This is a genomic window from Desulfurobacterium crinifex (assembly GCF_054656775.1).
In genome coordinates this window covers 328,188-558,244 of record NZ_BAAHXO010000004.1, presented here as the reverse complement: position 1 = coordinate 558,244, position 230,057 = coordinate 328,188, and the positions used below count along the sequence as shown (strand labels likewise).

Below are 230,057 nucleotides of genomic sequence, written 5' to 3'. Positions count from 1 at the left end.
GAGCAAACATCTTTGACGTTGATAAAATCCTCAGCGAAAAAGGCTTCTGCAGAAAAGGAGAAGTACTGAAACTTTCAAAAGATAAAGAGTTTTTGAACTCCCTAAACTTAAAGTTCCTTGAAGGTTATATTTTTCCGGATACATACTACCATAGGGAAAATGCACGCTGTAAAGAAATCATAGAAGAAACTGTAAAGAACTTTAACAAGAAAACACAATCTCTCTTCAAAGACTATAATCCTCCAGAAATTGTAAAAAGAGGACTAAAGGAAGTCACAAAAGACAAAATTCTGATAGTCGCATCAATAGTGGAGAAGGAAACCCCTCTTCCAGAAGAAAAACCGATAATTGCTGGCATTATCTACAACAGACTCGCAAAAGGTATGAAACTTCAGTGCGATCCAACCGTTTTCTATGCCTACAAAGTAGCAGGAATAGAGAAAGAGAAACTTCATAGAGGCGACACCTCTTTTCCCTCCCCATACAACACTTACTACATAAGAGGACTGCCTCCAACTCCCATCTGCAATCCGGGACTTGATTCGATAAAGGCAGCAATGTATCCAGAAAAGACCCAATACCTCTACTTTGTTGCAGAAAACAAGGGGCACATTTTCTCAAAGAGCTATAATCAACATTTAAAAATAATCAGGAAAATCTACAGGAATGGAAAAAAAGAGAAAGAGGAAAAGATACGTAATAGATAACTCTGGAGAAAAGTACCCGTTTTCAAGGGGTGTTCTTGTCAGATCTCTGACAAAAACCGGTCTTTCAATAGATGAAGCCTACCACGTCGCAGATGAGGTTGCATCAAAGTTCAAAGGGACAATCACTTCTGAAGAGTTAACAAATCTCGTGTTTAAGGTTTTGAAGTCTACATACGGGAAAAAGGTTGCAGAAAAGTACAGACAGTTAGTAGGTGAAAAAGATATTCTCGTTGCTGAATCGGATGGAAAAACTTTTGTTCCTTTCTCAAGGGGAATTCTTGCTGGATCCATCAGATCTGCTGGAGTTGACGTTCAAGAAGCCTTTGAAATCGCAAAGGAAATTGCAGATTATCTGAGACAGAAAGGAAAGTTCAGAATAAAGAGGTCTGAGCTCCGTGACATCACAAGCAGATTCCTCAAGAAAAAACTCGGAAAAGAGTATGCCCAGAGGTATCTCCTCTGGCGCCAAATGAAAAGACTGGACAAGCCAATAATCATCCTTATAGGCGGAGCAACGGGAGTTGGAAAATCAAAACTTGCAGCAGAGCTCGCAGGAATTCTTGAAATCAACCGAATGGCTTCAACCGACTCAATTAGAGAAGTTATGAGAAAGATGATTTCAAAAGAACTCGTCCCATCAATCCACGTCTCAAGCTACGAAGCGGGAGATGTTATCTACAAGTTTGGAGAGATGGAAAAGGAGCAAAAAATCCTTTACGGCTTCCTCGATCAGACAGAGAAAGTCCTTACCGGCATTGAAGCAGTAATAAACAGGGCTATCAAAGAGAACGTCAGCCTCATCGTTGAAGGAATTCACCTCATCCCGGGAATTTTCGATAAATTGAAAGATAGAGCTCACGTAATCCACCTCATACTTACAACCCTTGATGAAGAGATACACAAAAGCCGCTTCAAATCACGGGAAAGGATATCTCAGAGAACCAGCAAGAGATACTTGAGAAACTTTAAAGCGATACGACTCATTCAGGATTACCTCTATAAAACAGCAACAGAAAAAGCCATTCCAGTAGTTGAAAACATCGATTTTGACCAGACAAGAGAAAAGGCAATTGAGATAATTACAGATAAACTGATAGAAGAGGTAGGAGTTAGAGTATGACCATCCTCTATGTAGGTATCGGCGGTTTCGTTGGAGCCATTTCAAGATTTCTCATCGCAGGATTTGTTCAAAAAATCGCTGGTATTTCATTTCCAGCTGGAACCCTTGCTGTAAACATCCTTGGAAGTTTACTTATAGGCTTTTTAGTTATGATTTTTGAAAACATAATAGCTCCCGAATGGAAAGCATTTTTCATTACAGGATTCTTAGGTGCTTTGACCACCTTCTCCACTTTCAGTTATGAAACTGTTATTCTGATTCAGGAAAGTCTCTACTACAAGGCACTTTTAAACGTTTTTCTAAACATTACTCTATGCTTAACAGCCACCATTTTCGGAATGGCTTTATTTAAACTAATTTTTAAAGTATAAACCTCAGAGAGAGGAAGTTATGAAACTTTTAACTCTTGAAGAAGGGAAATTCTTAGTTAAACTTGCAAGAAAGGCTATTGAACAGTATTTAAACTTTGGCGTAAAAATTAAACCTCCTGAAAACACGTCTCCAAAACTCTTTGAAGAAAGAGGGGTTTTTGTTACCCTGAAAAAATACCCATCAATGGAACTTAGAGGTTGTATAGGATACCCTGAACCAATAATACCATTAGTTCTTGCAACAATTAATGCAGCAATTTCAGCAGCTACCAGAGACCCAAGATTTTATCCAGTAAGACCTGAAGAGCTAAAAAATATTGTAGTTGAAGTAACAGTTTTAACTCCGCCTGAGCCTTTAAACGTTCCTCCCGAAAGACTTCCAGAAGAAATAAAAGTTGGAAGAGATGGTCTTATTGTCAGATGTGGTTGTGCCTGCGGTCTCCTGCTTCCTCAGGTACCCGTTGAGTGGGGATGGGACGAAAGAGAATTCCTGTCACAGACCTGTATAAAAGCTGGATTACCACCAAACTGCTGGCTTGACCCAAAGTGTCAGATCTATAGATTTCAGGGACAGATATTTACAGAAGTTGAACCTTTTGGTGAAGTAGTGGAAGAAAAAATAAATAGCTGAATTTATCGCAAAAACTACAATTTGCAGATAAACTCAAACCAATTTTAATTATGAAGGAGGTTTTAGTTGTACGAGTGGCTTATGAATTTCATAATTGCCCTGCCGGCAATCCTCTGGGCTATAACTATTCACGAATTCGCCCACGGATACGTGGCTTATAAGCTTGGTGATCCCACCCCAAAGATAACAGGACGATTAACTTTAAATCCTTTTGCTCACCTTGATATTATCGGTTTTCTGGCACTGCTCCTTGTCCACTTTGGATGGGCAAAGCCTGTAATGATAAATCCACGAAATTTCAGGAAAATGGATCCCCGTAAAGGTGAAATTCTTGTGGCATTTGCAGGACCTTTTGCAAACTTTGTAAGCGCCTTTATAAGTGTTCTCCTCTTGAAGTACTTCCCATTTAGCGCTTTTCCAGCAAATATCTCTGAACCACTATTTCTCATCTTCAAGTACAGTATCTTTATAAACGTTGCCTTTGGAATCTTTAACCTTTTACCCATCCCACCACTTGATGGCTCGAAGATACTGGAAGCACTTTTACCACCGAAACTTTACTACTCTTATAAGAAAATTGAGCCCTATGGTCCAATAATCCTCATCATTCTCGTCATAAGCCCTCTGCTCAACTGGATACTTGTTCCCCTTGTAAATGCTATGATTCATATAATGTTGATCATAACCTGATTCCGGGAAGAGCATGATATTCAAAGAGTTAATCAAACAGAAGAGAGACGGGAAAAAGCTCTCAAAAGAGGAAATTGCGTTCATCGTCAACTCATACACTTCTGGAGAAATTCCCGATTATCAGATGGCTGCCCTTCTGATGGCTATCTACTTTCAAGGACTCGATTATGAAGAGACTTTAGCTCTTACAGATTCAATGCTAAAAAGTGGAGAAACAGTTAAGGTAGAAGTTGATGGAAGAATTGTTGACAAACACAGCACAGGCGGAATTGGTGATAAGGTATCTCTCATTATAGCTCCCGTCCTTGCCGAAATGGGATTTAAAGCACCTTTACTTTCTGGAAGATCCTTAGGATTCACAGGAGGAACAGCAGATAAACTTGAAAGTACTGGAATGAAAGTGGAGTTATCAGACGAGGAAATAACCGAAGTTGTTAAAAGGTTTGGTTTCTCAATATCTGCTCAAACAGAAAAAATAGCTCCAGCAGACAGAAAGATATACGCTCTACGGGACGCCACCTTAACAGTTGAGAGCATTCCTCTCATCGTTTCAAGCATTCTCAGTAAAAAACTTGCAGTTAACACAGAAGCAATAGTTTTTGATGTAAAGGTGGGAAGCGGTGCATTTATGAAAACGATGGACAAAGCCACAGAATTAGCTGAAGGACTTGTGAATGTCTCTAAGCTCTATGGGAAAAAAGCTGGAGCTCTGATAACTGAAATGAACCAACCTCTTGGAAGATATGCTGGAAATGCTCTTGAAGTAAAGGAATCAATTGATGCCCTTTCCGGAGATATTTCCGAAGATTTGTTAGAAGTTACTTCCTCTTTAGTCGGAGTCCTCTTTGAGCTTACAGGTTATGGAAGTTTTGAAGACGGAAAAAAGAGAGCAGCGGAAGTAATTCTTTCTGGAAGTGCAGTAGAGCAATTTATCCGATGGATTGAGTACCTTGGTGGAGCTCCTGATGTAAAAGTTGCAGAGAAAAAAATTGAAGTGAAAGCTCCAATCTCTGGTTACATAACCCATATAGATGGCGAACAACTCGGTTATCTTGTTATAGAGCTCGGCGGTGGAAGAAGGAAAGCTGAAGATAGAATTGACTATTCTGTTGGATTAAGGTTTTTCAAGAAGATTGGAGACTATGTAGAAGAAGGAGAACCTATAGGGGAACTTTACTACAACAGAGGAGAGCCTGAAAAGTTTGTGGAAAAGTTCCTATCAGCTTACACTATTTCTGAAAAAGAGAAAATAGACACACCTATTATTGTGAAAAAGAAAGTAAAATTGTGAAAAAATTAGGGATCGTTATGGCAAATTTAAAGCCTATAGAAAAGAAGTTTTTCGAAGATATCTTCGGCATGGGAACAGGATACGTTCTTGATTTTTCGGATCAAACTTTTGATGAGTTTTTTAGAAGCGTTGTTGGTATTAATATTCGCGATGACAAATATGCCTTTAACGGAAACTCAAAAGCAAAAAGGTTGCGGGCATTTTGGGAAATAGAATCAAATGAGGTTGTAGGAAAGGTTTTAAAGGAATTAGTAGAAATATGGAGATACAGTCAGGAAAGGATGGGTGAAGATATAGATGATGACTACAAAAGGGCTTTAAGAATTATCTATAGACTTCTTGGAAAAGAATATGATGATGCCGCAAAAGAAGAAGACTTCTTAAAAAGAGATTTTGAAATCAAACTATCGCAATTGAACTTAAGTGCCGAGCTTTCGGATGTCATTAGACAAAGAATTAATGAGATCCAAATTTGCTTAAATAATAAGGCACCACTGGCAGTTATTTTTCTATGTGGAAGTGTACTTGAAGGATTGTTGCTTGATTTAGCTACCAAGCATCCTCAAAAATTTAACACTTCAAAATCTGCTCCCAAGAACAAAGAAGGAAAGACAAAACCATTTCGCGAATGGACATTAAGCAATCTCATTGATGTTGCATATGAAATTGGTTTCTTAGGTTTGGATGTGAAAAAATTTAGCCATTCTCTACGAGATTTCAGGAATTATATTCATCCCTATCAACAAGTAAGTTCAAAGTTTAAACCGGATATGCACACAGCACAGATCAGCTGGAAAGTTCTACAAGCAGCAATTGAAGACTTAAGTAAAAAAATAACATTATGTATCGCAATCTCAACAATATTGACTTTATGCTCATAACCCCATAACATAATAAAAGAATTAGGTATAAGGAGAACCTTATGGCAATAGAGAGAATAACTGTTAGTATTGATAAGGAGTTTGCAGAAGAACTGAGAAGAATAGCAAAGAACAAAGGTAAGAGCCTCAGTAAGCTTATCAGAGATTCCCTCCAGGAATGGCTTATAGACAGGGAAAGAAAAGAAGCAGGAATGGCTGTCTTAAAATTGATTGAAGAAAAAGGAAAACTTGTTTCCGATGAGGCACTAAAAGAAATTGAGGCAGAAAGGAGAGCTTCTGATCGTGACCGGGCTTGATACTGGTTTTTTTATAAAGTTGCTGGCAGGTAATGAAACTGCAAAAAACTATTGGATAGATATTGTGAATGGTCAGAGAAAGGCAGTTGTTTCGACCTTAACACTATTCGAGCTTAAAAGGTTAACATTAAAAGAAATGATTGATAAAGAAGCCTTTGAAGGAATTCGTTTCTTTAGATACTAAAATATAGACTATGGAAAAGAAGAGAGGAAGACCGAGAAAATACAGGCACGACATAAGATGTCCCGATTGCGATTCTAACTGGTGCAAAAAGAACGAGCACCAGAAAGGAAAACAAAGATATAGATGCAACGGTATTTACTCCAGAAGCCAGCAGGAAGGAACATCCAGAAGAGAAAAAATCTTGCATTGTTTGTTTGGACAGCAGTGATAGAAGATAGAGGTAGGAAAACAGTTACTTTTGAAGTAGGTAACCGAGATGAAGAAACTTTTTTAAAAGATATGGGAGAAAATTCCGATAACAAAGAAATATTACTCTGACGGATATGAAGTATATGCTAATACCAATACCGATTTATAAATCATCCTAAGACAGCCTCCTTAATGTAAGGATAAAAAGTAAGTTTCTTTAACCTTTGAGGTGTAAACGACGGGAGTGTCCATAGAACTGTGTAAATTCTATCATGCCTCTAACCTCTCCTCGAAAATTATTGACAGCTGCCCGTAAATAATACCCCAATCCTTGATAACACTTCTGTTCCATTTTTTCGCAAGTTCCAAAGCAGCTAAATAGAGGTTCTTAAGAACTGACATATCACTCGGAAATACCCTCTTTCCATCTGTTACCTTCCTGAACTTACTATTAATACTCTCTATGATGTTCGTCGTGTACATAAGTTTCCTGAGTTCAAGCGGATACTTAAAGTAAGCCATAAGCTCTTCCCAATTAGCTCTCCAACTCCTTACTACGTGTGGGTATTTACTTCCCCATTTCTCTTCAAACTCGTTCATCCTAAGTTCTGCTTCCTCAAGTGTAGCTGCTCCATAAACCCTCTTGAGATCCGATGATAATTCTTTTTTGTCTTTCCACGATACATATCTTAATGAGTTCCTTATCTGGTGAACTACACATTTTTGTATTTCTGCTTGAGGATATACTCCTTTTATGGCTTTCCCTATTCCTGACAGATTATCCACGCTAAATATCAGAACGTCTTTGACTCCTCTACTTTTTAGGTCATTTAGTACCTTGAACCAGAAGCTGGCACTTTCGCTCTCATTTATCCAAAAACCAAGGAGTTCCTTTCGTCCCTCTTTATTTACCCCTATGACCACGTAAACTGCTTTATCTACTACCTTGCCATCTTGTCGTACTTTGTAAAAGATGCAGTCTATATAAAGGATAACGTAAATTCTTTCAAGTGGTCTTGACTGCCATTCTTCTATTCTCGGAGTTAGTCTGTCGGTAATCTTTGAAATCAAAGAAGGACTTATGTCCATTCCATACATGTCGGAGAGTAATTCCTGAATGTCTCTTACTGTCATTCCCTTTGAATATAGGGCTATTATCTTGTTCTCCAGGTCTTCAAGGACTGTCTGGCGTTTTTTGACTATTTTGGGTTCAAAATCTCCCTTTCTATCTCTTGGAGTTTCAATCTCTACTTCTCCAGCTGCGGTTTTAACAGTCTTGGAGATATAGCCGTTTCTGGAGTTGTTAGAATTAGTACGCTCATACTTTGAATAGCCAAGGAACTCTTCAAGCTCTGCTTCTAATGCTTCTTTTAATGTTTGTTGGATGAGCTTCCTAAGATCATCCTTAATGAGTTCTGGATCATATTTCTTTTTCATGTGTCCACCCTCCTTTAGGTTTAATTTTTACACACTTGGGTGGACACTCCCTAAACGACTTCACTATTCCACATACAGTATCTTCCAATTCTTCTATTACATTAAAAACTTTGTTCTTCAAGTGCTTCTTTATATCCTGAAACACCCTCTCTACTGGATTAAGTTCCGGTGAATATGGTGGCAAATACACTATCTGTATGTTTGTAGGTACTTCCAACTTTTTATCCTATGAGAAGATGCATTGTCCATAACTACTATCGCTTCCCTTTTTCCTAAGTATTTACTGAATTCCTTTAAAAACAGATTCAAGCTTTCTGTTGTCATATCGGGCATTACAAATGAAAAGCTGTCTCCTGTTATAGGAGATACGGCTTTATATAAATACCTGTACTCAAATTTCATTATTGTCGGAATTATCGGTTTTATCCCTCTTCCTCTCCATTCTCTGCCTACTTGGGACATCAATCCAAATCTGGATTCGTCATAAAAAAAAATTCCTTTATCTGGATTTTCTCTCGCTATTCCTTTAAATATCTTTTCTTTGAATTCTTTCTCTTGATTCTCGTCCTTTCTAATGTTTACCGGTCTTCCTACTTTCTTCCTTGCTCCTATCCTCTTTAGCAAATCCGATATCCCTTGTTGGAAATATCTGATTCCAAATTTCTGATATATCCACTCTATCATCTCTCTCTGGTTGCTAAAGCCTTTTTCGTTAAGCTCATTTACAAATTCTTGAAGTTGCTCTTCAGTCATCTTTCCCCGATATCCAGTTACTTTCCAATCAAGTAATTCTTTTAAACCTCCTTTCTCGTATTTTTTCCACCATCCTTTTAAAGTTGGATAACTAAAATGCAATAGGTTTGTCATTTCTTTTAATGTCATTTTTGGATTTTCCTTTAAAAGGATGAGCATTTGGATACGGGGGATAAATCTTCGGTGAGATAACCGCTTCAGCAACCTTTTTAGATCTTCTGAATCCTCTTTTATCTTCGTCCCATCTATCGTCCTCATAAATCTAATTCTACACCAGTTTTGGTATTACAGTAAAAGTGTGAAAGAGCCCCTACTTATGGAGAAAGTACACGTGTTTGTTATAGCATCTTTTGAACAGAATCCCAACATTTAGGTTGTTCTCGTTGGAGTGTGGTAGAATTGTTGCAAATAAAAACTAAGTTTTTTTGGTGGAAGGGGAACAATGAAGAGAGTTGTAGTTTTAGCAGTGGGAGTAATGCTGCTTCTTATAGGCTTTGTACTGGTTGGTAAATTTGGGGAAGAAAAAAGAAAGAGTTCAGCTCAAGTTCAGAAAACAGTAAAACACCATAAACCTTCAGTTTTCCGGTCTGAAAAGCAGGGAAATGAGTCGATTTCTAAGTCAACTGTGGAAGTTCGTTCTGGAGATGTGAGACTATCAAGGGAGAAGGAGAAAAAAGGGAAACAGTTCATTCAGTTACGCATAAATAATTTGCAGGGTCAACTGGAAAAGGTAGCTTTTTCTTCTGTTGAAAATTTAGACACCGAGAAAATCTTTAGATTGGTAAGAAACCTCAGTGGGAAAATAGTCTTTAAGGATGGGAAATTAACAGTTTATCTTTTCGCTCCTCCTGATACGAAAATTTCGGAGGATAAGCTTAAGAAGATAGTTTTTAATATTAAAAGAAAAACGAAAAGTGGCAATATTATAGTTCTTGCCGATAATGGTTCATTAAGGGTTATTACGGTTTATAGCTCCAATCTTTCTAAATCCCTTACACCTGATCAAATTGCCCAACTGCTTCCTTCTGGAAATCTACTGACCTTTTCTTCTTCGAGAAAGATAAGATTTTGTTTTGATAAGACAGAAGTTATTGCAGAAGATAAGCCTAACATTGACAAAGTACTTTCAGATTTGGAATTTGCAATTAAGAAAAGTGGTGCTAAGGTAAGTAAAATCATAATTGAGGGACATACGGACAGTATAGGTTCGGAGGAATATAATTTAGCTTTATCTTTGAGAAGAGCACAAATTTTGAATGATAAGTTAAGAAAGAGCTTCAAAAATGTTTTTATAGTGAACATAGGAAAGGGAGAAAAGTTCCCAATAGATACCAATGATACTCCGGAAGGAAGAAAGAATAACCGGAGGATTGGTGTCTCTCTTGAGTTTTCTTTATAGGTGGTTCTTTGTTGTATGTCTTACTTTTTCGTTTTGTTTGAAACCGACAAGTCTTTATTCTCAGGAATTAACGGATTTAAGCTTAGTTAAAGTTCTTAATAATGATGTTTTTGTTTTTCTTCCACAAGACATTTCGCAAAGTTTTGATGTTGAATGGTATGGTAAATTTATAACAATAGATGGTAGGAATTTTGCTCACGGTAAAGGTAAGCTTGTTTTTATAAGAAAAAGCGACGGATATAGAAGCATTCCTTACAGTGTAAATGCAGAAGAAGGTTACATCACTAGCAATCTAGTACTGAAATCAGATCAATTTTATAAATGCTTAGATGAAAACTGCGAATTAAAGAGTTTGAAGTTAGTTCTCCGTTACATTCAAGGAGAGAAAATTACCGAAGAAGTTGTTACTTTTGAAGGCGAACTAAGTATAAATGGAGATGTTTTAGTTCCTAAATTAGGAAAACTTGAATCAAAGAACTTTATTTATGAAGGAGAATTTGATAAAGGGGAGATCACTGGTTTTGGCAAGTTCTGTTTTAAAAGTGAAAGAGTAACCAGTTGTGATAAAGCTCTAATCATCCAAGAAGGTTTTTGGGAAAGGGGTAGATTTTTAGAAGGCTATTTGAAGACTGCTTACTCTGATGGTGCTGTGTACGAAGGATGGAGCGTAAATGGAATTCCAGATGGTTGGGGAAAGGTTTTATGGAGTGATGGAAGTAGATATGTTGGAGAATTCTTGGAAGGAAAAAAACACGGAAAAGGTTTTTATCTCTTTCCTGATGGTAGCTGGTATAGAGGAGAATATAAAAATGACTTAAAAGATGGAGAAGGGGAACTTTATATCAAGCCTTTAGATGTTTATTACATAGGACAATTTAAAGCCGGAAAAATTCAAGGATGGGGAGAGTTATACATCGGTAATGAATTTGTTTATATAGGTTCTTTTGAAAACAACTTACCTAATGGTAGCGGCTATTTGATTGACAAATCGGGTAACACTTATGAGGTCATCGTTAATAATGGAAATATCTTATTTGTTAACTCTACCTCTCAAAAACTTTCGCTTTATCAGCTTTTTTCTTCTGAAGCGTATGCTTTTAGTATTCCTTCTTTATCAGATGTTGTTAACCTCTTTTCAAAAAAAGTCCAAGAAGTTGCTGATTGGGTAGAGAAGAATAAAACCCATCTAATTAATGCCGTTAAAGGATGTATTGCTGGAGGATTTGGAGGAGCTATTTCCGGAGCTGCCGCTGGAGCTGTTGTTGGGGCTGTAACAGGGGGAAATGTTGTTGCAGGAGCGGTTGTAGGAGGTGGTATTGGATTTGTAAACGGGTGTTTTAATCAAGCTGAAAAAGCTTTTGAAAAGGATGGAAATTACACACTTCGCGATGCCTTTCAGTCATTCAAAGAGGAACTTTTCAGTGTGGAAAATTTTGCTTTTGGAGCGCTAGGAGAGGTGGGTGCAATTGGAGTAGGGGCAAAAGCAGCCGAGAAGGTTGCTGAATTACCACCTGTAAGACGAGCTTTTTCTCAGTTGGAAAGATTCTTTTCTAAGAATGTTAGAAAAGCCTTCAGATATTTATGTAAGAAGAAGATTGTAAAGAGATTTTTAAAGAGATTTTGCGAGGAAGGGAGACCTTCCTATCCGGACTTAACTTTAACTTTACTGAGTTGGAACTTGAATAATTTTAGTCCGGAGGGGAAAAAAGAGAAGGATAGAGAATTGATTTATGATTTTCTGGAGAGTAGAGATGAGGACATTATCCTACTTCAGGAAGTTTTAAAAGCTAATGATGAACGTTGGAATGGTTTTTGGAAAAACCTTGAGAAGGAAACAAAAAGAGAGTTGATAGTGTCTGAGCCAAAAAATACTAAAACGGATAAAAGAAATGAAACTTTTGTTTTTTTAGTGAAGAAAAACAAGTTTTCTTCTGTACGTTTGGTTGATAAAGAAGTCTTATCTAATTTGTCATTGTTAGGTCTTAAGAGGAAACCCTCTATTGTGTGTTTGCAAATGAAGTCTTCACGGGTAGGAAGAAGAAAGAAGGGACTCAGAAGAAGAAATAGCTATCAAGAATACTGTGATATAGCAGTTGTTAACGTTCATGTGGATCTTAAAATGAGAGTGTTCGGAATAGAGATTAAAAAGAAAAGGACAAAAAATACGTTGAGGATGACTAGAACAATTTTTTCCTTAGCATCGGTTGTTCAGAAATTGAAGAGGAAGTTTTCTCCTAAAATTATAATTATTGGAGGCGACTTTAACATGGAACCCGACATTTTAGAGAAAATAGGAAAGAAAATAGGATTATATCGGCCAGTAATCTATGATATTACTATGATTGGTAAGGATCGGAACCGGTATGATAACTTCCTTATTCCTTTTTGGATTAGGGGAGCATCAGGAGAGGTTATATACAGTTTAATTTGTCAATGTTCCTCAGCTAAAACTTCCAAAAGGGTTTGTAAGGAAATAAGCTCATACCAAGAGGTAGAACAAATGGAAACATTTAGGGAGTGTTATAAGGAATATGTTAGTGATCATTTTCCTATAACTGCTAAATTACAGTGGATCTTTTGACAGCGGTTTTTATGAGTGTGGGTTCTCTTCTTAGTTCTCTGGATTTTCCAAGCAGCCTTTCTTTGAAAACTTGGTATCCCAAAACGAAACTGCTATAATCGTTAAGTGCAGTTCTACGATAATTGTTCTTCCATTTGCCAGAGTCCTTTTTTTGAAATGTTTAGGGAGGTGGTAGTGGAGGTATGGATATGTATTTAGATAGTTGGATTTGTAGCGCCTTTAGTAGCATTCCTTCTTCTTTCAAAGAAGTCTTAGATTGGGTAGCCAAAGTAAACAAATACAAACTTCATGAACGTCCAAATTTTAAGAAAAATGACTTTGGTTTTGAGCAGATTATCGTTGTCTATTTAACCCGGTACTTTATCAATAAAATCAGGGAAAATGGTCTTGATCTTCAACTCGGTGTATCGGAAAAGCTAAGGGAAGTTGGTGTTAAATACGATTTTTCTTTGTTTGCAGGACAGAACAACTCGATACAAATTAAAGAGGTTGTTGAAGTTAAAACTATAACAAATAATAATTTTAGCTGGCTTAAAGGAGATGTTGAGAAGTTACGGCAATCTTCAGTAGAAAATAAGTACCTATTGGCGGTAAGTTTATACGTTCCAAAATTGTCTTTGGAATCTGTTTTGAACCGTAAAGATGAAAAGATAGATAGCTTTACCTCTTCACTAGGTGTTAATCATCTACAATCTGGCGAATTTCACACCAGTGGTTCTTATGCGTTTTGGTACTTTCTGTTCAAAGTTGACTGAAACGAAGCCAACGGTGAGAGATGGTTATCATTGGCGTTGATACAGGTGGAACTTTCACAGATTTTATCTATAAAGACGGCGATAAGTGGGGAGTTTTCAAAACCCTTTCAACTCCTGAAAATCCAGCAAAGGCTGTCCTCTATGGAATTGAGAAGATTGCAAAAGATAAACCTAAAAACATTACTCATGGTTCAACTGTTGCAACAAATGCGGTCCTTGAAAGAAAGGGTGCAAAAACGGCCTTCATAACTAATAAAGGATTTGAGGATATCCTCTTCATAGGAAGGCAAAATAGAGAAAAGCTTTATGACCTTCACTACAGAAAAAATCCTCCTCTTGTTCCAGAGGAGCTCTCTTTCGGCGTTAAAGGAAGAATCATTTACACAGGCGAAGAAATTGAAAAACTGAATGAAGCAGAAATAGAAGAAGTTGCAAAAATTTTAAAGGAGAAAGGTGTTGAGTCTGTAGCTGTTTCATTCCTCTTTTCTTTTCTTAACCCAGAGCATGAAGAGATAGTTGAGAAGGTTTTGAAGAAATATGGATTTGAGGTTTCTATTTCCAGCAAAATTGTTCCTGAGTTCAGAGAGTATGAGAGGAGCTCCACCAGTGTAATAAACGCCTACGTTATGCCGAAAATGAAAGGTTACATCTCTTTCCTTGAGAACCATTTAAGTAAGGAAGACAGGCTCCGAATTATGCAGTCAAACGGTGGGGTTATCTCCTCCGAAACCGTAAAAGAACAGCCTGTTAGGACAATCCTTTCAGGACCTGCTGGTGGTGTTGTCGGAGCGTGGAAAATAGGGAAACTGGCAGGATACGAAAAACTCATAACCTTTGACATGGGTGGGACATCAACGGATGTGTCTCTGATAGATGGAAAACCTATCATAACAACAGAATCAAAAATAGAAGGATACCCCGTAAAGGTTCCGGTAATTGACATTCACACTGTTGGTGCTGGCGGAGGTTCTATTGCAAGAATTGATTCTGGAGGAGCTCTGACCGTAGGTCCTGAGAGTGCCGGTGCAGACCCGGGTCCCATCTGCTACGGTAAAGGAGAGGAGATAACGATAACAGATGCAAACCTTTTTCTTGGAAGGCTTGTTCCTGACTATTTCCTCGGTGGGAATATGAAGTTGAACTATGAAAGGATTGTTCCATACTTTGAGGAGATGGCAAAGAAAGTAGGAATTACTCCCTTGGAGCTCGCAGAAGGAATTTTAACCATTGCAAATACAAAAATGGAAAAAGCTATTAGAGTAATTTCTGTGGAAAGGGGGTATGATCCCCAGGAGTTTTCCCTTTTCTCTTTTGGAGGTGCTGGCGGATTGCATGCTGCTTTCCTTGCAAAGATGCTCAACATTCCAAGAGTTATCGTTCCTCAGAATCCGGGAATCCTCTCTGCAATGGGAATGGTTCTTTCAGATATTGTTAAGGACTACTCCCTAACAGTCATGCTTACAGGCAAAAGTGTAAACAGAAAAAACATTGAAAGGTTCTTTAAAGTTCTTGAAGAAAGGGCTGTCGAAGACTTAAAGAGGGAGGGGATTTCAGAAAATAAAATAAAAGTAGAGAAATATCTTGATATGAGGTACAAAGGACAATCTTTTGAGCTAATTGTCCCGTTTGTAGATGACTTTATTAAAGCCTTTCACAACGAGCATGAGAGGGTTTATGGATACTCCAATCGGAATAGGGAAGCTGAAGTTGTAAATGTGAGAATAAGAGCAATTGGAGAAACAGAAAAGCCGGAATTGAAGAAATTCAATTTTGTTTCAGAAAAAGTTCCAGAGGGAGCTCTCTTAGAAAAGAGAAAAGTTTACTTTGATGGAAAGTGGACAGAAACTTCTGTTTACGATAGAGAAAAGCTCCTTCCCGGAAACAGGATAGAGGGTGCTGCAATCGTTGTTGAGTACAGCTCAACGACCGTGATTCCACCTTTTGCAAAGGCTTTTGTTGACGAATACAAAAACCTTGTCATTGAGGTGTGAATGAGCGTAAATCCAATTCTTCTTGAGATATTCAAGAACAGGTTTTCCTCTATTGCCGAAGAGATGGGTGTTGTCCTCCAGAGGACTTCGTTTTCCCCCAACATAAAGGAGAGAAAAGACTTTTCCTGTGCCATTTTTGATGAAGATGGAGAAATGGTAGCCCAAGCTGCACATATCCCTGTCCATCTTGGCTCAATGCCCCTGTCGGTCAAGTCAGTTATCGAGAGTTTAGAACTAAAAGAAGGGGACATGGCAATCCTCAATGACCCTTTCAGGGGAGGAACACATCTGCCCGATATTACAATTGTTGCTCCTGTCTATGCTGGTGGAGATAAACCAGCCTTTTACGTTGCAAACAGAGCTCATCATGCAGACATTGGAGGAATTTCTCCCGGTTCAATGCCCCTTTCAAACTCCATTTTTCAAGAAGGATTAATAATTCCGCCGGTAAAAATTGTTGAGAATGGAAAAATCGATGAAAAATTCCTTGATTTCATAAAGGCTAACGTTAGAACTCCAGAAGAAAGGGAAGGAGACTTTGCCGCCCAGATTATGGCAAATAGGGTTGGAATAAAGAGGTTAGAGGAGCTTATAGAAAAATACTCCTTAGAAACTGTCAAAGGTTACAGCAGAGCTCTGATTGACTACTCCGAAAGAATTATGAGAGAGACCATAAAATCAATTCCGGATGGTGTTTATGAATTTGAGGACTTTATGGAGGACGACGGTTCAGGAAACAGGGATATAAAAATAAAAGTAAAGCTAACCATAGATGGAAACAGAGCTGTCGTTGACTTTTCCGATTCTGACTTTCAGGTTGAAGGAAGTATTAACAGCGTAAAAGCAATAACCCTTTCAGCAGTTCTCTACGTTTTCAGGTGTCTTGTTAAGGAGAATATCCCAACGAATGCTGGCTGTTTAGCTCCCATTGATGTAATTACAAAAGAAGGAACAGTTGTTGATGCTAAATTCCCTGCCGCTGTTTCTGCAGGAAACGTTGAAACCTCACAGAGGATCGTTGATGTTCTGCTTGGAGCTCTCTCTGAAGCTCTTCCAGACTTTATTCCCGCTGCGAGCCAGGGAACAATGAACAATGTAACGATTGGAGGAATTAATCCAGATACAGGAAAACCTTTTACCTACTATGAAACAATCGGCGGTGGAATGGGAGCTTCTGCTAAAGGCGATGGAGAAAGTGCAGTTCACTCCCACATGACAAATACGCTGAACACCCCTGTTGAGGCTCTTGAGTTTGCATATCCATTCCTGATCACTGAATACTCTGTAAGAAAGAATTCCGGAGGAGACGGACTTTTCAAAGGAGGAGATGGAATCGTAAGGGAATTCAAATTCCTGACAGATGTTGAAGTAACGGTCATCTCTGAAAGAAGAAGAGTTCCACCTTATGGGCTCTTTGGCGGTGAACCGGGGAAGACCGGGGAGAACTGGATTGTTAGAAATGGAGAGAAAATTAGAAAAGATGGAAAGTTTACGGAGAGACTTTCAAAAGGAGATGTTTTACGAATAGAAACTCCTGGCGGAGGAGGTTTCGGTAGAAAAGCTTAGCTTAAAAGAAGTTTCTTAGTCTCTTCCCAGGTGGTCTGAGGCTGGGGAAACCTCTCCTTGAAGAAGTGTTCGTAACGTCTTATAACTTTTTCCCAGGTTGGAAGGCTTGTTTGAGCTCCTTCAGCCTCAATAGTGAAGGAAGCTACAGTTGAAGCTATTCTTCCGGCAGTAAGAAAATCATAACCTTTCAAAAGGGCTACAAGAAAACCAGCCCTGTGAGAGTCTCCAGCCCCAGTCGGATCAACGAGCCTTGAAGGTTTAACAGCAGAAATACGATAGGTCTGACCATTGTAAATGATTATTGACCCTTGAGCTCCAAGGGAAACACATATCAGCTTTGGACCTTTGACCTCTCTCATACTCTTCAGCCTTAATATCTCTTTTATCCTTTTAGCTTCATGATTATTCATAAAAAGAAGATTGGTATGTTTAAGAAGTCTGGTAACCCTATGGGGATAGGTAAAAGTTTCCTGTCCTGGATCAAAACTTATTACGTTTTTCAGTCTGTTACGTTTCAAAAAGCGGTAGTAAAACTCAAAATGACCTGTTGAGAAGTGGAGTATTTCGTATTCTTTGGCAAGTTTTGAAGCAAGAAACTTGTGTTCAAAGAGCAGTTTCGATACTCCTTTTTTATTTTCATAGTAATAAAGCCTCTGATCATCGCTATCTTCTTTGCTAATAATAAAGCTCCTTGGCATTGGAAACTCTTTTGCCTCGATTACACCCCTTATGTCAACTCCCTGCTCTTTTAAACACTTTTTATAGTTTATCTTTTCAAAATCGTAACCTGAAACTGCAAAGATACCACTCTTAGCACCAAGCCTTGCAGCCGCAACAGCTACATTTGCTCCGGCACCACCGTAAGTATATCTGTACTTCTTTGCCTGAACTGTTTCATTAACAGCAGCAAACTTACTAACAACAAGGACATTATCAATAACAACACTTCCAAAAGCAAGGATATCTCTCATTTCACTTTCTCGAATTAACAAGCCTTACAATTTTTTTTCCTACTTTCATCAGTTTTCTTCCTATACCGGCATTCTCAACAAAAACTGCTCCTGCCACTCTCTCTTTCCTCAATGCATTTCCTATCTCTTCAGAAGTAAAGAGATTATCCACAACAAGATAGGAAGACTTTATCAATCTCTTTTTCGTTTTTTCACTTAAATCTGAAGCCAAAATAAGTGCTCCCTCCCTATCTCCAAGAGGTCTAATGTTATCCTGACCGACAACAGTAACTCCTGTTTTGTGGGAAAGAGAAAGAAGATGGAGGAAGTAATTTTTCAGTGCTTCTAATGTATACCCGTAAACATCTTCTGGAGAAACTTTCCCCTTAAAGTGCCTCTTTACAAAGGTTTTTATACACCTAAAATCAGGACAAACATTAAAGCCCCTACCCGGCAGCTTTCTCGCCACATCAGGCAGGGGCTTTCCTTCGAACTCAACGTATCTTATGAAATCCTCGTTTTCTTCCTTCACTCTACATCCTGCACAGGTTCTCATTCTTCTTCTTCCATTGCTTCCAACTCTTCAAGCTTCCTGTAGTCACTCTCCTTGATTATATCTATTCCGACAATCTGTCCAACGAGCTTTGAGGCAAGCCTTGCATTTACCCCGTGTTTTCCAATGGCAAGGGAAAGCTGGTCGTCAGGAACAACAACCTCTACCCTCAATTCTCCATTTTCATCCTCGTAAGCTTCTGACTGAAGAACCTTGGCTGGAGAAAGGGCTCTTGCAACCAACTCTGCAACGTCATCTGTCCATCTAATTATCTCTATCTTCTCTCCAGAAAGCTCCCTTGAAATTGGAAGAATTCTACTTCCCTTAACACCTATGCAGGCTCCAACGGGATCGACGAAATCTTCCTTGGCATCCACTGCAACTTTCGCCCTTACTCCTGGCTCCCTTGCCACTGCTTTTATTTCAACAAGTCCATCTGCAACTTCTGGAATTTCAATCTCCATAAGCCTTTTTAAAAACTTTGGATGAGTTCTTGAGAGGATAATGTAAGGGGGTGGATAGTCATCTATTCTGGATGGCTTTCTCCTGTTGTAACGCTTGTAATCAAAAACAACATCGTAGATATAGGCTCTTACCCTGTCTCCTATTCTATATCTCTCCTTTGATATCTGTTCTTCTTTCGGAAGAATCCCAACAACCCTTCCAAGATCTAAAACAATGTCTCCGCTTCTCTTAATCTCCTTAACAGTTCCTGAAATTACGTCCCCTATTTTCTCTTTAAAGTAGTCGAAAAGGGCTCTTCTTTCTGCGCTGGAGATCTTCTCATGAATCACCTGGGCAGCAGCTTTTGCTGCAATACGACCAAGCTCCTCAGTCTTTATTTCAACGAGAACTTTATCTCCAACTTTTATATCTTCTCCAAAGAGCTGCTTCGCTTCTTCAAGAGAGATCTCGTAATCAGGATCTTTAACCTGCTCTACCACCGTTTTTTCCTGAAATATGCCAAAATCCCTACCGTCTTCATCTATCTTAACTACAAGATGACCTTTATATCCAGCCTTTCTCGCAGCATTGATAATTCCTATCTTTACAGCTTCAATAACATCTTCTTTGGAGATGCCTTTCTCTCTACAGAGCATTTCTATAGTTTTACCAAGACTTTCCATTAGTTATCCTCCTTATTTACTTGTCGAAAAGAGAGTCCACATCCACTCTCGCACTTTTAATGTTTTCATAGGGTATCTCTACGTTCGCATTTCTTGAAACATCATGAATAGTTACACCCTTTTCCGAAGTAGAAACAACCTCTCCCTTGAAGTTTCTCTGGTTATCCATAGGCTCGTGAGTCTTTATCTTTACCACAATTCCAACGTGTCTCTCAAAATCCCTCTGTGTCCTAAGAGGTCTATCAAGCCCTGGAGAAGAAACCTCAAGGTTGTAGGCATGAGGAATTAGATCTTCAACATCCAGGAGCGTTCCTATCCTTTCACTAATCCACTGACAATCTGAAATAGTAATACCACCCTCAGGTCTGTCTGCATATATCCTCAAAACCCATCCAACAGGCTCTCTAACAAATTCCACATCAACAAGTTCAAAGCCACCTTCTTCTAAAATTGGCAAAAGAAGTTCTTTTACTCTATCCACAATTTCTTTAATTCTTTCTTCCATGGTAAACCTCGAATCGGATTAAATAAAAAGGAGCGGTTCCGAAGAACCGCTCGTAAAAAGAAGTATGAGTGCGATGAACACAGACAGCTTCTAACCGCCTGTGATAAATTTAGTGCGAAGGCGTGAAATTAGCAAACCAGAACTTATCCGTAGTATTTCATTGCCTTTCGAGCTTCTCTTTCAAGCTCTCTTCTTTTTATTGTTTCTCTCTTATCGTACTTCTTCTTACCTCTAACAAGAGCTATTTCAACCTTCACCTTTCCTCTTTTGTTAAAGTACATTCTTAAAGGAACTATTGTTAGACCCTTTTCCTGTGTTTTTCCAAAAAGTCTTTTAATTTCAGATTTGTGAAGAAGAAGTTTTCTCTTTCTCGTTGGCTCATGATTAAAGAGATTTCCATGGGTATAAGGAGCAATGTAGGCATTGAAGAGAAAAGCCTCTCCGTTCTCTATTCTCACAAAAGAATCTCTCAGGTTTGCCTTTCCTTCTCTTAAAGACTTGACCTCTGTTCCTTTGAGCTCTATTCCCGCTTCGTACTTCTCCAGTATTTCGTAATCGTAATAAGCTTTCTTGTTCTTTATTTCCGGCGTTCTTCCTGCCATTTCAGAATCACTCTCCTTCTCTCTTCATCTATAGTATCAACCACAAATTTGTACTTGTGGTGATACTTTAATTTAATACCTTTTGGCAATATGTTGGCAGGAACATAACCTACAACATCATCAGGAAGCTCAACCCAGTAACCAGATTTATCTTCTCTTACAACGACTCCTTCGATAGATTTTCCCGGTTTATACTTTTCTTTGATATTTTTCCACGGATCTTCCGTAATATCTTTAATGCTCAAAACCAGTCTTTCTTTGTCTCTCTCTATTTTTTTAATTTTCACTTTTATCTTGTCCCCTATCTTTGCCACGTCAAAGGGCGTTTTTAGACCTGACCAGGAAATATCACTCTTATGTACAAGACCATCTACCCCCTGAACATCAACAAATATTCCAAAGTCAACGATATTTTTGACTATACCTTCTACAACATCCCCTTCTTTAAGTTTTTTGAGGGTCTCCTTTCTCATTTGAGCCCTTTTCTCTTCAAGAAGCTTACGTCTTGAGATTACAATGCTTCTTCTCTTCCTATCTATTGAAAGAACCTTTGCCTCAATCTCTCTATCAAGCCAGTCATCAGGTTTTGTAACAGGCATGATGTCCACCTGAGACATTGGAAGGAAGACAGTTATCCCCTCTTCAAGAGCTACTTTGTAGCCTCCCCTTACTCTCTGTCTTATTCTTCCCCTTACAATACCTTTTTTCTCTATCTCATCTGCAATTCTTTCCCACTCTTTAATAGAACGGGCACAGTTTACAGATAAAAGGGCATATCCCTCCTCCGTTTCCGGTTCTATGATGCAGACATCTATTTTTTCTCCAACTTTCGGTTTATACCCAAGTTCTTTAAGAGGAATTACCCCTTCTGATTTCCAGCCAAAATCGACAAAAACTTCTCTACCAGTGACTTTAACGACAGTACCTGTAATTACTTCATTGTTTAGACGTTTGAAGCTTTCTTCCAGTAGTCTGGCAAACTCCCCTTCCACTTATCTCTCCCCCTTTATCAAGAAGTCTAATATAATTTACGACCTCCTCTATAACCCATTGTGGTGTTGATGCTCCAGCTGTAATTCCTACACTCTTTGCTCCTTCAAACCAACTATGGTCTATCTCCTCTTTGGATTCAATATGATAGCTCCTCTCATTTACGCTCTTTGAAATCTGGTAAAGCTTTGTTGTATTGGAACTGTTTTTCCCCCCAACAATGAGCATTACATCAACCTGAGAAGCAAGCTTTTTCGCTTCATTCTGCCTGATAGAAGTAGCATTACAGATAGTATTGTAGACTTTTAGCTCCTTGACCTTTAATGATAGCAGAGAGATGGCTTTCCTAAGGAAATCTACATTTAAAGTCGTTTGACAGACAACGCCGAGCTTTGGCATTCTTGGAAGTCTCTCTATCTCTTCAATCGTGTCTATTATCATTGGAGAGTTAATAACATGGCCGGCTATACCTATAACTTCCGGATGTTTTGGGTTACCCAGTATGAGAACAGGATACCCCTCTTTTTCAAGTTTTATTGCCTTTTCATGAACGTCCTTAACAAAGGGACACGTGGCATCAACTATCTGAAGACCTTTATTTTTAAGGAAATTGATAACTTGAGGAGCTACACCGTGGGAGCGGATGATAACGGTATTACCTGATTCTAAAGCCTCCATATCCTCAATGAATTCCATCCCTAACTTCTTTAATCTCTCTATTTCCCGTCTATTGTGAATTAACTCACCAAGACAATAAGTTTTTTTCGTTTTTCCTATAGCATCAACAGCAATGTTCACAGCCCTCTTAACACCCCAGCAAAAACCTGCACTTTTAGCTACTTTTATTTCCAACCTTTAGCTCCTTTATCTTCTCCATAAGTATATCAGCCGCTTTCTGATAGTTTTCCTTACTATCTTCTAAATCTATGTAAAAAGGTTCTCCAAATCTAATAGTTACCTTAGGCCATCCAGAAATTATTTTCTCTTTACCTATAACTTTTTCACTCCCCTCTATTAAACATGGAACTATTGGAGCCTTTGCTTTGAGAGCAACCATACCTGCTCCCCATTTTGCTCTGATGAACTTCTCAGCGGGAGCTCTTTGACCTTCCGGGAAAATACAGACAAGCTCACCGTTATCCAAAATCTCTAAGGCTGTCTTCAGAGCTTTTAGATCCAGTTTTCCCCTTTTCACAGGAAAAGCATTTCCCCAGTGTTTTATTAAAGATGAAAGAACTGGCATTTCAAAAAGCTCCGATTTAGCCATAAAGAAAACTGGCCTCTTCTTGACAGCGTATGCAACTAAAGGGGGATCTAAGTAGCTTCGGTGGTTTGCTACTAAGAGAACTTTTCCTTCATCAGGAATGTTTTCCCTTCCGTAAATCTTTAAACGACAAAATGTAGCTATAAACCTGGCTACAGTATTTATCCAGACCCAGTAAGCTTTCTTTCTCTTTACCCAGGGATAATTTCTTGTTAGAGATTCCATGAAGCTATTTTATCAAATAGAAAAAAAGCCCCAACGGGGCTTTAAACAGGGAGGTACCCGAAGAAAAAGAGCAACTAAAATATATGTGCAAGCTGAATAGACGCTATACCTTTGTGGTCTGAACCGTTAAATGCCTCGTCGTCGCTTTTAACGAAGGAATACTCAGCTCTAACTACTGTGTGGTCTGATAGTTTGCAGGTTGGAGTCACGGTAACAGAATAAGTTGATTTACCGTCAAAACCATAAATTCCAGAATTGTCCTTATCTTTTACATATTCAACTCTTATAGGAAGAGAAAACCTATCAAACTCAGGAATTACATAAAAAGCAATTCCATAACCTTTTTTGCTACTATCCTCATCAAGCCACTGGTAATCACCATCAACTGCAAACTGAACGTTTCTGTACTTGTAACCTAAGGTAAAGTCAACAAGGTTTTTATAATTTCTGTAGTCAAAGTAAGTAAAAGTATAGTTAACATCTCCGATACTTCCTATGCTCCCAACTGCAAAAGCATGGTCTTTGCTGTATCCATTTAGTTTATTACCTCTATTATACTCTCCGTAAATTTGCATGTTATCCATAACGCTATAAATAACTCTAACGCCCTTATAGATAAAGGGTTGTGAACTCCAGACAAGACCGTAAGTTATGTTGGGATTTAGATAAGCAGCGGCAAGCTCATAACCTACGTTTGTAGGGAGAACTCCCACATCAATTTCAAGACCCTTTACTAGAGTAGCAAAGATGTATCCCCAGAGAATACCGTATTTGTCTCCAACAGTTGCCGTGTTGTCATTATTCACACTTCCAATTACAGTTGGATCAATAGTTGAACCGACAGCAATATCAAACCCACCGAAATCATCTCCACCTGACAGTTCAATTACAGCATCTGTAAGCTTTATGTCGTTAATAGAATTACCCTCAGCCTCAGCCTTTGATTCATTAAACACAGTGGCAGAAATACCTACAGAAAGTTTGATGTCTGGAATATCAACCTTTACTTCTGCCGCACCTGCTTCAGCAACAGCTATTAGTAGAGTAGTTGTTAAAATAGTTAGTGCGCGTCTAATCATGTTTCACCTCATTGTTCTTTTTTGTTTTCGGGGAGGGAGCTCCCTCCCCCCTTTTTTATTTTGTTGTTTTAAAGGTTAAAGCCTTTCTCTCCATGAATTGCAGAATCAAGACCTTCAATTTCATATTCTTCTGGAACTCTTGCTCCACCAGTAAAGATTGAAGAAACAAAGTAAACGATAGCCGTCATAATTCCAGAGTAAACAATTGTTACTATTACAGCTTTAAGCTGAATCCAGAGCAGGGGTAAGTTTCCTTCAAGGACACCGGGAGTTCCTCCTATTGCTTTAACTGCGAAAATACCTGTAGCTATAGCTCCCCAGATACCGCAGAGTCCGTGAACGCCAAAAGCATCAAGGGAATCATCGTATCCAAGTTTCTTCTTAAGGACAAAGACCCCAAACCACCCTAAGATTCCCGCAACAAGACCGATAACAATTGCTCCCGTTACATCAACAAACCCTGCAGCAGGAGTAATAGCAACAAGTCCTGCAACAGCACCAGAAGCAGCGCCAAGAAGTGTAGGTTTCCTTAACATTATCCACTCTGTAACTATCCACGAAATTGCAGCCATTGATGCAGCTACGTTCGTAACTAAGAATGCAGATGCAGCAACTCCATCTGCAGCAAGTTCAGAACCTGCGTTAAATCCAAACCATCCGAACCAGAGCAGTGCTGCACCAAGAACTGTCAGGACAACAGAAGAAGGGAAAAAAGCTGTCTTTCCGTAACCTTTTCTTTTTCCGAGTAGCAGTGCCATTACAAGGCCTGCTATACCTGCGTTAATGTGGACAACCGTTCCACCAGCAAAGTCGAGAGCTCCATCATTTCCAAGGAATCCTCCTCCCCAAACCCAGTGAGCAACAGGTGCATAGACAACTGTTACCCAGAGAATTGTGAAAATGAACCAGGTTGAGAACTTTAATCTCTCAATGACAGCACCACTTGCAAGGGCGACAGTAATTCCTGCAAATGTTCCCTGAAATGCTGCAAAGAGAAACTCAGGAATGGTTCCGCTTAAAGTTTCAACACCAATTCCTTTCATAAAGATCTTTTCAAGATCACCAATAAAACCACCGATATCTGATCCAAAGGCAAGTGTATATCCCCACATAACCCACACAACAGATGCTACACAGTAGGCAAGAAAGCTCATTCCTATGGTATTCAAAATGTTCTTACTTCTTGTCATCCCACCGTAAAAGAGTGCAAGACCAGCAGGAGTCATAAGCACAACAAGGGCTGTTGCAATAAGCATCCAAGCTGTATCACCACTATTTAAAGTTGGTGTTTCTTCTGCCATTGCTGCTAAGGGTGTTAAAGCCATCAGCAGAGCTCCAAGTATTTTCTTCATTGCTTAAACCTCCTTGATTATTTTTAAAGTGCTTCCTGTCCTCTCTCTCCCGTTCTAATCCTCACAGCATCCTCAACTGGAAGGATGAAGATTTTTCCATCACCAATTCTTCCTGTTTTTGCTGAATTCACTATTACCTCCACTACCTTCTCAACAGATTTATCGGGAACAATCACTTCCAGCTTTATCTTTGGTATGAAATCGATTGTGTACTCAGCTCCTCTGTAGAGCTCTGTATGTCCTTTCTGTCTTCCAAAACCTTTGACCTCTGAAATGGTCATTCCTGTAATTCCGATTTCCGTTAACGCATCTTTCACTTCATCCAGCTTAAATGGCTTGATGACAGCTTCAACCTTCTTCATCTTCAACCTCCACTAAGGTTTTGTTATTAGGATTAGCAACACTCGTGCCAAAATCGGAAACAAGAGCAGGAAGGAACTTTTTGTTTTATCTGCCCAAAACCTGTAAAATTGTTCTTTAGATTGCACTTTTTTTGTGCAACTTCAAAAGGAGAAGAGATGGAAAAGGAGATCTACCACCCACCAGTTTTGCTAAAGGAATCACTGGAATATCTAAAAGCCAAGGAAGGAGGAATCTTCGTTGATGCAACTTTAGGAGGAGGAGGCCATACAGAAGCAATCCTTGAAGCAAATCCCGAAAATAGAGTTATTGCAATAGACAGAGACGAAGAAGCAATAGAAAGAGCAATGAAAAGACTTGAAAGGTTTGGAGACAGGGTTTCAATCTATCACGCAAACTTCTCTCAGATTGGGGAAGTCCTCGAAGCTGAAGGAATAGAGGAAGTAAATGGAGTTCTCTTTGACCTTGGAGTTTCCCACTTTCACCTGAGAGGGAACAGAGGTTTTACAGTCTGGGAGGAGCAGCCTCTTGATATGAGAATGGACAGAAGACAGAAGTTAACTGCAAGGGATGTAGTTAACGAGCTTTCAGAAAAGGAGCTTGCCGACATAATATTCAAGTACGGAGAAGAAAAGTTTGCCAGAAAAATCGCCCGTGAAATTGTTAGAAGGAGAAAAATCAAACCGATTGAGACAACCTTAGAACTTGCAAAAATCGTTGAAGAGGTAATTCCAAAAAAACTTTGGGCAGGCAGGAAAAAACATCCAGCAATCAAGACATTCCAAGCCATAAGGATCTACGTAAACAGAGAGTTTCAGGAGATTGAAGAAGGAATCCCAGAAGCTGCAAACCATGTCGCCTGTAGCGGTAGGATAGTCGTTATAACATTCCATTCCTTAGAGGATAGACTTGTAAAGAACATTTTCAGAAACCTTGAAGGATTTAAAGTGATCACAAAGAAACCTGTTGAGCCGACAGAAGAAGAGATTACAGAAAATCCTGCCTCAAGGAGTGCAAAACTAAGGGCAGTTGAGAGAATCTGTGAATAGGAAGTACGCTCAGGAACAACGTCCTGAGCAGATTAAACAGTAATTCATCATTAAGATATTATTTGTAGTCATTCTGAGGACGAAGTCCGAAGAATCTTTGATTGAAATTCTTAGAGATTCTTCACCTGCTAAAGCAGGTTCAGAATGACAACTAAAACATCTTTATAACAGAATACCGGTTAAACTGCTATTCTCTTTAAAGCTTCCCTTAAAGAAACTTTTCCCTCGTAGAGAGCTTTACCTACTATTGCTCCAGCAACGTTCTCAATTTCTGAGAGTTTGAGGATATCCTCTACCTTAGAAACCCCACCAGAGGCTATTACAGGCTTTCTAACGTTCTTTGCAAACTTCTCTACCTCTTCAAAGTTTGGACTTGTTAAAGTTCCATCTCTTGAAATGTCTGTATAAACAAAGCCCCATATATCCATTTCGTCGTATTTTCTGGCAAGCTCAACGGCAGATATCTCAGTTACCTCAACCCACCCTCTCGTTGTGACCATTCCACCTTTTGCATCTATTCCAAGAATGATCTTTCCTAGATACTTTTTAACCATCTCCTCAAAAAGAAGAGGCTCCTCCACTGCAACCGTTCCAACTATTACTCTATCAACTCCAACCTCAAATAGTTTATCAACTGCTTCAATAGTCCTGACACCACCACCAAACTGAACTGGAACAGAAACACTTTTCACAATCTCTTCAACTATGGCAATGTTCTTTGGAATTCCCTCAAAAGCTCCATCAAGGTCAACAACATGAATTCTTTTTGCCCCTTCCTCTTCCCATCTCTTTGCGACTTCAACAGGATTTTCAAAATAGACCTTCTCCTGATCAGCCCTTCCCTGATAGAGCCTTACACACTTTCCACCTTTTATATCAACTGCTGGAATGACTTCAAACATATGTTCCTCCTAAATCCCCAAAACATCAAACATCGTATAGAGCCCTGCTTCTCTTCCTGCTACCCACTTTGCAGCAACTACTGCACCTCTTGCAAACGTCTCACGACTTGTTGCTCTGTGGGTGAGCTCCAATCTCTCTCCAAGTGTTGCAAAGAACACTGTGTGGTCCCCGACAACATCTCCCATTCTTGCAGCTAAGACCCCAAGCTCATCCGGCTTTCTCTCTCCAACAATTCCCCTTCTGTCGTAAACCGCTATCTCATCTAAATCCTTCCCAAGGTTCTCAGCAATTATCTCAGCAAGCCTCATTGCAGTTCCAGAAGGAGCATCTTTTTTAAACCTGTGGTGAATTTCGAATATCTCTATATCGTAACCTTTATCCTTTAAGGCTTTTGTTACTTCAGCAACCAATTTAAAAAGAAGGTTTACACCAAGACTCATGTTAGGAGAAAAAACAATAGGCACAGATTTTGCAGTTTCTTCTATTTTCTTTTTCTCTTCGTCCGTAAAACCTGTAGTTCCTATAACAAGAGCAGTTCCAATTTCTCTTGCTTCATTTAAGAGTCCTAAAGTGGCCTCTGGAACCGTAAAATCAATTACAACATCAGGCTTCTCTGGAATATCCCTTAGCGAAGCATAGAAATTAACACCCTCAGAAAACTCTCCACCAATAATATCTGAATCTGGTCTTTCTGTAACTCCTACAAGCTTTAGATCTCTATCCTGAAGAACCAAGTTTGCTATCAATTTTCCCATTCTTCCTTTAGCACCAGCTACAGCTACTTTTACCATCTCTTAACCTCTTCTTTTCTGTTTCTTCAGCTCAAACCACTTAACGATTCCAAAAACAATACCAAGAATAAGAATTAAAGCTCCTATTCCCAGCTTAAACTCTATCGGTTTATCGTGCTCAAGTGAAACAACCAGGGCTTCCCTGATGGTTGCCGCAAGTGCAACACTAACAAACGCACTAACTGCGAGCTCCCCACCAAGCATGAACTTAATTTCACTATTGAGGAGCTCGAGAACTGTCCAGAGTATAAGTAAGTCACCAAGCGCAGCAATGAGACCGTGTGCAAGATCTCCATGGAATATGTGGGATATATCAATGCCGAATAGACCAATAACAAAAATGGCAAGAAACATAAGACCCACAAGGATTGCAATATCCATAAATATTGCGAACTTTTTACTGAAAGAAATGATAAATCTCTCGATTCCGCTTGCGTTTATAAAAGTTCTCAGCTCAGAATCCACATAGTAGGAAACAAGAATGTCCTCGTTAAGTGCCAGAAATTTCCTTAGAGATCTGTTGAGATCCTCCATTCTTTCAAATACTTCATCCAGAATGAAATCCTCTATGATTTCCCTTTGTGAAGAATCACAAATCTCATTTTTCCCATCTTCATACTTCTTATTAAAGAACTGATGTGCCCTTTCTGAAAAATATTTTGCAACTCTCCTTGTACAAAATCTACCAACGAAATTCATTGCTACAATGATATAGTGGGGAGGAATTCCTTCATCGACATGAGCTTTTGCAATTCTAAGAAGATAAAGGAGATATTCAGAATCGTATTTTCCAGAAAAAAGTTTTCTGTACCAAATTCTTATAGTCTTTTTAAGCCTCTCCAGTTTGCTTTCCGGAAGGTATTCTTTTATATCCTCAAATTTCATCAGGTTGTTGTAGAAAGCCTCTGCAAACTCCTCTTCGTAAGGTAGAAGAATCTTCCCAAGGAACTGCATATTCTTCGCATCTTTTTCCCTTATCTCAAAGTAATGAAAGAGCTTCTCAAGATCCCTGTAGTTTACGGTAAATGCCATTATAGAACTCCCAATTTGGTTAATACCTCTTTAATTTTCTCTTCCTTCTCAGGGGTTGTCGGACACAATGGAAGCCTGAACTCCTTCTCCATCTTGCCCATAAAGCTGAGAGCTGTCTTTACAGGTATTGGATTCGTGTCAATGAAGAGAACCTTTGAAAGTGGATAGAGCCAGTGATGGAGCTTCATCGCTCCTTTTACATCTCCTTCAACAAACTTCCTGTACATCTCAACCATCTTATCTGGAACAACGTTTGCAGTAACAGAAATAACCCCTTTTGCCCCAACTGAAAGAAGAGGGAAAAATGTCAGGTCGTCTCCAGATAAAACTGTTATCTTGTCATCACAGAGATTAACAATTTCTGTTGTAACGTTTGTGTTGCCCGTTGCCTCTTTAATGGCAACTATGTTTTCAATTTCAGAAAGCCTTGCAACTGTCTCAGGAAGCATGTTAACACCGGTTCTTCCTGGAACATTGTAAAGAACAATTGGAATACTCACAGCTTCAGCAACAGCTTTGAAGTGGAGGTAAAGTCCCTCCTGATTTGGTTTGTTGTAGTAAGGAGTTATAAGGAGAGCTCCATCTGCCTTCACTTCTTCTGCGAACCTTGTAAGCCTTATAGCTTCTTCAGTTGAGTTTGAACCAGTTCCTGCAATTACCTTTACTCTACCCTTACACTGGTCAATCGTTATTGCTATTACCTCTTCGTGCTCTTCGTAAGAAAGGGTTGCACTTTCACCAGTAGTTCCGCAGGGAACAATCCCATCAACGCCGTTTTCTATTAGAAACTCGATATGACACCTAAGGGCTTTCTCATCAACTTTTCCATTTTTAAACGGCGTCGGAATGGCAACATAAATGCCTTCAAACATAACACCTCCACCCTATTTGGTCAAACAAGTTCAAAAGAAATATAATTCTTTTTGTTATTTTATCTTATTCCGCAAGATTTTTTCGGAGGTTTTAATGGAAAACTGGAAAGGAGTAATAGAAGAGTTCAGAGACTTTCTGCCGGTTACAGATAAAACGCCAGTAATCACTCTTTTAGAGGGAAACACCCCTCTGATTGAGGCCAACAATCTTGCAAATGAAATAAAGCCAGGGATAAAGCTCTTCCTCAAGTTTGAAGGTCTCAACCCTACAGGCTCCTTCAAGGATAGAGGAATGACAATGGCCGTCTCAAAGGCTGTTGAAGAAGGAGCAAAGGCTGTCATATGTGCCTCTACCGGGAACACTTCAGCATCTGCTGCAGCCTATGCTGCAAAAGCTGGACTCAAAGCAGTTGTTCTCATTCCTGAAGGGAAAATTGCACTTGGGAAACTTTCTCAGGCTGTAATGTATGGTGCTGAGGTTGTTCAAATAAAAGGAAATTTTGACGAGGCCCTTGAAATAGTCAGGGAGATTGGAGCTGAATACCCAATTACAATTGTTAACTCTATAAATCCATACAGACTTCAGGGCCAGAAAACGGCTGCATTTGAAATCTGCGAACAGCTTGGAAGAGCTCCCGACTATCACTTCATCCCCGTCGGAAACGCTGGAAACATTACAGCCTACTGGATGGGGTACAAGGAGTACTTTGAAGCTGGAAAAGTTGATTCAAAGCCAAAGATGTGTGGCTGGCAAGCAGCCGGCGCTGCACCAATTGTTCTTGGACATCCAGTTAAAAACCCTGAAACGATTGCGACTGCAATCAGAATCGGAAATCCTGCAAGCTGGGAAGGAGCAGTAAATGCTGCCAAAGAATCTGACGGATTTATAGACATGGTAACAGACGAAGAGATCCTTGAAGCCTACAGGCTTGTTGCAAGGACTGAAGGTATCTTTTGCGAACCGGCATCTGCTGCTTCAATTGCCGGAGTTATAAAGTCTGTAAGAGAAAAGGATATGTTTGAAAAGGGAGACGTAATTGTCTGCACTCTTACAGGACATGGTCTCAAAGACCCTGATACTGCAATATCAATGGGCGTTAAACCAGTTACTCTTCCGGCAGACAAAAAAGAAATAGTAAAGCAACTGGGACTTTAAAATGGGACTGACAGAGATTCCAAAAGGTTTCAAAACTCTTCTTCCAGAAGAAGCAGAAAAGAGAGAATTTATACTCAAATCCATAGAGGAAGTCCTTTCACTATGGGGTTATAGACCTATCTCTCCACCGACAATTGAATACCTTTCAACTTTTAAGGCTGTTGATGATAGCCTTGAGGAAATCTCATTCAAACTAGTTGATAGATTCACAGGAAAGTTAATGGCTGTAAGGCCTGATTTTACACCACAGATCGCAAGGATTGTTGCTTCCTCTTTTAAAGACGATGAGCCCCCTTTCCGTTTTTTCTATAAAGGAAAAATATTTAGAGACGTTGAAAATGAAAGGGAAATCTTCCAGTTTGGATTTGAGTTAATAGGCGTCTCAGAAGTTGAAGCTGACGCTGAAATAGTTGCGGTTGTCGTCAATATACTTGAGAAGTTAGGACTTGAATCGTTTCAAATAGATATAGGAAGTTCAGAGTTTGTTGAAGGTGCACTTGAAGAGCTTGGAATTCCTGATAAGGAAAAGTTCCTGCAACTCCTAAGTCATAAAGATCTTTCAGGTATTGAGCTCTTTCTTGAAGAAAGGAACATTCCTGACAGCAAAAGGGAAAAAATAGAAGCTCTCTTAGAACTTTATGGGAAAGAAGATGTTCTGGACAGGGGTTGTGAGCTTTTCAAGAACGAAAAATCCCGAAATGCCGTCAAAAAGCTTAAAGAGATGTTTTCCATTCTAAAGAGCTACGGCTTTGAGAAGAAGGTGATTTTTGATCTGTCTGAGAAGAGAGGAATGGAATACCACACAGGTGTTACATTTGAAGTTTTTCACCCTCTTTCTGGATTCTCACTTGGAACCGGTGGCAGATACAACGAGCTCCTATCTAAATTTGGAAGAAATCTTCCAGCAACTGGAATTGCCCTGAACATAGACACTCTACAATCTCTACTTGAGAAAAAAGGTTTGTTGAAAAACCTTGAAAAACAGGATTTCTACATAATAGATTTGAAGAGGGAGCTCCATAAAGCCTATGAAGTTTCCAAACTACTAAGAGAAAAAGGTTACAGTGTTGCACGGGATATAGTGAAGAGGGATATGAAATCTTCAATCGAAATTGCATTCAAGAAAGGCTTTGAAAAGGTTATTGTCCTAAATGCAGAAGGTTTAGCAGAAGACGAATGTTTATTATTTATTAAAGAAAATAGTGAACCTGCTAAAAAAAAGATAAAAGAACTTTTTGAATAAAGTTAGGTTATTATTACCTTCGCAACTTTAAAAGGAGGATTTTAATGTCCACACTTGCGATCGTTGGGACCCAGTGGGGTGACGAAGGAAAGGGAAAGATTGTTGATATCCTCTCTGAAAAGGCTGACTACATTGTCAGATTTCAGGGAGGGAACAACGCTGGGCACACTGTAGTAATCGACGGAACCAAGTACATACTCCACCTTCTTCCTTCCGGAATACTCCATAATGACAAGAAGTGTGTACTTGGAAATGGGATGGTTATAGACCTTGAAGGTCTTCTCAACGAAATAGAGTTCATCAAAAGAGTTGGAATATCTGTTGAAGGTAGAATCTTTGTAAGCGAAAGAGCCCATCTTATCCTTCCATACCACAAGGAGCTGGATGCAGCTTCTGAAAAATTAAAAGGAAACGGCTCCATTGGAACAACACTTAAAGGTATTGGCCCCGCCTACAGGGATAAAGCTGGTAGGGTTGGAATAAGAATTGCTGACTTGAGAGATGAAGAAACATTTAAAGAAAAGTTGAAGTGGAACATAAGGGAAAAAGAGCTAACTCTCAAGTACGTCTATAACTATGACGTAAACTTCAACTTTGATGAAATCTATTCCCACATTATGAGAATCTACGAAAAGATAAGCCACTTTGTCTCTGATACCGTTTCCCTTCTCAACAAAGCAATAGACTCTGGAGAAAAGATTCTATTTGAAGGAGCTCAAGCAACACTTCTTGATATAGATATTGGAACCTACCCTTACGTTACTTCTTCCAACTCATCAGCCCTTGGTATTTCAGCAGGAACAGGCGTTAGTCCTAAAAAGGTCGAAAAAATCTACGGTATTGCAAAAGCTTACACAACAAGAGTAGGTGGAGGACCATTCCCTACAGAGCTCAAATGTAACATGGGAGAACTTCTGAGAGCCAGGGGACATGAGTACGGTTCTACAACAGGAAGACCAAGAAGGTGCGGTTGGCTTGACCTTTTCGCTTTGAGATTTTCAAAAATGGTAAACGACCTCAATGGTCTGATAATCACAAAGCTTGACGTTCTTGACGCCTTCGATGAAATAAAGGTATGTGTTGGATACGAATTAAACGGCGAAATGATTGATTACTTCCCATCAACAGCAAAAGAGCTATCAGCAGTCAAACCAATATACGAAACACTTCCTGGATGGAAAAAGGAAACAACCCACATAAAAAGATTTGAAGATTTACCAAAAGAAGCTCAGAATTTCCTGAGATTCATTGAGGACTACCTTGAAACACCAATCCCAATGGTTTCTACAGGCCCTCAAAGAGACGAAATTATAACCTGTTGCGAAATCTGGTAATTCCCACCTACCCCTCCCCCATTAATGGGGGAGGGAACAAAAGAAGATTTTAAAAATTTACAATTACTTTACAGCAATGGATGTTATACCAACTCCAGCGTTGTTCTGTTTATCTGTAGCAACAATTGTAATTCTGTAACCGCCTTTATCCTCTGGAGTAAACTCCCCTTCAAAAACACTTGTCTTTCCAGTAAAGTGAAGAGGAACTTCTTTGTAGAACTTTCCATTTCTTTCAATTATTGCTCTTACAGTAAAGTCATCAGCATTCCAGAGACCGTTTTTCTTTATTGGACAACCACACATCATGTCAACACGGGCTGCAATTTTGACTTTTTTTCCAGGTTTAAAGAACTGGTGGGGAGCCGGAAGTATTGGATGGACAATAAGACCGTAAAACTCAAAGATAATTCCGTCACCCGTAATGTTGTAACCTGGAATAACCCAAACCTCTTTTGAAAGTTTAACAGTATTAGCTCCACCTGTAAGAGGTCCTATCAACTCTATCTCAACCTTTGTTGGTTTATCAATATCCAATTTTGCAACGTACTTTGCAGTCTTATCATCAGAAATTCTTTGTCCTCTCTTCCACGGTTCTTTCATTATTACTTTTGTGTTTCCTGTTCCCCCTTCAATGTATCCTTCATCAAGAACTTTTCCTGAATAAGCATCTTTTACAATTACTTTTACTCCACCAATGGAGCTTCCCAAAAACTTTGCATCATGGGCCTTTGCTCTAATGGTTATTTCCGTCTCCACACCATAAGCCGAAGAACCCATAACCCCTATTGCAAGAAGAGAAAGGAGTAGTTTCTTCATAGTTTACTCCCCACTAATTGAAAATTCTTTGCAATAGAAGTATATCATGATTTGGATTATAAATACAACAAACATTACATATCTATAGGCTAAAATACAAGAATTAAAATCATGCTAAGGAGAAAAAACACGAAGAACTCTACTCATTCTAACGGCTGTTTTATTTCCTAATCAAAGCTGAGCACAAGAAATAACAAACGAGGAAATCCTCCAGAAACTCCAAAACTGGAGCAAAAAGTCAGCCAGCTTGAGGAAGAAAACAAAAAAAATAAAAAGTCTTCTCAAGAAATCTGGTTGTGTCAATAATTTTGTGTAAGCTATTAGGAGTACCTCCTGGAAAACATCTCCTTAAGTGGGAGTGTCCACCCAAGTGTGTAAAAATTAAACCTAAAGGAGGGTGGACACATGAAAAGGAAATATGATCCAGAACTCATTAAGGATGATCTTAAAAAGCTCATCCAACAAACATTAAAAGAAGCCTTAGAAGCAGAGCTTGAAGAGTTCCTTGGCTATTCAAAGTATGAGCGTACTAATTCTAACAACTCCAGAAACGGCTATATCTCCAAGACTGTTAAAACCGCAGCTGGAGAAGTAGAGATTGAAACTCCAAGAGATAGAAAGGGAGATTTTGAACCCAAAATAGTCAAAAAACGCCAGACAGTCCTTGAAGACCTGGAGAACAAGATAATAGCCCTATATTCAAAGGGAATGACAGTAAGAGACGTTCAGGAATTACTCTCTGACATGTATGGAATGGACATAAGCCCTTCTTTGATTTCAAAGATTACCGACAGACTAACTCCGAGAATAGAAGAATGGCAGTCAAGACCACTTGAAAGAATTTACGTTATCCTCTACATAGATTGCATCTTTTGCAAAGTACGACAAGATGGCAAGGTAGTAGATAAAGCAGTTTACGTAGTTATAGGCGTAAATAAAGAAGGACGAAAGGAACTCCTTGGTTTCTGGATAAATGAGAGCGAAAGTGCCAGTTTCTGGTTCAAGGTACTAAATGACCTAAAAAGTAGAGGAGTCAAAGACGTTCTGATATTTAGCGTGGATAATCTGTCAGGTATAGAAAAAGCCATAAAAGGAGTATATCCTCAAGCAGAGATACAAAAATGTGTAGTTCACCAGATAAGGAACTCATTAAGATATGTATCGTGGAAAGACAAAAAAGGATTATCATCAGATCTCAAGAAAGTTTATGGAGCAGCTACACTTGAGGAAGCAGAACTTAGGATGGACGAGTTTGAGGAGAAATGGGGAAACAAGTATCCTCACGTAATAAAAAGCTGGAGGACCAACTGGGAAGAGCTTATGGCTTACTTCAAGTATCCGCTTGAACTCAGGAAACTTATGTACACGACGAACATCATAGAGAGTATTAATAGTAAGTTCAGGAAGGTAACAGATGGAAAGAGGGTATTTCCGAGTGATATGTCAGTTCTTAAGAACCTCTATTTAGCTGCTTTGGAACTTGCGAAAAAATGGAACAGAAGTGTTATCAAGGATTGGGGTATTATTTACGGGCAGCTGTCAATAATTTTCGAGGAGAGGTTAGAGGCATGATAGAATTTACACAGTTCTATGGACACTCCCAATTTACACAGTTCTATGGACACTCCCTCCTTAAGTTCCTCCCTGGCTTCTAAAAAGCCATTAATTACCCTGTCAGACCATCTATCATTAAGCACTGCTACCCTGAGATAAACGAACTTCTCAACAGCACTAACCGACGGTAAAGCTCCTATTACCTTAACCCTCTTCCTTATCTCCTTTATCGTCCTTTCTATCAGATTTGTCGTGTATATCACTCTCTGAATGGACTCAGGATACTTGAGGAACGTAAGGAACTTATAAAGCTCCTGTTCCCAGGACTTTACAACCTTAGGATACTTTGATCCCCACTTCTCTTTGAACTTCTCAAAACCCCTCAGAGCCTCTTCTTCCGTAGAGGCTTGATATATCCTCTTTAAGTCCTTCGCTATCTTCTTCCTGTCTTTAGCTCTTACCTTGTTCAGAGTATTTCTCACTTTGTGAACCACACAGGATTGAAAGTCTGCTTTTGGAAAGTACTCCTTTATCCTTTCCTCAAGTCCAGTAACTCCATCTGCTACGAAAAGGAAAACTTCTCTCACACCACGGTCATAAAGCCTCTTTATCATTTCCAGCCAGCTCTCAGCTCCTTCCGAAGGATTAACTTCAAAATCAAGTATTTCTCTGTATCCTTCCTCATCTATACCAAGAGCAAAAAGAACAACTTCTTTCTCAACAGTATCTCTCCTGACAGATAGCCACATTCCGTCAAGCATTATGACTGAGTATCTCCTCTTGAGCTTTCTTTGTTTCCACTTGCTTATTTCCTCTAAGGTCACCTGCGATATCTTACTTATAGTTGAAGGCAAGTATTTAAGCTCAAACACGCTCTCAAGAGCTTGGGCTATTGTTCTTGCACTCATGCCAGAGGCAAACATTCCAAGGATTAAGTCCTCAAGGTTGATGTCTCTCCTTTTGTAAGGTTCTATCAGCTTAGTTCTAAATCTTCCTTCCCTGTCCCTTGGGATTTTCAGGTTTTTTAGTTTTCCTACAACAGTATCAAGGTTTCTGACGTAAAAACCGTTCTTTGTTCCTCCATGTTCTTTAAGAAACACTTCTCTTTCAGCTGTCATGATTGACTCTAAGGTTTGTTTTACCACTTCTTTAACGAGGTCTGGTAAAATCTTCTGTAGTTCCATTTTTGCCTCCTGGGGTTGGTATTTGTGGGGTGTTCCCCAGGAGGTTATCCCATTTCTCAAGCTTACACAAAATATCGTACACTACCAGAAATCTGGCTACACAGTGACACCCCGTAAGAGGACAGAAAAACTTCAGGTTGATGGAATAACCTTTTTCAGGTTCTCTCAAATCGAGGATCTAGATGAAGGTGAAAAAACTATATACGGTGACCCAGGAAACGGATTCATCATTTGAAAGTAAGAGTCAAGTTCCATGAAAAACTAAACGATAACACCGGTTATATAATTCATATCAGAAGTGACAGGGGAAGTAATGTAAAACTCTGGGACGCTCACATTGACTACAAGTCTGACTTAACTTTCTCTATTCTTTATAAATTAGGGGGAGGAAGCTCCCCCTTGCAGGTTTACTTCTTCTTTTTACCCTTTACAACCTTTTCTGTAGCGTCTTTAAGATCCTTACCAGGCTTGAAGGCAGGTGAGAGCTTGGCAGGAACTTCTACTTTCTCTCCTGTCCTTGGGTTTCTTGCAACCCTTGGAGCTCTCTCCTTCATCAGGAATGTACCGAAGCCTCTGATCTCTACTTTTTCTTCTTTTGCGAGAGCTTCTGTAACAACGTCGATAAATGCGTTAAGAGCTGCTTCGGCATCTTTCTTCCTGATGCCTGCCTTCTCAGCAATTGCCGCTACGAGATCACTCTTTGTCATGCCGCTCCCTCCTAATGGGTTTTAAGATAAAGTGTAGCAACGCTTAACAAGAAAATACTATTTTAGCCATTAGTTGTCAAGGGACTTCCGCAACTTCTACTCTTAATTTTTCTTGCAAAGTCGCCAAACTTGTCCCTTCAATTCTTACAAGTTTTATACGAGAAGTTTCTCCTCTTACAATTTCTATATTGCTTTTGGGAACTTTCAAAGCTTTAGAAAGTAACTCTACTACTTTCTGGTTTGCTTTCCCCCCTTCAGGTGGTACTGTCACCTTTATCTTCAGTCTCCCCTCTTCCACCTTCTCTATCTGGTTGCGAGAAGCCCTGGGTTGCACCTTCACTTCCAGTTCCAGTGCTTTTCCCTTTTTCTTTACCTGAAGCATTTGGCTTGATCTCCTCAATTATTCTTGTCATATCAAAAATTGCCAATTTAAGTCTATCAAACATCTTTTTCTGAGCCAGTTTAAGCTTTTCTATCTCTATCTCTATTTCTTTCTTCTGTTTTTCAAGCTCCTCTTTTTCCTCCATTTTCTTTTGAAGAATTTCTTCTATTCTTTTACGGGCTTTTTCCACCAGTTCTTCTGTTTTATATTCTGGAGTTTCTCTTCTGAGATCCTCAACTTCTTTCAAAAGATCCTGATATGCATTGGCAACTTCTATTAAAAAAGCTTCAACTTCATCTGGATCGTATCCAAACAGTTTTTTACTAAACTCTTTTGACCTTATCTCCTGTGGTTTTAATCTTTTTTCTTTTTTCATTTTTACAGTCCTCTGACGATACTATCTATTATCTGCAAAATGATTATAGCAACAATCGGACTTATATCTATCCCTCCAATCGGAGGAATCAATGCCCTTATTGGTTTCAGAATTTTGTCCGTCAGATTTATTACTTTCCAGATGAGCCTGTTTCTGCTGTGAGGGGGAACCCAGGTAAGAAGAGATCCAATTATGATAAACCACGTAAGAAACCCAATTAAAGTGTGAATCACCTCTTTCACCACTTCTTAATCTCCTCTATCAGCTTAACCAGTTTATCGATTGCTTTTCCTCTGTGACTAATTTTATTCTTTTCTTCAATAGGTATCTCTGCCATCGTCAGAGTATATCCTTCTGGAATAAAAAGTGGATCGTAGCCAAAACCACCATCACCCCGTGGTTCAACTATAACCTTTCCTCTTACCTCTCCTTCACTCCAGAGACCCTTTTTTTCAGGAAAAGCAAGAACTATAAATGAAACGTATCGTGCAGGAGATTCTGAAAGCCCTCTTTTCTTTAACTCCTCAATGAGCTTCCTGTTATTCATTTCATCTGTAGCATTCTCTCCAGCAAATCGAGAAGACCTAACTCCAGGAAGTCCTTGTAGAGCTTCAACTTCAAGTCCTGAATCCTCAGAAATTACAGGTTCACCGAGAGCTCTCGCATAATAAACAGCCTTCTGATACGCATTCTCTAAAAAAGTATCTCCCGTTTCCGACGGCTCCTCAATTTTTTTCACTTCATCTATGGGAATGACCTCTATTCCAGATTTTGAAAGTTTCTCCTGAAATTCCCTTAACTTACCTCTGTTCTTCGATGCAAAGATAATCCTCATCACTTTACTCCCAGAACTTCTTTCTGTTTAGAAATAAGCTCCATTATCCCTTTCTCTCCAACGGTAAGAAGTCTATCAAGATCATTCCTTGAAAACGGCTTGCCTTCAGCGGTTCCCTGGAGCTCTACAAACTCCTTAGCATCGTTCATCACAATATTCATATCAACTTCAGCCATAGAATCCTCTTCGTAGTTAAGGTCGAGGAAAAACTCTCCATCAACAATTCCTACACTCACAGCAGCAACAAAATTTTTGATAGCCTCAAGCTTCCCAACCTTCTCAAGAGCTCTGTAGAGAGCAACAAAAGCACCGGTTATTGAAGCAGTTCTTGTTCCACCATCTGCCTGGATAACATCACAATCTATCCAAACAGTTATCTCACCAAGAGCTCTTAGATCAACAGCACTTCTTACAGAACGACCTATGAGCCTTTGAATCTCCTGGGTTCTTCCCGTCAATCTCCCCTTTGCAGACTCCCTTACAGTTCTTGTAGCTGTAGCCCTTGGAAGCATTGAGTACTCAGCAGTTACCCATCCTTGTCCCGTTCCCTTCAAAAATGGAGGAATCTTTTCTTCAACAGATGCAGTACAGATAACTTTTGTATCACCGAACTCTATGAGACAGGAACCTTCCGCATGTTTTATGTAATCAAGGGTAATTTTCACCGGTCTCAGTTCATCCGGTTTCCTTCCATCACTCCTTATCAATTGAAACCTCCTCAATACTAATTCCACTTCCCATGATCATCTTCGCTATTCTCTCAAACCTTTCAGTTTTATCGCTGACAAAGATTCTTACCTCTCCTCTGCCACTTTTTCTTCTTGAAGGTAAAATCCTTGCCACTTCGTTTGCAACTGCCTCAGCCGAGTCTATCAGAGCAACATCTCCACACACTTTTGCCAGAACCTTCTTTATAAGAGGATAGTGTGTACAACCAAGAACAAGTGTATCTATTCCCTTCTCAAGAAGAGGTAATAGATAGCGTCTTGCGACTTCCAACGTAACAGGATCCTCAAGCCATCCCTCCTCAATAAGTGGAACAAATAGAGGACAGGCCTTTTCAAAAACATCTGAGAAGGGATTAATTGAAACGATCGCCTTTCTGTAAGCACCACTTCTTACTGTAGCTTCGGTTCCAATCACCCCTATCTTTCCAGATTTTGTTGATGAAACAGCAAGTTTCGCTCCAGGATTGACCACCCCGATAATCGGCACGTTGGAAAATTCACTCTTCAGAATTTCCAGAGCGTAAGAGGAAGATGTATTACATGCAACGACAACCATTTTAACATCAAAACTTCTCAAAAGTTTTGTATTCTCAATGCTATACCTAATTATCGTCTTTGGAGATTTTGTTCCGTAAGGAACTCTTGCTGTATCCCCAAAATAGATAAGATTTTCTGAAGGAAGTTTTTCTCTGAGGGCTTTTAGGACGGTAAGTCCTCCAACTCCTGAATCAAAGACGCCAATAGGTCTATCCGGCATTGCATCTCCTAAAGCTTTCGCTTTAATTTTAAATGGTTGTCTTTAAAATTTTTGAACGGGAAGATATAAATGAGAAGCTGTAAGGAAATTATAGAAAAAGTAAAGGAATACAGAGACTCTTTTGAAGAAGAACAAATCTGTAAAGCTTACGAATTTGCAAAGAAAAAACATGAAGGACAGTTCAGAAAATCTGGAGAACCTTACTTTACCCATCCAGCAGAGGTTGCCTACATATTGGCTGAACTCAGAATGGACGTTCCCACAATAATTGCTGGACTCCTTCATGATGTGGTTGAGGATACAGATACCACTGTTGAAGAAATTGAAAAGGAATTTGGAAAAGAGGTTGCTTTTATCGTTAAAGGAGTCACAAAGCTTGAAGGTTACCACTTTTCCAGTAAGGAAGAAAGGGATGCAGAAAGTTTTAGAAACCTTCTCATTTCCCTTGCAGAAGATATCAGAGTCCTGATAGTTAAACTCGCAGACAGACTCCACAACATGAGGACTATGGACAGCATGAAACCTGAAAGTCAGAAGAGAAACGCCAAGGAAACCCTTACCATTTACGCACCCTTAGCAAACAGACTTGGTATGTACAGGCTTAAAAATGAACTGGAAGACCTTTCACTCAAATACCTTGACCCAGAAACTTACAGGGAATTAGAGAGAAAAGTAAGAGAGAAGAAGAGGAAAATCCTTCCATACCTTGAGGAGATAATTGAAACAGTCAGAGAAAAATTGAAAGAGAACGGGCTAAAAGGCGATATTCAGTGGAGGCTTAAACATATATACGGCATTTACAGAAAAATGGTAACAAAGGGAATTCCCTTTGAAGAGGTCTATGACGTTGCTGGAATCAGGGTCATAACAGAAACAGTCGGTGACTGCTACCAGATACTTGGAATCATCCACAGTCTCTGGATTCCCGTTCCAGGAAGAATAAAGGACTACATAGCAACCCCAAAACCAAACATGTACCAGTCCCTCCACACAACTGTTGTAGGACCAAAAGGACAGTTTATTGAGTTTCAGATAAGAACCCACGAGATGCATCAGGTTGCCGAAATGGGAATCGCCGCCCACTGGAAGTATAAAGAGGGCGGTGGAGTTCTTACAGAGGCTGAGAAGGAAAGGTTCATCTGGCTGAGGAATCTACTTGAGTGGGTAAAAGAGGAGAAAAACTATCAAGAGTTTATTGAAACGGTAAGAAACGACCTCTACGGAGAAGACATCTATATTTTTACCCCAAAAGGCGATTTAAAGACTCTTCCTGTAGGTTCCACACCTGTGGATTTTGCCTATGCAATCCACACCTCAATAGGACACAGATGTAAGGCTGCAAAGGTAAACGGCAAGCTGGTTCCCCTTAACTACACCCTTCAAAGTGGAGATAAAGTAGAAATCATTACAGGCAACGAAGAGAGACCAAGTAGAGACTGGTTGACTTTTGTAAAAACTTCAAAGGCAAGGAATTCCATCAAAAACTTTCTGAGAAAAGAAGAAAACGAAAGGGCAAAGAAGTTAGGAGAAAGCCTTGTAGATAAAGTGATCAGAAAGTTATCAGACAAAAGTCTTAATTCAATCAGAGAAGAAGAGGATATTGAAAGCATCCTTAAATCTCTCGGATACTCCAACCTCGACTCAGCTTTAGCAGACGTTGGTTATGGAAAACTTGACGCTGAAAAGCTCGCAAGGAAACTTTTGAAACTTCCAGTTGAAACTGAGAAGAAAAAGAGAAAGAGGAAAAGAGCTGGCGACGTCAGCGGCATAAAGGTAGATGGAATAGACAACATCATGGTGTCCCTTGGAACCTGCTGTCATCCCCTACCAGGAGATAAAGTAATTGGGATAGTCAACTCAGGTAAAGGAATAGTAATTCACACTGCAAACTGTATAGTTGCAAAGCAGATAGCAGATAGTGCTCCAGGAAAAGTTGTAAAGGTTGACTTTCTTCCTTCAAATAATGTTTATAACGCAAAGATTAGAGTTTCTGTTGAGGACAAACCGGGAATGCTGGCAAACATCTCTTCAGCAATTGCCAAACTGAAAATTAACATTGCATCCGTTCAGGCAAGAAGCATCTCTGGAAGGGCAATATTAGATTTTATTGTTCAAGTCAAAAGCAGAGACGAGCTCCAGAAAGTCATCTACACGATAAAAAACGTCAAAGGAGTACTAACAGTAAAGAGAATTCATAGGGAAAAAGTTCAAAAAGTTACATAGATTGAAAATAAAATTACCAATAACTATCTTTAAAGTCCAGAAAAGCCTGGAGGAAAAATTATGGAAGAGATTCTCAACCAGTTCGTTCCTATAGTAATAGAGCAAACAGGAAGAGGCGAAAGAGCTTATGACATCTACTCAAGGCTCCTAAAAGACAGGATTATCATGCTGGGAACACCCATTGATGACCACGTAGCAAACCTCATAGTTGCCCAGCTACTTTTCCTTGAAGCAGAAGACCCTGAAAAAGACATATACCTGTACATAAACAGCCCTGGTGGCGTCGTAACCGCAGGACTTGCCATCTATGACACAATGCAGTACATAAAACCTGACGTTGTAACCATCTGTATGGGACAAGCAGCAAGTATGGGAGCGGTCCTCCTTGCAGCCGGTGCGAAAGGAAAGAGATTTGCACTTCCCCACTCAAGGATAATGATCCACCAGCCTCTTGGAGGATTTCAGGGACAGGCAACAGATATCGAAATACACGCAAAAGAGATTCTGAGACTCAAGAAAATGCTAAACGAAATCCTTTCAAAGCACACGGGACAATCCCTCAGGAAAATTGAAAAAGACACAGAAAGGGATTACTTCATGAGTGCTGAAGAAGCAATGAAATATGGACTAATTGACAAAGTCCTTACTAGAAGAGGAGAGTAAGTTGGTAAAGGGAAGATTCCCCTTAGATAGAGTAGAAGAAGCGATAGAGGATATCAGACAGGGAAAAATGGTGGTCGTTGTTGACGACCCCAACAGGGAAAACGAAGGCGATTTAGTTATTGCCGCGGAAAAGGTAACGCCAGAAGCGATAAACTTCATGGCAAAGTATGGAAGAGGCTTGATATGCCTCGCCCTGACAGAAGAAAGATTCGATGAACTGGAAATAGAGCCAATGACTCCCCGTCCATCTGACCCAAAGGAAACAGCTTTTGGGGTCTCAATAGATGCCCATCCAAAGTTTGGAACAACAACAGGAATTTCAGCCTATGACAGAGCCATTACGATAAAGAGAGCTATAGATCCTGAGGCAAAACCGGAAGACTTTGTCAAACCCGGTCATGTTTTCCCTCTAAGAGCAAGGAAGGGTGGCGTATTAAAAAGATCTGGACATACTGAAGCTGCTGTCGACCTTGCAAGGCTTGCGGGACTCTATCCAGCAGGAGTCATCTGCGAGATAATGGACGAAGACGGCACAATGATGCGCCTTCCCAAACTTATAGACTATGCAAGAAAGCATGGATTAAAAATAATAAGCATCGCAGATCTCATCGAGTACAGGATGAAGAGCGAAAGCCTCATAAGGCGTGAGGCTGAGGCAAACTTACCTACCCCTTACGGCATGTGGAAGATTTATGCCTATACATCCCTTGTTGACAATAAAGAACACGTTGCCCTTGTGATGGGAGAAATAAAGGAAAACGAACCTGTTCTTGTAAGGGTTCACTCTGAATGCTTAACTGGAGACGTTTTTGGCTCTCTCAAGTGTGACTGCCGCTCTCAGCTCCACAAGGCGATGGAGATGATCTCAAAAGAAGGAAAAGGTATTATCGTTTACCTGAGACAGGAAGGAAGAGGTATAGGGCTTGTCAACAAAATAAAGGCTTATCACCTTCAGGATCACGGATTTGACACAGTTGAGGCAAATAAAAAACTTGGATTTCCGCCAGATATGAGAAACTTTGGAATTGGAGCTCAAATTCTGAGAGACATAGGCGTTAAAAAAATGAGATTGATAACAAACAACCCTAAGAAGCTGGTAGGACTTGAAGGTTATGGACTTGAAATCGTTGAGAGAGTCCCAATAGAGGTCGGCATTTGCAAATACAATATTAACTATCTCAAAACAAAAAAGGAAAAACTGGGACATTTGCTAAACTTAGTAGAAAAAGGAGGAAAAAATGGAGGAGATGAATCCCAAAATCAATGAAGACATAAAAAAAGAAGTTGAGAACATTACATCTGCAATTTCAAATCTTGTTAATAATCTTGTAAAAAATTACGAGGAGAAAATCTCTGAGCTTGAAGCAAGATGTGAGGAGCTGGAACAGGAGAATATTGAACTCAAGTACAAACTGAGACAGCTCAGCAACGACCTTAAGAACCTCAGTGAAAAGATTGCTTCTGAATTTTTAAAAAGAGCTGAATCTGCTCTCCAGGAGGTTGAAAAATACAACCAGCAATCGGAATAACCATTGGAGATCCTGCTGGCGTAGGGAGCGAAATCCTCCTAAAATCCCTTTCTTTCCTTCGCTCCCTCAATATCCCGTTTTTCATCTATGGTTCTAAAAGTATCCTAAACTTTTATTCAAATTTACTGGAAATTCCTGCTGATATTGAAGAAATAAACTCTCCCGATAGATCAAAAACTGGTGTATACCTGATAAATGTCTTAAATCAAGTTTCATTTGAAGTCGGCGAAGTTTCTAAGGAAGCTGGAAGGGCTCAAATTGCCTTTTTAGAAAGAGCCGTAGAAGATGCAAAAAAAGGTTTAATAGATGCCATAGTAACCCTTCCAATAAATAAAGAATCTGCAAGGCTTGGAGGGTTTACCTTCCCAGGACATACAGAGTATCTGGCTCATGCTTTCAAAGTTCCCGAATTTGCAATGATGCTGGCAAACGAAAAGTTAAAAGTGGTTCTCCTCACAACCCATGTAGCTTTAAAAGATGTACCCAAGCTCATCTCAAAAGAAAAAATCCTCTCAAAACTAAGGCTAATCCATAAATCCCTACGCTCACCCAAAATAGCCGTTGCAGCACTAAACCCTCACGCTGGAGAGAATGGACTGTTCGGAGATGAAGAGATAAAAATAATCAATCCGGCAGTTGAAGAGGCAAAAAAAGAAGGGATAAACGTAGCGGGAGCAATCTCTTCAGATACTGTCTTTGTGAGAGCTGTGAAGGGAGAGTTTGACGTTGTCCTCTGTATGTACCACGACCAAGGACTAATTCCAATTAAACTCTTAGGATTTGGAAACTCTGTAAACGTAACACTTGGGCTTCCAGTAGTAAGAACTTCTGTTGACCACGGAACAGCTTACGACATAGCCGGAAAGGGTTTGGCAAATCCCGAAAGCTTTAAAACAGCCGTTAAAGTGGCACTGGAGCTTTTATAAAATACTTAACTACTAGCAATTTTTTTCTTAGTTCTTTTTAATCACCTTTCTATAATATTCACTGCAAAGATTCCTAAGTTCTTCTTCTGCAAGTTTTGAAAGTTCCTCTCTCAATTTTTCTAAAGCATATTTGGAAAATTTATGTATTCTACTATATTTTCCAGCTTGAATTTCTATATGATAACGTTTATTTCCCTTCAAATTTAACTTCCAAACTAAAGCCCTAACATCTAACTGTTTTACATTCAATTCCTCAGCCAGCTGCTTTTGTAAATAAGGATAATCCTTATTAGGATCTAAATCCGGAACAACAACACCATTCATATACTTAATTTCACCCACTAATTTTAGAGTAGGTTCTCCTTCCGTTTCAGAAAATCTTCCTTCTTCAATAAACTTTACATTTTCCCTAAGCTCATCGAGTAAAGCTTTATCAATTATAATCTGTTTATCTGCTAACCTTACTGTGTTTATACTTCCGCTCAGCAAATCTATTAAGGCAACGTTTTGAGGACCAATTTTAGCAATACGTTCTATATGCTTCATCCAATATTGACGTTCTTTTTCTCTATACTCTTCTATAATTTTCTTAAGTTCTGGATATTCTATTTTCCTTGTTTGCCCTCTATAACGATGGTAAATTTCTCCTGACTTTAAACCTTTATCATTACTTTTTCTACATACAACAGGTTTTTCACTGGATTCTTCAACATAAATATACCCAAAAGATTTCCCCTGAACATCGATAATCCCCATCTTCCATTTAATCTCTGGAGAAAAATATTCAATTAGAAAATCCGTTATTCTCTCCTGCTTGATTTCATTAAACTTTTCTCTATTTATTCCAATCGGTATTCTCGGACCATCCTTTATCCCAAAAACGATATATCCTCCCTTATTATTAGCAAATGCCACCATTGTTTTTGCATACTTAACCAAATTAGAAAAACTAAAATTTTCCTTAAATTCAATTACTGAACTTTCTCTGTGTTTCAAATATCCTTTGCTATCAAGATCATTCAAAATTTCATAAAGACTTAACATTTCCCTCCCCAAACGTCTCCTCCAGAATACTTATTTTTATCTCTTTAAGGTAATTTCTTTGATGATATATCTTTCCTTTTATATTACCAAGATTTTGCTACAAAATGTAATCAGGTCTTAAAGCTTTTTTCCTGTTTCCAAACCTATTTGTTATCTTTTTTCGGCTATCCTTAATTCCAATTGTATTAAATCTTCCGACAAACCTACATCATGTAGCTTAAGATCTATTAGCTTTGATCTCTTTTTTTCTCTCCTCTCATCCACTTAACCCAATCTTCTAATTGTTTTTCAAAACCTATGCCTTCGCTTTCGTAGTACTTTCTTTTTTCAGAAAGGTATTCCTGTTTAACCCAATGGCGAGGATAGTCGTGAGGATACTTGTAACCAACTCCCCGGCCTGTCTCCTTAGCTCCTTTATAGTGGCTATCTCTTAGATGCATTGGAACAGGAAGATCAACTCCCAATTCAACATCACTCATTGCTTTTTTTATTGCCCTGTAAACAGCATTAGATTTGGGACTCATGGAGAGGTAAATTGTCGCCTGGGCAAGGGTTAAAGCTGCTTCTGGCATACCAATTTTCTGAACTACATCCATTGTAGCATGAGTTATAAGAAGTGCCTCTGGATTGGCATTTCCTATATCTTCCGAAGCAAGAATTACAAGCCTTCTGGCGATAAAGGCTGGATCCTCACCGCCAACGAGCATCTTTGCAAGGTAGTAAAGAGCTGCATCCGGATCACTCCCACGAATTGATTTTATGAACGCAGAAATAACATCGTAATGATCATCACCTTTTCCGTAGTGGATGGCTGCCTTCCCTGTTACCTCCTCCGCAAGCTGAATATCAGGCTCTTTGCCTCCAGAAAGGGTGTGGAGCTCCTCAATGTAAGTCAAAAACTTCCTTCCATCCCCAGCTGAAACTCTGATGAGATGGTTCAAAACATCCTCAGGTAACTTAAATCCTGGAAGCCCCCTCCGGTCAGTTGTTGCCATTTCATAGAGTTTCCTTAAGTCATTATCAGAAAGAGGCTTAAACTCATAAAGCTTTACCCTTGAACGGAGAGCAGGAACAATGGAAAAAAAGGGATTTTCAGTAGAAGCACCTATCAAAACAACATTTCCCGCCTCAAGGTCTGGAAGAAGAGCATCCTGCTGAACTTTGTTAAACCTATGTATTTCATCGATAAAAAGGATTGTCCTTTTACCAAGGTTGAAGTTTTTTCTCCCTATCTCAAGAGCCTTTCTGATATCCTGAATGGTGGAAGTAACAGCGTTCAGTTCTACAAACTCAGACTTTGTTAACTTAGATATCAACCTTGCAAGCGTTGTTTTCCCTGTTCCCGGAGGACCCCAGAAAATGGAAGAGAATAGCTTATCCCTCTCTATTAGCTTTCTTAAAGGTTTCCCTTTCCCTGTTATATGTTCCTGACCAATAAACTGGTCGAGGGTCTCCGGAATAAGCCTGTATGGTAAAGGTCTCTTCTTGCTCGAAAAGAGAGTCTCCATGGTTCACACTTTAACCTAACTTCCCTTAGAAAAGGAAAAACTGTGGGAGGTTTTAAATAATTTAATCACCGTCTCCTTTATACCTTCCGAGTCTATCCCAACGATATGTCTCAACAGATTCTGGTCTCCATGCTCTACAAACTGGTCTGGAAGACCAAGGTTAACGACTCTACCCTGATACCAAGGAGAGAGAAACTCATCAACAGCAGAACCAAAGCCACCCTTTATAGCGTTCTCCTCAACTGTCAGAATCAAATCGTGTTCCTTAGCCAACTTAGTAAGGAGCTCCTCATCAAGAGGTTTTATAAACCTTGCATTAACAACAGTTACTGAAATCCCCTCCCTTTCCAGCTCTTCTGCTGCTTTAATAGCCTGATAAACAGTCCAGCCCGTTGCAAGAATGGCCAGATTCTTCCCTCTCTTTAAAATTTCCCAAGTACCAATTGGAATTTCACGGAGAGGTTCTCTTACTGGAACTCCGTAGCCTCTACCTCTCGGATAACGAACAGCAAAGGGTTTATCAGATTTAATTGCCGTGTAGAGTAAATGCCTAAGTTCCTCTTCATCCTTTGGAGCTGCAACAACCATGTTTGGAACAGTCCTCAAATAAGAAAGATCAAAAGCCCCGTGGTGAGTTGCTCCATCCTCTCCGACAAGCCCTGCTCTATCTATTGCAAAAACTACTGGGAGCTCTTGAAGAGCTACATCATGAACTATCTGATCAAAAGCTCTCTGTAAGAATGTCGAGTATATTGCAACTACAGGCTTTAATCCTTTCTTTGCCATGCCCGCTGCAAATGTAACAGCATGTTGCTCTGCTATCCCAACGTCAAAATACCTCTCTGGAAACTCATCCCTAAACCTATCAAGTCCTGTCCCTGATGGCATTGCAGCAGTAATAGCAACAACATCTTTATTCTCTTTTGCAATTTCCACCAGTGTTTTTGAGAAAACCTCTGTATAGGTTGGTGGTTGATTTTCCAATTTCGGCTTTTTAGGAGAAACACCGTGAAATTTTTCCGGTTTCTCCTCAGCCGGCTCGTATCCCTTTCCCTTTTTTGTTATAACGTGAACCAGAGTAGGACCTTTCATCTTTGAAACGTTGCTCAGAGTAACAACCAATGTATCAATGTCATGACCATCTATTGGCCCAACATATCTAAATCCCAACTCCTCAAATAGCATTCCTGGTGGAAATAGTCCTTTAACTATTAAATCTTCAACTCTCTTGAGACCTTTATAAACTCTCTCCCCAAATACTTTTTTTGTTACTTCTTCAAGACGATGTTTTGCTTTTCTTAAACTTTCGCCTGTTGTTACTTTTGTCAGATAATTTGAAATTGCTCCGATATTCTTTGAAATAGACATCTCATTATCGTTGAGGATAACAATAAGATCCTCTCCAAGCTGACCAGCATTATTCAAGCCCTCATAAGCTTCACCGGCAGTTAAAGCTCCATCTCCAATAACAGCTATAACGTGCCCCTCTTCACCTTTTAGTTTCTTGCCAATTCTTATACCAAGAGCAGCAGAAATAGATGTACTGCTGTGACCCGTTCCAAAAGCATCGTATGAACTTTCTTTAATCGATGGGAAACCAGCAATGCCGCCGTACTGTCTTAGAGTGTGAAACTTTTCTCTTCTTTCGGTCAGTATTTTGTAAGGATAGGATTGATGTCCAACGTCCCAGACAATTTCATCTTTTGGCGGTGAAAAGACTTTCAGAAGAGCAATTGTAAGTTCAACAACTCCAAGGGAAGAAGCAAGGTGTCCGCCTGTTTTTGTCACAACATCTACTATGAATTTTCTTATTTCTTCAGCTAACTGTTTGAGTTCCTCCGTAGAGAGTTTCTTGATATCCTCTGGCGAACCTACCTTCTCTAAGAGCAATTTACCTCCTTAAAAGAGAAAAGTCTCCATTTTTGTGAATTTTAGTATAAGTCAATCATAATTCAATAATGAAAACTCTACTTGCCAAAAGATACCAAAATATTGTAGTATTTAGCATGTTATGAAAAACAGGATAAAAAAAGCTTTATCCATCCGTTTTTACATAAAGAAACTTATGGAATTAAAGGACAGACCTGACGAGACAGCCAAAGGTCTTGCTCTTGGTGTTTTTATTGGTTTTCTACCCGTTAATGGATTTCAGGTTCTCATAGCTGTTACAATAGCAACTCTTACACGGGTAAGCAAAGTTGCTGCTGCAATAGGAACTCACGTCACAAATCCCTGGACTACAATTCCTATTCTCATAATAGACTATTACGTTGGATGTTTTCTCATCGGAAAGAAACCGTGCTTTCCTCACGTTGATCTCAGCTCACTTCAGAGCATCATTTCCTGCGGAAAAGAGATTATCGTTCCCATGTTTGTAGGTGGAGCATTTTTAGGAGCAATTTTCTCTGTTCTTTCCTACTTTGGAATTAAGAAACTTCTGAAAAAAGAAGTAAATACAATCAAAAATTACGTCAAAAAGGTAGCTAAATAGATTAATAGCTTGCCATTTTGCATATATGCCTGAAATCGCACCAGCGACAGTTGGTTTCGCAAGGAGAGGGAACAAGATCTTCAAAACTTTTCCCTACAAACTCCTCTTCGAGGGTCTCAATTACAGGTAAAAGTTTAATTCTAAAAGCTTTTAAGTCATTCTCAGTAAAAATGAGACGACTAACCGTCCCATACCTTACATTGTGAATTTCAAGGGCAAATCTTCTAAACTCTGGGAATCTTACACTGGCCAGAAGGGCATACCATCTAAGCTGAGTTTTGATCTTGTTGTTGAATTCTCTGCTTCTGTTGGTTTTATGGTCAACTATGTAGAGAGTGTCTCCCTTTGAAAAGACAAAGTCAAGCTTCCCTCTAAGAAAAGCTTTTTCTGAGCTGAAATCTGAAAGAACGTTAAAGTCTCTATCAACAGCAAGTTCCATCTCTGAAGCAATAATCTTGCTCTCAGAAACCCTCTTTAGCTGTCCATTTACATATCTCAAAATGTTTGGAAAAAACTCAACAATCTTTTCGAGCTTAGCCAGAGGCTCCTCTTTCTTGAAATTCTCCGCAAAGTAGAACAACAAGTCTTTATTGAGAGGTCTTTCCCTCTTAAAAGCTACTTTTAATGCATTTTCAAGAACAAAGTGAACTCCACTTCCAAGAATAAGGAAATCAGCCTTTTCAATGGGCTTTCTCTTCTCAACGTAGTTCCAGTAAAACTCGTACTGGCACCTTTTTGCTTTTTGAACCTTTGAAAACGACCAGGGTCTAAGGTGTTTTAGCTCAACCATAGGTTTAATATCAGTATTAAACGTTTCTTTTGAAAAAATAAAATTACCCATCTATATCCAACTCCTCAAAAACCTCTTCTGCTTTATAAACCTCAATATAGATTTAAAATCTCATAAAAGGGGGAATAGATCAGTTCCCCCTTGGTAAAGAGAGCATTGGAAACTTAAAAAAGCAATTTCTGGATACACCACCCTTTAACCCTCTATTAATTCCTTTACCTTATTAACCACTTTCTCTACCGGGACCTCAAACCTTTCTCCGCTCTTCCTAACTTTTATCTCAACAATTCCCTCTTTAGCTTTCTTTCCTACCACTACCTGGTAAGGAATACCTATCAGATCTGCATCCTTAAACTTGAATCCAGGACGGGCGTTCCTATCATCAATGATAACGTCAAAACCAGCCATCAAAAACTCGTCGTAAATCTTCTCTGCAGTTTCAACTATCTCCTCTTTTTTAACATTAACAGGAATGACTATTACTTCAAAAGGTGCAATCTCAACAGGCCAGATGATACCGTTCTCATCGTAGTTCTGCTCCACTGCCGCAGCCATTACTCTTGTTACACCAATTCCGTAGCATCCCATAACCATCGGTTTTTCTTTTCCATCCTCATCAACAAATGTGGCATTCATAGCTTCACTGTACTTGGTGCCCAGCTTGAAGATATGGCCAACCTCTATTCCTCTCTTTTCAGTCAGTGGAGCTCCACATTTAGGACAGGGATCTCCCCCTTTAACCTCTGCAATGTCCACAAATTCTTTAACCTCAAAATCTCTGCCCCAGTTTACGTTTTTGATGTGGTAATCTTCCTCTCCAGCACCAGCAACGAAGTTAACCATTGGAATAACCGAATAATCTGCATAAACAGGAATCCTTAAACCTATCGGGGAAAGGAATCCCTTTGGTTGACCGGTAAACTTCTCTATCTCTTCATCGGTCGCAAGTTTTACATCTTTCCCTCTGAATACCTGTTTCAGCTTTGTCTCCTCAACTTCCTTGTCACCCCTTATTGCAATAGCAACAGGCTCACCATCAACTACATAAACAAGAAGCTTTAAGATCTTCTCAGGCGGAAATTCATCTCTACTTAAGAACTCTGACACCTCCTCAATCCTTTTAACACCCGGAGTGTGAACTTTTTCTATCTCCTTAAATTTTCCTTCTCTATTCTCAGGAATTTCTGGTTTTCTCTGCTCAGCCTTTTCAGTACTCGCTGCATAACCACATTTTTCACAATAAACAAGTTTTCCTTCCCCTGTATCGGCTATAACCATGAACTCGTGGGAGAATTTTCCGCCAATCTCCCCGGTATCTGCTTCAACCGCCTTAAATACAAGTCCCATCCTCTCAAAAATCCTTGAGTAAGTCTCGTACATGTTCCAGTACTCTCTTTCTGCATCCTCATCAGAAGCGTGGAAAGAGTAAGCATCCTTCATTATGAATTCTCTTGCTCTCATAAGACCAAAACGGGGACGAATCTCGTCTCTGAACTTCCTTCCAATCTGATAAAGGTTGAGAGGAAGATCCTTGTAGGATTTAACCTCCTTTCTAACAAGATCTGTAATCATCTCCTCAGCTGTGGGACCAAGGGCGTAATCCCTCTCATGCCTGTCCTTAAACTTGATCATCTCCTTTCCATATACGTCCCATCTGCCGCTCTCAACCCAGAGTTCCGCTGGATGCATAATCGGCAAGATAACTTCCTGCGCTCCAGCTCTGTTCATCTCCTCTCTAATAATCTTCTCTATCTTCAAAAGAACTCTAACTCCAAGAGGTAGAATATCGTAAAGTCCTGAAGCTTTTTTTCTTATAAAACCAGCACGAACCAACAACTTATGACTCGGAATTTCTGCATCAGCCGGAGATTCTTTCATTGTAGGTATAAATGCCCTTGAAAATCTCATGACTCCTCCGTAATTTTTGGCTTGCTCTAAATTTAGGTCACAGGAAAACAGCTATGAGAATTCTACACGTTGACACAGAGAAAGGTTGGAGAGGCGGAGAACAGCAACTTTTCTATCTCGTCAAAGGCTTACTGGAAAAAGGAATAGAATCGGTTGTTGCATGCAGAAAAGGAGATGAGCTTGAAAAACGTTGCCAGGAAGCAGGAATAGAAACTATTCCTCTCTCGGGAAACCAGACAGCAGATATTTTTAGACTGGGAGCGATAGGCAAAAAGTTTGACATAATCCACGCTCACGCAGCAAAAGCCCATACAATTTCTGCTTTTTCAAAGAAGTTTCATAAAAAACCCGTTATCTACACAAGAAGGGTCGATTACTCACCTAAAAAGAATAGGCTAACGATCCTAAAGTATAGACTAACTGATAAAATCGTTGCAGTCTCAAACCGCGTCTCTGAAATACTCCAGGAGTCTCTCAATTTGCCTTCAGACAGAATAAAAGTCATCCACTCTGTTGCGGACATTGAAATTGAAAAAAAAGTGGACTTCAAAAAGGTAAAAAAGATAAGAGAAGAAATTGGTGGCAACCCTCTAATTGGAACAGCAGCTGCCCTAACAGAACAGAAAAATATTCCAAACTTCATAGAAGCAGCCAAAATTCTGATCAAAAAATATCCTGAAGCAAAGTTTGTAGTTGCCGGTGAAGGTGAACTCAGAGAGGAACTCCAGTCACTTATAAACAGACTCAATCTCCAGGAGAAGTTCAAACTCATAGGATTTAAAAGAGATATCTACAACTACATAAAAGCCTTTGATTTGTTTGTACTACCCTCGGATAATGAAGGATTCAGTGGCTCTCTCTTAAATGCGATGCTGCTGAAGGTACCGGTAGTATCTACAGATGCAGGAGGAGCAAGAGAAGTAATAGTTAACGGGGAAACAGGCATCCTTGTTCCACGAAGAAATCCTCAGGCTCTTGCAGCCGGAGTTTCAAGGCTTTTAGAGGATGAAGAGCTCAAAAGTGCAGTTGTTCTAAATGCTTACAGAAAGGTTGTGGATAACTTCTCAGTTGCTAAAATGGTAAGTGCATATATAGACACTTACGGGGAGGTAGTTTAAAGTGGATGCTTTGTGGGATAAGTGTCTCAACGAAATAAAAAAAGAGATAAAGCCACAGCTCTTTAAAACAATGTTCAAAGACTTAAAGCTTGTATCCGTTGATTCAAAAACCCTGAAAATAAAAGCCAAGGATAGAATCGTAAAAGAGTACTTAGAAAAGAACTACCTCCCCCTCATTAAAGAAATTGCTTCAAAGGAGTTTGGAAAATATCTTGAGGTTAAGATTCTACTACCGGAGGAAGTTCACAAACCCCTTCAGCTAGAGCTCAACCTCTTCAAAGGTCAGGAAAAGAAAGAGAAAATCGAATCAAACCTAAATCCAAAGTATACTTTTGAAAACTTTGTTGTCGGTGCAAGCAACCAGTTTGCCCACGCCGCTGCAATAGCCGTAGCGGAAAATCCCGGAAGGGCGTATAACCCACTCTTCATTTATGGAGGTGTGGGGCTTGGGAAAACCCACCTGATGCAGGCAATTGGAAATTTCATAAAAAACACAACCCCATCAAAAACAGTTGTTTATGTAACAACAGAAAGCTTTATGAACGACCTCATCGACGCCCTGAGAAATGACAGAATGGCCCAATTCAGGGAAAAGTACAGAACTGTTGACGTTCTCCTCATAGACGACATCCAGTTCATCAGCGGCAAAGATAGAACCCAGATAGAGTTCTTCCACACGTTTAATGCCCTTTACGATGCCGGTAAACAGGTTGTTCTGACAAGCGATAGACCTCCAAAGGATATTCCCATGCTCACCGAAAGGCTCAGAAGCCGCTTTGAGTGGGGATTGATTGCAGATATACAGCCTCCAGATTTTGAAACAAGAATTGCAATACTGAGAAGAAAAGCAGAGGCAGAAGGAATAGACATAGACGACAACGTTTTAAAGCTGATAGCAACAATTATAAAATCAAACATCAGACAGCTTGAAGGAACTCTCATAAAGCTGAAGGCAAAGGCAAACCTTGAAGGAAGACCGATTGATGAAGACCTTGTAAGAGCTATGTTCAGTATAGATAGTTCCGTAAAGGTCGAAAGTCCTTCCAGATCAGACGTTCCAATAGACGAGATAAAGAGACTCGTCTGTGAAAAATTCGGAGTCGAGATCGAACAGATAGAGGGCTCTTCAAGAAAGAAACAAATAGCCCTCGCAAGACAGGTAGCGATGTATCTGGCAAGGAAATTTGGAAACTTCTCATTCCCGAAGATAGCTTCAGCCTTCAACAGGGATGACCACACAACAGTGATGCACGCAGTTAACAAGATTGAAAATCTCAGGAAGGAAAACCACGAGATTAATCAGATCCTTCTGGAGTTGGAATCACAGATGAACACACTCCTGAGTAGCCCAAGATAAGTTATCCACATATACTGTGGATAACTTATGTGGACAACTTTGTGGACAACCTCCTCACATGTGGATAAACAACAAAAATCTGTACTTATCCACAAAAATAATCACAGACTGTGGATAAGTGCAGACTTATCCACAGGTTTATCCACAATCTTACCCACACCTTTTGGAGAGAATATTATAGAATAAAAGTGTCTGGAATACCTCTGAACTTTTTTTGTGCACTTTACTATTACTATGAATAGTAAAAGAAGGGAGGAGTAAAATGAAAATTAGAATTAGTAAGGATAAAATCAGAGAGGCTGTGAAAAAAGTTGTTTCTGCTGCAGATAAGAGAGGAAACATTCCTATACTCTCGAATATCCTTCTGGAAGCTGATGACAACATTTTGAGGCTTACTGCGACAAACCTTGAAATTGGAGTTTCTACACTTATCGATTGTGAGGTAGTTGAGTCTGGCAGGACCACGATAAATGCCCAAAAGGCAGCAAAGTTATTTTCCAGCCTTACTGGAGAAGAATTTGAAGTTGAAACAGACGACAACAGATTAATAGTTAAATCAGCCAACTCCCGCTTCTCTCTTGCAACCCTTTCTCCGGACGAATTTCCAGAAGTTGAGTTTCCAGAAAGCTTTGGAGTGAAATTGCTTTCCTCAGACGTCGATAGGGCAATAAAGAAGGTTTCTTATGCTGTCAGCAAGGATGAAGCCCGTTACATTCTTACCGGTGTTTATTTTTGTTCCTTAGGGGACAGAATACATGCTGTTGCTACAGATGGTCACAGGTTAGCTCTCTACGAAATGAAAGCTGAAGCTGAAGAGTTTTCAGCAATTATTCCGAGGAGATCTCTTGCGGAGCTCAGAAAACTTCTCAGAGAAAGCGATGAAGTTGAATTCCTTGGAAAAGAGAACAAAATCTTCTTCCGTGTTGGAGATACGCTCCTCTGGAGCTCTGTAATAGAGGGAGAGTATCCAGACTATATGGCCGTTATTCCGGAAGATAATCCCCTTAAGTGTGTGTCAGGTAGGGATGAGCTTGTAAATGCTCTCAAAGAGGTTTCTGTTATCTACGATAAAGAAGAGGTTAGAGCTGTCATTATTAACATAACGCCGGGAAATATGAAGTTGACTGCAAAGAAGATGGATATTGATTCTGCTTCTGAAGAAGCAGAGGTGAACATTCCGGTTGAGTACAACGGAGAAGAGTTTGAGATAGGCTTCAACATTAACCATCTTCTTGAATCTATTTCTTCTTTTGATGGTGATACCATTAAAATACTGATGGACCAGCCCATATCTCCGGTTTTAATTGTTTCCGACGAGGAACCTGAGCTGAAGAACGTAATAATGCCCATGAAGGTGTGATTGATGGGAAGGGTTAAAACTGTTCCCAATATATTGACACTGATCAGAATACTGTTTCTGCCTTTCATAGTTGTCTTAATCGTTAAGGGAAAATTTTCCTTTGCTCTTTTTCTCTTTGTTATAAGTGCCATTACCGACTTTTTGGACGGTTATATTGCAAGGAAGTCTAAGAGTATTACTAGCCTTGGAATGCTTCTTGATCCCGTTGCAGATAAGCTTTTGACCTCTTCAACTCTTATTTCCCTTGCCTATGTTAAGCTATGTGATCCCTATTCTGTCATTGCAATCGTTGGAAGGGAGGAAGCTGTAACTGGAATGAGAGCGATAGCTGCCTCAAGAGGTTTGGTCATTCCTGCATCTAAGGGAGGAAAAATAAAGACAACTCTAATAATGGTTTCAATTGTTTTGCTTCTTTCAGGGTTGAGAGATGCAGGAGAGATTCTCCTTATTCTTTCTGCTCTTGTTGCCCTTTATACTGGAATAGTCTATTTTGTGAGATTCTTCAAAGTTCTTGGAGAGGGAAATGGTTGATTTTGTAGTTATTGTTTCATGTGTTCTGGCATTCATCTTCGGTTCGATTCCTTTTGGTTACGTTATTGGAAAGTTGAAAGGTGTTGACGTTAGACAGCACGGAAGCGGAAATATTGGTGCCACAAACGTTTCAAGAGTTCTTGGAAAGAAATATGGAGCTTTAGTTCTTTTCCTTGATGCTTTAAAGGGATCTCTGCCTGTTTTAATCTTGAAAATTTTAAATTATCCTCTTGAGTATCAGGTTCTTGCAGGATTTTTTGCGATTCTGGGACACTGTTTCTCTCCTTTCCTCAAGTTCAAAGGTGGAAAAGGAGTTGCTACTGGACTTGGTGTTTTCCTTGTTGTCTCTCCAAAAATCACTCTCATCACTTTCTTTATTTTTCTTCTTGTTTTCTTCCTTACCCGTTATGTATCTTTAAGTTCTATTACTGCTGCTCTTTCCTATCCTGTAATATTCAAGTTATTTGGAAAACCGTCTGATTTTACCTCTCTTTTGATCTTTCTGACTGCGTTTGTTGTTGTTGGAAAACACTACCAGAACATCATAAGGCTTTTGAAAGGAGAAGAAAAGAGGTTTATATGATGGATCTTAAAAAGTACTTGAAGGAAAGGAAAGCCATTATAGACAGAGAAATTCTCAAATATCTGCCTTCAGATCCTCCTTTTGGAAAGAGACTCTATGAAGCTGCTATGTACTCTCTGACAGTTGGTGGGAAGAGGTTAAGGCCAATTCTCTGTATGGCAGGTTGTGAAGCAGTTGGAGGAAATTACGAGGATGCTTTAACTCCGGCCTGTGCGATAGAGATGATTCATACCTACTCTCTGGTCCACGATGATCTGCCGGCTATGGATAATGACACTTTGAGGAGAGGGCATCCGACGACCTGGTATAAGTTTAATGAAGCTACAGCTATCCTTGCAGGTGATGCTCTTCTTAATAGGGCTTTTGAGGTTCTTTCAGAGTGGGAATTTGACTGTGAGAGAAAAGTTAAAGTGATTCAGGAGATTTCGAAAGCTTCTGGAATGCTTGGAATGGTTTTAGGACAGCAGTGCGATATGGATGCAGAAGGTAGGAAAGATGTAACCCTTGAAGAGCTCCTCTTTATCCACAGACATAAGACTGGAAGACTTATAACTGCTTCTGTTGTTTCAGGTGGAATTACCGGTAAAGGAAGTGAAGAGGAAATTGAAGCTTTAAGACGATATGGAGATGGAATTGGTCTTGCATTTCAGATAATAGACGATGTTCTTGATGTTGTTGGGGATCAGGAGAAGCTCGGAAAGAACGTGGGCTCAGACTTGGAAAAGGGAAAGGTTACTTTTGTTACTTTTTTTGGCGTTGATGGTGCAAGGAAAAAAGCAAGAGAGGAAATTGAGAAAGCAATTTCTGCTCTGGAAATTTTTCCACTGGAAAGAGTAGAGCCTCTTGTAAAGTTAGCTCGCTTCATAGTTGAAAGAGAATATTGATTTATGTGAACTAAATGTAATAGGTTGACATCTTCCCTGAAGTTTCCTATATTTCCTATCGTCAACTGGGCGGATAGCTCAGCTGGGAGAGCGCCAGCCTTACAAGCTGGAGGTCACAGGTTCGATCCCTGTTCCGCCCACCATTCGGGGACGTAGTTCAGCTCGGTTAGAACGCCGGCCTGTCACGCCGGAGGTCGCGGGTTCGAGTCCCGTCGTCCCCGCCACTTAATTCAATCTGAACTTTTAAAATTCCCCTTCAATTCTCCTCACAGGAAGTATCATTAATTCCTTCATAAATCCTTACTTTAAATTTTTGATCTCAATTTTTCTTTTTGTTTCCTAAAAAAAATTCCTGCCTTAGGGATTTATTACAATTTCCATTAGCTAAAGATTAAAGCTAAGGAGCAAATATGAAACTGACAGGGAAAACTGCTGTTTATGGAATTATTGGCCATCCAGTAAAGCATTCTTTGTCTCCTCTCATGCAAACGGCGGCTTTTAAGGCTCTTGGGATTGATGCGGTTTATGTTCCTTTTGACGTTGATCCAGAAAATTTAGGAGAGGCCGTAAATGGTCTAAGAGCTCTTAACGTTAAAGGTTTTAATGTTACTGTTCCTCATAAAGAGGGTGTTATTGAATACCTTGATTTTGTGGATGAAGATGCTGAGTTCCTTGGAGCTGTCAATACTGTGAAGAATGAAGATGGACAGCTTACTGGTTATAACACAGATGCTGATGGATTTCTCCAGTCTCTGATAGAAGAGGGGATTGAGCTTGAGGGCAAAAGGATAACGATGTTTGGTGCAGGAGGGGCTGCAAGGGCTGTCGGCTATGCAGTCCTAAAGGGTGGAGCTAAGTTCCTCAACGTAGTTAATAGAAACTTTTCAAAAGGAAAAGTAGTAGGAGAGCTCCTCGGAAAACGGGGAAACGTTTTAGTCTTTCCTCTACGTGAAAGTACAGTTGCAACTCTTTTAAAGGACACAGACATAGTTATCAATACCACTTCAGTAGGAATGAAGCCAGATGATCCACCGCTCTTTGATTACTCGCTAATTCCAGAAGGACTAACTGTTGTTGATATCATCTATAATCCAGCTGAAACGCCTCTTTTGAAAGCAGCAAAGGAAAAAGGTTGTAAGATTGTTAACGGACTTGGGATGCTCATTCATCAGGGAGCAATAGCTTTTAAGATATGGACTGGGAAGGAAGCTCCAGTAGAAGTTATGAAAAAGATTCTAAAAGAGGAACTTTATGGTTGAATTTCTAAAGGAATTTATCGACTCTGAAGCTTGGAAGCTCTATCAACCCTACTTTGTTTCCATAATCTTAGGGGGACTTGTAGGAATAGAGAGAGAATATAAGAAACAAAGAGAAGGTGCTCCTGTCTTTGGAGGGGTAAGGACTTTTATTTTAATTTCCCTTTTAGGAACTCTATCAGCTCACATTTCTTCTTCTTTTGGTGATCCTTTCATCTACATTATTCTTATTTCTTTTTCTGCTCTTCTCGTCATTGCTCAGCTCTTTGAAAAGTTACCAGGACTCACATCGGAAGTTTCTGCCATTTTAACCTTTCTCATAGGCATCCTCTGTTATAAAGAGGAATTTCAGTTGGCTGCTGCTATTGGTATAACTGTTCTCTTCATTCTTAGCTTTAAAGAGCAGATGCACAAGTTTGTTAAGCACCTTACTCTTGAAGACCTATTTGCCTTCTTAAAGTTTGCAGCCGTCACTGTTATCCTTTATCCCCTTCTTCCAGACAAAAGTTTCTACGGTGTTAATCCTCGTGAAGTCTGGACAATGGTTGTAATAATTTCAACCCTTGACTTTTTAGGGTACTTTCTAACGAAAATTGCCGGAGAAAGGGGAATTCTGTTTACCGGTCTAATTGGGGGACTTGTATCAAGTACCGCTGTTGCTGCAACGTTTTCGTCCCTTTCTAAAACGAATAGAAGTTTGATACCCGAATACGCTGCTGGCATTGTTGGAGCTTCTGCGATAATGTTTCCAAGAATAACTTTTCTTGCGGGGATTGTTAATTTACAGTTCACTAAGTATTTGATAGTGCCGTTTTTAACAGCTTTTCTTATAGGAATTTTCTTTGCATACAGAATATCCAATCTTGAAAAAGAGGAAAATGCAAAGGTTGAAGTAAAAAATCCCTATGAGCTTTCAAATGCTATAAAGTTTAGTGTGTTTTATGCGTTTATACTCTTTATCTCAAGAAATACTCTTAAGTATCTTGGAGATTACGGTCTTTATATAGTTGCTGCAGTTTCTGGACTTTCTGATGTTGATGCTATAACCCTTTCGGTTTCTAAGCTTTTTACTGCAAGTGAGATTTCACTTTTAACGGGTATTGTTACTGTTATTATTGCAGCAACTGTTAATACTTTTCTTAAGTGGTTTTTGACAATTTCGATGGGGAGTAGGGAACTTTTTAAGCTGGTAACACCAGGATTTATTGCTTTGATCGGTGGAGAAGTATTAGGAGTCAGCATCTTGATTGCAATTCTACACTAAGGGAAAAATATAACTCCCCGCTAAAGTAGCGGGGAAAGATATTTCTAAGATTACTGAACAGGATATACGCTTACAAACTTCTTGTTTCTTCTTTTTTCAAACTTAACAATTCCATCCTTGAGAGCAAAGAGTGTGTAGTCCTTTCCAACTCCAACATTGAGTCCTGGATGGATGGAAGTTCCTCTCTGTCTTACGAGGATGTGTCCAGCTTTTACAATCTGACCGTCGTGTCTTTTAACACCTAACCTCTTACCAATTGAGTCCCTTCCGTTTTTGGTAGAACCCATACCTTTTTTATGTGCCATGACAAACCTCCAATTAGCTTACGATTTCATTGATCTGGAGCTCTGTAAAGTGCTGGCGATGGCCATACTTTCTCTGGTAGTGTTTCTTAGCCTTGTACTTGAATACAATTATCTTCTTACCTTTACCGTGTCTTACAACTGTAGCCTTAACTTTGATACCTTTAGCCTCTTCACCAACTTTTACGCCATTGTCATCCCTTACCATGAGCGCTTCGAACTCAACATTAGAGCCCTCAGGTAGGTTGAGCTTTTCAACCTTTAAAACCTGACCAGGCTCAACAACGTACTGCTTTCCGCCTGTCTTTATAACAGCATACATCCCGCTACCTCCGCACTTGATTAAAGAGTGAGTGGTAAATTTATATCAGTAGCAGGTATTAGGTCAAGTTTTTATACTTCCTCTATCCTTGCTCCCTCTTTATCAACGTCTAAAATAAGATATTTTGATTCTATTCCCAGTGCATCAAAGACGTTGCACATAGCTTTTCCGATTTCGTCAAAGTTCTTATCAGCTAAAGCCCCTATGCAGCTTCCAGCTCCAGAAAGGTAAACTGCATAAGCTCCGGCTTTATAGCCCTCTGATAGTATTTCCCAGAAAGAGGGTATCAGGTCACAACGGTAGGGTTGATGGACTCTATCTTTTACTGCTTCTTTAAGAAGTCCAAAGTCTTTTTTCTGAAGAGCTCCGAGAAGTAGCGCGACTCTTTGAATGTTGAAAATCACGTCTTTCCTGTTGTAATTCTCAGGAAGGACAGATCTTGACTCTTCAGTTGATAGGAAAAGCTCAGGGACAACAATAATGACCTTTAACTCTTTAGGAAAATCGAGTCTTACATAGGATAGATCTCCGTTTGTCGCTGCTACGACAAACCCTCCAGTGTAAGCGGGTAGAACGTTATCTGGATGGGGTTCAAACTTAAAGGCAACGTCTATAACTTCGGAGAGTGAAAGCTTCTTTCCAGAGATTTTTTCTGCTGCAAGGATTCCGCCAACTATTGCAGTTGCAGAACTTCCAAGACCCCTTCCTAAGGGAATCCTGTTTATAAGCTTTACTTTTATCGGCTGATTTAATCCGAGATATTCCATTGTACTTCTGTAAGCTCTAAGAAAGAGGTTCTTCTCATCCTTCGGGAGCTCTTCAGCACCTTCTCCCTCTATTTCCACAGAGTAGAAGTCTGAAGGTTCAACGATAAAGTCGTTGTAAAGTGTTAATGCCAATCCCAGTGCATCAAATCCAGGTCCTAAATTGCTGGTAGATGCAGGAACGGAAACTTTAAACTTCATAATTTACTCCTTCCTTTCGTTGTACTCAATCTTAACATCCGGTTCTGGAGCCGGAAGTGTTTCAGCAGGTTTGGATATCTCAAACTCTCCGTTCTTTATCCACTCCTTTAGTATATTTGCTATCTCTCTTGCTTTGTAGTAGGAGGAGAGGGGCGAGGTTAGGACTTTCTTGCCGTCTATTTCGATGAAGCCTTTACGAAGTTCGCCGTAACTTACATACTTGATTGGCTTTACATTTCCTGATGGGTAATCAACGGAGTAATCTACAACAGGGGCAAATATTTCATCATCCTTAACAGAGGTATAGTAAGCAATTCTCTCGTTGAGTATTGGAATAGGAATACCTATCCCGACAAACAGTGAGACACCGTACCCTAAGAGTGAAGCAGCCTTTACAAAATCGGTTGACATTTGCTTCATATCTCCGATTACCATGAGAGTTCCTGAGCCGCCAGTGGGTTGTCCTTTTTTGCTTCGCTTTATTCCGAATGGAGCGTGCTGAGTTCCGTGAAATGCAACATATCCTATACCGCCACCAAGGAATATTCTTGTTCCAATTCCTATTGTTTCAAAGAATGGGTCGTTCAAAAGAGGACTTAACTGGCCTGCACTTGAATAGGTAGCGTTTCCTAAGTTAGGTTTGAGGGTTCCCATGTAAGTGTAGATTGTTCGTGATGACCTGTTTACTGCAACGTTATAGTTCTGATAGGCATTTCTGGGATTACAGAGGATTGCTTCATTTATCGTCTTTATGTTGATAAGTTTCTTTATCTCTCTTCTTGGATAGCAATCCGTTCCGTAAGCGTAAGCTTCGAGTTCAATATCTTCTCCGGCGATAAGCTCTTCAATTACGTGAGCTCCACCATACTCAAATCTTCCTGGATAGACCTCATTTCTCGGGTCGTTTTCAGGCAGTGCAGTTGCTCCAATGTAGAGGTCAACAGCAGCTAATCCTCCGTAGGCTGGAACCCCATTGAGATAGATTTCTTCCATTTTCATACGTGGTTTTGTGTGGCCGACGTTTAAGAACGCTCCTGAGGAGCACATTGCACCAAACGTGCCAGTTGTAACAACGTCAACCTCCTCTGCAGCCTTTACTACTCCTAATTCCTCAACTATCTCAATCATCTCTTCGGCAGTAACGACTACTGCCTCACCCTTTCTAATTTTTTCGTTTATCTCTTCATAGGTCTTGTTTACCTTAAACTGCTGTTTCATTAACCTTCCTCTCCAATGAAATTTTCGAGTTCCTTTTTAAGTGAAAGTATAAGATTTTCAAAAGCATTGTGTTCACTTTTTATCATCTTGTATACTTCAAAAGCAAATTCCTGATCGTAGGTGTGAGAAGTAAGATTTCTGGCTTCAAGTAGAGAAAGCCATTTTTCCTCATCTTCTACCCAGCCGAGCTTATAGGCTAACTTTATGCAACTTCTACCGGAGTTACATTCTCCAGCTCTTAGAGTTTCTGCAAATTTTTCGATTGTTTTCCATGCCAATTCAAAAGTAAACTCAAATCGTTGGATAGTAGCATCGATAACTATGTCGGTTTCTTCAGGATCTAAGGTTAAAACCTCTTTCAAACGTTTGTAAGCTTTTTGTAGGGTTTCAAGTCTCCTCTTTAAATTTTCTACCGTCATATAGGATTACTCCTGTTTTCCTTACAGTTTCAATAAAATTACCGGAAACTCTCTTTAAATCTATTAAATCAAAGCTTTTAAGTGTTGGAAGTTTGTCAAGTTCTTCTCGTATCTTTGCCATAGTAGAGAGATGTATTTTTTCTTTCCACTCTATGGCTATGTCGAAATCCGAGTATGGCTTAGCAGTTCCTCTTGCCCTTGAACCAAAAAGAAAAACCTTGGCATCAGGCAGATACTTAATAATTATCTCAGCAGCTTTCTGAGGAATTTCTTTTTCCGTTAAGGGTTTAACCTTTATCACCAATCGGCTCCGCAATTAGGTCAACATTACTTGCTAAACCAGTAATTTCTGCTTTGACAATCTCTCCAGGATTGAAATTACCTTTTAAATAAACTATTCCATCTATTTCGTAAGCATTTCTGTAACTTCTTGCTTCAACGAATCCAGGCATTTCCTCGCTCTTGGTGTCAACGATTAAAGCAAACTCCTTTCCTATTAACTGTAAGTGTTTCTTTTCGTAGATTGAATACTGGGTTTCCTCAATCAGGTTGAGTCGTGATTCTTTCACCTCTTCTGGTAAATCTCCGAGTTTGTATGCTGCTGTTCCTTCTTCTCTTGAGTACTTGAAAAAGCCTGCCCATTCGAACTCAACCTCTTTGATGAAGGAGTGAAGTTCTTCAAACTCCTTTTCTCCTTCAGCAGGAAATCCAATAATAAAAGTCGTTCTTAGTGTTATGCCCGGGATTCTCTTTCTCAGTTTATCGATAAGCTCTTCCGCATACTTCCTCGTATATTTCCTTCCCATAGAAGCTAAAACTTTGTTGTTAATGTGCTGAAGTGGAACGTCAAAATATTTCAGGACTTTCTCTGAATTTGCAACAAAGTCAATGAGGGAATCGGAAATGTGAGATGGATAGGTGTACATTAATCTTATCCACTCTATTCCCTCAATTTTTTCAAGCTCTTCAAGTAATTTAATAAGTCCTTCTCTTTCTCCCTTATCGTATAGGTAAGCAGTTGTATCCTGAGCTATGACGTAGAGTTCCTTTACTCCCTTATCTGCAAGCTTTTTAGCCTCTTCGACAGCTTCTTTTATCGGTCTGCTTTTAAGTTTTCCTCTAATGAGTGGAATTGCACAGTAGGTGCAAGCATTGGAGCAACCTTCTGAAATCTTCAGATAAGCAATGTGAGGAGGAGTGAGGATTTCCCTTAATAGGTAAGGTTTTTGGACTGCAATCTTCTGGTTTAGAATCTTTTCAACGCTTTTCTCTATTTCGTCGACTCCGATGAAGACATCAACTTCAGGAAGCTCCTTTCTTAACTCTTCCTTATATCTCTGATATAAACAACCTGCAACTACAACCTTCTTTTCAGGATTTTCTTTCTTTTCTTCTATGGCATTAAGAATTTCGTCTATTGATTCCTCCTTAGCTGGCTGAATAAACCCACAGGTGTTTACAATTATCACGTCAGCATCTTTCAGATTATCAACAAAAATAACGTCTCCCGTTGCCTTTAGAAGTCCAATCATCTTTTCCGTATCAACTAAGTTCTTTGGGCATCCAAGACTTATCACTGCAACTTTTTTCATACAGAACCTCTTAGAAAACTTTTATTCCTCTCTCTTTAACAATCTTACCAGCTTTTTGAATCCACTTAACTCCTTTTTCTATCAGTTTAGCTATAAGCTCATCTGCCTTTTCTTCTGGAACAGCTATCAGAAGACCTCCTGAAGTTTGAGGGTCGTAGAGGAGTATCCTTGTATCTTCGTCAACAGATTCTGAAAATTCGGCAAAATCACCTACGTAGTCAACGTTTTCGTAGGTTGCTGCTGGAAGGAGTCCCATTGAGGCGTATTCTCTTGCACCTTTTACAAAGAGCAAGTTTTCCGTATAAATTTCAGCACCAACTTCACTAAACTTTACCATTTCATAAAGGTGTCCAAGGAATCCAAAACCTGTTATATCTGTGCATGCATTTACTCCAACTTCAACCATTGCCTCAGAGGCAGCCTTGTTTAAGGTTGTCATAACCTCTGATACTTCTTTTATCTCTTCAGGCTTTGCCATATCTGCCTTTATTGCAGTTGTGAGAACACCAATTCCAAGAGGTTTCGTGTAGATAAGGATATCTCCAGGCTTTGCTGTTGAGTTTCTAACTACTTTCTTCGGATGGACAATTCCCGTAACCGAAAGCCCATATTTGGTTTCAAGGTCATCAACCGTATGTCCACCAATTAGAGAAACTCCAGCTTCCACGAGTTTGCATGCTCCACCTTCAAGAATTTTCGGCAGGTATCCCATAGGCACCTTACAGCTTGCAAACATGACAAGGTTTATTGCAGTTACGGGTTTTCCTCCCATTGCGTAAACGTCTGAAAGGGCATTGGCAACGGCAATCTGACCGTAAACAAAGGGATCATCAACCACCGGCGTAATGAAGTCTGCCGTCTGGACAAGAGCAATATCATCCGTCAGCTTATAAACGCCGGCATCTTCTGCCGTTTCTATTCCAATTAAAACGTTTTTATCCCTTGGTATATCAAGACTGCCAAGTATCTTTTCAAGCCCGACCGGGCTTAGCTTTGCTCCTCAGCCGGAAGCTCTGACAGTCGTTGTTAGCTTAAATTTTTTCAATTTAGTCCTCCACAAAATTTAAAACATCTGGAATTTAAAAGGATTTACCTATATTTTAATCCTCAAACATTTAAAGGAGTAGAATTTGGAAAGAACCAGGTTTCAAAAAGCTCTTGAGATAGCAGCATCTGTAACAGGTATCGTTGCACTTTTGATTACTGCAATAGGGTTTCCGGGTATAGATTTTTCAATAGCTCTTGTTGCCTCATTTATGTATGCCACTTACGGATATCTAACAAAGCAGTATGGAATTATGATCAGTTCTTTGATTTATGGTGTAGTTGAGGTTGTAGGTATAATCAGATGGGTCTTTATGGGGGAAACTGGATAATGGAAAAAAAATTGAAAATACTGCTTTCAAACGATGATGGAATAAGATCAGAAGGGTTAAAAGTTTTATATGAAGAGCTTTCAGAGTTTGCAGACGTTATCGTTGTAGCTCCAGACAGGGAAAGGAGTGCTGTTGGAAGGGCTTTGACTCTCCACAGACCTTTAAGATGTGAGCAAGTGGATGAAAACTGGTACGCCGTTGACGGAACTCCGACAAGCTGTGTTTATATAGGTGTTCATGCAATAATGAATGGTCAAAAACCTGACATGATAATCGGCGGAATAAACAGAGGTCCAAATCTTGGAGAAGATATTACTTATTCAGGGACAGTTTCAGTAGCAATGGAAGGAGCATTGCTTGGAATTCCATCTATAGCATTTTCACTTGCTACCTTTAAAAACTTTCAGTGGGATTCTGCAGCTCGTTGGGCAAAGAGGATTGTTTTAAAAGCTTATGAGCAAGGAATTCCTGAAAAATGTTGTCTTAACGTTAACATTCCAAATCTTCCGTATAAAGAAATAAAGGGAATCAAGATTACAAAACAGGGGAAGAAGGCTTACACTGAGAAAGTTGAGGAAAGAAGAGACCCTTGGGGAAGGATTTACTATTGGATAGGGGGAGAGGAGCCAAACTGGAAGGCTGAGCCTGGAACAGACTACTGGGCTATAAAGAATGGCTATATTTCGATAACTCCAGTTCACCTTGACCTTACAGATTATAGAGCTCTTGAAGTCCTCAAAAACTACAGTTGGTAGGCGAAAATGGAATTTTTAAGTCTTCACTACTGGCAGGAATTTGCTCTACGGTATGGAATTTATGGCCTTGCCTTTAATGCCTTTATTGAAGCTATATTTTTTCCTATTCCACCCGATGTTCTTCTGATTACACTCTGCATGGCAGATCCTCAGAACGCTTTTCTCTATGCTCTTGTTGCCACTCTGTTATCTTCACTTGGTGGTGTTGCTGGATATTACCTCGGATATTTTGGTGGAAAGCCTTTAGCCTTTAAGTTTTTTGGGGAAGAGAAGGTTAAAAAAGTTCACAGGCTCTATGGGTCTTATGAGAGCTTAATCATTCTCCTTGCAGGGTTTACGCCGATTCCGTATAAGGTCTTTACTGTAACTTCTGGAGTTCTCTTTGCAAGCTTAAAAAAGCTAATAGTTTTTTCTCTAATAGGAAGAGGACTCAGGTTCTTTTCTGAAGCGGCTCTTTTCTACTTCTACGGTCCACAGATACAAAAGTTTGTTCTTCACAATTTGAACATTATCTTTACGGTAGTTGGGGTAGTTTTGATTTTGGGATTTCTTATTTATAGAAGATACAAGAAGGGTAGATTACCATGAGCAGAAGAAGGTTCTTTAAACTGCTTGCTGATTCTGTTGCAAAGGCTGCTGCTGAGTTTACATACGAAGTAGCAAAGCCCAATAAGGTATTCGTAAGACCTCCTGGAAGTGGTGATGAGGATACCTTCCTTGCCCTATGCACAAAGTGTGGAAGGTGTATAGAGGCGTGTCAGACGGGAGTTCTTGATAGAGTAAAGGAGATGAATCCGATAGTTCTCGATACGCCTTTTATGAACTTTGAAAGTAACTTCTGTGAAAGGTGCTATGCTTGTATTGAAGCCTGTCCATCGGGAGCTCTGAGTGAAGAAAACCTTAAGAAGTTCAAATACGTTGCAAAGCTTGATAGAAATAGGTGTGTTGCCTATCAGGATATCTTCTGTCAGACCTGTTACTGGTCATGTCCTAAGATGGATAAAGCCATAACTCTGGTGGATTTTGCTTATCCTGAGTTTCACGAAGAGAGTTGTCTTGGCTGTGGTAGATGCATTCATGCATGTCCAACGAATCCCAAATCTATTAACTTGATAAAAGTAGAACAAGAGTTGTAATGAAAACAGTTAAGGTACAGGAAGCTCTAAAGCAGCTTAAGTCCGGAAGGCTGCTGTTTAAAAAGGTCTTGGTACATGGAGAGGAGTCATACCTTACTGAGCAGTTCTTAAAGAGAATTTCAGAGCTCAAGAGTATTGAGAAATTTTACGCCGATGAAAACTTTGATGAAGTCTTTAATTTCACAGGGACTTCACTCTTTGGCAGTTCGCCCATTCTTGCAGTTTTAAACGTTGAAAAACTAAATGAAGTTTTGAGGAAGAAGGCAGATAAGAAGAAATTTTTAAGACTTCTTTCAAGTCTCGATGAGTTTATCCTCGTTTCTATGGAAGAGCTGGATTATAGAAAACTCAAAAGCGAGCTCTTTTCTGAGATTCAGAAGTTGGTAGATACTGTTGTTGTTTCTGAAAAGTACAGTGAAAAGGCGATTTACTCCCTGATTAAGAAGAAGTTTGACTCTGCCGGGAAAAAGATAACGCCTGAAATTCTAAAGCTCATAGTTGAGACTGTCGGAACAGATTTGAGGGAGCTCCGAAATGAGACGGATAAGCTGATTCTCTATCCCGGAGAGCTTACTCCGGAGACTGTGAAGCTATTGCTCTTTTCAAGCGGTAAAGTAAATATCTTTGAGCTGATTTTTCCCTTATTAGATGGAGATAAAAGAAAGTTTATAGGACAACTGGAAACTCTTCTGAGCTCCGGCGGTGAACCACTATCAATCATTGGGCTTCTTCAGACTCAACTGAGGCAGATTGTTAGTTTGGCTGGTGGAAATCAAGTGAAACTTCCAAAAGATGTTTTACAGAAGTATAGAGTTATCTTGCAGAAGAGGAGTCTTCAGGGGCTCCTTCTCCTTTTAAAAACACTCCACGAAAAAGAGTTTGCCGTAAAGAGGGGTGAGGTTTCTGGGGAAGATGCACTCAGGTCAATTGTATTTTTCAACTAAACGAGTAAATTAATCACAAAACACCTTCTGGAGGCTATATGCAGACACTTCTTTACTTTGTTATAGTCCTTGGAATTCTTATCTTTGTCCACGAGCTTGGACACTTCCTTGCTGCAAGGTTTTTTAGAGTAAAAGTAGAAACCTTTTCTATTGGTTTTGGCCCGAAACTATTCAAGTTTAACTGCTGCGGTACAGAGTTTACAGTTAGCCTTATTCCCCTTGGTGGATATGTCAAAATGTCTGGAGAAAATCCCGATGAACCGGCAAAGAACCCTTACGATTTCTACGCGAAGCCTCCATGGCAGAGGATAGTTATTGCACTTGCTGGTCCTCTTATGAACCTTATTCTGGCAATTGTCCTCTTTGCAGCCACCTACTCAATTGGTCGCTATGTCCCCACCTATCAGTTTGAGATGGCAAAGGTTGGAACTGTTCTTTCGGAAAAAATTCCTTTGAAGTCCGGAGACGTAATTATCTCTGTCAATGGTGAACCAGTCAAAAACTGGAAGGACTTTTCACAGATTGTAGCACTCAATCCAGACAAAGAATTAACTCTCAAAATTAAGAGAGATGGTGAAACCTTAGATGTAAAGGTTCATACAGGAGTAGAAGAGGAAAATGGAATAGGAACCCTTGACATTGTTCCTGCGATTAAGCCAATAGTTGGAAAGGTTGTTCCCGGTTCACCTGCGGAAAAGTCTGGATTGAAACCTGGAGACATAATTCTTGCAATTAATGGAAAAGACATAACAAGTTGGGAGCAGGTAGTTAAGACAATTTCAGGAAGCAATGGAAAACCGATAAAGATTTTGATTCTTAGAAATAGTAAAAAGCTGGAAATTACAGTTACTCCTAACTTTAATGAAGAGTTCAAACGCTATACAATTGGAATAATCCCAAAGATGGATATGACGTTCGTTAAGTATTCCCTGCCGGAAGCAATTGAGAAGGGAGTTGAAGAGTTTAAATCCCAGTCTGCTCTATTTTTTAAGTTTCTCCATAAGCTAATTACGGGAGAAGCTTCAGTGAAGAGCCTTGGCGGTCCGATAATGATCGCAGAAGTTGCAGGGAAAGCAGCAGAGGCTGGAACATCAAGCTTCCTCTACTTCATGGGATTCATAAGCCTTCAGCTTGGTTATTTCAACCTCCTTCCTCTTCCAGTCCTTGACGGTGGACTGATACTGATGTTCCTGATTGAGATAGTAAGAAGAAGGCCACTCTCTCCCGAATTCAGGGAGAAGTTTCAGCAAGTTGGATTTGCAATTCTTGCTTTTCTAATGATTATTGTTTTCTACAACGACATAATGAGGCTTATTAACTGATGGCAAAGAAAGAAAGGTTAGATAAACTCCTTGTTGAAAGGGGACTTGTTAAGAGTAGAGAAAGGGCAAAAGCCCTCATTATGGCTGGAAAGGTTACTGTAAACGGTCAGGTTGTCGATAAGGCTGGTGCTTCTGTGCCAGCCGATTCTGTTATAGAAGTTAAAGGAGAGGATATCCCTTATGTCTCAAGGGGTGGTTTAAAATTAGAGACTGCTATAAATGAGTTTGGACTTGATGTAAAGGATTTCACCTGTCTTGACATTGGAGCATCCACCGGAGGATTTACTGACTGTCTTCTCCAGCATGGAGCTAAAAAAGTATATGCTGTGGATGTTGGAAAGGGTCAGCTTGACTGGAAACTGAGAAATGATCCAAGAGTAATCTCGATTGAACAGTTCAACGCCCGCTATTTGACTGACAAGGAAATACCAGAAAAGGTTGATTTGATAGTGATTGACGTTTCTTTCATTTCACTTACAAAGATTTTGCCTGTAGTGAAGCAGTTCTTAAAGCCAGAAGGAAAAATCGTTGCTCTCATAAAACCACAGTTTGAGTTAACTAAGAAAGAAGTTGATAAAGGAAAAGGAGTGATAAAAGATCCAGAGCTTCATAAAAAAGCAATAGAGAAGATTTTGAGCTTTGCACGGGAAATTGGACTTTATCCTGAGAATCTGACTCTCTCAAAACCAAGAGGTCCAAAAGGTAATAAGGAGTTTTTGGTTCTGCTTTCACAGAGTGTGGAGGATGATAAAGTGAAGGAAGAGGACATTCTTGGTGTTGTAAGAAAGGAAGACTAATAAACAACTTTTGTAGGTTGTTTTTCTAAGAGAGCTCTGAATCTCCTGTAGAACCGTAGAGTGTTGTGAAAACCTCTTCTTTTATTCCTGTTGCTTCCCCTGAAGATGACAACGTCTATACCCAAACTCCTGCATATTTCACAGTTGCATTCCTTCCAGATTTTACTTTCAAGGAGCTCCCTGTAAAGTTTTGAATATTTTTCCTCCTTAAAGTCGTCTCTGAAGAAAAGTTTGTCGTAGTTCATGATTTCCTCTAAGAGGCTATCAACTTCTTTAAGTTTTCCTCTGTCATAATCTCTCAAACCTTTAAGAATTCTCTGTTCCATCTTTTCGAAACTCTCAAATTTCAGTCCAGAACTTAGTATTTTTTTCCTGAGTCTAAGATTGTGGCAATCTGGAACTCTTATGGAAGCGTACCACTTGCCATCTACTCCTAAGTAATTTTGGTCAGCCCTTAACCATGCCTTCCTGAAGTATGAGGCACTGTCAAAGCTGTAAATTCCATAGCTAACAATTTTAGAAAGGAGTTCTTCCCTGAGAATGCCAAGAAGGTGCAACCTGATGCCTGAAAGGTCAATTTTTTCGTGAATAGCATCAAGGAGAGCCGAGATAAAAGAAGTCTTTCTCGGAACAAGCCCTCCAACAGCAATATACCTGTAGCCGTAGTTTATGAGCTTTTTGATACTGTCTATGTAGGTTTCTACAGAATACCCTTGAGCTGCTCCAACAGGAGTAAAGTTACAGTTTTTTGAAAACTCTATAAACTTCTTTGCGTTTTTAAGGCTCAACTGCCGCCTGAACTCAAGCTCTTCTTGAGAGAGAAAGAGTTTTAAATTTCCTCCACGAACCTCCTTCGCATCAATGAATGAAAACTTTTTCTCTTCACCAGACTTTACGACGATAATGTCTGAACAGATGTGATCTACAGATACACCGTAGTCAAATCCGAGATAATTGTAGTGTTCAGCAGCTTTTTCTAAGGACATTAGAGGGTACTTTTCATTTACGTAAGTGAAAGCTCCACAGTCTCCAAAAACGGGGAAGTTCTGAGGAATTCTTAAATACTCCTTTATGTTGTAGAAATTGCGTATTTTGGGGCTTCCATTTTCTCTGATGAGTTTAAGCTTTAACTCAAACATACCAAGGCTGATGAGAATTCCATCGTAGGGCGGAGAAGGAAGGATTTCATGGGCAAAGACTGAGTTGCTATAGCCACCTTTTCCGTAGGTATCACTTATCGGATCAAAATCGGCGTGAACCCAATCTTCCCAGTATGGTAAAAAGTATTTCATTTGGTCGTTATTCCCGTTTTCAAGAAGCTTAGAGTTTTTGGGGATAATGTGGACAGTCCCATCTGAAATCGCACTGTTTACAGGTGTTTTTATCTATGTTTTCTGGAAGTCTCCAGTTATTTGTTTTCTGGGATTCTTCTATCTCTTCCACTATTCTTTTAAACTCTTCAATAAAGTTTTTAACCTCATTCTGAATTTCCTCTTCCCGGAAGTCAATGATGAACTGGGTTTTCTCTAAATTTTCCTTAAGGAGCTCGTTCATAAAATAGAGGACTGCTTTATCTGGAAATGTTCCGGTTCTTTCCTTAAAAAGAAAACCATAGACGTACATCTGTTTTTTGTACCTATTTAGTTTTTCTCTTCCGTAAAGGTTTGTTTCATCGGGTCTTTCCATTCCTTTGTAGTCCCATGTCTCTACTTTTTCTCCTTCTGTTCTGAGGACGTCAATTATTCCGTAAAGAATAAAGTTGTCGAGTTCTTTTATAAGGCGTAGCTCCGCTTCAATAACAGATTTAAAGAACGATTCCCCTTCAATGAGGCAAAACTTTTTAAGAACTTCTAAGGCACTTCTTTTGACCTTTTCGTTCGTTGCTTTTACTCCTTCAGCTTCCATGGATTTTTCTATCAGGTAGAAAATCCTCTCTATCTCTTCATCGTTTACGACTTTTCCTGTTTTTAGAAAGAACATGTGAGCTCTCTTTAAAAATCTGTGGATAATACTTCCGTACCACTCCTGTGTGGGATTTGAGGGAGCATAGCCGAGAAATTTGTAAAAGCCATACTGCCTTGGACAGATGGAGTAGGAAATAATATCTCCAGTAATGGTATATCTGTTCTTTATTCTTTTTTCCTTCTGGGTAAGGAGAATTCTTTTCTCTTTCACAAACCTGGAAAATCCATTAAGAAGTTTCTCTATCCTTAGATCTTCCATCATTCTCAACCTTCCTTTGAAACTTTTCTGTAAATTTTTTATGCCACCTTAGATCAAATCCGGGAAAGGCTGCTGTTTTCCAGGGTCTGTTTTTATCGTAGGGTAACAATTCTTTCTTTTTGAGAATTACGAGGCAGTATTGAGCTCTTGAATAGGCTACATAAAACTTTCTTACAGCGTCAATGATACTTCTTTCCCATCTGAAATCTCTTGAGTGGTTTTTTAGAAACTTTTCAAAGAGCTCTTCCGTTTTTCCAAGTCTCCAGTTTCCAGAAATGTTGTCGAGATCTCCAACGATAACGATTGGGAACTCCAGTCCCTTTGACTGGTGAATTGTCATTAGGGGAAACATATCCTGAGGAACCTCTTTAGCTTCCTGAAGGTCTGCATTTTTGGTTGACAGAATAAAGAGGAAAGTTCTGAAGAACTCTGAAATTAAAGAGTTTCTATCTTCTACCATCTGTGAAAATGATGAAATGAGCTGACTCAACCTTGCAAGATTTACAGAAGTTAAGAAGTTCTCTTTAAAACTTTTGAGGGGTTCATAGGATAGAAGCTGGTAGAAGAGTTCCAGAATATTAAGGTTCTCCGGGTTGATGGTGGAGGAGAGCTCTTTTACTTTCTTCTTTAACTCTTCTGAGCTTTCTCTTTCAAATGTTTCTTTCCAAATAGCTACGGTCTCTTTCAAACTGCCCGGAATATTGGCTTCTTCTGGAAGGATGTTGAGAAGAGCTCCAAGCATTACGCCAATCTCTTTCTGGTAAATAAGGGATTTTGCTCTTGGATTGTAGACGGGAATTCCTCTTCTCTCAAAGATTTTTCTGACCTTTCCGGCAAATTTATCCTCTCGTGTGCTCGGAAGTAAAAGGACGACGTCAGAATACTTAGAGATAATTCCTCTGCTTTTAAGTTCCTTTACGAGATAGTAGCACTTTTCTGCCAGTTCTTCTTCATTTCCCTCAATTTCTATTACGGAGTTTTCCGTTGTTTTATAGACCTCAACTCCGGATGAGAAGAGGATTTTTTTCTCAATAGAGAGTTTCTTCCATGCAGATTTATAATCGCTGTAGTCTTTATGTTTCCTCAGGAAATAGTTGATAAAGGCTACTATCTGCTTGTCCGATCTGTAGTTCTGAAGGAGCTCCACTTTAACTGCTTTCTCACCTAAATATTTTTTACATGACTCTTCAAAGTTTATAAAGCAGTCAACAACAGCTCCCCTGAAGCGGTAGAGAGATTGATTGTCGTCTCCAACAACCGTAAGTTTTTTGCTTTCCCTGACTAAGGTAAAGTAGATTTTCTCATCTAAGGGATTTGTGTCCTGGTATTCGTCAACTAAGACATATCTAATTCCTGGAAAGTAATCTGTTCCATCACCTTCAATGAAAATTTTACTTTCTTCTGAGCTTAAGAACTGGAGAAAGAGCTTTTCTATGTGGGTATGATCTATATAGTGGTTTTCTTTGAGGAGATTGAAATATTTCCTGTAAAGATTTCCAGCAATTGAGAGGGGGGGATATTCTTCTTTTATTAGTTTACTTGAGGGAATGTTATTTTGAGGAATGAATTCAAAGAGAAGGGAGAGAAGAGAAAGCCGTCTCAGGTAGAGCTCTTCTCCAATCTCTTCGTCTCCTTCTTTTTCAAAGAGTTTATATAAAGGCAGGAACTCTTCCTTTTTTGTTTCTTCGTAGAAGTTCTTAAAGATGAAAATCTCTCTTTCAAAATCTCCAAGGAGCCTGTACTTTTCAAATTTACTGTACTGAAACTCTTCCATTACCCTTATTGCTAAGGAATGGGGAGTTCCAGAGTAGATATCGTATGCTTCAAAGGAGAGATCCGGGTGTTTCGCCTTTAGAGCTCCGGCATAAGTTACCAGTCTTAAAAGGAACTCCTCGGAGGCTTTCCTTGTAAAAGTAACTAAAAATATGGATTTTGGATTTACTCCTTTTACAGTTATCAGATACAGGGCTTTAAGGACTAAGACCTCCGTTTTACCGGAACCTGGACCGGCAATAATTTTGAGAGGACCTTTTGTGTAAACGATTGCTTCCTTCTGTCTTTCGTTTAATTTCTTCCCTGAAAATTCTTCAATAGCCTTAAAAAAGGTGTTTTCGTTTAACAAAGACTCTCCACAATACTTTTTAGTTTTCCTATGTCTCCCATATTTCCGAAACCAAAAACTATTAGCTCCTTTCCGAGCTCTTTTACAACTTTAGAGATGCAGTCTAAGTAGGTTTTCCGAGCTCCGCCCCTATAGTATATGATGACGTCAAAGTCTTTTAGTTTAGACAGTATCTTTTCTTTTAGCTTTTTGCACTTCTCATCTGTCATAACTGCGTTGTAGGGTTCTATAATCTCATCGGCGCTTACAAGACCGTACTTTGCACTGATGATAAAAAGTGGAAGGTTTAATTCTTTTGAACGTCTGTAGAGGTGTCTTACCCTTGCAGACTTGTACAGTTTCCCCGCTTCTTGTGGAGTCTTTTCTTTTTTATTTCCGCAAGCTGTCACGAGAGCTATTCTTTTCCCTGACAAGCTCTATAATCCTCCCAACTTTCAATTTAAGTTCCTCTGGGAGTTCTTTCAAGGAGCTTTTTTCCATCCCCGTTGGTATCCACAAGACAGCATCAAGTCTTATTTGAGGTATTCCAGATCTTTTGGAAAGTTCTTTCCAGAAGTTTTTGTCAGAGCTTATCTTTGAAAGTCTTGAATCTATTGGAATTGCTATTTCTTCAAGCTTTTTAGGATTTTCACCGAAAGCTATACGGTAGCCGTACATAAACATCTTTGCAGCAAAGACAACTGTTTTGCTGTCTGTTTTCTGATTGAGACACTCTGAAAGTTCTTTCACAAGAATAGTTAAATCTTTACCCAGATCCATTAAAGAGTAGTTTAAAAAGAGTTTTTCGACACATTTTATGACCTTATCCAGTCTTTTAAGTTTTGCATTCAAGAACCGCTTGTTGTAAGTCTTAATAAACTCTTCAAATCTTTCGATTTCAGGGTTTTTGGAGAAGAACTCTGAGAAAGTCTCCCAGTACTTTTCTCCCTTCATCTGAAGTTGGTAGGACATAAGCGCGTTGATTACGATAAGTTTAAGGAAAATCTCTGGATTCTTTATTTCTTTGTGAAATTTCTCAAGCGCTCTGTATTGTCTATCAAATGATTCAAGCCTTTCTATATCTTCTTTTGAGAACTCTTTTAGGACTTTCAGCAGGTTTTCCATAATTGCTCCTTTTGAAATTCTGGAATATATAATAGTTTAACCTTCAGGAGATCTGGAAATGAAACTACATCCCGTTTTGGTTCTTGACAGAACCTATGCTCCTGTTTCCATTTTTTCCCACAAGAAAGCCTTTATTCTTGATCTTCTCAACAAATGTGAAGTTCTCCAGTACTATGAAAGTGTGAAGCTCTCTTCCCCTACCATGGATTATCCCGCACCCCTTGTTATCAGAATTCCCGTTCTGATGAGACACTGGCAATCATCGGCTCCAACCAGAAGGGCTGTCTTTATAAGGGACAATTTCACCTGTGCTTACTGTGGAAAAATAGTAAAGGACAGTGAAGTCACCATTGACCATATTATTTCAAAAAGTCGTGGTGGAACGTGGAGCTGGACAAATCTTGTGACCTGTTGCACTGAATGTAACCAGAAAAAAGGAAACATGACTCCAGAAGAAGCTGGAATGCCACTGCTTTACAAACCTAAGAAGCCTTCAGGTTTTCAGATTGCTTTAAACAGGTGGAGAAACAAGCTGAACAGGGAGTTTTTAGATGCACTCTCTTTTTATGGAATAATCGTTGGTAAGGAAGCTATATAAAAAGCTCCCCGAAGGGAGCCGGTAATTATCTCTCTACCCAGTAGTTTGGAGCTTCCTTTGTGATGATAACGTCGTGAACGTGGGATTCTTTGAGACCTGCTGAGGTAATCTTTACAAACCTTGCTTTCTTTCTCATTTCCTCAATGTTAGCTGCTCCGCAGTAACCCATTCCAGCTCTAAGTCCACCTACAAGCTGGTGGATAGTATCGGCAAGAGGACCTCTGTATGGAACCATTCCTTCGATTCCTTCTGGAACTAACTTTTTCTCCTCAACTTCTGCCTGGAAGTATCTGTCCTTGCTTCCCCTCTTCATTGCTCCAAGGGAACCCATACCTCTGTAAGCTTTGTAACTCCTTCCCTGATAGAGAACGAGTTCTCCTGGGCTTTCTTTTGTTCCTGCAAAGAGGCTACCGATCATTACAACCCTTGCGCCAGCACCGATTGCCTTGGCAATGTCACCTGAGAACTTGATTCCACCGTCTGCAATGATTGAGATGTCATACTTATCTGCAACTTCTGCACACTGGGCAATTGCTGTGAGCTGTGGAACTCCCACACCTGCAACGATTCTCGTTGTACAGATAGAACCTGGTCCGATTCCTACCTTTACTGCATCTGCTCCAGCTTTTATGAGTGCTTCTGTTCCTTCAGGAGTTGCAACGTTTCCAGCGATTACATCAATATCAGGGAAGAGCCCCTTTATTTTTTCTACCATTTCTATAACGCCTTTTGAATGTCCGTGTGCAGTGTCAATAACAATAACGTCAACACCTGCTTCAATAAGAGCTTCTGCCCTTCTGAGACCCTCAGGACCAACGCCAATTGCAGCACCTACCATGAGGCGGCCGAGATCATCTTTGCAGGCGTTAGGGTACTTTTCCTTTTTCTCTATGTCTTTTATTGTTATAAGTCCTTTGAGGTAGCCTTTTTCGTCAACAACAGGAAGTTTTTCAATCTTGTATTTGTGGAGTATTTCCTTAGCTTCCTCAAGGGTAGTTCCTACAGGAGCCGTTTTAAGGTTTTCTTTTGTCATTACCTCTTTGATTTTCTTACTGTAGTCCTTTACAAACCTTATATCTCTGTTTGTAATGATTCCAAGGAGTTTTCCATTTTCGTCTGTTACAGGAAGACCTGAGATTTTGTACTTTCTCATTAGAGCTTCTGCTTCAGCTATCGTCTGGTCGGGAGAAACGGTAACAGGCTTGACGATCATTCCACTTTCTGACCTTTTAACCCTGTCAACCTCTTCGGCCTGTTCTTCAATAGAGAGGTTCTTGTGGATTATTCCAATTCCTCCTTCTCTGGCGATAGCGATAGCAAGTTCTGATTCGGTGACGGTGTCCATTGCGGCGCTCATTATTGGTATGTTGAGAGTGATTCTCTTGGTGAGTTTTGTTCTTACGTCAACCTGAGTTGGAAGAACTTCAGAGTAGTTAGGAAGTAAGAGGACATCATCAAATGTGAGGGCTTCCTTTATACCTTTTTCGAGCATATTTTCCTCCGTGAAAGCTTTTAGAAATTATAGGTTTCTGATAAACCAAAGGCAACTTGTTTGATAGAATTGAGCAAACCAGAGGAGGTAATTGTGGCAGAAGAGAAAAAGCTCTGGGGCGGAAGGTTTAAAGAGTCTACTGATGAGTTGGTTGAGAAATTCACAGAATCTGTTTCTTACGATAAAAGACTTGCTCCGTTTGACATAGCAGGAAGTATTGCCCATGTGAAAATGCTTGAAAAGCAGGGAATTCTGCAGAAGGAAGAAGCAGAGAAAATTATTGAAGGTTTAAACAAGATTCTTGATGAGATTGAGAGTGGCAGTTTTGAGTGGAAGACGGAACTCGAAGATGTCCATATGAACATAGAAAAAAGGTTGACAGAGAGAATAGGTCCTGTCGGCGGGAAACTTCACACAGGAAGGTCAAGAAACGACCAGGTAGCCACAGATGTTAGGCTTTACGTAAGACATGAAATAGAGGAGATTTTGGAGCTCCTTAAAGAGTTAAGGAAAGCCTTTGTAAAACAGGCTGAAGAGAACTTAGATGTTGTGATGCCTGGATACACCCATCTTCAGATTGCTCAACCAGTTCTCTACTCCCACCACATGCTTGCCTACTACCAGATGTTTAAAAGGGATGCAGAGAGATTTCAGGATACACTGAAAAGAGTCAATATCTCTCCTTTAGGTTCTGCCGCACTTGCAGGAACGAGTTATCCACTTGATAGGGAATTCACAGCAAAGCTCCTTGGATTTTCAGATGTAACCAGAAACAGCATGGATGCAGTCAGTGACAGAGATTTTATTGCTGAGACAATCTTCAACTGTGCAATGGTTATGATGCACCTTTCAAGGCTTTCTGAGGAGCTCGTCCTCTGGTCAACTGAGGAGTTTGGATTTATTGACCTTCCAGATGCTTTCTGTACAGGTAGTTCAATTATGCCCCAGAAGAAAAACCCTGACGTTTCGGAGCTCACCAGAGGTAAGACTGGAAGGGTTTATGGAGATTTAATGGCAATCCTGACTATTCTTAAAGGACTTCCACTTACCTATAATAGAGACCTTCAGGAAGACAAAGAGCCACTCTTTGATGCAATAGATACGGTTAAGCTTGCTCTTAAAGTTAATGCAAAGATTGTTTCCGGGATGAAGCCGAGAAGAGAGAGAATGAGAGAACAGGCTAAGAAAGGTTTTTCCCTTGCAACGGATGTTGCAGACTACCTTGCCAAAAAGGGAGTGCCATTCAGAGAGGCTCACAGAATAGTTGGAGAACTGGTGGCATATTGTCTTGATAGAGGTAATGGTCTTGAAGACCTAACGCTTGAAGAATTTAAGCAGTTTTCAGATAAGTTTGAGGAAGATGTTCTCTCACTTATGAGCGTAGAAGGTTCTATCAACAGCAGGAATATAATTGGCGGAACAGCAAGAGAGCAAGTTGAAAGAGAGATTTTAAAGATTAAGGAAGAGGAAGGATTTCAGGAGGTTTAAATGATAAGGTTTGAACCGTCATTCTTTATGGAGAGAAATAGGGATATAGACGAAGCTACCCTTAGTGTAATTGCCAGAGAAGTCAGAAAGGACATTCTCAAAATGACGTCTGCCGTCAACTCAGGTCACCCTGGCGGTGCAATGTCTGCAACGGACATTATTGTTACCCTCTACTACTACAAAATGAGACATAATCCAGAAGATCCAAAATGGGAAAAGAGAGATAGGTTTGTTCTTTCTAAGGGACACGTCTGTCCGGCACTCTACTCTGTTCTTGCAAGGACAGGCTATTTTCCACTTGAGAAGTTAAATGAGTTTAGAAGGATAGATGGAGACCTTCAGGGACACCCAGACATGAGGAAAACTCTTGGAATTGAGATAAGCACAGGGTCTCTTGGACATGGAATTGGAGCTGCCGTTGGAATAGCTCTTGCTCTTAAACTTGATAAGAGTGATAGCAGGGTTTACTGCATGATTGGAGATGGTGAAGCACAGGAAGGTAGTGTCTGGGAAGCAACGATGGCAGCGTCTCACTACAACCTTGACAACCTCTGCGTAATTCTTGATAACAACAACCTCCAGATTGATGGTCCTGTTGACGAGGTTATGTCGATCTATCCAACGATGGAGAAGTGGAGAGCTTTTGGCTGGCACGTTATAGAGATAAACGGACACGACTTCAGAGAGATAAAAGCTGCCCTTGATGAAGCAGATACAGTAAAGTACAAACCGACAATGATTGTTGCAAAAACTGTCAAAGGGAAAGGGGTCTCCTTCATGGAAAACAGAGCTGAGTGGCACGGAAAGGCGCTGCCACCAGACTTGCTCAAAGAAGCACTTAAAGAACTGGGAGAGATTGTTTAGGAGGAAACAATGGAGAAGGTCAGTCTTAGAGATAAATACGGTGAGGTTCTGGTAGAGCTCGGGAAAGAAGATGAGAGGATAGTTGTTTTTGATGCCGACCTTTCTGGTTCTACTAAAACTTCCAAGTTTGCGAAGGCTTTTCCTGATAGATTCTTTAACATGGGAATTGCCGAAACCAATATGATGAACGTTGCTGCTGGAATGGCCGCAACCGGTAAGATTCCATTTGTCAGTACCTTCGCAATCTTTGGAACTGGAAGGGCATGGGAAGCTGTAAGGCAGACTATCTGTTATCCGAACTTGAGCGTAAAAATTGTTTGTACCCACGGTGGAATTACGGTTGGTGAAGATGGAGCAAGCCACCAGGCTCTCGAAGATGTTGCCAATATGAGAAATATTCCAAACATGAGGGTTATTGTTCCAGCAGACGATATAGAAACTGAGCAAGTGATAAGAATGATAGCTTACACAGATGGTCCTTTCTATGTTAGACTTAGTAGAGAAAACTTTCCGAGGATTTTTGATAAGAGCTATAAATTCAAACTGGGAAAGGGGATTGTTCTGAGAGAAGGGGAGGATGTAACTGTTGTGGCAAACGGTGTAATGACCTCTTTTGCTTTACTTGCTGCGGATATTCTGGAAAGAGAAGGTATTTCAATTGAAGTTATTCATATGCCAACGGTTAAACCAATTGATGTTGAGCTTCTTGTTGAGTCTGCATCAAAAACGGGAGCAGTTGTTACTGCTGAAGAGCACTCAATAGTTGGAGGACTTGGCTCTGCCGTTGCTGAAGCTCTTGTGGAGAACTATCCAGTTCCAATGGAAAGACTTGGGATTCCTGACGTCTTTGGAAGATCCGGAAAAGGTTGGGAGCTTTTACACTACTTCAAGCTTGACGAGAAGGGCATAATAGAGAAAGTTAAAAAGGTCCTTGAGAGGAAAAGATGAGGAAACTTTTTAAATCAGTATTTTTCTTTTCGCTTATGATCGTTTTTGTTTTTTCCTTAGGAAAGATTTCTCTTTCTGCGGTTGAGAAAGGAACAGCCACAGGGAAGGAAGAAATTAACTACATTCGGCTTTTTACCGAAGCCTATCAGCTTGTTAAAGAGAGATACGTTGAACCTGTAACTCCAAAGAAGCTCTTTGAAGGTGCTATTCAGGGAATGTTCAACAAGCTTGATCCCCACTGTACACTCTTTACTCCTGATAAGCTCAAAGAGTTTCAAGTGGAAACTCAAGGAGAATTTGGAGGGCTTGGTATTCAGATAACAAAAACAAAAGATGGAAAATTAATGATAATAGCTCCTATTGAGGATACACCGGCTTTCAGGGCGGGAGTTAAACCGGGAGATATCATTGTAAAGATAGAGGATAAAGAAGTTACTTCTGATATGACCCTTATGGAAGCTGTAAAGCTTATGAGAGGGAAACCGGGAACGAAGATAACCATCTGGATCTGGAGAAAGGGCTGGTCTGAACCCAAGCGGTTCACGATAACGAGAGCAATCATAAAAATCCGGAGTGTTAAGTACAGAGTACTCAAGGGAGATATCGGATACATCAGGTTTACGATGTTCCAGAGGAACTCAGTTGAGGAGTTTAAGAAAGCTCTTCAGGAACTCAACAAGGACAAAAAGCTTCAGGGAATTATCGTTGATGTCAGAAACAACCCAGGTGGTCTTTTAGATTCTGCTGTTGCAATAAGTGATTACTTCCTTCCAAAGGGAGCTCTTATCGTCTATACGAAGGGAAGGATTCCTGAAAGTATTAAGAAGTTCCGTTCCACACATGATCCTGTGGTTCCACTTGATATTCCTGTTGTAATGCTTGTAAACGGTGGTACTGCGAGTGCGGCTGAAATTCTGACGGGAGCTCTCAGGTACAATGATAGGGCGATTGTTGTAGGTGAGAAGACATTTGGAAAGGGTTCTGTTCAAACCCTCTACCCACTTGAAATGGGTTATGCTGTTAAGATTACGACTGCCAAATACTACATGCCAAACAATGAGTGCATTGATGGAAAAGGGATAGAGCCTGATATTGAGGTGGAACTGTCTAAGGAAGATATAGAACAGCTTAAGAAGGAGTTTAAAGAGATAGAGGAACATCCAGAGAAAACAGAAGAGATAAGGAAAGAAAGGGAGAAGAGAATAGATAGCCAGTTAAGAAGGGCAATTGACGTAATTAAGGAATTCCATTTGATTCAGAAGCTAATGAAGAAGGATAAAGTGGCTCAAAGAAAAGCAGCATGAAAAAAGTTTTCACTCTTCACGGATGGAGCTTTGATGGCTCCATCTGGTCAATTTCTCCTTTTAGAGATGCTGTTCACTTAACCCTTCCTGGTCATGGAGATTCTCCGTTTGAATCTACGGATATCTTTTGTCTTTCAAGGGAGATAGGAGAGTTTATTCCTGAAGGCTCTACTCTTGTTGGTTGGTCACTCGGTGCATCTGTTGCCGTTCTGACGGCTGTTTCTTATCCTGAAAAGGTTGAAAAACTGGTACTGTATGCTCCCACTTCCGCTTTTTCTGGGGTTTCCCAGCCAGAGGTAGTTGTAAAAAGGTTTTTGAGAAAGTTAAAAAGAAATTTTATGGAAACTGTTTACTATTTTCGGGGGCTCTGTTCTTCCAGAGATTGGCTTATTCCAACCTTGTGTGAAGAAAAAGCGATAAAACTTCTTGAATCTTTTGCCTGGTTTAATCTTGTTCCACACTTGCGAAAAATAACAGTTCCAGTAGTTGTTCTTGCAGGAGAGGAAGATTCGGTTACTGGATTAGAAGGTGCCTTCTCTCTATGGAATGAGCTTAAAAGCTGTACTTTGAATGTTGTTCCGGGGAGAGATCATTTAACAATTCTGGAAGTTGTTGATTAGCAGGAATATTTGAAATGCTATTTTGTTGTCAGGGTATTCAAAAGATGTCTTTTCTTTAACTTTACTGCGGCTAAATGTAGAAGGAAATAATTGAGACTTTCTTTTTATAAGCTTTTTATAAGAGGTGCTTTATTTTAACATATCATATTGTGGGAACTTTACTTTAATTATTATTTTGGTATATTAATTGTAATCTTTGCTGATCTAAGGGGGAATAGAAATGGGTATAGCAGAAAGAGCAAAAGAGGAAATTCCCTTTATAGTTGGTTATGCTGCTGTAAAGTTTTCGGGGGACGTAATAGACTCTTTTGGCGATGAAATAGAAATGGATGGAATTGTAGAAAGGGTAAAAAACATTGTGAAAGAGTACCTCCAGATATACAAAATCCTTGGGGAGTACACTGTAGGGATGCCCAAGGAAATTCTTATGAGTACGAGTGAGATTTTTATTCTTGTAAGAATCTTTTACAACGATGAGTTATTCCAGGTTGCCGTTCTCAAAAGTGATGCGAACCTGGGTTATACCCGTTATATGCTTCACCAGTTCAGTCTTGAACTATCAAAAGTTTAATGGGGATAAATATGGGACTGAGGATAGAAGAACTTAAAAAGGGTAATTACGACTTAAATGAACCTGTTATCCTATACGAGTCGGGAGGACATAGAGTAGCTTGGGTTGGTAGTTCTGAAGAGTTTATTTTCAGGTGTAATGCTTACCTTATCTCCGCAGGAAATAAGAATGTTCTTCTGGATCCAGGAGGAATTCAACACTTTTCTCAGGTCAAGGAGAGAGTTTCTCAGCTTATAGATCCTAAGGACGTTACTCATATAGTTTCTCACCATCAGGATCCTGATGTTGCCGGTTCTATACCGGAATGGTTGAAAATAAATCCCAATATAACGATTGTAACTACTCCAAGAACAAAGGTTCTTCTTCCTTACTATGGGTTTGATAGAAATAGTGTGCATTGGCTGGATGTAAGTGTTCTTGATGATACAATGTTAGAACTTGGAGATGGTTCAATCCTCCTCTTTCTCAGTTCTCCATTTCTCCACTTCCCCGATGCTTTTGTTACGTATGATAGTAAGGCTAAGTTGCTCTTTTCAGGTGATATCTTTGCGGCAATTCAGCAGAAGTGGGAACTGATTGTTTCAGATTTTGAAAGACACAAGAAAGAAATGATGTATTTTCACGTCTATTACATGGCGTCAAGTAAAGCTCTCAAGTACTTTGTTGATAAGATAAAACCCTTTGAGATTGACGCTATTGTTCCTCAGCATGGTTCAATAATTCCTAAGGAGTATGTAAAGGATGCTATAGCTTTTCTTGAAGATCTTAAATGTGGAACAGATCTCCTTTATGAGGAGTCTCCTATAAAATCGATAATGGATGAGCTTCTTAGTGATCTATAGTTAGGAGGAAAAGATGGCGAGTAAAAAGGAGCGCCTTGAACAGGTATTGTCCGATCTTTCTGATTCCCTTGGGAGTGATTTGTTAGGGACTCTTATTGCTACGCCTGATGGACAAGTGGTGGTTTCCATTATGCTTAAAGGAAGCCTGAATGCTCAGAAGCTTGCAGCAATGGCAGCAGCTGTAGTTGGTACTTCAGATAAACTTTCAAAGCTTGTTGAGGCAGGAGAATTTCAGGATGTTCTTGTAAGGTGTGAGAATGAAAATATTCTTGCAAGAAAAACTGGAAAAAGAGCTATTTTGGTTTGTGTTGTTAAAAAAGATGCGAATATAGGACTTCTTAACATAGAGATTGAGGATGCTTCAGAAAGAGTTATATCCATCCTTGGAAGTTAATATCAGATGAGGGAGAGTTCTCTTGCCTCAAGAGTTTTCCTAAGTTGCTCACAATTTCTGGTTCATCAAGTTCGAAATTTGAAAGTTCTTCTTTGTCTAACAGTATGAAGAGAAATTTTTCCTCTTCCGTGAGGAATATTCCAAACAGTTTTTGAAAATGAAAAACGACACTTTTAGAAGAAGACCAACTTTTGAATACTTCGTAGTAGGATAGTATCTCTTTCTCCAGTTCAGAGGTTTCTTCTATTTCGAGATTCAGATATTCAAAACCGTGATGGGTATAAATAAGTTTGATGTTTTGGGGATTAAAGTAGTTTTTACAGAGTTTAAGAAAAGCTGAAACTTCCTCTTCTTTTTTTGTTTCTTCAACTTCTGTATTTTCAATGTCGTTGGAGAAGAAAGAAAGGACGTCCATCTGGTTGAGATTTATTTCTTTTTCTACTGGATTTTTCAAAGGTAAAAGTTCTACACTTTTTATTTCTTTTTCATGAGAAGTAATAAATTTTAGAGCTTCTTTTCCAGAAAAACTTTCCTTTCCTGTTACTTCTGCTTTCACAATTTTTCCTGATTGGACGTAAATAATACCTGTCCAATCATCAACCTCTAAATTTATCGACCATTTCCCATGTGTTCCAAGGAGATTAATGAGGAGCTCTTGAAAGGTCATTTCTCCTTCCTCGAATCTAAGAAGTTGTCTATAGCTTTGCTTACTTCAAACAACCAGTGTTGCAGTTTTTTTACTGTTCTATCGGTCGAGAAGAATACGGAAAGCTCTGGATCAGCAATGTAAATCAGGAAAATATCAAGCTTTTGAGAATATCCTCTCATAATGAAAACAATTTCTCTTGTATTCATCTGGTAAATCAAAGTTCTTGGAGGTTCAAATCCTCCCACCTTTAAACCCGGGTTGGCCTTTTCGTGGAATTTAAATGCTGTTTGAAAGAGTTTTATTGCGTAAGGGTATATTCGTTCTACGCTGTAGTTTTCATTTTTCTGTTTTGAAAAAACTTTTAACCCATCAGAAGTAAAAAGGGCTGTTGCTATCCATCCTCCTGCTTCAATTTCCTTACTCTTTTTTCCCATATACTCACGTATATTTTTAGCTTCCAATTTACTTCCATTGCCTTTCTTAAGGATTCCTAACATGGATTTCTCCTTTTAAAGCATTTACTACAAAACTAACAACTTCTAATACCTGATCTTTTTTTCTGGGATCTATAAATTCTACAGGGAAACCAAATTGTTCTGCTTTCTGTAGAAGAATATTTTCTACTTTTTCACATTTTTCACAGTGGGTAATGAGAATCATCTTCAAAGCTGTTGAAAAAGAATCCATTTTTGAGAAGAAATCAATATAGAATTTTAATCTTTCAATGCTTTCATGAGCAGGATGCAGGAAGAGTATTCCATCAAAGTGCTGTCCTACTATTTCCCAGATGAAGTCAAACTTTTCTTGACCTGGAACGCCCATGAAGAGTAACTCTTCACCTTCATTCTTGTAAAAGTTTACCTCTACTCCGATGGTTGTTGTTGTTTCCTTTTCTGTGAAAGTTTCCAGATCGATTTCTTTCTCTTCTGTACCTAAGAATTCGTTGCTGTTTACATTTCTAACGAAAGTAGTTTTGCCGGCGTTGTAAGGACCACATACGATAATTTTCTTCATTGAACTTTCCTTCTAACGTTTTGTTCTCTGTGTTCAACGTATGTTTCGTAATCTGAGAAGCGTTTACTGATTCTGGAGGCAAGAATCTCCGCAATTGCTACAGAGCGATGCTGCCCACCTGTACAGCCGATGGCAAAAGTAATGTAGGATTTCCCTTCCCTTTCATACATTGGGATAGAGAACTCTATAAGGTCTGAAATTAAATTTAGTGTTTCTCTCGTCTCTTTGAACTGCATTATGTAATCAACAACTTCTTTATCCATTCCTGTTTTTGGTCTTAAGTCTGGAACGAAGTGTGGATTAGGCAGAAACCTGACATCAAAAACGTTATCTGCAGAAGGGGGAATTCCATATTTAAATCCAAAGGAGAGAAAAGTGATTTTGAGTCGAGGTTTTTCTCCTGACAACAGCTCTCTGATAAACCTTTTAAGGTCGTGGGTAGTCATAAAAGATGTATCTATGATTATGTCCGCAAACTGCTTTACAGAACTCAACATTTCTTTTTCTTCATCTATAAGACTTTCAAGGCTTTTTTCCGGTTCATATCTCTCAAAAGGGTGAGGCCTTCTGGTTTCACTGAAGCGTTTAATTAAGACATCTCTTTCTGCTGTAAAGTACCAGATTTGAATGGAAGAAAATTGTTCTTTCAGCTTCTTCAGTATTATTGGTGATGTGTCCCTGAATCCGGGGTTTCTTATGTCTATAACAAGGGCAGCTTTTTTAATCTCTGGGTTGTTTTCAACAAGGTGTATCAAACTGGGGATGAGATCGGGAGGTATGTTGTCTATACAGTAGAAACCTAAATCCTCAAGATGCTTCATTGCGCTGGATTTGCCAGCTCCAGATTCACCGGTAATTATGACGATTTCTTTTCCTTTCATCTTTCCAATTTGAACACTTTAACATCGTTAAGCAAAAATTCTGGAATAAATAGTTTACCATTACAGTGGCCAATATCTGCTGGAGATGTTAGAACTAAACCTGAAGAGAATTCTTCAAGCTTGCCATTTCTCAGTTTGTATATTTTCCCAGCAGAAAAGTCAGAAAATACTATAGAACCATCATCAAGGATAACAACACCGTCGAGACTATCAAAACCAGAGGCTATGGTTTTTAATTTACTGTTTTCCACTTTCATTACCTTTCCACCACCCCAGCTTACTACTATCATTTCTCCAGTTTTGGTAAACGCAATTCCGTTAGGCCCTTGGAGTTCCGGGTTCTTTATAAACTGGGAAACACCGTAGTTTTTAATGTCTATTCTGTATATCGTGTTTGTCTGTGTGTCGCTAACGTAGACATAACCTTTTCCGTCATAAGCCGTATCATTGAGGAATCGAGCTTGAGGAATTCTAATTTTTTTTAAAATCTTACCAGTTTGTGGGTCAGCTACTACTACAGTATCAATATCTGCTACAAAGAGCCTTCCATCTGCAAATGTAATTCCCTTCGGAGCGTTTAATCCAGAGATAAATTTCCTTTTTATGATATTTCCTTCAAGGTCTGCTAATGCGATGTAGCCATCTCTATCTTTTTTATCTGGTGGAGTGTTACCTATGTTTGAGATATAAAGTTTTCCATCGTAGCACTGACTACTTTCGGGAGTCTTTAATCCCTGATTGATGTTGAAGAGAAAAGCAAGTGTAATTACAGCGATAACTCCCGTAACTATCCCCATTTCAGTTTCTCCCTTAAGGTTTGATAGTAAGATTTCCTGGGATCTCTCAGTATCAGAAGGTCGTAAGGAGACCGGGTTATCTCTATGACATCACCCTTGCGAAGTTCAATTCCTTCCTGTCCGTCGAAGATCACCATTACTGTTTCACTTTCTGTTTTAAGCTTTGCAGATAAACAGACTTTTCCTTCAAGGACGAGAGGCCTTAGAGTTAGTGTGTGGGGACAGATGGGAGTTAAAAGCATAGCACTTAAGGTTGGCATCAAGATTGGGCCACCGGCGGATAGAGAATAGGCAGTTGAACCTGTAGGAGTTGCTACTATGACCCCGTCTCCTCTGAAGGTTGTGACGTACTCTCCGTTAGCTTCAACTTCAATCTCTATAATTCTTGCAAGGGTATCCCTCTTTATTGCAACTTCGTTGACACACCTGTAGATTGATATATGTCCATTTTTGCGAAGGACTTTCACTCTGATAACTGGTCTATTTTCCAGAACAAAATCACCATTTAAAAGTCTTTCTAAGCTTTCTTCAATTTCATCGATTGATATCTCTGTGAGAAACCCTAAAGTTCCAAAGTTTATCCCGAGGAGAGGAACTGGCTTTTTATCAACAAGCTTTGCAACGGTGAGAAATGTTCCATCTCCTCCAAGAACTAAGATTACATCCACCTTATCGGGCAAAACCAATCTATCAACAACTTTTACATGGGATTTGCAGCTGTTCCCTGTGAGTTTGCATGTTTCTTCATCCGTGAAAAGCTTTACGGGGTAGTTTTTGAGCTTATCTACAATTCTCTTTACCCCTTTGCCGCTTTCAGGTTTTATGGGATTTGCAATCAATCCAATGTTTTTATAGGCGATTCTCTTTCCTTCTGTCATGGCCATCCACCTTTAAGATTTTGCACATTTCGTAGATTCTGGATTCTGTTCTTTCATCGAACTTTGCAGCAAAGCTTTCATCTGTGGATAGGTCAAATCGGAGGTTGGTTGTTATTATCGTTGGTAAACTGTTAACATACCTGTAGTTTATGATTGTTGAAAGGATATCCTTTGCCCAGTCTGTATTTCTCTCTGCTCCAACGTCGTCAAGAATGAGAAGGGGGGCTTTCAGTACAGTTTCTAAAATTTCAGTGCTTGATTCACTGGTTTCGAAGGTGCTTTTAATGTCTATCAGTAGATTTCTAAAGTCGTAGAAAAGACCTTTCATTCCTTTATGGGCTATAACGTTACGTAGAGTTGCTGCTGCCAGATGAGTTTTTCCTGTACCGGGTGGTCCATACAAAAGGAGACCTTTTTCTACGAAAGGAAAAGAGTAGAAAAACTCCTCACACTCCTTCAGTGCCCTTAGCTGAGTTGCTGTTTCAGGCTGGAAGTTTGAAAATTTGCAGTTTTTGTATCTAACCGGGATTCCGGATGATTTCAGGTAGGTTGATTTGAAATTTTCAAACTGGCATCTGCACCTTAAAGCTTTACGTTTACCGTTATTATTTCCTATGATCCAGCCACTGCCTCCGCAGATTGGACAGCTCAAGATATACCTCTATAATTTAAATCTGTTCTGACTTAATTATAGTCCCTGGAGAAAACCATGAACATTGTGGAAAGAGTTATTTCAGGAAAAAGGATTTCTGAAGAGGATGCTCTAAGATTACTTGAGAGTTGTGATCTCATTACCCTTGGACAGCTTGCAAATTTTATTAGAAACAAAAAACATCCAGAAAGGGAAGTTACGTTCGTGATTGATAGAAATATTAATTACACAAATGTTTGTATTTGCAAGTGCCGATTCTGTGCTTTTTACAGGAATAAGGAAGCTCCCGATGCTTATGTTATAGATAGAGAAACTTTGAAGCAGAAGATTCAGGAGACCATTGATCTTGGTGGAACTGCAATTCTCATTCAGGGAGGACTCCATCCAGATCTCGGAATAGAGTTTTATGAGGATCTGTTAAGGTTTATAAAGTCGAAATTTCCTCAGATTCACATTCATGGGTTTTCAGCTCCTGAGATTGTTCATATATCGAGAGTTTCAAATCTTTCAATTGAAGAGGTAATAAGAAAGTTGAAAGAGGCAGGTCTTGGTTCTATCCCTGGTGGTGGAGCAGAAATATTGACAGACAGGGTGAGAGAAAGGATAGCTCCAAATAAAGCAAAGACAAGAGAGTGGCTTGAAGTCCACAGAACTGCTCACAGGCTTGGTCTCAGGACAACAGCAACCATGATGTTTGGTAGTGTGGATACAGATGAGGATATTATTGAACATCTGAGAGTTTTGAGAGAACTTCAGGATGAGACTGGAGGTTTTTCAGCTTTCATTCCGTGGAGCTATCAACCTGATAATACAGAATTGGGGAAGGAGGTAAAAGAGAAAGCAAGTGGAGAAAGGTACTTAAGGGTTCTTGCGGTTTCTCGAATATACCTTGACAATTTTGATAACGTTCAAGCTTCATGGGTAACTCAGGGTGGGAAAATGGCTCAAGTTGCGCTGAAGTTCGGGGCAAACGACTTTGGTTCTTTGATGATCGAGGAAAACGTTGTTGCAGCTGCTGGAGTTAAGTTCAGACTTCCTCTATCGGAGATTATCAGGCTGATAAAAGATGCTGGGTATAAACCTGTACAGAGGGATACTCTCTACAGAAAAGTTAAGCATTTTTAAAAAGAATTCTGTTCAAAAACTGCTAAAACGTTTTTCCCTTTTTAAAGGGGGGTCAGGGGGATTTTTGTAGCAGTAAGTTTTGAACCTCTATATTCCCCTTGCAAAGGGGGAGTTTAACAGCTTTTGAATTGAATGTTTTAAAAAAAAGTGAGTGGTGAGCAGAGAATTGCGAATAGTTACAGTTTTTCATTCCTTACTGCTCACTGTTTACCGTTCACTGCTACTTTAAAATCTGAAATCTAAGAGACCGTAGAAGGTCTTTATGTTAAAATCTGTCTTGATTGGCTGTGTAGCCCATGTTGGTATTCCCATCAGATAGTCATAATCAAGATAGATAAATCCCAATCTTGACATTATTCTGTCGGTAAATCTATGAATAAAGTAGGTTTCATAGACGTTGCCGTTAACAGAAAGTTTTCCAACTAAGTCTTCCGGCGCTTGAGAGAAAGTTAACCAATACTTTGAGCCGTGGTTAAATTCAAATCCTACTTTGTTCATTCTATTAAAGTTGTATCTGAATCCTGTATAGACCGCCCATCCAGTTTTCTCGTCAGTACTTCCAAGGATAGAGACAACGTCGTCCTCGTCGTATTTGGGAGCGGGTTTTGTTCTTGTAAAGCCGAGGGAGAGGAAGGTGTCAAAGTTGGAATAAAGGAACTTTTTAGCCTGAATATGAATTCCTATTGCTTCTAAATCTCCAACACTGTATCTTGTTTCATTCAGCGGGATTACTTCGCCGGTTTTCGGATCATAAGTGTAAACATTGTTTACATCTAGAGCATTTGGAATATCCCATAAGTAGGAAAAACCTCCAACAAAAAGGGTATCATCTCCTACCCATTCTGGAAGTGGAGATTCGAACATTAGAAAGAGTGCACGGATATCTTTTACTTCCCCTCTCTGGAAGTAAAAGACCGGTTCAACATCGCTCTGATAAGGTTTTCCATATCCCAGTCTAAATCCTGAGTGCTTTATTCCCGTAATTTTTTCTAAGGGGACTGAAAGGATTATTCCGTCCATTGCGCTGTCGAAAAAGATTGCGGGATATACCGATTTTCTTACAGAATCCTCTTTAAAGTCGCAAGGAGGTCCTCCCCCTACAGGAAGTCTTCCTACAGATAAAACTGCTGAAGAAGATGGCAATTTCCAGTCAACGTATGCTCTTTCAAGGAAAAGTTCGGTTCCACCATGGGGTATCCTTCCAGTAGTTAAGTAGGGAAAGTAGTCCATTCTGTCTCTATCACCCCACAGGTAATAGGTGGATATTCTCATATGGAATGTAAAATCATTGAACCTAGCAATACCGTTGAGTCTAAAACGGGTTAACCACCTTTCGGTTTTCTCTTTGACTTCCAGATTTTGGGTGTGTGGGAAGGATTGAAGGAAGGAGTTTGTTCCATCTGTGTCAAAGAAAGAACCAATCGTTCTCAGGTTACCATACCAACGTATCTTGGAGCTCTTTACTGCCGTTTCTATCTTTTGAAGTCTTCTCCTGTTCTTAATTCTTTCTTTTGCCAGTTGTGCCTTTAACTCTGCCAGTTCTTTTTCAAGTTTTTCAATCCTCTGAAGGAGCTCAGCCTCAGATGCAAATGAGACGTTAAAATTAAAAAGTAGCACCTTCAGGCTGATCAGAATCGGCAGCATACGTTTCCACATATTCCTCAATCCTCCTTAAGGTTGCAGGCGGAATTATAACTTTCTCTTTTTTATGAATTTTGTGATATTCCTTTTGAAAAAATTCTTTCCACTGCTCTTTCAGTTTGTCAGCGGGATAGATAGGAGGAACTCTTTCTCCATGACATTCCATACAATACCTTTCAAAATCCTCTCTTCCTCCCCCTTGAGCGGCTACAGGAATCAGAATAGCAAGGAATAGAATAATGAAGAGTTTCGAGGACTTCATTTATTGCCTCTTTTAGCAGAGCTCCAATTTATGATATTATATATTAGGTTGATTTTCAATCAAAGTAATAGTATAGGTAAAGTCAGTGGAATTTAGAAGGGAGAGGATACCTGTTTATCTTATTCAAGTTTTCATGGTTTTAATACCTATATTTTCTACTTTTATTGCCGGTTTATTTTTTTACATTTTTTATACTGGGTTTCTTACAAATACAAAAAAAATTCTGGATAAAACAAGTGAAGAATTCTTAAAGAAAGAAATTGAGTTCAGAAAAGAGTATATAAGAAACTTTCTTCTATCGTTCTATGAAGAAGAGAAGAGGAGATTTGAGGATTATAAATGGTCTCTCTTAGAAAAGAATATTTTGCAGGCAAGAGAATTTTTGAAGAACCATTCGGCCGAAGAACTTTTAAATCAGAGGTTTCTCTATGGTGATGGAATAGTCTATTACATAAAAGATGGTTATATCTATCATCCCCACAGTAGAGGTGTTCTGATAACCACAGCTAAAGATGATAGGGGAAACTCTTATCTAAAGGATGGAGTTAGTAGAGCTATCAAATTCGGAAGAACTTTTATTGAATACTGGAAAGAAGGAAAGAGAAGGTTGACTTATGTTGAGTATTTTCCGGAGGAAAAGATTTTCCTTGTAACATCTGGGGATGAAGAGAGGTTGAAGAGAAATTACAGATATAAGATAAAAACGGATGTAATAAACATTGTGAAGACAGTCTCTCAATTTATGCCTCTCATTATGGAAGAGGTAGGATTGGATTTTCGAAGACTTCTCATAGATACAACCACTTATGAAGATAGAAAATTTCCTTCTTTCTCTGTGGATTTTCCAGATATTGGACTTGCTCTCACCATATATGTTAAGACTCTTGGTTTAGCCCAACTGATTGACGATATAAAGATGGAAAATGATCTCTTTTTGGAAAAGGGTCTTAAATCTTTTTTTGCTTACTATCTTGTTCCGTTTTTATCTTTTGTTGTTGCTGTAGCGATTCTGTTGGGATGGTGGATTAATAAGGAGATAGATACTCTTTCGGTAAGACTTTTTCGTGCAACAATAAAGGATCCAAGGACAGGAGGATACAACCACACCGGTCTAAGAACTTCTGTTGAGAGACTCAAGGTCATGGGTTTTGAGAACGCGGTGGTTATTCTGTGTGATGTGGAGAATTTTAGAGCTGTTAATTCCCAGAGCAGAGAAAAGGGAGATGAGTTTTTAAATGAAATTTATAACCATTTAGTAAAAGTCTTCCCTTCGGAAAAGTTTAGAGGAGTTGTTGTCGGACGTCAGGAGGCTGACCGTTTTGTGATCGTGGTTCCGGTAAATGAAGACATAGAGAAAGAGGTTATAAACATCGCTCAAGAAAGCATTTCCTCCATAACTTTTAATGGACTAAGCTTCAAGTTTTACGTAGTTGTTGACAGTATAAAGTTAAAAGAGGTCGATTTTGACAGAGTCATCGATGAGCTTTTTGAGGCTTTGAAGAGAGCGAAAGGTGAGAAGCGTTATTTTGTAATTGTTGATGACGAACTGAGAAAGAGGATGGAAATAGATAACAGGCTATATCTACAACTAAAGATTGCCTTAAATGAGGAAAAGATAACTTTTGCCATTCAACCGATTGTAGAAGCCGATTCCCTTTCCCCGATCGGTTATGAGGTTCTTGGAAGGATCTTTGCGGATGGAGAGATAAAATCCATCTACTCCTACATATCCTCTGTCAATGTGAGAAACACTGACCTTCAGATGAGAATAACCAAGAAGGTGATAGAAAAAGCTCTCAGGTTCAAAATGGTTAATTACCAGAGGTTTGCAGGTAAATACTTCAGTGTTAACGTTTCAAAGATGCTTCTTGTAAATGATTTTTATCCTTTTATTCTTTCTCTTCTTGAGAAAACAGGGTATCCACCAGAAGAACTTGTGGTAGAGGTTCTCGAAAGGGATAGTTACGATGAGAAAACTGCCGAAATCTTTCGCAAACTTAGAAAAGAAGGGATAAGAATAGCTATTGATGACTTCGGAGTGGAAAAAGCAAACATTATGACTATGGTGGAACTTCCCGTTGACATTGTTAAATTTGATGGCAGTTTTCTAAGAAAGGCAGAAAGAGATGAAAATGTCAGGAAGCTTCTTAAAGGACTTAATGAAATAATAAAAGATATTGGAAAAAGGACTATTATTGAAATGGTAGAAACGGAGAAAATGATTGAGCTGTCGAAAGAGCTCGGCTTTTCTCTCCTTCAAGGTTATGCTGTAGGTAAACTGGAAGTGCCTGAAAAGAATTATTGATTCTTGTATTTTTCCTGTAATCTAACTTGTTAAAATTCATTCCTGAACTTTCAACCGTAGGAGGATATTTTTGAAACAAAACGATAAAGTTTTTAAGCTGAGGATAGAAAAGCTGGTTTATGGTGGTAAAGGTCTTGGCAGATATAACGGCAGGGCAATTTTCGTTCCGCAGGTTTCTCCCGGAGATGTTGTCATTGTTGAGGAAGTTTTAAGGAAAAGTGGATACAGTGAGGCGGTAGTTAAGAAAATTCTTGAGTCTGGAGAGTCGAGAATAAAGCCACGGTGTCCTTACTTTGGAAAATGTGGAGGGTGTGATTGGCAGCATATAAGGTACGAAGACCAGGTTAAGTTTAAGAGAGATATTTTGGAGGAGAATCTCCAGAAGATAGGGAAGATAAAAAAGCCCAACATTGATGAAGTCATTCCTTCCGCATCTTGCTGGAATTACAGAAACAGAGCACAACTGAAAGTGAAAAATGGAAAAATTGGTTTCTTTGCGAAGGGAAGCCACAACGTTGTTGATATAGATAGGTGCTTACTCCTTAAGGAAGATATTCAGGATGTAATGCCAAAGTTGAAAAGGTTACTCCTGGAGCTTCCAACAGAGCCAGCAGAGTTTCACATTTACTCATCTTCTAAAAGTGAAGTTCTACTAAAAATTGTCTATTCAGGAAAGTTTAAGAAAATCAATCTAACTCTTGAAAGAATCAGAGAAATTCTCGAATTAAACATTGTTGGATTTGGTATCTACAAGGTTGGATTGGAAGGATATCCGGAAAGGATTAAGTTTTTCGGTAGGGATTTTACTTATGAGAGCATTGATAAATTTAAGTTCAGAGTTAGTGCAGATTCTTTCTTTCAGGTAAACATATTTCAGGTTGGAAATCTGATAGATAGGGTTTCAAGAGCTGCAATGGAGTACCAATACATGCTTGCTGGAGATCTCTACTGTGGCGTTGGAACGCTGACAATTCCGGTGGGAAGGTATGTTCACAGGGCATTTGGAGTTGAATCAAACTTTTCTGCAATCAGCGATGCTCTTTACAACAAGGATATAAACGGCTTGAGAAACATAAACTTTTACTGTAGAGAAACAGAAGAGGGACTGGATATTATTAAAAGCTACAATCCCGATTTCATTGTGGTTGATCCTCCAAGGAGTGGATTGAGCCAGAGGGTGGTTAGAGAGCTGGCAAACCTTCCAAGATTGAAGAAGATAGTCTATGTTTCCTGCAATCCTTCAACCCTCGCAAGGGATATTGCTCTATTTCATCAGTACGGAATCAACATGGAAAAGGCAAAATTGATAGATATGTTTCCACAAACTTACCACGTTGAAACAATAGCTTTCTTGAGGAAGGTAAGGTGATGTTAAAAGTGGAGCTATTTGGAATTGAGTTTGAGAATCCTGTCTGGACAGCATCTGGAACGTTTGGTTTTGGGCTTGAGTATGCTCCTTATATTGACCTGAATAAAGTTGGGGCTGTTTGTGTTAAGGGACTATCCATAAACCCAAGGGAAGGAAACGAGCCTCCGAGGATCTGGGAAACTCCCTGTGGAATGCTCAACGCAATAGGTCTTCAGAATCCAGGAGTTAAGTACTTCATTGAAAAGATCGTTCCAGAGCTCCAAAAGTACAGAACGAGAGTGATTGCAAACATTTACGGTTCAACAATTGAAGAGTATATCGCTGTTGCAAAGGAGCTAAGAGGCGTTGAAGGGGTTGATGCTGTAGAGCTAAATATTTCATGTCCAAACGTTAAAAAAGGTGGACTTGCCTTTGGTGTTGACCCTTTTGAAGCTGCAAAGCTTACAGAAGCAGTAAAGAAGAACACAGACAAGCCTGTAATAGTGAAACTTTCACCGAACGTTACAGATATAGTAGAAATTGCAAAATCTGTAGAGAGTGCTGGAGCTGATGCCCTTTCAGCTATCAATACACTTCTTGGAATGGCGATAGATATTTATAAAAGAAAGCCAAGGATAAAGAATAAGTTTGGAGGTCTTTCAGGTCCTGCAATCAAGCCTGTAGCAGTCAGAATGGTCTATCAGGTATCAAAAGCTGTAAAGATTCCCGTTATTGGAATAGGAGGAATTTCTACCTGGGAAGATGCCGTTGAGTTTTTCCTTGCTGGAGCTTCTGCTATTCAGGTGGGAACTGCTAATTTCTTTAATCCAAAAGCAGTTGAGGAGATAGTTAATGGACTTGAAAAATACCTAAGAGAGATGGGATACGGTAGTATTAAAGAACTTGTTGGAGATTTAAGGATTTAAAGCTATGTAGAGCCTGGAACGACTTTCTTTTGGTTCTAAAGATTTGGAATCTGTTGAAAAGGGATAGGTTGTCTAAATGAGTTAAAACGCTATTCCAAAGTGGACTGAAATGCAGCCGTTCTTAAAGGAAGTGTTTCCTACTTTTTTGTGCCATGGGAACCTGTTTCCCCCATAGTTGCTGTATTCAATGGAGATGTGAAATGGTCTCCAATCAAACCATCCAAATGAATACGTAAAATCGGGATCCCACATCTTTTGTTTTTCTGGCTGAAGGTAAATGTAGGCAGTAATTTGAGCATACAGAAACTTGTATATGCTCCACCTTGTGTTAAAAGTTAGAAATGTTTTATCTTCGGATGGCTTATAGTTAAGATTAATAGCATGAGCTAATTCACTTAGAGAGTTAAATTTGTAGCCTCCACTGATAACCCCTTCACTGAGATTTGTCAATTTACCTCGGCAAATTCTATTTCCACTGTAATTACTGTACATTAAGTTAAACGTGTTTGGATGCCAGTCGTCATATCCGAAGGCATAACTGAACTCAGGCTCCCAGGGATTCAGTTTTGACTGAGTCAGATACCTGTAGAAGGTGAGAGAAAAGAACCAATAAGAGGCTGGATTTAAGTGGATATTAAGAAACAGGTAATCCTTTCCAACTGTTCCAAAGTTTGTTTCCTTAGCAGCTTTCTTTTTCTCTAAACACTTTGTATAGCCTATTCTAAATGAAAGTGAATCTTTAAGGAAAGTTATAAACTTATTCTTGTTCTTCGGTAATTTTCTATCCGATTTTTCTTGTGATATTTTTTCTCGTCTTTCTTTTGGTAAAACTGTGGTAAATGGGGTAATTACTCCTAAGCTTACTTTTTTTTTACCGAGGATTTTTCCGGAACGATCTTTCTTTTATGAATTTGCTTTATGGATTTTTTTTTAAAGAAGTGAACACCGAACCTTGAAAAGTTCCCCAGTTTCTTGTAGAGGATGGCTTCAAGAATTAAACCATTAGTTTTTAGATTTAGAGAGTTGTTCACCTTATTTTCTCTGGTATATTTCCCAGCAAGAAATCCTGAAGCTGTCTTTAAGTTTTCAATTTCCTTTACCAGCATTTCTGTGTATTCTGTTTTAAACAGAGAATTCCATAGGATAGCCAGTGCAGATGGAATTACTTCTAACTCGGGATAAGCTTTTCCTGAAGGATCAACAGAAGTGAAAATTTGTCCTCCTTTTCTGTAAATCGTTTCATAGAGAAACCAAGGAGATCTATCAAGTTTTACTTCTCCCATGCAGGTTGGAATTTTAGATTCTTTATATCTTTGTTCTTGGACAAAAAGAATATTTCGTGCGTAATGCTCAAACTGGTAGTTGTAGGGTTGTTCTAGGAGTGTAAGAACGAATGGGTCACTTGTAACCATTGGATTACTTGATGAATGGGGGATTTCATAGTTGAATATTGCGTCATACACCACTTTTTCTTTTTCAAACTTGTCTTTAAAGTTAATGTCATAATCCCTTAGAGAAAGGGAAATATAGTGTTGATAGCCCACTGCATCTATCCTCTTTAAGTATTCCTTCTTACCATCAAAGAACAGATCGTAAACGTTATCGTTCCTTACAGCTTTCCAAAGGTTGAACCTGCTAACAATAGTGTTGATTTTATCTCTGTACTCTGGATAGAGATTCCCCAGGACGTAAAGAGCTTTTAATAACCTTGCAATGTGGTAAATGTTCCATCCTATTCCTTTTTCAGAATATCTATTTGCAAAATCAACCATATTACCGTTTTGAGTGTTATACACAATGTTTGGTAGTTCGTTGTTGTAAAGCTTTATTCTTAAAAGAGTTGACAGAAGGCTATTTATCCTCTTTTTAAAAGTTGGCTTCTCTATTAAGCCAAGTTTATCGGCAGAAATTGTTGCAAAAATGGTAAGAGCAATGTCCTCAACTGTTGCTTGAGGGTAATGGTTCCCTCCGTTCACCATACCTGTTTCTGGATTATAGTTTTTTTCAAAATATCTCCATGCAGTATGAGCAATTTCTATGTCTTTCTTCGTAATTTCCTGCTTACCAAGTGGACGTAATACAATATCGTGAACGTCGGACAGAATTACCCTTTCATCCTCGTAGGGCACGTGGACTATTTTAAATTTTTCCTTAAAACTCTTGAGCTCTTTTAGCAGATCCTTTTTCCTGACGTAAAGTCCACACAAAACCTGATAGTCGTTGACATACCTTTCAACTCTGCAGTTTTTGAGCACTTTTTTGTACTTGTTAAAGACTTTGAATGCTTCTCTTTTCTTTTGTGTGTTAAAGAGAAAAACGGAATAGTAGCGTTTTCTTTTTTTTGGTAGACACTTAAAAGAATCTACCGATGAAATGTATTTATCCCAGTAAGTTTCTCTTGAAGTTATTCTCCTGACAAGAGGTCCCATACTTTTGTAAAGGATTGATTCAAGGATGATTCCGTTGGTATTCATTGTTATCGCTGTGTTATATCCCGGTTTCTTTTCATATTTACCGGAAAACCAACCTCTATTAGGGTCGTAAGCATCTTTAACTATGCTATAGAGTAATTTTGAATAGCCATCGTTCATAACTGATAACCAACCAATAACAGCTTTTGTGCTGATTGATTTCAAGCTATCTTCGTCCTCTCCCGTTTCAGCGATACACTTCCACTTTTCACCATTTACATAAACAGTGTTGTAAACAAACCATGGTGGTTGATCAACGTTGTCTTCAGAAACAGCAGTGGGAATACCGGTTATGAGGTATCTCTTTTTTTGGGCATTGTACACGGCTTTTCCATACTTTTCCGTTAAAGGATCCCAACCTAACTCCAACGCTTGAAGGATATAGGATTCACTAACAACGTAGGTATTTGCTCCTTTCCGCGTATCAACAGGTATTTTTTCTCCGTAAACATCAATTAACTTTATATGGTTATACTTTTTTGCCTCTGCTGCGTTGAAACCCCAGAGTTCAAATCCTTTTGCTGCATATTCTTCATATCCTGTTCTTCCTTCTTGAAGGTAAAGAGTTTTCCCGTCTTTGTTAATTGCACCGTACATGTTACCTTCTCTGTCTAAAACATTACAGAAGTTCCACCTTAGGACGGTTCTGTCTATGTCATAGCTGTAAATAGGTAAACATGTTTTTATAATCTTAAAGGCAGTCAATAGTCTTCCTATATCAAGAGCTGACCATCCAATACCTGTATCGGTCGGATTGTTGGTATAGTCTGTCATGTGGCCGTTTAAAGCGCTGTATGCTTTGTTTGGCATCTGATCGTTGTAGAGCTTAATTTTCTGGAAAGTTGTAAGAAATTTTGAAAATTTTCTGTCAAATTCTTCCCAGCTTATAATCCCAAGCTTATAAGCGGAGAATAACCCAAGTATGTAACTTGAGAGATCCCACGCAGTTGAAGCCGGATATCTGTCTACTGCGTTTGCCCAACCCGTATTCGGGTTATAGTTGTTCTCGATGTATTTCCATGCAATCTTGGCAATTTTCAACTCTTCTTTTGAAGGCTTACATATTAATGGACAATAATCAATAGGTTTTGCAATAAAAGGACGACATCTACTTTTACAAGTCTTGCACGAGCTTTTTTTATCGCAGTATGTCTTGACCACAACAGCACAGTAACGGTATTTGTTGCATAACTTTTCTCGAAATTCTTCAGCTTCCTTTTTTGAGCGAAATTTTTCTGTCCTTACTGTCCACCATCCCTTTTGAGTTTTAACAATGGAGAATTTGTATCCTGTTTCCTTTTTAGCTTTTTTTAGAAGTTTGACAGCTTGATCCTTAGTGAAAAAAGAGCCTATTTGAACAGAATAACAGGTTGAAGCAAAAGTACTGATAGAAGAAAGGATGACGAAAAGCAAAACTAAAAAAAATTTATACATTAAAACTCCATTCATTCCTTCCTTGTAGCCCATATTACTAAAGGACCAACCTTTTTAAAGAAAATGGACTCCAAAATAATGGCATTTGTGTTAATGTTAATTGACTTATTTACTCTGCCTGACTTCTCATAGATGCCAGCATACCAACCCTTTTCGGGATTGTAGTTATCTTTTATTTTTTCGTAAAGAAACCTTGTATAGTCGTTAGGATAGAGGACGTACCATGCAAAAACAGCTTTTGTACTAAGGGTTCTAAGATCGTTGTGTACTTCTCCTTTGTCTGTTATAGCTTGCCACGGTTTTCCATTGACAAATATACAATTGTATATGAACCAGGGTGGTTGATCTATGTGATCTTCTGTTACTGCAGTAGGTATTCCTGTTTCTTTAAACCTCTTCTCCTGAACCTTGTAAATCCGATATGCAAATTCGGAAGAGTAGAAATCCCAACCGAATTCAAGACCATCAAGCATATAGGGTTCGCTTAAAACATAGTTGTTGGCACCAGAATTTTTCAAATCCCTTACATCATAGGGAATATCTATTCCAAAAATTTTAGTAAAGGATAGATGTTCACGGTAATCAAGCGATTTTATAACGTCAAGAGAAAGCATAAAGAGCATTTTTGCAGCAAACTGTTCGTAGCCTAACCTTCCTTCCTGAAGTATCTGAAGTTTGCCATTTTTTGGCTTTCCTGAAACTAAAACACCGTTCTTTGCCAGTGCATCTAAATCCCAGCGCTGAAGAATTTTGTGTATTTTTTCAGTAAACTCCGGGTATTTGTTGAGCAAGATAAATAGAGGAATAGAAATTCTTCCAATATCAATTGCTGACCATCCTATTCCTTTTTCGCTGAGATGTCCCTCATAGTCTGTCATTTTACCAGTGAGAGTGTCGTAAGATTTGTTGGGAAGCTTACCTTCAAAAAGAGGCATTGTGTAAAAAGTTGTAAGGAGTTTATCTATTCTTTTCCTAAATTCTTCGTCACTGACTATTCCGATCTCATGAGCTGATATCAGGGCAAGGAGATAGTTCCCAGTATCCCAAAGTGTTGTGGAGTGAAAACCATCAACAGAATTTACCAGTCCAGTAGAAGGCTGATAGTTGTTTTCGAAGTACTTCCATGCGATCTTAGCAATTTTTAAATCTTCGGAGGTTAAATTTCCTGTTGAGAACTTTACAGGAGGATGAGTTATCTTAACGTGAATACGTTCCATTTTTAACCTTTCATCAAGCTTGGTCAGGTGGTATATAAGGGAGAAGGCTAATATCAGTCCAACTATGAAAGCTATGTGATTACGAGCGTATACAACATTTTCGCGAAATACCCGCCATTTACTCTTCATTTTCCATCTCCTCTGAAGGACTTATAAGGGCTGCTCTGATTATTACAAGGAGGGCAGATATGTTGTAGTAAGACCAGAATAAGTTTGTTAAGTAACCAACAAGGTTGTGTCTTTCACCTAAGAGTATAAGAATACCGTTGAATGCTGCACCCAAAATAGTAAGTAAAACAATTGCTAATTGTGGTCTAACGAGAGCTAAGAAATTACCGTGCTGTCTTATTTTTGGTGTGACTGTGAAGCGAATAGTTTCTCCTTTTAGAACTTTCCACATTGCTTTCAGAACGAGAGGAAACTTAGCAATGTAGTATTGACTTCCTCTTTGCGTATTAATTCCCCACGTTGCAATCATAAATGCAAGTTCGTTTGCAATTAAGAAAGGTAAAATATGAAGAAAAAAGCTTGAAGAGTAAGCAGTTACAGGAGGGATACCTGTAAAGAAATACACAATGGGAGCAAGGAGAAAGATGAAAACGGCAATTGAGGTTATGTATGACCAGATGGTAGACCAGTACATGAGTTTTTGTCCAAGGGACATATTTTTTCCCACTAAGAACTTCTCTTTCTTTGCTATGTCAAGGGTACCACCAGCATACTTAAACTGTTGAACCGACCAGGAGAGTAAATCTTGTGGAGACAACATTTTTGATTCAACTTTTGGATAGAGGATGGTTTTCCACTCACATACACTGGAAGAATGTTCAAAGATGGTTGTATAGATGTCCTCTGAAACGTGAAAGACAAAATACTCAAGATCAAGTTCTTTAATGGCTTTTTCTTTGTCCTTTGCTTTTGTTACTCTATCAACAAACCTTTCAATTGCGGTAAGTTCAAGAGCTGTTCTTCTGTGTATTGAAGCTGCACCACAGCAAAATGGTGCATTGTAAGCATTTCTTCTTCTCTGGATGACATCGTAAAACATTCTTGGATCAACGCCGAAGGGGTCATAACCAATTCTTACTTCTCCGAAAAGCTTTTCTATTCCTATGCCTACGAGTTCTCCAAATTTTCCAAATTTTTCCCTTAAATAACTATGTAGCCTTTTACCTTCAGGAAGGTCGTAGAACCATTGAGGAGTTTGAACAAATGCAACCTTGGGATCTCTGAAGAAACCCATAGTATCAATCAGAATGGAAGGAAAAAGTCTTGTATCTGCATCGCATATAACAATGAAATGTCCTTCTGTTTTCGTCATAGCATCAGTAATTGCTCCTGCCTTGTATCCTTTCCTATTATCGCGAGTGATTTGAATGACGCCTTCTTCTTCTATCATTTTCTTCATAGCTGGATTTTTACTATCGTCCAGAACATATATGTTAACCTTCCAATTCGGTAATTTTTTTACTTTCTTTGCATCCTGGATACTAAGTCTTACAAGTTCAGGATCCTCGTTGTAAACAGCTATGTAAATGTCTATAGAGATTGGTTGTCCTTTATAAAACTTTTTTAACTTTTCTGGGACCACTTCATCCATAAATTCCGGGGGTACTTTTTCTTCATAGTCCCGTATCATCCAGTAATTTAAAAAACTGAGTATTGACCCGATGTACATCATTGTTTCTGCTATTACAAGAGGTATAGCAAACCAGAGGGCATCTAAGTTCAGTGAGGATGTCCATCTCCAGTATATGTACCAACCACCAAGAACGATAGTTATAACAGCAATAATCTGGTACAACACTTCTTGGACTACGCTATAAGGTGTAGGAGGCGGAGGAGTTCTGTGTTCGTACTTCTTGAAGTAGAAGTCCATTTTCTAATCCCTAAAGGTCATCTTTTTCGTAAATATTATAGGAAATAAGTTTGTTTCCCTGCTTTAGATTAATTATTACTCTGCGTCCTTCTGGATTTATCTTTATTGAAGTTCTAAGTAGACTGTCCTCTTTCACTTCCGGAATCTTGTATGTGTGAACTTTATCACCAATGCGTACTGTTAGTGAAAGGTTTTTAAAATTTCTGTGAGAGTCGTTAATAATGACAAGCTCTCCTTTATCAATGACAACAAGTAGGGGTTGATAAGCCATCTTTACCGCATAATAGCCCAATTTTGGTAACTGCTGAAAGTCAACGATGCCCCAGTTTATTGAAGGCCAACACTCTCTAAAAACAAACTGGAATATGGCAGAAACAGGATTGTATCTCTGAAGTCGGAGATGTTCTATGGCGTATTTTAGAAGCTTATACTGATACTTTTGGGAATTTTCTATGAATTCTTTTATGTCTTTGCCTTGAGAGATATGAGCCAAGTTAAAGGTTTCATATCTTTGGAAGTTATGGTATTCCCAGACTTCCCAGTCTTTGTCGTTTTTTGGAAATATATTCTCTGCTGGAATTATTTTAAGTAGGGAATAAATATTCGGTAGGGACTGAGCTCCAAACTCTGAAATCAAAGGGCTTTCCATCTTTTTCTGGAACTCATTTTTATAGTCGCCAAAGTACCATCCAGCCCAGAAGTGTTCTTTATCTAAGGAAGCTTTTTTTACGTATCTTGTTTTGTCAAGAGAACGCACTTCCTGAAATAGCTGGTTATCAAGATGTATGTTTTGCTTTGGGTTATAGTCTCTGTATTTGTATTTCATCCACCATGCATCCCATGGTGGCTCGTTATGAAGCTGCCATACTACAATTGATGGATGATTGTAAAACTGAAATACCATGTCCTTAGCTTGCTTAATGGCTTCCTTTTCAAACTCAAGTGAATCAATGTATCCCCACTGAAGAGGAAAATCCTGAACTATTAGCATTCCATATTCATCTGCTAATTTGTAAAACCTCTGAGGTTCTATGTGGGCATGAACCCTTATAGCGTTGATATTAGCTTTTTTCATGAGTTCCAAATCAAATATGTATTTGTTATCTGTCATTTCACTCATCCACTGCGAGGAAATGTAGTTTGTCCCTCGCACGAAGATTCTCTTGCCGTTTAGATACCACTGTCCTTTATCGTCAACAAAGAAACTTCTGATGCCAAACGTTTCTTCTTTCCTGTAGGACAAGTTATCCTTTTCGTTTAAGGTAAGGATTAGCTTGTATAGATAAGGGAAGCCATAATCCCATGTACTCCACAGTTTTGGATTCTTTATTCTTATGCTAAAACTTACATGGTTACGGCCGGGCTTCAGGGTAACTTTTTTCTTTCCTTCAAGGATAAAATCTGAAGTAAAGTTGTGAGGAACGATTCTGTAGTTTAAAGTTTTTTCAGAGAATTCTGAATAGGAAATTATGTCAAGGGAAACGTTTATAACGGCTTCTTTACCAACCTTTACAGGGCTAATAAGAAGGTTATCAACGTAATAGTTCCCTATTTCTTCAATATAAACATCGTTCCATATACCCCCTGTATTGTAATCCTGCCCCCTTGGAGACCACGCTCCTCCCGGTCTCATATCATGGTGATTAAGGATTCCTTTTATAAGGGTTTTTCTTAGACTCCAATTTTCCCCTAAGGGTTCAAAGGGGCTATCTACTTTTACTCCTAAGGTGTTTTTCCCTGTAGAAAGGTAGTTTGTTACGTTGAAACAGAACTTTTGAAAATACCCTGTGTGTTTTCCAACGTACTTATTGTTTAGGAAAACCTCTGTCTTGTAGTCCACACCTTTAAAACAAAGAAGGTAATGGGATTTAGAGGAGGGGGTGAAATCGAAGTTCTTTTCGAACCATGCTACACCTGAATGATTGAGATTTCCATAAAAGAACCAGTTAGAAGGTACTTTTACTTCCTTTTCTTCATTTGATAGAATTTCTTCAAGTCCTCTGTAAACTACTTTAAAGTGCCAGACTCCATTTAGAGAGTAAACACGGGGATAGTAAGAACTGTCTGCCTTTGCACTATAAAATGAAAGAGTTAACGCTACACACAGGAAAACAAAAAAATTTTTTATATTCATACTTTGCTCCTGCTATTTTCTTCTAAGTTTCTTTACCATAACAAATACATTTTCTCCATTTTGTGAGTAGTAATTAACCTCGTCCATGAAATTTTTTATGATTAAAAGCCCCCTTCCTCCTTCGGAAAGGCTTGGTAGTTCAGGTTCAGGTGAGTGTAAAAACTTTGAATCCATAGGTATTCCCCGGTCGTAAAACATAAAGAGCAATTTTTTTCTTCCTTTAGCATCCTCCTCCACTTTTATTACCAACTTTACCTTATGTCCTGGTTCTCCCCTATAGGCGTGTTCAATAACATTTGCGCAAGCTTCTACTACGCAGAGCTCAATCCTGTAAGCCTGCAGCTTGTTTAAACCCAGGTTAGAGCAGAAATTGTTAACTATTGCCCCAACACGTGGTACGTTCTCGGTGGAACTTTCAAATTCCAGCGAGATTTCTTCGTTCATCTTATTCTCCAGTCCATTTGAATCCCATGATAGATATGTCATCAGGGAAGTTTCCATGGTTACAGTACCTCCTTACATCTTCAATAAGTAGTTCAAACCTTTCAGAAAGAGGTAAAGATCTGTTTTCCTGAAGAATCCGTTTTATTCTTTCCCTTCCATAAAGGTTACCGTCTGGGGAGAAAACCTCAGCTATACCGTCGGTAAATACCACAATTTCATCTCCTGGAGAGAGCTCTATTGTAATTTCTTCATAGCTTTGCGGCAATCCCATTCCTACGGGAGGTCCTCCTCCTTCCTCAATATAAGTCGTCCTATCTTTTGATAGGAGCAGAGGAGGATTGTGTCCTGCCCGGCAGAATGTAAATTTACCAGTTTTAATGTTTAGAATACCATACATGATTGTGAAAAATTGTTCATGAACAGCCAAAATATTGTTAAACTCGTTATCCAAGAACTCTATCACCTTCTTAGGAGGGGTAATCTGGTAGTACGGAGGATAGCGAGAAGGGAATTTTAAAATGGGATATGGCTTAGAATGGAGGTCTGGAGTAAGGCGGTGATATAGAACTAAGGAGTAGAATCCACTTGATACTCCGTGCCCGGAAATATCTATCTGGTACATGCCAATGTGGCTTTCATCAAGTCTAAATACGTTGTAAACGTCACCAGATATAAAATCGCTTGGAATAAAATGGGTTGCGAACTCTACATTCTTTAGATTGAGTTCACCTATGTTTTCAATATCTTCCTTTATCTTCTCATAGACAGTACGAATTTTTTCCCTTTCTTCTCTTAACTGTGTGTCAAACTCAACGAGTTTTTTGCCGAGCAGCAGTTTAACTTTCAGTTCTATGGGTTTAACAGGTTTGAGAATGTAATCGCTGGCTCCGGTGTTAAGGGCTTCAATGATCTTTTCTTCCTGTTCCTTTGAGCCTAAAAGAATAATGTGAGTGTATTTCGTTCCTCCTAAATGCCTTAATTTCTGGCAGAGTTCTATATCATGATGTTCTACATCTATAATGACTATTCCAACTTCCAAGAAATTTTCCTGAAACGCTTTTATAAGCTCATCTTCCTTGGAGAAGGTAATGACTTTAAATCCTAAATTTCCAACTTGCTTCTGAAGAGAGGCTTCGAGACCAGGATTGGTGATAAATACTATCATCTGCTACCCTCAGTTGCTAAGTCTTAATCATTTAGACCCATGATTGCTTCAATGATAGCTCTTTCTTCCTCTGAAAGTTTCCTTTCTTCTTTTCTTGCATCATCAACTATCCAACCAAAGTCGGCTTCTTCAATGTCGATAGAAACTCCTAATGGATTTATACAGTACTTTCCGGCTACTATCTTTTCCTTTAAATTTGCAATTCCGCTAACCTTGGTATACTCCATGATTATGCTTCGTTCTATGTATGCTCCACTCTCAATGACGCATCCTGAACCAATAACTGTCGGACCAACAATTTTCACTCCTGGCTCTATCTTAACGCTTCCTCCTATGTAGACGGGAGGTACAATCTCAATGGACGAAAAGTCAACGCTGAGATTAATCCCAGCCCACACGCCGGGCATTACTTCTCTACCGTGAGGTTTCACTCCGTTTACTTCACCTTTAAGAACCTTCATGATTGTCTGAAAATAATCGCGGGTTGTTCCTATGTCAAACCATTGAAAGGGAACACTAAATCCATAAAATTCTTCTCCTGCTTCAACTAACTTTGGTAAAAGATCCTTTCCTATGTCGTATTCAACGTTTGAAGGGATATAATCAAAAACCTTGGGGTTAAAGACGTAAATTCCGGTATTAATCTTGTTACTGAGAGCTTCTTCTACCTTTGGTTTTTCCTGAAAAGCTGTAACTCTATCGTTGTCATCGGTGACAACAACACCATACCTATAAACTTCTTCTTTTGGTACTTCTTTAAGCACTACTGTCGCAATTGCATTACGGGATTTGTGGTATTCCATGAGCTTTGTCAAGTCAAGGTCTATAATGGCATCTCCACACAAGACGAGAAAGTCATCATCAAAGAAACCTGAAAAATCCTGAACTTTCTTCAATCCTCCAGCAGAACCAAGTCCCATAGGAATGATTTCGCCTTCCTTAACTTTTCCTTCAAGAGAGTAAGCAATGTTTACGCCGTAATCAGCACCGTTTCTGTAGTATTCTTCTATCTTTCCTGCTAAGTATCCAACCGTGACTATAATGTCATTGAATCCATGCTTCTTTAGCAACTCAATGAGGATACTCATCAGTGGTCTGTCAATTACTGGAACCATTGGTTTTGGAACAATGTAAGTTAAAGGTCTTACTCTGGTACCTTTACCACCTGCTAAAATTACTGCTTTCATCACTACTTTCTCCCAATTTTAATGTTTTTTTAATGGTTTAGAGCTTCTTCCTTTGAGTTGTAAATCTTGATAATTGTATTTAACCGTGTAATATCGAAGAGTTCATTGACTAAGGGAGATAGATTACATAGTTCAAGCTCACCGTTAACCTCTTTTAACTTCTTAAAAAGGGACACAATTACTCCAAGAGCGGTGCTGTCCATAAATTCCACATTAGAGAGGTCCAAAACAAGGTTTTTCTCTCCCTCTTCAATAATGGGAGTTATGAGGTTTTTGAATTCTTTAGCATTGGATATGTCCAGCCGGTTAATTTCTGGGGTTATTACTAACTTGTTGTTATGTTTTTGAGTCTGAGCATTCATGCTTTTACCTCCTCTTTTTTTATAACTTCTCAATCTTATTCTACAACAAAACTTGCGAAATCTTATAGCAATGTGAATGGTGATTAGTGAACGATGAATGGTGGATAGTAAATGGATTTTTTTACTTTTCATATCTTACTTCTCACCATTCACTCCTTTGTTATTACGTGTTTCGAGCTCCAATTTCCGTCGCCTGTTACCTGTTACTTGCTACCGGTTGCTCATTTTGAAAAGGGGAAAACCGAAAATTAATCCTGTACAATTTATCTAACACTAACCACAATACTAAAGCTTACTACAAGGAGGAGGCTATGATTCTTTCTTTTGGTGAAATCCCACAGGAGCATGATATTGTGAACATCGCTTATGCTTTTGCTCAGCAGAAGCAGAAAACCTGGTTCAACGGAGAACTCCCAATTGATCCTGTTATGAGAGTTGTTTCAATGCTTGAACAGCAGGCTGAGCAGCTAAAGGCTGATGGAGTTAAGAATATAACAATCAGAATCTTGGAAGGGACTGACGCAGACGGAGACAAGGTAATCAACGTCTGGGGAATGGGAACAATTGTAAAGCTTAAGTAAGGGAGGAATAAATGAAAATCGGAATCATTGGTGGAAGTGGTCTTTACGACATTGAAGGACTTACAGATGTTGAAGAGATTTCCCTTGAAACACCTTTTGGAAAGCCTTCTGACAGCTATATCCACGGAAAACTTGCAGGGAAGGATGTTTACTTCCTTCCAAGGCACGGAAGAGGACATATTTACCTTCCATCTGAGGTTCCTTATAGGGCAAACATCTACGGTTTCAAGATGCTTGGTGTTGACTGCATAATTTCCGTTAGTGCCGTTGGTTCTATGAAAGAGGAAATAAGACCTGGAGACTTTGTAATTGTTACTCAATACTTTGACAGAACAAAGAACAGACCTTCAACCTTTTTTGGAGATGGAATTGTTGCCCATGTTGCATTTGATAAGCCTACCTGCGAGCTTTTAAACGAAATCATTTACAATGCCTGTATAGAAGAGGGAATTCCTGTTCACAGAGAAGGAACTTACATCTGTATAGAGGGACCTCAGTTTTCAACGAAAGCAGAGTCCAAGATTTACAGAAGCTGGGGAGTTGATGTAATTGGAATGACAAACATTCCAGAGGCTAAACTTGCAAGAGAAGCTGATATTCCATACTCAGCAGTAGCCCTCGCAACAGATTATGACGTCTGGAAAGAAGGAGAAGAGGTTAGCGTTGAAAAGGTCCTTGCAACAATGGCTAAAAATATAGAAAACGCCAAGAAGATGCTGAAAAGAGTTATAGAAGCTCTTAAACCTGAAGACCTTGAAAACTCTCCGGCAAGAACAGCCCTCGTTGGTGCTATCCAGACGAAGCCTGAGTACATAACAGAGGAAGTTAAGAAGAGACTGGAACTATTGCTTAAGGATAGAATTTAATTTGGGGGCTCCGAGCGGAGCCCTTTAAACAACTATTTTTTCTTTTAAATCTTCAGGAATCAGACTTAAAGCTTCACTTTCCCGTATTTTCTCGGCATCAGTTTCACCATTGATGTTTATGATCACAATTCTTCCGTAGCCCTTTCCGTAGGTGTTTGCAAAGTCATAAACAGCACCAACTACAACCAGCCTGCCATCTTCTACATATTCTCTATAGCGGTCAATGGCTATTTGGACCTGCCAGTTGACGTTAATCTCAACTCCATTAAGCCATGCCTTTTCAAAAGTTTCTGATTTGTTTACTTTTGACAGGGGTATGTAGAGGTGATCAAGTTCATTTCTTATACTTTCAGCTTCTTTTTCGTAGCCTTTCAAAAATGTTCCAATAGCTCCACAATGGACGTGACCAAGGATGAAAAGAACAGGCGTTTTCAGGTGGAAAATGCCGTAATCAACAGAGCCCTTAGTGTTTTCAATCTGGTTTCCGATATTTCTGATAACAAAGACCTTATTAATCATATCCTGAAAGAAAATCTGTGGTTGAACCCTTGCATCTGAACAGGTGACAAGAGTAACAACAGGATTCTGGGATTCAATGTGTTCTTTGAAGAAATCCTCGCCCTTACAGTTTACAAAGTTATCATTACCCAAAAAGATTTCTCTGATAACTTTCGCAGGAGATGAATTTTCCAACGGTGTCCTCCTTGGAGAGCTGAATGCTTAAGGTCTTGTAAGAGCTGCAATGTCATCAATTGTTGCAGCTAAAACTTTAACATTGTCAAATCCTTTCATTTTCAGGAAAACGTAGGCTATTCCAGCTCTGATTTTTCCAGGACAGAAAATAGCAACAAGCTTGTCTTTTGGAAGTTCTTGATATCGATCTGGAAGCTCGTTAAGAGGAATGTTTACTCCACAGTTAATTGATACGAGGTCTGTCTCTTCTTTTGACCTTACGTCAAGTAGTATGGCTTCTCCACTTTTCCACTTTTCATAAAAGCCTGAACCGTTAATTTTGAGCTGGTTTGCAAGGAACTCCCTCGTTTTTTCCCGGAGGATGTCTTCTATCTTCTTTTCCATTAGTACCTCCTAATTTTTTGAGGATAAAATTATTCTGATTTTAGCTCCTTGCAAACATTTTCCAAATGCACTTTTTTGAGTTTTTTCCTGTCCCTTTTTACAATTTCCCACTCTTCTCCAACACCTTTCAAGAACTGAACAAAGGTATTTATCTCAGGATCTTCAGGTTCTATAAGAAAATATTTAATCTTAACGCCTTCTCTTTTGTCTTTTACAATTCCAAAGTGTTTGAGTCGCGAAAGATGAGAAGAGACTGTAGCCATGGAGAGATCAAGAATTGATGCAATTTCGCAGACGTAGGCAGGTCTCTCCTGAAGGAGTTTTAGAATTCGCAGTCTGTTGATTTCTCCTAAGGTCTTTAGAGCTTCTACAAACTTTTTCATTCTGGATATTCCTTTAAACAAATTTTGTCAAAAACTTAATTCCGAGCAGGAAGAAAATTATTCCAAGGATCTTCTTAATATGTTGAGGTTTCAGGTATTTGTGACTAATGTATGCTGCTAAATATCCAGCAAATGCGGCAGGAACTGCGGAAGAAAGAGTAATCGTCCAGTTGACACTTCCCATTTTCCAGTAGGTGAAAAATCCTGTTATTGAAGAAAAGGGAACGGTAAAGGCTGTAACTGCTGCAACCTTTTTGGGATTAAATCCAGCAACTATCAGAATTGGAGAAATCAATCCTCCGCCTCCAACTCCTAAGAATCCTGAAACAAAACCAGCTAAACCACCGGTGAACAGAGGTAGAGCAATTGAGGAATTTTCTCTGAAAATTCCTTTCTTCGGGATGTAAACCATAAGTCCGGCAAAGAAAAGGAAGGCTGTAAACGCTATACCGACAACTTTTTCGGGAACAAGGTGAGAGCAGTAACCACCAACCGGAGCTGTTAGAATGGAAGTAATAACGATTGGGAACGTAAGCTTAAAGTCTATTAAATTTTTCTTCAGGTTGTGAGCTGTTGCAGAGAATGTTGAAACAAAGTTTGTGAAAAGACCTGCAGGTCTTGCCAGAGAAAACGGAACTCCAAGGAATACTAAAATCGGTATGAGGGCAACGGCTGAACCGAGTCCTCCAAGACCGAAAATGAAAGAGGTTAGGAAGGAAAGAGTAGCTATTTCAAATGTGTTTACCATTCCTGTTCCTCATAAATCGTTTTGGTAATTGACAAAATATTAAATATCAGATAGCTTTTCAATGGAGGTCAAAGGAATGAGAGGACTTCTTTTAGTATTAACTCTTTTCCTATTTTCGTCTACCAACGCCCTGACTTTGAAAGAGGCCGAGGAGTTAGCTGTAAAAAACTATCCGGAACTTAAAACCTTAGAGCTCCAGTCTGAAAGTAGCAGAATAAAGGCAAAATCTATAAAACTCACTAGGTTCGGCGAGATTAATTTAAACGCTAAACTTACAGACTTTAACAGAAACTACATGTTGGTTCCCATGTCTAACCTACCAAGTCCTCAAAACTCTCCTCCTTTTGACAGTAAGACTTTTTCCTACGGTATCTCCTATTCAATGCCTCTTTACCTTGGAGGAAACATTTCGAGGCGGGTGAAAATTGCGGAGCTCCAGGCAGAGATACTCAAAAATCTTAAAATGGCGACAGAGTGGCAAGTAAAGTATAACGTTGATGCACTTTACTTAAACTACCTTTCTCTTTCCGAGACAGAAAGAGCTCTAAAATCTTACAGAGAGAGCCTTCTTAAACTTCAGGAAGATGTTAAAGCCGGAATAAAGGCTGGAAAGTTTGCAAAGGTTGACCTTCTAAAGGTTGAGTATTCAGTTGAAGATGTCCAGTCAAAGATAGATGAGATTAAAGCTAAAAAGAGTGCAATTATTACAGCCCTTGAAACTCTGGTTGGGAAGAAAATAGATAAACTTGAACCTGTAGAAGTTAACTATCAGGAGAAGAACTATTCACTTGAAAAACTTTACAGCGAGCTCCTTCGAAGGAATCATTTTCTCAGAGTAAAGGAAAAAGAAGTCAAAGTTTCTTTGAAAGAGATTAAAACAGAAAAGGGAAAGTATGGCCCGAAAATAAAACTTGATGCTCTCTACGCAAGAAACTACGGATTTGACTCTAAGGAAAACGAGGGATACGGGACAGTAACGTTGAATTTTCAGCTTCCAGTTTTTGAGTTTGGAAGAAAAAAATACGATATCTTAAGTGCAAACTTGAGGAAACTTTCAAAGGAAAAAGAGTTTGATAAAGTAAAAAGAGAGCTGAAGAGAGAACTGGCAGAGACAATTGCCGATTTAAATTCCATCCAGTATAACATAAAAGCTCTCGAAAAAAAGCTTGAACTTGCAAAAGAGGTTGAAAGAATAGAAAAACTCAAGTACGAAAGCGGTAAGGGGGATATGGATCACCTTCTCCTTGCAAAAGCAAAAAGGTTTCTCACAGAAGCAGAACTGAGTGCTTCTTACTATAGGTGGGAAAGCACTTTAAGGAGAATCAATGCACTTCTGGAGGTTGAAAGATGAAATCACGAATAGCCTTTATTTTAATTGTTGCAATTATTCTTGGTGCCGTTGCTATAAAGAAAAGAAGAGCTGAGATAGCAAAAGTTCCTCCTCCAAAGGTCTATCCTATCCACGTCGAGTGGACAACTGTTAAGAGTGGGGAGTTGCGAGATGAGTTTGGTTACGTTGGAACAGTTAAGCCTTATAGTTATGCAACAATCTCTACAAAGGTTTCTGGAACGATTTTAAAAGTTTATAAAAGAGAGGGGGATCATTTCCAAAAAGGTGAGCTCCTTGTGAAAATAGACAGCTCTGAGATTACAAACAACATACTTGCCTTAGAAGATGAAAAAAGAGCAAAAGAGAGTATTCTTCCAGGACTGAAGGCAGAGCTTAGAGCAGCAGAAATTACGCTAAGAAATGCTAAGGAAGATTTTAACAGGGAGAGATTCCTCTACGAGCGAGGAGCTGTTCCAGAGACGGATGTTGAAAGAGCAGAAAATCAACTTGCAGCCGCTGAGTCGAAGGTAGAGACCCTTAAAGCAAAGATTGAGGAGCTCAAATCAACCATTTTTTCAATAGAAAAGAAGATAAAAGTTCTTAAATCTCAACTGAAATACACGGAAATCAGAGCTGTTGACGATGGGGTTGTTTCAGAAGTCCTTGCCTACGAAGGAGATATGGCACTTCCGGGAAAACCGATAATGAAGGTTTACTATCCGAAGTATGGCTTTAGGGTTTTAATTAACGTTCCTCCAGAAGATGCTAAGGAAATTCCGATTGGAAGTTCTGTTTTCAGTGGTGGAAAAGAAATCGGAAAGCTGGTTAAATACTATCCTTCTGCAAACTTTAAAAACTCGCTCTACGTGGCTGAAGTAAAGATTAACAGAACTTCCGGTTTAAAACCCGAAGAGAATCTATCTCTTCAGCTCTATGGAAAGGCTTACAAAGGACAGATTGTTTCCATCTACGCCATTCTTCACATGAAAGATGGAGACTATGTTCTGGTAATAGAACAGAACGGGAAAGTAAAACCTATCAAAGTTAAAGTTCTGAAAACAGTGAAGGATAAAGCACTTATCTCCTCTAATCTTCCAGAGGGAACAAAGTTAGTAGTCGGCAGAGAGAGTAAACTCCTTGAGGTTATGAGAAGGGGAGAAGCCGCTCTAAGTGAGAGGGAATACTCTTCCTAAGGAAGATAGCTTGGAGGCTTTTGATGGATAAGATAATTGAATGGTACGTAAGAAAACCTCATACGATATTGGCGATACTTCTTTTCTTCTGCGTCATTGGACTAATTGGTTTTAAAGAAATTCCAAGGAAGTTCTTTCCAGATGCAAATAGACCTCAGGTTGCAATAGTTACAGTTGAGCCGGGAGCTTCAGCGGAAGATGTTGCCTCTCATATAACAAGACCAATTGAACAGAGAATGAAAACCCTTGATCTCGTCCGTACGGTTAGGTCTATTTCAAAGGATGAGGTTTCTGTAGTTACTGTTGAGTTTGAATACGAAAAAGGGATAGATGCAGCAGCAACTGACGTTTCAAACGAACTCTCAAAAGTTTTACCCTTCCTTCCAAACGATATTCTTCCTCCACAGGTATACAAAGTAACCGATGCAACGAATCCTGTAATGGTCATTGCAGTATCTCCTAAATCTGGTAGTGGTCTTTCACTTGCTCAGGTTAGAGAAATTGCAGAAAACGAAATAAAGGACAGACTTTTAAACCTTCCCAACGTCTCAGATGTGGAAATCTTTGGCGGATACAAACGTGAGATAAGGATTTATCCAGACTATTTAAAACTTGCAAAGTACAACATTTCTCTTTACCAGCTTGCTAAAGCCATAAGAGAGAACAACAGAAATGTTCCGGTTGGATTGACGATAAATAGAGAAGGTCTTGTAGTTCTAAAGCTTGAAGATGAAGTAGACAAGATAGAGAAATTGAAAAATATCTACGTTGCTCCAAATGTTCAGCTTAAAGACGTTGCAAAGGTAGAGTGGGGCTATAAGGAGAGGCTCTCTGCCTACCACGGGAACGGAAAACCAGCGATCGGAATAAGCATTTTACGTTCTCCAAAAGGTTACGAGCTTCCAGCCATTGAATCTGTCATGAACTTTTTGCCAGAGCTCAAAAAACTCTATCCGCAGCTGAACTTTGAGATTGCCGATACACAAGAGTGGATGATTAAACTTTCCAACAAAAACATGTTTGAAGCCCTTAGAGATGCAGTTTTAATGACTCTCTTTGTAATATTTCTCTTCCTTGCAAACATTAGGATGCTCATAGTCTCTTTCTTCTCTATTCCAGTAACTTACCTCATAACAATTGGCCTTATGTGGCTCTTTGGATTCAACTTCAACATAGTTACCCTGACCGCCATTATTCTTGCTCTTGGCATGCTGACAGATGATGCGGTTGTAATCGTCGAGAGTATTGAGAGACACTACTTTGAACTGAGAAAGGATATCTGGAAGGCAACCATTGATGGAACAAGAGAAGTAATGTTGGCTGACTTCAGTGGTACCTTTACAACGATAGTTATGCTCCTTCCGATAGTTTTTATTGGTGGATACGTTCAAAAGATACTTCAACCATTATCTCTCGTTCTCATTATCTCCCTCGTCGTTTCTTACATTGTCTCAATAACTCTGCTTCCAATGATAACTCCCTACATTCTCAAAAAGACGCCGGATAAGAACTTCCTTGAAAGAAAGGTTTACAGCTTCTTTGTTAAGGGTTTGGTCTTCAGGACTGGCAACTTTTACGCTTCTGTTGTTAGCTCAGTTCTAAGCAGTCCTCTAAGGAAGGTAGCTTTCCTCCTTTTAGCCGTTGTCCTTTTTGGATTAACTATGAAAAATGTAATGCCTCTCCTAGGCAGGGATTTAATGCCTCCTATGGATACAGGGCTTGTAATCGTCAGGGCGGAGGCAGACCCAAACTCTTCACTTGAGAAAACTGAAGAGATACTCTCAAAGATGGAGAAAGCCATTTACTCAATGCCGCAAGTTTTAAGAGTTTCCTCAACTATTGGTTCAGAGCCGGGAGTTCTTTCCTTTGGAAGTGGAAAGCTTCCTCAGCAGATTGAGATGAAGATTCAGTTCATCGACAGGTTCCACAGGAAAGAGACAATATGGCAGATAGAGGAGAAACTGAGAGAGAAGTTAAGCCAGATTCCCGGCCTCAAGTATGTCAACGTTATGGACTTTGGAGCAACGCCCCTTTCTTCAATTAAAGCAACCATAGATGAAATGGTTTACGGGAAAGATCCTGAGATTCTTAACAAAATTGGAGACAAACTTCTTTCTCTCATGTACAAGGTAAAAGGTTTAACCTCTGTCTCAAGAAGTTGGTACATGGATAAAAAAGAGTACATTCTTCAGATAGACGCAAATAGATCTGCCCTTTACGGCTTAACACCTCTTGAGATAGCAAACTACGTTGGTGGGTACGTTAAAGGTATTCCAGCTTCTTCCTTTGTCATCCCAATGGAAAATGGAATGGTAATAAGAGTAATTCTTCCAAAGGAGGAGAGAAGTTTTATAGACCAGCTGAAATCAATCCCGATACCAACAAAGAAAGGTTTCATTCCCCTCTCCTACTTTGCAACCTTTAAATCGCAAAACGTTCAAAACGTTATTACCCACCAAGATTTGTTAAATGTCTTAGACATCGAAGGCTATAGGGCTACAGCACCAACAACTTTCCTCCAGATGCAGATAAATTCCTTAGAGAAATCTTTAAAACTTCCACAAGGATACGGTGTATCTCACGAAGGAGAAATGAAACAGATGCAAGAAAGTTTTTCACGACTGTTTAAATCCCTTGCAATAGGAATCGTTATTCTCTACTTCTCCCTCGTTATGGTCTTTGGCTCTTTCTCTTATCCAATCTCTATCATAGCGGCTATTCCCCTTTCAATCATAGGAGCTGCTATAGCTCTCCTAATTACAGGCAAGCCCCAGTGTATGCCTTCCTTCATGGGAATGATTCTTCTTGCTGGAGTTATCGTGAACAACTCGATTCTTCTCATTGACTTTATCCAAAAGGCCAAAAGTGAGGGAAAACCATTAAAAGATGCCATCTTAGACAGTATCAGAATAAGAACACGTCCAGTTCTCATGACCGCTTTTGGAACATCCGTTGGTATGATTCCTATAGCCCTTGGCTGGGCTCTGGGACTTGAGAGGCTTGCTCCACTGGCAGTCGTTGCAATTGGAGGGCTTATAATTGGAACTTTTATGACTCTTGTTTTTGTTCCTGTTTTGGTTTCGTTTATTGAAGACATAAAAGGTTGGGTAAGGAGTGGCTAAGGAAATGACTATCAAAATTGGCTTTATCTGTACAGGTAACTCATCAAGGAGTCAGATGGCGGAAGGATTTGGAAAGTTTTTTGCAGGAGAGTGCGGTAAAAAGATTGAGGTTTACTCAGCAGGTGCAGAACCGACAGGTTACATTCATCCGTTCGCTATAAAGGTTATGGAAGAAGAAGGGATAGATATTTCAAATCAGAGATCCAAATCCCTTGATGAGATCCCTCTGATGGAGCTTGATTGCGTTATAACTCTTTGTGGTGACGCTGCAGAAAAGTGTCCTTTTGTTCTTGGAGCAAACATTATTCATTGGGGGCTTCCAGACCCAGCGAGGGTGGAGGGAACAGAGGAAGAAAAGTTGATGGCTTTCAGAGAGATAAGAGATGAAATAAAAAAGAGAGTCAAAGATCTGATTGAACGGTTGTAGCTATCTATTTCACATTTTCGCAATTTTCTATAGATTTGGGTACTCAGTTTCTTCAGATAAACGTGATGCTTGGAAAAGATATTCAGATTTCATTCTTTTGAATGTTTTAATTGAAAGCTAAAGAGAATTCCTAAGACTCTAAAGTCATTGTATTCCTGTTACATGCCAAAGCTAAAGAGTTGTAGCCGTAAATACACCAATAGGAAAAGTGAATTCCCACCATCCCCTATTGAAAAGCCAACCCTCTTTAAGGAATTTGATTTTAATAAGCCTATTCATAACGTACCACCGTGAACCATATTCCCATAGCAACAATCCAGTAATGAAACAAATGAAGATAAAAAGTTGCAACGTGAACAAGATCTGTTCCTGCAAATGCTATTTTTGAAGCGTTACCTAAAGTTCCTGTCCCAAAGATTTTAAGTTGACATGTAACAGCTTAGGTGTTTAATTAACTACTAAGGGGTGGTTAGGGGGCATAAACAGGAGAGATTTTACATAAAGCTCGCTCCAAAGGAAAAAAACTAACAGTTGGTTTGTTTTTTAAAAAAAGGAGGTCCAATTGGCAGTCATTAAAGAAAATAGAACACACACTCTGAATGGAATTTTATTCGTGGCTCTCTTCGCCATTGCGGCAACATATATATCTCAATGGCCCATTGTAAGGCATCTGGGAATTAGTCCTTTAATAGTAGGAATCATATTGGGAATTTTCTATGCAAACACTTTAAGGAATAAACTTCCTGAATCCTGGACTCCTGGAATCGTTTTTTCAACCAAAACACTCCTGAGGTTAGCCATTATCCTTTATGGATTCAGAATTACGTTTCAGGCTATAGAAGCCGTTGGAGTATCAGGCATAATTGCCAGTACAATAATTGTATTTTCTACGTCTCTTATAGGATATCTGATTGGTACAAAATTACTCAAACTGGACAGAGATACTTCTATTCTCACAAGTGCGGGAAGTTCCATCTGTGGCGCGGCAGCTGTTCTTGCTACTGAACCAGTAGTTAAAGCAGAAGCTCACAAGAGTGCTATTGCTGTTTCAACAGTAGTCCTGTTCGGAACAATAGCAATGTTCCTTTATCCTATTCTGTACAAGTCTGGAGTTTTGGGATTTGACCCGAAAACAATGGGCATATACACAGGTTCCACTGTTCACGAAGTTGCCCATGTTGTAGCTGCAGGAAATGCTGTAGGAACTGAAGTAGCCGAAGATGCCATTATTGTAAAAATGATTAGAGTGATGTTAATAGCTCCATTTTTGATAATCCTAAGTCTACTACTTTTAAAGACAGGAAGAATTACGGAGAATGGAAAAAGAAAAATAACAATTCCGTGGTTTGCTGTAGGTTTCATTGCAGTTGCTATTTTTAACTCTTTCAATCTTCTTCCGGTAGGAGTTGTTAACGCTATTAACAGTTTAGATACTTTCCTGCTTACAATGGCAATGACTGCATTGGGAATGGAGACAAACTTACAGAAATTCAAAGGGGTAGGACTAAAACCTATCTATCTAGCATCTGTCTTGTTTGTGTGGTTAATTGTAGGTGGTTATTTTGTAACGCTTTTCTCAGTAAAAGTAGAAGCATTGTTCCGGTAAAGAAATTTTAAAAACTTATTAGTTTGGTAAGTAATTTTATGTAAGAGGTGCTGCTCAGTGGGTAAGCGAAAGTGTCCACGGTAAGAAACAAACTTTACTCCTACCGGTAGTGTACGATATTTTGTGTAAGCTTGAGAAATGGGATAACCTCCTGGGGAACACCCCACAAATACCAACCCCAGGAGGCAAAAATGGAACTACAGAAGATTTTACCAGACCTCGTTAAAGAAGTGGTAAAACAAACCTTAGAGTCAATCATGACAGCTGAAAGAGAAGTGTTTCTTAAAGAACATGGAGGAACAAAGAACGGTTTTTACGTCAGAAACCTTGATACTGTTGTAGGAAAACTAAAAAACCTGAAAATCCCAAGGGACAGGGAAGGAAGATTTAGAACTAAGCTGATAGAACCTTACAAAAGGAGAGACATCAACCTTGAGGACTTAATCCTTGGAATGTTTGCCTCTGGCATGAGTGCAAGAACAATAGCCCAAGCTCTTGAGAGCGTGTTTGAGCTTAAATACTTGCCTTCAACTATAAGTAAGATATCGCAGGTGACCTTAGAGGAAATAAGCAAGTGGAAACAAAGAAAGCTCAAGAGGAGATACTCAGTCATAATGCTTGACGGAATGTGGCTATCTGTCAGGAGAGATACTGTTGAGAAAGAAGTTGTTCTTTTTGCTCTTGGTATAGATGAGGAAGGATACAGAGAAATACTTGATTTTGAAGTTAATCCTTCGGAAGGAGCTGAGAGCTGGCTGGAAATGATAAAGAGGCTTTATGACCGTGGTGTGAGAGAAGTTCTCCTTTTCGTAGCTGATGGAGTTACTGGACTTGAGGAAAGGATAAAGGAGTACTTTCCAAAAGCAGACTTTCAATCCTGTGTGGTTCACAAAGTGAGAAATACTCTGAACAAGGTAAGAGCTAAAGACAGGAAGAAGATAGCGAAGGACTTAAAGAGGATATATCAAGCCTCTACGGAAGAAGAGGCTCTGAGGGGTTTTGAGAAGTTCAAAGAGAAGTGGGGATCAAAGTATCCTAAGGTTGTAAAGTCCTGGGAACAGGAGCTTTATAAGTTCCTTACGTTCCTCAAGTATCCTGAGTCCATTCAGAGAGTGATATACACGACAAATCTGATAGAAAGGACGATAAAGGAGATAAGGAAGAGGGTTAAGGTAATAGGAGCTTTACCGTCGGTTAGTGCTGTTGAGAAGTTCGTTTATCTCAGGGTAGCAGTGCTTAATGATAGATGGTCTGACAGGGTAATTAATGGCTTTTTAGAAGCCAGGGAGGAACTTAAGGAGATGTTTTTCAGGAGGTACTCCTAATAGCTTACACAAAATTATTGACACAACCTAGAGAAATGAAAGATATTTATGAAGCTAAAAGCTCCTAAGAAAGTTTTTTGAAGAAGAACCGCCTATGCCTATTGTGACTCACGAATAGCATTGATTAAAGTCTCTCTATGATGGCTTGCCTTTTAAATGCACAGCAAGATATAAAAGTCTATATGGAGAAGGTGTTAAAGCTCTGTGAAAAGTCTATGAGGTAAACTTAATATGTTCTTTCAACAATAAAGTCTGCAATTTCGAATAGAGCTTTTCTTAAAGGTGATTCTGGAAAGACGTTGAGGACTTCTTTCGCTCTTTCTACGTAGTCTTTTGCAAGTTTGATTGTTTCTTCAACTCCGCCTTTTTCAAATGCAAATTGTCTTACAGATTCGATTTGTTCCGTAGTTGGTTCAACAGTTGATAGAACTTGGGAAATTCTTTCTTTTTCAGATTCTGTTGCTTTTTTCAGTGCTGAAAGGAGAGGGTAGGTTACCTTCCCTTCTCTAATGTCATTTCCAGCAGGTTTCCCGATTGTTTTCTCATCAGATATGTAGTCAAAGGCATCATCGACAAGCTGAAATGCGTAACCGATGAATTTACCGTAGTCTTTAAGAGCTTTCCTCTCTTCCTCCCTTGCTCCGCCAAGGATTCCACCGACTTCACAGCAGGTTGAGAGGAGTGAAGCAGTTTTTCGGTAAATTATGTCAAAGTACTCTTCCTCTGTGAGGTTAATATCTCCAATCTTTTCAAGTTGGAGGAGTTCTCCCTCTGCCATATCCTGAACGGTTTGGGCTGCAACCTTTAAAACCTCATTTCCACCGTAAACTGCAAGAATGTAAATGGCTTTTGCAAACATGTAGTCACCAACTAAGACTGCAACGTCGTTTCCAAAGACCTCATTTGCTGATAACCTTCCTCTCCTCAGCTTTGCACCGTCAACGATATCATCGTGAAGGAGAGTTGCTGTGTGCATATACTCCATAACCGTTGCAACGGGGATAAGCCTCTCAAGGGGAGCTTCAACAAGTTTTCCAGAAATGATTGTGAGTCCTGGTCTTACTCTCTTTCCACCACTATCAAGAATATAACCACCGGCTGTGAGGACGAGCCTAACGTTAGAATTGAGGAGCTCCCTTGAATAATCCTCAGCTTTTTCTAACTCTTCCCTTATGACTTCAAAAGGCTTAAAGATTTTCATGCAAAAACACCTATTTCAGTGGAATATTTCTACTTCCAGGTTTTATAAGGGGTATTTTACCTTCTTTACACAAAGGACAGGAATCTGGTTCATAGACCGGGACTTCAAGTCTCCAGAGTGTTGCAAATGGAACACCAAAATCCACTTTGCCGCCGCTTCTATCAACGAGACTTCCAACGGCAACAACTTCGCCGCCGTGTTGATTGACAACTTCTATTGTTTCTTTTGTTGACTTTCCGGTTGTTACGACGTCTTCAACGACAACTACTCTTTCGCCAGGTTCTATCTTGAAACCTCTCCTCAGAGTTAGCTTTCCATCAACCCTTTCTGAAAAAATTCCCCTCGTTTTAAGATGTCTTGCAGTCTCGTAGGAGACAATAATTCCGCCAATTGCTGGAGCTATTACAAGATCGTATTCAACTTCGAGGTTTTCTATTCTTCTTGCGAGTTCTTTACAGAGGATTTCTGAGTATTCAGGATACTGAAGAACCTTCGCACACTGGAGGTAGTATGGACTGTGGAGACCGCTTGAAAGGAGAAAGTGTCCTTCAAGGAAAGCATCAGCTTTCAGAAAAATCTCTTTAATTTGGTCCTCTGTAAGCATCTGTTTGCCTCCGATGAAAGTTATGTGTAATTTTAGGTTGCCCTTCAGCTTCTTTCAAGTTCGGGAATGGAGTGGCTGAAAAGTTTATCTGACGCTGAAGTGGCTTGAAGAGTCTGGTTAGACTCTTACCCAGACGCCTTTCTCTTTTAGGTATGTCTTTAGTTCTGGAATTGAAATTTCTTTGAAGTGGAAAACTGAAGCAGCAAGGACTGCATCTGCTTTTCCTTCAACGAGTCCCTCGTAAAAATGTTCTTTTGTTCCTGCTCCGCCAGATGCTATGACAGGTACAGAGACTGCCTCAGATATCGCCCTTGTCAATTCAATATCGTATCCAGCTTTTGTTCCGTCTCGATCCATTGAAGTTAAGAGAATTTCTCCAGCTCCCAAATCCACAACCCTTTTAGCCCACTCAATTGCATCTATTCCCGTTGGAGTTCTTCCTCCGTGGATGTAGACTTCCCAGGAATTCCCCTTTCTCTTTGCATCTATTGCAACAACGATGCACTGGGAACCAAACAGTTTTGCACCTTCATAGATTAACTGAGGTTTTTTTACAGCTGCCGTGTTTATTGAAACCTTATCAGCCCCAGCGTTTAAAAGATTTCTTATATCCTGAACAGTCTTGACACCACCGCCAACGGTCAGTGGCATGAAGACTTCTTCAGCAGTCCTCTTCACAACATCTATCATTATATTTCTCTTTTCGTAACTCGCGGTTATGTCAAGGAAAACAAGCTCATCTGCCCCCTGTTCATCGTAAACTTTTGCGTTCTCAACAGGATCTCCAGCATCTATCAGGTTTACAAAGTTAACACCCTTAACGACCCTTCCTTCCTTTACATCAAGGCAGGGAATAATCCTCTTTGCAAGCATATTCTCCTCTCACACTAAAATTTTTGGTTCCTCAAAATAGTAACCTTGAGCGTAATCTACTCCAAGTTTTTCAAGTTTCTCTACTATTTTTTCATTCTCAACAAATTCTGCAACTGTATTGATGTTTAAAGAGTGAGCCATACTATTTACAGTTTTTACTATTTTCTCAGCCTTTTCAGATTCGGGGATTTTCCTTACGTAACTACCATCTATCTTTAAAAGTTTAACAGGAACTCTTTCTATGATTTCTACAAAGTGTGAAAAAGAAGAGTAGCCAGTTCCGAAATCATCTATGGATATAGGAACTCGCATTTTATTAAAGAAATCAACGATTATGTCAAAGTCTTCTATTGTTGCCTGTTCAGTTATTTCAAATCCAAACTTTAGTCCTATTTTCTTCATCTGCTCGGAAAGTTTTTTTACTTCTTCAAATGATGGACTAATCTTAAATGTCCTTGGACTGATGTTTACAAATATGAATTTATCTTTAAAGAGTTTTGCATTCTCGACAATTTTCTTTAAAACCATAACATCCAGAAGATCAATTAACCTATACTCGTATACTAAGTCTATAAACTCATAGGCAGGAACAATTTCTCCTTTATTGTTTCTGAGTCTCACAGGAATTTCATAATGGCTTATAGTTTTTGTTTTAAGGTTATAAATTCCTTGAATAGCTAATCCCAGCTTACCGTAAGAAAGTTTTTCTACTAAATCTTCATAAAGACTTTTAAAAATTGCTATTTTTCGATAACTATCAAGCCTTTTTAGATCCAATACAAACAAATCTGTTGGACTCTTCTTACTTTCTCTAAGGGCAAACCTAATAGTATTTAGAAGTCCTTTCTTGCTTATATTTGTATCTGCAGGAATTTTTAATAGAAAACCAGAAATATCCACCTTTATAGGTAAACTTTTGAATTCTTCTCTAATTAATTTTTTGAGCTTTAAGAAAATTTTCTCATAATCTATTTGCATACTATCAGAAACCACGCAAACTGCACCGTAAGAACACTTGATAACTGCTTGCCTTCTATCGTTTGGGACTAAGCTTACTAACTTTTTGATTAGTGAATAGAAGATATTGTCTCCTACTGTATATCCAAAAACTTTGTTTAGAAAAGATATTTCCCTTGGATCAACAACAAAAAGAATGGTTTCTTTCTTCTCATCTAAGATGAAAGAAACTATCTCTTCAAGAGATATATTTTTTTTAGCACTTTCAATGTTATTAAATATCTCTCCTAACTTTTCAAATAGGAAGTAAAGTGTTATTAAAATGAGATATGCTGGTAGATATTTTTCTTCATTAAAGTAGGTTCTAAAAAGCTTAAGGTAAGTATGAATTAAGGAGTGAATTCTATTTGTTTCTTTACAAATGTCTAACTTGTGACACGCTATTCTAAACTCCAAACTCTGCATATAATGAGTTATCGGACAATCTGAAATCTTTTCAATCTGGTAATCTTCATTTTCTAATACACTTTTTAAGCGTGAGAAGTGGGTGAGTAAGCTTTTAGCAACGTTAGAAGAGAGTTTCGCTTCTAACTTCCTTTCTTTTTCTGGTAAAGATTCCAATATAAAGCCTAAGGCAACAAAATTTGTGAATTTCTGCATGAATTGGTTAGCATGCTCTATAAGATGATTTGGGAGGTGTTCTGTATTTATGTAATTGATAACTTTAAAAAGAATTGTATTAATTACATCAATTATAAATGCAATACTTAAATCATTTCTGTAAAGCTTTCTCCCCAGATTTATTACTAATCTTTCAAAATTTTCCTTATCGTTTAAGAAGTAGGTTATTAACTCTTTAAACTGGGGTTTTATTTCCTTGCAGAAGGCATTTACATCTGTAATTCCTTGTTTTTTCCTTATATTATTTGGTAGCTCTTTTAAGTAATCAGTACAGAAGATATCGAATAATTTAAGATATTCTTCCAAGAGGCACCTCATCCCTATCCCCTAAGTTCCTCCTCTTTAAAAAGTTAATTCTATTTCTTTAGATATTCATGAACTCTCTTTATCGAACAGAGTTTTCCGCACATTGTACAGGTTTCTTCATCCTTCCGAGGTTTCCTTTCTTCTCTGTACTTCCTCGCAGTTTCAGGGTCTATAGCAAGCTCAAACTGTTTCTCCCAATCAAGATTTTCCCTTGCCTTTGCCATTTCAAGGTCCCACTCTATAGCACCGGGAACTCCTTTAACAATGTCAGCTGCGTGACCTGCTATCCTTGCAGCAATTACTCCCTGCTTGACGTCCTCAACATCCGGAAGTGCAAGGTGTTCAGCGGGAGTGAGATAACAAAGGAAGTCTGCACCAGCCCTTGCAGCTATTGCTCCACCAATTGCTCCTGAAATGTGGTCGTATCCAGGGGCTATGTCTGTAACAATTGGTCCAAGAACGTAGAAAGGTGCATTATGGCAGAGTCTTTTTTGAAGGAGGATGTTGGCTTCTACTTGGTCAAGAGGGACATGTCCAGGTCCTTCAACCATTGCCTGAACATCAGCTTCCCTTGCTCTGTCGACAAGTTCTCCAAGTGTAATGAGCTCTTCTATTTGACACCTATCTGTTGCATCAACAATACAGCCAGGTCTCATTCCATCACCAAGGGAAAGTGTAACATCGTACTTTTTAGCTATTTCAAGAAGTCTATCATAGTACTCATAAAGTGGATTCTCTCTTTCATTATAAACCATCCACTCTGCCATTAAGGCACCACCACGGGAAACGATATTCATTATTCTTCCTTCGTTCTTGAGCCTTTCAAGGGAGCTTAAAGTTACACCGCAGTGGACTGTTATGAAGTCAACACCATCCTGACAATGCTTCTCAATAGCGTTAAAGATGTCATCAACAGTCATTTTTCCGATGAAACCATACTTATCAACAGCCTCTTTTGCGGCTTGGTAGATTGGAACAGTTCCGACCATTACTGGGGAATTCTGAATGATTCTCTTCCTTGTTTCATCAATGTATTCACCTGTTGAGAGATCCATTATGGCGTCTGCACCGTATTTAACGGCAACTCTCAGTTTTTCAAGTTCGAGTTCAATACTTTCAATATCCCCAGAAGTTCCGATGTTTGCGTTTACCTTTGTGATGAGTCCCTTTCCAATTCCCCTTGGTTGGAAATCTTCTCTTTCTCTGTGGAAGATGTTTGCAGGAATGACAATTGTTCCTTCAATAAGCCCCTGAACTATGTAATCAATGTCTCTTTTTTCGTATTTTGCTACGAATTCAATTTCTTTTGTAATTATGCCCTTCTTGGCAAGTTCGACTAAGGTAGCCATAATTCCTCCAGATTAGCTTTTTAATCCTACAATCTACTCTTTATTCTTCTCTTAGCCTCTATTACCCTAATTCTAAACCTCCCCCCGTCAAGGGGGAGGGAATTTAAGTAACAAGCTATGTCAAGTTAGCTCTTTAACTTTTCAGAAATTTCTTCAGCAACTTTCTTACCAGACATAAGCATTCCGCCGAAGACAGGTCCCATCCTGTGGCTTCCGCAGGTTGCGTTTGCAGCCATTCCACTGACGTAGATTCCTGGGAAGACTTCTCTACTGTTCTTAACTGTATCCTCCTCTCCGACAGAAGCCCATAGCGGTTTTTCTCCAACAACACAACCTGTTTCAGTTGCAAGCTTGATTCCGGCCTTTTTTTGAAGTGTTGAAACAACAGTAGCATCGTGACCAGTTGCATCTATTACAAACTTTGAGGTAATAACTAATGGATCAACTATTAAACGGTTCATTTCTACTATGCTCCAGTTAATAACAAGTCCACAGACTCTATACTCGTCATTAACTTTCTTTAAGACAACATCTTCAGCTGCAACTCCGTTAAAGACGACAGCTCCTGCCTTTACAGCTTTTGAAGCTATTGTTGTTACTGCTTCAACAGCATCGGCTAAGTAATAGCCAGGCTTAAATTCTTTATATCTAACTCCAAATTCATCAAGGATTTCCTTACCCATTTCCTGAACAACAATTTCGTTGAAGAACATGGCACCAGCCCACATTCCACCGCCGATGGAAATTCTTCTTTCGTAGATGGAGACTTTAAAACCATTTTTTGCAAGGTAGTATCCAGCGACAAGCCCTGAAGGACCTCCCCCTACAATTGCTACGTCTACCTCTAAGTGATCTTTGAGCTTTTCCATGTAGGATTCGATGATGGCCTGTGAGATAACAACTTCGTTGAGATTTTGCATGGCTTCCTCCTGGTTTGTGTTTTTAGCCTGAGGGGGGGAGTTGAAGGGGACGAGAAAGGTTCTCGCCGCTCCCTACGCCGGTATTACCCGGATCAGGTTCAAAGGGTTGCTCCCGTAAGGGAGCTCTCAGGAGCCAAGCTCCACCCCTGCGGCTTGTTTTAAATTATGATTATTAAGAGCAGATTTCAATAAACCATTTTCTTTTAATCTTCAAAATTTTTTCTAAATTCACTAAATGCTTCTTCAAGTCGGGTTAGATTCTGAACCCCACCTTGAGCCATATCAGGTCTTCCGCCACCTCTTCCTTCAAGGATTGGAGCTATTCTTTTGATTATCTCTCCTGCTTTGAATCTATCAGTTAAGTCTTTTGTTAGAGCTATTAGTAGGCTAGCTTTACCATCTTTGATTCCAACAAGCATAACGGCAGCAGTTCCTGCCTTGTTTCTTATAACGTCCGCAACTTCTGCAAGTTCCTTTCCACCAAAGCCATCAAGTTTTGCTGTTACCACCTTTATGCCGTTAATAACCGGAGCATTTTCAACTATCTGGTTGACTTCAGCAGTTGCAAGTTTTCTCTTGACTTTTTCGAGCTCTCTCTCTTTCTCCTTGAGCTCCTCTTTCAGTTTCTGGAGCTTCTGTAGTAGTTGTTCCTCAGGAGATTGAAGAAGCTTCCGTAGGTTTTTGATGAGGTTTTCCTTCTCTTCCACATAATTAAAAGCTTCTTTCCCAACTACAGCTTCAACCCTTCTTGTTCCGGATGAAATTGAGGATTCAGAGATTAGCTTGAAAAATCCAATATCTCCACTCCTTTCTACGTGTGTTCCTCCACAGAGTTCAACACTTACTCCTCCAACGTCAACAACCCTTACAACGTCTCCATACTTCTCTCCAAAGAGGGCAATTGCTCCCCTCTCAAGGGCTTCATCGTAAGACATCTCCTCGACTTTAACAGGATAGTTTTCCAGAATCCAGTTGTAAACTGTTTCTTCAACTGCTCTGAGCTCTTCCTCTGTTGGTGCTTCAAAGTGTGTGAAATCAAACCTCAACCTATCAGGAAGAACTAAAGAGCCAGCCTGCTTAACGTGATTTCCAAGAACTTCTCTTAATGCTTTGTGGAGAAGGTGGGTTGCTGTATGGGCTCTCATTATTGCTTTTCTTCTCTTTTCGTCAACGATGGCGTTTACTACATCACCGACTTTGATTGTTCCTCTCTTTACTACAAGCTTATGTCCAATCAGGTTTTCGGTTATATTCTGGGTATCTAAAACTTCACAGTAACAGTTACTTCCTTCAATTATTCCAGTATCTCCTACCTGACCACCCTTTTCAGGGTAAAAAGGCGTTTTGTCAAGGATGATGATCGCTTCTTCTCCCTCTTTTGCCTCTTCTACGAGATTCTCGCCTTTGAGAATTCCTGTAACTTTTCCAATTCCCTTTAAGTGGTCATAACCGATGAAAATAGATGGAGACTCTTCAGAGAGTTTCTGGAGTTCCGGAGAGATAACTTTCTGGACACCACTTTTCCAGGCCTTTCTGGCTCTTTCTTTCTGCTCTTCAAGGAGCTTTTCAAATCCAGCAACGTCAACTTTTAAGTTTTCGTCATTTGCAACCTCAAGAATAAGGTCAAGCGGAAATCCAAATGTATCGTAGAGCTTGAATACCTCTTCTCCAGGAATGGTATCTTTTCCATCACTTTTCAGTTTTTCTATTAGTTCCTGGAGAATGTAAAGTCCTCTTTCAAGGGTTCTTGAGAATCTCTCCTCTTCCTTGAGCGTTACTTTCTTTATGAAGTCTCTGTTTTCAACGATTTCTGGATAAACATCTCCCATTATTTCTATAACTCTGTCAATTCCCTCGTAGAGGAACGGCTTTTCTATTCCAAGAAGTCTTCCATGTCTTGAAGCTCTTCTGATTATCCTTCGGAGGACGTATCCTCTTCCTTCGTTTGATGGGAGAACTCCATCTGCGATGAGAAAGACAAGAGCTCTCAGGTGGTCTGCAATAACTCTCATTGAGGTGTCGCTCTTTTCATCTTTACCGTATGGAATGCCGCTCAAATCCGAAGCCCATTTGACAAGTGGAAAGATCAAATCTGTTTCGTAGTTGCTTGGAACGTTTTGGAGGACAGATGCTATCCTCTCAAGTCCCATTCCTGTGTCAATCGATGGGTGAGCTAAAGGAGTTAACTTCCCACTTTCATCTCTTTCATACTGCATGAAGACAAGATTCCAGATTTCTAAGTACCTGTCACAATCGCAGGTTCCTATTCCACAGTTTTCACCGCAGGCGAATTCTTCACCCCTGTCGTAGTAGATTTCGCTACAGGGGCCACAGGGACCAGTATCTCCCATTGCCCAGAAGTTGTCCTTTTCGCCAAGCCTGTAGATTTTGCTTTCCGGAAGCCCAATTATCTTATTCCATATTTCAAAAGCTTCATCATCCTTTTCGTAGACTGAAACGTAAAGCCTTTCTTCTGGAAGTTTGAAAACTTTTGTGACCAACTCCCATGCAAACTCAATTGCCTCTTTTTTGAAGTAGTCTCCAAAGGAAAAGTTTCCAAGCATTTCAAAGAATGTGTGGTGTCTTCCAGTTTTTCCGACGTTCTCAAGGTCGTTGTGTTTACCACCTGCTCTCATACACTTCTGGCAGGAAGTGGCTCTCTTAAATGGTGGTTTCTCTTTTCCAAGGAAGTAGTCCTTAAACTGAACCATTCCGGCGTTTGTAAATAGAAGTGTCGGGTCGTTCTTTGGAATGAGTGGAGAGCTTTTTACTCTATGGTGTCCTTTATCTTCAAAGAATTTCAAAAAAGCTTCTCTTATCTCTTTGCCAGTCCATTTACTCATACGCAACTCCATACTTAAAGGTTGGCTAAATTTTATCAGAGAATGTTTTCAACCTCGCAGTAAGAGAATCCTCTCTGGAAGAGAAATCTTTTTGCTTTTTCTTTCAGTTTTCTATCTTTTATCTCCTGGCCAAAACGGTTTTCAACTTCTTTTCTGATAAAAGAGTAGTCAAACTCAATAGACATTTCAAGTTCATCAATAATTTCTTTTGAAAACCCCTTCTGTCTAAGATGATGTCTTATTTTCCTTTTTCCCCATCCCTTTTCCATCTTTGAGATGAAGTAGTTATAGGCTGTTCTGAATTCATCTAAGAATTTTTCTCTTTTTAGACTATCTATTGCGCTATCGATAATCTGACTTTCGATTTCAGGAAACTTTTCGGAAATTTTTCTTCTCAGAGATTCAGGTGAGTAATCTCTTCTGGAAAGCAAAAGAATTGAATAGGCATAGACCTTTTTAAATTTCGAATCCACTTGAAAAGATTCCCTCCATTTTAAGTTTTAGATCATCCGGTTTGGTAGCGTACTTGAGGGCATCCTCTTTTGTTATGAGACCTCTTTTCCAGAGATCGTAGAGGGATTGGTCAAAGGTTTGGGAACCGTAAACTTCTTTACCTTTTTCGATAAATTCAGGAATTTCCTCTGTGAGCTCAGGATTCATAATTCGCTCTCTAATAGCCTCAGTTACTATCATAATCTCAACGGCTGGAACCCTTCCTTTACCGTCTGCTCTTGGAAGTAGTCTTTGAGAAATTGTGGCCTTCAGAACAGACGCGAGCTGAAATCTTATTGCCTGCTGGTGGTATGGCGGAAAGAAAGAGATTATCCTGTTAATAGTTTCCTTAGCATCGAGTGTGTGTAAGGTGGAAAAAACCATGTGTCCTGTTTCAGCAGCATCGAGGGCTGTCCTAACAGTTTCTGGATCCCTCATTTCTCCAACGAGAATGACGTCGGGGTCTTCACGGAGGGCAGCTTTTAATGCTGTAAAGAAGTCGTCAGCGTCGTCACCGATTTCTCTCTGGTAGAAGATGCATTTCTTGTCCCTGTGAAGGTATTCTATAGGGTCTTCGATTGTAACAATTACTCTGGAATCCTTGTTGTTAAGTTCGTTAAGCATGGCTGCAAGAGTAGTAGATTTTCCAGAACCTGTTGTTCCAGTTACAAGGACAAGTCCTCTTGAATAAAGTGCTATCTCTTTTATGACTGTTGGGAGATTAAGTTCTTCTATATTAGGAATTTTAGCCGGTATGGTTCTCATAACAATGGCGAAAGTACCCCGCTGTTTGAAAATGTTGACCCTGAACCTACAAACACCAAGAATACTGTAAGCGAGGTCAATATTCTTCATATAGGGTAATTCTTTCATTCTATCTACCGGGACGATTTTCTTAACAAATGAGTTAATATCATTTGCTGTAAGTTCGGGAAGCTCGGTTTTAACGAGCTTCCCATTTATTCTGAAAACCGGCGGTAATTTGACCCTTAGATGGATGTCAGAAGCACCAAGCCGGAAAGCCTTCGTGAGAAGTGTATCAAGATCCAGAGCCACCAAGAGCCTCCATTATCTTTGCTTCCAGTTCGGTAGCAATCTCAGGATTTTCTTTGAGGAAAATTCTGGCGTTTTCTTTACCCTGTCCTAACCTTATATCACCGTAAGAGTACCATGAGCCACTTTTCTTAACAAGTCCCAATTCTTCTCCGAGGTTCAAAAGGTCTGCTTCCCTTGAGATTCCCTCTCCGTAGTAGATCTCAACGATGGCTTCTCTAAACGGAGGTGCCAGTTTGTTCTTAACAATCTTAACCTTTGCCTTGTGACCTATTCTCTCATCTCCTTTTCCTTTAATCTGACCAATGTTTCTTATGTCTATCCTCATTGAGGCATAGAATTTCAATGCTCTACCACCGGTAGTTGTCTCTTGGGGACCACCGTAGCCCATCATTCCAATCTTTTCTCTAACCTGATTAATGAAAATGAGGGCACAGTTACTTCTGCTGGTTGCAGCCGTTAGTTTCCTCAGGGCCTGGGACATGAGTCTTGCCTGAAGTCCTACGTGAGAATCTCCCATGTCTCCTTTGATTTCGGCTTCTGGAACAAGGGCAGCTACTGAATCAACGACGATTACGTCAACAGCTCCACTTCTGACAAGGGTTTCTGCGATTTCAAGTGCCTGTTCACCGCTGTCTGGCTGGGATACGAGAAGTTCCTCAAGGTTGATTCCAAGCTTTTTCGCGTATGCCGGATCCAGTGCATGTTCAGCATCGATGAATGCAGCAATGCCTCCTTCTTTCTGAACGTTTGCTATGACGTGAAGGGCAAGGGTTGTTTTACCGGAGGATTCTGGTCCATAGATCTCGGTGATTCTACCTCTTGGTATTCCACCAACTCCTGTGGCTCTGTCTATCAAGATTGAACCGGTGCTTATTGTTGGAATTTCTTCAGCCGGCTTTTCACCGAGGAACATTACAGAGCCTTCACCAAACTCTTTCTTAATTCTTTTTAGAGCATCTTCAAGGACTTTTCTTCTTTCTTCCTGCATAGACACTCCTTAATAAGGGTTTTGATTTTTAAAATGGCGGAGAGGGCGGGATTTGAACCCGCGGACCCCGATTAAGGGGTCACCCGATTTCGAGTCGGGCCCGTTAAGCCAGGCTCCGGCACCTCTCCCTCAATAGCTTGAAGAACTTCTTCAGAAGTTCCTCAGCCTCTTTTATGTAAATTCTATTCACCTCAGGTCTGTGATTCACTCTTTTGTCTTCAAGTATTTTGTAGAGACTCTCCACACCGCCAAACTTTGGATCTGGTATGGAGTAAACAACTCTGTCAATCCTTGATTGGATTATAGCACCGCAGCACATTATGCAGGGTTCAACTGTGGAATAGAGGGTGCAACCATTGAGTCTCCAGGAGTTGAGTTTCCTTGACGCTTTTCTTATTGCAAGAATTTCGGCGTGAGCTGTGGGATCCTGAAGGAACTCCTTTCGATTGAAAGCACGGGAGATGATTTTTCCATCTTTTACTACAACTGCACCTATAGGAACTTCACCATATTTGAATGCTTTCTTTGCTTCTTTTAAAGCTTCAAGAAGAAACTGGTAGTCGAACTCCATAGAAAAACCTTGAAAGTGGCGCGCCCGGCAGGAGTCGAACCTGCAACCTTGGGATCCGTAGTCCCACGCTCTATCCAGTTGAGCTACGGGCGCGAAGTTCAATCCTAAATTTATCCCTTTGAGCTTACTTTTCAATTACCAGTGGTTTAAAATTTAGCATTAACCAACTACTCAGGTTCCTGGAGGAGAAAAATGGAGTCAAATACCTACAATCCGGCCCTTTTTGAGGATAAATGGTACAACTTCTGGCTTGAAAAGAAATACTTCCATGCAGATGAGAAAAAAGTTTTAAAGGGAGAAAAACCAAAGTTCAGTGTTGTTCTTCCACCGCCAAATGTTACAGGAGTTCTTCACGTTGGACATGCCCTCAACTCAACCCTTCAGGATATCATCTGCCGCTGGAAGAGAATGAAAGGCTTTGAAGTTTGCTGGATTCCAGGAACAGACCACGCCGGAATTGCAACTCAGTGGGTTGTTGAGAGGGAACTGGCAAAGGAAGGATTGACCCGTCACGACGTTGGAAGAGAGAAGTTCCTTGAGAGAGTTTGGAAGTGGAAGGAGCAGTACGGAAACAGAATTATCAACCAGCTTAAAAAGCTTGGAACTTCCTGTGACTGGGATAGAGAAAGATTCACAATGGATGAGGGTTTCTCAAAAGCTGTTAGGAGAGCCTTTGTTACCCTTTATAAAGAGGGACTTATCTACAGAGGAAAGAGGCTCATAAACTGGTGTCCAAGGTGCCATACAGCTCTCTCTGACCTTGAGGTGGAACACGAAGAAGAGCAGGGTAATCTCTGGTACATCAGATATCCTGTTGTTGGTGAGGATGATTACATAGTTGTTGCGACCACAAGACCTGAGACAATGCTGGGTGATGTCGCGGTTGCTGTAAATCCAAACGATGAGAGATACAAACATCTTGTTGGTAAGAAGGTTCTGCTGCCGATTGTAAACAGGGAGATTCCAATAATTGCAGATGAGTATGTCGATCCTGAATTCGGTACCGGTGCAGTTAAGATTACTCCAGCCCACGATTTTAACGACTTTGAAGTAGCCCAGAGGCACAACCTTCCTGCAATTCAGATAATGGACGACTGGGGGAAAATTACAGCTGAACCTTTTAAAGGAATGGATAGGTTTGAGGCAAGGGAAGCTATAGTTGCAATGCTTAAAGAAGAAGAGCTTCTTGAAAAGGTAGAACCCCACGTTCATGCCGTTGGTCACTGTTACAGGTGTAAAACCGTTGTTGAACCTTACCTTTCAGATCAGTGGTTTGTAAAGACGAAACCTCTGGCAGAAAAGGCAATAGAAGCTGTCGAAACGGAAGAGATCCGCTTTATTCCAAAACAGTGGGAAAACACATTTTTCGACTGGATGTACAACATAAAAGACTGGTGCATCTCCAGGCAGATCTGGTGGGGACACAGGATTCCAGCATGGTACTGTAAAGAATGTGGCCACATAAATGTCTCAGAAGAAGCTCCAGAAAAGTGCGAAAACTGTGGAAGCACAAGCCTCTATCAGGATGAGGATGTTCTTGATACGTGGTTTAGTTCTGCAATGTGGCCTTTCGGAACTCTTGGTTGGCCAGAAGAGACAGATGATCTGAAAGCTTTTTATCCTACTGATCTCCTTGTTACCGGTTTTGACATTATCTTTTTCTGGGTCTCCCGTATGATGATGATGGGTTACTACTTCATGGGCGAAAAGCCTTTTAGTGATGTTTATGTTCATGCCCTTGTCAGAGATGAAAAAGGACAGAAGATGAGCAAAACCAAGGGGAACGTTATTGATCCCCTCGAGATGGTCGAAAAGTATGGGGCAGATACTTTGAGGTTTACCCTTGCAGCCCTTGCTGCTCAGGGAAGGGATATAAGACTTTCAGAGAAGATAATTGAAGGCTATAGACACTTTGCCAACAAGATCTGGAACATAGCGAGGTTTATCTTCTCAGCCCTTGAAAATGTTGAAATGAAGGGATCGGTTGCCTATGCCCCTGAGGATAGATGGATACTTTCAAAGCTTTCTGACACAATAGAGACGGTTGATAGAGAATTCGAAAACTACAGGTTCAACGATGCTGCAAAAGCTATTTACCAGTTCTTGTGGAGCGAATTTGCCGACTGGTACATTGAGTTCTCAAAACAGAGGATCTATAAGGGTAATGAAGAGGAGAAAAGAACGGCAGCTCACGTTCTGGTAACCGTTCTTAGAGATGCCATGAAGCTCCTCCATCCGATAATGCCATTTCTTACTGAGGAGATCTATCAGAAGCTTCCAAACAGAGATGCTGAGTCAATCGTTATAGCTCCCTGGCCATCCATAGAGTACAGGTTCAAGAAGGATGAAGAGAGAGTAGAGATAGTCAAGGAGATAATCAGAGGAATAAGGAACGTTAAGGCTGAGCTCAACATATCACCATCGACACCTGTGGAGGTCTTTGTCAGGAGTGACGACGATGAGTTGATGGAAACCATAGGGAAAATGGCTGCTTCTATAAGGCAGCTTGCGAAGGTTTCTGAAATTCACTCTACCAATGAGGCTCCTTCTGGATGTGTCTCCTTCTTCCTGCCGGGTATTGAGGTTTACGTGAAGGTAGGGGAACTCATCGACGTTGAGAGTGAGATTTCCAGAATAATGAAGAAGCTAAAGAGTATTGAAAAAGACATTCAAAAACTTGAGAAAAAACTCGCGAATGAGAATTTCTTGAAGAAAGCTCCTAAGGAGGTTGTTGAAAAGAACAAAGCAGAACTGGAAGAGTTAAAAGAGGTTTTTGAGAAGCTATCAGGAACTCTCCAGCAGCTGAAAAATATGGAATAGGTTGAAACTTGAATCCTGTAGTGATAAATTTGCCACTGCACTTTTGTGCTTTATTATTTATCTTCATCTCCCCCTCTTGGGGGAAGTTATAGAAAGTATATATCTATTAGGAGGTAGAAAAAAATGGCAAAGTGTGCAATTTGTGGAAAGAGTACAATCTTCATAAACAAGGTGAGCCACTCCCACAGGGTTACAAGCAAGAAGCAAAGACCAAACCTTCAGAAAATCAAGGCTATCGTAAACGGAGAGAAGAAGAGAATCTGGGTCTGCACCAAGTGCCTCAAAGCTGGGAAAGTAATAAAGGCAACTTAAGTTCAAGCTTTTAAAAGCTAAGGTTGAGGTTTAGAGTTATTTTTTTGATAGAATCAAAATGGTCTTTGGACAGGTGAATAGCTCGGGTTCACAGCACCAGTAGGTGAGCTACCTACTACCAAGATTAGTAGGTAGTAGGTGAGGGTGGGGACTGGTGCAGGGACTGGAAAAAGAAGATATTTTCTGGAAAAATGGAAGATTTTGATCCAGGTAAAGAGTTAGAGGTAATTTGTTTCTTTCAAGAGGTTCCTGTAAGGGGGAAAATTTTTCTTTTATGTAAAGAAGAAGAGCTTTCTGTGTGGAAAACTTCTTTTAAATTTTTGGCGATTATTGCTTATAGTGGGGAATTTTTTGCTAAAGTTGGAAATAAGTTATTTCAATTTGAAGTCCTATCTATAGATGATAAAGAAGTTACTCTTACTACTCAGCAACCGAGATTGATAAACGAAGAAATACTCAATAGACAAACATTAAGAGTTACAATTTCAGAGGGGCGTCCTGTTAAGCTTTTAATAGGGGAAGGAAAAAACATATATGAACATCAAAACAAAAGAAAATATCTATCTTACTTTTCTCGAGAAGAAAATACTTCTTATTCGCTGGTTCTAAATGTTCATGACATATCAGTGGGAGGAATAGGATTACTTTTCAAAGGAGATGTAAAAGCTTTTAAACCGGGAAAGAAAATAAGGATGAGGCTTCTTTTTTTTAGAAAAATAGGTGGAGGAGCTGAAATAAAGGAGAAGGAAATTCCTATTTTAGGAGAAATAGTAAGAAAAGAAAAAATTGTAGAAGACATTATCAAAGTTGGAATTAGATTTCTTGATTTGGAAAGCAATCCTGAACATTATAGATTTGTCTTTGATTACGTTATCCGTAGGCAAAGAGAAATAAGGAGGCAGATGGAATATTTAATGAGTGAAATTTAATCCCACCCACTTCCTTAAAACTTTCTCTGGCTCCTTACTTTTCATTAGAGTTTCTCCAATCAGAAAAGCATCAACACCTGCCTTTCTCAGTTTAATAATGTCTTCTTTTTCCTTTATTCCACTCTCGGAAACAAGGATTTTTCCTTCTTCTTTTACCAGTGGTAGAATTCGTAACGTTGTTTCAAGGGAAACCTTAAAGGTTTTCAAGTCTCTGTTGTTCACTCCAACGATTTCTGCTCCCGCTTTCAGTGCTCTTTCCACTTCCGCTTCTTCATGAGTTTCAACAAGGGGTTCCATCCCCAGTTCTCTACCTAAGGCAATGAAATCTTTGAGCTGTTCATCTGAAAGTATTGAAACAATGAGAAGAAACGAGGATGCTCCAAGAGCTTTTGCTCCGTAAATCTGGAACTCATCGATTATGAAATCCTTCCTGAGAACAGGCAGTTTAACCGTTTCTGCGACTTGTCTTAAGAAATAGGGAGAACCCTGAAAAAACTCCTTATCTGTCAGAACAGAAATTGCTCTGGCTCCTCCTCTCTCGTAAGCCTTCGCAATTTCAACAGGATCAAAGTCTTCTCTTATAACTCCTTTGGAGGGAGAAGCTTTCTTAACTTCAGCAATGATGTTTATTCCTTTTCCAGAGAGAGCTTCTTTGAAGTTGTAAGGGACTTCCATCTTTTCAGCTTCTTCTCTCAAAACGGAGAGGTTGAACTTTTTCTTCTGCTCTTCAACCTCTACCTTTTTATGTTCAACTATCTTCTGGAGAATGTTCATTTCTTTTTTCTCCTTGCCTTTTCTCTAATTCTTTCTGCTTTTCCTTCGTAGTTTAACTGTTTTGCCCTTGCAACGGTTAAGGTGTTTTCTGGAACATCTGAGGTTATAACAGATCCGGCAGCAGTGATGGAGTTATCACCAACTTTGACAGGGGCTATGAAAAGTGTATTGCTTCCGACAAAGACGTTTTTTCCAATCTCCGTCCTCCACTTGTTGAATCCGTCATAGTTGCAGGTGATTGTACCTGCTCCGATGTTTGTGTTTTCTCCAATTTTGCAATCACCAAGATAGGTCAGGTGGTTTGCCTTGGCCCCTCTTTCAAGGTAGGCATTCTTCGTTTCAACAAAGGTTCCAACTCTTGCACCACTTTCAAGGTAAGTTCCAGGTCTCAGTTTTGCAAAAGGTCCCACAGAAGTTTCAGGTTCAAGTACTGCTCCTTTTATCCAGCAGTGGCTTTCAACTTTCGTTTCATCACCAATTGTGGAATCCACTATCTCAGAAAAAGCTCCAAGGTAGCAGCCTTTCCCAATCTTTGTTTTTCCTTTAATGTAGATAGGGGCGAAGATTTCTGTATCCGCTCCAATTTCAACCTCTGGCTCTATGTAAGCAGATTCCGGGTTGTGGATTGTAACGCCAGAAAGCTGGAGACCTTTTACAATTCTTTCCTGAAGGACTTTTTCAGCTTTTGAGAGTTCATATCTGTTGTTGACTCCCATAACGGTTGAAAAGTCCTTAACGACTACGGGGACAACTTTCCAGCCTTTATTTCTAAAAACCTTTAAAACGTCTGGAAGGTAATATTCGCCTTGAGCGTTATTGTTGTCTATCTCTTTCAGAGCTCCAAACAGTTTTTTAGAATCAAAGGCGTAGATGCCTGTGTTGACTTCTTTTATCTTTTTCTCCTCTTCGGTTGCGTCTTTCTCTTCCACTATTTTTAAAATCTCTCGACCGTCTCTTATCACTCTTCCATAGCCTGTGGGATCGTCAATCTCTCCAGTTAAGACAACCATATCTCCATCTACTTCAGCAAGTTTTTTTATCTCTTCCGGTTCTACAAGAGGAGTGTCTCCGTTTAAAACGACGACTTTTCTGTTGTAGTCTTTCAGGAGTTCCTCAGCACACATTACAGCGTGGCCAGTGCCAAGCTGTTCTTCTTGATGAACGGTTCTTACTTCAGGAAACTCTGACCTCAGGAATTCTTCAACCAACTCTTTTTTATGTCCAACAACAACGATTATTTCTTCAGCTCCGGCTTCTTTTGCAGCCTTTATAACGTACCAGAGCATTGGCTTTCCGAGTATTTTGTGGAGAACCTTTGGCAGGTCTGATTTGAATCGAGTCCCTTTGCCTGCTGCGAGGATAACTGCTTTAAAGATCAATTCAATCCTCCAGAAACTGTCCTTTTATTCAGAGTAAATTTACTATGTTTTCTTGTTCTACTTCAAGGAATTGTTAAAGGCAGGTCTATGGCTGTATTCTCAAGTTGTTCTTTCAGAAAGCGTAGAAGAATAGAGAATTTTATTTCTTATATCTACTGTATATTCAGAATCAAATTAGGTTGTTTAATTGCAAAAATCGGATTAATAATTATATTTTAGTATATCCTAACTTAGGAGGAGAAAAATGGAACGAAGTCTGAAATATTTCCCTGTTCAGATGTTTGCTATTGTGATGGGGCTCTCAGGACTCACTATTGCTTTTGCAAAGGCATGGCACTTCTTTGATGTTCCGAAGATTTTTTATGAATCACTTCTCCTCATCGATACTTTCATCTTCTTGATTATCTTTACGACTTACATGTTGAAACTTTTGAAGTATCCAGAGGCTGTTCTTGAAGAGTTTCAGCACCCTGTTAAGAGTTCCTTTATTGCCACAATTTCAATCTCTTTTCTACTTCTCTCCATTGCTTACTATGACTTTGCACCACCGGTTTCAATTGCCTTTTGGTTTATAGGAGCTCCTCTCCACATTTTCTTCACGTTTTCTGTAATTTCCTTCTGGATTCAGGGAAAGTTCCACATCAACCACATTAACCCTGCATGGTTTATCCCGATAGTTGGTAACGTTATCGTTCCTATTGTCGGTGTTGACTGTATGCCTGAATATGTCTCGATCTTCTACTTTACAGTTGGAATGTTTTTCTGGATTGTCCTCTTCACAATAATCACCTACAGGATGGTCTTTCACGATCCAATGCCACAGAGGTTGATACCAACTTTCTTTATCCTGATTGCTCCTCCTGCTGTAGGTTTTATCAGTTACCTAAGAATTACCGCTGGAAGCGACGATCTCGTTTCTCAGTTTCTCTACTTCATTGCCCTCTTTTTCTTCTTCCAGCTGGCTTTCATGGTTAAGATGTTCACAAGACTGAAATTCTACATATCATGGTGGGCATACACCTTTCCCCTTGATGCTTTAACCATCGCGACAACGCTCCAATACATGATCTTTAGAAACGACCTGACGAAGTATGCTGCTCTTTCACTTCTTGTTCTTACAACTGCTGTTATTGCCTTTGTTTCTTACAGGACTTTAAAGGCTGTTAGAAACGTTGAAATATGCGTCTTGGAGGTGGAAAAATGAAAAAGCTTACGTTGATCGTGGGACTTGCTATTGGTTTTGTTTTTGGAGCTCTATTTGGTGGAATGGCAATCAAAATTGCAACTCCTAACATGCTCTTTAAAGAGATAAGAAGTCCCTACAGTGTTGATGAGACTGTAAAGATAATTGTTGACAGGATTAACAAACTGCCTGGCTGGCACGTTGTAACTGTCATCGATCAGAGGGAAGAAATTCTAAAGTATGGTGGTCCAGATGTTGGGCCTGTGAAAATTATAAAGTTCTGCAGTGGACCTCTTGCAGGTAAAATGCTTTCCAGTGACGACAGGAAGTTCTTTGCGGTTAAGATGCCTGCAAGCATTGCAGTTTACCAGAAGAGCGATGGTAGAACTTATGTCAGCGTTATGAACTCAATGCTTATGGCAAGACTCTTTAGCGGAGAAACTGGAGATATTATCGAGCAGGTAGTTAGAGCAGGAGAACAGATATTGGGATTTGTTCACTTTAGATACACTCTCTGGTAGAAATTGCTGCCCTTTTTGGGCAGCTTAAACCTTTTTGAAGATAGAATCTTTATCTGTCAGGTAGTCTTTAAGAATCTGGCTGTGATCGAAAACCAGCTCCTCAAAGGGAATCTCATCGTAAGAATAAACTCTTGCAACCTTTGCATCGTCCGAACCCTTGGGTTTTCCTCTTGCAACACACTCAAAAACCACAGAGACAACGTGTCTTCTTGGGTCTCTCTCTGGATCTGAATAGACATGGAATTGCCTCAGGGTTATAACGTCAAGACCTGTTTCTTCTTTCATTTCTCTGATAACTGCTCTTTCTACGGTTTCTCCAACTTCTACGAAACCCCCAGGCAGAGCAAGCCCGATAGGTGGGTACTTTCTCTCTATTAGAACTATTCCAATAAACTTTCCATCCTCGTCCTGAACATTTATTATTCCATCAACTGCAAGGAGTGGTGTTTCTACTTTGAACATCAGTCACCTCCGAGCTCTCCACTCATCACTTTCTCTAAGAGACTCTTTTTCCTTTGTTTTTCGTATTCTTTCTTTAGATCGAAATTTCTCCCTTTTGCAGAAACTAAAACGGCACTGACGCTACCTATTTTTACTTCTGCAATAACTTTTACAGGAATGTGCCTTTTATCGGCTGTAAACCAGAAGATTACTTTTCCTTTCCTTTCGAATGCTCCTTCAGGAGAGAGATTGTTTGACGGAATGACTTTGAAGGTTTCTATTTCTCCAAAAGGTGTTGATAATTTCTCTTTGCCGACAACTTTGAAGCTGACGTTTTGAAATTTTCCTCCTGCAAAGATTGGGAAGACCGTTTCTTTCCCGACTTCAAAGATTCCGTATTTTCGAAAGTAGAAAGTGGCTGTAACAATGTCCTGAAAGGGAATAGCTGGAATTTTTATGAACTTTATCTTGACTTTATCTGTCCCTGGCTTTCTTTTTATGTATTTGACCTTTCTACTTTTCAGATCGTAGATGTAGGTCTTTTCTCTGACGTAGTTTCCTTCCTTTTGAGAAAGAAAGGTCTTTTCTGGAGTCTTTGTTTCCTCGTTCCAGATAGAGTATCCTTTGTCCTCGATGGATTTAAACCATGCACCAATCCCAGCGGTGGAAGCCCTTCCGAAGAACTTATAACGGTGTTTGTCTATTCGTTTCACTTCCGATTTTGAGTTGGCGACGTAGAAGATTGTCCAGTAAAGCCTGTATTTTAAGACTTCTCCGTCAAAATCGTAATCAGATGGTTTGTCGGAGATTACCAGCTTTGGCTCAAAAGAAAGACTGTTAGAGAATAAACATAGCGTCGCCGTAACTGTAAAAGCGATAACCTTTTTCAACAGCTTCCCTGTAAGCATTCAGTATCCTCTCTCTTCCCGCAAAGGCACTTACAAGCATTAAAAGAGTTGAACGGGGAAGGTGGAAGTTTGTAATAAGCGCATCGATAACCTTGAACCTGTATCCCGGATATATGAAAAGGTTTGTTGAACCTTCTCCGGGCTTAACCTTCCCATCTTTCTCTGCTGCACTTTCCAGTGTCCTTGTGACAGTTGTTCCTACTGCTATGACTCGTCTTCCCTCTTCCTTAGCTCTGTTTATCTCAGCAGCTGTATCCTCTGGAACGTGGTAAGTTTCGTAGTCCATCTGGTGTTCTTCCACGTTCTCCACTTTCACAGGTTTGAACGTTCCAGGACCCACGTGGAGGGTGATGTTCTTAATTATAATTCCTTTGTCTTTCAGTTTCTGGAGAAGTTCTTCTGTAAAGTGCAATCCTGCAGTCGGAGCTGCGACCGCTCCCTCTTTTCTTGCGAAAACTGTCTGGTATTTCTCCCTGTCTTCAGGCTTTTCTTCTCTCTCTATATAAGGGGGTAGAGGTATGTGACCAATCTCCTCTAACTTCTCCATGAAATCCTTGTTTGATTTCAAAATAAATTCAACGATTCTCCTGCCTTCTCCGCTGTATCCTTTGACAACTGCTTCCAGTTCCTCGTCAAAGTAGATTCTTTTTCCCTCTTTCAATTTTCTTGCAGGTTTTGCCATTACTTCCCAGGTGTCAAGTCCAGGTTGTCTGACAAGGAGGAGTTCAACTTTTCCGCCTGTCTCAAGTTTCCCGAAGAGCCTTGCAGGTATAACCTTTGTGTCATTTATGACGAGAACGTCCCCTGGCTTCAGGTATGCAACTATATCTCTGAATATTCTGTGTTCTATCCCTCCTGTGTTCCTGTGGAGAACCATGAGTCTTGAAGAATCCCTCGGTTCAACCGGAAACTTTGCTATCAATTCCTTGGGGAGCTCGTAATCAAAATCGCTTACTTTCATCTTCACTACCCGACCAAATTTTTGGCTTAAATTTATAGTTTTAGTTAAAAAAAAGGAGGGGATAGGTGTTTGGAGTTGATGAACCGAAATGGCACTTGGTCTACATTAAGCCTCGAAAGGAAGAAGTTGTGAGAGTTCAGCTTCAGAGAATAGGAATAGAAACATTCTATCCGAAGGTGAGAATTTTTAAAAAAGGTGTTGAAAAAATTGAGCCCTTATTCCCACTCTACATGTTTGCCAGATTTTCTGTGGTTAAGGATTTTCTAAATGTCAACTATGCTCGTGGTGTCAGGTGGGTGGTAAAATTCGGAAATCGAGTTCCGTCTTTGAGTGAGGATTTTATTGAGTCGTTGAAAGCTATTAATTTGGCTTTAATAGAGGAGAAACCGAAGATCCAGGAAAACGACCTTATAAGAATAGTTGATGGTCCTTTCAGAAACTTTATCGGTAGAGTTCTAAAGGTAAAGCGTGGAGAAGAGAGGGTTGTTATACTTTTGAAGGCCGTAAACTCTCCTACTGTTGAAATTCCGGTAGAATATGTAGAAGTACTGTCGGAGAGAAAAAATGCTTGAGATCGAAAAGGTTAGAGAACTTTCCAGGGAAGGCTACAATCTGATCCCTGTTTTTAAAGAGATCCTTGCTGATCTTGAAACTCCTCTTTCAGCGTTTCTAAAGCTCAAACCTTTGGGAGCTAATATGCTCCTTGAGAGTGTTGAAGGGGGAGAGAAGTGGGGAAGGTTTTCAATCATCGGGATTGGAAGACTCATCTCGGTAAAGAGCAAAGAGAAGTTTGTGGAGATAAACAACCTTGGTAGAGTGGATGTCAAAACTTTTGAGAACGATCCTCTTGAAGTTTTAAAAGAGGTTTATTCTTCTATCAAGCCTTACAGAGAAGAGAGTTTGCCAAAGATTTGGGGAGGTTTCTTCGGCTATCTTGCTTACGATGTTGTTAAGTTTTTTGAACCAAGGGTTAACGTGAATCCGAACAAAGAGGATTCCTATCTATACGACATGATCTTCTCCCTTCCAGAGGCTCTTCTGGTCTTTGACAATGTTACAAATACAATAAAGATCATATCCTACGTTTTGACTGAGAAAGGGGAACTGGAAAACGAGTACAGAAGAGCGGTAGAAACACTTGAGAACATAGAAAAGGCTCTTAGAGAGTCTGTTCCTCAGGTAGAGGTAAGACTGCCTGCGTCTTCTTCAGAGTGGCAGGTTAATTTCAGCAATGAAGAGTTTATGAGTGCTGTTGAACGGGCAAAGGAATACATAAAAGCTGGAGATATCATCCAGGTTGTTCTTTCAAGGCGTTTTGAGAAGTTTTTCTATGGAGATCCGTTAACTCTCTATAGAGCTCTGAGACATGTAAATCCATCTCCCTACATGTACTACCTTGATTATGGAGATTTCCAGATAGTTGGTGCCTCTCCTGAAGTTCTTGTCAGGGTGGAAAATGGAATTATTGAGACCCGTCCAATTGCGGGAACCAGAAGGAGAGGAAGGACGGAAGAAGAAGATCTTCAAATGGAAAGGGAGCTCCTCTCTGATGAAAAAGAGAGAGCTGAGCACATAATGCTTGTTGACCTTGCAAGAAACGACGTTGGTAGAGTTGCCGAGATAGGAAGCGTGAAAGTAACCGATTTGATGATCATAGAGAGGTATTCCCACGTTATGCACATTGTTTCTAATGTTGTTGGTAAGCTCAGAGAAGAGAAGGATATATTTGACGTTCTGAGAGCCTGCTTCCCAGCAGGAACAGTGTCTGGAGCTCCAAAAGTGAGGGCTATGGAGATAATTGATGAGATGGAGCCTTCAGAAAGGGGTGTTTATGCTGGAGCGGTTGGCTATTTTTCTTTTGATGGAAACCTTGATACAGCGATAGCCATCAGGACGGCAATTGTCAGGAGGAACAAGGTCTACGTTCAGGCAGGTGCAGGGATTGTTGCAGATTCGGTACCAGAACTTGAGGCAAAGGAGACAACAAACAAAGCCAGAGCTCTCTTTAAAGCTGTTGAACTTGCTGAAAAGGGACTTGAAAGATGAAGCTTTTTGATCTTGAAGCGGAATATTCTGTTCTTGGTTCGATGATAGTTCAGCCTTCTTTTATCTTCAGAGGGGTTGAACTGCTTCAGCCTGATGACTTCTTCAGGGATCAGCACAAAATCCTATTCAGGTTCATCAGAGATCTTGTGGCAGAAGGGTACACAGAAGCTCAGCTCAACGAGATTTCGTTTAGAGATGAACTTATAAAGAGAAATCTTCTTGAAAAGATTGGAGGAGAGGAGCATTTAAGCTACGTTGTAGAGTTTGCTCTTGATAGCTATGAGAAATTCGAGTCTGCATGTAAGGTTATAAAGGACAAAGCTCTTTTGAGGAAGATACTTGACGTCGCAAAGCATATAAATGAAAAAGTAGAGGAAACGCCTGATCCAGACATTCTCATAGATGATATAGAAAAGAGAGTTTTTTCCCTATCGGAAGAAAGAATTACCAACACTTTGATTCCAATAGGAGAGGTTATTCCAGATATAGTAAAACGGATAGAGGAATTGGCTTCCAGGAGGGAGATGGTAACCGGTCTCCCTTCTGGCTATGTTGAGCTGGACAGGATGACTTCTGGTTTTCACGATTCAGACCTTGTGATCTTAGCAGCTCGTCCTTCTATGGGTAAAACTGCTTTTTCCCTCTCTATTGCATACAACGTTGCGGTAAGGGAAGGGAAAACAGTTGCCTTTTTCAGCCTTGAGATGTCAAGGGAACAGATAGTAACAAGGTTGATCTCACAGGATTCTGGTGTTCCTCTCCACAAAATCCGTTCCGGTTTCCTATTCCCTCAGGAGATTGAGAAGATACTTGAGTCTTCCGATAGGATAAGAGAAGCGCCAATCTATATTGATGATACACCAGGAATCTCAATCCTTGAGATGAGAGCAAAGGCGAGAAGGCTTCAAAGCGAAAGAGGACTTGACCTGATAATTGTTGACTACCTCCAGCTCATGAGAGGAATCAAGAGAACGGAGAGCAGGCAACAGGAAGTTTCTGAAATATCTCGTTCTCTGAAAGCCCTTGCAAAGGAGTTAAACGTTCCGGTAATTGCCCTTTCACAGCTTTCCCGTCAGGTTGAGCACAGATCGGATAAGAGACCTCAGCTTTCTGATTTACGCGAAAGCGGTAGTATTGAGCAAGATGCCGACGTTGTGATGTTTATCCATAGACCGGAGGTCTATAAAAAGAATCCTGATCCCGAGGAGCAAGGAATAGCAGAGATAATTATTGCAAAGCAGAGAAATGGTCCTACAGGGACAGTGAGGCTTGCATTTATCAAAGAGTTTACACGGTTTGAAAACTTAGAAGAGGCACCGGTTCAGCACATTACAGAGGAGAAAGAAGAAGTTAAGACTCCAGCTCCAGAGGAAGAACCATTTATAATGGAAGAAAATCAATTTAACTTTGATGATTCAGAAGATTACGATTTTGACTTTTGAGAATTGCTGTAAATTTCTTCTTTGTAACGCATGTTTACTTTACAGATTCACCCAGAATTCAAGAATAATGCAAAAATTTTTTGCAAGTTTTCAAATACAGATTGACTAATTCCTATAGGTTTGGAAAACTTTTTTCTTAATCGTAGTATTTATTCCATTTTGAATTGAAATATGTAGTACCCCTACAAGACGATTTGGTCATGATAAGAAGGTTGGAAGGTTAAATGGTTGGATAGGCATAGAAAGACAAAGCCCACCCTCCAATCTTCTAATAAGTTGTGGGGATTACTATATAAAGTCTTTCAGTTTTTCATCCTTAACGTTGATTATCATCGGTTTGCTATTGTCTCTTAAGGTAAAACTATATCCTTCAACCAATCTCTGTTTTCAACATGCCATTCAACAGCTCTTTTTAATCCTTCCTCAAGTGGTATTTGAGGTTCCCAATTTAGAATTTCCTTAGCCTTTTCTATATCTGCCCACGTAGCTTTAAGGTCTGCTTTATGGAAGGGTTTGTAAATCCTTTCAGCCTTTTTACCAAGATACTTTTCTATTAGACTGATAACGTAGTTGAGTTCATGTGGTCTGTTCCCGCCAAGGTTGATTATTTCATAGCCTGTTTCTGTTTCGTAAGCCTTAATTGTTCCCCTTGCTATGTCATCAACGTAAGTGAAGTCTCTGCTTTGTGTTCCATCTCCATAGATCACTATCGGTTTCCCTTCATCTATCCACTTTATGAATCTGAAAATGCTCATGTCGGGTCTTCCAGCTGGTCCATAAACTGTGAAGTATCTAACTATGGTTACGTCAATGCCGTAGAGGTAGTGGTAGGTATAAGCCATTACTTCTGCCCCTTTCTTGCTTGCAGCGTAAGGGGAAATGGGGGTGTTAACTGGCAGAGTTTCTTTAAAAGGCATTGGTTGGCCGGCATAGAGGGAAGAGGTGGAGGCGAGGACGAACTTTTTAATTCCTTTGTCTTTCATTATCTCAAGCAGATTCAGAGTTCCTGTTACATTTGTTCTCACATATACAAAGGGATCTATCAGGCTGTACCGTACTCCAGCCCTCGCTGCAAGGTTTATGACGCCATCTATCTGGTTATCCTCAAAAATGACTTTTAACGCTTCAAGGTTTTCTATATCAACGTGATAGAACTTAAAGTTTTTGTATTTTTTCAGTCTTTCCAGTCTGTAAGTCTTGAGTCTAACATCGTAGTAGTCATTCAGGTTATCGACACCAATGACGTTATAGCCTTTTTCGATCAGGAATTCAGCAGTTTTGTAACCTATGAATCCTGCAGCTCCAGTAAGAAGAACCGTTTGCATACCTTTCTCCTTTTTTTGTCCAATTATACAAAGAATAAAGTATAATTTTTCTTTGATCGGGAGGTAGGTTTCATGCTTATAAAATCCTTGAAACTTAAGGGTTTTAAGTCTTTCGCAGACGAGACTGAAATCAGGTTCTCAAGGGGAATTAACTGTATTGTTGGTCCCAACGGTTGTGGTAAGAGCAACATTGTTGATGCTCTCAAGTGGATAGTGGGAGATACGTCGGTAAAGGGAATGAGAGCATCAAACATAAAGGATGTGATCTTTAAAGGTTCAGAAGGAAGAAGAGCTGCAAGAAGTGCTGAGGTTTCTATAACACTCATTAAGGATGATCTGTTTACTTTTTCGGAGTCTGAGGTTGAGCTCAAGAGGAGGATTAAATCTACAGGGGATAGTGAGTTCCTGATCAACAATAGAAAGGTCAGATTGAAGGATATTCAGGAGTTTTTTGCATCTATTGGGCTTGGGAATAAGGATTATGCTTTCTTTGAGCAGGGGCAGATAGATAGAGTTTTGAAGATGAAGCCCTACGAGAGGAGACTTCTCATTGATGAAGCTGCCGGGATTACCTCGTTTAAGGAAAAGAAAGAGGAAACTCTAAAAAAGCTTGCAGAGGCTGAGCAGAACCTTGAAAACGTTAGAGGTGTGATTGATGAGGTTGGAAAGAATCTGAGAACTTTGAAAAGTCAGGCTGAAAAAGCGAAGAAATTTCAAGAGCTCCGAAATCGCGAAAAAGAACTGGAGCTTAAACTTTTAGGGTTGCAGTTGAAAAACCTGAGATTGACAAAGGAATTCTCGGAAGGTTCGCTAAGGCTTCTTCAGGAGGATAGGATATCTCTTGAAAAGGAAATTTCAACACTTCAGGTTGAACTGGAGGAGCTGAGGAAAGAGCTCGAAACTGTTACAAAGGAGATTGAAGAGACATCTCAGGAGCTCTATGAGGTTGAAAAGAGTAAAAAGGAAGCTTCTGTCAGAAGAGAATTTCTCCTGAAAGAGATTAAGAGATTGGAAGAAGAGATAGAAGAAAAAGCTTTTGAAAAAGAGCAGAAGCTCAGGAAAATAGAGAGTGTAAAGAGGGAACTTGAGACGATTTTACTTGAGGAAACGGAACTCCAGGAAAAAATAAAAGAGTTAGAGGTCAGAGAAAAAGAAAAAAGAGAAGCAGTCAAGACTTTCCAGCAGGAGAAAGAGGTTCTTGAAAAGAGACTGAAGGAGCTCCGCTCTTCTCTCTCTTCAGTAACAACACAGATTTCAAAACTTCAGCTTGACATTGCAAGGGAAGAGGAGCGCTTCAAATCTCATAAAAACACAAAAGAGAGACTTCCAGGAGAGATTGAACAGGTCAGGAAAGAGAAAGGATACTATGCTTCTCAGATAGAAAAGCTTCTTGAAAAAGAGAAAGCTCTTGAAGAGGAAATAGAAAAACTATCAGAGGAAATTGAGGAACTGAAGAAAGAGAAAAGGAATCTGACAGAAAGTCTTGAAGTTGCAAATGCAGAAGTCTCTCAGAAAAGAGAGGAGATAATCTCGTTAAGATCCAGGATTGAAAGCACTGAGAAGCTTTTAAATTCTATCAATCTTGGAAAGCTTGAGGAAAAGATAGTAGAGAGCGGTAAGCAGGGAAAGGTAAAGGGCTACATTGGACTTCTTATAAACCTTATAGACGTTGATAGCGGCTGGGAAAAGATTGTTGAGAGTTACCTTTCTCGTTTTGGAGCTGGCATAGTCCTCAAAACTTTTGAAGACGTACTCTGGGTTAAAGAAAGGATAAAGGGAAACGGAAGAGTTCTTCTTCTTTCGGCAGACGTTGATGATGTCAAAGGTGTTTACATATCTGAAGCTACGCCTCTTACCTCTCATGTTAGAGCAAGGGACTCAAGGGTTTCAAACCTTGTAAATGCACTTTTCTCAAACGTTTTCTTTGTTTCCTCCGGTGCAGAAAAGCTTGCCAAGAAGTATCCTCACTGTGTTTTTATAGATAAAGATCTCAATATTTTTTCTGGAATGGGTTCTGTTGTAGGGAAGTTCAAGAAGAGTTCTCTTCTTGAGATGGAAAAAGAATTGGAGAAACTGAAAGAAGAACTTTCCCATGAAGAAGAGCTCCTAACGGAGCTCCAAACAAAAATTTCACCTATAAGGGAAGAGCTGTCTGAGAAAGAAGAGGAAATAGAACCTCTGAAAGAGACCATCCAGAAAAAGAAGATGGAGCTTTTTGAGATTGGATCAAAAATCAAAGAATCGAAGAAAAAGCTTTCGGATTTCGAAAAAAAAGAAAAAGACCTAACAGAAAAGCTTCACCGTGCTGAAGAGGTTCTGAGCTCTTACAACTCTAAGATGGAGCTCTTCTACCAGAAGATAGACTCTCTCCATATCAAAAAGGAGGAAATTCTAAAAGAGCTTGAAACCGTTGAAAGCAAAATTAAGGTTGCTCTTGAGAAAGTGGAAAAAGAAAGGGAAAAACTTTCGAAAATTGCTTCAGATAAAGTACTTCTTCTTGAAAAGCTCAGAAACCTGAAAGAGAAAAGAGAAGGTAAAGAGCGTTTTGTAAGGACTCTCCAGCGTGAAATTGAGGAAATTGAAAGGAGAATTGGAAGAGACAGAGAAGATCTGAAGAAAGCAGAAACTGGAATAAAGAAGGCTGAGGAACTACTCTCAGGGGTTGATGAGTCTATAGAGGAAATCCGGAAAGAGCTCCAGTTGCTTGAGGAACGAAGAGGCGAAATAACATCCATAGTAAAAACAAAAGAGGAAGCACTAAAATCGAAAAGCAGAGACCTTTCAGAAGTCCAGAAGAAACTGAAAGAGACAGAAATTACAGTTGCAAAACTCAATGTAAAAGAAGAAGAGATAATTGCAAGAATACTTGAGCTTGAAAAGAGTGTTTCTGAAGCTCTTGAAGTTGCAGCAGATGTGGTTGATGAAGAGGAAGTAAAAAGAGAACTCATAAACCTCAAAGAGAAAATTTCACGAATTGGAACTGTGAACTTCCTTGCTATTGAAGAGTATGAAAAAGTGAAAGAGCGTTATGGATTTATCTTAGAACAGGAGAGGGATCTGGTAGAGTCAATTAAAAATCTTAAAGAGGCAGTAAAGAAGCTCGATGAGGAGATAGAAAAGAAATTTACTGAAACTTTCAACTCTGTAAATAGAAATTTCAAAAGAACTTTTAGACAGATTTTTGGTGGTGGAACAGCAAAATTAATCCTTAACGGTGAGAAGATATCAGAAGCAGGAGTGGAGATTGAAGCGAAACCACCTGGAAAAAAGCACAGCAGTATAAATCTCCTCTCTGGTGGAGAAAGAACCCTCGTTGCTCTTGCCTTTCTCTATGCTCTATACTCAGTTCGTCCTGCACCCTTTGTTGTCCTTGACGAAGTTGATGCAGCGTTGGATGATGCAAACACGCTAAGATTTGTGGAACTTCTCAAACAGATGGCTCTTGAAACTCAGGTTATAGTGGTTACCCATAACAAGTTAACAATGGAAGCTGCCGATGTCCTCTATGGAGTGACCATGGAAATACCTGGAGTTTCCAAAATAATAGGGGTCTCTTTTGAATCTCTCTTGTCGGTATAGCAAATGGCTAAATATAAAGTTACCTTCCTAAATCCGGATGGAAGTGTTGTTGAAGAAACTATTGAAGCAAAGGATGAAAGTGAGCTCCTTTCTCTGTTTTCTGGAAGGGATGTAACACTTCTTGAATACAAAAAGGATTGGCTCTCGGTTTTTAGAGAATTCTCTTTCTTAGATCTTTTCCGCAGGAAAAAAATATCTAAACAAGAGCTTGCTGACTTCTGTTTTTACTTTGGTCGAACCCTTGATATGGGAATCTCAATACTTGAAATTTTAGAAGATATTGAAAAGAGCTCGACGAACAAATATTTCCAAAAAGTCGTAAGAACTTTAAGAGAAAGGATAACAGCCGGAAGTTCCCTCTCTGAGGCTATGGAATTTACAGGAGCATTTCCACCTGAACTAATAGGTCTTGTTAAGGTAGGAGAAAAAACAGATGATTTACCAACGGTTTTCTTAAACTATGCAGAGTATCTTGACTGGGTTGTTTCTATAGAAAAGGAAGTTAAACAGGCACTTTCTTACCCTATTTTCGTTTCTTTTGTCGTGGTGCTTACAATTGCAATCATGTTTGGTTACGTTATTCCACAGATAATTCCGGCTATCACTGCTATGGGATTAAAAGAATATCCTTTACCGACTAAAATTCTTCTTTGGACAGGAAAGTATGTTCGTCTATTCTGGAAAGAAATTGTAATAACGCCGATTCTTCTTATTATTGCCTTCAAGTTGATAACGAAACGTTTTATTAAGACAAGATATCTCTGGGATAAAGTAAAACTTAAACTTCCACTAATTGGGGGTATTCTCCTAAGAGCCAGTCTTTCTCGGAATATGAGGGTTCTTGCTGAAGTTTACAGAAGTGGTGGAACTATTTTAGATGCTCTCGATATAATTGTTGACCATGTTGAACAAAATCTGTATATAAAAAGTATTTTCCAGAAAGTGAAGGAAAACCTCATAGTCGGTGATATGCTTTCCATTGCAATGGAAAAATTGGGCTTCTTTCAAAGTCCTATTATTAGAATGGTAAAACTGGGGGAGAATACGGGTGCTCTGGATAAATCTCTCCTGAGGTTAGCAGAGATTTACGAAGATGACATGAAAAGAAAGATACAAGCAATGACAGTAGTTATAGAACCCATACTTCAGTTAGTTCTTGGGGGAATTCTTGGTATAGTTGCCTTAGGTATACTTTTGCCGGTATATAATGTAATTTCGGGGTTAAGGTGAAAACTGCGTATGCAGAAGTTGATGCTTCAGGTAATCTTCGTGTTTTAGAAAAGGGAGGGATATTTAAGAGAGCACCTAAATGTCTAAATACTACATTATCTGATTACAAAAATACCAAGAATTTGGTAGCTTCTTTTACTGATAGTTCAGTAATGGATAAAGTATATTCCTTTCCTAAGATAGAAGAGAAGCATTTAGAGTTAGCAATTAAACAAAAAATTTCAAGAGATCTTGAGTTCATTGCCAATATAGAGGAAATGGACTGGATATACTCCAAGTTCCCTGTTAATTCTGGTTATAAGGTGTTGGTTTCTATTGTGAAAAAAGAAATTTTGCAACAGTTTAATTACCTTAGAGCTTTAACAACAACAGCCCAGGTTATAAGCAACTTTTTAACTGGTAAAACAGAAGGAAATTTTATTGTCGTTCATTCGTTTAAAGATGACTATATTGTTATTGCCTTTCACAATGGTTCAGTTGACTATGTAAGAACTTTCAAGATGGAAAGTTCTCTTGATGATGCTATTGAATTAACCTTGGAGTACTACGAGAAGCAAAGAAAAACGGAAATATCCAGGATATATACTTCTGGAGATTTGAAGTTTTTTCAGACTTCCAAATTCGAAATGAAGCCTGTAACAGAACTGATAAAGCTACCGTTAAGTGAAGAAGAACTTGAATTTTTTGTTCCTTTTGCTCTCAGCAAATCAAAAGTGCCTTATTTTTACAGAGTTTCTCCTTTGGCTTTTAAACATTACGCTGTTGCGGCATCTGCTTTCCTGTTTTTTGCTTCAGGAATGGCTTTTGTAGAAGTTAATCAACAGAAAGAACAGCTAACTCGTCTTCAACAAGAAAAAAACTTTCTTTCTCAGAAGATTAGTAAGTTCCAAGCAGAACTTTCAAAACTTGAAAAAAAAATTCAAGCTGAAAAGACTTTCCAGTTAAAGCCGGAAGTTCAGTACTTTCTTTCTTTAAAGAGGGATCAAGTTCCAGAATTTTTATATAGCTTCCATAGGATAAGTAAAAAGGCACATACCTTTATACTGTCTCTTTCCGTCTCAAAAAATTCTGATTTTGAGTTATCTACAATCACCTTCTGCAAAGATCTATCTTCACCTGTGGAGTTTTATGAACTCATAGACTTAATCAAGAAGAATCCGTTTATTAATGACGTAAAGATTATTGATCTAAAACAAATGCCAGAAAAAAGTGCCCTTATAACTAACTTTAGTATAAATTTTAAGAAGGTTCCCTATGAAAAGAATTAAAGCTTTTTTAAGAAAGAACTTGTTTTGGTTGTTAATAGTTCTCATACCAGGTTGTATTCTTTCTTATGAGGTATACAAGTGGATTGATTTGTCAGGAAAAATAGATCAAGAAAAAAGAGAAATAGAGTCTTTGAAAAGAAGAGAGGTTTCCTTAGATAGAGAAGTGAAGGATAAAGAATCGCAACTACAAAAAATATCCTCGCAAAACGAAAAATTTTTCAAAGAACTTGAAGATTTAGTAAAGTATAAGAGTACTACATCAGTTAATGCAATAATTACAGGTCTTTTTATAAAGCATAGAGTAAAACTTTTGTCTCTTAAAACCTCAAAAGAAAAAGGGAAAGGGCCGGTTAGTTTTATTTCAGTAGAACTATCAAGTGAAGGTAATGAAGATAATGTTATTAAGCTACTAAGTAGCTTGAATAACAACATACCAATGGAACTTCAATCATTAGAGCTACTATTACATACCCAAAATTTATTAATGAACCTAACTTTCAAAGTACCAGTGGTAGAGCTCAGGAGACAGCAATGAGGCTTTTATTTACCGTTTTTATTGTATTTTTCTTATTTAAAAATGTGTATGCAGGAATCTTTTATCCTCTTAACCAGCTGGGTCCCCCCAAGAAAGAAATAGAACGAAAGATACCGTTACAGAAGTTACCAGAACTTCATTTAGAGGGAGTTATAAAGGGGAAATTTCCCATAGCGATAATAAATGGAAAGTATCTAAAACCGGGTGATAAAATTGAAGGATGCACTGTAAATAAGATTGATGCAGTAAACTCTCTTGTAATTCTAAAATGTGAAAGTCTCAGTTTAAAATTATCAATAGATCTTCTTAAAAGTGAAGAGGGGGTGGAGGACAAAATAAATGATTGATTACAGGAAATTTCTACCTATAATGTTGTTGCTGATGGGAGGATGTTCTGTTAAGCAAAACCAGGAAGTTAAAGTTTCTCCCTCTATTTCAACTGTTCCAGAGAAGGAAAAAAGTTCCATTATTTTCAATCTAAAGCCTTTGCCTGTACAACCACCAACTCTCGAAGAGATGAAGAGTTCTCAAGATAGAGAAAGTAATGTTTTGGTAAATCTTTCGTTTGATAATATGGACTTAAAAAAAGCTCTTCTTGCTCTCGGGAAAGCAACAGGATACAACGTAATAGTTCCTCCTGATGTTGGAGGGAAAGTCTCTATTGAATTAAAAGAAGAAACTCTTGAAAGTAGCTTGAATTCTCTCTTAAAACCTTTTGGTTATTCCTACAGAATTGATGGCAAAAACATATACGTTGTATCTAAGGAAACAAAAGTCTTTCATGTAAACTTACTACAAACCAAAAGAAGTTATTCTTCATCAATAGAGGCTTCCGTGGGTGGAAGTTCAGGAGGAGGAGAATCTACCACTACAAGTACAACAACAATGTCAATAGATAACTCATATGATCTGAATATATGGGATAACATTAAGAAGGCCATGGATGTAATTGCTAAAGATGATAAAGTAGCTTCCTATTCAATAGAACCCATCAGTGGAACAATAATTGTTACAGCAAAGCCGGAAACTTTGAGAAAGGTGGAAGAACTTGTAAATACTATTAATAGAATTTCTGACCGTCAGGTTCTTATTGAAGCAAAAATAGTAGAAGTTAAACTTGATAAAAAAAATGAATTTGGTATTAACTGGAAATACCTTACGTTTAGTAATTTCTTTGGTTCAGGAGGGGAGTACAGCACTATTTCTTTTAATTCTGGTTCTCCCGAAGGAAAACCTTTTCAACTCAGTATCGTTAAAGTAAATAACACATTTTCTGGACTTATAGGTATCCTTTCCCAATTTGGTAAGGTAAATGTACTTTCATCTCCAAGGATTCTTGCAATGAACGGTCAGCCAGCAATGATAAAAGTCGGTAGGGATTATCTTGCAATCTATAGGACACAAACAACTTCCACTACTTCTACAGGTTCTCAAACGGCTACAACATTGACCACTGAAGAAGTGGAAACAAATACTATTTTGACAGAAGGTGTTGTACTTACTATCGTTCCAAAGATTGACGATAAAGGAAACATTATTCTCAACATAAGCCCTGCAATAAGCTCCCTTGATTCTCCTCTAATAATTGGTACAACAGGGACAACTGGTGAGTTTATAGATAAAGTTTATTCTGTGAATATTCGACAGCTTAATACTGTTGTAAAGGTAAAAAGTGGACAGACTGTAATTCTTGGAGGTCTTATAGCTGAAAGTAAATCAAAGGAAAAAGAAGGGGTTCCGGTACTTCAGGATATTCCGCTATTGGGAAATGCTTTTAGGTCTACATCTGAGGTTTCTTCGAAAACAGAGCTGGTCATTATGCTGACACCTTATGTGGAGTCATCTCAATGAGGAGATTACTGTTAGTCTTGGTGATAATCTTGATATTTACTGTTCAAGCCTTCTCTAAGGATAAGTTTTGTTTTGTGCAGCTTGCTTCTTTTAAAAGCTTAAAAAATGCTGAAAGGCTTTTTGAAGATGTAAAGTCAGATAAGCCTGTCTACATATTAAAGTTTAAAGAGATTTATGGTGTAAGAGTAGGGGCTTTTGAAAGTTTTGAAGTATGTAAGTTACAGAAAGAAAAGCTCAGAGAAGAGCTTAGAAAGTATAGGATAAAACCTATTATTATCTTATCTAATTATTCTGTTCCCTCTGATACTCATATTGTTAAAGAGAAGAATTCAAATAGAAATCATAAAGAAGAAAAAAGAAGAACGATGGAACGTAAGGAAATAAATAAAATTTCTAAAGAAAAAGAAAAGAAAGGTACTTCCTCACTTGTATCTCTTTATATAGAAAAGGCTAAAGTATGTATGGGAAAAAAGGACTGTACAAATGCAGTCAGGTATTTAAAACTTGCAATAGAAAGAGATGGTAAAAATCCAAAACTGTACACTTATCTCGGTTATGCTTATACCCATTTAGGGAAATATACAGATGCCTTAAATGCGTTTAAGAAAGCGTTAGAAGTAAATCCTAAATATGCTGAAGCTTATGCTGGTATAGGTTTCCTCTATTTAAGGTTAAACTCGCCTAAGGCAGCAGTTATAGCCTTTAAAAAGGCATATGAACTTAACCCTCGAGAAATCAGTTATGGGGTGAATCTGGCAATATCTCAGTTAGAAAGTGGGAATGTTAATGGAGCTCTTACTACATTTCAAATCTTAAAAAAAGAATATCCTTTTGTACCGGAAATCTACTACAATGAAGCAATTGGTTACTTGAAAGAAAAGAATTACAAAAAAGCCGTTGAGGATTTCGAAATTTTCTTAGATTTAACTAAAGCAAACAAGTTTTATGAAGGTTACAGGAGAGAAGTTTCTAAGATTTTGAGTCAGATTAAACTTATTTTGAAATCGAAAGATGAACATTAAATCAAAAGGAAAATTGAGGGGGGATAAGGAAGATTTCAGAAAAGGGTTTAGTTTAATTGAAATTGCTATAGTCCTTATTATAGTAGGTCTTCTCTTAGGATTAGGAATTAGAAGTTGCATGTCAGGAATTGAAACTGCAAAAATAGATAACACTCGAGATAAACTTTTAACGTTTAAGACTTTCATTTTAAGTAAGTTCTGCAAGACAGGAAATCTGCCGGATAAAAGGGAGATTGATTCTTATTATCTTAAGGATGCTTGGAATAGAGATATTGAGCTAATCTATGCTTCCGATGTTGAGAGTAACAATCCTTGTTTACTAAAAAACACAAACCTTTCACTGATCTTACCTGAAGGGAATAAAGTAGAAAACGTTGTTGCCGTTATTATTTCATCGGCTATGAACAAAGTTTTAGATTCAAACGTTTCTTCAAATCAGGTAGAACTTAGAGAAAATGATCTCTGGGAATACATAACTCTTTACGAGTTAAAAACTAAATGTTGTAAAGGCGAGGAAATTAAAATATTAACTGGTTCTTTGCCTCCTATAGTTCAGGGGGAGAACTATGAAGTTGTGGTTACAGTAAAAGGAGGGAAATTCCCTTATGAATGTAGTATATCGATTGAGAACGGCACGGTAGAAGGTGGAGATAGTTATTGTAAGATTACCCTCTCTGAAGACTATACAAAAGAACTGTCTTCGAATGAAATTTTAATAACTTTAACAGTTAAGGATAGTTCTACTCCTACACTTTCAACTTCAAAAGACTACTTGGTAACCGTTATAAGGAGAAAGTTGTGAAACGCCGTGGATTTACTCTCATTGAAATGGCAATAATCCTTGTTATTTTAGGACTTATACTTGGTATTGGAACGGGCTTTATGGTTCAGTTTATTAAATGGAACAAGAGAAAAGAGACAGGGGAGAAGCTTTCTACGGCAGTTGAATCGGTTATCGGTTTTGTTAAGGTTAATGGTTATTTACCTGATGCTTCTGAGTTTAAATCGGTTTTTGGAGGAAGGGATGGATTTGGTCAAAATTTTATTTATGTCTATCCTTACAAATTGATAAAATCGTTTTTTGAACAATATGAATCTAAAGGATATGATGTGTCCATTTGTGATGTTAAAAGCGTTTCCCTGAGAATAATCGATAACGGTACAAATTCAACCCTTTCTAACGTTGCCTTTTTTGTTTTTTCAAAGGGTGAGGATTACAAGTCAAATACGTATTGTGACGGTAGTTTAATCACAGATTCAGATGAGTGTAACGGAACGGTTGAAGCAGATACAGCGGAAGACTATTTGAAAGCTGTAACACTTTATGAATTAAAGCAATACCTTGGTTGTGTTGGTGTTCCTCTGAAGATACTAAATAACTCTCTTCCTGATGGTGTAGTTGGTGAAAGTTATAATGCTTCTGTATTTGCAAGTGGAGGACTTCCCTTTCTTTCAGGAGGAAAGTATGAATGGTGCTACGATGCTCCTGATGGATGGGGAGGTTTAACCGTTTCTCCTGACAAGGTCTGTTCTTCGGATCAGTGGGGGCAGGCTGATGTGTTTGAGATTTCTGGGATACCTGCATCTTCAGGAACTTATCAGGTGAAGGTGTGTGTAAGAGATAATAATGGTTCGGAAGATGGAGATAAGTATATGACCTGCAAGTGGTTTGTTATATCGATAAGTGATTTTTCAGGTTCCAGTGATAATGGTAGTGTGGTAAGTTCCTGCGACAGCTATACTTTTACAGTTTCAGTAACCTCTAACCCTCGATGGGCACATCCGATAAGTACTTCAATTTTGGGAAGATGTGTTGATTGGGGAAGAACGGGAGGTACGTATCCTTATCCTGAATCTTTAAATTCGGATGCAACAATAACAGTAATGGAAGCCTGGTGGTGTTCTGGTTCGAATGTTCGTCTTTCAGGAGCTGCTCAGACACTTGATACAAATGGAGATTGTCAAATAGAAGTTTCTTGTGTTAACGGAGAATGTCTTTCTCAATAGGAGTATGAAATGGTGGAACGAAAGGAAGAGAAACTTGGGGATAAGTTAGTAAGACTTGGGCTGATAACTCCAGATCAGTTGGAGATTGCCTTAAAAGAGCAAAAAAGGACGGGAGAACTTCTTGGGGAAGTCCTTTTAAGACTTGGATTCATAACAGAAGAGCAGCTTATGAATGTTCTTTCTGAGCGAAAAGGAATTGAGAGGGTAGAACTCTCTTCTTACTTGATTGAGCCGGAAGTAGTTAAGCTAATTCCTAAAAAGTTGGCGGAAAAGTACAAAATTATTCCTATTGCAAAGGAAGATGGAGCTCTTGTCATTGGTATGGTAAATCCTTTTGACTTTGAAGCTATAGATGTCGTATCGAGGTTTACAGGAACCAGAGTAAAACCTGTTGCTATTAAGGAAAAGGAGTTTGAAGAAACATTTTCTAAATACTACGGAGAAGCAAAAAGTATTGAGGAGCTCATAGAAGAGATTCTTGAGGAGAAAGTTCCTCCAGGGGAAGTAGATACAAGAATTATTCAAATTGTAGATTACATTATTTTAAAAGGGGTCAAAGACAAAGCTTCTGACATTCACATTGAACCTGCAGAAGCTGTGGTAAGGGTTAGATACAGAATAGATGGAGTAATGACTCTTGGTTTTATTCTTCCAAAGCAAATTCATTCATCGATTGTTACGAGAATTAAACTTATTTCTCATCTCAACATATCGGAAACAAGACTTCCTCAAGATGGTAGGACAACTTTCAAGGTGGGAGATAAAGAGATAGACCTGAGGGTTTCAACTTTACCCTCCATATACGGTGAAGCTGTTGTAATGAGGCTTCTCGGTCTCAACGAGGCTCTTCCGAAACTTGAAGAGCTTGGTTTTACCCCTCACAACTACGACTTACTGCAGAAAACTATACAAAAACCTTACGGTATAATCCTTGTCACAGGTCCTACCGGTTCTGGTAAGACAACTACTCTTTATGCTTTACTGAATAAGACCTTTTCTGTTCGGAGAACAATAATAACCGTTGAAGATCCGGTAGAATACAAATGGGAACTGATAAGACAGGTTCAGGTTAATCCAAGAACTGGTTTAACCTTTGCGAAAGCCCTTAGGAGTATTTTAAGACAAGATCCAGATGTAATTCTGGTTGGAGAAATTAGAGATGAAGAAACTGCAAAAATTGCAATCCAGGCTGCCCAAACAGGACACTTAGTTTTAACAACACTCCACACAAACGATGCGGTATCCTCTATAACAAGATTGGCAGAATTGGGAATTAAACCGTTTTTGATAGGAAGTTCTTTAATAGCAGTTTCTGCTCAAAGACTCGTTCGTAGAATATGTCCTTATTGTAAAGATTCATACAAGGCCTCTGAAGAGGAGAAAGAATACTTAAAAGTTCCTAAGGACGAGGAAATAATCCTTTACAAAGGAAGAGGGTGTAAGGAATGTAAGTTTCGAGGCTATTTTGGAAGAACTGTAATAGCAGAGATACTTCTGATTGATAAAGAGTTAGAAGATTTAATAATGAAACAGGCTTCTCTCATTGAAATTATGGATGTTGCTTTAAGAAAGGGATTTAAAACTATGTTTGAAGATGGAAAATTGAAAGTGTTGAATGGGGAAACAACAGTTGAAGAACTAAAGAGGGTGTTAGGATAAATAAAAATAAGATAGAGGGGAAACTTCCCCTCTATAGATTTTGTTAAATTCTATAGTATACGTCTCTGTAACCTGTAGTATAGTCACCACTGGCTTGAATAGAACCTGTGTTATATACACCATCGTCAAGTTCTTCGTCAAGTCTCTTAGCTACTTCGGCAGGCAGGTTGTCAATAAAGAGGTAGTTGTATGTAGCGGTTCCAAAACTTCTGTTAGAGAATCCATATCTACCGCCATAAGGGTTGGAAGGTCTTGTTACTGTGGTTTCATTAGGGTTTCCAGTAATTATACCGGCAGCTCTTAAATGTCTCCATATTTGGACAGATTCGTATGCATTGTTTGTAGATGTTGCACTTCCCTCTATCAAACCATCGCCGTCTCCATTTTGTATATTCGAATAAGTACTACCCCATCTATCTACTGCCTTAGGGTCATCTCCTGGTAGTGCCTTATACTTGTCATAATAGGTATAAACTGCAGCTACAAATCCGTTGATATCATTTACAAGTCTTTTGTACTTTGCATTTTGAATAAGCCGCTGACCTGTCATAACAGCACCAAGAATCAACCCTATAACTACCAGGACTATTGCTAACTCTACCAACGTAAAACCTTTACGTTTTTTCATGATTCCCCTCCTTAATATTTAGGTTATACTACAAGTTTTAATCTAATATATTTTTGATGATTGGCAAGCTTTAGAAATACCTGGAATATCAAAAGTCATAAGAGTTTCTTTTTTAACGTTTTTAGAAGAAAAAAATAGAAGGGTCAAGAGACCCTTCTTCTTGAGTACTGCTTAGAATGTATTACCGTGTGTATGACACTCTACGCACCTACCAGCATAGTGTCCATCAATGTTAATAGGTAAACCTAATCCGTTGACTGAACTGTAAGATGTTGAACCATCGTGACATGCAGCACATAGAGAGCTTGTATATTTTCTATTTGTTTCTTCATCTACACCATCAAGGTTTTTAACAGGAAGGTTTACATAATCCTGCAGATCAGAGTTGTTTGCCAGATCGTATGTTCTATTTTCTGCTGTTACATTTCCAGTGAACTCAAGGTTATCAAAGTATAAGGTCGTCTGAGGGTCAACGACTGCATATTTAACTTCCTTTGTATTATCAGATTGAATAATAGCTTTCTCTACAATTAGAGTCTCTCCAACCTTTTCGATTATCAAGTTGTCGTTGTTAGAGGCGTGGGGATTGTGGCATTGGCTACAGGCAAGGGATTCATGGGCTGTATAGAAGAGTTTTTCTCCTTCAAGTTCTACATCTTTAAACATTTTTTCTGTTGACCAAGAACTTCCTCCGTGCCAGTCATTATCAAAATCCACAGGGGTGGGAGCTATGGATACTACTAACTTATCTTCAGGAACTCCATCTCCATTAATGTCGGCTACAGCCGTATTATTGACATCGTTCCATCTATTAGAATGGCAGGATAGACATAGGTCGTTTACTCTATAGTTGGTCAAACCGTTTATCTTTCCAAAGTCGGTGTCTGGTTCTACAATGCCATCCATATCCGGTTGCCAGTGACAGACAACACAGTCAAAATCGTCTATTCTGGTATTGTTGTTGAAATCGTGGAAATGACTTCTGTTACTTGTTCCTTTATAGAAATGAATCCTTTCAAAATTATCGTGACAAACGAGACACTGTCTTTGAGCTCCTGTTTCTGTAGAAACTCCGTTAAGTCCGTGGCAGGCAGAACATACGTTGATAGCCTTTGAAGCACCAACAGAATCAATTGCTGTTTCTATCATATCCTGGTACTGGTCAACTGTAAGGTCTGCAGTTGCCATTGTGTGCTTGAAGTTTTGATGACACCCAAGACAATCAGCTTTTCCCCAGCCATCGGGATGGTTTTCTTCTGTTAAATAGGGAGCGCTTCTTACAGCTACATTGACTCCGAAATCTCTATAGTTAACATCTGCATCTCCAAGACCACCGCCACCACAACTGTATGTTAATGCAATTCCTGTTAAAATAAGAATCAGCCTTCTCACCCCATGCCTCCTGCCAATACTTTCATCTAATTGTAATACACTTATTTGCGGATTGCAAAAGATAAATAAAACTTAATCTTATTAATTTTGCATTTATCCTTTTAATTCGTATATGGTAGCCATTCCAAAGAGAAGAGGTCTGAAAGTTCCACTTGTAAATCCTCTTTCCTTCGCAAACTCGATGAATTTCTCGTAATGAGGAAAGTTCATGATTGTTCCAAACAGATGATGAGATACATCTTCTTTTGATCGTAGTTTTCCTAAGGGCAGAATAACGTATTTCAGGAAGCCTGTAAATAGGTTTCTGAGTAGGGGATTCCTTGGAATGGAGACCTCAAGTATTCTAACAGTTCCCCCGGGTTTTAGTATTCTTTTTATTTCTCTTAAAGCTCTGTCGTTGTTGTCAAAATGTCTCAATCCAAGTGACACTAGGACTGTGTCGAAAGAGTTCTCTTTAAAGGGCAAATTTAGAGCGTCCCCTCGTATGAAAGGAATCTCAGGAAGTTTCTTTTTTGCGACTTTTAGCATTGGAAGAGAATAATCCAATCCTGTAACAAAATCTGCTCTGTCACTTATAAGAGCTGCGATTTCTCCTGTTCCACAAGCGAGATCAAGAACCACTCCAGGTTTCTCAAGATCTTTAACCAGTTCTCTCTGCCACCAGGAGATAATGCCAAAAGAGAGATTTTTAGAAATCCGATCGTACTTATCAGCTATTTTGTCAAATATTTCAACGCCAATGGGTTGCTTTTTCAACTTTTTTCTCCAGATAAATGGAAAACAGGGATTATAAGGAGGATTTTACACAAAAATTTCGAAGGATGTTGAAGTTAATGATTTTTGAGTGAAGAGGGGGATTTGTTGGAGGCGGCGGGCGGATTCGAACCGCCGAATAAGGGATTTGCAGTCCCCTGCCTTAGCCACTTGGCTACGCCGCCATTTATGGAGCGGGCGACGGGACTTGAACCCGCGACCTAAACCTTGGCAAGGTTTCGCTCTACCAACTGAGCTACGCCCGCTTCTTTTGTGGTGCGGGAGGAGGGAGTCGAACCCTCACGCCACGAGGGCACTGGATCCTAAGTCCAGCGCGTCTGCCAGTTCCGCCACTCCCGCGGCGGTTTATGGGGTGGGAGACGGGACTTGAACCCGCGACCGCCGGGGCCACAACCCGGCGCTCCACCAACTGAGCTACTCCCACCATAAATAATAAATGGCTGGGGCGGCAGGATTCGAACCTGCGAATGGCGGATCCAAAGTCCGCTGCCTTACCGCTTGGCTACGCCCCAGCTATATTGCTGAGAGAAATTTAAGCCACCATCCAGTTTTTTTCAAGAGGGTAGAGTCAAATTTTTCATCTTTAATGAACGAAAAGATGGAAGAACCGCTACCGCTCATTATAGGTTTAAGTCCTAATTCTCTAAGTCTTTCTTTGATTTTAATGACTCTCTTTACACAAGGAGACTCGGAAAGTTCGAGGTCATTTTCCATGTTGTTTTCTACTTCTTCTAAGTTATCACTTATAAGAGGTGAAACTATTAAACGTTCTGCGGTTTCCACAGTAATATCTCTCTTTATTGGAGGTAAGGATTCATATACATCTTTTGTTAGGCAGGAGAATCCGGGATATACGAGAAGAATCCTGAAATGACCTCTGTTGTAATGCTTGAGCTTTTCTCCTCTTCCGTAAGCTATAGCAAGTCCACCTTTTAGGAAAAACGGAACATCGCTGCCCAGTTCTGAAGCTATCTCATAAAGTTCCTCATCACTTAAAGGTTTTCCATAGATGAGGTTCAATCCTTTCAACGTTGTTGCTGCGTTGGAGCTGCCTCCACCAAGCCCTGCTCCTACAGGAATTTTCTTTTCGAGTTTAATCTTTACTTTTGGCTTTATCCCTGTTTTTTCCTGAAAAAGTTTGCAGGCTTTGATTATTAGGTTGCTCTTATCCAGTGGCAGGGTTTCGTTTCCTTTGATTGAGAGCTCCAGCCTATTTGATGGAAGAAAAGAAATAATGTCCATCAGGTTAATTGTGTGCATGACGGTTACAATTTCGTGGTAACCGTCGGGTCTTTTCCCTTTTATCCAGAGTGATAAATTAACCTTTGCAGGTGAAGGTAGTATCAGTTTCATAGTTCTGAAATTATATCAGGAGCTTTTGAATGAAAAATGTTGTTTTTTTCCTTCACAGGGTCTATCCTGACGGTATAGGGAAAAGAGACGATATAAACGTTTCAAACTTTGAAAGAGCATTGAGACTTATCAAGAACCGATTTAAGATTGTTCCCCTTGGAGCTCTCTTTGAAGAGAAGAGCCGTAAGCCCCGGGCGGCGATAACTTTTGACGACGGTTACGTAGACAACTTTGTATACGCTTATCCGATTTTAAAGAGAATGGGAATTCCAGCTCACCTTTTCATAACGGCAAACAGGATTCTGGAGTCTGGAACCAGAAAAAATCTGTTTGACTACTGGGATGGAAAGGTATCTGAGAAAGAACTCTATAAACCAGTCTCTATGTATTACGGACATGAAGAATTTATAAGAAAGGAATATTCGGAAGAGTTTTTGTCCTGGGAAGAACTTGATCAAATGAAAGATGTTTTCACTTTTGGAGCTCACGGCGGAAACCATTTTGCCTTTCCTTGCAAAGAAGAAATTGTTGATTTCTTTGATGGCTCAAACTTTCACTGGACTATGCTTTTATATAGTGATGAGCCTTTTGTTGGTCTCCCAAGGTTTCCAACGAGAAGTGAGTTGGACATAAGGAGGTTCTATCCATCAAAAGAGCTCTTAGAGTTCTGTTCCGAGTTTCCAAAAAAGGATAACTGGAAAGAGAAGTTGAAACAAGAAATCGATCGGTGTTTCAAAACCCTTGGGAGATTTGAAACAGAAGAAGAGGCAAGAAAAAGGATTGAGGAGGAATTGAGGGAGTCTAAAAGGAAAATAGAAGAGAATCTTGGTATAGCAGTTGATAACTTTTCCTGGCCTTTCGGTCACTATTCTGATTTCAGCAAAAAGATAGCTTCAAACTTTTACAGATACATCTTTACAATTAAAAAAGGATTCATCGGAAAAGAATCTGACTATGCCGAACTTCCGAGGGTTTCTCTCGGGAAAGATCTGTTTACCGTTCTGGGTAGGATTTTAACCTTCTCCACGAGGTTAGGGTTTACGATTTACAGAAAATTTAAGAAGGGGAAGATGCTTTGAGCTTGTCTGTAGCAATTTTGACTTTTAACTCGGAAAGGTGCATAGAGCAGGTTCTTGAAAGTGTAAGAGATGTAGCAGATGAGATTGTTGTTCTTGATTCTGGTTCTACGGATAGGACACTAAATATAGTTAAGTCCTTTGGAGCAAAGGTCTATTTCAGAGAATTTGATAACTTTGTTAACCAGAAAAACTATCTCCTTTCTCTTTGTAGAGAAAAGTGGGTGTTGTTCATTGACGATGATGAGGTTTTAAGCGATGAGCTAAAAGCAGAAATTAAGAAGGTAAAAAAAGAGGAAAAATTTGACGGTTACTACGTTAACGTTCTGACAAACTACCTTGGAAGATGGATAAAACACGCATGGTATCCAGACTGGCATTTGAGACTCGCAAGAAGAGAGAAGTGCAGGTGGGTTGGAGATTCTGTTCATGAAGCTCTAAAGGTTGAAGGAGAGGTTGGGTACTTGAAAGGAGACCTGCTTCATTACTCCTATCCTTCAGTTTCTTATCATTTGAAAAAGATCGATCTCTATACAACACTGTATGCTGAAGGAGCTTATAAGAGAGGAAAGAGGTTTTCCTATAAAAAGCTTTTTCTTTCTCCTCTGGGAGCTTTTATTAGGCGCTACATATTGAAAAAAGGTTTTTTGGACGGATTTGAAGGATTTGTTCTCAGTGTTATGGCTTCTTACTACACCTTTCTAAAGTATTTGAAACTCTGGGAAAAGGAGAAGAATGAGAAAGCTCTTCGTTCTTGATGAAAGGTGGGATAGTGCCCTTACAGATCTTGGAATTAAAATGGCAACTGTTTCAGAAGGAGAGGTTGCCTGTGCAGTTCTGAAAGGAGCTCCTGCCGAAAAAAAGGTGAAAAAGGCAGGATTGAAGTGCTTTTATATAGAGGATCCCAGAAAAGGATTGCCGTTTAAACCGTTTCTTTCTCTGAAGGGAGTAATAGAAGAGTTCAGACCGGATATTGTTGTTACTATAAGAGGAGATGAGCTTTTCTTTTCTTCTCTTCTCAAAAAGAAGTTTGGTTTTAAGCTCTACAGGATTCATGGTGAAGCCAAGGGGATCAGAAATACGATTTTAAATAGGTACATACATAAAAGTTATGTCGATGGAGTTGTTCTCTCTTCAAGATGGCTTGTAAACGACGTTATTTTGGAACTCCCAAAGGTTTTTGTACGAGGAGCTGTTGATACAGAGAAATTCAAATTTTCTGACGAAGGAAGGAGAAGAGTTAGAGAAGAGCTTGGCATAGGTGACTCTATTCTCCTTGGTATTGTTGGAAGGCTTGATCCTGTGAAAGGACACGATCTTTTCATCAGGGTGCTTTCTATTCTTGTCAAGAAAGGTTTGAATATAAAAGGGTTAATAGTTGGTGAAGAGAAAAACGTTAAGCTTTCTGATTTAAGAGCACTTGCCAGAAATCTTGGCGTTGACAGGAATATAATTTTTATCACCGAAAGGAGAGAAGATATCGTTGATTTGATGTCTGCTGTTGATGTGGGTATTGTTCCGTCAAAAGGTTCTGAAATGATTGCAAGGACTCTCCTTGAATTCATGGCGTGTGGCAGACCTGTTGTTACCACAGGGGTTGGAGTTCTTCCCGAAATAGTGAAGGAGAACTTCGGAAGAGTTGTTAAAGTCGAAGAAGGGGCTCTATGTAGAGGCATAGAAGCTATTTTGAATCGAAATTTAAGGGAGCTCGGGAAAGCTGCCCGGGAGGAAGCAGTTGAGAACTACTCTCTTTTTAGGCTTGCTGATGTTGTTAACTCTTTTCTCACTTAGTGGTTGCAAAATTGCCCGTAGGGATTACACGATTCAGTATCCTGCTGCTCTTCTTGCAGAACACCCGAAAGAGTACTGGGGTAGTTACGTTAAAGTTGTTGGTGTTTTAAAGCGTTATCGTCCACAGGATCAGTTCCCGCCTTACTCTGCAGAGGATCCGGTTGTATGTGACAGCTCGGGCTGTATCTATGTTCACGATGATACAGAGGATCTGTCAAAATACATAGGCAAGAAGGTCAAAATAATCGGTTATGTGGAAGTTACGGAGTTTAACTTTCCTTATATAGATGTTCTCAAGATTGAGGAGATAGAGGAATGATTCTGAAAATTGTTGTTATTGTTCTTGCAATTGTAGCAGGGCTGCTGCTTCTTCTTATGGCGATTGGTTCAACCATCAAGGCGGGGAAGAAGTAATTGTTTGTAGAAGTAGTTCTTGATCTTCCACTTGACAGGACTTTTTACTACAGAGTTCCTGAGGTGCTTTCAAACCCTCCAGAGGTAGGAAAAAGGGTTATTGTTCCCTTTGGAAACAACGATTTTCTAAGGACAGGGATTATTCTATCCATCAGGGACTCTGTTGATTTCTCTCCCGATAGAGTGAAGGAAATCTTTGATGTTCCTGATGAGTTCCCTCTTTTTACAGAAGAGACCCTTAAACTTGCTAAGTGGATTTCTGAATACTACTGTTCTTTTCTGGGGGAGACGCTTTTTTCTTTTTTGCCTTCTGGGTTTGTAGTATCGGAATCTTTTTTGGTGAAGCTTACAAATAATGAACTCTCTGTAAAACTTTCAGACTCTGAGAAAAAACTGGTTGAAGCTCTTAAGGTATCAACTGGTCGCCTCAAGGTTTCATCTCTAAGAAGGAAAGTAAAACTTTCCAATTTCTATCAGGTTTTGAGAAGTCTTATCTCAAAGGGTGTGGTTCGGAGAGAGGAGTTTATTAAAAGGGACACCATTCCCAGAGAGGAGTTCGTTGTTCTAAGACAAGTCGAAGAAGTAAGAGGGAAAAAGAGCAAAGAACTGATTGAATATCTGAAGTTGTGCAAAAGGGCGAGTTTAAATGAGCTCCGGAAACTTGGTTTTACAAGGCAGATCGTAAAAAGGCTTGTTGAAAAGGGGATTCTGGAAATCTTTGAGGAAAAGGTCACCATTGAGAACAGGCCACAGGAACTTGTGGAAGAAAAGGAGATTCAACTGACTCCTTCTCAACAGAGGGCTTTTAGCAGGATCGTTGGAGCTGAATCTGGAAAGTTCCTTCTTTACGGTGTGACCGGTTCTGGAAAGATGGAGATTTACCTTAAAACAGCTTATGAAATTGTGAAGAGGGGGAAGTCTGTCCTGATTCTGGTTCCGGAGCTTCTTCTGACTCCAGAGCTCCGTGCAAGAGTAGAAAGCTACTTCGGTTCAAACATAGGTATCTACCATGGGAAGTTGACGCCAAAGGAAAGAGTTTCAACGTGGTTGAAGGCTATTAGAGGTGAGACGAAGGTTTTCATAGGAACAAGGGGAGCAGTAATGCTTCCCATAAAAGCTCTCGGTTTAGTAGTTGTGGACGAGGAACAAGATGCTTCCTACAAAGAGCAACAAAAACCTTATTATCATGCCAGGGAAGTTGCCATAAAAAGAGCGGAAATTGGAGGCTTTCCTGTTGTTCTTGTTTCTGCCACTCCATCCATAGAGACCTACTACAGGGCTGAGAAAGGCGAGATAGAGAAGTTAGAGCTCAAAGAGAGGGTCTCTACAGTTCCTCTGCCTTACATAAAAGTGGTTGACCTTCAGAAAACCAAACGGGTTTCAATCTTCACAGAGGAACTCCTGAAAGCGCTGGAAAACACAGTTAGGAAGGGTGAACAGGTGCTCCTCTTTATAAATCGGAGGGGCTTTTTTGCCACCTCTTTTTGTCCAAACTGCGGCTTTATAGCAGAGTGTGAAGATTGTGCAGTTCCGCTTGTCTACCATAAGCAGGAGAGGAAACTCATCTGTCACATCTGTGGAAAGAGATACAGACCCATTTACAGATGTCCAAAGTGTAGAACGAGATTGGAGTTCAAAGGCTATGGAACAGAGAGAGTAGAGGAAGAGCTTCGAATTCTCTATCCCGATTTCAGAATAGTGAGACTTGATCAGGATACCATAAAGGATCCCACTACTGGAGCCAGAATCATAAAGGAGATAAAAGAGGGGAAGTACGACGTAATAGTTGGAACTCAAATTGCCAGCAAGAGCCACAATTTCCCGAAACTCACTCTTGTTGGAGTCTTAATGGCAGATCTTTTAGGAGGAGCTCCCGATTACATGACTTCCGAAAGGGTATTTCAAACGATTGTTCACACCACAGGGAGAGCGGGAAGGTTCAAGCCAGGAGCTGCCATTGTTCAGGCATTCAATCCAGAACTTCCTGCCATAAAGTGGGCTGTTGAATACAGGTTTGATGAATTTTACAGAGAAGAGTTAACGACGAGGGAGCTTCTGAACTATCCACCTTTCACAAAGGGAGTTCTTGTAGAATTTCAGATAGAGAAGATGACAGGTTTTAAAAAAGTGGAAGAGCACTTTAATAAACTCAAAGAAGTCCTTATACCTTACTTCTCGGTGCCGGATCTCACTCCTGCACCTGTTCCAAAGATTTCTGGAAGGTACAGGTTTATATCTTTTCTTCGAGCTCCTGACCAGAAAAAACTTATTTCAGGACTTGAGGTCATAAAGAAAGAGTTTCCCCGTCGGTTTAAAGGAATCAGGTATAAAATAGACGTAGAACCAATTAGAATTATCTAATGAGGAGGAGGCAGTTATGAAAAAGTACTTTGTTTTTCCCTTTGTCTTTCTCTTAATGGCAGGATGTGCGGTGAATTCAGCTTCTCAAGAAGGATCTGTTACAACTGAAGTTCAACAGATAAAAACGAAAATGTTCGACGATATACCTGTCTATCCAGGGTTTAAGCTAATTCCTGAGAAGAGTTTTGTGTATGAATCCGGAAATGTAAAAGTGGGAAGGCTTATTTTCAGAGGAAAATCATCTATAAATGATTTGGTAAATTACTACAAAAACACCCTGCCGGAACAGGGATGGGAGCCCATTTCAATAAGCATTTATGGAAAGGATGCTAACTTAACCTATGTAACTTCAGATAGAGTTCTTCAGGTTCGGATGACACAGGGCTTTTCCGAAACTACTCTAATTATCCAGATTGGACCAAGAGGAGAGTTGACATCTGAACTTAAATAGCTATATTAAGTCACCGCATTGACAGAAGAATAAGGGTGCGGGCGTAGCTCAGTTGGTAGAGCACAACCTTGCCAAGGTTGGGGTCGCGGGTTCAAGTCCCGTCGCCCGCTCCACTTGACATTATCCTGAAGATGTCTATATTACAGCATCCCAAAGTTGAATAAGGCTCTCGGCCAACCCTGAAAGGGGTTGACAGGGGCTTCTAAAGTCCTAAATTTAAGCGATGCGCTTTAAAAAAGCTGAATAGGGTCGCCCGAAAAGGGTTGACAGATAGAAGATGAGTTCCTAAATTACTGCTTCGCACTTTGAGGGTTGTTTGAAACTCTGAGCCCCTCAAGGGCGGAAGATCCCCGGTGAGGGGTTGACAGCTCGAGGGAGCGAGCATAAATTTAAATCTTGCGCCTCGAAAGAAGGTGGTCTTTGACAGGAGAATAAGGGGCGTGCACCTGCGGGAAGCGAGACAAGCCCTTAGGGGCTTTTGATTGAGGTGTTCCGCAGGTTTTTGATGAGCCTTGCGAACTGAGTCAGAGATAGCTTTTCGGATATTTTTGCTGGAGAGTTTGATCCTGGCTCAGCGCGAACGCTGTCGGCGTGCCTAACACATGCAAGTCGTGGGGCAGCAGGCGGGTTCCTTTTGGAACCCGTGCTGGCGACCGGCGAACGGGTGAGTAACGCGTGAGCAACCTACCCCGAGGAGGGGGATAACCCGGGGAAACTCGGGCTAATACCCCATAAGCGCACGGCCCGCATGGGTTGTGTGAAAAGGGTGGCCTCTGCATTGCAAGCTGCCGCCTCGGGATGGGCTCGCGTCCCATCAGGTAGTTGGTGAGGTAACGGCTCACCAAGCCTACGACGGGTAGCCGGCCTGAGAGGGTGGTCGGCCACACCGGGACTGAGACACGGCCCGGACTCCTACGGGAGGCAGCAGTGGGGAATCTTGGGCAATGGGCGCAAGCCTGACCCAGCGACGCCGAGTGGAGGAAGAAGCCCTTCGGGGTGTAAACTCCTGTCGCCGGGGACGATGCGGGTGTGGGTTAATAGCCTACACTCGTGACGGTACCCGGAGAGGAAGGGACGGCTAACTACGTGCCAGCAGCCGCGGTAATACGTAGGTCCCGAGCGTTGCGCGAAATTACTGGGCGTAAAGAGCGCGTAGGCGGGCCAGTAAGTCAGAGGTGAAAGCCCCCGGCTCAACCGGGGAATTGCCTCTGATACTGCTGGTCTAGGGTCCGGAAGAGGCTGGCGGAATTCCCGGTGTAGCGGTGAAATGCGTAGATATCGGGAGGAACACCGGTGGCGAAGGCGGCCAGCCAGGACGGTACCGACGCTGAGGCGCGAAAGCGTGGGGAGCGAACCGGATTAGATACCCGGGTAGTCCACGCTGTAAACGATGGGTGCTGGGCGTTGTGCCCGAATGGGTGCAGTGCCGAAGCTAACGCGTTAAGCACCCCGCCTGGGGAGTACGGCCGCAAGGCTGAAACTCAAAGGAATAGACGGGGGCCCGCACAAGCGGTGGAGCATGTGGTTTAATTCAATGCTACGCGAAGAACCTTACCAGGGCTTGACATGCAGGGAAAAGCGGCCGAAAGGTCGTGTGGGTACCCTTCGGGGTACCCGCCCTGCACAGGTGGTACATGGCCGTCGTCAGCTCGTGCCGTGAGGTGTTGGGTTAAGTCCCGCAACGAGCGCAACCCCTGTCCCTAGTTGCCAGCGGGTAAAGCCGGGCACACTAGGGAGACTGCCGGCGATAAGCCGGAGGAAGGAGGGGATGACGTCAGGTCAGTATGCCCCTTACGCCCTGGGCTACACACGTGCTACAATGGCCGGGACAGAGGGAAGCGAAGCCGCGAGGTGGAGCAAAACCCAGAAACCCGGTCTCAGTTCGGATTGCAGGCTGCAACTCGCCTGCATGAAGCTGGAATCGCTAGTAACGGCCGGTCAGCTACACGGCCGTGAATACGTTCCCGGGCCTTGTACTCACCGCCCGTCACACCCCGAAAGCTGGCTCTACCAGAAGTCCCCGGGCTAACCCCCGGAAGGGGGAGGCAGGGGCCGAAGGTAGGGTTGGTGATTGGGGTGAAGTCGTAACAAGGTAGCCGTAGGAGAACCTGCGGCTGGATCACCTCCTTTTATGGAGAGGGGTGGGCAGGTTCCTGCCCCTGAGGAAGAATACGCAGGTGCACGTCCCTTATCCTCTTGTCAAGGACAGGGACGGTCTTTGACAGCAGAATAGGGGAACCAGTACTGAGGTAGATAGATAGGCCGAGGTGCTAAGGGCACACGGTGGATGCCTTGGCGCCAGCAGGCGAAGAAGGGCGTGGTAAGCTGCGAAAAGCCCCGGCGAGGCGCAAACAGCTGAAGACCCGGGGATGCCCGAATGGGGAAACCCGGCAGGCAGAAAGCCTGTCATCCCGCGTTTTGCGGGAGGCGAGACCCCCCGAACTGAAACATCTCAGTAGGGGGAGGAAAGGAAATCAACCGAGACTCCCTGAGTAGCGGCGAGCGAAAGGGGACCAGCCCAAACCGGATGGGTGTTAAAGCCCGCAGGCGTTGCCCATCCGGGGTAGCGGGACGTACCTGGAGGAGGCTGCGGACTCCTCGGGGAGTTACAAAAGGCTTGGGTAGCCGAATGGTCCTGGAAAGGCCAGCCATAGAGGGTGAAAGCCCCGTAGGCGAAACTCAAGCCTCTCCCTGGGGTACGATCCCAAGTACCGCGGGACACGAGGAATCCTGCGGGAATCAGGGGGGACCACCCTCCAAGGCTAAGTACTCGCTGGCGACCGATAGCGCATAGTACCGTGAGGGAAAGGTGAAAAGAACCCCGGGTAGGGGAGTGAAATAGAACCTGAAACCGTGTGCCTACAAGCGGTCGGAGGGGATCTTTGATCCCTGACGGCGTACCTTTTGCGTAATGGGCCAGGGAGTTACTCTCAGCGGCGAGGCTAAGCCGAGAGGCGGAGCCGTAGGGAAACCGAGTCCGAATAGGGCGCATAGTCGCTGGGAGTAGACCCGAAACCGTACGATCTACCCATGGCCAGGGTGAAGTCCGGGTAACACCGGATGGAGGCCCGAACCCACCAGTGCTGAAAAACTGGGGGATGAGCTGTGGATAGGAGTGAAAAGCTAATCGAGTACGGAGATAGCTGGTTCTCCCCGAAATAGCTTTAAGGCTAGCCTCACGGAAGAGTCTGCTGGAGGTAGAGCTACTGGTGGGGCTAGGGCCCCGAAAGGGGTACCGACCCCCGCCAAACTCCGAATGCCGGCAGATGCTCCGTGGGAGTCAGACCGTGGGGGATAAGCTCCATGGTCGAGAGGGAAAGAGCCCAGACCGCCAGCTAAGGTCCCCAAGTGGTGGCTAAGTGGTAAAGGAAGTGTGCCCGCTAAGACAGCCAGGAGGTTGGCTTAGAGGCAGCCATCCTTTAAAGAGTGCGTAACAGCTCACTGGTCGAGCGGGCATGCGCCGAAAATGTAGCGGGGCTCAAGCCACCCACCGAAGCTGCGGGTTCACCACGATAGTGGTGAGCGGTAGGGGAGCGTTCCCTGTGGGCTGAAGGTAAGCCGTAAGGCTTGCTGGACTGCAGGGAAGTGAAAATCCTGGCATGAGTAGGCGATAAGGAAGGTGAGAAGCCTTCCCGCCGAAAGCCCAAGGTTTCCAGGGGAAGGCAAGTCCGCCCTGGGTTAGCCGGCCCCTAAGGCGAGGCCGAAAGGCGTAGCCGATGGGAAGCGGGTTAATATTCCCGCGCCACTCCGGTGGAGCGATGGGGGTGACGCAGGAGGATAGCCCGACCCGGGCGATGGTTGTCCCGGGCCAAGGTAGTAGGGGGAGGGTCTAGGCAAATCCGGACCCTCGCTAACCCCGAGAACTGATGGGGAGCCCTTTATAGGGCGAAGCGGGTGAATCCACACTGCCGAGAAAGAACCCCTAAGCTGTGAAGCCGGAGTGACCGTACCGCAAACCGACACAGGTGGGCGGGTGTAAAAGCACCAAGGCGTTCGGGGGAACCCTCCGTAAGGAACTCGGCAAAATGACCCCGTAACTGCGGGAGAAGGGGTGCCCTGGAAGGTGTAGGGTCTTGCACCCGAAGCTTTCTGGGGCCGCAGAGAATAGGCGGTGGCGACTGTTTACCAAAAACACAGGTCTCCGCAAACTCGTAAGAGGATGTATGGGGACTGCAACCTGCCCAGTGCCGGAAGGTTAAGGGGAGGGGTGCAAGCCCCGAACCGAAGCCCCGGTAAACGGCGGCCGTAACTATAACGATCCTAAGGTAGCGAAATTCCTTGTCGGGTAAGTTCCGACCTGCATGAATGGTCCAACGACTGCCGCACTGTCTCGCGGAGGGTCCCGGCGAAATTGTAGTCTGGGTGAAGATGCCCAGTACCCGTGGCAGGACGGAAAGACCCCGTGAAGCTTTACTGCAGCCTGGCATTGTGTCTTGGCGGTGGCTGCGCAGGATAGGTGGGAGCCTGGGAAGTCCCCGCTCCGGCGGGGATGGAGGCGCCGGTGAGATACCACCCTGTCACCGCTGAGGCACTAACCTAGGGCACTGGATCGTGCTCGGGGACAGTGTCAGGTGGGCAGTTTGACTGGGGCGGTCGCCTCCTAAAAGGTAACGGAGGCGCCCAAAGGTCCCCTCAGCGCGGTCGGCAATCGCGCGTAGAGTGCAAGGGCATAAGGGGGCTTGACTGCGAGACCGACAGGTCGAGCAGGTGCGAAAGCAGGGCCTAGTGACCCGGCGGTTCTGAGTGGAAGGGCCGTCGATCAACGGATAAAAGCTACTCCGGGGATAACAGGCTGATCGGTCCCGAGAGCTCACATCGACGGACCGGTTTGGCACCTCGATGTCGGCTCGTCGCATCCTGGGGCTGAAGCAGGTCCCAAGGGTTGGGCTGTTCGCCCATTAAAGCGGCACGCGAGCTGGGTTCAGAACGTCGTGAGACAGTTCGGTCCCTATCCGCCACGGGCGCAGGAGGCTTGAGGGGAGCTGCTCCTAGTACGAGAGGACCGGAGTGGGGACACCTCTGGTGTACCAGCTGTTCCGCCAGGAGCATCGCTGGGTAGCCATGTGTCCACGGGATAACCGCTGAAGGCATCTAAGCGGGAAGCCCACCCCAAGATTAGGCCTCCCTTCCCCTCGTGGGAGTAAGGCCCCTGGGAGACTACCAGGTAGATAGGCCGCAGGTGGAAGCCCGGTAACGGGTGGAGCTGAGCGGTACTAATCGGCCGAGAGCCTCGGCCTTCCATCTACTTCAGATACTGGTTCCCCTATCCTGCTGTTAAAGAGTTCGTTCCTGCTTAAAAGCGGGGAAATTAAGAATAAGGAATTTGTAAACAGAAAGCCTGGTGCCCATAGCGGCGGGGAAACACCCGATCCCATTCCGAACTCGGAAGTTAAGCCCGCCAGCGCCGATGATACTGCCCTGGAGACGGGGTGGGAAAGTAGGGCGGTGCCAGGCTTTTTTTATTTTATAATCAATTTACTTATTGGGTTTGCTATCATTAAGATATGAAAATTAGAGTTTTAAGTCCCTTTATTCTTTTTCTATTTATTCTGTCCTTTTATAAACCTACCATAGCCAGTAATATAAAGCTTTATCTACCAACGACTTATCCTGGTTCTATTGGCTACTTCCTTCTTCCAAATTACTCAAAAAATATAAAAATTATTGTAGGGGTGAATGGGAAAAAGTATGAATTTCCTGTTGTCTTTAAAAAAGCATACTTTGCAATTCCTTATGGTGCAAAGGGGACTGTAGCTGTTTCTCTTAAAGAAGGAGAGAAAAACTTATTTTTAAAGCTTATTCCTGTTAAAGAAAAAAAATACAGGATATCTCGAATATGGGTCAAGGAAAGAAAATTGACGAAGAAGCTGATAGATAGGATAAAAAAAGAAAGTAGTCTTTTAAGAGAGACCCTGAGGACAGTAACTTCTAAAAAGTTTAGGGAAAATAGATTTTATTCACCTCTTAAAAAACTAACCATTACAACACCTTTTGGAGCAAAGAGAATTATTAACGGAAAAAAACGTTCAATTCATTGGGGAATTGATTTAAAAGCGCCATTAGGAACACCTGTTTTTGCAAGTCTTTCTGGAAGAGTTGTTCTTGCTCGGAATTTCTACTATACAGGGAATACCATAGTTATAGACCATGGACTTGGTATCTATACCCTTTATGCTCACCTGTCTAAGGTTCTTGTTAAAGAAGGTCAGATTGTGAAAGCAGGACAGAGAATAGGCAAGGTCGGTTCTTCAGGTAGATCAACGGGGCCTCACCTTCATTTTGGAATCTATGTTAATGGAATTAAGGTTGATCCGATTTTGGCCTTCAACTTACGTTCGTTATAAAACAGTATTTTGAGCATTTTAAATCTATAAGTCTATGGATGAAATTTCTCCATTATTTCTATGACTTCTTCATCTGTTGTCTGTGGGAAACTCTGGTAGAATTGTCCAACTGCGTTGAAAAATTCAGGTGCGTAGAGAACGATCAAATCATCAACTAACTGTTGAAACTCCGATACTTTATCTGCTGGCATAACTGGTACTGCAAGAATAATTCTTCCAGGATTTTCTTTCCTCAGAGACATTATTGCAGCTTTTACAGTGAGCCCTGTTGCTATACCATCATCAACCAGAATAACATCTTTTCCTTCGAGATTTATCCTTGACTTTCCTCCGAGATATTTTTCTTTCCTTCTTTTAATTTCTTCAATTTCCTCCAGAGCTTTTCTTTCAATATAGTCTTTTGAAATTCCCATTCTGTAGGCAACGTCATCTGTGATTGATGGGTTCATCAGAATGTAACCGTCTTCTATTACTGCAGCTATGGCAAACTCTTCGTTGAAAGGTGCTCCAATCTTCCTTGGAATAACAAGCTCTATTGGTGCATTTAAGGTCTCGGCTATAGGTTCAGCGATTGCCACACCACCCCTTGGAATTGCAACTACAACAGGTTCTTTTAGAGTATCGTTGTACTTTCTCAGGATTGCCTGAGCCAGCAGTTCGCCAGCTTCTCTTCTGTCTCTGAATACCATAGTTTCCTCTCAAATCAATTTAAAATTCAATTTAATCTTCAATCAGTGAATAGAGTAGTTTTATCTCTTCAGCCCATATTGAGGGGTCTATAGTTTCAAGGATTAAAGGGATGTTGTTTAGTCTTTTGTCGTTCATGATAAATCTGAATGCATCAAGTCCAATGTTTCCTTTTCCAATAGAGTGGTGCCTATCAACTCTGCTTCCGAGCTGTGACTTTGCATCGTTCAGGTGCATCCCTTTTAGATACTTGAATCCTACGACTTCATCAAACTCTTTCATTGTCTTTTCATAGGATTTTTCGGTTCTTATGTCATATCCTGCAGCGAACATGTGACAGGTATCGAGACAGACTCCTATTCTCGATTTGTCTTTTACCATGTCAATTATCTCTGCAAGATGTTCAAATCTGTAGCCGACATTGGATCCCTGACCAGCGGTGTTTTCAAGAACGAGAATTACATCTTTTGTCCTTTCTAAAATTTCGTTTATAGAATCGGCAATTATCTTCAAGCATTCCTTTTCGGAGACCTTTCTGAGATGGCTTCCTGGGTGGAAATTGAGGTATTTCAATCCCAGTTGGTAGCATCTATTTACTTCATCAACGAAGGCTTCTATTGATTTTCTTCTCTTTTCTTCTTCTGGATTACCCAGATTGATCAGATAACTGTCATGGGGAAGAATATGTTCTGGAGAGATTCCTACTTTTTTCAGATTTTCCTTGAATTTAGTTATTGCCTCTTCAGTAAGAGGTTTGGCACTCCACTGTCTCTGGTTCTTTGTAAAGAGTGCAAAAGCTTTAGCTCCTATTTCTTCTGCATTGAGTGGTGCGTTAAACACTCCACCTGAAATGCTGACATGAGCTCCGATAAACTTCATCGCCTCTCCTTTGCCATTTTAAACTTTATGTTTAGTTTTTATCATTACAAGAAATTTAGTTCCTGCATGGAGGAAAGATGGAGTCCGAATTCATCCAAGTTTTTACCACAACCGACAAAAAAGAAGAAGCCGAAAAGATTACAAAAGTTTTGATTGAAAAGAGGCTTGCTGTGTGTGTTCAGATTGTAGGACCTATTGAGAGCACTTATTGGTGGAATGGAAATATTGAAACTGCAAAGGAATGGTTGATTTTAATTAAGAGTGAAAAGCGGCTGTATAAGGAAATTGAAAGGGTAATAAAGGAGAATCATTCCTATCAGGTTCCAGAAATATTAGCAGTTCCGGTTACAGCTGGAAATCCAGACTATTTAAGGTGGCTGAAAAACGAACTAAGATAATTTTTAAACTTGCGTTATAAGCGGAGATCTCTTTGAACTTTGAATTACTGTTTCTTTTGTTTGTTTCTGGGCTCTTTTCAGGTTTTCTTGCAGGGCTTTTGGGTATTGGTGGTGGAATAATCCTTGTTCCTATGTTTTGGTTTCTGTTTTCTTATTTAAAAGTTCCAGGAGAGCTTACGTTAAAGCTTTCAATTGGTACGAGTCTTGCGGTAATTACAGTAATAACACTTTTCACTTCAGGATTTCATATTTTCAAGGGAAAGCTGAAAAAGGAAGAGTTGTTAAAAATAATAATCTGGATTGTTCCAGGGATAGCTCTGGGGGTTTTTTCTTCCCATTTGCTTCCAGCACACATTTTAAAAAAGTTATTTGGGGTTGTTCTTCTTGCGGTAGGAATTAGAACTCTAAAAGGAGTAGGAAGTGTAAGAGTAAAGTTTAGCGAAAAAGTCTTGACTCCGGTGGCTGTTACTCTCTCAGCTTTTTTGAGTTCTCTTTTAGGAATTGGTGGGGGAATTATTATTAACTCGCTTCTCTTCTCTCTTTCGAAAATCAAAGCAGACAAAGTAGTGGCACTGGCATCTGTTGTTTCTTTTTTCAATGCCACGTTGGGTTCTTTAATGTATATGGTATTTCCTTCGGTGGAAGTTCTTCACTGGCAGGTAGGGTATGTTTATTTTCCTGCGGTGATTCTTGTTTCCCTTGGATCTATACCTGGAAGTAGAATTGGGTTGTCACTGCTTCACAAAATAAGTCATCAACTTTTAAAGAAGCTCTTTGCTATTTTGCTCATAGTTGTTGCCATCAAGATTCTTTTTATTTGAGAAGCCTTTTATTTTTCTGAAACTTTTACTATATTTCCCCACTGAAAACTCACCGGGTCAGACTCCAGAGGGGGTGCCTTTTGTAGGTTCCTCTGGAGGAGGAAGATCCGGGAGGCAAAACCAATTTATAAGGAGGAGCTATGTCTGAGGAAATCAGAGAGACTCAGGAACAGCAGGTAGAAGAAACTCAGGTACAGGAGGCTCAGCAGGAAACGTTTAAACCAAGGCCTCCAGGACAAAGAGTTACAATGAAAGAGCTTCTTGAAGCTGGGGTTCACTTCGGTCATCAGAAGGAAAGATGGAACCCCAAAATGAAGAAATTCATCTTTACTGAGCGTAACGGCATTCACATCATCGACCTTCAGCAGACTCTTAAGTACTTTGAGCAGGCTTACGACTATGTTGCAGACCTTGTTGCAAACGGTGGAACAATTCTCTTTGTCTGTACAAAGAAGCAGGGACAGGACATTGTTAAAGAAGAAGCGCAAAAGTGTGGAATGTACTATGTTAACAAGAGATGGCTTGGTGGAACTCTTACAAACTTCCAGACAATCAGAAAGAGTATCTTTAAGCTGAAGATGCTCAAGAAAATGGAGGAAGAGGGCGTATTTGACAGACTTCCAAAGAAAGAAGCTATGAAGCTTAGAAGGAAGAAGGAAAAGCTTGAAACGTATATTGGTGGAATTGAAAACATGAACAGACTTCCAGATGCTCTCTTCATCGTTGATATCGTTAGAGAGGAGAATGCTGTAAGAGAAGCAAGGAAGGCAGGTGTTCCAATAGTTGCTCTTGTTGATACAAACGCTGATCCAGATCTTGTAGATATTCCAATTCCTGCAAACGATGACGCTATCAGGGCTATCAGGCTTCTTACTTCCAGAATTGCTGATGCTGTGCTCGAAGGAAAAATGAGAAGGGATGCGATAAAGCTTGCCGAAGGTGAGGAAGTTGAAGAAGTAGATTTTGTTCCTGAGGAAGAGTAATTTTTTTGCGGGCTTTTGCCCGCCAATTAAACTTTGAGGAGGTAAAAAATGGCTGAGATTACAACACAGATGATAAAAGAGCTCAGGGAAAAAACAGGAGCTGGAATAGTTGACTGTAAGAAAGCTTTACAAGAAGCTGAAGGTAATATGGAAAAAGCTATAGAGATCCTCAGAAAGAAAGGGGCTGCCAAGGCTGCCAAGAAGGCTGAAAGGGCAACAGCAGAAGGAATTGTCGTTTCTTATATTCATGCTGGTGGTAAGGTTGGAGCTCTTGTTGAGATTGATTGTGAGACAGACTTTGTTGCAAGAACTGAAGATTTTAAGACTCTTGGCCATGAGATTGCAATGCAGGTAGCTGCAATGGCTCCTGAGTACGTAAGCAGAGAAGAAGTTCCTGCTGAAGTTATTGAGAAGGAAAAGGAAATCCTCAAGCAGCAAGCTCTTTCTGAAGGAAAGCCTGAGCACATCGTTGAGAAGATTGTTGAAGGAAGACTCAACAAATTTTACTCTGAGAAATGTCTTCTTGACCAGCCATGGATTAAAGATGACAGCAAGACAATCGGTGATCTTGTAAGAGAGTACATTACAAAGCTTGGTGAGAACATTAAGGTTAGAAGGTTCTGCAGGTTTGAGGTTGGAAAGTAAATAAAGGGGAGCCTTGAGCTCCCTTTTTTTATGTATAATAGCTGAATCAAAATTGTAAAGGCTGGGAAATGGGGTTAAAGTACAAAAGAATTCTCTTAAAACTCAGTGGAGAGGCGCTCCAAGGTTCAAAATCCTACGGAATTGATCCTGAGTTCTTGCGGAGACTTGCTCAGGAAATTAAAAAAGTTGCCGATCTTGGCGTGGAAGTGGCCATCGTCATTGGTGGTGGAAATATCTTCAGGGGAGTCTCTGGAGCAACTCAGGGAATGGATAGAGCAACTGCCGATTACATGGGAATGCTTGCAACTGTTATGAATGCCCTTGCTCTACAGGATGCCCTTGAAAAAGAGGGACTTCAGACAAGAGTTCTTACAGCTATTGAAATGAGAGAAATTGCTGAACCCTACATAAGAAGAAGAGCTATCAGACATCTTGAAAAAGGAAGGGTTGTAATCTTTGGAGCGGGGACTGGAAACCCGTTTTTCACCACTGACACAGCAGCAGCACTGAGGGCTGCTGAGATAAACGCGGACGTTCTTTTGAAAGCCACAAAAGTTGATGGTATATATACTGCTGATCCTGAAAAGGATAAAAACGCTAAAAAGCTTGACAAACTTTCCTATAAAGAAGTAATTACAAATGGTATAAAGGTTATGGATTCTGCGGCTGTTAGCTTATGTATGGAGAATCGCATACCCATTGTTGTTTTTGATGTAAGAAAACCTGGAAATCTTGAGAGAGTTGTAAAAGGGGAAGCTATAGGATCTCTTGTTGAGGGAGAGCAGCTATGATACAGGAGCTACTGAAAGATGCAGATAAGAGAATGCAGAAGGCTGTAGAGGTTCTCAAAGGGGAATTTGCTGGACTTAGAACCGGTAGGGCTTCTACAGTTCTTGTAGAGGATATCAAGGTTGATTACTACGGAAGCATAATGACAATTAAGCAGATTGCTCAGATAGCAGTTCCTGAGCCGACGCAGATTACAATTCAACCGTGGGATGTTTCCGTAATTCCAAACGTAGAGAAGGCTATAAGAGAATCAGATCTTGGGGTTCAACCTCAGAGAGATGGAAACATCATCAGAATCAATCTTCCGCCTCTGACAGAAGAGAGGAGAAAAGAGCTTGTTAAAAAGGCTGGTAAAATGGCTGAACAGGCAAAGATTGCGGTGAGGAACATTCGTCATGAAATAATGAAAGAGTTGGATAAGCTGAAGAAAGAAGGTGGATACTCAGAGGACGACATTAAGAGGGCTAAGGACGAGCTCCAGAAAATCACAGATAAGCATACAAAGAAGATAGATGAACTCCTCCAGAAGAAGGAGGAGGAAATTCTCACAGTCTAAGGAGGTGAAAAATGGCTCACAAAATTGATCCAGAACTCTGCATCGGATGTGGAGCATGCGCTTCTGTATGTCCAACAAACGCAATCCATCCAACAGACGATGGAAAGTACGTAATTACTCCTGAAGATTGCATCGACTGTGGTGCATGTGTAGAAGTTTGCCCAACAGACGCTATTTCAGCAGAGTAACATCCGGGGGCTCCTGCCCCCTTTCTGGTTTTGTCCTCATTTTTTCTTTTTTTCTCCTCCCTTTCCAAAAAATGGTTGCAATATCAGAAATTTCTTAAAAAAAAGATAAAAACCTTGTAATCTTTCCAGAATCTCAATAAATTAATCTTTCAAAGATTAACTTGTTTGGAGGAAGTATGTCAGCAGAAGTAATCAAAAAGGCATCAGAGCTTGCACAGGCTATAGCGAGTTCTGAGGAACTTGCAAACCTTAGAGCAGCAGAGGCAAAGCTCCAGATGGATCCACAAGCTATGGAGTTGTTGCAGGAAGTTCAGAGACTCCAGCAGATGGCTCAAATGTCTGGAAGCCCTGAGGCTATGCAGCAGCTTGAAGAAGCCTTTAACAAGTTTGCAGAGAATGAAGTGGCAAAAGAGTATTTAGAGGCAAACCAGAGATTCAGTCAAATGCTTGAAACTGTTAACGCTCTCCTTCAGGAAGCCATCGAAGGACCAAAACAACACGGTCACGGTTGTGCTGGTTGTTCAGGTTGTGGAATGTAAACCAAGTGATTGGTGAACGGTGAGAGGTGAACAGCTTCACCTCTGGGAGTGTCCATAGAACTGTGTAAATTCTATCATGCCTCTAATCTCTCCTCGAAAATTATTGACAGCTGCCCGTAAATAATACCCCAATCCTTGATAACACTTCTGTTCCATTTTTTCTCAAGCTCCAGAGCAGCTAAATAAAGGCTCTTAAGAACAGACATATCACTCGGAAATACCCTCTTTCCATCTGTTACCTTCCTGAACTTACTATTAACACTTTCTATGATGTTCGTCGTGTACATAAGTTTCCTGAGTTCAAGCGGATACTTAAAGTAAGCCATAAGCTCTTCCCAGTTGGTTCTCCAGCTTTTTATTACGTGAGGATACTTGTTCCCCCATTTCTCTTCAAACTCGTCCATCCTAAGTTCCGCTTCCTCAAGTGTAGCTGCTCCATAAACTTTCTTGAGATCTGATGACAATTCTTTTTTGTCTTTCCACGATACATATCTTAATGAATTCCTTATCTGGTGAACTACACATTTTTGTATTTCTGCTTGAGGATATACTCCTTTTATGGCTTTCCCTATTCCTGACAGATTATCCACGCTAAATATCAAAACGTCTTTGACTCCTCTACTCTTTAGGTCATTTAGTACCTTGAACCAGAAGCTGGCACTTTCGCTCTCATTTATCCAAAAACCAAGGAGTTCTTTTCGTCCTTCTTTATTTACCCCTATGACCACGTAAACTGCTTTATCTATTACCTTGCCATCTTGTCGTACTTTGTAAAAGATGCAGTCTATGTAGAGGACAACGTAAATTCTTTCAAGTGGTCTTGACTGCCACTCTTCTATTCTCGGAGTTAGTCTGTCGGTAATCTTTGAAATCAAAGAAGGACTTATGTCCATTCCATACATGTCGGAGAGTAATTCCTGAATGTCTCTTACTGTCATTCCCTTTGAATATAGGGCTATTATCTTGTTCTCCAGGTCTTCAAGGACTGTCTGGCGTTTTTTGACTATTTTGGGTTCAAAATCTCCCTTTCTATCTCTTGGAGTTTCAATCTCTACTTCTCCAGCTGCGGTTTTAACAGTCTTGGAGATATAGCCGTTTCTGGAGTTGTTAGAATTAGTACGCTCATACTTTGAATAGCCAAGGAACTCTTCAAGCTCTGCTTCTAATGCTTCTTTTAATGTTTGTTGGATGAGCTTCCTAAGATCATCCTTAATGAGTTCTGGATCATATTTCTGTTTCATGTGTCCACCCTCCTTTAGGTTTAATTTTTACACACTTGGGTGGACACTCCCTCACCTCTCATTTTTGTTATAGATAAACCTACCACAGTAAGGACACTTTGACTGTCCAGCTTTTAGTTTTGAAAGGAGCTCCCTAAATTCAGCACTTGAATATGTGATTCCACATCCTTCACAGGCGCTAGTGCTGATATCCGAAAACACCAAACCGCTGAACTTCTCTTTTAACTGCTCAAACTTGTTTAGTTCTTCTTCTGGAACAGAGGATTTGATTTCTTCTATTTCCCTTAGAGTGTTCTCTATTTTCTTCTCATAGATGCTGGCTTCCTTTTCCAGTTCTTTTATTATCTCTTGAATTCTGTTTAAATCGGGTTCAAACTGGTTCTTAACCTTTGAATAGGCATTTTCTAAGGCTTCTATTTCCGTTTCCACTCCTGTTATCTGCTGTCTGGTCTTTATTATGTCATCCTCGTTCTTTGCTATAGCTCTGAGGATTTTTTTGAACTCTTCTCTGCTTCTTGCGCTCTCTTTCTGTTTCTTAAGCTCTTCAATTCTTTCTTGCTTATACTTAACGAAGTCCTTGAGCTCCTGAAACTCATTCTTCTTTTCTTCCAACTTGTTCTTTGCACATTCTATCTTTCTCTCTATTTTAGAGGCTTCCCTTTCAAGTTTCTCTTTTTCTGCTTCCAGCTCTTTCTTTTTTGTTTTAAGCCTTAAGAGCTCTATTTCTTTCTGTTGAAGTTTTAAAAGTTCTTCTCTCAGCATGTTTCCATTACCTCATAGGGGGATTTCTCTTTCAATATAGTTGACTTCAGTTTTTTAAACTCTTCTGTCAGGAGATGCTGTAGTTTCTCAAAGAAAAGTCTTTCAGTTCCAAAGTGTCCCATGTCAAAGACCGTAAGTCCAAGGTCAACAACTTTTATGGCGTCGTGGTATTTGACATCCCCAGTAATGTAGACGTCAACCTTACCAGCAACAAGGTCAATAAACGAGGCGCCACTACCCGAGCAAATTGCTACTCTGTTTACCAGGTTGTCGGGTTTGAAATTGATTCCTCTGTAAACATCTTCTGGAAGAAACGATTTGAGTTTTCTGAATAGCTCTTCTTGAGTAATAGGGGAATTTAACGTTCCGATAATCCCATAAGCTGGTTTTTCACTTATTGTTGATATACTTTCCACTCCAAGCTTTTCAGCTATTATGGCAGTAGGTCCAAGTGGAGATACATCAAGGTTTGTATGAAGAGCATAGACTGCTATACCACTTCTTGCCAGTTCCAAAAGGAGACTGGAAGGGTAAGAGAAATTAACCAGAGATTTAATTCCAGAAATCGTCAGGGGGTGGTGTGTAAGAATAAGATCAACTTTTAGTTCCTTTGCCTGAGCTATTACATCTTTTGAGACAGAAAGGGCAAAACCTACATGATTTATCTCCTGATCTTCCCATCCAATCTGAAGTCCGGAGTTATCCCAGCTATCCTGAAGTTCAGGTTGAATCAAATTTTCGAGGAAAGCGAGTATATCTCTTAGCTTAACCATTCTTGCCTCCAGAGAAGTGGTAGAATTCTACAAAATTTCGCCGGGAGAAAGTATGGCTTACAGAGATTTGAGAGAGTTCATTGAAAGGTTGAAGAAAGAGGGAGAGCTCAAAGAGATAGACTATCCCGTTAGTTCTTACTTAGAAATAACTGAGATTGCAGATAGAGTTGTAAAAGCTGGAGGTCCTGCTCTTCTATTTAAAAATGTTGATGGTGGAGATATTCCAGTCGCGATAAATCTCTTTGCCAGCTACAAAAGGATGGCAATGGCTTTAGAGGATGACCCTGACAGGATTGGAGAAAGGGCTGCAAAGCTTTTAAAACCTGAAAAACCTACAGGATTCATAGATAAACTGAAAAAACTTGTAGAGTTAAAGAAGATTGCAGATATCTTTCCAAAAGAGGTTGATAGAAGGAAGGCTCCTTGCAAAGAAGTGATAATGAAGGAGCCAGACCTATCTAAGTTTCCAATCCTTTTTTGTTGGCCTAAGGATGGTGGAAGGTTTATAACGCTCCCACTGGTATTTACAAAAGACCCCGAAACCGGTGAAAGAAACTGTGGAATGTATCGCCTTCACGTTTATGATAGAAAGACCACGGGAATGCACTGGCATTGGCATAAGGTTGGAGCGAAGCATTTCTGGAAGGCTAAAAAGATGGGAATAAAGAGGTTCCCTGTTGCTGTCGCGATTGGCTCGGATCCTGCAGTTATCTATTCTGCCACAGCTCCCCTTCCTGAAGATGTTGATGAGATGGTTTTTGCAGGTTTCTTAAGAGGAAAGCCGGTCGAGATGGTGAAGTGCGAAACTGTTGATCTGGAAGTTCCAGCAAACGCTGAAATAGTTCTTGAAGGCTATGTTGACACAGAGGAATTTAGATTTGAAGGACCCTTTGGAGATCATACAGGATACTATTCACTTCCAGACTTTTATCCCGTTTTCCACATAACCTGTATTACCCACAGAAGAAATCCCATCTACCCGGCAACAATTGTTGGAAAGCCTCCGATGGAGGACTGCTATATTGGTAAAGCTACTGAACGAATTTTCCTGCCGCTTTTGAAGACTCAACTTCCCGAAATAGTAGATATGTCTTTGCCTATAGAGGGAGTTTTCCATAACTTTGCTTTCATTTCCATAGACAAGCGTTATCCAGGGCATGCAAGAAAGGTTATCTCTGCTCTCTGGGGTATGGGACAGATGAGCTTTACAAAGAACATCATAATCTTTGATAAGGATACAAATGTTCACGATATTGGAGAGGTAATCTGGAGGTGGGGAAACAACGTTGATCCAAAGAGGGATATAATTTTTACAGAGGGTCCTGTCGATGCTCTTGACCACACTTCTCCTCTTCCGTTCTACGGGAGCAAGATGGGAGTTGACGCAACGAGAAAGTGGCCATCTGAAGGGTTTGAAAGGGACTGGCCACCAGATATAGAAATGGATGCGGCAGTTGTAAAGAAAGTCGATGAAATATGGGATAAGCTGGGACTGCCTCAGAAAGAAGGGAAGAAGAATCCCTGGAGCTGGGGAGTGTAAAACTTGCTTTTAGGGTTTTCTTGCTATAAACTTTCACACCGCAAAACAAATATGGTGGAGGAAACAGAATGCCAAATACAAAATCTGCTAAAAAGAGGCTTCGTCAGAATATTAAGAGAAGAGAGAGAAATAGATACTACGTAAGAAGAATGAAGACTGAGGCTAAGAAGGTTCTTGAAGCTGTTGCTGAGAAGAATCTTGAAGCTGCAAAAGAGCAGCTCAAAGTTGCAATGAAGTGGATTCAGAGGGCTGCTGCAAGGGGTGCTATCCACAAGAATGAGGCTGCAAGGAGAATGTCAAGGATAGCAACTGCTGTAGCTCAACTTGAAAAAGAACTTGCTGCACAGGGTTAATGCCCTGTGCTTTAGCTTATTTCAATTCCAAACAACAGATTTGCAATTCTTCCGACTATGTAAGAAAAGCCTGCTGCTGCGAATCCGGCAGTAACCATTTCAAAAACTTTCTTCTTTATGCTTATTCCAGAGAGAAACGCAACAAAACTACCTGCTATTAACAGAACAGTTCCTGCGGAGATTACCGAAAGTATAAGAGCTGTGTAGGAGTTGTCTGACAGGAAGAAAGGAAATACGGGGAAAAAGACTCCTAATAGATATGCCAGTCCTGTAACGATTCCGGATTTCAGCTCTTCTCTGTTTTCTTCTTCAACAGCAAGTTTCAGAAGAATTTCAGGCGGAAGTTTTTTAAGCTCCTCTTTTTCGATGTTAAGCTCCTGTGAAATTCTTTCAACTAAGCTTTCTGGTGAAACTTCTTTTAGGATTTCCAGTTCTTTCCGTTTCCTCCATGAGACCTCTCTCTGGGATTTGCTGGAGATAAAAGCCCCTATACCCATTGAGGCTGCTCCTGCAAATCCTACGATGAGACCGCTTAAACCGACAATTTCAGGGTTTTTAGGGTAGAGTGCTGAAAGACCAGAAACAGCCCCAAGAATTTCGACAAGTCCGTCGTTCATTCCCAGAATGACGTCTCTTATGCTTGAGGGATCGAACTCTCTTAGAGCATTGTGGAAGAAGCTTTCATGCTCCATTTCGTCAATAATTATTTCCTTTAACTGTTCTTTTTCTTCGTTGGAAAGCTCAGAGGATTTGAAGAGTTTGTAGTACTCCTTTGCAGTTGAGGACTCGTAGAATTCAAGAAAGGAAACGAGAAAGGCAGGAGGGATGAGGGAGGAGAGTTTTAGTAGCAGTTGAACTTTTAAGTCAGGTTTAAATTCGGGAGGTGCTATTCCTCTCTTTTCGAGAACAGTTTTCCAGAATTTAGCGTGAACTTTCTCTACACGGGAAATCCTTAGTAACTGTTCTTGTCTTTCCGGATTCTTCTCCCTCTCTGCCAGTTTTTCATATAAGTAGCTATCGGAAAGTTCACCTAAGTAAAACTTTTTTAAACCTTTAACTTCCAACCTTTCCCTCTTTTGCTTTCTGTTTGAGATAACCCTCTATGAATTGATCAATCTCTCCATCCATCACAGCGCTAACGTTGGAAGTTTCTATACCCGTTCTATGATCCTTCACCATCTGGTAAGGATGGAAGACGTAAGACCTAATCTGATTGCCCCATGCAATGTTCTTATGCTCTCCACGTGCTTCAGCAATCTTCTCTTCTCTCTTCTGTCTTTCAAGTTCGTAAAGTCTTGCCTTCAAAATCTTCATCGCCCTCTGTCTGTTCTGGATCTGTGAACGTTCGCTCTGGCAGGTTACAACGATTCCTGTTGGGATGTGGGTAATTCGCACAGCTGAATCAGTCTTGTTTACGTGCTGTCCTCCAGCTCCGGAAGCCCTATAGGTGTCAATCCTTATATCTTCATCCCTTATCTCTATATCTATATCTTCGTCTATTTCTGGAACAACAATAACTCCACAGAAAGAGGTGTGTCTCCTTGCGTTTGCATCAAATGGAGAGATCCTTACCAGCCTATGGGTTCCGTGTTCAGCCCTCAAGAGACCATAGGCGTAAGCTCCTTTGATTAGAATTGTTGCACTTTTGATTCCAGCTTCCTCGTTTTCCTGAAGGTCGAGGATTTCTGTCTCAAATCCCTTCTTCTCAGCCCACCTTAAATACATTCTCATGAGCATTTCGGCCCAGTCGCAGGATTCAGTTCCTCCAGCACCTGCGTGGATGGTTACAATTGCGTTGTTTTTGTCAAACTCACCAGAGAGAACTGTTTTGACCTCAAGAGAGTCGAGCTCTTCTTCTATGCTCTTGAGGGAACTTTCAGTCTCATCCAGAAGACTCTCCTCATTCTCCTCTTCAGCCATCTCAAGGAGAGTTTCAATGTCTTCAAGCTGCTGCTCTATGGATGAGAAGGTGTTGAGCTCCGATTCAATCCTGTTCCTTTCCATGGAGATGCTTTGAGCTCTTTTCTGATCATTCCAGAAGTCAGGAGAGGACATTTCCTCTTCAATTTCAGAGAGTCTCTTCTGCATTCCATCTATGTCAAAAATACCCCCTGATTTCTAAGTATTTGTCTCTTACCTTCTCAAGTTTGTCCTTAAGCTCTTGAAGTCTTTCAATCATTACCGTCCTCCTAATTTGATTCAAAGTTAAATGTAGCAATCGTTTTTATTTTGTCAAAACCGTTTGTTTAGGAGCTTTATGTAGATTGAAGGGGAATTTGTTAACGTTCAGCCCTGTAGAGGCCAACTGTTATGCCACCGTTTGAGAAGAAAGTAATTAATTCGGGGTTTAGTCTTGTAAGTTCTGCAAGTTTCCTGTTTGGAGAGAGAAAGAGAACCCTGTGATTTTTGAAGTGTCTTTCAATCCAGTCTCCAAACCGCCTGTAGATTTCTCTGACGTTCTTTATTGGAAGTCTTACACCGTAAGGAGGATTTGTAACGATTGTAACTGCATCGAATGAAACTTCTGGAAAGGAAAGGTTTTCAAACCGGACAAATTCTGAAACTCCAGCAGCTTCTGAGTTTTTTCTTGCAGCTTCTATGGCGTCAGGCTCTATATCGTAGCCTATTATTGGAACTTTAACCTCTTTTATCTTTGAAACAGCTTCTTTTTTTATTCTCTTCCAGAGTTCTTCGTCAAAATTCTTCCACTTCATAAAGGCAAAGTCTCTATTAATTCCCGGTGGAATGTTTGCAGCAATCATTGCAGCCTCTATCGGGACTGTTCCAGAACCGCAGAAAGGATCGATGAATGGAGTTTCGCCCCTACAACCAGAAATTAAAACCATCGATGCTGCGAGTGTCTCTCTCAACGGGGCTTCTGTCTCTTTTACTCTATACCCCCTTTTGTGGAGCATTGCACCAGAACTGTTTATACTGATCGTGCAGATATCGTTCTCAAAGCGGACGATAACGCTCGTTCCCTCGTCCTCCAATCTCGCCTTTTGAGGTTCGAAACCTACAGCTTCAGTAATTGCTTTCCAGACTCTCTCTTCAATTGCTTTAGAGTGGTAAAGCTTTGACTTCTTTGAGGTTGCTCTGATTTTTAAAGGTAAATCGGGTGTAATAAAATCATTCCATGGACACTTTTGAGCCTTCCTGACGAGCTCTGCGAAGTGTTTTGCTCTAAATGTGCAGAGCCTTACCAGAATTCTGCTTGCAGTCCTTAGCCAGAGATTGGTTTTGTAGAGAACTTCTAAGTCTCCTTCAAATTCAACTCCTCCAGGAACAACTTTTCCTTCAATTCTTAATTCTTTTAGCTCTTCTGCTGTTATTTCTTCTATTCCCGGTTGGGAAACTGCGAAAAGTTTCATACTTCTCTCAGAACTTCCTGACATAGCTTCTCTATTGCTCCTCCTGTGAGTTTTGAGTTGACCTTTTCTTCGAGGAGTTTTCTCATAAACTTCCTGTTTTTATAGACATCAAGCAGTGTTGTGGCTATCTCCTCAGGGTTGGCTCTTTCCTGAAGGAGCTCCGGAACAACTTCTTCTCCAGCAATTATATTTGGAAGAGAAACATTGGGTATCTTTACAACTCTCCTGGCAATAGCAAACGTCAGAGGATTAAGCTTATAGACGACAACGTGTGGAAGCCCTGCAATTGCTGCCTCAAGGCTTGCAGTCCCTGAAGTTATAACGCCAGCATCTGCTGAGAATAGAAGATCGTACCTTTTACTCTCTGGAATCAGGACAACATCTGGATTTATTCTCTTTACAGTTGACTCAACATAACTTCTGTTAACGGACGATGCAACGGGAAGAACGAAACTTCCTTCAATTCTCTTTGAAACTTCAAGCATCGGTTCAAGGAGATACTTAATCTCTGAAGGTCTACTTCCAGGCATAAGGGCAAAGACAGGTTCTTTCAGATTGTATTTCGCTTTAAACTCTTCACGGGAAATTGCCGGTCTTACTATACTTTTTAGGGGATTGCCAACGTAGGTAACGTTGACTCCATATTTTTTGTAGAGTTCTACTTCGAAAGGGAAGATTACAAACATTCTGTCAACGACTTTTTTTATCCTTTCTATTCTCTTCTCACCCCACGCCCAGAACTTTGGAGAGATAAAGTAGAGAACTTTTATTCCCTTTTTCTTTGCAATTTCTGCAATTTTCAGATTAAATCCCGGAAAATCGACAAGGAGGACTGCATCAGGTTTCTCTTCTTCTAAAAACTTTTCAATGATTTTCTTTCCTCTCCATATTGAAGGAAGCTTTGAGAGAGATTCAAAAAGCCCGAAGGCTATAAGCTCCTTTGAATCTAAAATTCTTTCAGTTCCAGGGACTTCATCAAGAAGAACGCCGTAAACCTTTAAATGCTCTGAAAGACAAGGAATGAGTTCCTTGGCGTAGTTGAATCCCGATAGTTCTCCTGTAACTATGAGAATCCTTTTCAATTTTTACCTAAACCAAGTTTAAGAAGTTTTCAATTATTTTTATTCCATCCTCAGTCAAAATCGACTCAGGATGAAACTGAACACCGTAAATGGGCATCGTTTTATGCTTAATTCCCATTATCTCCCTGTCATCTTCACTTTCAGCCGTGACTTCAAGGACATCTGGAAGGGTTTCTCTGTCTATAACAAGAGAATGGTATCTGATTGCTGAAAATGGATTCTTCATTCCTTTGAAAAGACCCTCTTCGTTGTGAATTATGTTTGATGCCTTTCCGTGCATAAGCTTCTTGGCTCTAACAATCTTTCCACCGAAAGCAAAGCCTATCGACTGGTGACCTAAGCAGATACCGAGAATTGGAATCTTTCCTGCGAAGTGTTTTATTGCCTCAACAGAGACTCCAGCTTCTTTCGGTGTGCATGGTCCCGGTGATATGACGAGAGCTTCAGGCTTCATCTCTTCAATTTGCTGAATAGTTATTTTGTCGTTTCTGAAAACCCTTATATCTGCTCCGAGTCTTCCGAAGTACTGAACAACGTTGTAGGTAAATGAGTCGTAGTTGTCTATCATCAAAATCATCTTATTACTCCTTTAAAGCACTACAGATTTTTTCTCCCCACTCAGAGAGGGTTATGACGTAATCTTTATCAGGTATTGGATTGAGAATTAATACTTTTCCACTTATGGCTTCTGCTACAGTCTGAGGAACTTTTCTTGACGCAAAAATCTCTCCTATAACAACTTTTGCATTTTCTTTTTTGGCTTCTTCTATAACTTGCCTTAGCCTTTCAGGAGTTACCTGTTCTTCGGGAGTTTGTGCGATCTCTATTACCTTTATTCCAAAGGTTTCAAGTAAAGGCTTCCAGACAGGATGATAAATAACAACCACTTTACTTTTAGCCTCTTTTAGACAGTTGTCAATTCTTCCAAGAAGCTGGTCTATCATAGCTGTATAGTCTTCAGCTCTCTTTGTGTAATAGGTTTCTCTCTTGGGATAGAACTCTATAAGCCTCTTTGCAACCTCGAAATAGACATCTTCCATCAGAACTGGATTTGCCCAGACATGGTATCCAGGCTGTTTAACTTGAGGATACTTGTTGGAAAATAATTCTCCGATGTTTAGAACGTTCTTTTCATCGACATTCCTTACAGCCCAGTCGTCAAGACCAAGTCCATGAACTATTACGAGGTTTGCTTCTTTAGTTTTTTGAACGTCTGAAGGTTTGGGTTCGTATCCATGAGGAGATTCTCCCCCTTTTAGAATTGAGTAGTATCTGAAGTCCCTACCTCCTATGTACTCTGCTACATTTTTCCAGATGGGAATTGATGAAACGATGAGAGGTTTATTATTATTCTCTGATAAACAACCGACAAAGGTAATGGTAAACAGAAATAAGCCCAAAAAAGAGAAAAGCTTCTTCATCAAATAGAACCTCCACTCGTGGTAAAATTAGACGATTGATATAAAATCATTGCATATAATATAACACAGAGGTAGAGCTCATGCTTAACAGAAAACCTGCAATCCTTGCCCTTGAAGATGGAACATACTACGAAGGTTACAGTTTTGGAGCAGAAGGAGAGACTTACGGAGAAGTTGTCTTCACAACTTCAATGACAGGTTATCAAGAGGTAATCACTGATCCTTCATTTAAAGGGCAGATAGTTACAATGACCTGTCCTCTCATCGGTAACGTTGGAGCGAATAGGGAAGATGTTGAATCAGATGGTCCTAAAGCTGAGGGTTTTATCGTTAAAGAGATCTCTGAAATCTATTCCAACTGGAGAGCAGAGAAGTCTTTTGAAGACTATCTCAAAGAGTATGGAGTGGTAGGGATTTGTGAAATCGACACGAGGGAGCTCACGAAGAGGCTGAGATCTGTTGGAACAATGAGGGGAGTAATTTCAACAGTTGACCTCGACCCTGACAGCCTCATTTCAAAAGCTCGTTCTATTCCGAAGATGGAAGGTCTTAACTTAGTTGACGAGGTGACCTGTAAGGAACCTTACGAGTGGGAGCTTGGAACGTGGCAATTAAAAGAAGGATATCCGACGAAGAAAAACTTTAAGTATTCAGTTGTAGTTCTTGATTTTGGAATAAGGTACAACATACTGAGGAATCTGGTTGACGTTGGAATAAAGCCGGTTGTTGTCCCTGCCCATACTCCACCAGAAGAGATTCTGAAACTCAACCCTGATGGAATTTTCCTCTCCTGCGGCCCAGGAGATCCAGCAGCAGTTACATACGCCATAGAGACCATTCGCTACCTTATAGCAACTTACAGAAAACCGATCTTTGGTATATGTCTTGGGCATCAGTTAACAGCTCTTGCAATGGGTGCGAGCACCTACAAGCTAAAGTTTGGGCATAGAGGAGCTAACCAGCCTGTTAAGAATAAGAAAACTGGAAGGGTGGAAATAACAGCTCAGAACCACGGATTTGCCGTTGATGAGTCAACGATTCCCGATGATCTGGAAGTTACCCATTACTCTCTTAATGATGGAACGGTAGAAGGTTTAAGACACAAGACAAAACCACTCTTTACAGTTCAGTATCATCCAGAAAGCTCTCCTGGACCTCACGACTCAAGATATCTTTTCAGGGAGTTTGAGAAGTTAATATCAGATTACAGAGGTAAATAGGGATAAATGGTCTATGATATTGCGATTTCTGGGCTTGGCCCCGCTGGGGCATCCTTCTTGCGTAAGATTTCTGGAAAAGGTTTTAAAATTATCGGATTTGATAGGGAAAGCTTTCCCAGAAAGAAACTCTGTGCTGGTGGTTTAACCCCTAAGGCTTATGATCTCCTGAAAAAACTCTTTCCAGAGTTGGACAAGGTAGTAAGGGTTCAGTCAAAGAGATTTATCCTCATCAACGATTCAAGCAGAGTGGAGGTAAGTGCAGATAACCCCTTGACTTATCTAACGGATAGAGAGGAGCTGGATAACTTCCTCTTTGATTCAATTTCAAATCGGGACTTTGAAATTCACACGGGAGAGGCTGTTCTTTCACTGGAGAAAGAAGATGGTTTCTGGAAAGTCAGAACAGATAAAGAAACCTACAGGGCGAGAATAGTTATAGCTGCTGATGGTGTGAATAGCAGGATAGCAAGGCAATTTAACATAAAGAGAAATATTGGCTTTACTTATGAAGTGGATGTTGACTTTAAGTGGAATGATTCAATACTGATAGACTTTTCTGATTTTTCCTGGGGTTACTATTGGATTTTTCCAAAAGGAAACTTTGTAACGACAGGTTTGGGCGAGTTTAAGAGTAAAGTGAAAAGTCTGAAAGGAAAGCTGTTTCAATTCAACAAGAAGCACGGAATAGAAGGGAAATTACGGTTTCAGAAAGGTTTTCCCATACCTGCAGGGAAAAGGAAAAATGATGTTTACAGGGAATGTCTCCTCTTCCTTGGGGATGCTGGAGGGCTGGTGGATCCTCTCACAGGAGAGGGAATTTACTATGCTGTTAAAAGCGGAATAATTGCTGCTGACGTTGTGGCAAAATCGTTTGAGGAAGGAAATCTGGAGATTTTGAAACTTTACAGAGAATCAGTTGATAGAGTTATGGGAAGTGAGTTTTTCTGGGCAAAAGTTGTGGGGAACCTCTTTTTTAATTTTAAAAGGTTAAATTTTTACGTTATAAAAAGAAAACCGGAGGTCGGAAGTCTAACTTCAGCTCTTTTGACAGGAGAGGTTTCTTATAGAGATGGGATCAGGGACTATTTCAAACTTTTACCAAAGTCGATAGTGAGGTTTTAAATGCTTCAGGTTTCTATAAAGAGAGGAAGAGAGAGGAGGATAAGAGGTTTTCATCCCTGGGTTTACAAAAACGACATTCTTTCTTTTTCGAGAAAGCCCAAACCTGGAGAACTATGTGTTGTAAGGGATTATAAGGGGGCTTTTCTTGCAAAAGGTTATATAAACCCAGAGAGTTATATTGCTATCAGGATTTTGACTTTCAAAAAGGATGAAGAGATAGATTTAGAGTTTTTCAAGAAGAGGATTTCAGAAGCACTTGCTTACAGGAAAGGAGTTGTTCCGTTAGATTCCACAGCTTTTAGGCTTATTCACTCTGAAGCTGACTATCTGCCAGGGCTTATTGTTGACTATTACAATGGTTATCTGGTAGTTCAGATAACAACCCTTGGAATGGAAGTTTTAAAGGAAAAGATTGTCAGGGCACTTGTTGAGGTTGTAAAGCCGAAAGGAATTTACGAAAAGTCAACAGTTCAGGTCAGGGAACTGGAAGGTTTGCCTCTTGTTGAGCAACCTCTCTATGGGGATATTCCTGAGAAGGTTGTAATTACAGAGAACGGAATAAGGTTTAACGTTCAGATAATTGGTGGGCAGAAAACGGGATACTTCCTTGACCAGAGGGAGAACAAGCTTCTCTTTGCTACGGAATTTGTAAAAGAAGGGGATAGAGTCCTCGATGCTTTCTGTCATCTTGGAGGATTTGGAATTCATGCAGCTGTAATCGGTAAAGCAAGAGAAGTGGTAGCTGTTGATAGCTCTCAACTTGCCCTTGACCTTGCAAAAGAGAATGCCGAGCTCAACGGTGTTGCAGATAGATTTCAGTTTGTAAAGGGTGATGCTTTTAAAGTTTTAAAGAGGATGCAACAGGAAGGGGAGAAGTTTGATTCAATAGTCATCGACCCGCCAGCCTTTGCAAAGAGCAAAACGGTTGTTGAGCAGGCAAAGAAGGGGTACAAGGAGCTTTTCTTGCGAGGACTGAAAATGTTAAAGCCTGGCGGAAGCATTGTTGTCTGCTCCTGTTCCCACCACATCACTCCGCCAATCCTGGAAGAGATACTTCTTTCGGCTGCTTACGATACAAGAACTCCATTGAAGGTTCTCTACACAACCTATCAGGCTAAGGATCATCCCTTCGTTCTTCAGATTCCTGAATCAAGGTACTTAAAGTGCATATTTGCCAGATCGTTCCCCTGGGAGGTTTGAGTGATAAAGAAGGCGGTTATACCTGTAGCAGGGCTTGGAACCAGATTCTTGCCGGCGACGAAGGCGCAACCGAAAGAGATGCTTCCAATTGTGGATAAACCGGTGATTCAGTATATAGTTGAGGAAGCTGTAAGAGCTGGTATTAAACAGATCGTTTTTGTGACAGGTAAGCATAAGAGGGCGATTGAAGATCACTTTGATACAAACTTTGAGCTTGAATATGTACTGGAAAAGAAAGGAAAAGAGGAACTCCTCAAGCTTGTGAGAGGGGTTACAAACCTTGCAGAGATCATCTACATCAGACAAAAAGAACCTTTGGGATTGGGACATGCAATTCTTACAGCAGAGCCGGTTATTGGAAATGAACCATTTGCAGTTCTACTTGGTGATGACATAATGGTTTCAGAGCCTCCGGCCATAAAGCAGTTAATGGATGTTTTCTGCAAGTACAGATGTACGGTTTTAGGGGTTCAGAGAGTTCCAGAAGAGGATGTCAGCAAATACGGCATTGTTGGAGGAAAAGAGATAGAACCTGGCGTTTTCAAAGTTGACACCTTGATGGAAAAACCTTCTACCGAAGAAGCGCCTTCAGATCTTGCCATTACTGGTAGGTACATTCTCACCCCTGGGATTTTTGAAGCGCTAAAGAAAACTCCACTAGGGAAAGGTGGAGAGATCCAGCTAACGGACGGCATTGAACGGCTTGGAATGAAAGAAGCTCTTTATGCTAAGATAATGGAAGGGGAAAGGTACGACACAGGAGATAAGCTCGGTTTTCTCATAGCTACGGTAGATTTTGCCCTTAAAAGGAAAGATTTAAAGGAACCTCTCCTGAAGTTCTTGAGTGAAAAACTTAAAGAGGAGAAAAGTAATGGGTGAAATAATACAGCCTCATGATCAGAATGAAGCAAAGTTTCCAGAAGAGCTTCCGGTTCTTCCATTAAGAGATGTTGTCGTTTTTCCCATGATGATAGCTCCTCTTTTTGTTGGAAGACCATTTTCACTTAACGCCATAGAGGAATCTCTTAGGGAACATAAACTTATTTTTCTCTTAACTCAGAAAGATAAAGACGTAGAAGAACCAAAACCTGAAGATCTTTACGAATACGGAACCGTTGCTGTCATCCTCAAGGCAATGAAGATGGGGGATGGCAGAGTGAAGATCCTGGTTCAGGGGCTTGGAAGAGCAAAAGTTAAGGAGATTAAAATAGAAGATGATTACTACAGCGCTGAGATAGAGCACATTTCGGAACCCGAGTACGCTCCTCAATCCTTAGAAGAAGAAGCTTTAGTCAAACTTGTAAAGGATCAAATAGAGAGGATTGTTGCCCTTGGAAAGCAGATTCCGCCCGATATGGTTGCAATCTTGAGGTCAATTGAAGATCCCGGCAGGCTTGCAGACCTTGTTGCCGGTCAGATAGACCTCTCAACTGAAGAGGCGATAGACCTTCTTTCCACAGTTGATCCAGTAGAAAGGCTCAAGAAAATAAGTGAGAAATTAGAACACGAGATAAAGGTTCTTGAGATCCAGGAGCTGATAAGGACAAAAGCCCGTGAGTCTATGGAGAAGGAGCAGAAGGAGTACTTCCTGAGACAACAGCTCCGGGCAATCAGAAAAGAGCTGGGTGAAGAAGAGGAAAGAACAAAGGAGATTGAGGAGTACAAAGGAAAAATAAAGAAGGCAAAAATGCCTCCAGATGTGGAGGAATCGGTTTTAAAGGAACTTGCTCGCCTTGAAAAGATGCATCCTGAGTCTGCTGAAGCAGCCGTTCTCAGAACTTATATAGAGTGGATGATAGAGCTTCCATGGTCTAAGAGAACAAGGGATAAGTTGGATATAGAGAGGGCAAGACAGATTCTTGATGAAGATCACTACGACCTTGAGAAAGTTAAGAATAGGATCCTTGAATATCTGGCAGTAAAGGCTCTCATAAAGAAAAGGAAGAAGAAAATAAAAGAGATAAAACAGCCAACGATTTGCTTTGTTGGTCCCCCTGGCGTTGGTAAAACCTCCTTAGCCCGTTCCATTGCAAAGGCCCTTGGAAGAAAGTTTGTAAGGATTTCCCTTGGTGGTGTGAGAGACGAAGCAGAGATAAGGGGACACAGGAGAACCTACGTTGGTGCGATGCCTGGAAAAATAATCCAGGCACTTAAAAAAGCTGGAACCAAGAACCCTGTAATCCTTCTTGATGAAATAGACAAGATGGCTTCGGACTTCAGGGGTGATCCGGCAGCTGCTCTTCTTGAAGTTCTTGATCCTGAACAGAACAGAGAGTTTGTCGACAGCTACATAAATCACCCCTTTGACCTGTCTGAGGTTCTTTTCATAGCAACAGCAAATACTCCCCATACGATCCCTGAACCCCTCTATGACAGGCTTGAAGTTCTCAACATTCCTGGATACACAGAGTACGAAAAGCTTCAGATTGCAAAGAGGTACATAGTTCCAAAGCAGATGAAGAATCATGCCCTTACAGAAAATGACATTGAATTTACAGATTCTGCACTTCTCTACATTATCAGACACTATACGAGGGAAGCTGGGGTCAGGAATCTTGACAGGAGAATAGCGGCAGTTTGCAGGAAAATAGCTCTCTGGATCAGCGAAGGGAAGGAAAAGAAGTACAGAGTCACAAAGAAGCTGGTTGAGAAGATCCTTGGAGCTCCAAAGTTCATTCCAGAATTAGAACTCGGAGAGGATGAAGTCGGTGTAGCTACAGGTCTTGCCTGGACTCCAGTTGGAGGTGATGTCCTTTTTATAGAGGTCATTGTAACCAAAGGAAGTGGAAGGCTCATCCTCACTGGAAGGCTTGGTGATGTGATGAAAGAGTCTGCTCAGGCAGCTCTTGGATTCATAAAGGCCAACGCAGATAAGTACAATATCAAGCACGACTTTTCAAAAATAGATATTCACGTTCACGTTCCGGCAGGAGCAATTCCTAAGGATGGTCCCTCAGCTGGAATAACAATTGCAACGGCGATGCTTTCTGCTCTAACAGGAAGAAAAGTTAGAAAGGATGTTGCAATGACGGGAGAGATAACCTTAGGTGGAAAAGTTCTTCCTGTTGGTGGTCTGAAAGAGAAGATTCTGGCAGCTCTCAGGTACGGTGCAAAGACTGTGATACTTCCAGAGAAAAACAGAGCAGAAGTTATGGAAGAACTCCCTGAAGAAGCAAAGAAAAAAGTAAAGCTTGTATTTGTTGACAGAGTGGAAAAAGTATTTGACTTAGCTCTTTACCCAGAGGAGAAGAAGTCCAGATCTAAGAAGAAATCAGTTTCTAAATAAATTCCGCCCCTCTTGGGGCTTTTTTTCACTTCGGGAGTAAACCTTGAAAATTGTCAGAACCGAAGATGGTTCTCTTACCCTCTTTTCAGAGAAATTTAACGAACCCTACCACTCCCTTACAGCAGGTGCCTTCAAAGAAGCAGTAGAGAAGTTCTGCAAGCCCTGCAAGATAGAAGAGAAAGCGAAAAAGGGTGAGTTAAATCTGTTTGATGTCTGTTTTGGGCTTGGCTACAACACGGTTGCATTTCTTGAGACAGCCTTTTCTTCCAACCCCAACGTAAAGGTTTCCATAGTCGGATTTGAGTTCGACCTCGGTGTAATAGAGAAATCCTTAGAGCTCTCCTGGGGAAATTACGAAAAGTGGAAAAAGATCATTAGGGTAGCTCTAAGGAATAAAAGGTGTGAGGATACTTTTCTCACAATAAATTACTTTTCTCCACAAGTAAAGTTTAAAATCTACATAGGTGAAGGAAGGGAAGTAATAAAAAGAGTTCATAGAAAGTATGAACAATTTGCAGATGCTATCTTTCACGATCCATTTTCTCCAAGAGTAAATCCGGAGCTCTGGACATTTGAGTTTTTCCAGAAGCTGAGAAGCATCATAAAAGAAGATGGGATACTTGCTACATACTCTGCTGCATCTCCTGTCAGGAAAGCCCTCTGGATGGCAGGCTTTGGTGTGAAGGAGGGAGTGGCTGTCGGAAGAAAATCCAGATCAACGGTAGCTTCGCCTCTTTTCAAAACAGAAGAAAAGCTTCTGGAGAAATTTTTAACATCAACAAAGTCTACTCCTTACAGAGATCCCAATTTACAGGATTTACCAGAGCTAATAATGTCAAGAAGAAAGGGGTGTGTCTGGCTACGGGAAAAAGCACTTCCGATAGCCCCGATCTATTAAAGAACCTAAATTAAGAAATAGAAACCACTAAAAGGAGGAAAAGATGGGAGGGAGAGAAAGCTATGAGAACTACGTCCCTGCAGGCAGAAAAGAGTATACTTGGGAAAGTGACAATCCATACTATGAGAAGAGAAAGTATCCAGAACCAACCAAATGTCCTGAGTGTGGAGTTGTTTTTAAGGATGGAAGATGGCAATGGCCTGAACAAATTACAGAAAAATTACCGAATGAGATCAATGAAATTCTTTGTCCAGCCTGCAGGAGAAAGAGAGACAGATATCCAGGGGGATTCTTCTACCTTAGCGGAAAGTTCCTTGAGAACCACAAGGAAGAGATTTTAAACACAATCAAGAATGTTATAGATGAGGTTATAGCACGAAGGCCTCTTCAAAGAATTCTCTGGATGAAAGAAAAGGAAGACGGAATTATTGAAATAGCAACGACAAGTGAACACTTAGCACGACACCTTGGGGAAGCTGTGAATAATGCTTTCAGGGGGGATTTTGAAGTTAATTATAGCGAAGGACAGAAATTAGTAAGAGTTTATTGGCACAGAGATTAAGCAAAGGGGGCAATTGCCCCCTACAGATTAACCAACAAGTGGGTTGGCGTAGAGAAGAATAAGAGCAATAACGAGACCGTAGATAGCAAGAGCTTCGATAATAGCAAGACCGATAAACATTGTTGTAGTAAGTTTACCGGCCATCTGAGGGTTTCTTGCCATACCTTCACAGGCACCTCTTACTGCCTGACCCTGTCCAGCACCAGCACCACCGGCAGCAGGACCAATAGCAAGTCCGGCACCAATTGCTGAAAGACCAAGAATGAGAGCTTTTCCAGATTCTCCACCTTCACCTGCGAGTGCTGGAAGAGCTCCAACAACTAGCAGGAACAGTGTGAAGAGTACACTTTTGAGTGAAGTTTTCTTCATCAGCATACCTCCTGTCAAAATATATTTAACTTGCGTGCTCTTCTTCGTGCTCTTCAATGGCAGTTGCAATGTAAACAACAGTTAAGATGCAGAAGATAAACGTTTGCAGGAAGCTGTTTGCAAATACGATAAACTCACCTGCAACTGGAACAAGGAATGGAACCAGCATCAGTGCAACTAAAACGACCATCTCATCACCAAACATGTTTCCGAACAGACGGAAGGAGAGAGAAAGGATTCTTGAGAGATGAGAAACTATTTCAATAGGAAACATAATTGGTGCCATCCATGGAACAGGGCCGGCAAAATGCTTAATGTAGTTAATAAAACCGTGTTTTTTAACACCTTCGTAGTTGTAAACGAGGAAAGAAATTATTGCCAGTGCAAGGGTTGTATTTAAGTTTGCAGTTGGCTGTGTAAGTCCAGGTATAAGTCCCATAAGGTTTCCAAAGAGAATAAATACTGCAAGTCCGGCAATTAGAGGAAAGAATTTTCTACCATAGCTTCCCATTGCATCTTCAAGTGTATAGACGATGAAAGAAGTCAGAGATTCAAAGACGTATTGAACTCTGTCTGGAAACTTTTTGAGGTTTTTACCCAGGATATAAGCAAAAACGAGAACAACTGCCATCATGAGCCATGTCATTGTAACGTGATCAGGAATTCCAACAATCTTTATGATTGCTCCGTGCTCCATCTTCTCCACTCCTTGTAGTGTTTTGCTACAGACAAAATTAGCCCTACGTTGGTAACAGCAACGGCGAGAATTATAGCAAAGAAGTTAAGAGGAGTAAACACAGAAATACCTATTAGAAGAGAAGCTATGAGTATGTATCGCCAGAAGAATCCGGATTTAGGAAAGTAGTTAACTGCTACCTGTTCAGGAAGTCTTCGGGAAAATCTGATGAGAAGTATGTAGTCAAAAACCATTAGAGTATAACCGAGAGTGAAAGAGAAGAGAAACAGGAAATTCCAGTCTGTTAGAAATCCAGAGATAAAGAAACTGATGGCAAATAAGATAGAGAGAATCGAGAGCAGACTCCTAACAAACGAATCAAACTCTTTCATTTTGCAACCTTTTTGAGCTCTCTGTAGAGGTTCTTCAATCCAGCGGCAAAGCCAATCAGTAGCCAAAAAATAGTCATCCATGGGAAGGTGTTCAACCATTTGTCAAGGTAATAACCGATAACGACTCCAATAATGATGGAGAGGGCAAACTGAACCCCCACCATCATATAAGAAGTCTTTTCTATGTAATCTTTAAGCTTTCCCATTTTAAACCATCTCAGCAACTTCTTTGAATGCTATTTCCGCAGCTTTTATAGTCTTTTCTATATCTTCATCTGTATGGGCTGTGGACATAAAGGCAACTTCAAATTGTGAAGGTGCAAGGTAGATTCCCTGTTCGAGCATCTTCCTGAAGAACTTAGCGTAAGCTTCAGTATTGGAAGTTAGTGCATCTTGGTAATTCTTAACATCTTTGTTGGTGAAGTAGACAATGGAGATGCTTTCAATCTTCTTAAAGCAAAGTTTATCCTCAATTCCAGCAGCTCTTGCAGCTTCTCTTAAGCCTTCTGCAAGCTTGTCTGTTTTCTCCCTCAGGCTTTCATAAACTCCCGGTTTCTGGAGAAGTTCAAGAGTCTTGATTCCTGCAACCATTGCAAGTGGGTTACCTGAAAGTGTTCCTGCCTGATAGACAGGACCTTCTGGAGCTAGGTGGTTCATTATCTCTGCCTTTCCACCAAAAGCACCAACTGGAAGACCTCCACCGATAATCTTTCCAAAGCAGGAAAGGTCTGGAGTTATTCCAAAGTACTCCTGAGCTCCTCCGAGAGAAAGTCTGAAACCTGTGATAACCTCGTCAAATATGAGAACGATTCCCTTCTCAGCTGTCAGCTCCCTGACCTTCTCAAGAAATCCGGGTTCAGGAATAATGAGACCTGCATTTGCCATAACAGGTTCCATGATAACTGCTGCAACATCGTTTCCAACTTCGTCAATTACCTTTTTGAGAGCGTCAATATCGTTAAATGGCACTGTTATTGTGTGTTTTGCGAAATCCTCAGGGATTCCTGGACTTGTCGGAACACCAAAAGTTGTAAGTCCAGAGCCAGCTTTTACAAGGAGAGCATCAACGTGACCGTGGTAACCACCTTCAAACTTGATGACTTTGTTTCTACCTGTATAACCTCTTGCAAGCCTTATTGCAGACATTGTGGCTTCGGTTCCGGAGTTGACCATTCTTACCTTTTCGATGGATGGAACTAATTCAACAATCATCTTTGCAAGCTTGACTTCGAGTTCTGTCGGAGCTCCATAGCTTGTTCCCTTTTCCGCCTGCTCCTGAATAGCCTTTATAACTTCAGGATGAGCGTGCCCCAGAATCATTGGACCCCATGAGCATACGTAATCGACGTATTCGTTTCCATCGACGTCCCAGATGTGAGAACCCTTAGCCTTTGCAATGAATCTTGGAGTGTCTCCAACGGATTTAAAAGCCCTTACTGGACTGTTCACTCCTCCGGGAATGTACTTCTTAGCCTCTTCAAGAAGAGCCTTTGAACGTTCAACCCTCATCGAACTCCTCCACTGTTCTTTAGTTACAAGTATTTTAAAGTTCCCCTTTTGTAGAAGGTACTCCTTTAACCCGCTTATCAACCTCTATAGCCATTCTCAAAGCTCTTGCAACGCACTTAAACGTTCCTTCAGCCATATGATGAAGGTTTAAACCGTAATGGCAGTTTATGTGGAGATTACACTCTAGGGAGAAAGCAAAAGATTTCCAGAACTCTCTGAAAAGGTCAAACTCTATTCCCATTAAGTTTGCCATCTCTGGAAAGCCTTTGTAAACGAAATAGGGACGTCCTGAGAGGTCAATTGCAACAGAAATAAGTGTTTCATCCATGGGAAGTGTGAAGAAGCCGTATCTGTTGATCCCTTTCTTATTTCCAAGAGCTTCTTTTATGACTTTCCCGAGAACTATTCCGACGTCTTCTATGAGATGATGGTGGTCAACTTCAACATCTCCCGTAGCCTTTACTTCGAGGTCAAAAAGACCATGTTTTGAGAAAAGCTCGAGCATGTGGGTAAGAAAAGGTATATCCGTTTTAACGTTGTAGCTTCCGCTTCCATCAAGGTTAATTGAAATCTCAATTTCTGTTTCCTTAGTTGTTCTTTCTATAGTTGCTTCCCGCAAGTTCACCTCCTCAATATCTATTCTTTAAATCCTGCAGGGTAGGATCCTAAAATCTTGAAGAATGTTGTATTTGCTTGAAGTTCCTCAAGGGCTTTTGCAACTCTTTCATTCTTTCGATGTCCTTCAATATCAACAAAGAAAACGTATTCCCATGGGCGTTTCTTTGTGGGTCTAGATTCAATCTTTGATAGGTTTACGTCATAAACAGCAAAAGGCTGAAGTGCTTTAAAGAGAGAACCTGCAACGTGTTTGGCACTGAACATAATGGAAGTTTTATCTCTTCCGGATGGGAATTCCGAATCTGTTTTTCCAATTACCAAGAATCGTGTGAAGTTCTTAGAGAGTTCTTGAATATTCTTTGCAAGGATGTTTAAATCGTAAAGGTAAGCTGCTGCTTCACTGGCAACTGCCGCTGTTCCAGGCTCTCTACTTGCCAATTCTGCTGCTTTCGAAGTGCTTGAAACTTCCTCAATGTCAACCTTTGGTAGATTTTCTGATATCCATTTCCTCGCCTGTGCAATTGCATGTCTGTGAGAGTAGATCTTCTTGATTTTTGAAAGGTCCGGTTCTCTACTCATAAGGTGGAGGTTAACAGAGACAAATATCTCTCCACTGATTTTGAGGTCAGTATCAAGGAACATATCTATAGTGTAGTTAACTATTCCCTCAATGGAGTTCTCTATTGGGACGACTCCGTAATCGACTCTTCCCTTTTCTACTTCGTCAAAGACCTCGTCTATTGAATCCATAGGATGTAGATCTGATGAGCTACCAAAGTGCTTCAGGGCAGCAAGGTGGGTAAACGTTGCAGGTGGTCCTAAGTATGCTACCTTTGTCGGCTCTTCCAGAGCTCTGCATGCAGAGATTATCTCTCTGAAAATAGCTCTTATGCTCTCTGCAGGTAACGGTCCCTGGTTAAGCTCTTCAAGCTTAGAAAGAATTTTTGCTTCTCTACCCGGAACGTAAAAGGGCAGTCCTTTCTTTTTCTTTATTTCTCCAACTTCCTGAGCAAGTTTAGCCCTTCTGTTGAGAAGAACAAGGAGCTCTTTATCAATCCTATCTATCTCTTCTCTCAGCTCTGAAAGGCTCTTCATTCCTGGTTACTCCTTTTTTTTAAAGAACAAGTTTTGTCACTACAACTTTCACACTGGTTGCCAGATTGCAACCTTAGAATGATATAAGCAAAAGCTCCTATTAAAATTAAGACAGGAAAAAGATTTTCCAAGAGAACCTCCCATAAAAAATTGCAAACCAATTATATTTCACTTTTTTCACTTATAATTCTTTTAAGATCATAGCTGGCTGCACAAGCCGCTTTTACAATCTCCTCATCAAATAGCTTATCCCTGCCGGCATTTTCTTTAAGATATTCAAGAGTTTCTTCAAGAGTAAAGGCTTCTTTATAGGGTCTTTCAGTAGTCATAGATTCAATAACATCCGCAACTGCAACAATCTTAGCAAGCTTAGGGATCTCATCACACTTTAAACCTTCTGGATATCCAGAACCATTGCACTTCTCATGATGGTAAAGAATAATAGGAAGAATATCCTTTAATTCATTGATAGGTTTCAGGATTTCATATCCTATTTCTGGATGTTTTTTAACTATTTCATACTCTTCCTTAGTTAATTTTGCGGGTTTATTAATAATTGTTTGAGGAATTCCCAGCTTTCCAATGTCGTGAAGCAATCCTCCTATCTTCAAGAGCTTAAGTTCATCGTTACTTAAACCAAGAATCTCTCCTATTTCAACAGCAATCTTTGATACTCTTTCGCTGTGTCCTCTCGTCCAGCTTGAAGTAGCATCAATAGCGTTAGCAAAAGCAGTAATTGTATTTATGAAAAGTGATTCCTTGGCACTCTTTTCCTTAACAGAAAGCAATGCAGCATCAATTAAATTCTCAAATATGCGAAGTATCTCCTCGGAGAAAGGAAAATCTCCTTCAACAATTATTTTTATTTCAGGATTGCTTTTCAGATAAAGTGCTTTTTGACCAGGATGAAGCTCTTTGTATTTTTCATCTATTAGAATCTTGATATAGTTTAACTTCAGCTCTGTTTTAAGGTTTTCTTCAAGTTCTCTACAGAAATCTATCAAACTGGAAGTTTTTGTAATGAGGAACAAGATTTTGGAGGTCAGATTCAAGAGAATTTCGTCTATCTTCTTCTCCTTCAGTATCTCAAAATACATTTCTGAAACAGATTTCTCTATTACATTGAACTCATCTTTTGTAGTATCCAGTTCAAGATTCTTTAAGCCACCATTACGCCAGTTTTTTATAGAATCAACAATAAAATCAATTCTTCTTTTAACTATACTGTAATTAAAGTTAAGAACCAATAAAACCATTAAAAGAATAGAGAGCTCAATAAACAGAATAGTTCTTTTTACTTCAGAAAGTCTTTTGACTATTCTGGTTGTAGAATAATGGATTTCTATATTCATAATTTCGTAAAGGGTAAGGTAATCCATATTTTCGATTGGAATTCTGGAAGTTAGAATGAGCAGTTCTGACTCTGAGCTTGTTCTGGCAGAGAATTCTTCTCTAAGTTGCTTTTTAAAAGCTTCTGTTACTGTGAAATACGAACTTGAAAAAGAAAATAGAAGTAGCAATAAAAAACTCAGAAAAATCTTTCCAGAGATAGACCTAACGGGATTTGGAAACCACATCCAACAACTCCATCAATTGGGAACGGTGCAGTTTCTCTCTTTCCAGAAAAGAGAGAAAATCGTCTCTATACTTTTTGGATTCTGGTAGATCAAGTATCTTCTGATACAGTTTTATAGCTGCAATTTCTCCATTTATATCTTCCTCAAGGAGAGTTCTAACACTTTTACCTGTTTGGGGAGGCCACATGGCAACTGTGGGGGTTGCTCCTTCTTTTACAAGTATTTCTGTAATCTTGCGAGCGTGGAATATTTCATCCTGCAGATTTTTCTCGAGAACATCTGTAATTTTTTTATCGGTTATTAAGACAGAGTGATTAATGTATTGAACGATGGCTCCATACTCATGGGAAATTGCAAGATTACATAAATCAACAAAAATAGAACTACCTTTTGGAGTAGCCGGTGATTTAGCAGGAACAACAAAACCTGCTAAACTCCCAAACATTAATTTAAGTATGTCCCTTCTATCCATTCTTATCCCCCCTTAATACATGGATGGCAACTTTGGTTACTAAATATTATCAAATTATCAAATAACAACACAGTTTATATAGAAACTCGGTATTTTTTTGTTAGAATATTTGCAACTTGTAATGGTTATGGTATTTTAAGATGCTATGGTCATTAACTTCGAGTTACTACCTCAAGTAAACTTGGACTTGACAAAATTCTTTACTTTTCAAGATTTTCCTTTGAAAACTTTAGCGGAGGTAGAAAATGCCCGTTTACGAATTCAAGTGCGAAGAGTGTGGAAAGGAGTTTGAGAAGTTTGTTATTTCATACTCTCAAATTAGTAGTGTTAAATGTCCAGAGTGCGGTTCTGAAAAGGTAGCGAAAAAGGTTTCTGCGTGTGCTGTGGGAGGAAGTGATTCTGGAACTTCTGGTGGTGCATGCAATGCTTTTGGCTGAGGCATCTAATGGGCGGGGTTCCCGCCTTCAATATCTATTTCCCTGCCACAAATGACAATCCTACTCAGCTCGCTGATAATCATATTGGGAGTAAAGTCCATCCCTGTTTCTTCTTTAAGATTAATAATCAGTAAGTTCACTACCTCAAAAACAATCTCTTCATTCGTTAATGAAGAAAATTCATTACAAATTTCCCAGTCAACATCCCAGCCAGCAATGAGAGTTCCATCTTTTGCATAGAGTTCAACTCTGTTCACGATTCATCTCCCTTTCTATTTTCTCAAGGATCTTCAACTCCTCTTCTGTTAGCTTACCATCTCTTCTGAGCTTCTCTACAATTTCCGGCTTTCTCTCAAGGGTTTTCCTGAGGGATTGCTCCTTTCTCCATAGCTCAATTTTTTTGTGATGTCCTGAAAGGAGAACATCTGGAACCTTCATTCCTCTAAACTCAGCAGGTCTTGTGTAGTTTGGATATCCTAAAAGTCCCCTATCCATGAAAGAGTCTGCTTGCAAACTCTCTATATTTCCTAAAACCCTAGGAATAAGCCTTATAACTGCATCCATTATTACCATTGCCGGGAGCTCGCCGCCTGTTAGAACAAAATCCCCTATTGAAACTTCTTTATCAACAAGAGTTTTTACTCTTTCATCAACTCCCTCGTATCTACCGCAGATTATCATTATTCTCTTTTTGTTTGAAAGCTCGATAGCCATCTCCTGGTTGAAACGTTCTCCCCATGGTTCTGTAAGTAGAACGTAGGGTTTATCCCCTTCCTTTGTTAACTCTTCGTAAGCTCTGAAGATGGGCTCTGGTTTTAAAACCATTCCTGGCCCACCACCGTAGGGAACATCATCGACAACTTTGTGTTTATCAAAAGCAAAATCCCTGATATTGACGACATTCACTTTGACTTTTCCAGAGGAAACAGCCTTTCCGATTATCCCTTCTCGCAGGAAACAGTCGAAGAGTCCTGGTAAGACTGTTAAGACGTCAAACCTCATTCCATACCTTCTATCAGAGAAACAACGATTTTTTTGTTTTTGGTGTCCACATCTTTTACAAACTGGTTGATAAATGGAATCAGAACTCTGCTGCCATCGGGTTTTTCTACTTCTAAAATGTGACTTGCGGGCTGCTCAAGTATCTCTTTCAGAATTCCTATTTCTCTGCCATCTTCTGTAAGAACTTTACTGCCGATAAGGTCTGAAAAGTAAAACTCATCCTCTCCAAGCTCAATCTGTTTACTTTTGTCTATCCAGAGTTCTCCGCCTATTCTCTCTTCTGCTTCACTTCTATCATCTATTCTTTTGAACTTTACTATGAAGAGATCCTTGTGTGGTTTGATCGATTCTATCTGAAGCTCTTCCCTCTTTGTTCCTCTATACACGGGAATGGAATCAAGAACCTTGATCTGTCTTTCAAAGACATCAGATTCTGCTTTGATCTTTACTTCACCTTTGATACCATGAACACCTACTATCTTTCCAATCATTACTTCATCTTTGTGGTCAAATGCTTTTCTCTTCCTTCTTTCTAAGATTGTTTTGATGCCTTTCCTTTTCATGAAACTCCTTCAATGTAGGAATTTTTTTCTACCAAGCCTTAAATTGAAATAATCATTCATTCTTTTTTTAGCCAACTTGTCACTTATAAAAATTTTTCCTTTTTGAGGGAAATACAAGGGGATTCAGCTCAAAAGTTGTTAAATTCTCTCTTTGTAAGAGGGATGATAGAGAATCCCCCCAATCCCCTTTATAAAAGTTTATAAAAGGGGGAATTGAAATAAAAAAGGGGGCTTTAAAGCCCCCTTTATGGTGTATGGGAGGGAGAAATTAGAACTTGAGGTCAGCCTGAACCCAAATGTGGTCTTCTGGATCGTCGTCATTCGTAGCGAAATATGTGTTTGCAAAATCTTTGTCAGGATCAAAATGATCCCATCCGAGTGTGAGGCAGAGATTCTTGCTGTATTTGTACTTAACAGCGAGATCTGTTTCCCAACCTACATCGTCACTGGTCTTTGTTCCTGCGGGAGTTGGCTTTGGAACAACTCCTGTGCCTATAGCATAATCTTCAGCTGCTTGGAAGTAATGGAAGTCAAGAGCAACTCCTACTTTGTCAAGTGGCTTCGCATGAAGTTTCAAGTATAAATCCTCAACTCCTGGAGACCTTGTAGCAATAGCTGCATTGAACTTATAAAGATTTCCAAGCCATACAAGATCAGCATGTCCAAGCCACTTATGAGCTGTTGGAAGAACAGACCAGAAGGAATCTATATCTCCTTGGTCATCACTGTCTCCAGAATAGTAGTCATATCCAACAAATACTCCTGGCTTCCATGCAACATCTGTAAAGTCTGCCCCTGCACCTACACTGAAGAAATAGCCACTAAGATCATTTTGACCAGCATCTCCACTTTGAGTAGCACCTTCGATGTTCAACTTAATCTTTGCAAATTCGGTATCAAATGCAGGGGTTACACGACCATACAAAGTATTAACATTTCTTGCTGTTAAACCTGTACCTCTTGGGTTAACGTAGATATCAGTAATTTCATAAGTTCCACCAATTCCAAATGGTTTAAAGTTACCTTGCCATGTTGCTACATAAAGGTCAATATCAAGGCCGTCAGCATTGTCGGCTGTAGGCATTACCCATGCATCAAATCTTCCAACGTTATCATTAAGCTTTCCATAGAAAAATCCAGCGAGTCCGTAATCTCCAGCTACATAACCAACAAGGATACCGTCAAGAGATCTTCCAGCCTGAGACCAGCCGACAGAACCTACAAGTCTCTGGTTACCAAGGTTAACTTCCTGGCGACCAAGCTTAACAATTACGTTTTCAATTCCGAATGGATTGGAAAGAAGCATATAAGCTTCATGCATCATTACATCGTTCGTGTTTCCTGAGACTGCACGTCCAACTGGAGTCATTGCTGGATTACCGCTTTGTTCTCCTAGGAAAACTCCCTGCAAGTTTTCACCCCAGTAACCTACAGCCTGAGGAGTGAACACAGCAGTTACACCATCAGAAAGCTGGGCTTTGATCTGGATTCTTGCTCTGTAGGAACCGAGAAGCCTTTCACCGTTGTCATCACCGATTTGGTTAGCATACCAATGAAGTCTCTCTCTCAACTGTCCGCTGATTGTGATCTTTGTACTGCCCATTTCCATGTCGGCAGCTTTAGAAGGTGTAGCAGGTACTATAAGTGCTGCTGCGAGACCCATTAAGGTCGCTACTTTCAGTGCCTTTCTCATCTTCGGGACCTCCCCATAGAAGTTTTTTTAGTATAAAAATTTTATCTTCAAGAGCAGAATTTAACAAATTTTTAGAGGAGATGTCAAGCTCCCCCTTCTGTTACAAGCGGTTAAATTTGCAAACTTGCAAACAATTTTCATAGCGTTATTAGGGGTTAGTTAAAATTAGTTGTGGTTAATTACCTAATCACCAACCTTAACCAACCCTTCCAATTATTTTAGCAAATGTAAATACAGCTGTGCAAGTCTCCAACGAGATGTGTAATGCGTGATGCGGGATGGTTGATCTCATTTCTCATCTCGCATTTCTCGTCTCGTGTCTCTCATCTCTCGTTACTCATTTCAGCAATCCCAGAACCTTAAATGCAAACTCAATCGTTCCTTTGTTGAGGAGAAACATAAATGCCAGTAGAACGTAAAACAGGATTCTCATTTCCCTTCTAATAAATTCTATCTTCTGATCAAGATTTCTTACTTCTTGCCTGACAACTTCTATTTCCTGCCTGACAAGAGCTATGTCTTCCTTTGTAGCAAGTTCTTTTCGGAGCTCTTTCCTTATTTCTGCTTTAAGGATAGTTTTTTTTGGGCTTTATCCTGTTCTTCAATAGTTTGCAGAGCTTTTTCAACAAGCTTTATTGCTTTCTTGGCTTCTTCTTTTCCTAATTTTTTTTTCAAACAGTTCGTAAAGTTCTAAAGGCACAGTAGCCATAACACCTCCGTTTGGAAGACCGAAATACGTAATGTGTGATGCGAAATGCGTTTCTTGTTTCGCGTCTCGCATCTCTCGTCTCTTCCCTTGCAATCATATATATATTAGTCTATATTTCTCCTTGCAACCAATTGCCCACGTGGCTCAGGAGGTTAGAGCGCACCCTTGGTAAGGGTGAGGTCGGCGGTTCAACTCCGCCCGTGGGCACCATTTATTTAAGTGAAGAGTGATTAAGTGACGAGTAAGTGAAAAACAAAAAAAAATCAAAATCTCCTTCAACCTCATTTTAATGTATCTTGAATTTCCATTTAGATGTTGTTAAATTTCTGCCTGAAAATTCACAAAACATTAACTATTTAATAGTTATGGAGGAATAGACCATGGCAAAGCAGAAATTTGAAAGGACAAAGCCCCACAAGAACGTGGGAACAATCGGACACGTTGACCACGGAAAGACAACTCTCACAGCAGCAATCACCCACTGTCTCGCTCTTCAAGGAAAGGCTCAAGAAGTAGCCTACGATCAGATCGACAAAGCCCCAGAAGAAAGAGAAAGGGGAATTACAATCGCTACAGCACACGTTGAGTACGAATCTGACAAGTACCACTACGCTCACGTTGACTGTCCCGGACACGCTGACTACATCAAGAACATGATTACTGGTGCTGCTCAGATGGACGGAGCTATCCTCGTTGTATCTGCAGCAGACGGTCCAATGCCACAAACAAGAGAACACGTTCTCCTTGCAAGACAGGTTAACGTTCCATACATCGTAGTATTTCTCAACAAAGTTGACATGGTAGATGACGAAGAACTTCTTGAACTCGTTGAACTTGAAGTAAGGGAACTCCTCAACGAATACGGATTCCCAGGAGATGAAGTACCAGTAATCAGAGGATCTGCTCTCAAAGCTCTCGATTGTACATCACCTGACTGTCCAGACTGTCAACCAATCTACGAACTTGTAAACGCCCTTGACGAATACGTACCTGAGCCAGTAAGAGAAATAGACAAACCATTCCTCATGCCAATCGAAGACGTATTCTCCATTTCTGGTAGGGGAACAGTAGTAACAGGAAGAGTAGAAAGAGGAAAGCTCACAGTAGGAGAAGAAGTAGAGATCGTTGGACTCAGAGAAGAGCCAATCAAGACAGTAGCAACAGGAATTGAAATGTTCAGGAAAGTACTTGACGAAGCACTTCCTGGAGACAACGTAGGAATTCTCCTCAGGGGTGTAGGAAAGGACGAAGTAGAGAGAGGAATGGTAGTAGCCAAGCCTGGCTCAATTAATCCACACAAGAAGTTTAAGGCTGAGGTTTACATTCTCTCCAAGGAAGAAGGAGGAAGACACACACCATTCTTCAACGGATATCAGCCACAGTTCTACTTTAGGACAACAGACGTAACAGGAAAGGTTAAGCTTCCAGAAGGCGTAGAGATGGTAATGCCTGGAGACAACGTTACATTTGAAGTTGAACTTCTCAAGCCAGTAGCTATTGAAGAAGGACTTAGATTTGCTATCCGTGAGGGTGGTAGAACTGTAGGTGCTGGCGTTGTTACGGAAATTCTTGACTAATATAGAGTAACGAGTGACAGGTGATGGTAATGATAAAAAAGCTCGTTACTCGTTACTTGTAACTATTGAATTGAATAATTACACATAATGAGGAGACGGAAATGGCTAAGAAAGGACCTCGTGAGATAATACAGCTTGCCTGTACAGAATGTAAAAGAAGGAACTACTCAACTACAAAGAATAAAAGGAATACTCCTGATAGATTAGAACTCCGTAAGTACTGTCCATGGTGTAACAAACACACCTTGCACAGAGAGGTAAAATAGTTTATATTCTCTCTTGCCATATTTGGGGGGTAGCAAATCCCCCAGCTCCCTTTAAAAAAAGGGGAGGTTTGTAAGGTAGGCCAGTAGCCCAATTGGCAGGGCTCCGGACTCCAAATCCGGCGGTTGGGGGTTCGAGTCCCTCCTGGCCTGCCATTTATTGTTTTATCTTCACCTTTTCTCTAAAATTTAAAATCCAAAATTAAAACAGTAGAAAATATTTTTTAATCCTTTAAATGTGGATTGTTGAAATAAAAGAAGCTGAGGTAAATATGTCACCAATGACATTTTTAAAGGAAGTCAGAGAAGAGCTCAACAGAGTGACCTGGCCTTCCAAGGAAGAGGTAATAGAAGCTACTTTTGGCGTTGTAATTTTCTGTGCCTTCATTGCTATCTATTTCTGGGCACTCGATTTTGTATTTTCTGAAGCTTTAAAAATGATAATAGAAAAGTAAGGGGTAGATTCAATGGAAGAGAAAAAGTGGTATTCCCTTCATGTTCAGTCAGGATTTGAACATAGGGTAAAAGCCAACATTTTAAAGGCTCTGAAGGAAGAAGGTTTAGAGGATAAGGTAGAGGAGATTTTCATTCCAGCGGTGGAAAAAGTTGTCTTTAAAGTAGCTGGAAAAGAAAAAGGTGAACTTCCTCTACACGGGGAACCTCGTGTTCATGAAGTTGAAGGTGAAGAGGGAAAAAAGGTCGTTTTTCGAATTGAAGATGGCAAAGTGTGGGTGGAATTCTGCGAATGTGAAAAGAAAAAGTGCACTCCAGATAAACCGATTGAAAAAATTGGTCAGAAGATAAAGTGTCCAGAGAACAAAGTAGAAGCAAAGATTGAGCTAAGAGATAGGCTCTATCCAGGATACATTTTTATCAAGGCAGAGCTCGATAAAAACGTTCAAAGTACAATAAGGCGTGTACCAAGAGTACTCGGATTTGTTAGTGCTGCAGGAAAACCGGTTATCGTTCCTGAATCTGAAATCAAAGCAATGATAGAAAGGCTTAAGAAAGGTGTACCAAAAGTTAAAAAACTTAAGTTTGAAATTGGGGATAAAGTGAAAATTAAAGAAGGGCCATTTATTGGATTCGAAGGTACCATTTCAGAGATTGACCCAGAGAGAGAAAAGATTATAGTTTTGGTTAACATTTTCGACAGGCAAACTCCGGTTGAACTGGAGTTTGATCAGATCGAGAAAATAAGTTAAGGAGATAAACGGAGGAAAAAATGGCAAAGAAAGTTGTAGCTGAAGTAAAGCTGCAGTTGCCTGCCGGTGAGGCTACACCTGCACCACCTGTTGGACCAGCACTTGGTCAGCATGGTGTAAACATTATGGAGTTTGTAAAGGCGTTTAATGCAGCTACAGCTGACAAGAAAGGACTTGTAATCCCTGTGGTTATCACAATCTACGCAGACAGATCCTTCTCTTTCGTTCTCAAAACTCCACCTGCATCTGTTCTCATTAAGAAGGCTGCAGGAATTGAAAAGGGTGCTCATCAACCAAAGAAAGAGTGGGTTGGACAGATCACAAAAGAGCAGCTCAGACAGATTGCTGAGCAGAAAATGCAGGATCTCAACTGCTATGACATTGAATCAGCAATGAAAATCATTGCTGGAACTGCTCAAAACATGGGAGTAAAAGTAGTTGAATAGTTAAAGCAACCACCAATTGGTGGGAGGCATTTCGAAAAAAATGTGCCGATAGGAGGAGAAAATGCCAAAGCATGGAAAGAAGTACATGAACGCTCTTGCTCTTGTTGAGAGGGGTAAGCTCTATCCACTTGATGAAGCTATCAGCCTTGTAAAGAAAATGGCTGACGTAACAAAAAGAAACTTTAATCAAACTGTAGAAATGGCAGTAAGACTCAACGTCGATCCAAAATACCAAGATCAAATGGTAAGAGGTAGCGTTGTTCTTCCTCACGGCCTTGGTAAAGAAAGAAAAGTTGCAGTAATAGCTCAAGGTGAAAAACTCCAGGAAGCTCAGGAAGCCGGTGCGGATTACGTTGGCGGAGATGATCTCATTCAAAAAATCCAGCAGGGATGGCTTGATTTTGATGTTCTGATTGCTACTCCTGATATGATGGGCAAGGTTGGTAGACTTGGTAGAATTCTCGGTCCAAGAGGGCTCATGCCAAACCCCAAAACAGGAACTGTAACCTTTGATATCGCAAAGGCCATCAAAGAAGCTAAAAGTGGTAAAGTTGATTTTAAGGTGGAAAAAGCTGGTATTGTTCACGCTCCAATAGGAAAGGTTTCTTTTGATGAGAAAAAGCTTCTTGAAAACGCAGTTGCTCTCCTAAAAGCAATTCTTGCTGCAAAGCCATCTGGAGCTAAGGGACAGTACGTAAAGAGCATTGCAGTTTCAGCTACAATGGATCCTGGTGTTAAGGTTGACATTTTTGATGCAATAAACAGAGCTCAAACAGCTGAATAGGTAAAATCTCCCCCATTTGATGAGGATGAGGTCTGGGGGTTGACAACTATAGAAATTTGAATAGAATTACGGCTGCAATTTGCGGTGGTCGTAGAGGGTAGGTGCATAGCTTAAATGCCTGAAAAGGCAGCCTACTGAGACCGAGAGCGGTGTTTATCTCTCCCTCCACCTATGCCCTCCCTCTACATCCCACCGAAAATCCTTAGCGGAGGTAACTCCTTTGAAAACGAGAAAAGCTAAAGAACAAATAGTTAAGGAACTTAAAGAAAAGTTTGAGAAAGCTTCCCTTGTTATACTCACTGACTTTAATGAAATGACAGTTGCAGAAAGTAATAAGCTTAGAAGAGCTCTTAGGGAAGCTGGAGCGGAGTATAAAGTTGTCAAAAACACACTCATGAGACATGCTTATCCAGGTACACCTGTTGAACAAATTAAAGATGCCTTTGTAGGACCTACAGGAATTGTCTTCGCATTTGATGACATAGTGGCAGCTGCTAAAGCTCTCAAGGAGTTTTTTGAAGAGAAAGATGCAAAACTGAAGTTTAAAGCTGCTGTTGTAGAGGGAAAGGTTGCTGATGTCGAAATGATCAAGCAACTTGCTTCTCTTCCTGGAAGAGAAGAGCTCCTTGGTCAGCTTGCATTTACTCTCAAGTATCCTGTCAACGCTGTTGCATGGTCTCTTGACAATCTATTCCAGAAGTTGGTTACTGTTCTCGAAAACGTTAAAGCTGAAAAAGAAACAGCTTAAATTCAAGAAATTTTGAAGGAGGTTTAAGGAAATGGCAGAAATCACAAAAGAGCAAATCATCGAAGCTATCAAGAACATGACTGTTCTCGAACTCGTTGATCTCATCAATGCAATTAAGGAAGAGTTCGGCGTATCTGACATGCCTGTAGTTGCTGCAGGTGCTGTTGCTGCTCCAGGTGCTGCTGGTGCCGCAGCTGCTGAAGAAAAGACTGAGTTTGATGTTATCCTCAAGTCTCCAGGTGCTAAGAAGATCAACGTTATCAAAGTTGTAAGGGAGATCACAGGACTTGGCCTCAAAGAAGCTAAGGAGCTTGTAGATAACGCTCCCAAACCTGTTAAAGAGGGAGTTTCCAAAGAGGAAGCTGAAGAGATCAAGAAGAAGCTTGAAGAAGCTGGTGCTGAAGTAGAAGTTAAGTAACCCTTGAAACTTCTCTTTAATAGGAATATAATTTCTGGTTGGGAGACTGCCAATGGGGTAGTCTCCCTTCTCGTATTTTAACACAAAAAACTCGTAGAGAAGAGGTCAAGTATGGGAAAAATCCAAAAAGCTGTCCCTTCTGTAGAAACAAAAACAATCAAATCTCTTCCAAGAAAAAGTTTTGCAAAGAGAAAAGAGACTTTCCCAATTCCAGACCTGCTCCAATTTCCATTTGAATCCTATGAAAGATTTCTCCAGTTAAACAAAGCTCCAGATAAGAGAGAAAACATTGGACTGGAGTCCGCTTTCAGACAGGCATTTCCAATCATTGACGAACAGAGCGGTGTTGAAATTCACTACAAAGGTTATGAGATAGGAGATTGGTACTGTAAGTGTGGAAAGTTTCAGGGACTTGGTGGAAAAGGAGTTGTATGTCCAAAGTGTGGAATGGAGGTCGTATTTAGACCAAGATACACTCCTGATGAATGTAAGGAGAGGGGAATCGACTACAGCGCTCCATTAAGAGTTCTTTTTGAACTCCACGTATGGCAGAAGGATCCGAAAACAGGCGAAAAGATAGCTCCAATTATCAAAGAAAACAAAATGTATTTTGGAGAAATTCCCCTTATGACAGAAAGGGGAACATTTATTATAAACGGAACTGAAAAGGTTGTTGTAAGTCAGCTTCATAGATCTCCTGGTCTCTTCTTTAAAAGCGAAGTATCAAAGACTACTCAGGTTGCAAGGATTATTGACATTGCAAGCATCATCCCTGCAATGGGATCATGGCTTGAGTTTGAGGTTCCACATAATGAAATCCTCTACGCCAAAATAGACAGGAAAAGAAGATTTATTGGAACGTACCTATTAAGAGCTTTTGGAATAAGAACAGACGAGGAAATTCTCAACCTCTTCTACGGTGATGCTATTGAAACGTTCAAAGTAGAAAATGGAGAAGTTGTAAATACTGAGACTGGAGAAATCAAATCCTCAGAAGAACTTAATGGATATTATCTCGTTACTGATGTTATAGATCCAGAAACAGGAGAAGTAATTCAAGAAGCCTATGAAGAACTCTCCACCAGCTCCAGAAAACTTCCAGAAGGAGCTGAGTTTAAAGCAATTCATGTAAAAGCCACTCCCTATGGTGCAGTTATCGTTAATACTCTCAGAAAAGAAAGAAGAGATAGAGTAAGGGAGAAAATAGAAGATCCTCTTATTGCAGCTTACGTTGAGATATTCAGGAAAGTAAGGCCAGGAGACACTGCCACTGTTGAGGGTGCAAAGAGACTCTTTGAAAGCATGTTCTTCAGCACAAAGAACTACGACCTCTCAAGGGTTGGTAGAGCTAAGATAAATGAGAAAATCTATCCGAAAGAAAAGCTCTCAAGGCTTACGAAAGAGGATCTGAAGTCTATAGAATGGTTACCACCTCTTAGAGTATCTGAGGATATTTACAACGAAGATGGAGATATTGTTGTTCCTAAGGGAACACTCATTGACACAGAAGTTGCTTTAAAACTTGCATCCCTTAACATAGATGAAATTCCTGTTGAGCCTGACTACGATGATGCAGGAAGGATTCTCCACAAGGCTGACATTGTAGGTGCAGTTAAAGCACTCCTTGAAGTTCATGCAGGCCTAAGGGAATACGACGATATTGACCATCTTGGAAACAGAAGAGTCAGAGGAGTTGGAGAACTTGCAGAAATTGCATTTAAATCTGGTCTATTCAAGCTGGAAAAAGCTGTAAAAGAGAAACTCGCAGTTGCTGACATTGACTCTGTAATGCCACAGGATCTAATTAACCCAAGAACTGCCCTCAATCCACTCAAAGAGTTCTTCACACTTACTTCCCTCTGTCAATTTATGGATCAAACGAACCCACTTGCTGAGACAACTCACAAGAGAAGACTTTCTGCTCTTGGTCCTGGTGGTCTCACGAGGGAAAGGGCAGGATTTGAAGTCCGTGACGTTCACCCATCCCACTACGGCCGTATCTGTCCAATCGAGACACCAGAAGGACAGAACATCGGTCTTATCAACTCACTGACGACCTACGGAAGGATAAACTGGCTTGGCTTCCTCGAAACACCTTACAGAAAAGTTGTAAATGGAAAGGTTACAGATGAAATAGTCTACATGACAGCTGAAGAAGAGGAAAACTATGTAATTGCTCAGGCTAACGCTCCTGTTGATGAGAACGGCTACATTGCCGCCGACACTGTAATGGCAAGGCATAAGGCCGAGTTTAAGCTCGTGAAGAGAGAGGAAGTCCAGTTTATGGACGTCTCTCCAAAGCAGGTATTCTCTGTTTCTTCATCTCTGATTCCGTTCCTTGAGCACGACGACGCTAACCGTGCCCTCATGGGTTCAAACATGCAGCGTCAGGCTGTGCCTCTTATAAAAACAGAGGCGCCATTTGTTGGAACTGGAATGGAAAAAGAGGTTGCTCTCTACAGTCGTAGTGCTGTAGTTGCCAGAAGATCTGGAGTGGTTGAGAGCGTAACTGCAGACAAGATTATCGTAAGGGTTGATCCTGAAGAGGTAGAGGAAGGTGGAATCTCTGTAGATACAGGATTTGACGTTTACGAACTCAAGAAGTTCCAGAAATCCAACCAGAAGACCTGTATTAACCAGAGACCTATTGTTAGGAAGGGTGAAAAGGTTAAAAGAGGCCAGATAATTGCCGATGGTCCTTCTATGGAGAATGGTGAGTTAGCCCTTGGAAAGAACGTTCTCGTTGCCTTCATGCCATGGAGAGGTTACAACTTCGAGGACGCTATCCTTGTTAGTGAAAGACTCCTTAAAGACGATGTTTATACATCTATTCACATACAGGAATTTGAGTGTGAAGCTGTAGAGACAAAGCTTGGTAGAGAGGAAATCACAAGGGATATTCCTAACGTTTCTGAATCTCTCCTTAGAAACCTTGATGAATCCGGAATTGTAAGAATCGGTACCTACGTTAAACCTGGAGACATCCTTGTTGGAAAAGTTACTCCTAAGGGAGAACAGGTCTTAACTCCAGAAGAGAAGCTTCTCCAGGCAATCTTTGGTGAGAAAGCTAAGGGAGTTAAAGATTCTTCTCTCTATGTTCCACACGGTGTTGAAGGGGTTGTAATAGATGTCAAGATTCTCTCAAGAAAGGGTGAGAAGAAAGATCCAAGAACCCAGCTCATAGAAGCTGAGGAAAAAGCGAGACTTGAAAGAGAGAAGCAGGAAGAGATTGCTCTCATCAAGAGGGATAGGGACAGAAAGGCTGCTGAGATTATCCTTGGAAAGAAAGTTAAAGAGGATGTTTTTGATGCAGCAGGAAACCTCATCCTATCCGCTGGCGATACAGTTACAGAGGAAAAAGTTGAACAAATGGTCTTCTTCGCCCTCAGGAAGCCTTCAATTATTGATGACGAGAAAGCTGCTGAGGAGCTCAAGAGAATAAGACTCAGAGCTGTTGACAAAATTGCCCTTGTTGAGAACATCTACGAGGAGAAGAAGGCTGCCCTTGAAATGGGGCATGATCTTCCAGCTGGAGTTAACAAGAAGGTTAAGGTTTATATAGCTACAAAGAGAAAACTCACGATCGGCGACAAGATGTCAGGTCGCCACGGTAACAAGGGTGTTATCTCTCAAATCAGGCCTGTTGAGGACATGCCATTCCTTGAGGATGGTACACCTATTGATATTGTCCTCAACCCACTTGGCGTTCCATCCCGTATGAACGTTGGACAGATACTTGAAGTTCACCTTGGACTTGCTGCAAAGGCTCTTGGTGAAAAGATTGAAAAGCTAATGAAAGTCGGACTTGACAAGGTCAGAGAGGAGATCAAGGCTATCTACAATGATGAAAGAATCAGCAAACTCATTGACTCCCTCTCTGACGATGAACTCAGGGCGGTTGCCAAAAAGCTCAGCAAGGGTATCAGATTTGAATCTCCAATATTCAACGGTGCTAAAGAGGAAGAGATTAAAGAACTATTAAGGCGCGCCGGACTTCCTGAAACTGGAAGACTCAAGGTTTACGATGGTCTAACGGGTGAACCTTTTGATCAGGATGTAACTGTTGGTTACATGTACATGCTCAAGCTCATCCACCTTGCTGACGATAAGATCCATGCAAGGTCAACAGGTCCTTACTCCCTTATCACACAGCAGCCGCTTGGCGGTAAGGCACAGTTTGGTGGACAGAGATTTGGTGAGATGGAAGTATGGGCACTTGAAGCTTACGGTGCTGCCTATACGCTCCAGGAGATGTTAACTGTTAAGTCTGACGACGTTGAAGGTAGATCAAGAGTTTATGAGGCAATTGTTAAAGGTAAGTACTCCTTTGAACCAGGCCTTCCTGAATCCTTTAACGTTCTCGTAAGAGAGCTTAAAGCACTTGCCCTTGATGTTAAGTTCATAAAGAACGTTGAAGAGGA

227 protein-coding genes, 12 tRNA genes, 3 rRNA genes, 1 pseudogene and 1 riboswitch (2 of these 244 cut by a window edge) are annotated in these 230,057 nt (G+C 40.2%); of the genes and pseudogenes, 122 read left to right on the top strand and 121 right to left on the bottom strand.

The window, feature by feature from the left end:
- From mltG to ACYQ3A_RS04835, 10 genes are all read left to right on the top strand, one after another.
- On the top strand, positions 1–707 hold the 3' portion of the coding sequence (gene mltG / locus ACYQ3A_RS04880; protein ID WP_459895991.1) for an endolytic transglycosylase MltG. 328 nt of this gene lie to the left of the window's left edge; 707 of the gene's 1,035 nt are visible here — the last part of the coding sequence; its start codon lies beyond the left edge, outside the window; its stop codon occupies positions 705–707.
- On the top strand, positions 667–1,827 hold the full coding sequence (locus tag ACYQ3A_RS04875) for an ATP cone domain-containing protein (protein ID WP_459895990.1): 1,161 nt from the start codon (positions 667–669) through the stop codon (positions 1,825–1,827). The genes mltG and ACYQ3A_RS04875 overlap by 41 nt, the downstream gene beginning before the upstream one ends.
- Positions 1,824–2,198 (top strand): fluoride efflux transporter CrcB, encoded by a 375-nt coding sequence (crcB, locus tag ACYQ3A_RS04870; protein ID WP_459895989.1) that lies wholly within the window; start codon positions 1,824–1,826, stop codon positions 2,196–2,198. Before ACYQ3A_RS04875 ends, crcB begins: the two co-directional genes overlap by 4 nt.
- A 19-nt stretch (positions 2,199–2,217) precedes the next feature.
- On the top strand, positions 2,218–2,829 hold the full coding sequence (locus ACYQ3A_RS04865; RefSeq protein ID WP_459895988.1) for a TIGR00296 family protein: 612 nt from the start codon (positions 2,218–2,220) through the stop codon (positions 2,827–2,829).
- Positions 2,830–2,895: 66 nt separating this feature from the next.
- Complete coding sequence (locus ACYQ3A_RS04860) at positions 2,896–3,519, top strand: site-2 protease family protein (RefSeq protein WP_459895987.1); 624 nt, start codon at positions 2,896–2,898, stop codon at positions 3,517–3,519.
- Between the two features lie 13 nt (positions 3,520–3,532).
- Entirely contained in the window at positions 3,533–4,810 is a 1,278-nt protein-coding gene (locus ACYQ3A_RS04855; RefSeq protein WP_459895986.1) for a thymidine phosphorylase, read from the top strand.
- 17 nt (positions 4,811–4,827) lie between these two features.
- On the top strand, positions 4,828–5,691 hold the full coding sequence (locus ACYQ3A_RS04850) for a hypothetical protein (protein ID WP_459895985.1): 864 nt from the start codon (positions 4,828–4,830) through the stop codon (positions 5,689–5,691).
- Between the two features lie 41 nt (positions 5,692–5,732).
- Positions 5,733–5,987 carry a CopG family ribbon-helix-helix protein gene (locus tag ACYQ3A_RS04845; protein WP_459895984.1) on the top strand — a complete coding sequence of 85 codons (255 nt, stop codon included), beginning with the start codon at positions 5,733–5,735 and terminating at the stop codon, positions 5,985–5,987.
- Positions 5,974–6,171 (top strand): type II toxin-antitoxin system VapC family toxin, encoded by a 198-nt coding sequence (locus tag ACYQ3A_RS04840; RefSeq protein WP_459895983.1) that lies wholly within the window; start codon positions 5,974–5,976, stop codon positions 6,169–6,171. The genes ACYQ3A_RS04845 and ACYQ3A_RS04840 overlap by 14 nt, the downstream gene beginning before the upstream one ends.
- Before the next feature lie 123 nt (positions 6,172–6,294).
- A complete protein-coding gene (locus ACYQ3A_RS04835; RefSeq protein WP_459895982.1) occupies positions 6,295–6,489 on the top strand; it encodes a hypothetical protein in 195 nt (64 codons plus the stop codon).
- 141 nt (positions 6,490–6,630) lie between these two features.
- Here ACYQ3A_RS04835 and ACYQ3A_RS04830 read toward each other — a convergent pair whose 3' ends face one another.
- Genes ACYQ3A_RS04830 through ACYQ3A_RS04820 form a run of 3 tightly spaced genes read right to left on the bottom strand, consistent with a single transcriptional unit; the run spans position 6,631 to position 8,808 of the window.
- Entirely contained in the window at positions 6,631–7,797 is a 1,167-nt protein-coding gene (locus tag ACYQ3A_RS04830) for an IS256 family transposase (protein WP_459894592.1), read from the bottom strand.
- Positions 7,781–8,014, bottom strand: a complete 234-nt coding sequence (locus ACYQ3A_RS04825) for a transposase (RefSeq protein ID WP_459895980.1) — start codon at positions 8,012–8,014, stop codon at positions 7,781–7,783. Before ACYQ3A_RS04825 ends, ACYQ3A_RS04830 begins: the two co-directional genes overlap by 17 nt.
- Complete coding sequence (locus ACYQ3A_RS04820) at positions 7,987–8,808, bottom strand: IS630 family transposase (RefSeq protein WP_459895979.1); 822 nt, start codon at positions 8,806–8,808, stop codon at positions 7,987–7,989. The genes ACYQ3A_RS04825 and ACYQ3A_RS04820 overlap by 28 nt, the downstream gene beginning before the upstream one ends.
- 184 nt (positions 8,809–8,992) lie before the next feature.
- On the opposite strand from ACYQ3A_RS04820, the gene ACYQ3A_RS04815 reads away from it, so the two are divergent.
- The 5 genes from ACYQ3A_RS04815 to ACYQ3A_RS04795 all read left to right on the top strand — a co-directional run bounded on the left by ACYQ3A_RS04815 (position 8,993) and on the right by ACYQ3A_RS04795 (position 16,842).
- Entirely contained in the window at positions 8,993–9,949 is a 957-nt protein-coding gene (locus tag ACYQ3A_RS04815) for an OmpA family protein (protein ID WP_459895978.1), read from the top strand.
- Positions 9,950–9,986: 37 nt separating this feature from the next.
- Positions 9,987–12,530 (top strand): hypothetical protein, encoded by a 2,544-nt coding sequence (locus ACYQ3A_RS04810; RefSeq protein WP_459895977.1) that lies wholly within the window; start codon positions 9,987–9,989, stop codon positions 12,528–12,530.
- Between the two features lie 188 nt (positions 12,531–12,718).
- Positions 12,719–13,285 (top strand): hypothetical protein, encoded by a 567-nt coding sequence (locus ACYQ3A_RS04805; RefSeq protein ID WP_459895976.1) that lies wholly within the window; start codon positions 12,719–12,721, stop codon positions 13,283–13,285.
- Positions 13,286–13,305: 20 nt separating this feature from the next.
- A complete protein-coding gene (locus ACYQ3A_RS04800) occupies positions 13,306–15,276 on the top strand; it encodes a hydantoinase/oxoprolinase family protein (RefSeq protein WP_459895975.1) in 1,971 nt (656 codons plus the stop codon).
- Positions 15,277–16,842 (top strand): hydantoinase B/oxoprolinase family protein, encoded by a 1,566-nt coding sequence (locus ACYQ3A_RS04795; protein WP_459895974.1) that lies wholly within the window; start codon positions 15,277–15,279, stop codon positions 16,840–16,842.
- On the opposite strand, the gene ACYQ3A_RS04790 is transcribed toward ACYQ3A_RS04795, so the two are convergent.
- The 11 genes from ACYQ3A_RS04790 to ACYQ3A_RS04740 form a co-directional block, all read right to left on the bottom strand.
- Entirely contained in the window at positions 16,839–17,813 is a 975-nt protein-coding gene (locus ACYQ3A_RS04790) for a PfkB family carbohydrate kinase (protein WP_459895973.1), read from the bottom strand. The genes ACYQ3A_RS04795 and ACYQ3A_RS04790 overlap by 4 nt on opposite strands.
- Before the next feature lies 1 nt (position 17,814).
- The gene (locus ACYQ3A_RS04785) at positions 17,815–18,348 is read right to left on the bottom strand and encodes a DUF448 domain-containing protein (protein WP_459895972.1); all 534 of its coding nucleotides are present in this window, start codon (positions 18,346–18,348) and stop codon (positions 17,815–17,817) included.
- A complete protein-coding gene (nusA, locus tag ACYQ3A_RS04780) occupies positions 18,345–19,472 on the bottom strand; it encodes a transcription termination factor NusA (protein WP_459895971.1) in 1,128 nt (375 codons plus the stop codon). Before nusA ends, ACYQ3A_RS04785 begins: the two co-directional genes overlap by 4 nt.
- Positions 19,473–19,488: 16 nt before the next feature.
- Positions 19,489–19,977 carry a ribosome maturation factor RimP gene (locus ACYQ3A_RS04775; RefSeq protein WP_459895970.1) on the bottom strand — a complete coding sequence of 163 codons (489 nt, stop codon included), beginning with the start codon at positions 19,975–19,977 and terminating at the stop codon, positions 19,489–19,491.
- Positions 19,978–20,120: 143 nt separating this feature from the next.
- Positions 20,121–20,579: an SsrA-binding protein SmpB gene (gene smpB / locus ACYQ3A_RS04770; protein ID WP_459895969.1), complete on the bottom strand. Its 459-nt coding sequence runs from the start codon at positions 20,577–20,579 to the stop codon at positions 20,121–20,123.
- Positions 20,555–21,571, bottom strand: a complete 1,017-nt coding sequence (locus ACYQ3A_RS04765; RefSeq protein WP_459895968.1) for a 30S ribosomal protein S1 — start codon at positions 21,569–21,571, stop codon at positions 20,555–20,557. Before ACYQ3A_RS04765 ends, smpB begins: the two co-directional genes overlap by 25 nt.
- On the bottom strand, positions 21,516–22,421 hold the full coding sequence (ispH, locus tag ACYQ3A_RS04760) for a 4-hydroxy-3-methylbut-2-enyl diphosphate reductase (protein ID WP_459895967.1): 906 nt from the start codon (positions 22,419–22,421) through the stop codon (positions 21,516–21,518). Before ispH ends, ACYQ3A_RS04765 begins: the two co-directional genes overlap by 56 nt.
- Positions 22,402–23,058 (bottom strand): lysophospholipid acyltransferase family protein, encoded by a 657-nt coding sequence (locus ACYQ3A_RS04755; RefSeq protein ID WP_459895966.1) that lies wholly within the window; start codon positions 23,056–23,058, stop codon positions 22,402–22,404. Before ACYQ3A_RS04755 ends, ispH begins: the two co-directional genes overlap by 20 nt.
- Positions 23,059–23,132: 74 nt before the next feature.
- Entirely contained in the window at positions 23,133–24,137 is a 1,005-nt protein-coding gene (locus ACYQ3A_RS04750) for an outer membrane beta-barrel protein (protein WP_459895965.1), read from the bottom strand.
- 68 nt (positions 24,138–24,205) lie between these two features.
- Complete coding sequence (locus tag ACYQ3A_RS04745; protein ID WP_459895964.1) at positions 24,206–25,489, bottom strand: ammonium transporter; 1,284 nt, start codon at positions 25,487–25,489, stop codon at positions 24,206–24,208.
- A gap of 23 nt (positions 25,490–25,512) precedes the next feature.
- Positions 25,513–25,851 (bottom strand): P-II family nitrogen regulator, encoded by a 339-nt coding sequence (locus ACYQ3A_RS04740; RefSeq protein WP_459895963.1) that lies wholly within the window; start codon positions 25,849–25,851, stop codon positions 25,513–25,515.
- A gap of 156 nt (positions 25,852–26,007) precedes the next feature.
- Between ACYQ3A_RS04740 and rsmH the strand changes: the two genes are divergently transcribed.
- Positions 26,008–26,898 carry a 16S rRNA (cytosine(1402)-N(4))-methyltransferase RsmH gene (rsmH, locus tag ACYQ3A_RS04735; protein ID WP_459895962.1) on the top strand — a complete coding sequence of 297 codons (891 nt, stop codon included), beginning with the start codon at positions 26,008–26,010 and terminating at the stop codon, positions 26,896–26,898.
- A gap of 179 nt (positions 26,899–27,077) precedes the next feature.
- Here rsmH and hisA read toward each other — a convergent pair whose 3' ends face one another.
- Genes hisA through dapA form a run of 4 tightly spaced genes read right to left on the bottom strand, consistent with a single transcriptional unit; the run spans position 27,078 to position 30,496 of the window.
- Positions 27,078–27,800, bottom strand: a complete 723-nt coding sequence (hisA, locus tag ACYQ3A_RS04730; RefSeq protein ID WP_459895961.1) for a 1-(5-phosphoribosyl)-5-[(5-phosphoribosylamino)methylideneamino]imidazole-4-carboxamide isomerase — start codon at positions 27,798–27,800, stop codon at positions 27,078–27,080.
- Positions 27,801–27,809: 9 nt separating this feature from the next.
- Positions 27,810–28,592 carry a 4-hydroxy-tetrahydrodipicolinate reductase gene (dapB, locus tag ACYQ3A_RS04725; protein WP_459895960.1) on the bottom strand — a complete coding sequence of 261 codons (783 nt, stop codon included), beginning with the start codon at positions 28,590–28,592 and terminating at the stop codon, positions 27,810–27,812.
- A 3-nt stretch (positions 28,593–28,595) separates the two neighbouring features.
- The gene (locus ACYQ3A_RS04720; RefSeq protein WP_459895959.1) at positions 28,596–29,624 is read right to left on the bottom strand and encodes a protoglobin domain-containing protein; all 1,029 of its coding nucleotides are present in this window, start codon (positions 29,622–29,624) and stop codon (positions 28,596–28,598) included.
- Positions 29,624–30,496 carry a 4-hydroxy-tetrahydrodipicolinate synthase gene (gene dapA, locus ACYQ3A_RS04715; protein WP_459895958.1) on the bottom strand — a complete coding sequence of 291 codons (873 nt, stop codon included), beginning with the start codon at positions 30,494–30,496 and terminating at the stop codon, positions 29,624–29,626. Before dapA ends, ACYQ3A_RS04720 begins: the two co-directional genes overlap by 1 nt.
- A 94-nt stretch (positions 30,497–30,590) precedes the next feature.
- On the opposite strand from dapA, the gene thrC reads away from it, so the two are divergent.
- From thrC to ACYQ3A_RS04700, 3 genes are read left to right on the top strand one after another with little or no spacing between them, the layout of a single operon-like run.
- Positions 30,591–31,652, top strand: a complete 1,062-nt coding sequence (thrC, locus tag ACYQ3A_RS04710) for a threonine synthase (RefSeq protein WP_459895957.1) — start codon at positions 30,591–30,593, stop codon at positions 31,650–31,652.
- Between the two features lies 1 nt (position 31,653).
- A complete protein-coding gene (gene hisZ, locus ACYQ3A_RS04705; RefSeq protein WP_459895956.1) occupies positions 31,654–32,895 on the top strand; it encodes an ATP phosphoribosyltransferase regulatory subunit in 1,242 nt (413 codons plus the stop codon).
- Positions 32,896–32,939: 44 nt separating this feature from the next.
- A complete protein-coding gene (locus tag ACYQ3A_RS04700) occupies positions 32,940–34,229 on the top strand; it encodes an adenylosuccinate synthase (RefSeq protein WP_459895955.1) in 1,290 nt (429 codons plus the stop codon).
- Between the two features lie 63 nt (positions 34,230–34,292).
- On the opposite strand, the gene ACYQ3A_RS04695 is transcribed toward ACYQ3A_RS04700, so the two are convergent.
- Positions 34,293–35,045 carry a hypothetical protein gene (locus ACYQ3A_RS04695; RefSeq protein WP_459895954.1) on the bottom strand — a complete coding sequence of 251 codons (753 nt, stop codon included), beginning with the start codon at positions 35,043–35,045 and terminating at the stop codon, positions 34,293–34,295.
- A gap of 405 nt (positions 35,046–35,450) precedes the next feature.
- Between ACYQ3A_RS04695 and ACYQ3A_RS04690 the strand changes: the two genes are divergently transcribed.
- Complete coding sequence (locus ACYQ3A_RS04690; protein ID WP_459895953.1) at positions 35,451–36,617, top strand: IS256 family transposase; 1,167 nt, start codon at positions 35,451–35,453, stop codon at positions 36,615–36,617.
- Positions 36,618–36,673: 56 nt separating this feature from the next.
- Here the strand turns inward: ACYQ3A_RS04690 and ACYQ3A_RS04685 are convergent.
- The 8 genes and pseudogenes from ACYQ3A_RS04685 to murI all read right to left on the bottom strand — a co-directional run.
- Positions 36,674–37,783: pseudogene (locus ACYQ3A_RS04685) on the bottom strand (IS256 family transposase); the annotation flags it as partial.
- 407 nt (positions 37,784–38,190) lie between these two features.
- Complete coding sequence (locus ACYQ3A_RS04680; protein ID WP_459895952.1) at positions 38,191–38,490, bottom strand: HU family DNA-binding protein; 300 nt, start codon at positions 38,488–38,490, stop codon at positions 38,191–38,193.
- A gap of 76 nt (positions 38,491–38,566) precedes the next feature.
- Complete coding sequence (locus ACYQ3A_RS04675; RefSeq protein WP_459895951.1) at positions 38,567–38,788, bottom strand: DUF167 domain-containing protein; 222 nt, start codon at positions 38,786–38,788, stop codon at positions 38,567–38,569.
- Entirely contained in the window at positions 38,745–39,248 is a 504-nt protein-coding gene (locus ACYQ3A_RS04670) for a DivIVA domain-containing protein (protein ID WP_459895950.1), read from the bottom strand. The genes ACYQ3A_RS04675 and ACYQ3A_RS04670 overlap by 44 nt, the downstream gene beginning before the upstream one ends.
- 2 nt (positions 39,249–39,250) lie before the next feature.
- Positions 39,251–39,493: a YggT family protein gene (locus tag ACYQ3A_RS04665; RefSeq protein WP_459895948.1), complete on the bottom strand. Its 243-nt coding sequence runs from the start codon at positions 39,491–39,493 to the stop codon at positions 39,251–39,253.
- Positions 39,487–40,083 carry an RdgB/HAM1 family non-canonical purine NTP pyrophosphatase gene (gene rdgB, locus ACYQ3A_RS04660; RefSeq protein ID WP_459895947.1) on the bottom strand — a complete coding sequence of 199 codons (597 nt, stop codon included), beginning with the start codon at positions 40,081–40,083 and terminating at the stop codon, positions 39,487–39,489. The genes ACYQ3A_RS04665 and rdgB overlap by 7 nt, the downstream gene beginning before the upstream one ends.
- Positions 40,083–40,790, bottom strand: a complete 708-nt coding sequence (gene rph / locus ACYQ3A_RS04655) for a ribonuclease PH (RefSeq protein ID WP_459895946.1) — start codon at positions 40,788–40,790, stop codon at positions 40,083–40,085. The genes rdgB and rph overlap by 1 nt, the downstream gene beginning before the upstream one ends.
- Complete coding sequence (gene murI / locus ACYQ3A_RS04650; protein ID WP_459895945.1) at positions 40,777–41,568, bottom strand: glutamate racemase; 792 nt, start codon at positions 41,566–41,568, stop codon at positions 40,777–40,779. Before murI ends, rph begins: the two co-directional genes overlap by 14 nt.
- 69 nt (positions 41,569–41,637) lie before the next feature.
- Between murI and ACYQ3A_RS04645 the strand changes: the two genes are divergently transcribed.
- Genes ACYQ3A_RS04645 through pdxA form a run of 5 tightly spaced genes read left to right on the top strand, consistent with a single transcriptional unit; the run spans position 41,638 to position 46,909 of the window.
- Complete coding sequence (locus ACYQ3A_RS04645; protein WP_459895944.1) at positions 41,638–43,791, top strand: RelA/SpoT family protein; 2,154 nt, start codon at positions 41,638–41,640, stop codon at positions 43,789–43,791.
- Positions 43,792–43,851: 60 nt separating this feature from the next.
- Positions 43,852–44,454 carry an ATP-dependent Clp endopeptidase proteolytic subunit ClpP gene (clpP, locus tag ACYQ3A_RS04640; RefSeq protein WP_459895943.1) on the top strand — a complete coding sequence of 201 codons (603 nt, stop codon included), beginning with the start codon at positions 43,852–43,854 and terminating at the stop codon, positions 44,452–44,454.
- Between the two features lies 1 nt (position 44,455).
- Positions 44,456–45,721, top strand: a complete 1,266-nt coding sequence (locus ACYQ3A_RS04635; protein ID WP_459895942.1) for a bifunctional 3,4-dihydroxy-2-butanone-4-phosphate synthase/GTP cyclohydrolase II — start codon at positions 44,456–44,458, stop codon at positions 45,719–45,721.
- Positions 45,693–45,983: a hypothetical protein gene (locus ACYQ3A_RS04630; protein ID WP_459895941.1), complete on the top strand. Its 291-nt coding sequence runs from the start codon at positions 45,693–45,695 to the stop codon at positions 45,981–45,983. Before ACYQ3A_RS04635 ends, ACYQ3A_RS04630 begins: the two co-directional genes overlap by 29 nt.
- On the top strand, positions 45,962–46,909 hold the full coding sequence (pdxA, locus tag ACYQ3A_RS04625; protein WP_459897431.1) for a 4-hydroxythreonine-4-phosphate dehydrogenase PdxA: 948 nt from the start codon (positions 45,962–45,964) through the stop codon (positions 46,907–46,909). Before ACYQ3A_RS04630 ends, pdxA begins: the two co-directional genes overlap by 22 nt.
- Before the next feature lie 27 nt (positions 46,910–46,936).
- Here pdxA and ACYQ3A_RS04620 read toward each other — a convergent pair whose 3' ends face one another.
- From ACYQ3A_RS04620 to dxs, 3 genes are all read right to left on the bottom strand, one after another.
- The gene (locus ACYQ3A_RS04620; RefSeq protein WP_459895940.1) at positions 46,937–47,965 is read right to left on the bottom strand and encodes an ATP-binding protein; all 1,029 of its coding nucleotides are present in this window, start codon (positions 47,963–47,965) and stop codon (positions 46,937–46,939) included.
- A 215-nt stretch (positions 47,966–48,180) separates the two neighbouring features.
- Positions 48,181–49,461 carry a replication-associated recombination protein A gene (locus ACYQ3A_RS04615; protein ID WP_459895939.1) on the bottom strand — a complete coding sequence of 427 codons (1,281 nt, stop codon included), beginning with the start codon at positions 49,459–49,461 and terminating at the stop codon, positions 48,181–48,183.
- Between the two features lie 15 nt (positions 49,462–49,476).
- Positions 49,477–51,351, bottom strand: a complete 1,875-nt coding sequence (gene dxs / locus ACYQ3A_RS04610) for a 1-deoxy-D-xylulose-5-phosphate synthase (RefSeq protein WP_459895938.1) — start codon at positions 51,349–51,351, stop codon at positions 49,477–49,479.
- A 121-nt stretch (positions 51,352–51,472) separates the two neighbouring features.
- Here dxs and ACYQ3A_RS04605 point away from each other — a divergent pair, with 121 nt between their 5' ends.
- Positions 51,473–51,952: a DUF2062 domain-containing protein gene (locus ACYQ3A_RS04605; RefSeq protein WP_459895937.1), complete on the top strand. Its 480-nt coding sequence runs from the start codon at positions 51,473–51,475 to the stop codon at positions 51,950–51,952.
- 1 nt (position 51,953) lies between these two features.
- Here ACYQ3A_RS04605 and ACYQ3A_RS04600 read toward each other — a convergent pair whose 3' ends face one another.
- Together ACYQ3A_RS04600 and ACYQ3A_RS04595 are read right to left on the bottom strand one after the other, a co-directional pair.
- Entirely contained in the window at positions 51,954–52,793 is an 840-nt protein-coding gene (locus ACYQ3A_RS04600; protein ID WP_459895936.1) for a RecB family exonuclease, read from the bottom strand.
- A gap of 144 nt (positions 52,794–52,937) precedes the next feature.
- Positions 52,938–54,650, bottom strand: a complete 1,713-nt coding sequence (locus tag ACYQ3A_RS04595) for a proline--tRNA ligase (RefSeq protein ID WP_459895934.1) — start codon at positions 54,648–54,650, stop codon at positions 52,938–52,940.
- 53 nt (positions 54,651–54,703) lie between these two features.
- On the opposite strand from ACYQ3A_RS04595, the gene ACYQ3A_RS04590 reads away from it, so the two are divergent.
- The 10 genes from ACYQ3A_RS04590 to ACYQ3A_RS04545 all read left to right on the top strand — a co-directional run bounded on the left by ACYQ3A_RS04590 (position 54,704) and on the right by ACYQ3A_RS04545 (position 63,003).
- Positions 54,704–55,768, top strand: a complete 1,065-nt coding sequence (locus ACYQ3A_RS04590) for a glycosyltransferase family 4 protein (protein ID WP_459895933.1) — start codon at positions 54,704–54,706, stop codon at positions 55,766–55,768.
- A 1-nt stretch (position 55,769) separates the two neighbouring features.
- Positions 55,770–57,125 (top strand): chromosomal replication initiator protein DnaA, encoded by a 1,356-nt coding sequence (gene dnaA / locus ACYQ3A_RS04585; protein ID WP_459895932.1) that lies wholly within the window; start codon positions 55,770–55,772, stop codon positions 57,123–57,125.
- Positions 57,126–57,387: 262 nt separating this feature from the next.
- A complete protein-coding gene (dnaN, locus tag ACYQ3A_RS04580; RefSeq protein WP_459895931.1) occupies positions 57,388–58,485 on the top strand; it encodes a DNA polymerase III subunit beta in 1,098 nt (365 codons plus the stop codon).
- Positions 58,486–58,488: 3 nt separating this feature from the next.
- The gene (pgsA, locus tag ACYQ3A_RS04575; RefSeq protein ID WP_459895930.1) at positions 58,489–59,016 is read left to right on the top strand and encodes a CDP-diacylglycerol--glycerol-3-phosphate 3-phosphatidyltransferase; all 528 of its coding nucleotides are present in this window, start codon (positions 58,489–58,491) and stop codon (positions 59,014–59,016) included.
- Positions 59,009–59,599, top strand: coding sequence for a glycerol-3-phosphate 1-O-acyltransferase PlsY (gene plsY, locus ACYQ3A_RS04570; protein WP_459895929.1), 591 nt, complete (start codon positions 59,009–59,011; stop codon positions 59,597–59,599). Before pgsA ends, plsY begins: the two co-directional genes overlap by 8 nt.
- A complete protein-coding gene (locus ACYQ3A_RS04565; RefSeq protein WP_459895928.1) occupies positions 59,596–60,483 on the top strand; it encodes a polyprenyl synthetase family protein in 888 nt (295 codons plus the stop codon). The genes plsY and ACYQ3A_RS04565 overlap by 4 nt, the downstream gene beginning before the upstream one ends.
- Before the next feature lie 67 nt (positions 60,484–60,550).
- Positions 60,551–60,626 (top strand) — tRNA-Val (locus ACYQ3A_RS04560).
- 3 nt (positions 60,627–60,629) lie between these two features.
- Positions 60,630–60,707, top strand: a tRNA-Asp gene (locus ACYQ3A_RS04555).
- Between the two features lie 186 nt (positions 60,708–60,893).
- On the top strand, positions 60,894–61,742 hold the full coding sequence (locus ACYQ3A_RS04550) for a shikimate dehydrogenase (protein ID WP_459895926.1): 849 nt from the start codon (positions 60,894–60,896) through the stop codon (positions 61,740–61,742).
- Complete coding sequence (locus ACYQ3A_RS04545; RefSeq protein ID WP_459895925.1) at positions 61,735–63,003, top strand: MgtC/SapB family protein; 1,269 nt, start codon at positions 61,735–61,737, stop codon at positions 63,001–63,003. The genes ACYQ3A_RS04550 and ACYQ3A_RS04545 overlap by 8 nt, the downstream gene beginning before the upstream one ends.
- A gap of 50 nt (positions 63,004–63,053) precedes the next feature.
- Here ACYQ3A_RS04545 and rpmA read toward each other — a convergent pair whose 3' ends face one another.
- The 8 genes from rpmA to selD all read right to left on the bottom strand — a co-directional run bounded on the left by rpmA (position 63,054) and on the right by selD (position 68,866).
- Positions 63,054–63,308, bottom strand: a complete 255-nt coding sequence (gene rpmA / locus ACYQ3A_RS04540; protein ID WP_459895924.1) for a 50S ribosomal protein L27 — start codon at positions 63,306–63,308, stop codon at positions 63,054–63,056.
- Positions 63,309–63,321: 13 nt separating this feature from the next.
- The gene (rplU, locus tag ACYQ3A_RS04535) at positions 63,322–63,627 is read right to left on the bottom strand and encodes a 50S ribosomal protein L21 (protein ID WP_459895923.1); all 306 of its coding nucleotides are present in this window, start codon (positions 63,625–63,627) and stop codon (positions 63,322–63,324) included.
- 71 nt (positions 63,628–63,698) lie between these two features.
- Complete coding sequence (thrB, locus tag ACYQ3A_RS04530; protein WP_459895922.1) at positions 63,699–64,592, bottom strand: homoserine kinase; 894 nt, start codon at positions 64,590–64,592, stop codon at positions 63,699–63,701.
- A gap of 3 nt (positions 64,593–64,595) precedes the next feature.
- Entirely contained in the window at positions 64,596–65,810 is a 1,215-nt protein-coding gene (locus ACYQ3A_RS04525) for a homocysteine biosynthesis protein (RefSeq protein WP_459895921.1), read from the bottom strand.
- Entirely contained in the window at positions 65,810–66,229 is a 420-nt protein-coding gene (locus ACYQ3A_RS04520) for an HI0074 family nucleotidyltransferase substrate-binding subunit (RefSeq protein WP_459895920.1), read from the bottom strand. Before ACYQ3A_RS04520 ends, ACYQ3A_RS04525 begins: the two co-directional genes overlap by 1 nt.
- Entirely contained in the window at positions 66,198–66,530 is a 333-nt protein-coding gene (locus ACYQ3A_RS04515) for a nucleotidyltransferase family protein (RefSeq protein ID WP_459895919.1), read from the bottom strand. The genes ACYQ3A_RS04520 and ACYQ3A_RS04515 overlap by 32 nt, the downstream gene beginning before the upstream one ends.
- On the bottom strand, positions 66,517–67,821 hold the full coding sequence (rimO, locus tag ACYQ3A_RS04510) for a 30S ribosomal protein S12 methylthiotransferase RimO (RefSeq protein WP_459895918.1): 1,305 nt from the start codon (positions 67,819–67,821) through the stop codon (positions 66,517–66,519). The genes ACYQ3A_RS04515 and rimO overlap by 14 nt, the downstream gene beginning before the upstream one ends.
- Positions 67,822–67,831: 10 nt before the next feature.
- On the bottom strand, positions 67,832–68,866 hold the full coding sequence (gene selD / locus ACYQ3A_RS04505) for a selenide, water dikinase SelD (RefSeq protein WP_459895917.1): 1,035 nt from the start codon (positions 68,864–68,866) through the stop codon (positions 67,832–67,834).
- An 85-nt stretch (positions 68,867–68,951) separates the two neighbouring features.
- Between selD and ACYQ3A_RS04500 the strand changes: the two genes are divergently transcribed.
- Genes ACYQ3A_RS04500 through ACYQ3A_RS04470 form a run of 7 tightly spaced genes read left to right on the top strand, consistent with a single transcriptional unit; the run spans position 68,952 to position 74,151 of the window.
- Positions 68,952–69,197 carry a nicotinamide mononucleotide transporter gene (locus ACYQ3A_RS04500; protein WP_459895916.1) on the top strand — a complete coding sequence of 82 codons (246 nt, stop codon included), beginning with the start codon at positions 68,952–68,954 and terminating at the stop codon, positions 69,195–69,197.
- Between the two features lie 11 nt (positions 69,198–69,208).
- Complete coding sequence (gene surE / locus ACYQ3A_RS04495) at positions 69,209–69,952, top strand: 5'/3'-nucleotidase SurE (RefSeq protein ID WP_459897430.1); 744 nt, start codon at positions 69,209–69,211, stop codon at positions 69,950–69,952.
- Between the two features lie 6 nt (positions 69,953–69,958).
- On the top strand, positions 69,959–70,540 hold the full coding sequence (locus ACYQ3A_RS04490; protein WP_459895915.1) for a YqaA family protein: 582 nt from the start codon (positions 69,959–69,961) through the stop codon (positions 70,538–70,540).
- A complete protein-coding gene (locus ACYQ3A_RS04485) occupies positions 70,537–71,088 on the top strand; it encodes a 4Fe-4S dicluster domain-containing protein (RefSeq protein ID WP_459895914.1) in 552 nt (183 codons plus the stop codon). The genes ACYQ3A_RS04490 and ACYQ3A_RS04485 overlap by 4 nt, the downstream gene beginning before the upstream one ends.
- Positions 71,088–72,032: a DNA polymerase III subunit delta gene (holA, locus tag ACYQ3A_RS04480; RefSeq protein WP_459895912.1), complete on the top strand. Its 945-nt coding sequence runs from the start codon at positions 71,088–71,090 to the stop codon at positions 72,030–72,032. Before ACYQ3A_RS04485 ends, holA begins: the two co-directional genes overlap by 1 nt.
- A 38-nt stretch (positions 72,033–72,070) precedes the next feature.
- Complete coding sequence (gene rseP / locus ACYQ3A_RS04475) at positions 72,071–73,354, top strand: RIP metalloprotease RseP (protein WP_459895911.1); 1,284 nt, start codon at positions 72,071–72,073, stop codon at positions 73,352–73,354.
- Positions 73,354–74,151 (top strand): TlyA family RNA methyltransferase, encoded by a 798-nt coding sequence (locus tag ACYQ3A_RS04470; protein ID WP_459895910.1) that lies wholly within the window; start codon positions 73,354–73,356, stop codon positions 74,149–74,151. The genes rseP and ACYQ3A_RS04470 overlap by 1 nt, the downstream gene beginning before the upstream one ends.
- On the opposite strand, the gene dpdA is transcribed toward ACYQ3A_RS04470, so the two are convergent.
- From dpdA to ACYQ3A_RS04445, 5 genes are read right to left on the bottom strand one after another with little or no spacing between them, the layout of a single operon-like run.
- Positions 74,148–75,443, bottom strand: a complete 1,296-nt coding sequence (gene dpdA, locus ACYQ3A_RS04465) for a tRNA-guanine transglycosylase DpdA (protein WP_459895909.1) — start codon at positions 75,441–75,443, stop codon at positions 74,148–74,150. The two genes, ACYQ3A_RS04470 and dpdA, sit on opposite strands and share 4 nt — an antisense overlap.
- 28 nt (positions 75,444–75,471) lie before the next feature.
- Complete coding sequence (locus ACYQ3A_RS04460) at positions 75,472–76,377, bottom strand: PD-(D/E)XK nuclease family protein (RefSeq protein ID WP_459895908.1); 906 nt, start codon at positions 76,375–76,377, stop codon at positions 75,472–75,474.
- A complete protein-coding gene (locus ACYQ3A_RS04455) occupies positions 76,343–78,496 on the bottom strand; it encodes a UvrD-helicase domain-containing protein (RefSeq protein ID WP_459895907.1) in 2,154 nt (717 codons plus the stop codon). The genes ACYQ3A_RS04460 and ACYQ3A_RS04455 overlap by 35 nt, the downstream gene beginning before the upstream one ends.
- A complete protein-coding gene (locus ACYQ3A_RS04450; RefSeq protein WP_459895906.1) occupies positions 78,490–78,909 on the bottom strand; it encodes a DUF6884 domain-containing protein in 420 nt (139 codons plus the stop codon). The genes ACYQ3A_RS04455 and ACYQ3A_RS04450 overlap by 7 nt, the downstream gene beginning before the upstream one ends.
- Complete coding sequence (locus ACYQ3A_RS04445) at positions 78,866–79,600, bottom strand: N-glycosylase/DNA lyase (protein WP_459895905.1); 735 nt, start codon at positions 79,598–79,600, stop codon at positions 78,866–78,868. The genes ACYQ3A_RS04450 and ACYQ3A_RS04445 overlap by 44 nt, the downstream gene beginning before the upstream one ends.
- 58 nt (positions 79,601–79,658) lie before the next feature.
- Between ACYQ3A_RS04445 and ACYQ3A_RS04440 the strand changes: the two genes are divergently transcribed.
- On the top strand, positions 79,659–80,198 hold the full coding sequence (locus ACYQ3A_RS04440) for an HNH endonuclease (protein ID WP_459895904.1): 540 nt from the start codon (positions 79,659–79,661) through the stop codon (positions 80,196–80,198).
- 25 nt (positions 80,199–80,223) lie between these two features.
- Here ACYQ3A_RS04440 and guaB read toward each other — a convergent pair whose 3' ends face one another.
- On the bottom strand, positions 80,224–81,690 hold the full coding sequence (guaB, locus tag ACYQ3A_RS04435; RefSeq protein ID WP_459895903.1) for an IMP dehydrogenase: 1,467 nt from the start codon (positions 81,688–81,690) through the stop codon (positions 80,224–80,226).
- A gap of 93 nt (positions 81,691–81,783) precedes the next feature.
- Here guaB and argH point away from each other — a divergent pair, with 93 nt between their 5' ends.
- The 8 genes from argH (at position 81,784) to ACYQ3A_RS04395 (ending at position 88,721) form a co-directional block, all read left to right on the top strand.
- Entirely contained in the window at positions 81,784–83,178 is a 1,395-nt protein-coding gene (gene argH / locus ACYQ3A_RS04430; RefSeq protein ID WP_459895902.1) for an argininosuccinate lyase, read from the top strand.
- Positions 83,179–84,042 (top strand): transketolase, encoded by an 864-nt coding sequence (locus ACYQ3A_RS04425; RefSeq protein WP_459895901.1) that lies wholly within the window; start codon positions 83,179–83,181, stop codon positions 84,040–84,042.
- A 9-nt stretch (positions 84,043–84,051) separates the two neighbouring features.
- The gene (locus tag ACYQ3A_RS04420; protein ID WP_459895900.1) at positions 84,052–84,990 is read left to right on the top strand and encodes a transketolase family protein; all 939 of its coding nucleotides are present in this window, start codon (positions 84,052–84,054) and stop codon (positions 84,988–84,990) included.
- Positions 84,987–86,294, top strand: coding sequence for a S41 family peptidase (locus tag ACYQ3A_RS04415; RefSeq protein WP_459895899.1), 1,308 nt, complete (start codon positions 84,987–84,989; stop codon positions 86,292–86,294). The genes ACYQ3A_RS04420 and ACYQ3A_RS04415 overlap by 4 nt, the downstream gene beginning before the upstream one ends.
- Positions 86,291–86,914: an alpha/beta fold hydrolase gene (locus tag ACYQ3A_RS04410; protein ID WP_459895897.1), complete on the top strand. Its 624-nt coding sequence runs from the start codon at positions 86,291–86,293 to the stop codon at positions 86,912–86,914. The genes ACYQ3A_RS04415 and ACYQ3A_RS04410 overlap by 4 nt, the downstream gene beginning before the upstream one ends.
- A 220-nt stretch (positions 86,915–87,134) precedes the next feature.
- Entirely contained in the window at positions 87,135–87,485 is a 351-nt protein-coding gene (locus ACYQ3A_RS04405) for a hypothetical protein (protein WP_459895896.1), read from the top strand.
- Between the two features lie 11 nt (positions 87,486–87,496).
- Positions 87,497–88,327, top strand: coding sequence for an oxygen-binding di-iron domain-containing protein (locus ACYQ3A_RS04400; protein ID WP_459895895.1), 831 nt, complete (start codon positions 87,497–87,499; stop codon positions 88,325–88,327).
- Between the two features lie 13 nt (positions 88,328–88,340).
- A complete protein-coding gene (locus ACYQ3A_RS04395) occupies positions 88,341–88,721 on the top strand; it encodes a roadblock/LC7 domain-containing protein (protein ID WP_459895894.1) in 381 nt (126 codons plus the stop codon).
- Here ACYQ3A_RS04395 and ACYQ3A_RS04390 read toward each other — a convergent pair.
- From ACYQ3A_RS04390 to ACYQ3A_RS04360, 7 genes are read right to left on the bottom strand one after another with little or no spacing between them, the layout of a single operon-like run.
- Entirely contained in the window at positions 88,699–89,388 is a 690-nt protein-coding gene (locus tag ACYQ3A_RS04390; protein WP_459895893.1) for a hypothetical protein, read from the bottom strand. The genes ACYQ3A_RS04395 and ACYQ3A_RS04390 overlap by 23 nt on opposite strands.
- Positions 89,385–89,867 carry a hypothetical protein gene (locus tag ACYQ3A_RS04385; RefSeq protein WP_459895891.1) on the bottom strand — a complete coding sequence of 161 codons (483 nt, stop codon included), beginning with the start codon at positions 89,865–89,867 and terminating at the stop codon, positions 89,385–89,387. The genes ACYQ3A_RS04390 and ACYQ3A_RS04385 overlap by 4 nt, the downstream gene beginning before the upstream one ends.
- Positions 89,851–90,384: a hypothetical protein gene (locus ACYQ3A_RS04380; RefSeq protein WP_459895890.1), complete on the bottom strand. Its 534-nt coding sequence runs from the start codon at positions 90,382–90,384 to the stop codon at positions 89,851–89,853. The genes ACYQ3A_RS04385 and ACYQ3A_RS04380 overlap by 17 nt, the downstream gene beginning before the upstream one ends.
- The gene (gene rapZ, locus ACYQ3A_RS04375; RefSeq protein ID WP_459895889.1) at positions 90,381–91,265 is read right to left on the bottom strand and encodes an RNase adapter RapZ; all 885 of its coding nucleotides are present in this window, start codon (positions 91,263–91,265) and stop codon (positions 90,381–90,383) included. Before rapZ ends, ACYQ3A_RS04380 begins: the two co-directional genes overlap by 4 nt.
- Entirely contained in the window at positions 91,262–92,062 is an 801-nt protein-coding gene (locus ACYQ3A_RS04370) for a Vgb family protein (protein ID WP_459895888.1), read from the bottom strand. The genes rapZ and ACYQ3A_RS04370 overlap by 4 nt, the downstream gene beginning before the upstream one ends.
- Complete coding sequence (locus ACYQ3A_RS04365) at positions 92,053–92,940, bottom strand: NAD(+)/NADH kinase (RefSeq protein WP_459895887.1); 888 nt, start codon at positions 92,938–92,940, stop codon at positions 92,053–92,055. Before ACYQ3A_RS04365 ends, ACYQ3A_RS04370 begins: the two co-directional genes overlap by 10 nt.
- The gene (locus ACYQ3A_RS04360) at positions 92,912–93,592 is read right to left on the bottom strand and encodes an ATP-binding protein (RefSeq protein WP_459895886.1); all 681 of its coding nucleotides are present in this window, start codon (positions 93,590–93,592) and stop codon (positions 92,912–92,914) included. The genes ACYQ3A_RS04365 and ACYQ3A_RS04360 overlap by 29 nt, the downstream gene beginning before the upstream one ends.
- Before the next feature lie 57 nt (positions 93,593–93,649).
- Between ACYQ3A_RS04360 and mqnC the strand changes: the two genes are divergently transcribed.
- Complete coding sequence (gene mqnC / locus ACYQ3A_RS04355) at positions 93,650–94,717, top strand: cyclic dehypoxanthinyl futalosine synthase (RefSeq protein WP_459895885.1); 1,068 nt, start codon at positions 93,650–93,652, stop codon at positions 94,715–94,717.
- Positions 94,718–94,942: 225 nt separating this feature from the next.
- Here mqnC and ACYQ3A_RS04350 read toward each other — a convergent pair whose 3' ends face one another.
- Entirely contained in the window at positions 94,943–96,361 is a 1,419-nt protein-coding gene (locus tag ACYQ3A_RS04350) for a DUF3373 family protein (protein ID WP_459895884.1), read from the bottom strand.
- Positions 96,321–96,620, bottom strand: coding sequence for a hypothetical protein (locus ACYQ3A_RS04345; RefSeq protein ID WP_459895883.1), 300 nt, complete (start codon positions 96,618–96,620; stop codon positions 96,321–96,323). Before ACYQ3A_RS04345 ends, ACYQ3A_RS04350 begins: the two co-directional genes overlap by 41 nt.
- A gap of 85 nt (positions 96,621–96,705) precedes the next feature.
- Between ACYQ3A_RS04345 and ACYQ3A_RS04340 the strand changes: the two genes are divergently transcribed.
- From ACYQ3A_RS04340 to ACYQ3A_RS04330, 3 genes are all read left to right on the top strand, one after another.
- A complete protein-coding gene (locus ACYQ3A_RS04340) occupies positions 96,706–98,925 on the top strand; it encodes an EAL domain-containing protein (protein ID WP_459895882.1) in 2,220 nt (739 codons plus the stop codon).
- A gap of 70 nt (positions 98,926–98,995) precedes the next feature.
- Positions 98,996–100,294: a class I SAM-dependent RNA methyltransferase gene (locus tag ACYQ3A_RS04335; RefSeq protein ID WP_459895881.1), complete on the top strand. Its 1,299-nt coding sequence runs from the start codon at positions 98,996–98,998 to the stop codon at positions 100,292–100,294.
- Positions 100,294–101,199: a dihydroorotate dehydrogenase gene (locus tag ACYQ3A_RS04330; protein WP_459897429.1), complete on the top strand. Its 906-nt coding sequence runs from the start codon at positions 100,294–100,296 to the stop codon at positions 101,197–101,199. Before ACYQ3A_RS04335 ends, ACYQ3A_RS04330 begins: the two co-directional genes overlap by 1 nt.
- A gap of 81 nt (positions 101,200–101,280) precedes the next feature.
- On the opposite strand, the gene ACYQ3A_RS04325 is transcribed toward ACYQ3A_RS04330, so the two are convergent.
- From ACYQ3A_RS04325 to ACYQ3A_RS04285, 9 genes are all read right to left on the bottom strand, one after another.
- Positions 101,281–101,649 (bottom strand): hypothetical protein, encoded by a 369-nt coding sequence (locus ACYQ3A_RS04325; protein WP_459895880.1) that lies wholly within the window; start codon positions 101,647–101,649, stop codon positions 101,281–101,283.
- A 410-nt stretch (positions 101,650–102,059) separates the two neighbouring features.
- The gene (locus tag ACYQ3A_RS04320; RefSeq protein ID WP_459895879.1) at positions 102,060–105,104 is read right to left on the bottom strand and encodes a DUF3131 domain-containing protein; all 3,045 of its coding nucleotides are present in this window, start codon (positions 105,102–105,104) and stop codon (positions 102,060–102,062) included.
- 11 nt (positions 105,105–105,115) lie between these two features.
- Positions 105,116–106,450, bottom strand: a complete 1,335-nt coding sequence (locus ACYQ3A_RS04315; protein ID WP_459895878.1) for a DUF3131 domain-containing protein — start codon at positions 106,448–106,450, stop codon at positions 105,116–105,118.
- The gene (locus tag ACYQ3A_RS04310; protein WP_459895877.1) at positions 106,440–108,200 is read right to left on the bottom strand and encodes a glycosyltransferase; all 1,761 of its coding nucleotides are present in this window, start codon (positions 108,198–108,200) and stop codon (positions 106,440–106,442) included. Before ACYQ3A_RS04310 ends, ACYQ3A_RS04315 begins: the two co-directional genes overlap by 11 nt.
- A gap of 10 nt (positions 108,201–108,210) precedes the next feature.
- A complete protein-coding gene (locus tag ACYQ3A_RS04305; protein ID WP_459895876.1) occupies positions 108,211–110,334 on the bottom strand; it encodes a glycoside hydrolase family 2 protein in 2,124 nt (707 codons plus the stop codon).
- Positions 110,335–110,346: 12 nt separating this feature from the next.
- Positions 110,347–110,778: an ATP-binding protein gene (locus ACYQ3A_RS04300; RefSeq protein WP_459895875.1), complete on the bottom strand. Its 432-nt coding sequence runs from the start codon at positions 110,776–110,778 to the stop codon at positions 110,347–110,349.
- Position 110,779: 1 nt separating this feature from the next.
- Positions 110,780–111,943 (bottom strand): PP2C family protein-serine/threonine phosphatase, encoded by a 1,164-nt coding sequence (locus ACYQ3A_RS04295; protein ID WP_459895874.1) that lies wholly within the window; start codon positions 111,941–111,943, stop codon positions 110,780–110,782.
- A 23-nt stretch (positions 111,944–111,966) separates the two neighbouring features.
- Positions 111,967–113,130, bottom strand: a complete 1,164-nt coding sequence (locus tag ACYQ3A_RS04290; protein ID WP_459895873.1) for a nucleotidyltransferase family protein — start codon at positions 113,128–113,130, stop codon at positions 111,967–111,969.
- A gap of 29 nt (positions 113,131–113,159) precedes the next feature.
- On the bottom strand, positions 113,160–113,492 hold the full coding sequence (locus ACYQ3A_RS04285) for an STAS domain-containing protein (RefSeq protein ID WP_459895872.1): 333 nt from the start codon (positions 113,490–113,492) through the stop codon (positions 113,160–113,162).
- 311 nt (positions 113,493–113,803) lie between these two features.
- On the opposite strand from ACYQ3A_RS04285, the gene ACYQ3A_RS04280 reads away from it, so the two are divergent.
- Complete coding sequence (locus ACYQ3A_RS04280) at positions 113,804–114,073, top strand: hypothetical protein (RefSeq protein WP_459895871.1); 270 nt, start codon at positions 113,804–113,806, stop codon at positions 114,071–114,073.
- A gap of 11 nt (positions 114,074–114,084) precedes the next feature.
- Positions 114,085–114,939, top strand: a complete 855-nt coding sequence (mtnP, locus tag ACYQ3A_RS04275; RefSeq protein ID WP_459895870.1) for an S-methyl-5'-thioadenosine phosphorylase — start codon at positions 114,085–114,087, stop codon at positions 114,937–114,939.
- Positions 114,940–114,963: 24 nt separating this feature from the next.
- On the opposite strand, the gene ACYQ3A_RS04270 is transcribed toward mtnP, so the two are convergent.
- The 4 genes from ACYQ3A_RS04270 to ACYQ3A_RS04255 are packed head-to-tail and all read right to left on the bottom strand — an operon-like array spanning position 114,964 to position 117,147.
- Positions 114,964–115,632 (bottom strand): carbonic anhydrase, encoded by a 669-nt coding sequence (locus ACYQ3A_RS04270; RefSeq protein ID WP_459895869.1) that lies wholly within the window; start codon positions 115,630–115,632, stop codon positions 114,964–114,966.
- Between the two features lie 27 nt (positions 115,633–115,659).
- Entirely contained in the window at positions 115,660–116,016 is a 357-nt protein-coding gene (locus ACYQ3A_RS04265; RefSeq protein WP_459895868.1) for a rhodanese-like domain-containing protein, read from the bottom strand.
- Positions 116,017–116,045: 29 nt separating this feature from the next.
- Positions 116,046–116,399 (bottom strand): ArsR/SmtB family transcription factor, encoded by a 354-nt coding sequence (locus ACYQ3A_RS04260; protein WP_459895867.1) that lies wholly within the window; start codon positions 116,397–116,399, stop codon positions 116,046–116,048.
- 13 nt (positions 116,400–116,412) lie between these two features.
- Positions 116,413–117,147: a sulfite exporter TauE/SafE family protein gene (locus ACYQ3A_RS04255; RefSeq protein WP_459895866.1), complete on the bottom strand. Its 735-nt coding sequence runs from the start codon at positions 117,145–117,147 to the stop codon at positions 116,413–116,415.
- Between the two features lie 76 nt (positions 117,148–117,223).
- Between ACYQ3A_RS04255 and ACYQ3A_RS04250 the strand changes: the two genes are divergently transcribed.
- From ACYQ3A_RS04250 to ACYQ3A_RS04235, 4 genes are read left to right on the top strand one after another with little or no spacing between them, the layout of a single operon-like run.
- Positions 117,224–118,498, top strand: coding sequence for a TolC family protein (locus ACYQ3A_RS04250; RefSeq protein ID WP_459895865.1), 1,275 nt, complete (start codon positions 117,224–117,226; stop codon positions 118,496–118,498).
- On the top strand, positions 118,495–119,670 hold the full coding sequence (locus tag ACYQ3A_RS04245; RefSeq protein ID WP_459895864.1) for an efflux RND transporter periplasmic adaptor subunit: 1,176 nt from the start codon (positions 118,495–118,497) through the stop codon (positions 119,668–119,670). Before ACYQ3A_RS04250 ends, ACYQ3A_RS04245 begins: the two co-directional genes overlap by 4 nt.
- A gap of 23 nt (positions 119,671–119,693) precedes the next feature.
- Complete coding sequence (locus tag ACYQ3A_RS04240; RefSeq protein WP_459895862.1) at positions 119,694–122,792, top strand: efflux RND transporter permease subunit; 3,099 nt, start codon at positions 119,694–119,696, stop codon at positions 122,790–122,792.
- Between the two features lie 4 nt (positions 122,793–122,796).
- Complete coding sequence (locus tag ACYQ3A_RS04235; RefSeq protein ID WP_459895861.1) at positions 122,797–123,219, top strand: arsenate reductase ArsC; 423 nt, start codon at positions 122,797–122,799, stop codon at positions 123,217–123,219.
- A 171-nt stretch (positions 123,220–123,390) separates the two neighbouring features.
- Here ACYQ3A_RS04235 and ACYQ3A_RS04230 read toward each other — a convergent pair whose 3' ends face one another.
- Complete coding sequence (locus tag ACYQ3A_RS04230; RefSeq protein ID WP_459897428.1) at positions 123,391–123,570, bottom strand: SLAC1 family transporter; 180 nt, start codon at positions 123,568–123,570, stop codon at positions 123,391–123,393.
- Between the two features lie 211 nt (positions 123,571–123,781).
- On the opposite strand from ACYQ3A_RS04230, the gene ACYQ3A_RS04225 reads away from it, so the two are divergent.
- Together ACYQ3A_RS04225 and ACYQ3A_RS04220 are read left to right on the top strand one after the other, a co-directional pair.
- Positions 123,782–124,825, top strand: coding sequence for a YeiH family protein (locus tag ACYQ3A_RS04225; RefSeq protein WP_459895860.1), 1,044 nt, complete (start codon positions 123,782–123,784; stop codon positions 124,823–124,825).
- 191 nt (positions 124,826–125,016) lie between these two features.
- Positions 125,017–126,150, top strand: a complete 1,134-nt coding sequence (locus ACYQ3A_RS04220) for an IS256 family transposase (protein WP_459895859.1) — start codon at positions 125,017–125,019, stop codon at positions 126,148–126,150.
- Between the two features lie 226 nt (positions 126,151–126,376).
- On the opposite strand, the gene ACYQ3A_RS04215 is transcribed toward ACYQ3A_RS04220, so the two are convergent.
- The 13 genes from ACYQ3A_RS04215 to ACYQ3A_RS04155 all read right to left on the bottom strand — a co-directional run bounded on the left by ACYQ3A_RS04215 (position 126,377) and on the right by ACYQ3A_RS04155 (position 139,084).
- Entirely contained in the window at positions 126,377–127,351 is a 975-nt protein-coding gene (locus tag ACYQ3A_RS04215) for a polyprenyl synthetase family protein (RefSeq protein ID WP_459895858.1), read from the bottom strand.
- A gap of 10 nt (positions 127,352–127,361) precedes the next feature.
- Positions 127,362–127,955, bottom strand: a complete 594-nt coding sequence (pyrE, locus tag ACYQ3A_RS04210; protein ID WP_459895857.1) for an orotate phosphoribosyltransferase — start codon at positions 127,953–127,955, stop codon at positions 127,362–127,364.
- A 117-nt stretch (positions 127,956–128,072) separates the two neighbouring features.
- Positions 128,073–128,828, bottom strand: coding sequence for an imidazole glycerol phosphate synthase subunit HisF (gene hisF, locus ACYQ3A_RS04205; RefSeq protein ID WP_459895856.1), 756 nt, complete (start codon positions 128,826–128,828; stop codon positions 128,073–128,075).
- A gap of 9 nt (positions 128,829–128,837) precedes the next feature.
- On the bottom strand, positions 128,838–130,772 hold the full coding sequence (locus ACYQ3A_RS04200) for an EAL domain-containing protein (RefSeq protein ID WP_459895855.1): 1,935 nt from the start codon (positions 130,770–130,772) through the stop codon (positions 128,838–128,840).
- Positions 130,773–130,822: 50 nt separating this feature from the next.
- Positions 130,823–132,121 carry a phosphomethylpyrimidine synthase ThiC gene (gene thiC / locus ACYQ3A_RS04195; protein ID WP_459895854.1) on the bottom strand — a complete coding sequence of 433 codons (1,299 nt, stop codon included), beginning with the start codon at positions 132,119–132,121 and terminating at the stop codon, positions 130,823–130,825.
- Between the two features lie 125 nt (positions 132,122–132,246).
- Positions 132,247–133,041, bottom strand: a complete 795-nt coding sequence (locus ACYQ3A_RS04190) for a sulfide-dependent adenosine diphosphate thiazole synthase (RefSeq protein WP_459895852.1) — start codon at positions 133,039–133,041, stop codon at positions 132,247–132,249.
- Between the two features lie 52 nt (positions 133,042–133,093).
- A riboswitch (TPP riboswitch) is annotated at positions 133,094–133,199 on the bottom strand.
- Between the two features lie 45 nt (positions 133,200–133,244).
- Complete coding sequence (gene alaS / locus ACYQ3A_RS04185) at positions 133,245–135,884, bottom strand: alanine--tRNA ligase (RefSeq protein ID WP_459895851.1); 2,640 nt, start codon at positions 135,882–135,884, stop codon at positions 133,245–133,247.
- A gap of 35 nt (positions 135,885–135,919) precedes the next feature.
- Positions 135,920–136,357 (bottom strand): regulatory protein RecX, encoded by a 438-nt coding sequence (locus tag ACYQ3A_RS04180; RefSeq protein ID WP_459895849.1) that lies wholly within the window; start codon positions 136,355–136,357, stop codon positions 135,920–135,922.
- Positions 136,341–137,432 carry a type IV pilus twitching motility protein PilT gene (locus tag ACYQ3A_RS04175; protein ID WP_459895848.1) on the bottom strand — a complete coding sequence of 364 codons (1,092 nt, stop codon included), beginning with the start codon at positions 137,430–137,432 and terminating at the stop codon, positions 136,341–136,343. Before ACYQ3A_RS04175 ends, ACYQ3A_RS04180 begins: the two co-directional genes overlap by 17 nt.
- A complete protein-coding gene (gene recA, locus ACYQ3A_RS04170) occupies positions 137,416–138,420 on the bottom strand; it encodes a recombinase RecA (RefSeq protein WP_459895847.1) in 1,005 nt (334 codons plus the stop codon). The genes ACYQ3A_RS04175 and recA overlap by 17 nt, the downstream gene beginning before the upstream one ends.
- Positions 138,421–138,454: 34 nt before the next feature.
- A tRNA-Ser gene (locus ACYQ3A_RS04165) sits at positions 138,455–138,548 on the bottom strand.
- Positions 138,524–138,991: a nucleoside deaminase gene (locus ACYQ3A_RS04160; protein ID WP_459895846.1), complete on the bottom strand. Its 468-nt coding sequence runs from the start codon at positions 138,989–138,991 to the stop codon at positions 138,524–138,526. Before ACYQ3A_RS04160 ends, ACYQ3A_RS04165 begins: the two co-directional genes overlap by 25 nt.
- A 16-nt stretch (positions 138,992–139,007) precedes the next feature.
- Positions 139,008–139,084, bottom strand: a tRNA-Arg gene (locus tag ACYQ3A_RS04155).
- Between the two features lie 99 nt (positions 139,085–139,183).
- On the opposite strand from ACYQ3A_RS04155, the gene ACYQ3A_RS04150 reads away from it, so the two are divergent.
- From ACYQ3A_RS04150 to ACYQ3A_RS04140, 3 genes are all read left to right on the top strand, one after another.
- Positions 139,184–141,811, top strand: coding sequence for a valine--tRNA ligase (locus ACYQ3A_RS04150; RefSeq protein ID WP_459895845.1), 2,628 nt, complete (start codon positions 139,184–139,186; stop codon positions 141,809–141,811).
- A gap of 123 nt (positions 141,812–141,934) precedes the next feature.
- On the top strand, positions 141,935–142,123 hold the full coding sequence (gene rpmB / locus ACYQ3A_RS04145) for a 50S ribosomal protein L28 (protein ID WP_459895843.1): 189 nt from the start codon (positions 141,935–141,937) through the stop codon (positions 142,121–142,123).
- A 191-nt stretch (positions 142,124–142,314) separates the two neighbouring features.
- Entirely contained in the window at positions 142,315–143,052 is a 738-nt protein-coding gene (locus ACYQ3A_RS04140; RefSeq protein WP_459895842.1) for a PilZ domain-containing protein, read from the top strand.
- On the opposite strand, the gene trpC is transcribed toward ACYQ3A_RS04140, so the two are convergent.
- Both trpC and glmU read right to left on the bottom strand, forming a co-directional pair.
- Positions 143,035–143,826, bottom strand: coding sequence for an indole-3-glycerol phosphate synthase TrpC (gene trpC / locus ACYQ3A_RS04135; protein WP_459895841.1), 792 nt, complete (start codon positions 143,824–143,826; stop codon positions 143,035–143,037). The genes ACYQ3A_RS04140 and trpC overlap by 18 nt on opposite strands.
- The gene (glmU, locus tag ACYQ3A_RS04130; protein ID WP_459895840.1) at positions 143,823–145,205 is read right to left on the bottom strand and encodes a bifunctional UDP-N-acetylglucosamine diphosphorylase/glucosamine-1-phosphate N-acetyltransferase GlmU; all 1,383 of its coding nucleotides are present in this window, start codon (positions 145,203–145,205) and stop codon (positions 143,823–143,825) included. Before glmU ends, trpC begins: the two co-directional genes overlap by 4 nt.
- A 244-nt stretch (positions 145,206–145,449) precedes the next feature.
- Here glmU and ACYQ3A_RS04125 point away from each other — a divergent pair, with 244 nt between their 5' ends.
- A complete protein-coding gene (locus tag ACYQ3A_RS04125; RefSeq protein WP_459895839.1) occupies positions 145,450–146,409 on the top strand; it encodes an SLAC1 anion channel family protein in 960 nt (319 codons plus the stop codon).
- Positions 146,406–146,909 carry a DUF302 domain-containing protein gene (locus tag ACYQ3A_RS04120; protein WP_459895838.1) on the top strand — a complete coding sequence of 168 codons (504 nt, stop codon included), beginning with the start codon at positions 146,406–146,408 and terminating at the stop codon, positions 146,907–146,909. The genes ACYQ3A_RS04125 and ACYQ3A_RS04120 overlap by 4 nt, the downstream gene beginning before the upstream one ends.
- 24 nt (positions 146,910–146,933) lie before the next feature.
- On the opposite strand, the gene ACYQ3A_RS04115 is transcribed toward ACYQ3A_RS04120, so the two are convergent.
- The 3 genes from ACYQ3A_RS04115 to queA are packed head-to-tail and all read right to left on the bottom strand — an operon-like array spanning position 146,934 to position 149,219.
- Entirely contained in the window at positions 146,934–147,371 is a 438-nt protein-coding gene (locus ACYQ3A_RS04115) for an NUDIX domain-containing protein (RefSeq protein ID WP_459895837.1), read from the bottom strand.
- Positions 147,371–148,258 (bottom strand): DUF3108 domain-containing protein, encoded by an 888-nt coding sequence (locus tag ACYQ3A_RS04110; protein ID WP_459895835.1) that lies wholly within the window; start codon positions 148,256–148,258, stop codon positions 147,371–147,373. The genes ACYQ3A_RS04115 and ACYQ3A_RS04110 overlap by 1 nt, the downstream gene beginning before the upstream one ends.
- Positions 148,188–149,219, bottom strand: a complete 1,032-nt coding sequence (gene queA, locus ACYQ3A_RS04105) for a tRNA preQ1(34) S-adenosylmethionine ribosyltransferase-isomerase QueA (protein ID WP_459895834.1) — start codon at positions 149,217–149,219, stop codon at positions 148,188–148,190. The genes ACYQ3A_RS04110 and queA overlap by 71 nt, the downstream gene beginning before the upstream one ends.
- 65 nt (positions 149,220–149,284) lie before the next feature.
- Here queA and nusG (ACYQ3A_RS04100) point away from each other — a divergent pair, with 65 nt between their 5' ends.
- The 3 genes from nusG (ACYQ3A_RS04100) to dnaB are packed head-to-tail and all read left to right on the top strand — an operon-like array spanning position 149,285 to position 152,707.
- Entirely contained in the window at positions 149,285–149,791 is a 507-nt protein-coding gene (nusG, locus tag ACYQ3A_RS04100) for a transcription termination/antitermination protein NusG (protein ID WP_459895832.1), read from the top strand.
- Positions 149,784–151,265 carry an anthranilate synthase component I gene (gene trpE, locus ACYQ3A_RS04095; RefSeq protein WP_459895831.1) on the top strand — a complete coding sequence of 494 codons (1,482 nt, stop codon included), beginning with the start codon at positions 149,784–149,786 and terminating at the stop codon, positions 151,263–151,265. Before nusG (ACYQ3A_RS04100) ends, trpE begins: the two co-directional genes overlap by 8 nt.
- Entirely contained in the window at positions 151,262–152,707 is a 1,446-nt protein-coding gene (dnaB, locus tag ACYQ3A_RS04090) for a replicative DNA helicase (RefSeq protein WP_459895830.1), read from the top strand. Before trpE ends, dnaB begins: the two co-directional genes overlap by 4 nt.
- Before the next feature lie 350 nt (positions 152,708–153,057).
- Here dnaB and ACYQ3A_RS04085 read toward each other — a convergent pair whose 3' ends face one another.
- Positions 153,058–154,032: a GDP-mannose 4,6-dehydratase gene (locus tag ACYQ3A_RS04085; RefSeq protein WP_459895829.1), complete on the bottom strand. Its 975-nt coding sequence runs from the start codon at positions 154,030–154,032 to the stop codon at positions 153,058–153,060.
- Between the two features lie 72 nt (positions 154,033–154,104).
- On the opposite strand from ACYQ3A_RS04085, the gene smc reads away from it, so the two are divergent.
- The 10 genes from smc to ACYQ3A_RS04035 are packed head-to-tail and all read left to right on the top strand — an operon-like array spanning position 154,105 to position 167,183.
- Positions 154,105–157,611: a chromosome segregation protein SMC gene (smc, locus tag ACYQ3A_RS04080; RefSeq protein WP_459895828.1), complete on the top strand. Its 3,507-nt coding sequence runs from the start codon at positions 154,105–154,107 to the stop codon at positions 157,609–157,611.
- A 3-nt stretch (positions 157,612–157,614) separates the two neighbouring features.
- The gene (locus ACYQ3A_RS04075; RefSeq protein ID WP_459895826.1) at positions 157,615–158,841 is read left to right on the top strand and encodes a type II secretion system F family protein; all 1,227 of its coding nucleotides are present in this window, start codon (positions 157,615–157,617) and stop codon (positions 158,839–158,841) included.
- On the top strand, positions 158,838–160,109 hold the full coding sequence (locus ACYQ3A_RS04070) for a hypothetical protein (protein WP_459895825.1): 1,272 nt from the start codon (positions 158,838–158,840) through the stop codon (positions 160,107–160,109). Before ACYQ3A_RS04075 ends, ACYQ3A_RS04070 begins: the two co-directional genes overlap by 4 nt.
- Positions 160,096–160,644, top strand: a complete 549-nt coding sequence (locus tag ACYQ3A_RS04065; RefSeq protein WP_459895823.1) for a hypothetical protein — start codon at positions 160,096–160,098, stop codon at positions 160,642–160,644. Before ACYQ3A_RS04070 ends, ACYQ3A_RS04065 begins: the two co-directional genes overlap by 14 nt.
- On the top strand, positions 160,641–160,991 hold the full coding sequence (locus ACYQ3A_RS04060; RefSeq protein ID WP_459895821.1) for a hypothetical protein: 351 nt from the start codon (positions 160,641–160,643) through the stop codon (positions 160,989–160,991). The genes ACYQ3A_RS04065 and ACYQ3A_RS04060 overlap by 4 nt, the downstream gene beginning before the upstream one ends.
- Positions 160,984–162,495: a secretin and TonB N-terminal domain-containing protein gene (locus tag ACYQ3A_RS04055; RefSeq protein WP_459895820.1), complete on the top strand. Its 1,512-nt coding sequence runs from the start codon at positions 160,984–160,986 to the stop codon at positions 162,493–162,495. The genes ACYQ3A_RS04060 and ACYQ3A_RS04055 overlap by 8 nt, the downstream gene beginning before the upstream one ends.
- On the top strand, positions 162,492–163,517 hold the full coding sequence (locus ACYQ3A_RS04050; RefSeq protein ID WP_459895818.1) for a tetratricopeptide repeat protein: 1,026 nt from the start codon (positions 162,492–162,494) through the stop codon (positions 163,515–163,517). Before ACYQ3A_RS04055 ends, ACYQ3A_RS04050 begins: the two co-directional genes overlap by 4 nt.
- Positions 163,507–164,319, top strand: coding sequence for a prepilin-type N-terminal cleavage/methylation domain-containing protein (locus ACYQ3A_RS04045; RefSeq protein ID WP_459895816.1), 813 nt, complete (start codon positions 163,507–163,509; stop codon positions 164,317–164,319). Before ACYQ3A_RS04050 ends, ACYQ3A_RS04045 begins: the two co-directional genes overlap by 11 nt.
- Positions 164,316–165,524, top strand: a complete 1,209-nt coding sequence (locus ACYQ3A_RS04040; RefSeq protein WP_459895814.1) for a prepilin-type N-terminal cleavage/methylation domain-containing protein — start codon at positions 164,316–164,318, stop codon at positions 165,522–165,524. The genes ACYQ3A_RS04045 and ACYQ3A_RS04040 overlap by 4 nt, the downstream gene beginning before the upstream one ends.
- A 9-nt stretch (positions 165,525–165,533) precedes the next feature.
- Positions 165,534–167,183, top strand: coding sequence for a GspE/PulE family protein (locus ACYQ3A_RS04035; RefSeq protein ID WP_459895813.1), 1,650 nt, complete (start codon positions 165,534–165,536; stop codon positions 167,181–167,183).
- Between the two features lie 43 nt (positions 167,184–167,226).
- Here ACYQ3A_RS04035 and ACYQ3A_RS04030 read toward each other — a convergent pair whose 3' ends face one another.
- From ACYQ3A_RS04030 to ispE, 9 genes are all read right to left on the bottom strand, one after another.
- Positions 167,227–167,811 carry a type II secretion system protein gene (locus tag ACYQ3A_RS04030; protein ID WP_459895812.1) on the bottom strand — a complete coding sequence of 195 codons (585 nt, stop codon included), beginning with the start codon at positions 167,809–167,811 and terminating at the stop codon, positions 167,227–167,229.
- A gap of 171 nt (positions 167,812–167,982) precedes the next feature.
- The gene (locus ACYQ3A_RS04025; RefSeq protein WP_459895810.1) at positions 167,983–169,203 is read right to left on the bottom strand and encodes a cytochrome c3 family protein; all 1,221 of its coding nucleotides are present in this window, start codon (positions 169,201–169,203) and stop codon (positions 167,983–167,985) included.
- Positions 169,204–169,296: 93 nt separating this feature from the next.
- Entirely contained in the window at positions 169,297–169,959 is a 663-nt protein-coding gene (locus tag ACYQ3A_RS04020) for a ubiquinone/menaquinone biosynthesis methyltransferase (RefSeq protein WP_459895808.1), read from the bottom strand.
- A gap of 106 nt (positions 169,960–170,065) precedes the next feature.
- Positions 170,066–170,141, bottom strand: a tRNA-Cys gene (locus ACYQ3A_RS04015).
- Positions 170,142–170,146: 5 nt separating this feature from the next.
- Positions 170,147–170,222, bottom strand: a tRNA-Gly gene (locus ACYQ3A_RS04010).
- Between the two features lie 8 nt (positions 170,223–170,230).
- A tRNA-Leu gene (locus tag ACYQ3A_RS04005) sits at positions 170,231–170,316 on the bottom strand.
- Positions 170,317–170,325: 9 nt separating this feature from the next.
- Positions 170,326–170,401 (bottom strand) — tRNA-His (locus ACYQ3A_RS04000).
- Between the two features lie 13 nt (positions 170,402–170,414).
- Positions 170,415–170,489 (bottom strand) — tRNA-Gln (locus ACYQ3A_RS03995).
- Position 170,490: 1 nt separating this feature from the next.
- A complete protein-coding gene (ispE, locus tag ACYQ3A_RS03990; RefSeq protein WP_459895807.1) occupies positions 170,491–171,330 on the bottom strand; it encodes a 4-(cytidine 5'-diphospho)-2-C-methyl-D-erythritol kinase in 840 nt (279 codons plus the stop codon).
- A gap of 29 nt (positions 171,331–171,359) precedes the next feature.
- Here ispE and ACYQ3A_RS03985 point away from each other — a divergent pair, with 29 nt between their 5' ends.
- From ACYQ3A_RS03985 to ACYQ3A_RS03935, 11 genes are all read left to right on the top strand, one after another.
- Complete coding sequence (locus ACYQ3A_RS03985; RefSeq protein WP_459895806.1) at positions 171,360–172,409, top strand: polysaccharide deacetylase family protein; 1,050 nt, start codon at positions 171,360–171,362, stop codon at positions 172,407–172,409.
- On the top strand, positions 172,406–173,164 hold the full coding sequence (locus tag ACYQ3A_RS03980; protein WP_459895805.1) for a glycosyltransferase family 2 protein: 759 nt from the start codon (positions 172,406–172,408) through the stop codon (positions 173,162–173,164). Before ACYQ3A_RS03985 ends, ACYQ3A_RS03980 begins: the two co-directional genes overlap by 4 nt.
- Positions 173,142–174,197: a glycosyltransferase gene (locus ACYQ3A_RS03975; protein ID WP_459895804.1), complete on the top strand. Its 1,056-nt coding sequence runs from the start codon at positions 173,142–173,144 to the stop codon at positions 174,195–174,197. The genes ACYQ3A_RS03980 and ACYQ3A_RS03975 overlap by 23 nt, the downstream gene beginning before the upstream one ends.
- On the top strand, positions 174,172–174,516 hold the full coding sequence (locus ACYQ3A_RS03970) for a hypothetical protein (protein WP_459895803.1): 345 nt from the start codon (positions 174,172–174,174) through the stop codon (positions 174,514–174,516). The genes ACYQ3A_RS03975 and ACYQ3A_RS03970 overlap by 26 nt, the downstream gene beginning before the upstream one ends.
- Positions 174,517–174,611: 95 nt before the next feature.
- Complete coding sequence (priA, locus tag ACYQ3A_RS03965; RefSeq protein ID WP_459895801.1) at positions 174,612–176,972, top strand: replication restart helicase PriA; 2,361 nt, start codon at positions 174,612–174,614, stop codon at positions 176,970–176,972.
- Between the two features lie 16 nt (positions 176,973–176,988).
- Positions 176,989–177,423 carry a hypothetical protein gene (locus tag ACYQ3A_RS03960; protein WP_459895800.1) on the top strand — a complete coding sequence of 145 codons (435 nt, stop codon included), beginning with the start codon at positions 176,989–176,991 and terminating at the stop codon, positions 177,421–177,423.
- Positions 177,424–177,460: 37 nt separating this feature from the next.
- Positions 177,461–177,536, top strand: a tRNA-Gly gene (locus ACYQ3A_RS03955).
- Between the two features lie 435 nt (positions 177,537–177,971).
- Positions 177,972–179,553, top strand: a 16S ribosomal RNA gene (locus ACYQ3A_RS03950).
- 130 nt (positions 179,554–179,683) lie between these two features.
- Positions 179,684–182,661 (top strand): 23S ribosomal RNA (locus ACYQ3A_RS03945).
- Between the two features lie 99 nt (positions 182,662–182,760).
- Positions 182,761–182,877 (top strand): 5S ribosomal RNA (gene rrf / locus ACYQ3A_RS03940).
- Together the 16S, 23S and 5S rRNA genes with 1 tRNA gene alongside form the textbook arrangement of a ribosomal RNA operon.
- A gap of 218 nt (positions 182,878–183,095) precedes the next feature.
- Positions 183,096–183,767, top strand: coding sequence for a M23 family metallopeptidase (locus ACYQ3A_RS03935; RefSeq protein WP_459895798.1), 672 nt, complete (start codon positions 183,096–183,098; stop codon positions 183,765–183,767).
- Between the two features lie 32 nt (positions 183,768–183,799).
- Here ACYQ3A_RS03935 and ACYQ3A_RS03930 read toward each other — a convergent pair whose 3' ends face one another.
- Together ACYQ3A_RS03930 and nfo are read right to left on the bottom strand one after the other, a co-directional pair.
- Positions 183,800–184,456, bottom strand: a complete 657-nt coding sequence (locus ACYQ3A_RS03930; protein ID WP_459895797.1) for a phosphoribosyltransferase — start codon at positions 184,454–184,456, stop codon at positions 183,800–183,802.
- Positions 184,457–184,487: 31 nt separating this feature from the next.
- Entirely contained in the window at positions 184,488–185,333 is an 846-nt protein-coding gene (gene nfo, locus ACYQ3A_RS03925) for a deoxyribonuclease IV (protein WP_459895795.1), read from the bottom strand.
- 77 nt (positions 185,334–185,410) lie between these two features.
- Here nfo and cutA point away from each other — a divergent pair, with 77 nt between their 5' ends.
- The 8 genes from cutA (at position 185,411) to ACYQ3A_RS03885 (ending at position 190,252) form a co-directional block, all read left to right on the top strand.
- On the top strand, positions 185,411–185,731 hold the full coding sequence (cutA, locus tag ACYQ3A_RS03920; RefSeq protein ID WP_459895793.1) for a divalent-cation tolerance protein CutA: 321 nt from the start codon (positions 185,411–185,413) through the stop codon (positions 185,729–185,731).
- 32 nt (positions 185,732–185,763) lie between these two features.
- Positions 185,764–186,552 carry a sulfite exporter TauE/SafE family protein gene (locus tag ACYQ3A_RS03915; protein WP_459895791.1) on the top strand — a complete coding sequence of 263 codons (789 nt, stop codon included), beginning with the start codon at positions 185,764–185,766 and terminating at the stop codon, positions 186,550–186,552.
- Between the two features lie 248 nt (positions 186,553–186,800).
- The gene (gene rpsB, locus ACYQ3A_RS03910) at positions 186,801–187,535 is read left to right on the top strand and encodes a 30S ribosomal protein S2 (RefSeq protein WP_459897427.1); all 735 of its coding nucleotides are present in this window, start codon (positions 186,801–186,803) and stop codon (positions 187,533–187,535) included.
- Positions 187,536–187,583: 48 nt separating this feature from the next.
- Positions 187,584–188,180, top strand: coding sequence for a translation elongation factor Ts (gene tsf, locus ACYQ3A_RS03905; protein WP_459895789.1), 597 nt, complete (start codon positions 187,584–187,586; stop codon positions 188,178–188,180).
- Between the two features lie 68 nt (positions 188,181–188,248).
- The gene (pyrH, locus tag ACYQ3A_RS03900) at positions 188,249–188,971 is read left to right on the top strand and encodes a UMP kinase (RefSeq protein ID WP_459895787.1); all 723 of its coding nucleotides are present in this window, start codon (positions 188,249–188,251) and stop codon (positions 188,969–188,971) included.
- A complete protein-coding gene (gene frr, locus ACYQ3A_RS03895) occupies positions 188,968–189,525 on the top strand; it encodes a ribosome recycling factor (RefSeq protein ID WP_459895785.1) in 558 nt (185 codons plus the stop codon). The genes pyrH and frr overlap by 4 nt, the downstream gene beginning before the upstream one ends.
- Positions 189,526–189,536: 11 nt before the next feature.
- Positions 189,537–189,713, top strand: coding sequence for an ATP-binding protein (locus ACYQ3A_RS03890; protein WP_459895783.1), 177 nt, complete (start codon positions 189,537–189,539; stop codon positions 189,711–189,713).
- A gap of 176 nt (positions 189,714–189,889) precedes the next feature.
- Positions 189,890–190,252, top strand: coding sequence for a YlbF/YmcA family competence regulator (locus tag ACYQ3A_RS03885; protein WP_459895781.1), 363 nt, complete (start codon positions 189,890–189,892; stop codon positions 190,250–190,252).
- A 74-nt stretch (positions 190,253–190,326) separates the two neighbouring features.
- Here the strand turns inward: ACYQ3A_RS03885 and ACYQ3A_RS03880 are convergent, their stop codons facing one another.
- The 3 genes from ACYQ3A_RS03880 to ACYQ3A_RS03870 are packed head-to-tail and all read right to left on the bottom strand — an operon-like array spanning position 190,327 to position 193,028.
- Positions 190,327–191,493, bottom strand: coding sequence for an IS256 family transposase (locus ACYQ3A_RS03880; protein ID WP_459894829.1), 1,167 nt, complete (start codon positions 191,491–191,493; stop codon positions 190,327–190,329).
- 51 nt (positions 191,494–191,544) lie between these two features.
- Positions 191,545–192,255, bottom strand: a complete 711-nt coding sequence (locus ACYQ3A_RS03875; RefSeq protein ID WP_459895779.1) for a zinc ribbon domain-containing protein — start codon at positions 192,253–192,255, stop codon at positions 191,545–191,547.
- Positions 192,249–193,028: a Nif3-like dinuclear metal center hexameric protein gene (locus ACYQ3A_RS03870; protein ID WP_459895777.1), complete on the bottom strand. Its 780-nt coding sequence runs from the start codon at positions 193,026–193,028 to the stop codon at positions 192,249–192,251. Before ACYQ3A_RS03870 ends, ACYQ3A_RS03875 begins: the two co-directional genes overlap by 7 nt.
- A gap of 52 nt (positions 193,029–193,080) precedes the next feature.
- On the opposite strand from ACYQ3A_RS03870, the gene ACYQ3A_RS03865 reads away from it, so the two are divergent.
- Both ACYQ3A_RS03865 and rpsT read left to right on the top strand, forming a co-directional pair.
- Positions 193,081–194,568 (top strand): menaquinone biosynthesis decarboxylase, encoded by a 1,488-nt coding sequence (locus tag ACYQ3A_RS03865; protein ID WP_459895775.1) that lies wholly within the window; start codon positions 193,081–193,083, stop codon positions 194,566–194,568.
- Positions 194,569–194,636: 68 nt separating this feature from the next.
- A complete protein-coding gene (gene rpsT, locus ACYQ3A_RS03860) occupies positions 194,637–194,921 on the top strand; it encodes a 30S ribosomal protein S20 (RefSeq protein WP_459895773.1) in 285 nt (94 codons plus the stop codon).
- A gap of 11 nt (positions 194,922–194,932) precedes the next feature.
- On the opposite strand, the gene ACYQ3A_RS03855 is transcribed toward rpsT, so the two are convergent.
- The 6 genes from ACYQ3A_RS03855 to ACYQ3A_RS03830 all read right to left on the bottom strand — a co-directional run bounded on the left by ACYQ3A_RS03855 (position 194,933) and on the right by ACYQ3A_RS03830 (position 200,795).
- On the bottom strand, positions 194,933–195,985 hold the full coding sequence (locus ACYQ3A_RS03855) for a VIT1/CCC1 transporter family protein (RefSeq protein WP_459895771.1): 1,053 nt from the start codon (positions 195,983–195,985) through the stop codon (positions 194,933–194,935).
- A protein-coding gene (gene prfB, locus ACYQ3A_RS03850; protein ID WP_459895769.1) for a peptide chain release factor 2 occupies positions 195,975–197,100 on the bottom strand; the annotation gives its coding sequence in 2 pieces (ribosomal slippage) (positions 195,975–197,024 and positions 197,026–197,100; 1,125 coding nt in all). The genes ACYQ3A_RS03855 and prfB overlap by 11 nt, the downstream gene beginning before the upstream one ends.
- Before the next feature lie 100 nt (positions 197,101–197,200).
- Complete coding sequence (locus ACYQ3A_RS03845; protein WP_459895767.1) at positions 197,201–198,292, bottom strand: THUMP domain-containing class I SAM-dependent RNA methyltransferase; 1,092 nt, start codon at positions 198,290–198,292, stop codon at positions 197,201–197,203.
- On the bottom strand, positions 198,289–199,374 hold the full coding sequence (lpxB, locus tag ACYQ3A_RS03840; RefSeq protein ID WP_459895765.1) for a lipid-A-disaccharide synthase: 1,086 nt from the start codon (positions 199,372–199,374) through the stop codon (positions 198,289–198,291). Before lpxB ends, ACYQ3A_RS03845 begins: the two co-directional genes overlap by 4 nt.
- 7 nt (positions 199,375–199,381) lie before the next feature.
- On the bottom strand, positions 199,382–199,951 hold the full coding sequence (locus tag ACYQ3A_RS03835; RefSeq protein WP_459895763.1) for an anthranilate synthase component II: 570 nt from the start codon (positions 199,949–199,951) through the stop codon (positions 199,382–199,384).
- 4 nt (positions 199,952–199,955) lie between these two features.
- Positions 199,956–200,795 carry a metal ABC transporter substrate-binding protein gene (locus ACYQ3A_RS03830; protein ID WP_459895762.1) on the bottom strand — a complete coding sequence of 280 codons (840 nt, stop codon included), beginning with the start codon at positions 200,793–200,795 and terminating at the stop codon, positions 199,956–199,958.
- An 80-nt stretch (positions 200,796–200,875) separates the two neighbouring features.
- Here ACYQ3A_RS03830 and carA point away from each other — a divergent pair, with 80 nt between their 5' ends.
- The 7 genes from carA to ACYQ3A_RS03795 are packed head-to-tail and all read left to right on the top strand — an operon-like array spanning position 200,876 to position 209,083.
- Complete coding sequence (carA, locus tag ACYQ3A_RS03825; protein ID WP_459895760.1) at positions 200,876–202,015, top strand: glutamine-hydrolyzing carbamoyl-phosphate synthase small subunit; 1,140 nt, start codon at positions 200,876–200,878, stop codon at positions 202,013–202,015.
- Between the two features lie 6 nt (positions 202,016–202,021).
- Positions 202,022–203,137 (top strand): NAD(P)/FAD-dependent oxidoreductase, encoded by a 1,116-nt coding sequence (locus ACYQ3A_RS03820; RefSeq protein WP_459895759.1) that lies wholly within the window; start codon positions 202,022–202,024, stop codon positions 203,135–203,137.
- On the top strand, positions 203,138–204,337 hold the full coding sequence (locus ACYQ3A_RS03815) for a class I SAM-dependent rRNA methyltransferase (protein ID WP_459895758.1): 1,200 nt from the start codon (positions 203,138–203,140) through the stop codon (positions 204,335–204,337). It abuts the gene before it with no gap.
- Positions 204,338–205,216 carry a UTP--glucose-1-phosphate uridylyltransferase GalU gene (galU, locus tag ACYQ3A_RS03810; protein WP_459895756.1) on the top strand — a complete coding sequence of 293 codons (879 nt, stop codon included), beginning with the start codon at positions 204,338–204,340 and terminating at the stop codon, positions 205,214–205,216. It begins immediately after the preceding gene.
- Complete coding sequence (gene lon, locus ACYQ3A_RS03805) at positions 205,209–207,623, top strand: endopeptidase La (RefSeq protein ID WP_459895754.1); 2,415 nt, start codon at positions 205,209–205,211, stop codon at positions 207,621–207,623. Before galU ends, lon begins: the two co-directional genes overlap by 8 nt.
- A 43-nt stretch (positions 207,624–207,666) precedes the next feature.
- Positions 207,667–208,521 carry a tRNA (5-methylaminomethyl-2-thiouridine)(34)-methyltransferase MnmD gene (locus ACYQ3A_RS03800; protein WP_459895752.1) on the top strand — a complete coding sequence of 285 codons (855 nt, stop codon included), beginning with the start codon at positions 207,667–207,669 and terminating at the stop codon, positions 208,519–208,521.
- Positions 208,522–208,564: 43 nt separating this feature from the next.
- Complete coding sequence (locus tag ACYQ3A_RS03795) at positions 208,565–209,083, top strand: BCAM0308 family protein (protein WP_459895750.1); 519 nt, start codon at positions 208,565–208,567, stop codon at positions 209,081–209,083.
- Between the two features lie 27 nt (positions 209,084–209,110).
- Here the strand turns inward: ACYQ3A_RS03795 and atpE are convergent, their stop codons facing one another.
- From atpE to ACYQ3A_RS03750, 9 genes are all read right to left on the bottom strand, one after another.
- Complete coding sequence (atpE, locus tag ACYQ3A_RS03790; RefSeq protein WP_459895748.1) at positions 209,111–209,452, bottom strand: ATP synthase F0 subunit C; 342 nt, start codon at positions 209,450–209,452, stop codon at positions 209,111–209,113.
- Positions 209,453–209,477: 25 nt separating this feature from the next.
- Entirely contained in the window at positions 209,478–210,149 is a 672-nt protein-coding gene (atpB, locus tag ACYQ3A_RS03785; protein WP_459895747.1) for a F0F1 ATP synthase subunit A, read from the bottom strand.
- Positions 210,128–210,520: a hypothetical protein gene (locus ACYQ3A_RS03780; protein WP_459895745.1), complete on the bottom strand. Its 393-nt coding sequence runs from the start codon at positions 210,518–210,520 to the stop codon at positions 210,128–210,130. The genes atpB and ACYQ3A_RS03780 overlap by 22 nt, the downstream gene beginning before the upstream one ends.
- Positions 210,517–210,726, bottom strand: a complete 210-nt coding sequence (locus ACYQ3A_RS03775; protein WP_459895743.1) for an AtpZ/AtpI family protein — start codon at positions 210,724–210,726, stop codon at positions 210,517–210,519. The genes ACYQ3A_RS03780 and ACYQ3A_RS03775 overlap by 4 nt, the downstream gene beginning before the upstream one ends.
- A gap of 1 nt (position 210,727) precedes the next feature.
- The gene (gene hemL / locus ACYQ3A_RS03770; RefSeq protein WP_459895741.1) at positions 210,728–212,029 is read right to left on the bottom strand and encodes a glutamate-1-semialdehyde 2,1-aminomutase; all 1,302 of its coding nucleotides are present in this window, start codon (positions 212,027–212,029) and stop codon (positions 210,728–210,730) included.
- Between the two features lie 34 nt (positions 212,030–212,063).
- Positions 212,064–212,648 carry an imidazoleglycerol-phosphate dehydratase HisB gene (gene hisB, locus ACYQ3A_RS03765; protein ID WP_459895739.1) on the bottom strand — a complete coding sequence of 195 codons (585 nt, stop codon included), beginning with the start codon at positions 212,646–212,648 and terminating at the stop codon, positions 212,064–212,066.
- Between the two features lie 17 nt (positions 212,649–212,665).
- The gene (gene pheA, locus ACYQ3A_RS03760; RefSeq protein ID WP_459895737.1) at positions 212,666–213,742 is read right to left on the bottom strand and encodes a prephenate dehydratase; all 1,077 of its coding nucleotides are present in this window, start codon (positions 213,740–213,742) and stop codon (positions 212,666–212,668) included.
- A 161-nt stretch (positions 213,743–213,903) separates the two neighbouring features.
- The gene (locus tag ACYQ3A_RS03755) at positions 213,904–215,319 is read right to left on the bottom strand and encodes an HD-GYP domain-containing protein (protein WP_459895735.1); all 1,416 of its coding nucleotides are present in this window, start codon (positions 215,317–215,319) and stop codon (positions 213,904–213,906) included.
- On the bottom strand, positions 215,297–215,791 hold the full coding sequence (locus tag ACYQ3A_RS03750) for a ferritin-like domain-containing protein (RefSeq protein ID WP_459895733.1): 495 nt from the start codon (positions 215,789–215,791) through the stop codon (positions 215,297–215,299). Before ACYQ3A_RS03750 ends, ACYQ3A_RS03755 begins: the two co-directional genes overlap by 23 nt.
- Positions 215,792–216,036: 245 nt before the next feature.
- On the opposite strand from ACYQ3A_RS03750, the gene ACYQ3A_RS03745 reads away from it, so the two are divergent.
- Positions 216,037–216,228 carry an FmdB family zinc ribbon protein gene (locus ACYQ3A_RS03745; RefSeq protein ID WP_459895732.1) on the top strand — a complete coding sequence of 64 codons (192 nt, stop codon included), beginning with the start codon at positions 216,037–216,039 and terminating at the stop codon, positions 216,226–216,228.
- Positions 216,229–216,233: 5 nt separating this feature from the next.
- Here ACYQ3A_RS03745 and ACYQ3A_RS03740 read toward each other — a convergent pair whose 3' ends face one another.
- From ACYQ3A_RS03740 to ACYQ3A_RS03725, 4 genes are all read right to left on the bottom strand, one after another.
- Complete coding sequence (locus tag ACYQ3A_RS03740; RefSeq protein WP_459895731.1) at positions 216,234–216,485, bottom strand: hypothetical protein; 252 nt, start codon at positions 216,483–216,485, stop codon at positions 216,234–216,236.
- Entirely contained in the window at positions 216,472–217,230 is a 759-nt protein-coding gene (trmD, locus tag ACYQ3A_RS03735; RefSeq protein ID WP_459895730.1) for a tRNA (guanosine(37)-N1)-methyltransferase TrmD, read from the bottom strand. The genes ACYQ3A_RS03740 and trmD overlap by 14 nt, the downstream gene beginning before the upstream one ends.
- Positions 217,227–217,793 carry a ribosome maturation factor RimM gene (gene rimM / locus ACYQ3A_RS03730; protein ID WP_459895729.1) on the bottom strand — a complete coding sequence of 189 codons (567 nt, stop codon included), beginning with the start codon at positions 217,791–217,793 and terminating at the stop codon, positions 217,227–217,229. The genes trmD and rimM overlap by 4 nt, the downstream gene beginning before the upstream one ends.
- A 268-nt stretch (positions 217,794–218,061) precedes the next feature.
- Positions 218,062–219,486: an alginate export family protein gene (locus ACYQ3A_RS03725; RefSeq protein ID WP_459895727.1), complete on the bottom strand. Its 1,425-nt coding sequence runs from the start codon at positions 219,484–219,486 to the stop codon at positions 218,062–218,064.
- An 842-nt stretch (positions 219,487–220,328) separates the two neighbouring features.
- On the opposite strand from ACYQ3A_RS03725, the gene ACYQ3A_RS03720 reads away from it, so the two are divergent.
- The 11 genes from ACYQ3A_RS03720 to rpoB all read left to right on the top strand — a co-directional run.
- Positions 220,329–220,405: transfer RNA gene (locus ACYQ3A_RS03720), tRNA-Thr, on the top strand.
- A gap of 170 nt (positions 220,406–220,575) precedes the next feature.
- Positions 220,576–221,772: an elongation factor Tu gene (tuf, locus tag ACYQ3A_RS03715; RefSeq protein WP_459895471.1), complete on the top strand. Its 1,197-nt coding sequence runs from the start codon at positions 220,576–220,578 to the stop codon at positions 221,770–221,772.
- A 101-nt stretch (positions 221,773–221,873) separates the two neighbouring features.
- Entirely contained in the window at positions 221,874–222,038 is a 165-nt protein-coding gene (gene rpmG, locus ACYQ3A_RS03710) for a 50S ribosomal protein L33 (protein WP_013538330.1), read from the top strand.
- A 77-nt stretch (positions 222,039–222,115) separates the two neighbouring features.
- Positions 222,116–222,191: transfer RNA gene (locus ACYQ3A_RS03705), tRNA-Trp, on the top strand.
- A gap of 116 nt (positions 222,192–222,307) precedes the next feature.
- Positions 222,308–222,490, top strand: a complete 183-nt coding sequence (gene secE / locus ACYQ3A_RS03700; protein WP_459895726.1) for a preprotein translocase subunit SecE — start codon at positions 222,308–222,310, stop codon at positions 222,488–222,490.
- A gap of 12 nt (positions 222,491–222,502) precedes the next feature.
- Positions 222,503–223,240, top strand: coding sequence for a transcription termination/antitermination protein NusG (nusG, locus tag ACYQ3A_RS03695; protein WP_459895725.1), 738 nt, complete (start codon positions 222,503–222,505; stop codon positions 223,238–223,240).
- Positions 223,241–223,260: 20 nt separating this feature from the next.
- Entirely contained in the window at positions 223,261–223,686 is a 426-nt protein-coding gene (gene rplK / locus ACYQ3A_RS03690; RefSeq protein WP_459895724.1) for a 50S ribosomal protein L11, read from the top strand.
- 61 nt (positions 223,687–223,747) lie between these two features.
- On the top strand, positions 223,748–224,470 hold the full coding sequence (gene rplA, locus ACYQ3A_RS03685) for a 50S ribosomal protein L1 (protein WP_459895722.1): 723 nt from the start codon (positions 223,748–223,750) through the stop codon (positions 224,468–224,470).
- A 220-nt stretch (positions 224,471–224,690) separates the two neighbouring features.
- On the top strand, positions 224,691–225,218 hold the full coding sequence (gene rplJ, locus ACYQ3A_RS03680) for a 50S ribosomal protein L10 (RefSeq protein ID WP_459895721.1): 528 nt from the start codon (positions 224,691–224,693) through the stop codon (positions 225,216–225,218).
- 40 nt (positions 225,219–225,258) lie between these two features.
- A complete protein-coding gene (gene rplL, locus ACYQ3A_RS03675; protein WP_459897426.1) occupies positions 225,259–225,636 on the top strand; it encodes a 50S ribosomal protein L7/L12 in 378 nt (125 codons plus the stop codon).
- Between the two features lie 111 nt (positions 225,637–225,747).
- Positions 225,748–230,057, top strand: partial view of a DNA-directed RNA polymerase subunit beta gene (rpoB, locus tag ACYQ3A_RS03670; RefSeq protein ID WP_459895720.1) — the 5' portion only. 7 nt of this gene lie beyond the right edge of the window; 4,310 of the gene's 4,317 nt are visible here — the first part of the coding sequence; the start codon lies at positions 225,748–225,750; its stop codon lies beyond the right edge, outside the window.

Coding starts and splice junctions, on each gene's coding strand:
- rplK (WP_459895724.1), top strand. CDS start 223,261: ATGGCAAAGAAAGTTGTAGCTGAAGTAAAGCTGCAGTTGCCTGCCGGT.
- ACYQ3A_RS03830 (WP_459895762.1), bottom strand. CDS start 200,795: ATGAAGAAGCTTTTCTCTTTTTTGGGCTTATTTCTGTTTACCATTACC.
- pheA (WP_459895737.1), bottom strand. CDS start 213,742: ATGAAGAGCCTTTCAGAGCTGAGAGAAGAGATAGATAGGATTGATAAA.
- ACYQ3A_RS04115 (WP_459895837.1), bottom strand. CDS start 147,371: ATGTTCAAAGTAGAAACACCACTCCTTGCAGTTGATGGAATAATAAAT.
- ACYQ3A_RS04365 (WP_459895887.1), bottom strand. CDS start 92,940: ATGACAGAAGGAAAGAGAATCGCCTATAAAAACATTGGATTGATTGCA.
- rpmA (WP_459895924.1), bottom strand. CDS start 63,308: ATGGCACATAAAAAAGGTATGGGTTCTACCAAAAACGGAAGGGACTCA.
- ACYQ3A_RS04550 (WP_459895926.1), top strand. CDS start 60,894: ATGAAACTGACAGGGAAAACTGCTGTTTATGGAATTATTGGCCATCCA.
- ACYQ3A_RS04380 (WP_459895890.1), bottom strand. CDS start 90,384: ATGAAGAAAATTATCGTATGTGGTCCTTACAACGCCGGCAAAACTACT.
- ACYQ3A_RS04750 (WP_459895965.1), bottom strand. CDS start 24,137: ATGATTAGACGCGCACTAACTATTTTAACAACTACTCTACTAATAGCT.
- atpE (WP_459895748.1), bottom strand. CDS start 209,452: ATGAAGAAAACTTCACTCAAAAGTGTACTCTTCACACTGTTCCTGCTA.
- rplU (WP_459895923.1), bottom strand. CDS start 63,627: ATGTATGCTGTTATAAAGACAGGCGGAAAGCAGTACGTTGTTGAGCCT.
- ACYQ3A_RS03875 (WP_459895779.1), bottom strand. CDS start 192,255: ATGCTGAGAGAAGAACTTTTAAAACTTCAACAGAAAGAAATAGAGCTC.
- guaB (WP_459895903.1), bottom strand. CDS start 81,690: ATGCTCGAAAAAGGTATAAAGGAAGCCCTCACATTTGATGATGTCCTC.
- pyrH (WP_459895787.1), top strand. CDS start 188,249: ATGGGGTTAAAGTACAAAAGAATTCTCTTAAAACTCAGTGGAGAGGCG.
- ACYQ3A_RS04775 (WP_459895970.1), bottom strand. CDS start 19,977: ATGGAAGAAAGAATTAAAGAAATTGTGGATAGAGTAAAAGAACTTCTT.
- nusG (WP_459895725.1), top strand. CDS start 222,503: ATGGAAGAGAAAAAGTGGTATTCCCTTCATGTTCAGTCAGGATTTGAA.
- ACYQ3A_RS04605 (WP_459895937.1), top strand. CDS start 51,473: ATGAAAAACAGGATAAAAAAAGCTTTATCCATCCGTTTTTACATAAAG.
- lon (WP_459895754.1), top strand. CDS start 205,209: ATGGGTGAAATAATACAGCCTCATGATCAGAATGAAGCAAAGTTTCCA.
- rpsT (WP_459895773.1), top strand. CDS start 194,637: ATGCCAAATACAAAATCTGCTAAAAAGAGGCTTCGTCAGAATATTAAG.
- rsmH (WP_459895962.1), top strand. CDS start 26,008: ATGGAAAAGGAGATCTACCACCCACCAGTTTTGCTAAAGGAATCACTG.
- ACYQ3A_RS04615 (WP_459895939.1), bottom strand. CDS start 49,461: ATGGAGACTCTCTTTTCGAGCAAGAAGAGACCTTTACCATACAGGCTT.
- ACYQ3A_RS04855 (WP_459895986.1), top strand. CDS start 3,533: ATGATATTCAAAGAGTTAATCAAACAGAAGAGAGACGGGAAAAAGCTC.
- dpdA (WP_459895909.1), bottom strand. CDS start 75,443: ATGAAATACTTTTTACCATACTGGGAAGATTGGGTTCACGCCGATTTT.
- ACYQ3A_RS04845 (WP_459895984.1), top strand. CDS start 5,733: ATGGCAATAGAGAGAATAACTGTTAGTATTGATAAGGAGTTTGCAGAA.
- ACYQ3A_RS03745 (WP_459895732.1), top strand. CDS start 216,037: ATGCCCGTTTACGAATTCAAGTGCGAAGAGTGTGGAAAGGAGTTTGAG.
- ACYQ3A_RS03815 (WP_459895758.1), top strand. CDS start 203,138: ATGCTTCAGGTTTCTATAAAGAGAGGAAGAGAGAGGAGGATAAGAGGT.
- nfo (WP_459895795.1), bottom strand. CDS start 185,333: ATGAAGTTTATCGGAGCTCATGTCAGCATTTCAGGTGGAGTGTTTAAC.
- ACYQ3A_RS04815 (WP_459895978.1), top strand. CDS start 8,993: ATGAAGAGAGTTGTAGTTTTAGCAGTGGGAGTAATGCTGCTTCTTATA.
- cutA (WP_459895793.1), top strand. CDS start 185,411: ATGGAGTCCGAATTCATCCAAGTTTTTACCACAACCGACAAAAAAGAA.
- ACYQ3A_RS03865 (WP_459895775.1), top strand. CDS start 193,081: ATGGCTTACAGAGATTTGAGAGAGTTCATTGAAAGGTTGAAGAAAGAG.
- ACYQ3A_RS04590 (WP_459895933.1), top strand. CDS start 54,704: ATGAGAATTCTACACGTTGACACAGAGAAAGGTTGGAGAGGCGGAGAA.
- ACYQ3A_RS04460 (WP_459895908.1), bottom strand. CDS start 76,377: ATGATGGAAGATCTAAGGATAGAGAAACTTCTTAATGGATTTTCCAGG.
- ACYQ3A_RS04050 (WP_459895818.1), top strand. CDS start 162,492: ATGAGGAGATTACTGTTAGTCTTGGTGATAATCTTGATATTTACTGTT.
- ACYQ3A_RS04290 (WP_459895873.1), bottom strand. CDS start 113,130: ATGAAAGCAGTAATTTTAGCAGGTGGTAAAGGTACCAGAGTAAGACCT.
- ACYQ3A_RS04790 (WP_459895973.1), bottom strand. CDS start 17,813: ATGAGAGATATCCTTGCTTTTGGAAGTGTTGTTATTGATAATGTCCTT.
- ACYQ3A_RS04405 (WP_459895896.1), top strand. CDS start 87,135: ATGGGTATAGCAGAAAGAGCAAAAGAGGAAATTCCCTTTATAGTTGGT.
- ACYQ3A_RS03820 (WP_459895759.1), top strand. CDS start 202,022: ATGGTCTATGATATTGCGATTTCTGGGCTTGGCCCCGCTGGGGCATCC.
- trmD (WP_459895730.1), bottom strand. CDS start 217,230: ATGAGGTTTGACGTCTTAACAGTCTTACCAGGACTCTTCGACTGTTTC.
- ACYQ3A_RS04690 (WP_459895953.1), top strand. CDS start 35,451: ATGAAAAGGAAATATGATCCAGAACTCATTAAGGATGATCTTAAAAAG.
- ACYQ3A_RS04745 (WP_459895964.1), bottom strand. CDS start 25,489: ATGAAGAAAATACTTGGAGCTCTGCTGATGGCTTTAACACCCTTAGCA.
- queA (WP_459895834.1), bottom strand. CDS start 149,219: ATGAAAGTAAGCGATTTTGATTACGAGCTCCCCAAGGAATTGATAGCA.
- ACYQ3A_RS04670 (WP_459895950.1), bottom strand. CDS start 39,248: ATGAAAAAAGAAAAAAGATTAAAACCACAGGAGATAAGGTCAAAAGAG.
- ACYQ3A_RS03845 (WP_459895767.1), bottom strand. CDS start 198,292: ATGAAACTTTTCGCAGTTTCCCAACCGGGAATAGAAGAAATAACAGCA.
- ACYQ3A_RS04390 (WP_459895893.1), bottom strand. CDS start 89,388: ATGACCTTTCAAGAGCTCCTCATTAATCTCCTTGGAACACATGGGAAA.
- dnaN (WP_459895931.1), top strand. CDS start 57,388: ATGAAAATTAGAATTAGTAAGGATAAAATCAGAGAGGCTGTGAAAAAA.
- ACYQ3A_RS04120 (WP_459895838.1), top strand. CDS start 146,406: ATGAAAAAGCTTACGTTGATCGTGGGACTTGCTATTGGTTTTGTTTTT.
- ACYQ3A_RS04035 (WP_459895813.1), top strand. CDS start 165,534: ATGGTGGAACGAAAGGAAGAGAAACTTGGGGATAAGTTAGTAAGACTT.
- ACYQ3A_RS04045 (WP_459895816.1), top strand. CDS start 163,507: ATGAACATTAAATCAAAAGGAAAATTGAGGGGGGATAAGGAAGATTTC.
- rdgB (WP_459895947.1), bottom strand. CDS start 40,083: ATGAGGATTATCTTTGCATCGAAGAACAGAGGTAAGTTAAGGGAATTT.
- ACYQ3A_RS04055 (WP_459895820.1), top strand. CDS start 160,984: ATGATTGATTACAGGAAATTTCTACCTATAATGTTGTTGCTGATGGGA.
- ACYQ3A_RS03870 (WP_459895777.1), bottom strand. CDS start 193,028: ATGGTTAAGCTAAGAGATATACTCGCTTTCCTCGAAAATTTGATTCAA.
- ACYQ3A_RS03725 (WP_459895727.1), bottom strand. CDS start 219,486: ATGAGAAAGGCACTGAAAGTAGCGACCTTAATGGGTCTCGCAGCAGCA.
- ACYQ3A_RS03985 (WP_459895806.1), top strand. CDS start 171,360: ATGAAAAATGTTGTTTTTTTCCTTCACAGGGTCTATCCTGACGGTATA.
- ACYQ3A_RS04420 (WP_459895900.1), top strand. CDS start 84,052: ATGGAGAAGGTCAGTCTTAGAGATAAATACGGTGAGGTTCTGGTAGAG.
- rimM (WP_459895729.1), bottom strand. CDS start 217,793: ATGAAAAGGAAAGGCATCAAAACAATCTTAGAAAGAAGGAAGAGAAAA.
- ACYQ3A_RS04865 (WP_459895988.1), top strand. CDS start 2,218: ATGAAACTTTTAACTCTTGAAGAAGGGAAATTCTTAGTTAAACTTGCA.
- smc (WP_459895828.1), top strand. CDS start 154,105: ATGCTTATAAAATCCTTGAAACTTAAGGGTTTTAAGTCTTTCGCAGAC.
- ACYQ3A_RS04470 (WP_459895910.1), top strand. CDS start 73,354: ATGGCAAAGAAAGAAAGGTTAGATAAACTCCTTGTTGAAAGGGGACTT.
- ACYQ3A_RS04395 (WP_459895894.1), top strand. CDS start 88,341: ATGGCGAGTAAAAAGGAGCGCCTTGAACAGGTATTGTCCGATCTTTCT.
- nusA (WP_459895971.1), bottom strand. CDS start 19,472: ATGGAAAGTCTTGGTAAAACTATAGAAATGCTCTGTAGAGAGAAAGGC.
- mtnP (WP_459895870.1), top strand. CDS start 114,085: ATGAAAATCGGAATCATTGGTGGAAGTGGTCTTTACGACATTGAAGGA.
- clpP (WP_459895943.1), top strand. CDS start 43,852: ATGGAAGAGATTCTCAACCAGTTCGTTCCTATAGTAATAGAGCAAACA.
- ACYQ3A_RS04820 (WP_459895979.1), bottom strand. CDS start 8,808: ATGAGGACGATAGATGGGACGAAGATAAAAGAGGATTCAGAAGATCTA.
- ACYQ3A_RS04150 (WP_459895845.1), top strand. CDS start 139,184: ATGGAGTCAAATACCTACAATCCGGCCCTTTTTGAGGATAAATGGTAC.
- ACYQ3A_RS03930 (WP_459895797.1), bottom strand. CDS start 184,456: ATGGTATTCAGAGACAGAAGAGAAGCTGGCGAACTGCTGGCTCAGGCA.
- ACYQ3A_RS04255 (WP_459895866.1), bottom strand. CDS start 117,147: ATGGTAAACACATTTGAAATAGCTACTCTTTCCTTCCTAACCTCTTTC.
- crcB (WP_459895989.1), top strand. CDS start 1,824: ATGACCATCCTCTATGTAGGTATCGGCGGTTTCGTTGGAGCCATTTCA.
- ACYQ3A_RS03795 (WP_459895750.1), top strand. CDS start 208,565: ATGGGAGGGAGAGAAAGCTATGAGAACTACGTCCCTGCAGGCAGAAAA.
- ACYQ3A_RS04520 (WP_459895920.1), bottom strand. CDS start 66,229: ATGACGGTAGAAAATTTAAAGAGGAGACTTGAAACCCTACAAAAAGCT.
- ACYQ3A_RS03960 (WP_459895800.1), top strand. CDS start 176,989: ATGAAAAAGTACTTTGTTTTTCCCTTTGTCTTTCTCTTAATGGCAGGA.
- ACYQ3A_RS04800 (WP_459895975.1), top strand. CDS start 13,306: ATGGTTATCATTGGCGTTGATACAGGTGGAACTTTCACAGATTTTATC.
- ACYQ3A_RS03775 (WP_459895743.1), bottom strand. CDS start 210,726: ATGGGAAAGCTTAAAGATTACATAGAAAAGACTTCTTATATGATGGTG.
- ACYQ3A_RS04215 (WP_459895858.1), bottom strand. CDS start 127,351: ATGAAAATCTTTAAGCCTTTTGAAGTCATAAGGGAAGAGTTAGAAAAA.
- hemL (WP_459895741.1), bottom strand. CDS start 212,029: ATGAGGGTTGAACGTTCAAAGGCTCTTCTTGAAGAGGCTAAGAAGTAC.
- ACYQ3A_RS03880 (WP_459894829.1), bottom strand. CDS start 191,493: ATGAAACAGAAATATGATCCAGAACTCATTAAGGATGATCTTAGGAAG.
- ACYQ3A_RS04600 (WP_459895936.1), bottom strand. CDS start 52,793: ATGGGTAATTTTATTTTTTCAAAAGAAACGTTTAATACTGATATTAAA.
- ACYQ3A_RS04260 (WP_459895867.1), bottom strand. CDS start 116,399: ATGAAAAAGTTTGTAGAAGCTCTAAAGACCTTAGGAGAAATCAACAGA.
- ACYQ3A_RS04140 (WP_459895842.1), top strand. CDS start 142,315: ATGGAAGATTTTGATCCAGGTAAAGAGTTAGAGGTAATTTGTTTCTTT.
- ACYQ3A_RS04160 (WP_459895846.1), bottom strand. CDS start 138,991: ATGGAGTTCGACTACCAGTTTCTTCTTGAAGCTTTAAAAGAAGCAAAG.
- tuf (WP_459895471.1), top strand. CDS start 220,576: ATGGCAAAGCAGAAATTTGAAAGGACAAAGCCCCACAAGAACGTGGGA.
- ACYQ3A_RS04680 (WP_459895952.1), bottom strand. CDS start 38,490: ATGACAAAGAGTGATCTCGTAGCGGCAATTGCTGAGAAGGCAGGCATC.
- dapB (WP_459895960.1), bottom strand. CDS start 28,592: ATGGTAAAAGTAGCTGTAGCTGGTGCTAAAGGAAGAATGGGAAAATTG.
- ACYQ3A_RS04445 (WP_459895905.1), bottom strand. CDS start 79,600: ATGGAAAACCTGCTGAAAGTCCTAAAAGAGTTCTCAAAAGAAGATATA.
- recA (WP_459895847.1), bottom strand. CDS start 138,420: ATGCAGGAAGAAAGAAGAAAAGTCCTTGAAGATGCTCTAAAAAGAATT.
- murI (WP_459895945.1), bottom strand. CDS start 41,568: ATGCCGGATAGACCTATTGGCGTCTTTGATTCAGGAGTTGGAGGACTT.
- ACYQ3A_RS03780 (WP_459895745.1), bottom strand. CDS start 210,520: ATGAAAGAGTTTGATTCGTTTGTTAGGAGTCTGCTCTCGATTCTCTCT.
- tsf (WP_459895789.1), top strand. CDS start 187,584: ATGGCTGAGATTACAACACAGATGATAAAAGAGCTCAGGGAAAAAACA.
- dapA (WP_459895958.1), bottom strand. CDS start 30,496: ATGTTTGAAGGCATTTATGTTGCCATTCCGACGCCGTTTAAAAATGGA.
- ACYQ3A_RS04330 (WP_459897429.1), top strand. CDS start 100,294: ATGTTAAAAGTGGAGCTATTTGGAATTGAGTTTGAGAATCCTGTCTGG.
- ACYQ3A_RS04265 (WP_459895868.1), bottom strand. CDS start 116,016: ATGGAAAAGAAGATAGAAGACATCCTCCGGGAAAAAACGAGGGAGTTC.
- ACYQ3A_RS04795 (WP_459895974.1), top strand. CDS start 15,277: ATGAGCGTAAATCCAATTCTTCTTGAGATATTCAAGAACAGGTTTTCC.
- ACYQ3A_RS04065 (WP_459895823.1), top strand. CDS start 160,096: ATGAAAAGAATTAAAGCTTTTTTAAGAAAGAACTTGTTTTGGTTGTTA.
- trpC (WP_459895841.1), bottom strand. CDS start 143,826: ATGAACATTCTCCAGAAGATAGTTGAACATAAAAAGGTAGAGGTTGAA.
- ACYQ3A_RS04410 (WP_459895897.1), top strand. CDS start 86,291: ATGAAAAAAGTTTTCACTCTTCACGGATGGAGCTTTGATGGCTCCATC.
- thrB (WP_459895922.1), bottom strand. CDS start 64,592: ATGAAGTTTAAAGTTTCCGTTCCTGCATCTACCAGCAATTTAGGACCT.
- ACYQ3A_RS03885 (WP_459895781.1), top strand. CDS start 189,890: ATGTCAGCAGAAGTAATCAAAAAGGCATCAGAGCTTGCACAGGCTATA.
- ACYQ3A_RS04300 (WP_459895875.1), bottom strand. CDS start 110,778: ATGAACGAAGAAATCTCGCTGGAATTTGAAAGTTCCACCGAGAACGTA.
- ACYQ3A_RS04240 (WP_459895862.1), top strand. CDS start 119,694: ATGGATAAGATAATTGAATGGTACGTAAGAAAACCTCATACGATATTG.
- ACYQ3A_RS04700 (WP_459895955.1), top strand. CDS start 32,940: ATGTCCACACTTGCGATCGTTGGGACCCAGTGGGGTGACGAAGGAAAG.
- rseP (WP_459895911.1), top strand. CDS start 72,071: ATGCAGACACTTCTTTACTTTGTTATAGTCCTTGGAATTCTTATCTTT.
- ACYQ3A_RS04085 (WP_459895829.1), bottom strand. CDS start 154,032: ATGCAAACGGTTCTTCTTACTGGAGCTGCAGGATTCATAGGTTACAAA.
- rpmG (WP_013538330.1), top strand. CDS start 221,874: ATGGCTAAGAAAGGACCTCGTGAGATAATACAGCTTGCCTGTACAGAA.
- ACYQ3A_RS04645 (WP_459895944.1), top strand. CDS start 41,638: ATGAGAAGCTGTAAGGAAATTATAGAAAAAGTAAAGGAATACAGAGAC.
- ACYQ3A_RS04565 (WP_459895928.1), top strand. CDS start 59,596: ATGATGGATCTTAAAAAGTACTTGAAGGAAAGGAAAGCCATTATAGAC.
- ACYQ3A_RS04630 (WP_459895941.1), top strand. CDS start 45,693: ATGGAGGAGATGAATCCCAAAATCAATGAAGACATAAAAAAAGAAGTT.
- dnaB (WP_459895830.1), top strand. CDS start 151,262: ATGAAGCTTTTTGATCTTGAAGCGGAATATTCTGTTCTTGGTTCGATG.
- alaS (WP_459895851.1), bottom strand. CDS start 135,884: ATGAGTAAATGGACTGGCAAAGAGATAAGAGAAGCTTTTTTGAAATTC.
- ACYQ3A_RS03755 (WP_459895735.1), bottom strand. CDS start 215,319: ATGTGGTTTCCAAATCCCGTTAGGTCTATCTCTGGAAAGATTTTTCTG.
- ACYQ3A_RS04485 (WP_459895914.1), top strand. CDS start 70,537: ATGAGCAGAAGAAGGTTCTTTAAACTGCTTGCTGATTCTGTTGCAAAG.
- ACYQ3A_RS04425 (WP_459895901.1), top strand. CDS start 83,179: ATGATAAGGTTTGAACCGTCATTCTTTATGGAGAGAAATAGGGATATA.
- ACYQ3A_RS03835 (WP_459895763.1), bottom strand. CDS start 199,951: ATGATTTTGATGATAGACAACTACGACTCATTTACCTACAACGTTGTT.
- hisF (WP_459895856.1), bottom strand. CDS start 128,828: ATGCTTGCAAAGAGGATTATTCCCTGCCTTGATGTAAAGGAAGGAAGG.
- ACYQ3A_RS04190 (WP_459895852.1), bottom strand. CDS start 133,041: ATGCAAAATCTCAACGAAGTTGTTATCTCACAGGCCATCATCGAATCC.
- rpsB (WP_459897427.1), top strand. CDS start 186,801: ATGAAAGAGCTTCTTGAAGCTGGGGTTCACTTCGGTCATCAGAAGGAA.
- ACYQ3A_RS03890 (WP_459895783.1), top strand. CDS start 189,537: ATGGCTCACAAAATTGATCCAGAACTCTGCATCGGATGTGGAGCATGC.
- ACYQ3A_RS04385 (WP_459895891.1), bottom strand. CDS start 89,867: ATGTTAGGAATCCTTAAGAAAGGCAATGGAAGTAAATTGGAAGCTAAA.
- ACYQ3A_RS04350 (WP_459895884.1), bottom strand. CDS start 96,361: ATGCTGCCGATTCTGATCAGCCTGAAGGTGCTACTTTTTAATTTTAAC.
- rpmB (WP_459895843.1), top strand. CDS start 141,935: ATGGCAAAGTGTGCAATTTGTGGAAAGAGTACAATCTTCATAAACAAG.
- ACYQ3A_RS04525 (WP_459895921.1), bottom strand. CDS start 65,810: ATGAAACAGCAGTTTAAGGTAAACAAGACCTATGAAGAGATAAACGAA.
- ACYQ3A_RS04755 (WP_459895966.1), bottom strand. CDS start 23,058: ATGGAATCTCTAACAAGAAATTATCCCTGGGTAAAGAGAAAGAAAGCT.
- ACYQ3A_RS04245 (WP_459895864.1), top strand. CDS start 118,495: ATGAAATCACGAATAGCCTTTATTTTAATTGTTGCAATTATTCTTGGT.
- ACYQ3A_RS04545 (WP_459895925.1), top strand. CDS start 61,735: ATGGTTGAATTTCTAAAGGAATTTATCGACTCTGAAGCTTGGAAGCTC.
- ACYQ3A_RS04030 (WP_459895812.1), bottom strand. CDS start 167,811: ATGAAAAAACGTAAAGGTTTTACGTTGGTAGAGTTAGCAATAGTCCTG.
- pyrE (WP_459895857.1), bottom strand. CDS start 127,955: ATGCTTACAGAGGACCAAATTAAAGAGATTTTTCTGAAAGCTGATGCT.
- ACYQ3A_RS04595 (WP_459895934.1), bottom strand. CDS start 54,650: ATGAGATTTTCAAGGGCATTTATACCTACAATGAAAGAATCTCCGGCT.
- ACYQ3A_RS04235 (WP_459895861.1), top strand. CDS start 122,797: ATGACTATCAAAATTGGCTTTATCTGTACAGGTAACTCATCAAGGAGT.
- hisA (WP_459895961.1), bottom strand. CDS start 27,800: ATGTTTGAAGTCATTCCAGCAGTTGATATAAAAGGTGGAAAGTGTGTA.
- ACYQ3A_RS04075 (WP_459895826.1), top strand. CDS start 157,615: ATGGCTAAATATAAAGTTACCTTCCTAAATCCGGATGGAAGTGTTGTT.
- hisZ (WP_459895956.1), top strand. CDS start 31,654: ATGGGACTGACAGAGATTCCAAAAGGTTTCAAAACTCTTCTTCCAGAA.
- ispE (WP_459895807.1), bottom strand. CDS start 171,330: ATGAAACTGATACTACCTTCACCTGCAAAGGTTAATTTATCACTCTGG.
- ACYQ3A_RS04695 (WP_459895954.1), bottom strand. CDS start 35,045: ATGAAGAAACTACTCCTTTCTCTTCTTGCAATAGGGGTTATGGGTTCT.
- ACYQ3A_RS04320 (WP_459895879.1), bottom strand. CDS start 105,104: ATGTATAAATTTTTTTTAGTTTTGCTTTTCGTCATCCTTTCTTCTATC.
- mqnC (WP_459895885.1), top strand. CDS start 93,650: ATGAACATTGTGGAAAGAGTTATTTCAGGAAAAAGGATTTCTGAAGAG.
- trpE (WP_459895831.1), top strand. CDS start 149,784: ATGCTTGAGATCGAAAAGGTTAGAGAACTTTCCAGGGAAGGCTACAAT.
- ACYQ3A_RS04830 (WP_459894592.1), bottom strand. CDS start 7,797: ATGAAAAAGAAATATGATCCAGAACTCATTAAGGATGATCTTAGGAAG.
- rimO (WP_459895918.1), bottom strand. CDS start 67,821: ATGAAAAAAGTTGCAGTGATAAGTCTTGGATGCCCAAAGAACTTAGTT.
- ACYQ3A_RS04440 (WP_459895904.1), top strand. CDS start 79,659: ATGAAACTACATCCCGTTTTGGTTCTTGACAGAACCTATGCTCCTGTT.
- holA (WP_459895912.1), top strand. CDS start 71,088: ATGAAAACAGTTAAGGTACAGGAAGCTCTAAAGCAGCTTAAGTCCGGA.
- ACYQ3A_RS03975 (WP_459895804.1), top strand. CDS start 173,142: ATGAGAAAGCTCTTCGTTCTTGATGAAAGGTGGGATAGTGCCCTTACA.
- ACYQ3A_RS04805 (WP_459895976.1), top strand. CDS start 12,719: ATGTATTTAGATAGTTGGATTTGTAGCGCCTTTAGTAGCATTCCTTCT.
- ACYQ3A_RS04415 (WP_459895899.1), top strand. CDS start 84,987: ATGAGGAAACTTTTTAAATCAGTATTTTTCTTTTCGCTTATGATCGTT.
- secE (WP_459895726.1), top strand. CDS start 222,308: ATGTCACCAATGACATTTTTAAAGGAAGTCAGAGAAGAGCTCAACAGA.
- plsY (WP_459895929.1), top strand. CDS start 59,009: ATGGTTGATTTTGTAGTTATTGTTTCATGTGTTCTGGCATTCATCTTC.
- ACYQ3A_RS04305 (WP_459895876.1), bottom strand. CDS start 110,334: ATGAATATAAAAAATTTTTTTGTTTTCCTGTGTGTAGCGTTAACTCTT.
- carA (WP_459895760.1), top strand. CDS start 200,876: ATGCTTAACAGAAAACCTGCAATCCTTGCCCTTGAAGATGGAACATAC.
- smpB (WP_459895969.1), bottom strand. CDS start 20,579: ATGGCAGGAAGAACGCCGGAAATAAAGAACAAGAAAGCTTATTACGAT.
- ACYQ3A_RS04315 (WP_459895878.1), bottom strand. CDS start 106,450: ATGAAGAGTAAATGGCGGGTATTTCGCGAAAATGTTGTATACGCTCGT.
- thiC (WP_459895854.1), bottom strand. CDS start 132,121: ATGGCTACCTTAGTCGAACTTGCCAAGAAGGGCATAATTACAAAAGAA.
- ACYQ3A_RS04875 (WP_459895990.1), top strand. CDS start 667: ATGGAAAAAAAGAGAAAGAGGAAAAGATACGTAATAGATAACTCTGGA.
- thrC (WP_459895957.1), top strand. CDS start 30,591: ATGGAAAACTGGAAAGGAGTAATAGAAGAGTTCAGAGACTTTCTGCCG.
- ACYQ3A_RS03970 (WP_459895803.1), top strand. CDS start 174,172: ATGTTGTTAACTCTTTTCTCACTTAGTGGTTGCAAAATTGCCCGTAGG.
- atpB (WP_459895747.1), bottom strand. CDS start 210,149: ATGGAGCACGGAGCAATCATAAAGATTGTTGGAATTCCTGATCACGTT.
- ACYQ3A_RS04400 (WP_459895895.1), top strand. CDS start 87,497: ATGGGACTGAGGATAGAAGAACTTAAAAAGGGTAATTACGACTTAAAT.
- ACYQ3A_RS04125 (WP_459895839.1), top strand. CDS start 145,450: ATGGAACGAAGTCTGAAATATTTCCCTGTTCAGATGTTTGCTATTGTG.
- ACYQ3A_RS03750 (WP_459895733.1), bottom strand. CDS start 215,791: ATGGATAGAAGGGACATACTTAAATTAATGTTTGGGAGTTTAGCAGGT.
- ACYQ3A_RS04785 (WP_459895972.1), bottom strand. CDS start 18,348: ATGAGAACCTGTGCAGGATGTAGAGTGAAGGAAGAAAACGAGGATTTC.
- ACYQ3A_RS04060 (WP_459895821.1), top strand. CDS start 160,641: ATGAGGCTTTTATTTACCGTTTTTATTGTATTTTTCTTATTTAAAAAT.
- ACYQ3A_RS04295 (WP_459895874.1), bottom strand. CDS start 111,943: ATGATAGTATTTATCACCAATCCTGGTCTCGAAGCCTCTCTTCAGAAG.
- ACYQ3A_RS04490 (WP_459895915.1), top strand. CDS start 69,959: ATGGAATTTTTAAGTCTTCACTACTGGCAGGAATTTGCTCTACGGTAT.
- ACYQ3A_RS04250 (WP_459895865.1), top strand. CDS start 117,224: ATGAGAGGACTTCTTTTAGTATTAACTCTTTTCCTATTTTCGTCTACC.
- ACYQ3A_RS04310 (WP_459895877.1), bottom strand. CDS start 108,200: ATGGACTTCTACTTCAAGAAGTACGAACACAGAACTCCTCCGCCTCCT.
- frr (WP_459895785.1), top strand. CDS start 188,968: ATGATACAGGAGCTACTGAAAGATGCAGATAAGAGAATGCAGAAGGCT.
- ACYQ3A_RS04345 (WP_459895883.1), bottom strand. CDS start 96,620: ATGAAGTCCTCGAAACTCTTCATTATTCTATTCCTTGCTATTCTGATT.
- rplA (WP_459895722.1), top strand. CDS start 223,748: ATGCCAAAGCATGGAAAGAAGTACATGAACGCTCTTGCTCTTGTTGAG.
- ACYQ3A_RS04740 (WP_459895963.1), bottom strand. CDS start 25,851: ATGAAGAAGGTTGAAGCTGTCATCAAGCCATTTAAGCTGGATGAAGTG.
- ACYQ3A_RS04285 (WP_459895872.1), bottom strand. CDS start 113,492: ATGAATGCTCAGACTCAAAAACATAACAACAAGTTAGTAATAACCCCA.
- ACYQ3A_RS04835 (WP_459895982.1), top strand. CDS start 6,295: ATGCAACGGTATTTACTCCAGAAGCCAGCAGGAAGGAACATCCAGAAG.
- ACYQ3A_RS04110 (WP_459895835.1), bottom strand. CDS start 148,258: ATGCTTACAGGGAAGCTGTTGAAAAAGGTTATCGCTTTTACAGTTACG.
- ACYQ3A_RS04280 (WP_459895871.1), top strand. CDS start 113,804: ATGATTCTTTCTTTTGGTGAAATCCCACAGGAGCATGATATTGTGAAC.
- ACYQ3A_RS04370 (WP_459895888.1), bottom strand. CDS start 92,062: ATGGGGATAGTTACGGGAGTTATCGCTGTAATTACACTTGCTTTTCTC.
- pgsA (WP_459895930.1), top strand. CDS start 58,489: ATGGGAAGGGTTAAAACTGTTCCCAATATATTGACACTGATCAGAATA.
- ACYQ3A_RS04850 (WP_459895985.1), top strand. CDS start 4,828: ATGGCAAATTTAAAGCCTATAGAAAAGAAGTTTTTCGAAGATATCTTC.
- ACYQ3A_RS04720 (WP_459895959.1), bottom strand. CDS start 29,624: ATGGCATTTACCGTAAACTACAGGGATCTTGAGAAGCTCTTTCATTAC.
- rapZ (WP_459895889.1), bottom strand. CDS start 91,265: ATGAAAGGAAAAGAAATCGTCATAATTACCGGTGAATCTGGAGCTGGC.
- ACYQ3A_RS04220 (WP_459895859.1), top strand. CDS start 125,017: ATGGAACTACAGAAGATTTTACCAGACCTCGTTAAAGAAGTGGTAAAA.